The sequence below is a fragment of the Maricaulis sp. W15 genome (assembly GCF_001924955.1).
Taxonomy (GTDB): domain Bacteria; phylum Pseudomonadota; class Alphaproteobacteria; order Caulobacterales; family Maricaulaceae; genus Maricaulis; species Maricaulis maris.
In genome coordinates, this window is sequence record NZ_LQXG01000017.1 from 1 (window position 1) to 228663 (window position 228663).

Genomic DNA, 228663 nt, shown 5'->3' on the forward strand with positions numbered 1-228663 from the left:
CCGCCGCCGCCAACTCCGCCGCCAACGCCGCCTCCGCTGCCACCAACGCCGCCTCCGCCGCCACCAACGCCGCCTACGCCGCCACCGCCGCCGCCGCCGCCAACGCCACCGTTGTCGCCGCCGCCGCCGCCAACGCCGCCGCCGCCGCCAACGCCACCGCCGCCGCCGCCGTAGCTGCGATCCAATCTGACAAGCAGAATATCGAGTCGGGGGTGAGCGCGCGGGTTCTGGGTCTGCAGCCGCTATGGGGCAGCCTAGCTAACCCCTTTGCCACTGAATGGTCCAGGATGGCGAAGCAGCTCTCCGATCATGAAGCGGACGAACACTGGTCTGTCTGGATCGACTGGTATGAGGCTCGCCTGAAGGGCGGGCCGATCAAGGAAGATCTGGAAATCGCGCGCCTGGTCGAGGTGACGGACAAGGAGTGGGAGGCGGGGCCGTCTGTCGCGAATGCGCGGATCAAGGCGATCATTGGGCGGTTAGAGGCTTATGGCGGTACGACGGGCGCCCGCTCGAAGACATCGCGGAAAACCAGCAAGGCGGAGCTGACAGAGTCGGTCGCAATCAACCCTATCGGTAGCGAAGCGTCCACAGATGGCGATTACGACGACCTCCGCCATGCACTCGCCGCAGGCGCTTCCAATGCCGAGCTGTTCGATGCAGCCACCATCCTGCGCCGTGACCGTCCCGCTGAACTCGTCCCGGACATCGTGCAATCGCTTGACCGCATAGCCCGCCACGAAAAACTCGGGGGCTACCGTATGGGTACGGTGGTAACGCTGACCTCCGCACTGCACCGTATTCTGATCGCGATTGTTCGTGACAGGGTCACCCCGGCACCATCCCGGACCCGGGCCGAACTAGCCCTTGCCATGCTTGGCAGGTTGGAGGCCCATCCGCGCATCAGGGGTGACCGACCGGAGGAAAAGGATGGCGGTGTCCGCGGTCCCTTGCGCCATGCCCGCAAATGGCTGGAGCAGGGCCTTGAGGCCGGTGTCTTTCCGGAGGGCGGGGACGATAGGGAGTTGGCAACGCCGCCCGACGAGCCTGAAATCATTGAGTCCGTTTCACCCCATTCCGATGAACCCACCGCCGAGGACGAGCTGGGGCGGCGACCTTTCGCCCGTGCCTTGGTCGAGCGCATGGAAGCGGTCCACAAACAGGGCGGCGCGGACGGGTTCGCCGTCAATCTCCACGCGCCCTGGGGGGCGGGCAAGACCTCGGTCCTGCGCATGATGGAAGCGATCATGACCGAGCCGGCGCGCGAGCTGAACGGGCGCTGGGCGATCGTTCATTTCAACGCCTGGCAGCACGAAAGGCGCAATCCGCCCTGGTGGCCGTTCCTGGAAACGATCAAGGACGGGATCATGTCCGGCGCCCGTGCCAATCATCGCGAGGAGGCGGCGATCTGGATCTGGTTGCGCTGGACCTTGTGGAAGGTGCGTGCGGACTGGTTGCCCTATGTCGTCGGGGTCATCATCGCGACGGGACTCATCTATCTGCTCTGGTTCACGGATTTCTCCGACGCCATCATCCAGGCCGCCAAGGAAGGTGCGGCCTCGGGTGAGCCGTTGGATGCCGGCCATCCCATGGTCGATGTCGTGAACACTTGGGAACCCATTTTCAGCAATGTACTCAAACTTGTAACCGCAGTCGTCACAGTGGTTGCCGGCTTCATTGCGGCGGGGCGGCTCTGGGTTTTCGGCTCGCCGGACAATGCCAAATTCTACGCCGATCTGTCGCGTGACCCATTGCGCCGCATTCGTGGCCTGTTCGACACCATCGTGAAGCAATCGAACCGCCCGGTCTGCGTCTTCATCGATGATCTTGATCGGTGCAATGCCGACTATGTCGTCGGTCTGCTGGAGGGCATCCAGACCTGTTTCCGGCATCGCAAGGTGAGCTATGTCGTGGCCGCCGACCGGACCTGGGTCCGGGCCAGCTTTGAAAAACACTACGCCAGTTTCGTGGAGCCGGTCAGCGATCCTGGCCAGCCGCTGGGCTATCTCTTTCTTGAGAAGATATTCCAGGTATCAACCACCGTGCCCGGCATGGGCCTGCGTCGCCGACGCCGCTATTGGTCACGTCTGCTCGGTGAAAGCGCGCCGGTCACCGACTGTGACGCTGCGACACGGCCGCCCGAATTGGCCGAAACAGACGAAGCTCCGACCGGAGAGGAACGCGCGTCTGTCCGCAATTACGACGCCGATGTCGCGATTGAACGGGCGCGGTTGAAGGCGCGCTTTGCCGGCGGAATGACCCGGGATGCAGCCGATTCTGTCCTCGATGAAGAGGACAGCGATACCCGTCGTGCCGCCGTGGCACTCGAACTTTCGACCTCGGCGGCAGCCGACCGGGAAATCCGTCACGTGCTGGCGCGCTTCGCCGATTTTCTCCCGGACAATCCGCGCGTAATGAAGCGGATGATCAATGCCTACTCCATGCGCCAGGCCATCGGAATTCTCGAGGATGACGAGCTGGGTGTCGACACGCTCGCACGCTGGACCATTCTCGAACAACGCTACCCGGCCGTCGCCGACTTGCTGGCGGGTCGGGCCGGTTTGGTCGATGCCTTGATCGCGGCCGAGCCGGAAGACAGCGAACCGGGCGGGATGCCAGCCATGTTGCGGGACCCGACCTTGCGTGCCCGCGTGCTGGCGATTCTCGGCAAGGGCGAAGACGACGTGCTGACAGCAGACCATGTACGCAGCCTGACACGCGGCGCGTCGGGCTGATCCGTCATGCCGGCGACCGGTCTGCAATTTGACAGTAGGCGGGGCCAGGTGCAGGGCAGTAGCAAGGGTGAGCGATGACGATCCAGTATCTACGTGTCCAGACCACCGGCCCCGGCCTCTACGAGATCACCCGCCCGGCCGCAAATTTCGCACGCGAACATCCCGCCTCCGACGCACTCCTCACCGTCTTCGTGCGTCACACATCCTGCTCGCTTGTCATCCAGGAAAACGCCGATCCGGACGTGCAGCGTGACTTGCACGCATTCTTCCGGCGACTGGTGCCGTCGGGCGATGATCCGTCGATGGCCTGGCTCACCCATACGACCGAAGGCCCTGATGACATGCCGGCGCATATCAAGGCGGCGCTGACGCAGACTTCGATCGGCATTCCGGTTGCCGACGGCGAACTCCTGCTGGGGACATGGCAGGGGGTCTATCTGTTTGAACATCGCGACCGGCCCCATCGCCGCGAAGTCGTGTTGCACCTGACCGGCTGACCGTGGACTCAGTTGGGTGATGCGGTGGCCGGGCGGGCGGAACGCCGGATCTGATTGCCCCGTAGCAGCCGTCGCATGGTCCGCTCCAACGCTTCCGGGCTGAGTGGCTTCTCGGTGTGCGCATCAAAGCCAAGCATGGCGTAGCGATTGACCTGATCCGCCATCACATTGGCGGTCAGCGCCATGACGGGTGTGGGCAGGCGGCTGTCGGCACGCTCGAAATTCCGCATTTCGCTCAGCGCGTCCTCGCCATTCATGACCGGCATCTGGATATCCAGCAGCACAATGTCGAAATGCTCGCGGCGGAAAGCTGCGACGGCCTCCTCGCCATTCTCGACCATTTCAAGATCGACCTTCATCTTGTCGAGATAGGCCTTGAGTACCAGGCGATTGGTCAGGTTGTCCTCGGCCGCGAGCACGCGGACGGGGCGGTCCTCGATGGTCAACGCACCGCCGAGGGTGATCAGGTCGGGCCGTTGGCTGAGGCTGGTGTCGGGTTCCACTGCCGGCATCGGCACCCGGACGCAGAAGCGCGTGCCCTGACCCGCTGTGCTGGTGACTGAGATCGTGCCGCCCATCTGCTCGGTCAGCCCCTTGCAGATGGCGAGACCGAGGCCGGTGCCGCCAAAACGGCGGGTGGTCGAGCTGTCGGCCTGGACAAATTTGTCGAACACCAACCGGCATTGCTCGTCACTCATCCCGATACCGGTATCGGTGACAACCAGCTCCACAAGGTCACCCGTGTCTGTCTCGTCGTTGGTGTCGGCGATCACCGGGCCGAGCGTCACCCGGACGGACCCTTCGTTGGTGAATTTGATGGCGTTGGCGACCAGATTATTGGCGATCTGGGCAAAGCGAAGCGGGTCGCCAAAGCGGGCTGCGGGCTCACCCGCCGGCAGGTCGATCTCGAATTTGATCCCTTTTTTCTCGGCGGCATCGGCGTAGAGCGCCGCGACCCGTGCGGCGATGCTGTCGAGCTGGAAGGCGACGTCCTCCAGCTCGATCTGGCCGGCCTCGATTTTCGACAGGTCGAGAATATCGTCGAGCAAGTGCATCAGCGTGTCGCCGGAGCGCACGATGATATCGAGCTTTGCGTGGACGTCCTCGGGCAGCGCCTTGTCGGCCAGCACCCGGGCCATGCCGAGTATGCCATTCATGGGTGTGCGGATTTCATGGCTCATATTGGCGAGGAAGTCGGATTTTGCGCGGTTGGCGGCATCGGCCTTGTCGCGGGCGGCGACAAGGTCGGTGATGTCGGTGATCGAGCCGGCCATGCGCACCGCCTTTCCGTCGCGCCGATGGGCGAGGCCGCGCGCCCTGAACCACCGGTATTCGCCATTTGCGCAGACGAACCGGATCTGAAGGTCGTAGTCGTGACCCTTCTCCAGGTGAGCCCGAAGCGCGGCCGTGTTCCGGTCGCGGTCGTCCGGGTGCACATCGGCGGAGTAGTCATCCTGGGACATGGTCACCGCCTGCTCGTCATAACCGAGAAGCGCCCGCAGCCGCGGCGAGTGGTACAGCGCCCGTTCGGCCAGGTCCCAATCCCAGAAACCGTCCGATGAACCGCGGACGGCGAGCGCCATGCGCTCGCGATTGCGTTCCAGCTCGTCAAACGCGGCTTCGCGTTCCAATGCCAGCTCACTCTGGCGGATCTGCCCGGTCAGGACGAGGTGTGAGCCGGCGCCGATTCCAGCCGCGACCAGAACCCCGAGCACGAGAAGGAAGATCGGGATGGAGCTGAATTCTTCAGCATAGAGGGCGGCGGCGGGGTAGACCTCGACCGTCCAGACCGAACCTGGCAGTTCGACCGAATGGGTCGATACGATCCGGTTGCTGATCGGCGTCCCCAAAGATGCGATCGTGTCGCCGGCCTCATTCACCCGGATCGCGATATAGTCGGTATAGCTCTCGGGAAGGCCTGCGGACACCATGTTGGCGACGTCGAAGACGCCGACGATCAAGCCGTCAAACTGCCCGTCCACAAAAAGCGGAAAATAGGCGAGGAAACCGGTTCCACCCTGCACGAAATGGATGGCAGCGCTATTGTTGGGGCGGCGTGTATCGACTGCCTGCATGACTGCGCGCGCGCGGTATTCCTCGAACAATATGTCGAGGCCCAGAGCGGCTTCATTGCCGGTCAGGGGTTCGATCCATTCCAGCCTGAACTCCGGATTGGCCCACTGGACCGCGCGAAGTTCCGCCGTGTCGTTGACATAGGCGCGGGCATCGGCGCGCCAGTCTGCTTCCACGGTGCCGCCAGCCCTTACCCACCGGTCCGCCAGTCGTTGCAGGCCGGCGATATCCATGTCGACCCGTTCGGCGAGATTGTATTGCAGGTTGGTCGATATCTCCTCGAGATGCACCCGCACGGCATAGTGTTCCTGCGACCGCACGTGCAGCGACAGGACGGTGAATACCACCAGGCAAAACAGGGCGGCGCTGAGCGGTATCAGAAGGCGGTAGCGTGGCATGCGGGTGACCTCGGTTGGAGGCAGAAGACACCCGTCACGGTTAACTCGCACTTTATGGCGATGCGATCTGCGCCGCCGTGGGCGGCGCAGGCCTCGCCTCAGCTCTGCTTCTGGTCGCGTCGCCGCCGCATCATGCCGCCGATCCAGCGCGCTGAGAGCCAACCGACCGGCAGGATGACGACCAGCCACGGCAAGGCGCCGGCGATGAAGGTCAGGACATCGGCCAGGCCAGAGGCGAAATTGCCGGTCAGATTGCGCAAGGCCCGACCCAACGGGTCGAAGGCGCTGCGCGAGACCGGGTCGACGCGCGAGCTGTAATTGACCGTCAGCGATGACATTGACACCCGGCCCCGCATGGCGCGGACCCGGGCTTGCGAACCTTCGATATCCCCCTGGAGGCGGGCCAGTTCGCGTTCGACCTGGACCAGCTCCTCGACCGTGGCGCCGGGGCGTTCGAGCAGGGTTGTCAGACGGGTCCGCAGGGTCTGCTTGGCCTCGAGTCGGGCCTCAAGATCGACGATCGCCGTCGTCAGGTCCTCGGCGTCCTGGGCCTGGTGCCGGATCCGGCCAGCAGCCGTTTCGAGTTGGCCGCCAAGACCCGCGCGGAATGTGTCGATCCAGGCTGGAACGGCGCGCAGCGCCAGCGAACCGGCGACGCCGTGATCGCCCTGCTGGTAGATATTGGCATTGACGACCTGGCAGACTTCCGGACCGGCCGACAGGCAGGCCTCCCGATGGGTGTCGATCAGGCCGGACGTCGCCGCTGCCGGCGTTTCCAGCTGGTAGCTGTAGCTGTAGGCGATGAGACGCGTATCGGGTGCGGTATCGGGATTGCCGGAAAGCTCGCCGTCAGTCATGCCGGCCCGGGTCGGGGATGGTGGCGGCGGAGCCGCGGGCGCGTAGCTAGACGCCTCCATGACCGCGTCGCTGGCGTCAAACATGCTGAGGCTTTCGCCGTATTCAGCATCGTCTTGCGGGGCGGAGTTCTCGCATGCGGCAACAAGGGTCAGCGAGGCGAGGCAAGCCAGTACAATCGGTTTCATTGGTCATCCCTTTGGCCGCAGTCCGGTAACGGGCTGACGGCGAACCATCCCTGCTGTGACGCATGCTAGCGTAAAAAACGTCTGGACTAAGGCGCTGGCGCGGTCAGTCTTCGTCGCCTGTCAGAAGGGTTTCATAGCTTTCGACCAGGGCGAGATAGGGCGGCACCGGCGTGTTCTGGATGCCTGAGCCGGTATCGACCGCCATCTTGATCTCGAAATGCAGGTGGATCGTGGTCGCCGTGTCACCAAACTCATTGGACACATAGCCGATCCGCTCGCCGCGGCTGACCGTGTCGCCCGGCTCGACGAGAAGCGTGTCCTTGTCGAGATGGAGATAGGTGTAGCGCACGCCCGCATCGGTCATCAGACGCACCGAATAGGTGCCGATCGAGGTGATGGTTCCGTCTTCCGCCGCGACCGCCCAATGGACGTCATCCTGGCAGCTGGCCGGACGGATGTCCTGGCCCTGATGGCCGACCCCGGCCGGGCACATCGGCGTGCCATAGCCCCGTGTTTCGCAGAAATTGTCACGCCAGGCGTAGGCGTAATTGGCGGCATTGCACTGGCCGCCGGCCGGTCCGAGATAGCCGCCATACCCGTAGACCTGACTGTTGGCATAGGCCTGGCCGGCTTCCATCGGGAAGCGCATGTCCGGCGCGTAATTGAGCTGTGTGGTCTGCCCCGTCCCGGAGTCCTCGACCAGGTCGCCGGGCGGCATGTAGGTGAAGGTCTCGCCGGAGTCATCGACCGGGTCCGGATCGGGCACGGGTTCCGGCTCAGGCTCAGGCTCAGGTTCTGGCTCTGGCTCAGGTTCTGGCTCTTCGGCCGGAACCGGTTCTTCCTCGGCGGGTTCAATGACCGGCGCGGCCTCTTCGGCCGGTGCTCCGTCTTCCATCGGCCACCAGAACATCGCAGCGATCCCGGCGGCCGCGACCGCTGCCGCGAGGGTCAGTTCGGCTTCGCGCGACATTACTGACCTCCTGATGCCGGATTGCCGGCAGCGATGATCAGCGAGTTGGCGAGGTTTCGAACATAAGCGTCAGTCCGGCAGCGCGGATCGCTGTCCGGGCTGTCGCATTCCACCGTGATGGAATAGGCGGCGCCGTAGCGATTGAAGCTGAGCTCCCGGCCATATTCGGTTTGGCTGATGCGATAGCCATCGCTGTCACCGGCATTGAGGCGGCGCGTGCTCAGCGGGTCCGGTGCCCGGGCATGGGCGAGGCGGGTACCGAAAACCTCGATCACAAGGCCCGGTGCCGTGATCGAGAGATTGTAGAAATTCTCGCGCGGGAAGAGGAGAACCCGGGCATTGCCGTCGAGGCCGAGCGCGGCCGTGCCCGGGATCAGGACCGGCAGGCCGGTATTGGCGACACCGGCCGCTTCCGGATTGGTCGGGCGGGCAAAGGGCAGATTGCCCTGGGCGACCGCGGCGACCGTGTCAGTGCGTTGAAACTGGCGGGCCTGCAACTGGATGTCCTCGGCGGCCTGACCCCAGCTGATCGGCATGGCGACCGGCGCATCCGGGCGCGGTTCCCGGGTCGGCGGCTGCGTGGTCAGTCGTGTCAGCTGGGAGGTGTCGAGCTGGGAGGTGTCGAGCCGGGACGGGTCGATTTGCGTCGGCGCGGGCTGCCGTGCCGGTGTCGCAGGCTGTTGCTGCGCTGGCGAGGCCGGACTGGCCAGCAAGATGATGGCGAGTGGTGCCCAAAGCGTGGATCTGTATGTCATCAATCTCTCCCAGCGCAGAGTATAGCGTGTTTTTACATCCTCTGCATGAACCTTCGATGAGGCGGGCCGGCTGGACGGGGTCGACGGTCCGGGCGGGGAGGGCGGATCGCCGGGCTGGCGATACCGGCACGCCAACATCCTTGTGATCCGCGCATACGGCGGGCGAGCGTTGAACTTTTCCGCCATTGCCTCTATGTGCAGCGCAATATCTAGTGTTCAGGAGATGCGCGATGCGCCTCACCATGATGAAATGCAAATTGCACCGGGCCGTCGTGACCCAGGCCGACCTTCACTATGAAGGCTCGATCTCGATCGACCGGGATTTCCTCGAAGCGGCCGGCATCCTGCCCTATGAGCAGGTCGACGTGCTCAACATCAATAATGGCGAGCGTTTCACCACCTATGCCATCGAGGCACCGCGCGGCAGCCGCACATTCGGTATCAACGGCGCCGCAGCCCGTCTGGCCCAGGTCGGCGACCGCATCATCGTCGTCGCATACGCCGAGATGGAGGCCGTCGAGGCCGAGCAGCATGACCCGGCTGTGGTCCTGTTCGACGAACACAACCAGGTCATTGCCAAACCCAAGGCCGCCTGACCCCTTTACTGGGAAATGCAGAAATCAGCGGAGACGGTGGCGGTGAGCGTGAGTTCGCCGGCCGCGACCGGTGTCGATGCGCCATCCGACATCGCCATCATTCGCGATTCATAGACCGGCTGCGGGCGGTAACTGCTCTCACCCATGCGGCGGATCCCGCACAGCTCGAACCCGGCCGCATCGGCAAACAGTTCGGCCTTGGACAATAGCGCGGCAATCGCCTCGCGACGCGCCGAATTGAGGGCATCGCCGGTCTCTTCCGCGCCAAAGGTCACACCATTGATATTATTGGCGCCGGCCGAAACCATGGCATCGATCACCTGACCGACGCGGGCGGTATCACGCACCTTGGCCGAGACCTGGTTGCGGGCCTCATAGCCGATAATGGTCAGCTCAACCTGGTTGGGCTGGCGGCGGTCGGCATAGACCGGCGACACCGAGAGCTGGGCCGTCTGCATGTCGTCACTGTCGACCCCGGCGCGGCGCAGGGCCGCGAAGACCTGGCTCATCGCATCGGCATTGGCGCGGACGGCGGCCTGGGCCGTGTCGGCGCGGGTGACAACACCGGACGAGACAGTCGCGAATTCCGGCGCGATCTGCACCGTGGCGCTTTCCGACAGCGACAGGGTGGGCTCGCTCTCCTGCGCCTGGGCGAAGGCCGGCAGGCACAGTGTTGCGGCGAGGGCGGTCGAGGTGATCAGCGTGCGTATCATGGATGAACTCCGGGAAGCTGGGTGCCGTCGGCTCCGGCATTGGAGGCGGCGACCTGTTGGTGTTGCGGTGACCCTATCATTTCGGTGCCTGACTGCACGCTGAACGCGCGCGCTAGAATTCCGCCATCATGATGTCATGCCTGTAACCTTGCCTGCAAACCCGTCTTGGCGGCAGCGCGAAGAGCCAGTAACCATGGCGCATCGCTTTAACAGCGGGGCCTGTAGCTCAATTGGTTAGAGCCGGCGGCTCATAACCGCTTGGTTGGGGGTTCGAGTCCCTCCGGGCCCACCATTTCCCGATCTCACGGCAATCCGCTTTGCGGACGCCTCCGATGGGGCGGCCTGGCCGGCCGGCGCGCGGTCGCTCTTGCGAACCCTGCGGGTTCGATGTTGGTTTGTGGACGCTGCGCGGTGGACGAGCTGGCACTCAGGACCGGCACTCAGGACCGGTCGGGGCGTGTATTCCACATCTCGCGGATGGTGTCGCCGAGCGTGATGGGGTCGAAGGGTTTCATGATGACGCCAAGACTATCCATGCGGGCATAGTCGTCCGGCTCGTGGGTCTGGGTCTTGGCTGTCATGAAGATCGCTGGCATGTCGTCATGTCCGGCGAGGGCGCGGATGCGCCTGAGGGTCTCCGGCCCATCCATGTCTGGCAACATCACGTCGAACAGGCACAAATCGGGTTGGAAACTCTCGACTGCCGTGATCGCTTTGGCGCCGCGATCTGCGTGGTGGACTTCAAAGCCGGCCAGGTCTTCAAGGGCCATGACCACCACGTCGGCGATCGCCTGCACGTCTTCAAGATAGAGAATTCGATCCAGCGATTTTGGCATCGGGCTTTCTTCGCAGTCGTCGTGGACGGGCCGGTGGGAATGGACGCGTGATCCTGCTCCTCAACTGAATCGAATTTCATCTCGCCGTCAAATGTCTCAATGCGTGTCTTGGCGGTCTTGGAGAGCCAGTTGCCGAGCGTCTGGTGGAAGTGGCCCCTGGCCTCGGTCCTGAGCAGGCCCAGCGATCCCGCCCGGTCGGTCAGCGGGGCTGACTTCATGCTTCACGGTGCAATGAAGCCATCCTTCACCTGCTCGACTTGCGTGTGCTGGGAAATGTCGCGCACAATACCGCAGTAAAGGCGACCGCCAGGCAGCTCGATCTCGCTGACCGAAAGCTCCATGGGAAAGCGCGAACCATTCTTGCGGACGCCGTGCACTTCGCGGACAGTGCCGATGACATCTGTCAGCTCGCCGTCGGCCCGCCGTGCCAGGAAGCCATCGTGCCCGTTGGCACTGTCGGACGGTATCAGGAGACTGATATTGGTCCCGATCAACGCGTCAGCACGGTAGTTGAACATTCGCTCGCAGGCCGGGTTGAAGGTTTCGATATGCCCCGCCTCATCGATGACGATCACGCCTTCGGCGATACCTTCGATAATGGCGCGGGTGCGGGCTTCGCTGGATACCAGCCCGGCCGTCACGTCGCTGAATGCGCGCGCCAGCGTGCCCACCTCTTCCACCCGCTCGATCGGAAAATCCTCGATCTGGCGGAGTGAGCCCGCACTTTCGATCCGTGTCGACAACGCCCGGAAGGGGCGCATGACATGATTGATCGCCAGAACGGTGACGCTCAGGCTCGCGAGGATCAGGATGACCGAACTGATGACGATCACCGGCAGGTTTTCGAGCGCGGCTGCATTTACGGACGCGGTATCACGCAACACCGTGACGCGGAGGTCGAGCGGGGTTTCGATGTCGGAAAACTCGATCTGCCGGGTGGCGAATATCTCGCCATCGAATTCGCCGCGCGTTGGCCCGTGCGATGCTGTGACGTGACCGAGCAGTGGGTGGGCTTGGTAGGTGTGGTCTGCATGATAACCGAAGCGGATGTGTGTCTGGCCGGGATCGGTCGCCAGAAAATCGCCATTCTGGTTGGAAATGAGCAGACGGTTGGCCAAGGTTGTGGTCGCGATTGCCTGCCGCAGCAGTGCCTCATAGTCAGCATTGATGGCAATAAATCCGAATGGTGTGCCATCGCTTGTCGCGATGGGTAGCAGCAGGCGGATGGTGGGAATTTCGCGCGGGTCGACCTCGCCGAATTCCCGGTTCCACGTCACATCGGACAGATAGGCGCCATCCGGCGCGACGGCCAGGCCAGCCTGGAAATAATGCTCATCGCCCTTTTGCTGCAAGAGATTGGGTTCAACGACGAAATTCTCGCCATTGACATGATTGACGCGGACCAGCTCGCGACCTCCATCGGATAGACCGATATAGCGCATTTGCATGTAGGACGGGCGGGTTTGGGTTTGCATGGTCGAACTGAAGATCGACGCAAGTCGCGTTCGCCAGGTTCCATCGGTCGCGCCGCCAAGGGGGTCAATTCCACCATTGGCTGCGGTGCGGGCGAGGCCTTGAACCGGCGGAGTCTGGCCGATGATTTGCGCGTCGTTACGCAAGTTCCGAATGGCTTCTGACAAGGCAGCGGCGACCAGGTCGGCTTCGCTGGCGAGTTGTTCGATGGTAGCGCCGCGGGCCACACGGTAGGTCTGGACCTGGTTGACCCACGTCATGATCAGGGCAGAGAGCAGCGTGATCGTGCAGACAAGCAGCAAGAGCTTTGCCTGCATCGAACGGAATGCCGTCCACGGATGTGTCCGCTTGCTCACCTGGTTAAACCTCCCGCCGAAAAGTGCATGCGCATGTCGATAGCCCCTGGATCAGGCTTTTATCGATGCGAGATTATTGCAATTTCAGCGGGAGCGATACCCGGTCACAGCTCGAGGCTAGTGTGAGGCGGATGACCGGCGGCGCGAATTCTGTGCCGACGCCAGGGGCGCGCCAGCCTGCCAAGTGTCGGCAATGTTGAAATCTGTCGTCAACCGGACGAAATCGGCCCGCCGTCCCGGCGCGATCCGGCCGATGGCGGAGCCCAGTCCCATGAAGTCAGCCGGATTGGCGGAGGCCATTGCAAGCGCTGTCGCGATGGGAATGTCCATCAGGTGCGTCGCATTGCGGACCGCGTCGATCAGGGTGAGATGTGCACCTGCCAGCACGCCATTGGCATCACGGCATTGGCCGTCGGCGACGTGGATTGCCCGGCCTTGCAGCGTGAATTCCTTCATCGTGGTGCCGGCATTCGGCATCGCATCGGTGATCAGGATTAGCTTGTCGGCGGGTCGCAGCCGGGATGCCAGTTTCAGCATCACCGGATCAACATGGTGGCCATCGACGATCAGGCTGGTCCAGGCCGAGCCGGATTCCAGCGCGGCGCCGACAATGCCTGGCTCACGGCTGTGCATTTGTGGCATGGCGTTGAACAGGTGGGTGAAGCCGGTCGCCCCGGCGGCCAGGGCTGACTGTGCGTCGGCATAGCGGCCATTGGTATGTCCGAGGGAGACCGTGACGCCCGCCTCGACGAGTTTGCGCACCTGGTCAGGCCGGCACATTTCCGGCGCCAGCGTGACCAGGGTGCGCCCACTGCGGAGGGAGGTCAGCAGTGCAATCGCGTCGTCATCGAGCGGAATGAAACGATCCGGATCGTGGATGCCGCACTTTTTGGGATTGAGGAACGGGCCCTCGATATGGATGCCGGCGATCATTGTTTCGCCCGCATCCCTGGCGGCTTCGACCGCGCGCATCCCGGCATCGACCACGTCCAGCGTGTCGCTGATCAGGGTCGGCAGCAGGCTGGTTGTCCCGTTGGCCAGGTGCGCCCGGGCGATGGCTTGCAACCCCTCGACGTCAGGCGTGTCATTGAACAGCACCCCGCCGCCACCATTGACCTGGATGTCGAAGAATCCGGGAACCAGATGATCACCCTGAAAATCGACGAACACATCGGCGTCCGACATGTCGGCATCCAGGGCGACGACATGGCCGTCCTCCAGAAGGATCGACGCGTCGTCCTGGAAACCGGTGTTCGTCAGGATGCGAGCATGGGCTATGACTGTTCGCATCAAACTGTTTCCGTGACCTTTTTCAGCGCTGGCGGCTCGTCCGGATTGCGCCCGCGACTGATCGCGATGTCGGCTACGGCGCGATAGAAACTCTGGATCATCAGGACCGGCTGCACCATCGGGTGGGCGTCCAGTGTCGGCAGGGCGACCGTGCCCTCTTGTTCGCCGCCGGCCAGATAGACGGGCACGTCCATGCCGCTCAGGCGTTCGACCAGCGCTGACACGCTGGCACGCGTATCGTCACTCTGGGAGAAGATCAGGACCGGGAATTCCGGACCCAGCAGGGCCAGCGGGCCATGGCTGCATTCGGCGGCGCTGAAGGCTTCGGCGTGTATCTGGCAGGTCTCCTTGAATTTCAACGCGGCCTCATTGGTCACACCCAGGCCGACACCACGCCCGACAACAAACAGGTTCTCGGCGAAGGCGAGCGGGGCGAGCGGGGTTGTCCAGTCGAGCGTCCAGGCGTCTTCCAACTGGTCAGGCAGGCGCTCCAGGGCGGCGATCAGAATGTCATCCTGGCGCCATTCCGCGGTGATCCAGAGCAGATTGATCAGCGAGGCGATATAGCTCTTCGTTGCGGCGACGCTGGTCTCGGCGCCGGCCAGCAGCGGAACCGTGATGTCGGCGGTGTCGCCGAGCGGCGATCCGGCCTCATTGACCAGGGCGAGGCAGAAGGCGCCGGCTTCGCGCATGGCGGCCCCGGCGCGCACGATGTCGGGGCTGCGGCCTGATTGCGAAATGGACAAGCCAATCGCTTGTTCGAGGCGCATCGGTGCGCCGTAAACCGAGCTGACTGACGGCGCGCCCGATGCGACGGGAAGGCCAAGCCGTGTTGAAATCAGATACTTGCCGAAAACGCCGGCATGGTCGGAACTGCCGCGGGCATTGGTCATGACCAATTTTGGATCGCGCTCGCGCAGACGGGCGCCGACCTCGCGGAACAGGGTCCGGTTTTCGCTGTTGATCCGGCGCGCCGTTGCCGCCGATTCCGCTGCCTCCCGGTGCATGCGGGTGGGCAATGCGTCACTTTGCTTGCTCAATTCCATCCCCAGATCGGACAGGCTATTGCCCGATTCCCAGTTCCGCGACGAAGTCATATGCATCCCCGCGATAATAAGATTGTGTGATTTCAACGGTCTGCCCGCTTTCCAGATAGCCGCGCCGCTCGATATACAGGCCCGCAGACCCGTCCGGCACGCCCAGTTGCCGGGCAATTTCGCCCGTGAATGGTATGGCCCGCAGGCGCTGCAGGGCGCGAACCGGGCGATGGCCCGAGGCTTCCAGCGCCGCATAGAGTGATGAGCCGACCTTGTTGAAGTCACCGATCGAGGCGGCCGGAATGGTGGAATACTCCAGCGCCATCGGATCGCCGTCGGCCATGCGCAGACGGTGGAAGCGGAAAACGGCGGTGCCGGGGCTGAGACCCAGGCCGAGCGATTCGTCCGGCGTCACCGAGCCCCGGTCGCGCAGGATCCACTCACTGGTGGGCTTGCGGCCGCGTGCTTCCATGTCTTCGGTGAAGGAACTCAGCTTGGCGAAATTCTTCTCGATTCTCCCGGCCACGAAGGTGCCGGCGCCCTGACGCCGGGTCAAAAGTCCTTCGGCGACGAGGTTCTCGACCGCCTTGCGCACCGTGACCCGCGATACGCTGAGCGTTTCGGCGATCACGCGCTCGGTCGGCAGCATGGATTCCGGGGCGAGTGCCTGGGATTCCACCGCCTCACGCAGATTGCGCTGCAGCTGGACATAGAGCGGTTCGCCGCTTTCTGGTTCCAACGCTTTGAAGATGAGGTCATGTCCCATCAATGGCATCCCGTCTGTTATCGCCTTTTCCATAATTGGCATCGTACCATTAAAGTCAAATCCTCATGTGTGCACCCCGTAAAAATTCGAAATAGGGCTTGAAATGGCACATTTTTCGTGCCCTTTTGAAATTGGAAGCATACAAATAGACCAGCCACAGAGCATTGGTATTATCGTTTCCGGGGAGCAGAGGGGAAGGAGATCTCATGTTGAGCTTCAAGAGTGCCCTGTTGGGCATGACGAGTTTGAGTGTCGTTCTGGCCGGGGCCGCACAGGCCCAGACCAGCGATCAGGCCGAGGACGTCATCACCGTCCAGGGCATCCGCCAGTCCCTGGCGGCCGCCATCGATCAAAAGCGCGATTCCGATGCGATCATGGAAGTGATCAGCGCCACGGATATCGGGCGTTTTCCGGACAAGAATGTCGCAGAATCCCTGCAGCGTCTGACCGGTGTCACCATCCAGCGTGAATATGGCGAAGGCGAGCGTGTCGCCATTCGCGGTATCGCGTCGAATCGCAACCTGACCCAGTTGAATGGTCACGCGGTGGCCACGGCCGACTGGTTCATCCTGGACCAGCTGTCGGCAACGCGCAGTTTCAACTATCTGATGTTGCCGTCGGAAATCGTGTCCTCGGTCAATGTGTACAAGTCCGGCCAGGCCAATATCGATGAAGGCGGCGTCGGCGGCACGGTCAATGTCATCACCCGTCGCCCGCTTGATCTCGATGCCGGCGAAGGCCGTGTCAGCCTGCAGGGCGCCTATTCCGAGCTGGCCGACTCGATCACGCCTTACGCATCGGGCCTGTTCAGCTGGAAAAACGAGGCCGAAACCTTCGGCATCCTGTTCTCCGGCGTCTATCAGGAACGTGACCTGCGTCGTGACGGTCTCGAAGTGCTGGGCTATTCCGAGCGCGCGATTGCCGATCAGGGCGGGGCGACGTTTGAAGTGCCCGATCTCATCGGTTCGGCCCTGTTCCAGCAGACCCGCCAGCGCATCGGCGGCAATGTCACGGCGCAATTCCGTCCCAACAACCAGCTCGACGTGGTGGTGAATGCCTTCCACACCGAGATGGAAGCCAATAATGTCAACCACAACTACATGGCCTGGGTGTCCCAGGCGATGGGGTCCGGCGTGCAGCCGACCAATACTCAGGTTGGCGCCAGCGGCACATTGCTGGCCGGTGACTTCGCGGCCGGGACGGCCAACGGTGTTGTCTATGACGCCATCGTCCGCGATGCCCGCACGGAGACGTCGGCGTTTGATATCGATTTCGACTATCAGTTGTCCGACAATCTCTCGGTCCATGGTCTGGTCGGTTATACGACCGCGGAAGGGGCCACCTCGGCGCAACCCTTCTGGGAAACCAATGCACCGACCTCGTTCAGCTATGACCTGACCAGCGGTGTGCCGCAGGTGTCCTTCGGCGATATCGATCCCACTTCGATGACCGACGCCGAGTCCATGGTCCTGGGTTGGGCCTCGCACAACATCATCGAGAATTTCGACGAAGAATTCTTCGCCTATGGTGATATCACGCGCGAGTTCGACGACGGGCCGTTCACCAATGTCCAGGCGGGCCTGCGTTATTCCAGCCATGAGCGCGATGTTGTCGTGACCTATGGCCAGACCCGCTCGCTTCTCGATGCGGCTGGCTCACCGGCTTGCGGCGGGGCGCGTTGCACCCTGGCGACCGTGGCCAATGGTGCCACCACGCCGGGTAATTTCCTGTCCGGTCTCGGCGGCAATCCGCTCGACAGCTATCTCATCGCTGACGAAGCGGCCATTCGTGCGGTCTATGACCAGATCAGCTATGGCACGGACTTCCCGGACTTCTACCATTCCGGCCCGCTCGACAGCTTCACCGTTACCGAAGATGTCTTTGCCGGCTTCGTGATGGGCGAGTTCGACGTCGACCGTATCCGCGGCAATGTCGGTGTGCGCATCGTCAATACCGACCAGACGGTCGACGGTTATTCCGTCGGTGTTGACCCGGCGACGCCGGGCAGCTTCGACAATCCGTTCGGTCGCACCGTCCGCACCACGGAGAACCGCAGCTATACCGACATCCTGCCCAGCGCCAACCTGGTGTTCGAGCTGAATGACGACATGCTGCTGCGTGGTTCGGCGTCGCGGGTCATGGCCCGGGCCGACTACAACCAGCTGGCCGGTGCCGTCAGCCTGAACCCGACCCTGTTGTCGGGCGCCGGTGGCAACTCGTCGCTCGATCCTTTCCGGGCGACCGCCTTCGACTTCGGGCTCGAATGGTATCCGGGCGAGGATTCCCTGCTGGCTGTGGCGATCTTCTACAAGGATATCGGTTCCTACATCACCAATGCGACCTTTACCGAGCAACAGCCGGTCTCGATCGCGGATCCGGCAACCGATACCCGCGTTCTTGATCCGAGCAATAATTGCTCGTCGACACCGTCTGCCGGTGATCCCAATCTCTATACCTGTGACTTCGCGATCACCCGGCCGGTCAACGGTCTGGGCGGCACGAACCGCGGTATCGAGATCAGCTATCAGCAGCCGGTCGGTGACAATTTCGGCTTCATCGCCAACTACACCTACTCGGATGCCGAGTCGGATGCGGGCGATCCGATCCCGGAAAACTCGCCGCACGCCTATAACCTGATCGGTTATTACGAGAACGAGGTGGTCAATGCCCGCCTGTCGCTCAACCATCGCGACCAGTTCTTCATCGGTGTGGATCGCAATCGCGAACTCTACCACCAGCCGATCACCACGATCGACGGGTCGGTGACCTGGTATTTCAACGATACCTATGCCTTCACCGTTGAAGCGGTGAACCTGACCGAGGAAACCCTCGAGCAGTACTATGTCGATGAAGGCCGGCCGGCCCGTCTCTATGACAATGGCCGGGTTGTCTTCTTCGGCGTGAAAGCATCCTTCTGATGTGAGCCGGGCCGGCTGGACTTTGTCCGGTCGGCCCCGTTCCCTGGGTGGGGACGCGTCCAGGCGCCGGGTGGCTCGCTCGCGAGCCGTCTGGCGTCTGTGCCATTATCCCCGTCGGTCAGAATGTGCGAATCCATGAACCAGACCTGCAATTCCATTCTCATCCTCGGCGGCGGAAGTGCCGGCTGGCTGACGGCTGCCTATCTGGCGCGCCGTCTTGGCAGTGGCCGGCCGGATGGGCCGACCATCACCCTGGTCGAGTCGCCGAATGTGCCGAGTGTCGGTGTCGGTGAGGGCACCTTGCCGTCGCTGCGTCTGACCCTGGCCACGCTGGGCGTGGATGAGGCCGCCTTCATGCGGGCGAGCGAGGCGACGTTCAAACAGGGCATCCATTTTTCCGGCTGGAGCCAGTCCCCCGACGGTTCGCCGGCCAGCTATTTCCACCCGTTCAACTCGCCGCGCCAGATGGGCGGGATTGATCTCGTCCCCTATTGGTCACTGGGCGCAGCGGGCAAGGGCGACAGCTATACCCGCGCGATCACGCCGCAGCATGATGTTTACACCGCCATGAAGGCGCCCAAGCGCCTTGAGGATGCACCCTTCTCCGGTCCCCTGAACTATGCCTATCATCTTGATGTTCACCGCTTCGGCGAGTTTCTGAAAGCCTATGCGCTCGGGCTCGGTGTTAAACACGTCTCCGACCACATCACTGCCGTCGAACGCGCTGAGACCGGTGATATCGCCGGGCTCGACGGCGAGGCGTCCGGGCGTCTGACGGCGGATCTCTATGTCGATTGCAGCGGCTTCAAGGCGCGCCTGATCGGCGACGCCCTCGGGGAACCGCTGGTACCGGTCGGCGACAGTCTTTTCTGCGACAGGGCGGTTGCGATCCAGGTCCCGTGGGACCGGCCCGACGCGCCGCTGCCCTCCGCCACCATCTCGACCGCGCACGAGGCCGGCTGGACTTGGGATATCGGTCTGCGTCAGCGTCGCGGTGTCGGCTATGTCTGGTCCTCGGCACACAGCGATGCCGACGCGGCCGAGACCATCCTGCGACGCTATGTCGGTCAAGACGCCGACGATCACCCGGTCCGGCACCTGACGATGACCACCGGGTTTCGCCGCCGCCAATGGGTCGGAAACTGCGTTGCTGTCGGTCTTTCTGCCGGCTTTCTTGAGCCGCTGGAATCAACCGGGATTTTGCTGATCGAGGCTGCCGCCCACCTGATCGCCGACAATCTCCCCCGCCGCGGCGACTTCGCCCCCGCGGCCCGCCATTTTAACAGTGCCATGGGTCAGCGTTTCACGTGCGCGGTCGACTTCCTCAAGCTGCATTATGCCTTGAGCAATCGCCGCGATACCGCGTTCTGGCGCGACAATGCCGACCCGGCGAGTTGGCCCTTGAGCCTGCGTGACAAGCTTGATCGCTGGCAGGTCCGGCTGCCCAACGCCCATGATCTCGACAGCGCTCACGACAGTTTCCGCCATATCAACTACGCCTATGTCCTGATCGGCATGGGCGCCGCGCCGGACCTTGCCGGCGACCGCGCGCGCTACCCGTTCCTGTCCGAGGCGACTGCCGAATTCGGCCGCATCAAGGACGCAACCGGTCGCGCCATGGCGGCCTTGCCGGATCACCGGGCCCTGGTTGAAGGCCTGCAGACACACAGATTTGGCGCCGCCGCGCCGCGTACCGCATCAATGGGAGGGGCGCGATGAGCGCGATCACGAACCAGATATTCAAGCCCGGCCGGACCATTGTCATGGCGCTTGTCGCCAGCCTGGCCGCGTGTTCGCAACCGCCAGCGGCGCCCGATGATGCCGGCAATTTGGCAGCGACGCCGACTGTCCTGCCGACAAGCGAAGTCGCCATCATACCGCGCCCGATCGCGATAGAGGCGGGTGAGGGCGGGTTTGTGCTCGGCCCTGACACACACATCCTGACGGTCGGGGATCAGGCGGCCGCGCGGCGGGTCGCGGATGAGCTGGTGTCACGGCTTGAGTTGGCGGGCGGTCCCGCGCTGACCGTGGCGCATGATGCCCAAGCTGGCTCGCTTGTCCGTCTGGAACTCGATCCCGAGCGTGATTTCGCGTCTGAGTCCTACGCCCTGCGGGTGACAACGGACGGGGTCGACATCGTCGCGGCGGATGAAGCGGGCCTGTTTTACGGCATGATCAGCTTCTGGCAGATGGCCACGCCCTGGTTGGATGCGGCCGATGCCAATGCCGTTCGCATCCCGGCCATGGCGATATCGGACGGGCCGGCCTTTGCCTGGCGCGGCGTGCTGCTGGACAGTGCCCGCCACATGCAATCGGTCGATTATATCAAGGACTTCATCGACTGGATGGCGGTCCACAAGCTCAACACGCTGCATTGGCATCTGACCGATGACCAGGGCTGGCGGATCGAGATCAATGCCTATCCGCGTCTGACCGAAATCGGTGCCTGGCGGGTTCCCGCTGGCGCGGCTCCGGCGGCTGATATCGATCCCGCCACTGGCGAACCGCGCCTTTATGGCGGGTATTACACCCAGGACGAGGTTCGCGAGATCGTCGCCCATGCCAGCGCGCGCCATGTCACCATTGTCCCTGAAATCGACATGCCGGGCCACGCGCTGGCCGCGGTGATTGCCTATCCCGAGGTCGGGGTGAGCGATGACCTGCCCGACCAGGTGCTCGCCGATTGGGGAGTCTATCCCTATCTCTTCAATGTCGACGAGCCGACCTTCACCTTCATCGAGACGGTGCTCGACGAAGTGCTCGATCTGTTCCCGTCGACCTATATCCATGTCGGTGGCGATGAAGCGCCGAAAGTCCAATGGCTTGAGTCTGAAGCCGTGCAGGCCCGCATGGCTGAACTCGGGATCGCCGATGTCGATGCGCTGCAGGGCTATTTCACTCACCGGCTGGATGAATACCTGACCGCACGCGGCCGCCGCCTGGTTGGCTGGGACGAGATCGTGGAAGGCGGGCTGAGCGCCAATGCCACCGTGATGTCCTGGCGCGGTCTTGAGGGTGCAGAGGCTGCCGCTGCCGCCGGTCTGGATGCCGTGGTCGCGCCCGGCTCCAACCTCTATCTCGATTACCGCCAGTCGACCCTGGACAGTGAGCCGCCGGGCCGTGGCCGGGTCACGGCCTTGGCCGACGTGTTCAATTTCCGCCCCTTCGACGGTGAACTCGATGCCGACGTTCGCGCCCATGCGCTCGGCTTCCAGGCCAATCTGTGGAGCGAGCATATCCGCACCGAAGCCCGGATGTCGCACATGGCCTTTCCGCGCCTGGCAGCGCTGGCCGAGCTTTCCTGGTCAGACACCGCGTCGACGGATTTTGACGATTTCCTCGCTCGCCTGTCACCGATGATGGCGCGTTATGAAGGTCTTGGCATTGCGGCGGCGGATAGTGCCTTCCGGCCGGCGATACATGTCGCCCAGGCCAGCGACGCTTATGCCGTGAGCCTGTCCAGCCAGACCGGCTATGGCGATATCCGCTACACGACGGACGGGAGCGACCCGACCGCCACGGCCGCATTGTATGCAGACGCATTCAGCGTGGTCGCCGGGACCGAGGTGCGAGCGGCCACATTCGATGGCGCGCGTGTACTTTCCGGGATCGCTCATGGCGTGGTTGGGCCAGAGGCTTTGCGCTACCGCAATGACAACCAGCTGCGTACCTGTGGCGATGCGCTGGTCCTCTATCTGGAAGACGATGCGCCGCTCGGTGGGCCGCGCGATTATTTCCAGGTCGATATCATGGATCCGTGCTGGATCTGGCCGGATGCGCCGCTTGCCGGCATGTCCGCGATCCGGGTCGGTGTTGGTCAGGTGCCGTATAATTTCCAGCTCATGGCGGATATCGACAATGTCGTGGTCCGCCCGCGTCTGGCCGGGCATGACGAGTTGCTGATCCACACGCAGGACTGTGACGGGCCGGTGGCGGTCCGCCTCGATCTGGGTCCGGCATCGGAGGATCACGGGGTGACCCGTCTGACTGCCGATCTCGACACCGATGAGGCCGTCTCCGATCTCTGCTTCGTCTTCCACACCGGCGAGATGGATCCGATGTGGACGCTTGCCGATGTCCAACTTCTTGAAACCCGTCCGTGAGGCCAGCCATGAATTATCCGGTCAAGGATGTCCCTGCCATCACTGACGCCACGCTGGTGATTGTTGCGCCCTGTCGCGGCGTGATCGTGCCGCTGACCGATATCCCGGACGCGGCGTTCGCGTCCGGTACGCTTGGCCCGGGTCTGGGGATTGAGCCGTTGGAAGGTGTGCTCCACGCGCCCTGCGACGGCGAGGTCATTGCCATCAGCCGGACACGGCATGCGATCACGCTGCGGGCCGGCAATGGTGCCGAAATCCTGCTGCATGCCGGGATCGATACGGTCCGCCTGGATGGCGAGGGATTTGAACCCCGGGTCATTGTTGGCGATCATGTCGCGACTGGCGATCCGCTTCTCACCCTTGATCTCGACCTGATCGCCGGCCGGGCACCGAGCCTTTGCACCCCGCTCATAATTCTGGACGGGAGCCTGGCCGACGACGCCATACTGGTCCCGTCGGGACTGGTGGAGACGGGCACGCCGATCCTGCAACTCGCTGCCGGTTCACAGCCAGGGCCGGCGGATACCGCTGAGGGCGATGACCAGACCGTCACCGCGTCCATCCTGATTGAAATGGCCGATGGCATCCATGCGCGTCCGGCGGCGCGGATCGCCCGCTGCGCCAAGGCGCATCAAGGCCCTGTGCGGATCAGCACCGGTACGGACAGTGTCAATGGCAAGAGCGTTGCCGGCTTGATGGGGCTGGGCGTCAAGCATGGCGACCGCGTCGACATTTCCGTGACGGGCGCTGATGCTGACACGGCGCTGACGGCGCTGCTGGAATTGATCCGTGACGGCGCTGGCGACGAAATTGTCCCGCTTGCCGCAAATGGCGATGGCGCGGCCACAGCCAACACGGCCGCGCCGGCCCGGGTGTTGAGTGGTGTTGCCGCAAGCGCCGGCGTGGTGGTCGGTCCCTTGGCCTATCATGTCGGCGACGCGATTGATGTCCCCGACCAGGGTGATGGCCCCGCCGTCGAGCGCACCCGCCTCAGCGAAGGACTGGCGGCGCTGATTGCCGAAATCGATGAAGAGGCGTGCCACACCCGCGGTGAACAGGCGGCCCTGCTCGCCGCCCACGCAGAAATGGCTGATGATCCGGACATGATCGACGCTGCCCGCCTTGAGATCGCCACCGGTCGGTCGGCCGGTCGGGCTTGGCAGGTCGCCACGGCGGCCCAGATCGCGCAGCTTGAAGCGACCGGGGACAAGCGGACGGCCGAGCGCGTCGCCGATCTTCGCGATGTCGAGGCCCGCCTGTTGCGCACGCTTTACGGCGCGTGCGGCGCGACCGATCTGTCGCATCTGAACGGGGCGATCCTGGTCGCAGAGGACCTGCTGCCCTCCGATTTCATGCGCTATGCCGCCGCCGGTATTGCTGGCCTTGCGCTGTCGGCGGGCGGGGCGACCTCACATGTCGCAATCCTGGCCGCAGCCGAGAATATTCCGGCCCTCGTCAGCTTGGGCAGGGATGTGCTGCGTCACGCCGCCGGGGCAACGGCCCTGATCGATACCGCCGCCTGCCGTCTCGAGGTCGAGCCGGGTGACGAAGAAGTCGCCCGCATTCAGGCCAAGGCCGGGCGTCGCCGCGAAGCCGAAGCGCTGGCCGCGTTGGCGGCGGGCGATGCAGCGCGCACGCGGGACGGGCAGCGCATCCACGTCATGGCCAATCTGGCCTCGGTCGATGAGGCGGCCAGCGCCCTGCGCAATGGCGCCGAAGGCTGCGGCCTGTTGCGGACCGAATTCCTCTTCACCCATCGCCGCCAGGCGCCGGACGAGGCCGAGCAGGCGGAAGTCTACACGGCCATCGCCCAGTGCCTGAAAGGGCATCCCTTGACCATCCGCACGCTCGATATCGGCGGTGACAAGCCAGTGCCCTTCCTGGATCTTGGCGATGAACCCAATCCGGCGCTGGGTCTGCGTGGCATCCGGACACTGACGGCCCATCCGCAGATCATGCGCGACCAGGTTCGTGCCCTCCTGAAAGCTGCCAAGGGACGCGATGTCCTCGTCATGCTGCCAATGGTGTCCGGCCCGTCGGAGGTCGCCGATTTCCGCGCCGTCGTGCGCGATCTCGCACGAGAGATGGAGATCGAGACGCTGCCGAAGATCGGTACCATGATCGAGACGCCGGCCAGCGCCGTGATCGCGGACCAGATCTGCCGGGTCGCTGATTTCGTGTCGATCGGGACCAATGACCTGACCCAGTACACATTGGCGATGGATCGCGGTCATGCGGCCCTGGCCGGACGGATGGATGCCCTGCACCCGGCCGTGGTGGCGCTGATCGGGCAGGTCGGGGCGGCTGCGGGTCGCGCCGATATTCCGGCCAGCGTCTGCGGCGGCCTGGCGTCGGATCCGCTGGCGGTGCCGGTCCTGATCGGTCTGGGTATCGGAAAATTGTCAGTGGTTCAGTCGATGATCGGGCCGATCAAGGCGATCGTGCGGGATCTGGATGCCGCCCATTGCCGCGAATTTGCCCGCGAGCTGCACACGCTCGACAGTGCCGCGGAGATCCGTGCGCGCATCGTGGCCGAATGGCCGCAACTTGATTGCTGGCTCTAGGGGGACAGGCGATGAAACAGATGATGTCAGGCGTACAGCAACTTGGTCGGGCGCTGATGCTGCCGATTGCCGTCCTGCCCGCAGCCGCGCTCCTGCTGCGCCTCGGCCAGCCTGACTGGCTGGATTTGATTGCGCCGGACTTGGTCGGACAGGGCGATAACGCGATCAGCATGCTGCACGCGACCCTGCCCTTCATCGGTGCGGCTGGCGGCGCGCTCTTCTCGCAGCTCGGCATCCTGTTTGCCATCGGAGTCGCAGTCGGCTTTGCGCGGGAGGGGCATGGCGCCGCCGCACTTGCCGGCGTCGTGGCCTATTTCGTCACCCTGTCGGGGGCCGAAGCGCTGTTGACGGTGCCGCCGGGAGTCCTGGCAGGCGTGCCGGACGGGCTGGCTGGCCTGGTTGCCAATGATTATCGCGACGGCCTGATGGCGCGCGTGCATGTGCCGGTCGGTATTATCTGCGGTGCGACGGCGGGCATGCTCTACAACCGTTACGCCAATATCGCCCTGCCCGAATATCTTGCCTTTTTCGGCGGTCGCCGCTTTGTGCCGATCGCCGCCGCGGTCGCCGGGCTGGGCTATGCCCTTCTGCTCGGCCTGACAGTCGAGGCAATCGTCGCCGGAATGGAGCAGGCGAGCCGCGCCATTCTCGATGCCGGCGGGATCGGACTATTCGTGTACGGCCTGCTCAATCGGCTGCTGATCGTGACTGGATTACATCATATCATCAATAACTTGGCCTGGTTCCAGGTCGGTGATTTCCAGGGCGCGGCCGGTGACCTGAACCGTTTCTTTGCCGGCGACCCCGAGGCCGGCGGCTTCATGAGCGGTTTTTTCCCGGTCATGATGTTCGGCCTGCCGGCGGCTTGCTATGCCATGTACCGACAGGCCCGGCCGGAACGCCGAAAAGAGGTCGGCGGCATGCTCGGTTCGATGGCGCTGACGTCATTTTTGACCGGTGTGACCGAGCCGATCGAGTTCACCTTCATGTTCCTGGCACCGGCGCTCTTTGCGTTGCACGCCGTCCTGACCGGTATTGCCATGGCCTTGATGGATGTCCTGCAGGTCAAGCTGGGCTTCGGCTTTTCGGCCGGCCTGTTCGACTATGTGATCAATTTCGGTGATGCCACCAATCCGTTGCTCCTGATCCCGGTCGGCCTGGCCTATGCGGCGATTTATTATTTCGTCTTCTCCTTTGCGATCCGTTGGCTCGACCTGAAGACGCCAGGGCGCGAGCCGGCTGCGGCCGGCATCGCGGCGGCATCCGGCAGCACCGCCGCGGCATCCGGTGGCGGCTTGACGGCGGCGGCCGGCTTCGTCGTGGCGCTGGGCGGGGCCGGAAATCTGGTCTCGATCGGGGCGTGCACGACGCGTCTGCGGTTGGAAATCAAAAAACAGGACCTGGTCGACGAGGCTGCGCTGCGCGCGCTCGGCGCGAAGGGTTTTGTCCGGCCGTCGGCGAACACGCTGCAGGTCATCATCGGGCCGACGGCTGAGCGTGTTGCCGACGAGATCCGGGCCGCGATGTCGGGTCCCGTGGCGGCCACCGCGCCTGCCGAGATTGCCGGGTCGGCCAAGACCACTGCGGGCAAGGTTCGCGCCGATCTGCCGAAGGCAATCGCACATCTCCTGGCCGGTCCCGCGGGACTGGGCGCGGCTTGGCTGGCTGGTGCCAACCGGTTGATCGTTGAGTCCGGGATCAGGGACAATCTCGACACTGATGCTCTGGCCAAACTCGGCGTATATGCCGTCAAGCCAGCCGGCGATGCGGCGGTTTCCCAATTCCTGATTGTTGACGACGCCCTTCGACAGCAGGTGTTCGCTTCGGCAAGTGTGGGCGCGTGACCAAAGAAAGTGATTGCGCGCCGCAATCGAAGGTGTGATTGCTTCTCAGGCACACGGATTTATTAACCTCGTAGCGCTAGTCTCCACCGGCATTAAGGAGGGACACAGCGACATGCTTTGGAGGCAGATCGACCGTTGGACGGGGGCCGACCCGCAAATCGATTTCGATTTTGCGGTCAAATCCCGCATTGCCGTTGCCTACACAGCGATCTTCACGCTCATGGGCCTGGTCAACGCCTCGGTGCTCACCTTTATCCTGGACGGACGACCGGGCATGGCCGAACTCGGCTTGGCATCGGCGGCCCTGGCAGCGACCGTCGGCTTTACGGGCCTGCGACTGCGCCGACCCAATCTGACCATTCTGGTCATGATTACCCTGGCCTCAATCGTCCTGTTTGCGGCCGCCTGGGCCAATCGCGGATCCTTCCCGCCGGCGACGCTCTACCTGCCCGGTATTGTACTCGGCGCCTATATTGCCTGGGGCGCGCGTGCGGCCCTGTTCGCGATTTTGCCGCTCGCCGCCTATTTCGGCCTGATCCTGGCGACGGCTGAGTATTCGAGTACCGGACCGCTCGGCTTCCGGCCGACAGAATTGCTCAACATGCTGATCGCTGCCGGGGCGCTGTCCTGCGTCTGGATCGTGTTGTTCGGGTCGAGCTTTCGTTCCGCGACCACTGACGCGCAAAAGGCACTGACCGAAGCCAACAAGCAGCTGGAAACGGCGCTGATTTCGGCACAACAGGCCAATCGCGCCAAGTCCGATTTCATCGCCAATATGAGCCATGAAGTCCGCACCCCGCTGAACGGCGTTTTGGGTATGACCAATGTTCTCCAGGCCGATGAAAGCCTGTCGGACGAGCATCGCCGCAGCCTTGATCTCATTGATGACAGCGGCAAGGCACTGCTCGAATTGCTCAATGACATTCTCGACCTGTCAAAGATCGAGGCCGACGCGCTCGAGCTCGAAACGCGCGAGTTTGACCTGTCGGCGCTGGTCCGCAACACCACTGATCATTGGCGTCCGCAAGCTGAAGCCAAGGGCGTCGCGCTGACAGTCAACAACCAACTCGGCGAGCCGGCCTTCGTGTCAGGCGACCCGATCCGGCTTCGCCAGGTGATCAACAACCTGCTCGGCAATGCGGTCAAATTCACCCATACCGGTCGCATCAGTGTCTCGCTGGCCACGGTCGGTGAAGTGCGTGATGGCAAGACCCGTATTCGTTTCGCGGTCCGTGACACCGGGATCGGTATTCCGGGCAATAAGCAGGACGCGATTTTTGACCCGTTCAAACAGGTGGATGCTTCGGTCACGCGAAGCTATGGCGGCACCGGGCTGGGTCTGGCGATCTGCCGCCGCCTGGTTGCGAAAATGGATGGCAAGATCACCCTGTCGAGCAAGATGGGGCGTGGCTCCACCTTCACCGTCGATGTGCCGATGGAACGTGTCGTGGCGTCCGAGCCGGATGTCGCCAAGCGTGACCCGGCCAGCATAGCGCCGCTGGCTGTCGCCGGACGCGTCCTGGTGGTCGATGATGTCATGACCAATCAGCTCGTGCTCAAGGCGATGGTGCAGCAGATCATCAAGGCCGACGAGCTGATCGTCGACTGCGCCTCGGGCGGTCGAGAAGCCGTCAACAAGGCCACCTCTCTGGCCTATGATGTCGTACTGATGGACATCCAGATGCCGGAGATGGACGGGGTCAGCGCGATGCAGTGTATCCGCGAGACCCGCAAATCGGCCGACGCCCGCATCATCGCGGTCACCGCCCTTGCCTCCGACGATCATCGCCGCGAATTCCTCGCCGCCGGCTTTACTGACTATCTGCCCAAACCGGTCGAGATCGCCGAACTGCGTCGGGTCCTGAAAACGGTGATGCCGCCGCAGTCCGCCGACGCAGACGCGCAACCGGACGAAGCGCGCCGCGCCGGCAGCTGACGATCAGATCTCCGCGACGATCAATTGTGGTCCGCCGGCCGCGAGCGCGCGCTTGAGGGCATCGTCGAATTCACCGGCGGTTGCCGCGCGCTGACCCGGCACACCAAATCCTTCGGCGAGCTTCACCCAATCCATTTTCGGATTGTCGAGTGACAGCATTTGCTGCGCGGCCGGTCCGGGATCTCCGGCCCCGACGCGGGCCAGTTCGACATTGAGCACCAGGTAGGAGTGATTGGCGAACACCACGTTGATCACGTTCTGCTTCTCGCGCGCCTGGGTCCACAGGGCTTGCAGCGTATAGGCCGCCGCCCCGTCGCCGCACAGGGCGAAGACTTGCCTGTCGGGACAGGCGAGGGCGGCGCCGACCGCTTGCGGCATGCCGGACCCGATCGCACCGCCGGTCAGGCACAGCCAGTCATGTCGCGGACCATGTTCGATCCAAGGGAACACGCCCATGCCGCTTGTGGTGGCATCGTCACAGATCACCGAGTCCTCCGGCATGTGGCGGAGCAGGGAAATTCCGACATAGCCGGGATTGAGCGCTTCGTCCGGGAAGAGTTTCGGCGCTTGCGACATGTCGGGCAGGTCCAGCGGCGTGGCGGTGATGTCCAGCGCGTCGGCGACCGCTTCCAGCGCTGCTATCACGTCATCAGCGGGTCCGGCCAGGGTCTCGCTGCGCGCGCTGTCCGGCGTCAATTCCCCCGGCTGGCCCGGATAGGCGAAGAAAGCGACCGGTGGTTTGGAACCGGCGATGACCAGCAAGTCGGCGTCGCCCAGCTCCTCGATCGCCTGCTCGCCGAAATAGGCAAGGCGTTTGGGTGAGACCCGGCCATGGCCGCGGGCGATGCGCGGCACGAATGTGTCCATGAACAATCGGGCGCCGGTCGCTTCGGCAATCCGTCCGGCAGCGGTGAGACCGGCTTCGCGGCAGGCATCATTGCCCAGCAGGATGACCGGCTTGTCCGCCGCTTTCAGTGCGGCGGCGATATCGGCGATCCGGTCGTCGGCGACCGGTGTCGGGCCGGGCATGGCGACGGCATCGAGCACATCCGGCTCCTCGTCCGACCAGGCACAATCCGCCGGCAGGATCAGCGAGGCCACGCCGCGCTCGGGGCCATAGGACTGGCGGACCGCCTCGACGGCCATGGTCGACAACTCGGCGGCGTCGCTGACACATCCGACCCAGCGCGACATTGGCCGGCAGACCCCGGCGGCGTCCGACGTCAGCGGGGCGTCCAGCTTGATGTGGTCACGGGCATGATCGCCGACAATGTTGACGACTGGCGCATGAGCACGGCGGGCATTGTGCAGATTGGCCAAGCCATTGCCGGCGCCCGGGCCAAGATGGAGGAGGGTGCAGGCCGGCTTGTCCGCCATGCGGGCATAGCCGTCGGCCGCCCCGGTCGCGACGCCTTCAAACAGGCACAACACCGATTGCATGCCCTCGGTGCGGTCGAGGGCGGCGACCATGTGCATCTCCGACGTGCCCGGATTGGTGAAGCAGACCTCGACGCCCTGATTGATGAGCGTTCGGACAAGGCTCTCGGCTGCAAACATGGATCGACCCCGTTGTGATGATGGCTTGTTTATTGGTTTGGCGTGAGCCTAGCGTGGCAGGCGGACAAAGTCCGGCGTCAATTCAGACAGGCGTGCGGCGCCGACCAGCGCCATGTCGCGTTCCAAGGCCGTCAGCAGGATGTCGAGCGCGCGCTCGACCCCGGCCTGGCCTCCAGCGCCCAACCCGTAGAGGTAGGGGCGCCCGACCGCGACCGCATTGGCGCCCAATGCCAGCGCCTTGATGATGTCGGTCCCGCGCCGGATGCCGCCATCCAGGATGATCTCGGCCTGGCCGCGCACCGCCGCGACAATGTCGGGCAGGGTGTCGATGGTGGCTGGGGCGGTGTCGAGCTGGCGGCCGCCATGATTGGAAATCCACACCGCATCGGCACCGGCATCGAGGCAGCGCCTGGCATCATCCGGACGGGCGATGCCCTTGATCGCGAACGGGCCACCCCAGATATCCTTGATCCATTTCGCATCCTCCCAGCTCACCGTGCGGTCGAATTGCGAGTTCAGGAATTCGATGATGCCCATGCCGCCGGTATCCATGTCCGCCCAGTTGGCGGCGAGGATGTCCGGCGTTGTCGCCATGTCCCAGAGATAGCCGGGCCGGGCGAGGACCTGGCTCACCGTCTTGGCGTTGATCTTCGGCGGGATGGTGAAAGCGTTGAGATGGTCGCGCTCGCGATTGCCGGCCACCGGCACGTCGACGGTCAGGATCAGACCGGTGAAACCGGCGGCCTTGGCCCGCTCAAGCGCCTTTTCGACAATCGCCCGGTCCTTCCAGACATAGACCTGGAACCATTTCGGCCCGTCAGTGTGCTCTGCGATGTCCTCGATCGTGGTCGAGGCGAGGGTGGAAAGGCAATAGACCAGCCCCTTCGCCCTGGCAGCCCGGGCCACGGCGGCTTCGCCAGCGCGCGGGTTGAACAGTCGCTGGGCGGCGGTGGGGGTGACGATGATCGGCGCCTTGCTGGGCGCGCTCATGATCGTTGTTTCCAACTCGATCTTCGAGATGTCGACCAGGGATTTGAAGTTCAGTTCGTAATCGCCATAGCGGCGGTCATTGCGTCCCAGCGTGATCTCGTCATCGGCGCCGCCATCGATATAGTCGAACACCATGCGCGGCAGGCGTTTGCGGGCCAAGGCCCGCAAAGCCTCGATATTGTGGGCCTGGTCAATCGCTGTCATGGGCGCGAGCGTTGTCCGCTTCCCGCCACAGCGTCAAGCCTCGACAGGTGCTGGCAGCGCGTCATCCTTGCGGGGCTTTTCCGGTTTGATGCCGAAGAAGAGCGCGTACAGCACCGGCACGGCGATCATGGTCAGCACGGTGGCGAAGGTCAGCCCGCCGATAATGGTCACCGCCATGCCCTGGAAGAAGGCATCACTGATCAGCGGTGTCATGCCCAGGATCGTGGTGCTGGCGGCCAGAAGGACCGGCCGCAGACGACTGATCGAACCATCACGGACCGCCACCAGCCGGTCAGACCCGCCGCGGATCCGCATATCGATCTCGTCGACCAGCACGATCGCATTCTTGATCAGCATGCCGGACAGCGACAACAGGCCCAGAAGGGCGGTGAAGGAGAAGGCGACATTGGTGGCCAGAAGACCGATCACCACGCCGTTCACCGACATCGGCACAACCGCCCAGATGATCAGCGGCTGGCGGATGGTCGCGAACAGCAGGAAGGAAATGGTGAGCATCGCAATGAAGGTGAGCGGCAGCTGTCCGCCCAGCGAGGCATTGGCTTCCGCCGAGGCTTCATACTCGCCGCCCCATTCCAGCGAATAGCCGCGTGGCAGGTCTATGGCTGCAATCACCGGCTGGAAGCGGGCAAAGCCCTCCGCCGCGGTCTCCCAGCCATGGGGATTGGCGCGCACGGAAATCGTCCGGGTCCGGTCCCGCCGCTGGATCAGCACGTCTTCGAACTCAAGCGCGAATTCCGACACGATCTGGCTGATCGGCACATAGGCGGCCTGTTGCGGGCTCCACACCAGACGGTCATCAAGATAGGCCGGATCGGCGCGTTCTTCTGCCGGTGCCCGGGCGAGAATCGGGATCAGGGTTTCGCCTTCGCGATAGACGCCGACCTGATTGCCATCGGTGGCGAAGCGCAGCGCATTGGCGATATTCTCACGGGTGACACCAATGGTCTGCGCGGTCTCCTCGATGATGACCGGGCGCAGGACCGGGGTGCGATTGCGCCAGTCGGTGCGGATGTCGATGACATCGGCATCGGCGTGCAGCGCGGCCATCGCCTGTTCGGCCAGTTCGCGGAGCACATCGGCATCCGGACCCGAGAAACGCGCTTCCAGCTTGGCGCCTGATGGCGGGCCGAAGACGATCCGGTCGGTGCGGATTTCGGCATCGGGGACCGTTTCGCGGACATGCGCCAGGATACGGTCGGCCAGGCCCGGGATGGACTCAAGGTCGCGAGCCCAGACGATGATCTGGCCATAGGCGGTATTGGGCTGTTCGGCCGTATAGGTCAGCATGAAGCGGGTCGCGCCGGCGCCGACAAATGTATCGATGGCCGTGGTTTCCGGCTGTTCCGAGATGAAGCTGCCAATCTCCCGCATGGTGGCGTCGGTGGTCAGGATGTCGGTGCCTTCGGGCAATTCGACATTGACGTAGAAGACCGGCGTGTTGGTGGCCGGGAAGAAGGAATTGCGAACCGATCCGAAGCCGGCATAGCAGACAAAGGTGATGACGATCAGCAGGGCCAGCACGATCCAGCGCCGTGACAGGGCGAGGTTCAATAGCCCGCGATAGCCGTTGAACAGGCGACCGGTATAGAGGTCTTGCTCATCATCGGTGTGGTCGCCTTTCGCTTGCGCGGCGGCGCGTTGGGCCGAGAAGAGATGGAAGCCCACCATCGGCACGACGGTGACAGCGATGACCCAACTCAACAGCAGCGAGATCGCGATCACGGCGAACAGGGAGAACAGGAATTCCCCGGTTGCGTCCGGCGACAGTCCGATGCCGGCAAAGGCGAGGATGCCGATCACGGTGGCGCCGAGCAGCGGCCATTGCGTGGTGGCGACGGCTTCCTCGGCGGCCTGCATGCGCGGCTTGCCCCGCATGACGCCGGTCAGCATGCCCTCGGTCACCACGATGGCATTGTCGACCAGCATGCCCATGGCGATGATCAACGCGCCCAGGGAGATGCGCTCCATCTCCAGTGCAAACAGGCTCATGAAGAAGATCGTGCCGGAGATGGTCAGGAACAGCACGGCGCCGACGGTCAGGCCGGCCCGCCAGCCCATGAAGATGCACAACACGCCGATCACGATGGCGATCGACAGGGCGAGGCTGACAAGGAAGCTGTTGATCGCATCATCGACGACCAGGTGCTGCTGATAGATCGGATGCAGCTCGACACCCAGCGGCAGGCTGGATTCAAGCTCTGCCAGACGCGCTTCGACCGCGTGGCCGACATCAACGATATTGGCGGTCGGCAGACCGGCCACGCCGATCGTGAAGGCCCGCACATTATTGTGATAGATCAGCTGGGTGGGGCGCTCGACCGTGTCGCGGCGGACTTCGGCAATGTCGGACAGTCGGATCGCCTGGTCGCTGTCGCGCGGCGTGATCAGGAGGTTGGAAATCGCTTCCGTGCCGCCAAGCGTTTGCGGAATGTCGACCCGGACAAGCCGGTCATTCAGCGGCGCCGACCCGGCCGCGACGACGGCATTTTCCTGCTCCAGATCCTCGAGAAGATCGGCGTAGGACAGGCCGAGGCGGGCGAGGTTTTCCTGCGGAATCTCGATATAGATCCGCTCGTCCGGCTCTCCCTCGACGGCGACCTTGGCGACGTCCTCGACGGTCAGCAATTCGCGCCGCAACATGCGCGCCACATCGCGGATACGACTGTCGGAATAGCCCTCCGCGGTGACAGCGTAGAAAATTCCGTAAGTGTCGCCGAAATCATCATAGACGACGGGTTCGCCGGCACCGGGCGGCAGGCTGCCGACCGTGTCGTTGATCTTGGCCCGCAGCCGGGTCCACACGGCCGGCATGTCGCCGCTGTCGATCGTGTCATCGATCGTGACATGGATTTCCGAGATGCCCGGCGAGGATTCCGACCGGATTTCATGCACTTCGCCAAGCTGCTGGATGGCGATTTCCAGCGCTTCGGTGACTTCCTGTTCGACTTCTTCCGCGGTCGCGCCGGGATAGGCCGTGAAGATGATGGCTTCCTTGACGGTGAAGGCCGGGTCTTCCAGGCGGCCGACATTCATGAAGCCGGCCAGTCCGCCGAGCAGGCAGAACAGGATGACCATCCAGGTCAGGACGGGTTTTTCGATCGACAGGCGCGCAAGGGCGCTGGACGGGGTCGAGGCGGTACTCATTGCGGTTGTCCGAAACGGGTGCTGTCGGAGAGGGGACGTACGGGCATGCCTTCATGCAAGGCGTTGACGCCCGCCGTCACCACCCGGTCGCCGGCTGCGATGCCGCTTGTGACAATGATCATGTCGCCATCATATCCGTCGGACGTGATGGCCCGCGCGTTGACCACGCCGCTTTCAGCGTTGAACACCCAGACCCGCTGCCCGCCATCCGGGGCCGCGGTGACAGCCGGCAAGGGCACCCGCAGCCCGGAAACCGACGCGCCATTGCTCGCGAACTCGGCATACACAGTCGCCGTCATGCCCGGCAGAATGTTGGCCGGCATGTCGGCTGGCAGGGCGGCAATGGCGCGATAGGTGCGTGATGCGGCGTCCGGTTCGGACACCAGCTCGCGGGGTTCGAGGGCGAAGGTCTGACCGGGCAGGAAGGCGAAGGCGGCTTCGAGCGAGACGAGGGAGTCGCGGTCGAAGGTTGCGACCATGCTTTCGGAGATCGGTATCGAGACGCGCAGCTCCGAGACATCCATCAATCGTACCACCGGCTGGCCGGGCGAGACGATGGTGTAATTGTCGACGAGCCGGCGGCTGACCAGCGCATCAAACGGTGCCGTGAGGGTCGCATAGCCAAGATTGCGGCGCGCCGTCTGCAATGCCACTTCGCGCAGGTCGTAATTGGTCTGGGCGCTGTCCAGCGCCGCCTGCGAGGCAATGCCGCGCTCATGCAGTGTGCGTTGGCGTTCCAGCTCGGTATTGGCCTGCTGCAATTGGACGCGAGCTTCCCGTTCGGCGCGCTGGAAATCTTCACGGTCCAGTGCCGCGACCAGCGTGCCCTGTTCGATCAGGACGCCTTCATTGAGCGGCAGTTCGGCCAATTGCCCGCCGACCTGAAACGCCATGTCGACATTGAGGCGAGCCTCGACGCGGCCGACGAATTCATGCCGTGTCTCGCCGCTGTCGGCGACCACTTCGGCAAGCTGGACCAGGCGCGGCGGCGATGGCGGCGCGGCAATCTCCTCGGCGCAGGCCGCGAGGAGGAGGCTGGTGCCGAGGGCGGCGAGGAGCGGGAAGCGGGTCATTGATAAAGCTCGTGGGTCAGGCGCACCAGGCGATCGCGGATCTGGGTGAGCTGATTTTCAGGAATGGTGTCGAAGCCAAGCAGGGCAGAAAGTTTCAGCCCGTCCATGGCGAGAAGGAGAAGCCGGGCGCCGATCGGGTCCGGCGTGTCGTCGCTGAGGCGCTGGAAGGTGGACGACAGGAAGTCGCGCGCCGGGTCCAGCAGATCAGGGTGTTCCGCCGAGGCGGCCAGAAGCGCCATCGACAGGGCCTTGCGCGCGTCGTGCCGGTCGAACATGGCGTTGAAAACATGGACGAGCGGCGGCTCGCCGGCGGCATGGGCCGCCGCCTCGCAGTTGGCGAAGTCCTGGCTGACATCCGCCATCATCCGTTCGACCATGCCCTTGAGCAAGGCGATCTTGTTGGGGAAATGATAGAGGACACCACCCTTTGAGACACAGGCTTCGGCGGCGACCGCGTCGATCGTCAGACGGCGTGCGCCATCGCGACCGACCACGGTTTCGGCCGCGTCGAGAATGGTGTCCCGGGTGGAGGGCTTGTGCGCAGTCATGTCGGGAATGGTCCTGAATTGTTGCAGTGCACATAAACCGTCCAGACGGTACAGTCAACACCGTCCAGACGGTATAGTCATGGTGGCCTGCACAGACCGGTCGACGCGCCGGGGCGAGGCCGTTCCAGGGCCTGCAGAATTAAATTTTCCCAAACCGCGACTATGGGTTGCGCCAGAGTCGCTCTGCCCGCCCTGACTAGTGGAGGTGGGCGGTCAGCTCTTCTAGAGACCGGGCAGGCACCGGGCGGGTGTCGCCATACCGGAGAGCTCGATGTCTGTCTTCCTGCGCACCCTGGCGGCTGCCAGCCTGTTGATCACCCTTGTCCCGACGGAGTCCGTGCAGGCCTATGGCCGCGATGGCCACCGTATCGTCTGCGACCTGGCCTATCGCTATCTCTCCGATGAAACCCGCGCTGAAGTCGATCGGTTGGTGGCGCTGGATACGCAATTCGACCATTTCCGCGATGTCTGTTCCTGGGCCGATGAAGTGCGCGGCTCGACGCATCGTCACACGGCGCCCTGGCACTATATCAACCAGACCCGCAACGACCCGCATGTTGACCCCGAGGATTGCGCCGAAGGCGGCTGCATCACCTCCGCCATCGACTTGCATGCCGGTATCTTTGCCGATCGAGCCCGTGCCGACGCGGAGCGTCTGGAAGCCCTGAAATTCCTCGCCCACTGGATGGGGGACATCCACCAGCCGCTGCATGTTTCGATCGAGGGGGATCGTGGCGGCAACGACATCAATGTGCTGTGGCGCGGCGAACGTCACACCAATCTCCACCGGGTCTGGGACAGTGAGATCCTGCTCGACTATATGGCCGAGACCTGGCCCTACCTGGCCGAGGAAGACCGCTGGCAGCCGCTGGTCGAGGAGCTTGCCGCTGACATCCCGCTGACCGGGGTTGATGTCTATGCGCCGCTGGCCCCGATCGCCTGGGCCCAGGAAAGCCATGACATCGTCCGTTCGCGCGGCTTTGCCTATTATTGGGCCAATGCCGAACAGACAATCGAGCCGGGCGATGCCTATTACGAACGCAACCTGCCGGTCAGCCTGCAGCAGCTCAAGCAGGGCGGCGTGCGTCTGGCCGGCCTGCTCAACCAGCTGGTCGAGGAGCGCCAGCTGTCGGGTCGGACCGCACCGGCTGCGGTGTCCGGCGCGTTGAACTAGCAGCTGGTCCAGCCTGTGGCCTAGCCGACACGGCTGGCATCCATCGCCCGGTCAGCCCCGGTTCCGCTTGTCGCCTTCGTTAGCGTTTGGTTAATATCCGCAACGGGCGTCGTCGGCGTTGGGGGTGAGTGTGATCGAAGGCGTGGACAATACGGTGCTCTACGGTGTGGCCGGGGCCGGGCTGTTTGTCCTGATCCTGGCGATCAGTGCCATCTCGATGCATCTCAACCGGCAGCGCGCGGTCTCCGACGAGCGGCAGGTCTACAAGCTGCGGGCCAAGCGGGTGGCGCGCTATGAGGATGCCAAGAAGGAATACGAAAAGCACCGCAAGAAGATCGAGAGCGGTAATACCGTCCTGATCGATCTCATCCATGACCTTGGCGATGATTTCGTCGGCCGCGACAGCGCCCAGCAGCAGATCGCCTTTGACGAGGCGTTCGAGGCCGTTGCCTCGATCCGCCAGGCCAATCCGCGGGCCAAGATTGTGGTCGTGCTGCACACGCTGGGCGGTTATGCCCGGCCCGCCCACATGATCGCACTGGCCCTCAAGCAGCATTTGGCCAAGGCCAAGGCCAAGGGGCATTACAACCCCAAGCGCGAGCCGCAGGTGATCGCCTATGTGCCCTATGTCGCCATGTCCGGCGGCACGATGATCGCGCTGGCCGCCGACAAGATCGTGATGGACCCGACCGCCTCGCTGGGGCCGATCGACACGATCTATGGCGGCTTCCCGACCGAAGCCTACAAGGAGCTTCTGGCCCAGAAAGGACCGCTGGCGACCCAGGATGTGCTCGTCATGCTGGCCCATGAGGCGGAAAAATATGACCGCTATGCCGGCAAGGTGGCGCGCGACATCGTCAATCCGGTGCACCGGGTGGATGAAAAGGCCGAGCACCACATTGCCGACACGCTGTCAGCCGGCACGCTGTCGCACAGCCAGGCCATCACGCCCAAGGACGCCAAGGATCTGGGCATGAATGTCTCGGCCAAGATCCCGGACCTGATCTACGGCCTGGTCGATGCCCGTATCCGCATGATCCACACCCGGCTGGAATTCGAGGCCCGCCGGATGGAGAGCGAGGACGGGCCGAATGAGGGCAAGGGTGATGAGGCCGAGCAGGCGATCGAGCGCGCCATACGCCAGTCGCTGCGCGGCAATGTCCGGCTCTGACATCGGCAATGATGACAGTTGAGAATATCCGGTGACTGTGGCGCGGGCTTGAACCGGTCCGCCGCCGACCCGATCTTCCCCGCGACCAGCGAGGAATGAAGTCATGAGCGCCAAGGCCGAACACTATATCGATGTCCGCAAGCAGATCGCCGCCGTGATCGCCGGCGAGACCAGCCGCACGGCGCGTCTCGCCACCGCCAGTTGCCTGTTGCGCGAAATGTTTGGCGAGCGCTTCTTCTGGACCGGCTTTTACGAGGTCGATCCGGCCAAGCCGACCGAGCTGGTCGTGGGGCCCTATCAGGGCACGATGGGGTGCCTGCGCATCCCGTTCGGCAAGGGCGTCTGTGGTGCGGCGGCGGCGACCGGTGAGACCCAGCTGGTTGAAGACGTGCACGCCTTTCCCGGCCACATTGCCTGTGATAGCCGCTCCAATTCCGAGATCGTGGTGCCGGTGCGTGATGCCGACGGCCGGCTGGTCGCCGTTCTGGACATCGACTCGACCGAGTTCGGCGCCTTCGACGCCGAGGACCAGGCCGGGCTGGAAGCCATTTGCGGTGAACTCCTGACGATCGCCTGACCGGTCGTCCGGAATGGGTCGGGGGCAGCGCCGGTTCGGGTTTGGGCATGGCGCTGCCCCCTGTCCCGCCCGTTTGGGGTCCGCCATGATGGCGGCGTGCGGGATGTCGGTTGGGCGTGTCTAGCGCGCCACGATCTCGACCCGTCGATTGCGGGCGCGCCCGTCCTCGGTGCCATTGCTGGCCTCCGGCGCCAACGGACCAACGCCGGCGGAAACCAGCCGCTCCGTATCGATCCCGAATTGCTCGACCAGGGCTGTGACGACTGATGCCGCACGCCGGTCTGACAGGGACATGTTGTAGGTGAGCCGGCCGATCATGTCGGTATGGCCGACGACGTAGAGCGACAGGTTTGGTCGCGCCGCCAGCAAGTCCCGCAAGGCTTCCAGCGCGACTTGCGATTCCGGTAGCAAGGTGTCGCTGTCATGGGCGAACAACAGGCCATCGACACGGACATGGCCGTCAGCATCCAGCCCGGCCGCCAGGGCTTCCGCTGAGACGGTGACCATGCCGCGATCCATCTCGTCGGTCTCGACGATGACGATTGAGGTGGTGTGGCGGCCGACGCCAACGGCGATATAGGCCAGTCGCCCGTCATAACTCAGGGTTCCGGCGGTGTAGTGGGAGTTCGGTCCGTTGATCGCGCGCATGCCATTGGCCTGGTAAAAGGCGTTGCGGGTCGAGCCGGTGGTGCAGGAGCCGTCGCGGGCGCAGGACCAGATCGCTTCATAGCCGGCGGCGTCGAGAGCCTCGCGGTAGTTGGTGAAAATCTCCAACTCCGAGCGATCATCCGGATTGTCATAGTCGAGGCGGGTGACGCGGCCCTGCACGGGCCGGGTGATTGCGGCATGGGCCTCGAAATCAAAACCGGTGACCAGTGCGTATTCGTCAAACTGCCAGAATTCGCCATCACCTTGCGAACCTTCATAGGGGGTGATCAGCGGGTGACCGCTCACGCTTTGCTGGGCAAGTACGGCCGTCGCGGTCGCGGCAAGGATGAGGGCGAGGGTGAGGCAGGCGGCGATGGCGCGGATCATGGCAGATCTCCTTCGCATTGGCTCATGGCGGCGAATGTGTTGGTCGGGGCGTGATAACAATGGGCGATGCGGTTATCGCCCTCGGCGCTTTCCGCGATCCGGTTGGTCGCATCGAGCACGACTTCGACCCGGACGAATTCATAGTCCTGGCCCCACTCGCCCGCAAAATCATCGCCCGCGCCCAGCAGGTTGGTGTCGACAGCGATCTCGGCAATGGCATTGGCGGCAAGATCGGGAATGCGTGCTGTCCACGGTGGTGACCAACCGTCTCCGCCGCGGGCGTCTGGTCCTTCATTGACGCGGACATGGACCTCGACCGGGCAATGATGGATGGCATTGAAGTCCCGGCTGCCGGCATTTTCGACCCGGATGTGATGGGTGAGGCGGTTGAGTGTCATGTCGCCGCCGCCATTGGTCCGCGTCTCGATGCGCATGGCCATGTCTGACGAAAGCGGACCGGGTGTTGCCGGCATCTGGCCGAAACGGAACTCGATATCTAGATCGATCGGCAGGCGGTAGACATGGCAGGGATCGGCCTCCAGCGTCGCGCCTGTGATGTCCGGTGCGGTGCCGTCATCATCGGCGTCGCCATGGGTCAAACCAGGGTCGGCGGGCTGGGCGACCGGGCCCCCATTTTCGTCGGCATCATCATTGCTCCAGAACAGCGGCGGGTCGCCGATATTCTCGATGAAGATGACGCCATCACCGCGAAACGCCCCGCTGAGAACGAGATTGCCGAGGGTGACCGCGTGAACCGGTGCCGGATTGAACAGGCCGACATGATCGGAATGACCGGACCGGGATTGTTGGTGGACCGTGCGCCAGCTCATTCCGGTATAGTAATTGCGGACCTGAACGCGAAACTCGCGCGCGGTCTGGCAGTCCGGATCGGCAAAGGCGATGGCGGAGGTGATGCGGACGAAACCGTCGCTGTCAGCGGTGGTCGCGGGCCAGTTGGCGGTGTTCCAGAGCCCACCGGGCGTGCGGGCCTGGACGCGGGTCTGAATCCCGTCGAGCGGCCAGGTCTGACCGGCAATGTTTCCGACGCCCGGCTGGCTGCCGACGAGACGGGTCGAGACCTGCCAGCGGCAATTGGCCTCGGCCGACGCGGCAACAGCCAGCGTGGCGACCAAGCTTGCCAGAAGTACCAGAATCCGCATCGCGTCCTCCTGTCCCGTGGAGGGGAATGAGAATACATTTGTTGAATAGATGTTCAATGAATATATTTTCAATGAAATTGTGACAAACTCCGGAGCCGTGTGTGGCCAAGCGCAGAAGCGACCAGAAAGACGAAACCCGGGCCAAGCTGATCACGGCCGGCAGTGTCGTGTTCGCGGCCAAGGGGATTGAAGGTGCCCGGATCGGCGATATCGCCCGCGAGGCCGGCGTCGCCATGGGCACGCTCTACACCCATTTTCCGGACAAGGAGGCGTTGTTCGCCGAGGTGATGCGGGCCGGCAAGGAAACGATCCTCGCCGGTCTGGCGATTGCGCAGCAGACGCCGGGGTCGCGCGAGGTCAAGGATCGGGCGGCGATGGAGGGCGTGGTTGCCTTCGCCAGTCTTTACGGTGCGCTGTTCCGGCTTCTCCTCAGTCGCGGCGCCGGCACGGATCCCATGCAGCGCGAAGTCGTGGATGCGATCGCACAATTGCGGGTCACCGAGCTTGAGGCGGGCCAGCGCGATGGCTGGGCCCGCAAGGATCTTGACCCCCAAGCGGCAGCGCGCTGCGAGGTCGGCGCCGTCTTCCACCTTCTGGACTGGTGGCTGGATGACCCGGCCCGGATGCGCGATGAACAGGTCGTCGAGCAACTCTGCCTGATCCGGCGGTTCGGCGTTGAAGGCCTGATCCCGGGCGGCGGCGCATGAGCGATCAGATCATCGCGCTGGCCGGCCGCGAGGTCCGCTTTTCCTTGCGGCGCTCGGCACGGCGAACCATCGGTTTCACGATTTCCCGCGACGGTCTGGCTGTCGCCGCACCGCGCCGGGCCAGTGAACGCGAAATCCGCCGGGCGCTGGAGACCAAATCGGGCTGGATCCTCGCAAAGCTCGACGCCTGGGCCACCCGTCCGGCGGCGCCCGAACTGGTACTGGAAAGCGGTGCCATCCTGCCCTGGCTGGGCGGCGAACTGACCCTCAATCTGCGTGGCGAGGGCGTGCGCACCATCGTGCGCCGCGAGGATGACAGCCTCGTTCTCAAGCATGATCCCGACCTCGCCGGGGAACTCCGCACCCGCACGATGACCCGGGCCCTGCAGCGATTTTACAAGCGCGAGGGCGCGGCGCTGATGACGCCGAAGGTCGAAGCCTATGCCCGCCAGCTCGGCAAGCCGGTGCGCAAGGTCATCGTGCGCGATCAGAAACGCCGCTGGGGCTCGTGTGCCTCCGACGCCACCATTCGCCTCAACTGGCGCCTGATGGGCTTTCCCGAAGACCTGATCGACTATGTCTGCGCCCACGAGGCCGCCCACCTGGTCGAGGCCAACCATTCGCGGGCCTATTGGCGTGTGGTGGAAAGCCTGATGCCTGACTGGAAACCGCGCCGCCAGCAAATGCGCGACGAGGCGGATCGCTGGGTGGTGTTCTAGGGATCTAGTTGTGATGTCTCACGGCGTTATTCAGGTCTGAGAGGGCCTGAAGCGGTGTCCGTCTGTTGAGATCAGCTGGGCATCAAAGAGAGGCCGGCCGGCACCCATCAAGCGGGTGGTCGCGACACCTGTGTAGAGCCGATTGCTCCGCCGATAAGGATGGCCAGAATTCGGGGGGCCAGCCAGTAGGGCGTCCGCGTCGGAACTTTGGCATGCGATCTCGCAGTGTTTATGGCTCCACCTGCTGTGATAGGAATATACACTCCGAGTGCTGGACCGTACTCCTCAGTCATGAAGCTAAAGCCAGCGAAGAAGAGCACGAAGACCGTGACCCCGAGGCCAATCAATCCAAACAGGAGCCGCAATCCTGGCGGCGCTACGTGTTCCTTGGCCGTTAAAATCCCCTTTGAAGCTGTAAAACGGTCCAAGGGTACAATTCAGTACAATCCTTGAGTTGTCGAAAGTGCGCGGTCTGTCCGAAGGTGCGACGATGATCAATCCTTGCCAAAACTCAGGGCTCGCACATAGCATGGCGTGATTGTACTGGAGGCAACGCATTGCGTGATGAAAATTCATACTGGCGCGGCTTTTATGATGCGCGCTTCGGCTTCGCCAGCTCCAGCATTGGTGAAGATGTCCTTGCCCCGGTGCTGTTCTGGGGCGTGGGGTTCTGCGCGTTCTTCGTTACCTCTGTCATCGTCTACACATTCGGTGAGATTGCACTGATCTCTTGGGACCTTGAAGTCGTTGGAGGCCTACTAATCGGCCTTATTGTCGGCAGTCTGGTCCTTGGTGTCGTGGGTGCGTTCCTTATCTTGCTCGCCCTCCACCATATGCTCCGCATTATCGTTGGGAACGGGTGGGTCTTCTGGAGCTTCACAACGCTCTGGGTAATCGGCGCGTTGCTTTTCGCTCGGCTTGTTCACAATCCCCTTGTCTCGGACCCGGTAAATACGTCCGATGCTGAGATGGCCGCGCTGACGTTTGCAGCGGCTTTGATCTTAACAATCCCCTGGCTGGTTGCTCAGGCGATCCTGCGACTATTTCTCGTGAAATCAGGCGAGTACTGGGACTGATCGACCACACCGTCGACCGCGTCCGCAAGGGAAACCGCAATCGCGGTGTCGCTTGGGACTGTGTCCACGTCGCCGTCGGTGACGCCACTCGCTTGGCCTATGTCGAGGTCCTGCCCGACCAGAAACGTGCTACCGCCCACCCCCTTCCTGGTGCGCGCCCTGCGCTGGTTCAAAGCCCCCGGCATCACCGTCGAGCGCGTCATGACCGACAATGGCAGCCCCGATATCTCGCCGGATATTTCGACTGCTACAACACCGCCCGACCGCAAAATGCTGTCTCACGACAGCCGCCAGCCAACAGGCTCAGCAAGCTGAACAACGTTGTGAGGGATCACACTTATTCCCCGTCCTTCAGCTTGCGATCAAAATAATCCATCACCATCGTCCACAAATGCACCGAGCGGTCTTCGCCGCGCACGCCGTGGCGTTGGCCGGGATAGGTCATCATTTCAAATTGCGAACGCTGCGCCTGAAGCTCCGAATAGAGCCGCACCGAATTGGCGAAGATGACATTGTCGTCGGCCATGCCGTGGATCAGGAGGAGCGGGGTCTCGTAATTGTCCAGATGGGCAAAGACGGAGGCGGCCTGGTACCCCTCAAAATTGGCGTCCGGATGATCCATGTAGCGCTCGGTATAGGCGGTGTCATAGAGCGTCCAGTCGGTGACCGGCGCGCCCGCCACGCCGGCGGCCCAGGCGCCCGGTGCCTGCAGGGTCGACATCAGCGTCATATAGCCGCCATAGGACCAGCCCCAGATTCCGACCCGGTCGGCATCGACGAAATCCAGGCTCTTGAGATAGTCCAGCCCGACCAGCTGGTCCTCGACCTCGACCGAGCCCATGCGGCGCTGGAGATGGGCTTCAAACTCACGCCCCCGATTCCAGGAGCCGCGATTATCGAGGGTGAAATAGACATAGCCGCGCTGGGCGAACATCTGGGCGCGCAGCGATTGCCAGCCGCGATGGACCTGCTGGCTGTGCGGCCCGCCATAAAGATACTGGATCGCCGGGTATTGCCGGTCCGGATCGAAATCGGCGGGCAGGAAGAGTTCGTAATGCAGCTCTGTGCCGTCGGCGGCGGTCAGCGTGCCGTATTGCGGCGTGATGTGGTCGTCCAGATAGGGGAAATAGGGATGCCCCTCGACCAGGGCGTTTTCCTCGATCCAGCGAATGCGGCTTCCATCGACCGAATAGAGGGCGGTCTGGGTCGGGGTCTCCGGGTCGGAATACGTGCCGATGAAGCTGGTCGCATCGCGGCCAAAGGTGGCTGACCAGCGGCCCTGGCCGGAGGTGATCCGCGTCGGGGCGGCCGAGCCGTCCAGCGGCACGGAATAGACATGGCGCTCGAGCGGCGTCTCGATCCAGCCGGTGAAATAGACCCGGCCGGCCTCACGGTCGACGGCATCGATATGGTCGACCACCCATTCGCCGGACGTGACTTGCGTGATCAGGCTGCCATCGCTGGCGCGGTGCTGGATATGGCGGAAACCGCCGGGCGTGTCCTCACTGGTCCACAACACGCTGCCATCGCCAAGGGCGCGGAAATCATTGGTCAGATTGATCCAGACATCCGTGCTTTCGATCAACCATGGCGAGGCCTCGCCGCTGGCCGGGTCGGCGGCCAGGATGGTGAGTTCATTCTGCATCCGGTTGAGCACCTGGACATAGGCCGTCGCGCTGCCCAAGGCCCAATTGACCCGGGCGAGGTAGATGTCGTCGGTCTGCGCCAGCTCGACCTGGCGGCGTGCCCCGGTGGCGCGCTCGGCAATGAAGAGTTCGACGAGGGCATTATCGGTCCCGGCGCGCGGATAGCGCTGGTCGACCACCTGGGCCGAGCCGTCAGCCGCGATCTCCATGCGCTGGATATTGTCGACCGGGCTTTCATCGACGCGGGCGAGGGCGATGTATTGCTCGTCCGGTGACCACCAATAGCCGGTCCGGCGTCCAAGCTCTTCCTGGGCGACAAATTCGGCCATGCCGAAGGAGACCAGGCCGCCGCCTTCCGTGGTGATGGCGGTTTCTTCGCCACTTTCCAGATCGATGACGTAGAGATTTTGCTCGCGGACGAAAGAGACGAAATTGCCGCGCGGGGAGATGCGGGCATCGGTCTCGTATTCCGGCGTCTCCATCAGGCGGCGCGCGTCACCGGTCGCGACATCGACATGGAAAATATCGCCGTCCAGCGGCACCAGGATCGCTTCGCCCTCGCTGTCCCAGTCATAGCGCACGATGCCGGTCGAGGAGATGCGGGCCCGCTCGCGCAACTGGCGTTCTGCCTCGGTGAGTTCACGTTCGTCCGGGGCGAGGACCTGACTATCGACCAGCAGGTAGGGCTCGCCGCCATCGATATCCATGGCCCACAGATCGAGCACTCTGGCATTATCTTCCTTGGCCCGCAGGAAGGTCACCCGGGAGCCGTCCGGCGAGAAGGTCAGCGAGCGCGGCGTGGCGCCGGACAGCGAGGGGCTGGCATAAATCCGCTCGATCGTGAGCGCCGGCTCACCAGCGACGGTCTCCATCGGCGCTTCGGGCGCAGGCTGGCAGGCGGTGAGGGCGGCTGTGACCGCCAGAAAGCTGGCAAGGCGAACAGACATGAAAACTCCCTGGATGGTGTGGGCTTCATTTTAAAAGCGGCTGCTTTCGCGGGCCAGAGCAGAGTCAGCAACCGCCCCGCCCGGATTGAAAGGCGCGTCAGCGCCAGATCGGAAAACCCCAAATACGGGCAGGGCGGCGAGCTGACATGGCTTCACCTCATATCTGTTGACGGGACGGGTGACGCGCCCATTCGCGCCACGGCGCTTACGCCTGGCGGTATGAGCAGTAGAGGGGTGCGAGGTGCCTTGCCGGTGCCTAGCTATGTAAGTTTTGTGGGTGGCGCCGGGGGCACCTCGCACACGGAGATTTGGTCAGGTCCCTTGCGGGTCCCGTCTCGAAACCGACAGGAACAAACGGTCGAGCTTTGTGCCGCCGTCCTGCCGATGGCCACGCCGGGTTGGTCTGGTGGTGTTTCCAGGCAACCGGACGAGCTCCGTACTCCCAACGCCCCCGGATCACCAATCCGGGCCTCGAGTAGCGCGGGACAACGGGGATTATGGGATGGGTGAATAGGGGGGCGGATAAGTTTTTTTGATTTTTTCGCAGGGGAACGCTTTCCCTCTCCCTGGGGAGAGGGTCAGGGTGAGGGGTAAATCCCCGTGACCGCAGAAGGAATCCCCCTCATCCGCCCCTCCGGGGCACCTTCTCCCAAGGGAGAAGGAAGGCGCACACAACGGGGATAAAGGCCCAAAACCGTGTCATCCCGGATCTCCGCCCGGGATGACAAGCACATCGGTGTCGGTGAGTGGATCCGCGTCGTCAGCGCCGGATTCTGCCAAGCCCCGCCCCCCCCCCGCAAATCAAAACACATTTTTCCCGGCCGCAGCCCCGCAAAAGCGGGGCGGAGAGCCGGGACCAACGAAACGCTCCGGCAAGCAATGAGTCTCCCGTTGGTCCCGGATGGCGCTGCGCGCCTCCGGGAAAAATGAAAGGACGAGCGAAGCGGGAAGGCCCATGGCGCCTGCGGCGCCACCCCTCCGTCCCGCCCTTCGGGCGCGACACCTCCCCACGATGTGGGGCGGAAAAGGCGGCCATCGCTTGGCGACAATCCCCACACCCTTACTGCATTGCCCTTGCAGCCTCACTCCGCTACACGGTGCGGCTCAAGATTCCCTGCCTGACAAGAGAGCCTCTCCCCCATGGCCGCATACAAATTCGTCTATCACATGGACAAGCTGTCGAAGACCTATCCGGGCGCTGCCAAGCCCGTCTTTGACGGGATTTCCCTGCACTTCCTGCCCGATGCCAAAATCGGTGTTGTCGGCGTCAATGGTGCCGGTAAATCGACCCTGCTGAAGATCATGGCCGGCATGGACACCGAATTCACCGGTGAGGCCTGGGCGGAAAAGGGTGTGAAGGTCGGCTATCTCGCCCAGGAACCGCAGCTCGATGAGAGCAAGACGGTCTGGGAAAACGTGATCGAGGGTTCGGCTCCGAAACAGTTGCTGGAAGAATTCAACGCCATCTCGATGCAGCTCGCCGAGGATTACACCGACGAGCTGATGGAGAAGATGACCGAGCTCCAGGAAAAGATCGATAACGAGAATGCCTGGGACATCGACTCGAAGATCGAGATGGCGATGACGGCGCTGCGCTGCCCGCCGGCCGACTGGCCGGTCACCGACCTGTCCGGTGGTGAGCGCCGCCGCGTGGCCCTGTGCCGCCTGCTGCTGTCCGATCCGCACATGCTGCTGCTCGATGAGCCGACCAACCATCTCGACGCCGAGAGTGTGCAGTGGCTGCAGAATTATCTGGAAGACTTCAAGGGCGCCGTCCTGGTCGTCACCCACGACCGTTACTTCCTTGACTCGATCACCACCTGGACGCTCGAGCTCGACCGCGGCCGCGGTGTGCCTTATGAGGGCGGTTATTCGGCCTGGCTGGAACAGAAATCCAAGCGCCTGGCCCAGGAAGATCGCGAAAAGAGCGCCAAGGACCGCGCCCTGATGCGCGAACTGGAATGGATCCGCTCCTCGCCGAAAGCCCGTCAGGCCAAGTCGAAAGCCCGTATCAAATCCTATGAGGATCTGCGCGACGCGGCCGAACGCGCCGAGATCACCACGGCCCAGATCACCATTCCGCCGGGGCCGCGCCTGGGCGGTGTCGTGGTCGAGGTCGAGAACCTCAAGAAGGGCTTCGAGGACAAGCTGCTGATCGACGGCCTCTCCTTCAAACTGCCGCCGGGCGGTGTGGTCGGTGTGATCGGTCCGAACGGCGCCGGTAAATCCACCCTGTTCAAGATGATCACCGGTCAGGAAACGCCCGACGAAGGCACGATCCGTCTCGGCGAGACGGTCAAGCTGGGCTATGTCGACCAGTCGCGTGACACGCTCGACCCCAACAAGACGGTCTGGCAGGAAATCTCCGGCGGCAATGACATGATCGAGCTGGGCGGCAAGGAAGTCCCCTCGCGCGCCTATGTCGGCACGTTCAACTTCAAGGGCGGCGACCAGCAAAAGAAGGTCGGCCTCCTCTCGGGTGGTGAGCGCAACCGCGTCCACCTCGCCAAGATGCTGCAGACCGGCGGCAACCTCTTGCTGCTCGATGAGCCGACCAATGATCTCGACGTGGAAACCCTGGCGGCGCTGGAACAGGCGCTGGAAGCCTATCCGGGCTGTGCCGTGGTCATCTCGCACGACCGTTTCTTCCTCGACCGTCTGGCCACCCACATCCTGGCCTTTGAAGGCGACAGCCATGTCGAATGGTTCGAGGGCAATTTCGAGGACTATATCGAGGACAAGAAGCGCCGGCTCGGTCCGGACGCCGACATGCCCAAGAAGATCAAGTTCCAGAAATTCGGGCGGTAGATTTTGCGCGTCTCATCTGCGGAAAAGGCCCGGCGATATCGCCGGGCCTTTTTCGTATCAGAAACGCTTCGCCGAAAACGCTTCGGCCGGTACCGGCGGCGTCTCGCCAGCCATCAGTGAGGCCAGCAAGTCCGCCGAGCCCATCGCCTGGGTCCAGCCGAGATGGCCGTGGCCGGTGGTGATCCACAGGCCTTTGGCGCGGGTTTCGCCGATGACGGGTCGGCCATCGGCCGACATCGGGCGGAAGCCGCACCAGGCTTTTTCCTGGCCGGTCAACAGGCGATCGGCGAGGTCGGGATAGACCCGGCGCAGCAGCATGCGCAGATTGTCGACCCGCTCGCTGCGCATTGTACGGTCTTCGCCGGCGAATTCGGCGGTGCCGGCGATCCGCAAAGTGTCGCCCAGCGGGGTGACGATGGCGTGCAGCACATCGTCGACCACCGGCAGGGAGGGCCGCTGGTTGAGGTCTGACATGTCCAGGCTCAAGGAATAGCCCTTCACCGGGCGCACCGGAATGTGCAGGCCGAGCGGGGCGAGCAGGCGGCGCGAGGTGTGACCGGTGGCCAGCACGACCTGATCGGCCTCGATTTCCTCGGTCGGTGTGCGCACGCCGGTGATCTGCCCGGCCCGGTCAATCAGGCTCTCGACGGTCGAGCCATATTCAAACCGCACGCCCATGCCGGCGGCGATGCCGGCCAGGGCCTTGGTGAAAAGATGGGCGTCGCCGCTCTCGTCATCGGGAAAGAAGACAGCTCCGGCGAAGGCGTCGGCGACGTCGGCCAGCAAGGGTTCGCGTTCCACCATCGCGGCGCGGTCGAGTACTTCCCAGCGCAGGCCGGCATCGCTCAGCGCCCGGCTGGTCAGGCGGGCCGGTTCCAGCGCGCGCGCATCGCGGCAGATTTTCATTGTGCCGCGGGCGAGATTGGCAAACTCCAACGCATGGGCGTCGCGGGCCGCCTGGGTCAGGGCGAGCGAGTGTCGCGACAGGGCAAAATTCGCCAGCGACGCTGCTTCAAACCGTTTGCGGCTGGAATTGGCGAGGAATTTCAGGCCCCAGGGGATGAGGCCGGGCAGCGGTGCCAGGCGCAGCTTCATGGCGGAATGCGGATCGGGCAGGGAGGCCAGCAATTGCCAGTGCACACCCGGCGCATTCCATGGTTCCGGTTCGGACGGGGTCAGGGCGCCGGCATTGGCGAAACTGGTTTCCAGCCCGGGTCCGGCGTGGGCGTCCAGCACCAGCACGTCATGGCCGCGCTGACGCAGCGTGTAGGCGGCGGAAATACCGGCCAGTCCGGCCCCGACGATGATCACATCCTGTTTGGCCAAGTAACGCTCCTGAATCGGCCCGCCTGAGCGGCTCGGTTTGAACTTCGTGGGGATGCAGATAAAAGCAAGGCTGTTTTTGCAGGTTTTCCGGGATTACATGGACGCTGTCGTCACCCAGCTCAAAGCGCTCGCCGAACCGACACGCTTGCGCATCATTGCCCTCCTCTCGCGCGGGGAGCTGACGGTGTCGGAGCTTGTCTCCATCCTGGGTCAGAGCCAGCCGCGCGTGTCGCGGCATCTCAAACTCATGACCGATGCCGGCCTCGCCGAACGCCTGCCCGAAGGCGCCTATGTCTTCTATCGGCTCACCGATGCCGGCGGCGGTCGCAAACTGGCGCAGATGGCCAATGAGCTCGTGCCGGAAGATGACGCCGTGCTGACCCGCGACGTCTCCCGCCTCGAAGCGATCAAATATGCCCGCGCCCAGGCGGCGCAGGCCTATTTCGAAAGCGTCGCCGGGGATTGGGACACGATCCGCTCGCTTCACCTGGCCGATCACAAGGTGGAAGCGGCGATGCGCGAGCTGGCCGGTCCCGGCCCGTTCAGCCTGATGATCGATGTCGGGGTCGGCACCGGCCGTGTATTGGAGCTGTTCTCCGATCGTGTTGCCCGCGGCATCGGCGTCGACATCAACCATTCCATGCTCAATGTGGCGCGCCTGAATCTCGAGCGGGCCGGGCTGAAGCATTGTTCCGTCCGCCATGCCGATGTCGGAGCGCTGCCATTTGACAGTGCCGTCGCCGATCTCGTCACCGTGCACCAGGTGCTGCACTATCTCGAGGACCCGGCCCTGGCGGTTGATGAATGCGCCCGCGTGCTCAAGCCCGGCGGCAATCTCTTGATCGTCGACTTCGCGCCGCATCAGCTGGAAACCCTGCGCGAGGATCATTTCCACCGCCGGCTCGGTTTTGCCGATGAGGAAATGGCGGACCTGATCGGTCATGCCGGCCTGGAACTGGCGCATCAAAGCGCCCTGCATCCGGACGAGCCCAGCGGTCAGTTGACCATGAAGATCTGGATCGCCCGCCGCAAGCCAAGCGCTGCCGCCTGACGCGAATGCGCTTCACGCCCTCGCGATGACGGTGTAGCGTCTGCCTTGTCTTGCAGGGGGGCAGACATGAAAACTGCGTTGAATCTTTTCAGTATCGTCGTTCTCGGCGCGATCGCCGGCGGCATTTATTTCGGGGCGGACAATCCGGAGACCGATCCGGTCGTGGTCGCTGACCCCGGGGCGGATCAATTGGCTGGCGATGATAGGGCGCCGGACCCGGCACCGGTCGTCGACAGCGTGCCCGACGATCCGCTGGTCGACGAGGTCATCGACCCGACCGCCAATGGCATCGTCTATACGGTCGAAGGCACCGCGTCGGGCTATTTCATCGCCACGGAGGAGATCCGCTTCGGCGATCTTGTCCTGGAGAATATCGAGCTGTGGCCGGCCATGCCGGAATGCGACGAGCCGGCCTATGTCCGCCTCGCCGTGGAGGACACGTCCGACCAGCTCGGCGAAAATGAGTACGGACCCTATTTCCGCCTCTACGCGATGACCATCGACAGCGCGTCCATCACTGATGACGGTGTGATGATCACCGCCACCGATGCCGAGATCGGCACGCTGGTCATCGAAGCGACCTATGTTGCTGGCGCCTTGGCCGAATGGCAGACCGGGGCGGATTCGGTCGCTGAGCTTCTGGTCGGGACGGCAACGCTGAATGGTGATGTGCAGCCGGCGAGTTTTGCGTTCTGGATTGGTGATTGATCGCGACGGGGCGCTCACCCTTCTTTCCTCCCCATTCCATGGGGAGGTGTCGCGCACGCAGTGCGTGACGGAGGGGTGACGCCGCAGGCGGCTTGGGCCCTTCCTCGCTTGTGCTCGGACCCCATCGACCTCAGCTTCGCGATGCGAAGCTGAGCCCACTTCCCCACATCGTGGGGAAGAAAAGAAAAACCGGCCCGACCCTTCCCGCTTGCCTTTTTCCGCGCGCCGGTGCTTGCATGCCTTTGAACGCCCGACGGGATTGCCAGCGCCATGGTTCGCAAGACAAAATCGAAGTCATCGGCCCAGCCGGGCGCGCCGTCGATCGTGGTGGGTTGGCGTGAATGGGTGTGTCTGCCCGATCTCGGCGCGGTCCGCGTCAAGGCCAAGATCGACACCGGCGCCCGGACGTCGGCCATCCATGCCTGGAAAATCCAGCCGTTTCAGAAGGACGGTGACAACTGGGTCCGCTTCGAGCTGCATCCCAACCAGGACGACAACAAGACCCGTATCCCCTGCGAGGCGCGGGTGGTCGACAGCCGCCTGATCAAGAGCTCGAACGGGCAGGAACAACGTCGTTATGTGGTCCGCACTGCGATGCAGCTCGGCCCGCATGTCTGGCCAATCGAGTTGACGCTGACGCGCCGGGATGAAATGGGATTTCGCATGCTGGTCGGCCGCACCGCGCTGAAACCCGGTGCCCTGGTCAATCCGTCGAAATCCTTTCTGTGTCCGACCGTGGCTTAGGCCGCGGTCTGTTTCGTGTTACCCCGTCCCCAGGCAGCCGCCACACCGGAGATAATCTCGATGCATTTGCTCATGCTGGCCCGCAATCCCAACCTCTACTCGCACAAGAGGCTGGTCGAGGCGGCCGAGGCGCGCGGCCACGAGATCGACATCTATGATACGCTGAAGATGTATATGAACATCACCTCGCATCGGCCCGAGGTGCGCTATCAGGGCCGCATCCTGAAAGGCTATGACGCGGTCATTCCGCGCATCGGTGCCTCGATCACCAATTACGGCATGGCCGTGGTGCGCCAGTTCGAGATGATGGGTGTGTGGTCGGCGAATGAGTCCGTCGCCATCGGTCGTTCGCGTGACAAGCTGCGCTCGCTGCAGCTGCTGTCGCGCGCCGGTCTCGGCTTGCCGGTCACCGCCTTTGCCCACGACACCTCGATGACCGATGACGTGCTGGACATTGCCGGCGGCGAGCCGGTTGTGATCAAGCTGCTTGAGGGCACGCAGGGCGTCGGCGTCGTGCTGGCGGAAACCCGCCGTTCGGCCAAGTCGGTGATCGAAGCCTTCCGCGGCGCCAAGGTGAATATCCTGGTCCAGGAATTCATCAAGGAGGCCGGTGGCGCCGATATCCGTACCATCGTGGTCGGCGGCAAGGTTGTCGCGGCGATGAAGCGCCAGGGCGCCGAGGGCGATTTCCGTTCCAACCTGCATCGCGGCGGTTCGGCCACCAAGATCAAGCTGACCCCGGAAGAGCGCTCGACCGCCGTGCGCGCGGCCAAGGTGATGGGGCTCAATGTCGCCGGTGTCGACATGCTGCGCGGCAATCACGGCCCGCTGATCATGGAAGTGAATTCCTCGCCGGGCCTGGAAGGCATCGAAGCCGCCACCGGCGTCGATGTCGCCGACAAGATCATCGATTTCGTTGAAAAGACGGCTGTGCCCGGCAAGACCAAGACCCGCGGCACCGGATGATGCGCGAACCGTTCGAGATTGCCGGCGAGCAGGTCGCGCCGGGGACGACGAAGATCGTCCAGATTCCGGTCTCGGTCCTGTCCGACCACACGCCGATGTCGCTGTCGGTGCAGGTGTTGCACGGCAAGCGACCGGGCCCGGTCATCTTTGTGTCCGCCGCCATCCATGGTGACGAGATCATCGGCGTCGAGATGATCCGCCGCCTGATCCGCACGCCGCAAATGCGCTCGATCGCCGGCACGCTGATCTGTGTGCCGGTGGTCAACACTTATGGCTTCATCACCCATTCGCGTTACCTGCCCGACCGACGCGACCTCAACCGCTCCTTCCCGGGCGCGCCGACCGGCTCGCTGGCGGCGCGGCTGGCCGATATTTTCATGACCGAGGTCGTCGAGCGCTGCGAGGCCGGGATTGATCTCCACTCCGCCGCCGTCAACCGCACCAATCTGCCGCAGATCCGGGTCGACACGAAAGTGCCCAAGGCGCTGGAACTGGCCCAGGAATTCGCCGCCCCGGTCATCGTCCATTCCTCCTTGCGTGACGGTTCGCTGCGCGAAGCCGCCCAGAAGCGCGACATCCCGGTCATCGTCTATGAAAGCGGCGAGGCCCTGCGCTTTGACGAGACGGCGCTGCGCATGGGGGTGAAGGGCATACTGCGCGTGCTCGGCAAGCTGGGCATGATCCGCTCGGACAAGCGCATCAAGGCGACGCTGCGCTCGGAGATCGGCAACAAGTCGAGCTGGGCGAGAGCTTCGATGGGCGGCGTCCTGCGCATGCACCGCGATTGCGGCGAGCATGTCGAGGAAGGCACGCTGATCGCCACCCTGTCCGACCCGCTCGGCACCACCGAGGTCGAGATCACCGCACCCTGCGACGGCCTCATCATCGGCCGCACCGTCCTGCCCATCGTCAATGAGGGCGACGCCGTCGTCCACATCGCCGAAATCCTCAAACGCCGCAATGAGGAGCCGATGGTCCAGCTCGGCGAAGCGCTCAGCAATGATCCGCTGTTTGACGAGGACGAGATTATTTAGGGGGGGGGGTGAGGCGGGCCCGGCTTTGGGAACGACAGCTAGCCCCGGGACAGAAATAGTTCCCCTCGAGGCGGGAAGTGAACCCGCTGAATCTCCGGCGGTCGAGTCAGAAGGGATGCAAATATGAGGGATGGAAAATCAACGGCGGGAGGTATCGGTATGCTGCGTCGTGCGAGGCTCGGTCCGGCATGTTTACTTGTTTCTATCAGCTTGGCTTCCTGCAATTCGTCACAAGAATCCGTTTCTGCGGCCCAGGCGTTTTGTGAGGCCGAAGTAGAATTCTTCGACATGGCCTCCTTTTTTGGAGCGCGCGCGGAGTTCGATATGACCCGACGGCAAGTAGAGTCTGAAGATGTGTCTGATAACCTTAGAGAGTTCCGCTCGAATTACCCCTTGAGACCGTTGCGGTTACGGACGCTGATCGCCGTGCAAGCCCTCGGAGGCCAAGCGTTCGGCGATGGCGTGGAGCTGTTGGATGGTGCTCCACCGAGCATGGCGTCGCCTTTGACGACAACAATTGATTCAGGCGAAGCTTTTCAAGGGGCGGTCGTCGCCTCACGTCGTGACGGCTCTGAAAACTGCGAAGCGTCCGAAGCCTTGCTTGGGTTCATTGATGACTATCTCAGCTATGCGGGGGGAGACGGTCATTTGGCTGGGTGGACGAGCCGGGGCAACATATCATCTGCGTATTACGGGTTGCATGTATGGCATGGGTCTTTGGATGGCCTCGCCGAAGTGCGAGCGCAAATCGCGCCCCTGATCGCGGAAGGCAGTTGTCTCGACCTGCGGCCGGTCTCGCCGGATGAGGTCGTACCGACCGCGTCCAGCGCCGGAACAGAGGTTGTCGATGATGGATTGATAGTGATGCGAAGCGAGCATGAAATATTGATGGGGGACAGCCCCCTGTACCGTTACCGCGATGCAGCGGTTTATCGGCGAGGGCAGAATAGCCGGATTGTTCATTATTGTTGCAACGCCAGTATAGATGGGCCTTGTGCAGTGCCTTCCTACTGGTCGGCGAATGCTGTTGCAATGCGTGCCGAATTTGAGGTTGCAAATGACTGACGAAAATTGGGACACATCGACTGTTCACGCATAAACTGTGACAGGCATGCATTTTCGCGCCCGGCGCGGATCCGCCCTTAAATCACTTGTCAGCCAGCGGGCCGTATCCGGTTCTTGAGGTCAAGGGCGGCGCAGCCGCCGCTTCGCGGGCATGCCCCTTGAGCTCAAGAACCGGATACGGCTTTCCCTCGGCAAGCGGTTTAAGGTGGGGTGAGCGCGGGGCGCCATCCCTTATAAGGGACTAACTTTGGCTCGGATGCTGCGCGCCTGCCCCTTTGCATGGTTTAGCGCTTCCAGAAATCGAGCCTATTCAACATATTAAAATGGCGATCTGCTCACTCCTTATAAGGGGCGAAATTTCCTTATAAGGAGAGGTGGTCTGTACGGCCTCTACGGTCTGCACCGGCATGTCCGCGCCCTGTACTGATTTTCGGGCATCACTGTGGTGATCAGCGCTCTACGGGGTCTCAACCCATCCCGCCACCACCCGGCGTTTCAATTTCCACACTGTCGCCAGCCTCGACATCAATGCGGAACAGGCCGGGAAGGTCCTCGCTCTCACCGCTCACCCGGATCACGCGCTGCCTGCCGCTCTTGGCTTCGCCGCCGCCATCCAGCCCGAACGGGTGCTCCACCCGGCGGGAGGAGAGGAGGGCGACTTCCATGGGTTCGAGGAAGGTGAGGCGGCGGACCGACCCCTTGCCGCCCGGCGCGGCGCCCTTGCCGCCGGAGTTCTCGCGGATGCGGTGATGTTCGAGGCGGACCGGGAAGCGGCGTTCCAGGACTTCCGGGTCGGTCATGCGCGAATTGGTCATGTGGGTGTGGATGGCGCTCTCGCCGGCGAAGGGTTTGCCGTCTGCGTCCTTGCCAGCGCCGGCGCCGCCGCAGATGGTCTCGTAATACTGGTGCCGGTCATTGCCGAAAGTGAGATTGTTCATGCTGCCCTGGCTGGCGGCGAGGCGGCCGGTGGCGCCGAACAAGGCGTCGACGACCAGCTGGCTGGTCTCGACATTGCCGGCGACCACGGCGGCCGGCGGTTTCGGATTGAGCAGGCAGGCCTCGGGCAGGATGATCTCGATCGGCTTGAGACAGCCCTCATTGAGCGGGATGGCATCGCCCACCAAGCAGCGGAACACGTACAGCACGGCGGCGCGGGCGACCGAGGCGGGGGCGTTGAAATTGCTCGGGCGCTGGGGCGCGGTGCCGGTGAAGTCGACCACGGCCGAGCGGGCCTCCCGGTCGACGCGGATGGCGACACGGATCTCGGCGCCATCGTCCAGTTTCACCGTGTGAGACCCGTCCGACAAGGCGTCGATGACCCGCCGCACGGCGCGTTCGGCATTATCCTGGACATGGCCCATATAGGCTTTGACGACCGCGAGGCCGTTGTCGGCGACCAGCCGGTGCAACTCGCCCGCCCCCTTGGCGCAGGCGGCCAGCTGGGCCTTCATGTCGGCGATATTCTGGGACGGTTTGCGGGCCGGATGCGGGCCGGAGGCGAGCACACCCGTGACGACCTCTTCGAGGAAGCGGCCCTTTTCCATCACTTTGACATTGCGAAATTGTACGCCCTCTTCCTCGATTGAGGTCGAGAAGGGCGGCATGGAGCCGGGCGCGATACCGCCGACATCGGCGTGGTGTCCGCGGGCCGCGACATAGAAGATACGTGTCCCGGTCTCGGGATCATGCACCGGGGTGACCAGAGTGATGTCAGGCAGATGCGTGCCGCCATCATAGGGCGCATTGACCGCGACCGCGTCGCCGGGGCCGAGGTCGGGATGCGCCTCGGCGGCGGCGCGGACCGAGGCCGACATCGAGCCGAGATGGACCGGCATGTGCGGCGCATTGGCGACCAGCCCGCCCTCGGCGTCGAAGACAGCACAGGAGAAGTCGAGCCGCTCCTTGATATTGACCGAGTGGGCGGTGCGTTCGAGGGCGACACCCATCTGTTCGGCGACTGACATGAAACGCTTGTTGAACAGCTCCAGCCGGATCGGGTCGAGCGCCGTGTCGCCGCCCGCTTCGGCAGCGGCGATGGTGCGCTGGAGAGAAAGGGTCCCGTCGTCCAGCCGGACCGCTTTCCAGCCGGCATCGACGACGATGGTCGCATTGGGGTCCATGATCAGGGCCGGGCCGATCTCCTCACTGCCGGGGCCGAACTGGTCGAGCCTGTAGACCGGCACATTCTGCCAGCTTCCCTCGTCGAACAGGCGGGCGAGGCCGGTGGGGCGCGGCGTGCCACTGCTTGCCGGCGGCATGTCCACTGACCAGTCACCGGAGCCGGGCGGGGCGCATTCGGCCTCGGCGGTGACCGACTCGATGACCAGGTCACCTTCGGGCACGAAGCCGAACAGGCGTTCATGGGCGGTGCGGAAATTTGCGACCATCAGGTCGGCATTATCGGCGGCGACCGGGATGGAGGTGTCGGAACCGGAGACTTTCAGGCGCCATTCGCGGCTCACCCGGACCTCGGCGAGCGGCAGGCCCTGCGCCGCGAGTGCGTCACGGGCTTCGTCGGACAGGCGGTCGGCGATGGCGCTGGCACTGTCGAACGCGTCGGCGAAGTCACCCTCGACGGCGGCCATGCGGGTCTCGCGAATGTCAGCCAGGCCGATGCCCAGAGCCGAGAGCAGCCCGCCATAGGGGTGGATGAGGACGGTTTTCATGCCCAGCGCATCGGCAACCCGACAGGCATGCTGGGCACCAGCGCCGCCAAAGGCGGCCAGCCCATAGCCGGACGGATTGACGCCCTGGCCGATCGAGATCTGCTTGATCGCCTGGGCCATGCTCTCAACCGCGACGGCGAGGAAGCCCTCGGCGGCGGCTTCGGGGCTGTCCAGGCCCATCGCGTCGGCGAGGTCACCCAGCGCCGCACGCGAGGCGTCGACATTGAGCGGTTGGTCGGAGGTGTCACCGAAGACATGCGGGAACCAGTCGGGCTGGATGCGGCCGAGCACGATATTGGCATCGGTGACGGCGGCCGGTCCGCCGCGGCCATAACCGGCGGGACCCGGCATGGCGCCGGCACTGTCCGGCCCGACCCGGGCGCGTTCGCCGTCGAAGGTCAGGATCGAACCACCGCCCGCCGCCACGGTGTGCACCGCCATCATCGGCGCGCGCAGACGGTGGCCGGCGACCAGCGTCTCCTGCACCCGGTCATAGCTGTCGCCATCATAGCGCGAGACATCGGTCGAGGTGCCGCCCATGTCGAAACCGATCACCTTGCGATGCCCGGCCTGTTTCGCTGTCTTGGCCATGCCGACCACACCGCCGGCGGGACCCGAGAGCACGGCGTCGCGGGCATGGAAGGCCCCCGCCGGGGCCAGGCCGCCGGAGGACTGCATGAAGAAGAGCGGGGTCCCCTCCAGCCCGCGATCCACGCGGTCGACATAATCACGCAGCACCGGGGTCAGATAAGCGTCCAGCACGGTGGTCGAGGCGCGCGGCACGATCTTGACCAAAGGCGAGGCGATGGAGGAGCGGATCACCGTGGCAAAACCGGCCTCGCGGGCGAGCGTCTCCAGCCGCGCTTCGTGGGCGTCATTGCCATAGGCGTGCATGAGCGCGATGGCGACTGTGGCCAGCCCGTCCTTCCTGGCGGCATCCAGCGCCCGGCGGGCGGCCTCCTCGTCCAGCGGGGTCAGGACCTCGCCATTCGCGTCCAGGCGTTCGTCGATTTCCACCACGCGGTCATAGAGTGGGCGGGGACGTTTGAGGTCGAGGGCGAAAATGTCGGGCCGGGTCTGGTCGCCGATGATCAGCAGGTCCGCAAAGCCGCGTGTGACCAGGAAGAGCGTGCGGGCGCCCTTGCGTTCCAGCAGGGCATTGGTGGCGACGGTGGTGCCCATTTTCACAGCGCTCACAGCGGCACCCGCCGACAGGCGCCGCACGCCTTCGGTCGCAGCATCGCGATAGTCGGGGCTTTCTGACAGGAGTTTGAGCGCGTGCAGGCGGCCATCGGGTGCGCGGCCGATCACATCTGTGAAAGTGCCGCCCCGGTCGATCCAGAATTCCCACGCCTCGCGCCCGCGCTCGCTCATGCCGTCGCACTCCGTTTCAATCTGTCGCGGAGGTTAAGCATGGCATGGCGCGGTGCAACCGGCTTAAGCTGGTCACCAACTGCACAAGACCGGCTCCGCCCACTCGCGCAATGAGTGCGCGCTTCCTACATGGGCGACCGGAGGGTGACGCGTATGGGATTTTGGCGAAATCTGGCCGACCGTATCAGTGGTCGCGATTGTTTCCTGGAGTGTGATGGTTGCGATGACCGCGCCGCCGCACACAAGGTCAATGACGCCGATTTCGCCATGGCATTGATCGGGCTGGGCGCCAAGATGGCCAAGGCCGACGGCACGGTCTCACGCAGCGAGATCCGCGCTTTCTATGAAGTTTTCAAACCGCCGCCTGAAGGCCGCGACGCGCTCGACCGGGCCTTTGAACTGGCGATGCAGACCACGCTCGGCTTTGACGGCTATGCCCGCCGGTTGGCGCGCCGCTTCCGCTGCTATCCGGCGATCCTGGAAGACGTGCTCGACGGGCTCTTCCACGTCGCCAAGGCCGATGGCACGATAACTCCGGACGAGATGGATTATCTGCAGCGCGTGGCCGATATTTTCGGCTTCTCCGAAACCGAATTCCGCCGCATCCTGGCCGGCCATGTCGAACCGGACGACAAGGATCCCTATGTGATCCTGGGCATCGAAGCCGGCATCTCCGACCGTGATCTGCGCACGGCCTATCGCCGCATTGCGTCACAGAATCACCCGGACCGGTTGATCGCGCGCGGGGCGCCGCTCGAAATCCAGCGCCTGGCCGATGAAAAAATGGCAGCCATCAACGCGGCTTACGGCGAGATTCTGGCGCAGCGCGGTTTGGTCACACCGCTCACCAATTGACCTTTGGCCCATTGATGCCAACATGGTGGGAAGCGGGGGCGAACACGGAAAGAGGTTCATGACGGACGCTCGACATACATTCGCATCAGGTTTCTCCGGACGCGCCGGCCGGGTGGTACGCGATATTCTCGCGGCCCTCATCGCGCTAGCCGTCGTCGGACTTGTGATCTTCCTTGCTGCCATGCTGACCGCCGCCTTCCTCGTGGTGGCCGGTATTGCCGTGCTTGCCGCGGCGGGTTTCTGGGTCTGGCGCAAGCTGCGCGGTGGCCGGGCCTCGGCCCGCACGTCGCAGACACGCTCCAGCGGCCCTGAAATCCTGGTCGCCACGCGCGGACCGGAAGGCTGGACCGTCGATGGCGTCGGCCCGAGCTCGCGCTGACGACTGGACAAAGCCCGGTTTCCACACACGATTGTGATTGGGTCGGGCGTCGGCTGCGGCTAGGCTTTGATGATGTTCCTTCTGACCATCCGGCCTGCCTCATGATCCGTGCGTTCCTGTTCCTTGTCGGCATCACCCTGCCGTTGATGCTGGTCGGCTGTGTGTCGATGGTCTTGCCACGGGTGTCCCCGGAAACGGCGGGCCCGCCGGCTGTCCCAGCCCTGCAATCCGATGACCTGACGCGCGAAGGCTGGGAGGCCGGTCGAGCGGATCTGCTGGCCCGTTTCGAGGCTGAAGTCTATGGCGCTTGGCCCGGTCATGAACCGGCCCGTGTCACGGAGCGCCGCGAGATCGAGGTCGACGCCTTTGGCGGCCGGGGCCGGATCGAGGAATGGGATGTCGCGATGGGCTCGCTGCAGACCCGCCTCGTCGTGGTGCTGCCGTTAGCGGCCAGCGAACCCGTCCCGGTCGTGGTGATGCAGACCTTCTGTGGGACCCGCACGGCTTTCGGCGGTCGGACCGACCTGTCGGCGCCCACCAACCCGTCAGCCCGTGAATGTGGTTCGGGTGGCGGCTGGCAGAACCAGCTCATGTCCATGATCTTCGGGCGCTACATCGCCTCGCCACCGTTCGAGCAGATCCTCGATCGCGGCTATGCACTTGCCTTCCAGCATCCCGGTGAGATCGTGCCGGACAATCCGGCCGGCGCGGCGCCGGCGCTGGACGCGTTGATGCCGGGGCGCGAAAGCGGTGCCATCATCGCCTGGGCCTGGGGTTATGCCCGCGCCATCGATGCGCTGGAAAGCGATCCGCGCTTTGACCCGGAACGGATGGCGGTGTGGGGGCATTCGCGCAACGCCAAATCGGCACTCGTCGCGGCCGCTTTTGATCCGCGGATCGACCTGGTCTTGGCGCATCAGGGCGGAACCGGTGGTACGACGCTGACCCGCAGTCATGCCGGCGAGAGTGTCGCCCAGATCACCGAAACCTATCCGTATTGGTTCAATGAGACCTATGCCGGTTATGCCGGCAATGAAGCGGCCATTCCCGTCGACCAGCACCAGCTGATTGCCCTGATGGCGCCGCGTCCCTTGCTGATCAGTGGCGGTTGGCGCGATGCTTGGTCCGACCCGCAGGGCAGTTTCCGGGCGGCGCAGGCGGCCAGCCCTGTCTATCAACTCTATGGCTCGGACGGGCTGCGACAATCACGCCTGGGCGGTTTTGAGCCGGGCGCTGATATCGCCGCTTTCATGCGCCGCGGGCTGCACGGGGTGCAATCCTCAGACTGGGACGCTTTCCTGGAATTTCTCGACGCGCATTTCCACCATTCGCAATAAGCACTTGCTGCCGATGGTGTCGGAGTCCATGACTGGGGGCATGCGTCTCAAGGATTTTCTTCTCCTCGTCGCGGTTTGTGTCGTCTGGGGTTTCAACTTCGTGGTGGCAAAATTCGCGGTGACCGGTGCGCCGGGCTGGGTGCCCGGCTTTGACGGCGTGCCGCCGATCTTCTTTGCCTTTTTGCGCTTTGCGATGCTCTACGCCTTCCTGGCCCCATGGCTGCGTCCGCGGCCGACCGATATCAAGACCATGATCGGTGTGGCGCTGTGCATGGGCGCGCTGCAATATGGCCTGCTGTTCTTGGGCATGCGCTGGGCGACGCCGTCGGGCATGGCCATCGCGGTGCAGATGGGCGTGCCCTTCGCGACCATCCTGTCGGTCATTTTCCTGAAAGAGACGGTCGGCCTGCCGCGCATTGCCGGCATGATGCTGGCCTTTGCCGGGGTGATGCTGGTGATCGCCAATCCGGCCGCAATGGACATGTCGATCGGCATGTTGCTGGGCGTCGGCTCGGCCTTCGTTGCGGCGATGGGCATGATCCTGGTCAAACGCCTGCCGATGGATTCGATCCGCATGCAGGCCTGGATCGGCTTGTTGTCCTGGCCGCCACTCCTGCTCTTGTCGCTGACCTTCGAGCAGAACCAGATTGCCAGCGTGCTCGACGGTGGCTGGGCCTTTGGTCTGGCGCTTCTGGTCACGGTCGTGCTGGTCAATATCTTTGGCCATGGCGTGTTCTACAATCTACTGCAGCGTTATGATGCGACCCTGATCGCGCCGATCACCCTGCTGGCGCCGCTGGTCGGGATGGTGTCGGGCATCTTGCTGACTGGCGATCCGACGGGTTGGCGCTTGTTCGTAGGCGGCGCCCTGACCTTGGCCGGTGTCGGGATCATTGCCCTGCGTCAGAACAAGAAACTGCCAGCCGCGGCGCTGGCGCGGGAGAAGACCCTTTGATTTCCAATATAAGCCCGGATGTCGGCCTTGATGTGAGGGCGGCGCCGTCGCCGAACTTCAATGATCGCAAGACGGCGATCCGCCTGATCGTGCTGCACTATACCGGCATGGAGAACGGGGCGGTCGCGATCGAGCGCCTGTGTGACCGCGCGGCGCAGGTCAGCGCTCATTATGTCATCCGCGAGGATGGCGTCATTCTGCAACTGGTCGGCGAGGACAAGCGCGCTTGGCATGCCGGTGTCGCCAGCTGGCAGGGCAAAAGCGATGTGAATTCGGCCTCGATCGGGATCGAGATCGTCAATGGCGGGCATGATTTTGCTTTGCCGGCCTATCCGGCGATCCAGATCGACCGCTTGATCCGGCTTCTGAAGGATGTGATGGCCCGGCATGGCCTCGGCCCGGAGTGCGTGATCGGCCATTCCGATGTAGCGCCGGGCCGCAAGCAGGATCCGGGCGAGCATTTCCCCTGGGGTTTGCTGGTCGCGGCGGGTTGTGCCCGCGCCACACCGCCGGCGGGTGAGCTGGTGGACGATATTGCCGCCGGTCTCGAGCGGATCGGATACGGGCTCGAGCCGGGTCTGGATGCGGTCATCGAGGCCTTCCAGCGACGCTGGCGCCCGGCGCTGGTGAGCGGTGTGGCGGACCGGGAAACCCGCGGGCTCATCGCGGCGCTGGCCGGGCGCTCTTGACGCTTGGCCCGGTCTGACCGATCTAGACCGCGATCAGGTGGCTGGGCGGTCGCGGCAACAAGGCCGGAAACGGTGTTGTCGAGGAAAGTCCGGGCTCCACGGAGGCAAGGTGCCGGGTAACTCCCGGCGGGGGTGACCCCAGGGAAAGCGCAGCAGAGAACAGACCGCCGGGCCTTCGGGCCGGGCAAGGGTGAAACGGTGCGGTAAGAGCGCACCGCCCCGACCGCAAGGAAGGGGGCTAGGCAAGCCCCACCTGGAGCAAGACCGAATAGGGACAGGCCGCAGCTTCGGCTGCACGTGCGCCTCCGCATGCTGTCCGGGTAGGTCGCACCAGGTCGTGCGCAAGCACGATCGCAGATGAATGACCGTCGCCCCGGCTCGTCCGGGGGACAGGACCCGGCTTACAGGCCGCCTGATCACTTTTTCCCAATCGGAACAGACCCGCCAAACCGGGACGCCTGGCGGCGCCCGGAACGGTTGCTTCATGCGTCTTTTTCCGGATCGGAACAAATCCACAAAAATCGGGAAACCATGGGAATTCGTGGGTTGATGCGGATCGAGCCTGTGGAAATTAACTTAATGTTCCGCGTCTGTTCTTGAATTTCGCATATTTGAATACTTCGATTGGCCTGCATATCCATGAAAAACGGGCTTCTCGTCATTGTTTCCCATCTGATCCCATGTTATCCCATCATTAACCATGCGGGGTAGCGTGCAGGGTCCGGGGAGCCACAAAGCGTGTTTTTGTCCACCACCATCAACGGCGTCGACGCCAAGGGACGGGTTTCCGTTCCGGCCGATTTCCGTGCGGTGGTTCGGGGTGGGCCCTTTGACGGCATCATCGTCTGGCCCTCCTTCGATGGCCCCTATCTGGAAGGGGGCGGCCAGGCCCTGCTCGAGCGCTATCAGGCGCTGATCGAGGAGATGGACCCCTATGACGATGCGCGTGTCGCTTTCGAGCGCGCCATTTTCGGTGCCGCCCGCCCGTTGGCTTTTGACTCCAATGGCCGCGTCACCCTGCCCAAGGAATTCGCCGATCATGCCGGTCTCGATACCAAGGCGACCTTTGTCGGCCTCGGTTCGCGTTTCGAGATCTGGTCGCCGGAGCGGTTCGAGGAGCACAAATCCAGCGCCCAGAGCTTTGCCCGTGACAACAAGCGCGCGCTGAAACTGCCGCCGCGCCCGGGAGGCGTGTGATGAGCGCGGCGCCGCATATTCCGGTCATGCTGGATGAGGTCCTGCACGCGCTCGAGCCGCGCGGCGGGGCCTTGTATATTGACGGCACGTTCGGCGCCGGCGGCTATTCGCGCGGCATTCTCTCGGCAGCCGACTGCAAGCTGATCGGTATTGATCGCGATCCGGCTGTCCAGCCTGCAGCGACCCAGCTGGTGCAGGCCTCCGGCGGCCGTTTCTCCTTCGCCGAGGCGCCATTCTCGGAGATGGGCGAGGTTCTGGCCTTTCGCGGTATCGAGCAGGTCGACGGCATCGTGCTGGATATCGGCGTATCCTCGATGCAGATCGACCAGGCCGAGCGTGGCTTCTCCTTCATGCGCAAGGGTCCGCTGGACATGCGCATGGCGGCCAGTGGCCCGACGGCGGCCGATGCGGTCAACCGTTTGAAGGAAGAAGAGCTCGCGAACATATTTTATGTTTACGGCGAAGAGCGTCGCTCGCGCCGGATCGCCAAATTCATCTGCACCGCGCGTTCGGATGCGAAAATTGAGACCACGGACCGGCTCGCTGATATTGTTTCGCGCGCAACCGGCGGAAAACATTCCAAAATTCACCCGGCGACAAAAGTTTTCCAGGCGCTGCGCATTTTCGTCAATGACGAGTTGGGCGAGCTGGCCCGCGCCCTGGAGGCCTCCGAGCGCTTGTTGGCACCGCTGGGGCGGCTGGTCGTGGTTACTTTCCATTCACTGGAAGACCGCATGGTCAAGACCTTCCTGCGAAGCCGTGCCGGCCTCGCCGGAGGTGGTGGTTCGCGCCATGAGCCGGCTGTCGAAGCCGGTCCGGCGCCGAGCTTCTCCCTGCTGACCCGTCGCGCCGTGGCGGCCAGCGATGAAGAAGCCGCGGAAAATCCGCGGGCCCGTTCAGCCAAGCTGCGAGCCGCCATTCGAACCGAAGCGCCTGCCTGGACCGACAGTCCGGCGCTTCACACGAGTATTGTTCCGCTTGCCCGTCTGGAGGCCGCGCTATGATCCGCACGCTTAATGCGATTGCGTTCGTCGTTGCCGCAGCCCTCGCGGTCGCGCTCTATATCGCCAAGGCCGAGGCCAAGAGTTCGCAGGAGCGGCTCGAGGACATCCAGGCCCAGCTTGCCGAAGAACGTCGTCAGATCAATGTGCTCAATGTCGAGATCGCCCATCTGGAAGACCCGGAGCGCCTGCGCGCCCTGGCCCGGCGCTATCTCGGTTTTGAGCCGCTGGACCCGTCGCGGGAGGTGGAATTGAGCGATCTGCCCCTGCTCGCCGATGCCCGCCCGGAAGAGACCGGCATGCGCCGTGACCAGACGCGGGTGCGTCAGGGGGAGGGCGCCATGGCAATGGCCGAGCCGACCCAGGTTGGAGGTCCGGACTGATGCGTCTGTGGCCGTTCCGCAAACAGGTATCGGCCGAGGCGCGCACCCTGGCCCCGCCGCCACTGGCGGAGGCGGCGCCGGCCGACATGCAGCGCCTGCTGCGGATTGAAAGCGACGAAACCCGGGCCATGGATGCCTCGCGCGGACGTTTGCGTGTCATGGGCCTGTCCCTGGCGCTCGGCTTTGCCGTGCTGGCCGGTCGGGCCATTGAAGTGGCGGTGACCGGGCCGGCCGATGCCGCTTCGCCGATCCGCCAGGCCGTGGCTGACACGGCGCGTGGTGACCTGTTTGACCGCACTGGTCAGGTGTTGGCCACAACGCTGGAAACCCATTCTCTCTATGCTGATCCGGCCCTGGTCTGGGATGCCGCGGAAACCGCCGAAATGCTGGCGACCGTATTGCCCGGCATCGATATCGCGGCGCTGACGGAAGATCTCGGCTCGCGCCGCCGCTTCGTCTGGGTGCGCCGCAATCTCACCCCGCGCCAGCGCCAGGCCGTGTTCGCGCTCGGCCTGCCGGGTCTGGAATTCCGTACCGAGCCGCACCGTGTCTATCCGCGCGGCCGGCTGGCCTCGCACGTGGTTGGTTATACCAATCGCGACATGGATGGCCTTGCCGGAGCCGAGCGGGCTTTTGACAGTGCGTTGATGTCGGGCGATGGCCGTCCGGTGGCCCTGTCGATCGACATGGCGGTGCAATTCCATGTCGACGAAGTCCTGCGCGCTGCCATGACCGAATACCGGGCGTTGGCCGCCACCGGCATCGTCATGAATGTCCGCACCGGCGAAATCCTCGGCATGGTCTCGCTGCCCGATTTCGATCCCAACCGGCCGGCCGATGCCAGTCCCGGCGAACGCCTGAACCGGGCAGCCCAGTCGGTCTATGAGATGGGGTCCACTTTCAAGGCTTTTACGGTTGCCGTGGCGCTGGAGGCCGGGACGGCAACGCTTGAGAGCCGCTATGACGCCCGCGCGCCGCTTGCCGTCGGTGGTTTCCGCATCAATGATTATCACGGTGAGGAGCGCTGGCTGACCGTGCCGGAAATCTTCACCCATTCCTCCAATATCGGCTCCGGCCACATGGCGCTGGAAGTCGGCGCCGAGGCCCAGCGCGGCTTCCTGGGGGATTTGCGGCTTCTGGAGCGCGCGCCCATTGAACTGGCCGAAAGCGCCGACCCGCTTTTGCCGCGCAATTGGGGTCCGACCGAGACCGTCACGATTTCCTACGGCCATGGCATCGCGGTCAGCCCGATCGCGACGATTGCCGCCTTTGCCGCCATCGCCAATGACGGTGTCTATGTGCCGCCGACCCTGCTGCCGGTGGCGGCGGACGAGACCATTCTCGGCGAGCGGGTGATGCGCTCCGAGGTCGCGCGTGATGTGCTGGCCCTGATGCGTGAGAATGTGGTGGGTGGAACCGGTGGCAGTGCCGAGGCTGTCGGCTATCTGGTCGCCGGCAAGACCGGCACCGCCGACAAGCCCTCGCGCGGCGGCTATGATGGTAACCGTCTCATCTCCTCATTTTCGGCGATTTTCCCGGCCAATGATCCGCAATATGCGATCCTTGTGTTGCTCGACGAACCGCAAATGCCCGAACCGACCTATCTTCGCCCGACCGGTGGCCGTGTGGCAGCACCGGCGGTGGGTGAGATCGTGGCACGGATCGCGCCCATCCTCGGTGTTGAACGGTCGAATGAAGACCCGGTCGGTCGCGCCGCCCTGGTTCGCGCTGCCCTGATGCCGGAGATGATCCCGTGACCCTGGACGAGTTGCTGCGCGGCGAAGATCTGGCCATCGGGAATGCCGACCTGGTCGTGCGCGGGCTGACGCTGGACAGCCGCAAGGTTGAGCCAGGCTTTGTGTTTGCGGCTCTGCCGGGCGTGAAAGTGCATGGGCGTGATTTCATCCCCAAGGCGCTGGCCGCAGGCGCTTCGGCCATCCTGACCGATGCGCCGGTCGAGGCGCCTGTGCCGGTGATCACCGTGCCGGAGCCGGCGGCGCTGCTGGCCCGCATGGCGGCGCGTTTTTATCCGCGCCAGCCGGAGCACATCGTTGCCATCACCGGCACCAATGGCAAAAGCTCGACCGTGGAATTCCTGCGCCAGATCTGGGCCGGGGCGGGGCTGGAGGCGGCCTGTCTCGGCACGCTCGGCGTCACCCGCGGCAATACGGTGGAAGTGACCGGCTACACGACGCCCGACGCGGTGGCCTTGCAGGCGGCGCTGGACCGGTTGGCTGGCGAGGGCGTCACCCATCTCGGCATGGAAGCCTCCAGTCACGGGCTCAAGCAGCATCGTATGGACGGGGTCCGGCTCAGCGTTGGCGCTTTCACCAATCTGACCCAGGACCATCTCGATTATCATCCTGATTTTGCCGATTACTACGCATCCAAACTAAAGCTCTTCACGGAACGTCTGCCGGCCAATGGCCGGGCCGTAATCAATGTCGACAGCGAGTGGGGTGGCAAGATGGCCGAGACGGCCCGCGCGCGCGGTCTTGACGTTTTGACGATGGGTTGGCGCGGTGCGGACCTCACCATCCGCGAGATCACGCCGCGCCCGGCCAGCCAGAGTGTCGTTTTCGCCTGGCGCGGCCGTGAGCATGCGCTCGACATCCCGCTGGTCGGCGAGTTCCAGATCCTCAACGCGCTTGGCGCGGCCGCCATTGCCCTGGCCGATGGCGTGGATGAAGCCAGCGTGCTGGCGACGCTGAAAACCCTGACCGGCGTGCGGGGCCGGTTGGAGAAGGTCGGCGAAACGGCCGAGGCGGCGCCGGTCCTGGTGGATTATGCCCACACGCCGGACGGTCTCGACAAGCTGTTGCGCGCGGCGCGTCCGCACACGCGCGGCCGGGTGATCGTGGTGTTCGGCTGTGGCGGCGATCGCGATGCCTCCAAGCGTGCAAAAATGGGCGTGATCGCGGCCAACCAGGCCGATCATGTCATCATCACCGACGACAATCCGCGCTCGGAACACCCGGCCCTGATCCGCAAGGCCATCCTGAAGGGCTGTCCCGGCGCCGAGGAGATCGCCGACCGGGCGCAAGCCATTCGCCGCGGTGTCACCATGCTGCGCGCCGGCGATTGCCTGCTGATTGCCGGCAAGGGGCATGAGACCGGTCAGACCGTCGGCGATGTGGTGCACCCGTTTGATGATCGCGAACAGGGCCGTGTCGCCCTGGCCGAAAGGGAGGCAGCCAATGTCTGAGGAGGCGAAGCGCCCGCTCTGGACATCCGGTCAGGCGATGGCGGCCACGGGTGGCATGTTGATCGGCGAGCCGGGCTGGACCGCGACCGGGGTCTCCATTGATACCCGAACGCTGGAACCGGGCGATCTGTTCGTGGCCCTGCAGGACGCGCGCGACGGGCATGACTTTGTCGCTGCCGCCATGGAAAAAGGCGCCGCCGCCTGCCTGGTCGAGCGCGGTGATACCGGCGTCGAGCCAGCGCTGCTGGCCAAGGATGCGCTGCAAGCGCTGCGGGCGCTGGGCACGGCAGCGCGTGACCGCAGCTCCGCCATTCGCGTTGCCGTGACGGGCAGTGTCGGCAAGACCAGTGTCAAGGAAGCCATTGCTGCCGTCTTCCGCGCCGCCGGTCCGGCCCATTGGAGCGTCAAATCCTACAATAATCACTGGGGCGTGCCGCTGACCCTGGCGCGCATGCCGCGCGACAGCGAACGGGCCGTTTTCGAGCTGGGCATGAACCATGCCGGCGAGATCCGCGACCTGGCCTCCCTGGTCCGGCCGCATGTCGCCCTGATCACCCGCATCGCCCCGGCCCATCTGGAACATCTCGGCAGTGTCGAGGCGATCGCCGACGCCAAGTCGGAAATCTTTGAGGGGCTGGAACAGGACGGGGTTGCCATTTACCCGTCCGATGATGCGCTGGCCGAACGTCTGGCCCGCCATGCCAAGCATTCCTGCGCCGCCTTCATGCTCGATTTCGGGACCGACGCGAGCGCGGCGATCCGGATTGAAAGTTTCGAGACCGGTCTGGACGGGTCTCGCGGTGTCGCCAATGTGCTCGGCATCCGGGCGCCGTTCCGCCTTGCCGCGACCGGTGCCCACTGGGCCTGGAATGCCGGTGCCATCTTCGCAGCTTGCGCCGGGGCCGGCCTGGATGCGCGGGATGTTGCGGAAGCCCTGTCCGGCGTTGGTGCCGAGCCGGGCCGCGGTCGGGCCGTGCGGATCGCCTTGCCCGGCGGCGGTGATTTCACCCTGCTGGATGACGCCTACAACGCCAATCCGGTGTCGATGGCAGCGGCCATCGAAGCGTTGGGCTCGGCATCGCCGACCGGCGCCGGACGTCGGATCGCGGTCCTCGGGGACATGCTGGAACTGGGTCCCGACGAAAACCGGCTGCACGCTGCCTTGGCCGACAATCTCGCCGCTGCAGGTGTGGACGCCGTCCTGCCGTGCGGTCGTCGCATGAAGCATCTGCATGATGCCTTGCCGAACAATGTTCGTGCAGGCTATGCGCAGGATGCGGGCGAGGGGCTGGAACAGGTGAAATCCTTGGTGCGGCCGGGCGATGTGGTGCTCATCAAGGGCTCCAATGGCTCCGGGCTTCACAAGATTGCCTCGGTTCTTGTCGATGGTACCGCATTCGGATTGACGGAGGCCTGATCCGCCCATGCTCTACTTGCTGTTTGCGCCGCTGGCGGAAGACCTGCAATTCGCCAACCTGTTCCGCTACATCACCTTCCGCACCGGCGGCGCGCTGATGACGGCGATGCTGATCGCCTTCATTTTCGGCAAGCCGATGATCGGCTGGTTGCGCCGCAAACAGGGCAAGGGCCAACCGATCCGCGCCGAAGGCATTGAGCGCCATGTGGTCGAAAAGGCCGGCACCCCGACCATGGGCGGCTTCCTCATCCTGTTGGGGGTGATGGTCGGCACGCTGCTCTGGGCCGACCTGACAAATGCCTATGTCTGGATCGTCATCTTCGTCACGGCCGGTTTCGGGGTGATCGGTTTCATTGACGATTATCTCAAGGTCACCAAGCAGACCACGGCCGGTTTCGGTGGCCGCTTCAAGCTGGTCGGCGAATTCGCCATCGCCTTGATCGCGGTCGTCTGGGCGACGCATACGGCCCGCACGCTGGGCGTCGAGCCCGGCGTCGAAACCTCGATCGCCTTTCCCTTCTTCAAGGATTTGATGCTCAATATCGGGCCGCTCTTTTTCGTCTTTGGCTGTATCGTCATTGTCGGCTCGGGCAATGCCGTCAACATGACGGACGGGCTGGACGGGCTGGCCATCGTGCCGGTGATGATCGCGGCGGCGACTTTCGGCGTGATCGCCTATGTCGTCGGCCGGGTTGATTTCGCCGAATATCTCCAGGTCCACTACACGGCCGGGGCGGGCGAAATCCTGATCTTCTGCGGCGCCCTGATCGGCGCCGGGATCGGCTTTCTGTGGTGGAACGCACCGCCGGCCATGGTCTTCATGGGCGATACCGGCTCGCTGTCGCTGGGTGGCGCACTCGGCACGATCGCCGTCGCCATCAAGCACGAGCTGGTGCTGGCGATTGTCGGCGGCCTTTTCGTGCTCGAACTGGTCTCGGTGATGGTCCAGGTCGCCAGTTTCAAACTCTTCGGCAAGCGTGTCTTCCGAATGGCGCCCATCCATCACCATTTCGAGAAGAAGGGCTGGGCCGAGCCGACCATCGTCATCCGCTTCTGGATTATTGCGGTCATCCTCGCATTAATTGGACTCGCCACCCTGAAATTGCGTTAGGATAGGCCCTTATGATCCCGATCCACGCATATGAAGGCCGCCGTGTGGCTGTGTTCGGATTGGGGCGCACTGGCATAGCCACGGCAAAGGCCCTCGAGGCAGGCGGCGCAGCGGTTTCGTGCTGGGACGACGCCGAGCCTTCGCGCGTGCGCGCCCAGGCGGAAGGTCTGACGCTGGACGACCTCAACCGACGCGACTGGGGCGATATCGCCGCGCTGGTCCTGTCGCCCGGCATCCCGCTCACCCATCCCAAACCGCACCGCGTGGTCGAGCTGGCCCGGGCCGTTGATGCGCCGGTGATCGGCGATATCGAATTGTTCGCCATGGCGATCGCCGACCTGCCGGACAAGCGCCGCCCGAAAGTGATCGGGATCACCGGCACCAATGGCAAGTCGACGACGACCGCCCTGATCGGCCATATCCTGCGCGAAACCGGCCGCAATGTGGTGGTCGGCGGCAATATCGGGGACGCCATTTTGGCGCAGGCGCCACCGCGTCCGGGCAGCTATTATGTGCTGGAGTTATCCTCCTACCAGATCGACCTGACGCAGACCTTGGCCTGCGATGTCGCCGTTCTGCTGAATGTATCGCCCGACCATATCGACCGGCACGGCGATTTTCAGGGCTATTTGCGCGCCAAGCAGCGTCTGTTCTCGATGCAACAGCCGGGCGGCGTTGCGGTGATCGGCATTGATGACAATGAGACATCAGCCTTTTACTCATCGCTGCGACAAGAGCGCCGGGAGGAGGAGGTCATCCCGATCTCGGCCGGCCGGGTGTTCGCGCGCGGTGTCTACGCGCTGGGTGACCGGGTTTATGACGCGCTCGATTGCGCCTCGCATCCGGTTGTCGATCTCGTCAAATCGCCCAGCCTGCCCGGTCGGCACAATGCCCAGAATGCGGCGGCGGCGCTGGCTGTGGTGCGGGCGCTGGGCGTGGCAGGGCGGGCGGCCGCCGATGCGATCGCCAGTTTTCCCGGTCTTGCCCATCGCCAGGAGCGGATCGCGACGATCAACGGCATCACTTATATCAACGACTCCAAGGCCACCAATGCCGAAGCCGCCGTGCAGGCGCTGGGCTGTTATGAACGTGTCCGCTGGATCGTTGGCGGGCGGGCCAAGGAGGGCGGACTGGCCGCAGCCCGCAGCCAGTTCCACCGTGTCGAAAAAGCCTATCTGATCGGCGAGGCGGCTGAGCGCTTTGCCCGTGAACTTGACGGGAATATCGCCTGTGAGCTGTGCGGTGACCTGGCCGGCGCCCTTACCGCCGCGACGCGCGATGCCGGAGCGGATCCGGCGCCTGGACAGATCATATTGTTGTCGCCGGCTGCCGCGTCCTTCGATCAGTTCACCAGCTATGAGGCGCGCGGTGACACATTCCGTGAGCTTGTCGGGACGCTGGTCCCGGCCGTTGCCGTGGCGGAGGGTGTTGCGTGATCCAGAGCTTCCCGAGGGCGCTGGGCATGTGGTGGCGTGGTATCGACCGAACCCTGCTCTTCGTCATTCTTGCCCTCATCGTAACCGGCCTTGTGCTGTCGATGGCCGCCAGCCCGGCGGCGGCCGAGCGCTTGGGCATTGATGACCCGTTTTATTTTCTCTACCGCCAGAGCGTCTTTGCCGGGGTCAGCCTGACCGCACTGCTCGGCATTTCCTCGCTGTCGCCCAAGGGCGCCCGACGTCTCGCCCTGGTGGCCCTGATGGGCGCGTTTGTCCTGATGGCGGCGACGCTGTTTGTGGGGCATGAGGTCAAGGGGGCAACGCGCTGGCTGCGATTTGGTCCGCTCTCGCTGCAGCCGTCCGAATTCATGAAGCCGGCGCTTCTGGTTACGGCGGCCTGGTTGTTTTCCGAAGAAAAACGCGGAGCGCCCGTGCCCGGGCGGATCATTGCCTTTGGCCTGTTCGCGCTCGCTATCGGCTTGTTGATGCTGCAGCCCGATTTCGGCCAGTCAGTCCTTTTGGCCCTGTGTTTCGGCGGGATTTTCTTTGCCTCAGGCCTGTCCTGGATCTGGGTGGCGGTGCTGGGCGGGCTGGCAGCATCGGGCTCGACACTGGCCTATTTCACCTTTCCCCACATTGCTTCGCGGGTGGATCGTTTCCTCAATCCGGAGAGCGGCGACACCTATCAGATCGATCGCGCCACCGAAGCCATTTCACGCGGCGGCATTGCCGGCGTCGGGCCGGGTGAGGGCGAGGTCAAACACCTCCTGCCGGACGCGCACACGGATTTCATCTTCTCGGTTGCCGCCGAGGAATTCGGCCTGATCGCGTCGCTGGCGATCATCGGCCTGTTTGCCATCCTGGTGACCCGGGCCTGGATGCAGGTGATGCGATTGCAGGACGGCTTTGCGCAGTTGGCCGTTGCTGGACTTGCGCTGCAATTCGGACTGCAAAGCCTGGTCAATATCGCCGTAAACTTGAACCTCATTCCGCCCAAGGGCATGACCCTGCCCTTTGTGTCCTATGGAGGTTCTTCCATGCTCGCTCTTGCATTCGGCGCCGGCCTCCTTCTGGCCTTCACGCGCCGCCGTCCCGGCGCCTACACGCCGCGCTACGCCGCATGACACCCAGACGCTGCCTCATTGCCGCCGGCGGAACCGGCGGGCACATGTTTCCCGCGCGCGCGGCCGCCGAGGCGCTGATCGCCCGCGGCTGGCAGGTGCGTCTGGTCACCGACGCCCGCGGCCTGCGCCATGCCGCCGACTTTCCGGCCGTTGCGGTTGATGAGATCCACGCGGCCAGCCCCTCGACGAAAAACCCGATCAAGCTGGCCAAGGCGGCGCTCGAGCTGACCCAGGGCTTTGCCCAGGCGCGGGCGATTGTCGGCAAATGGAAGCCCGATGTGATCGCCGGTTTCGGCGGCTATCCGGCCTTCCCAGCCCTGGCGGTGGCCCGTTCGATGGGCATCCCGTTTGCCATCCATGAGCAAAACGCCGTGCTCGGCCGGGTCAATCGTGTCTTTGCCGCCAAGGCCGGCTTCGTCGCCTCGGGCTTTGAACGCCTCGACCGCCTGCCGGCCAAGGCGAAAAAGCGTCATATCCTGACCGGCAATCCGTTGCGCGCGCCGATCATTGCCGCCCGCGCTGCCGGTTATCCTGAAATTTCCGGTGATGGTCGCCTGAATATTCTTGTCCTCGGCGGATCCCTGGGCGCGCGCATCCTGTCGGAGACCGTGCCGCAGGCGTTGGCCCTTGTCCCGGAAAAGCTGCGATCCCGCCTTGATGTGGTCCAACAGACCCGCGAGGAATCCCTCCCCATGGCCCGCGAAACCTACCAATCAGCCGGCATTGCTGCGCGCTGCGAACCCTTCTTCGAGGATGTCGGCTCGCTCTATGCCGCCAGCCATCTCGTGATCGGGCGGGCCGGGGCCTCGACCGTGTCGGAAGTCGCGGGCGTTGGCCGTCCAGCCATATTCTGCCCGCTGGCGATTGCTGCTGATGATCACCAATCGGCCAATGTCGATGGTCTGGTCCAGGCGGTCGCCTGCGATGTCGTCCATGAGGGTGAGTTCACGGCGGAAAAGATCGCGACCCTCATTGAAACCCGTTTGTCCAACCCTGACGACCTTGCGAGCCGCGCCCAGTCGGCGCGCGCGCTGGGCCGCCCCGATGCCGCCGATGCGCTGGCGCGGGCGGTCGACGGCCTGGTCACCGGAGCCCTCGTATGAAATTCACTGCCCTGCCGTTTGAAGTCGGTCCCGTCCATTTCGTCGGCATTGGTGGCATCGGCATGTCCGGCATTGCCGAAGTCATGCTCAATCTGGGCTACAAGGTTCAGGGTTCCGATATCAAGGCGAACCCGAATGTGGAACGCCTGACCGGGCTGGGCGCGACGGTGGCGATTGGTCACAAGGCTGAGAATGTCGACGGCGCCGGTGCCATCGTCGTCTCCTCGGCCATCAAGCCGGACAATCCCGAACTGGTCGCCGCCCGTGCCGCCAAGATCCCGGTCGTGCGCCGGGCCGAGATGCTGGCCGAGCTGATGCGCCTGAAATTCGCGGTCGCGGTCGGTGGCACGCACGGCAAGACCACGACGACCTCGCTGGTCTCCGTGCTGATGGATGCGGCCGGCGTCGATCCGACCGTGATCAATGGCGGCATCATTTCCGCCTATGGCTCGAACGCAAAGATGGGTTTGGGTGACTGGATGGCGGTTGAGGCGGATGAGAGCGATGGCTCCTTCCTCAAGCTGCGCTCCACGGTCGCCATCGTCACCAATATCGACCCCGAGCACATGGAGCATTACGGCGATTTCGACACGCTGCGTCAGGCCTTCTTCCAATTCGTCGAGAACCTGCCCTTTTACGGTTTTGCCGTGCTGTGCACCGATCATCCGGAAGTCCAGTCGCTGGCCAGCCGGGTCGAGGACCGCCGCGTCATCACCTATGGCCAGAACCCCCAGGCCGATGCGCGGCTGGAAAATCTCACGATGGACCCGTCGGGTGCCACCTTTGACGTCCGCTTCCGCCTGCGCGGCCAGGAAGAGACGGTCTGGACCGGCATTTTCCTGCCGATGATGGGTGAGCACAATGTGCTCAACACCGTCGCGGCGTTGGCGACGGCACGCGAGCTGGGTCTCACGGAAGACGGCGCCAAGACGGCGCTGGGTGAATTTGGCGGGGTCAAGCGTCGCTTCACCCGGACCGGCGCGTGGAAGGGGGCGGCGATCATCGATGATTACGGCCATCACCCGGTCGAAATCGTGGCCGTGCTGAAAGCCGCGCGCCAGGCCGCCACCGGCAAGGTGATCGCAGTCATGCAACCACACCGCTACAGCCGCCTGCACGATTTGTTCGAGGATTTCTCGACCTGTTTCAACGATGCCGACAGCGTGCTCGTCGCCCCGGTCTATACCGCCGGTGAAAGCCCGATTGAGGGCGCTGACCAGGTCCATCTGGTCGAAAGTCTGCGCGCCCACGGGCACCGCGATGCCAGCGCCACCACGCGCGAAAGCGTTGCTGCTGATGTCGCCAGACGGGCCGGCGAGGGCGATGTCGTCGTCTGCCTCGGCGCCGGCGATATCACGCAATGGGCCTATGCCCTGCCGGGTGAGCTGGAGGCGTTGGGCCAGTGAGGCGAACCGGCGACACTGTAGTTCTGCCCGATCAAGGGACATCGCTTGCCTTGTCATCCCGGTCGCATGCCCCGCGAAAGCGGGGCGCAGAGCCGGGACCCATAGCCACTGAACATGGCCGACAAGCGCTGCGATTCCGACGCCTGGCCTATCTCGGTGCGCGCCGGGATTATGGGTCCCGGCTCTCCGCCCGGCCCAGGGCCGGGCATCCGGCCGGGATGACAATTGGTTGTTGTTCGCGGGATCAAGCGGAAGGATGGAAGACGGCATGACCCTGCTCGCCCAACTCCCGCCCGTCCGCGGCAAATATATCGAGGCCGCGCCGCTGAAGGACCTGACCTGGTTGCGGGTCGGTGGGCCGGCCGATGTGCTCTATCTGCCCGCCGATGAATCTGACCTGTGCCGCTTCCTCGCCGAGACGCCGGATGAGATACCGGTGACCGTGCTGGGTGCCGGGTCGAATACGCTGGTGCGGGATGGCGGGGTGCCGGGTGTGGTGATCCGCCTCGCGGGCGCCTTCGCAAAGACCGAGGCGCTGGACGGGCATCGTCTGCACGCCGGGGCCGGTGCGCTCGACAAGATGGTCGCCAAGGCCGCGGCCAAGGCCGGGATTGGCGGGCTGGAATATCTGGTCGGTGTACCGGGCACGATCGGCGGCGCGCTGCGCATGAATGCCGGCTGCTATGACCAGGAAACATCTGACGTGGTTGTCGAGGCGATCGCGCTTGACCGGATGGGGCGTCGCATCATCGCAACGCCGGAGGAGCTGGCCTATTCCTACCGCCATTGCGAGGCGCCGGAAGACTGGATTTTCACCGCGGCTGTCTTCCAGGGTCATGCCGATACGCCCGAGGCGATCACCGAGCGCATGAATGCGATCACGGCGCGGCGCGAGACGACGCAGCCGATCCGCGAGAAGACCTCCGGCTCGACCTTCGCCAATCCCGATCCGCCCGGCACGCCGGACCAGCGCAAGTCCTGGGCGTTGATCGACAGTGTCGGCGGCCGCGGCTACCGCGTCGGCGGGGCGCATTTTTCCGAGCAGCATTGTAACTTCCTGATCAATGACGGAAGCGCCAGCGCCGCTGACCTGGAACAGGTCGGCGAGGATGTGCGGGCGCGGGTCCGCGAACAACATGATATCGATTTGCGCTGGGAAGTCCGGCGCATCGGCCGGCCCGCCGGCGAGACCAAGAAAAGGGGCAATCCCGATGACTGATCCCATCGCGACAGCGGTCGAGCCGATCCGCGAGAAATTCGTGCAGGCCTATGTGCAATGGCTGCCGGAAATGCAGAAACTTTTCCCGCAGGGAGTCAGCGAGCACCCGTTCGCGATCCAGCACGACAAGGCGCTGCTGCGCAATCTCTACCGCATCGACTTCGCGACCCAGCTCGAACCGAAGCCGGAATTCCGTGAATTCCGCCTCAATGACATGCTGGCCTTCCGGTCCTGGGACGGGCCGGTCGATGGCGTGCATATCCATCTCCACCCCTTCCGCTGGGATGCCATCGTGGTGCAGCTGCAGGGCGCGACATGGGACATGGCGGCGTTGACGCGTTGGTTTGATCGCTGGTTCGGCCTGATGAAGGACACGCCGGTTGTCACACCCGGTGTCCAGACCGGCGGCTTCATCCATGCCGCCTCGGTCCAGGACGAGATCCTGCATGCCGATCTGGGAACGGCGCCGGTCGAAGCGCTGACCGAGCTGATCGCGGTTGCCCGCGCCTCCGGCGCCAGCGCCATCGCGATCAGCGACCCGGTCGCCAAGCCGACCACTCCGAAAGACCAGATGCAGTAGCGCGCCCCACCGGCCGCCAAAGGCCGGCTGATCGCGCCAGCCAGGGTAGACAAATGAGCAAACGCGTTGCGGTTCTTCTCGGTGGCCTGTCACCGGAACGGGATGTGTCCCTCGTCTCGGGTGCGGCCTGTGCCAAGGGGTTGCGTGAAGCGGGCTATGACGTGGTCGAGATTGATGCCGGCCGCCATCTGTCGCAGCAGCTCGCCGAGGCCGCTCCGGACATCGTTTTCAATGCCCTGCACGGCGAATGGGGCGAGGACGGCCTGGTCCAGGGTGTGCTCGAACATTTCGGCATGCCCTACACTCATTCCGGTGTGCTCGCCTCGGCGCTGGCGATGGACAAGCAAAGGGCCAAGGACGTGCTGCGTGCGGCGGGAATTCCCTGCCCGGAGGGCGTCATTGCCAACCGCTTCGAGGCGGCCAGATCGCATGTCATGAAGCCGCCCTATGTCGCCAAGCCCAATGCGCAAGGCTCGTCGGTCGGGGTGCATATCGTGCTGGAAGGCGCCAACCGGCCGCCCGCCGAACTGGGCTCGACCGCTTGGGCGCTGGGCGATGAAATCCTGATCGAACGCTATATTCCCGGCCGCGAACTGACCGTCGCGGTGATGGAAGACAAGGCGCTATGCGTCACCGAGATCAAGCCAAACACGACCTTTTACGATTATGAGGCGAAATATTCCGCCGGTGGTTCGGATCATATTTTACCGGCACCGGTTTCCGATGAAATCGCTGAACTGGCAAAGGAACTGGCTCTGAAAGCCCATCGGGCCTTGGGATGTCGCGGTTTGACGCGGTCGGATTTCCGGTATGATTCGGCAGCCGATACACCACTATGGTTACTCGAAATTAACACCCAACCGGGCATGACTCCGACATCACTAGCGCCAGAACAGGCGCAGTATTGCGGGATCGCGTTTTCTGATCTCGTTGCATGGATGGCGGAGAATGCGTCGTGTCGAAGGTGAGGCGTGCCGGATCGCGTAAAGCGGTCCGTCGCAAGACCAAACCCCAGTCCGCCGCGGTGTCCGCACCGCGGCGTTTGCGTAACTGGGCGGAGGCCCAGGTCCGGGGTGTCAGATACCGTATGGCGAATGCAGCCCGTTTCGGCGGGCTGGCCGTGATTGCCCTTTCGGCGGCCACGCTGGGCGGGCTTGCGCTTTTCGGACAGTTGGATGATGTCGCCGGCTGGGCCGGTGACCGGGTCGAGCGTCAGCTCACCGAGTCCGGTTTTGCCGTGCGCGCGGTCGACGTCACCGGTGCGGCCGGCGAGATGGCCCATGCCATCGTGTTGGCCTCGGAAATTCACGACGGCCAGTCGATCTTCTCTGTCGATCCGCAAGAAATCCGCACCCGTGTCGAGGCCATGCCGATGATCCGGCGGGCCCGCGTCGCGCGGCTGCTGCCGAACCGGATCGCCATTGTGGTGGAAACCCGCGAAGCCTTCGCCCTGTGGCAGGTCGAGGGCGGTCTGCATGTCATTGACCGCGACGGCGTCGTGATTGCCGATGCCGATGTCATGGATCCGCCGGCGCTGCCGCTGGTCGTCGCCGAGGGGGCCAATCGTGCCGCGACGGAGATCGTCGACGCGCTGGGCCATTATCCCGAGGTCGCCGGCCGGGTGGTCGGGGCGGTGCGGGTTGGTGAGCGGCGCTGGAATTTGCGTCTCGACAGCGGCGCCGATGTGAAATTGCCGGAGAGCGATGTGATGGCCTCGATCGCCATTCTCGCCCGCCTGCAGGCCGAGCGCGGCGTGTTGCGCCTGGCCGCCGAGAGTTTTGACCTACGCGGTGAGGGCGATCTGATCGTCCGGGCCCTGCCTGACCGGGCAGCAGCAGCCGGGATGCGGGAGCGTGAAGCGTGAGTGTGTTCGATCTTTTCCGGTCGCGTCAGCCGAGCGCTGTCAGCGGTGCCAAAGCCCAGGGCGTGTGCGCCGCGCTCGATGTCGGCTCATCGAAGATTGCCTGTTTCATTGCCCGTACCGACCAGACCATTGCCGGTCCGCGTCCGCGCGTGATCGGCGTCGGCCACCAGTCCTCGCGCGGTGTGCGCGCCGGTGCGGTGGTTGACATGGACGCCGCCGCCGAAGCGATCCGCTCAGCTGTTGAACAAGCCGAGCGCATGGCCGGCATTGCCGTCAATGCGGTCACCGTGACCCTGTCGGCCGGTCAGCCGGCCTCGACCCGCCTGGCGGCCGAGATTGACTTGCCGCAACGTGAAATCACCGAGCGCGAACCGCGCCGCCTGCTCGATGGTGCGTTGGCGGAATTCGAGATTGAAGATCGGGTCGTCCTGCATGCCATTCCGTTGTCCTGGTCGGTCGATGACCATCGCGGCATCAAGGATCCGCGCGGCATGTTCGGCAAGACGCTGGGCGTCGAAGTCCACGTGATCACCGCCGCCATCGGTCCGCTGCGCAATCTGTCGACCTGTATTGAACGTTGCCATCTCGATCTCAAAGGCGTGGTGGCAACGCCCTATGCCTCTGGCCTGTCGGCGCTCGCCGATGACGAGGTCAAGCTGGGGGCGACATTGATCGACATGGGCGCCGGCGCCACGACGGCGGCCGTCTTCGCCGAGGGCGCGCTCCTGCATATTGATGCCGTGCCGGTGGGCGGCTCGCATGTGACCTCTGATGTCGCGCGTGGCCTGTCGACGCCGCTGGCTGCCGCTGAACGTCTCAAGACATTATATGGCTCGGCGCTCGACAGCCCGGAAGATGATCAGCAGATGATCGAAGTTCCCTCCGTCTCCGGCGAGAATGGCGCGCTTTATGACAGTGCTCCGCGGTCCTTGCTGAACTCGATCATCCGGCCCCGCCTGGAAGAAACCTTTGAACTGATCCGCGACCGTCTCGATGCCGCCGGTGTCGGCAAGACGTCGGGGCGGCGCCTGGTCCTGACCGGCGGCGGCGCACAATTGCCCGGTGCGGCGGAGCTGGCGGCTCGCGTGTTCGGCAAGCAGGTCCGCATCGCCGGACCGTGCGGCGTCAGCGGGCTGGGTGATGCGGTCTCCGGGCCGGCCTTCAGTGCGGTTGCCGGTGTCGTGCGCCGCGAGACCCGCGGAGCGGCCGAAGCGATTGCCGGTCCGCCGCGCCTGAGCGGCTTGCCGCTGGTGCCGCGCCGGAGCCGGACCGAGGCCGGCAGCGGTCGTGCGGGATCGATGTGGCGCTGGTTCGCCGAGAGTTTCTGAGGCGCCGCCACCCGTCTGGCATTTCATAATCAATTACCGGCTGCATTAAGGACATGCAGTGGTGTGACCCCTATGTCTTGCACCCTAGGTCGCATCAAGAGTGAAATGTCCTTCAACCGAATTACAGCCCTGCCGCAACACGCCTGTGTCGAAGCCATCATTGATGGCTATGAAGACTGGGACAGCGCCACTGACACCATCGTCGAGATGACGGAGATGGCCGAGGCGCACAATTGGCATCGCATCCTGATCGACTTCACGCGGGTCAACCTGCGGGTAGCGCTTGTGGAAGCGCCGGAGGTTGCGAAGTTTTTTGACTCTTTCGTCACCTCGACCAAGACGGTGGGCGTGTTGCTGCCATCAGACGAGCATGATGCCGCGGTGATCGGTGCCTTCGCCAACGCCCTCCACGAGCTCGGCCATCTGGTCACATTCCTGCGCAGCCCGGTCGACCGCCAGATTTGGCTGGAGGACCATGGCAAGCGCGTGGTGAATGGCTGAGAAAAAACCTGTGCTTGTGTGCGGGCGGTAACCATTTCCTGTCCGAATGACCGCCAGTTTAACCCCTGCTTAAGCGTATTGGCGCCAAACTTCATGGTGAATCGATGTTAACTCCAGTACCGAGCACGGGGTCTCCCATGACGCTGAACCTCTCAATCCCTGAAACGACCGAATTGCGGCCGCGTATTGTCGTCTTTGGTGTCGGGGGCGCCGGGGGCAATGCCGTCAACAACATGATCGAGGCCAAGCTCGAGGGTGTCGACTTTGTCGTCGCCAATACCGATGCGCAGGCACTGCAGCGCTCGCAGGCTGAAAAGCGGGTCCAGATGGGCGCGGCGATCACCGAAGGCCTGGGCGCTGGGGCGCGACCGGAAGTCGGTGAGCAATCGGCCGAGGACTCGCTCGAGGAAATCCGCGAGCATCTCGGCGGCGCCCACATGGTCTTTATTACCGCCGGCATGGGCGGCGGCACTGGAACCGGCGCTGCGCCGGTCGTGGCCCGCGCGGCCCGCGAGATGGGAATTCTCACCGTTGGTGTCGTCACCAAGCCCTTCCACTTTGAAGGCTCGCGCCGCATGAAGCTGGCCGAGAGCGGCATTGAACAGCTCCAGGATCATGTCGACACGCTGATCGTGATCCCGAACCAGAACCTGTTCCGCATCGCGACGGAAAAGACGACCTTCGCCGAAGCCTTCTCCATGGCCGACCAGGTCCTGCATTCCGGCGTTCGCGGCATTACCGACCTGATGGTCATGCCCGGCCTGATCAATCTCGACTTTGCCGACGTCCGCGCCGTGATGAACGAGATGGGCAAGGCGATGATGGGTACCGGTGAAGCCGGCGGCGAAAAGCGCGCCGTTGAAGCTGCCCAGGCCGCCATCTCCAACCCGCTGCTCGATGATGTTTCGATGAAGGGCGCCACCGGCGTGCTGATCAACATCACCGGCGGTTATGACATGACCCTCTATGAGGTTGACGAAGCGGCGAATGAAATCCGCGCCGAAGTCGATCCGGATGCCAATATCATCGTCGGCTCGACCTTCGATGAAAACATGGAAGGCTCGATGCGCGTTTCGGTGGTTGCCACCGGGATCGACGCTGAAGCCATGGTCCAGGCCGATCCGCGCGCCCGCCAACGCTCGGCGGCGCCGGCCCAGTCGAGCCCGAATGATGCCATCCTGCCGTGGAAGCGCTCCAACTCCGATCGCCCGGGCCGGGTCGCTGCCGAACGTCCCGCCGAGCCGCGACAGTCCGAGCCTCGCGTCACTGAAAGCCGGCGTGAACCGGCGGTCCGCCAGGACGAACAGCCGGACGCCGATCTCGACAATGAATTCCAGGTCGAACCGATGAAAAGGGCCGTCGGCGCTGAGGACTTGTCCGACGCCATCGCCACCAGCCCGATCAACACGGATCGCGACCCCTATGTTTCCGAGGTCCGTACCTCCCAGACCGATATGCGCGCGGAAGCGCCGCAGGTCGTGCAGGACCAGGCACGTCTCGCTGCCGAAGCCGCCCGCTTGAACCAGCGCTATGAAGAGCGTCGCTCGTCGAGTGCCGCGCCGCAGCCGGAAGCCACTGAAGAAAAGCGCGGTTTCTCGCTGTTCGGACGTCGCAAGAAACCGGCCGAGCCGGCGCCGAAAGCGGCTCCGGTCACCAAGACAGCCCCGGTCCAGTCGGCGCCGCGCCAGGCCTCCGGTGACCTGTTCGGTGACAGTCTGGAAGAGGGGGATCTGGAAATCCCCGCCTTCCTGCGCCGCCAGGCCAACTGACGCGCGATAACTATCTGAATTTAAATTGTAAACGGGCGATCGGAAACGGTCGCCCGTTTTGCTGCAAGCGCGTAACAAACCGCAACAATGCTTTAATTGAAAGCAGACGGCGCCTGTCGTTCACTGCACAGGAGGGCGGCTGGTCAGTCGTCATTCGGACATTGGCGTAAACCACAAGCTAGATGGCGCGTAATTGTGATTAACCGGCACACCTTGGCGGCTCCTGTTGTTTTCGCAGGTATCGGTCTTCACTCCGGAGAGCGGGTCCGCATGGTGCTGCAACCGGCCAGCGCCGGTGCCGGCATCATCTTCGTGCGTTCGGACATCAGCGATCGCGACAATCGCATCGCGGCGCGTGCCCACAATGTCAATGAAGTCCGCCTCGGTACCACGATCACGAATGATGCCGGCGTTTCCGTGGCGACCATCGAACATCTCATGGCGGCCTTGGCCGGCCTCGGCGTTGATGACGCGATCATCGAGGTCGAAGGCTCGGAAGTCCCCGTCATGGACGGCTCCTCCGCGCCTTTCGTGAAACTGATCCGTCAGGTCGGGTTGAAGTCCCACGCCATGCCGCGTCGTGCCATTCAGGTCCTGCGTCCGGTGATGGTCGAGGATGACGAGCGCAGCGCCGGTTTCCTGCCGGCCCTGAAACCGTCGATCGAGATCGAAATCAGTTTTGAACATGCCGCTGTCGGACGCCAGTCCTGTGCCTTCGACATCGCGCCGGACATTTTCAGCGATGACATCGCTTCGGCCCGCACCTTCGGTTTCCGCAAGGATTACGAGGCCCTGCTCGCCGCCGGCCTGGCCCGTGGCGGCTCGATGGATAATGCGGTCGTGCTTGATGATGATGGGATCGCCAATCCGGAAGGCCTGCGCTTCAAGGACGAATTCGTCCGCCACAAGGCGCTCGACGCGCTGGGCGATATCGCCCTGGCCGGCGCGCCGATCCTTGGCTGCTATCGTGCCGCGCGTCCGGGTCATGCGATCAATAATACCGCCGTCCGCGCCCTGCTTGATGATCCGACCAGCTGGAAATGGGTCAATTTGCGCGACGTCGAAGCCAGCGCCATGGCGATGGCGCACTGAGTCGCGCAACCGCCTGACGTCTTTCACGCCCATCACGGTTTTCGGGACTGTCCCGACAGTTGTCGCAGGCAAGGCGCCTCGCTGTCTGTCGGTGCGGCAGGCCGCTCCTGCTGGTGCTTGCGGCCGGAAGACACGCTCATTTCGACCTTCACCTGACAGCGGCCTTTTGCCGGAGGCAATCATCCGCTACAAACCTATTCGAACGGGTGGCCCTTCCGGCCGCCAGAGCTGTTGAGCCGTGCTTTCATGACCCTTAAGTCGCGTTTTGTCCTTCCGCTTCTCCTGTCCGCCGCCCTGGCCGCCTGCGCCAACGGGCCGGACAATTCGGTTGCCTATGTCGAGCGGCCGGCCGAGACGATCTACGCGACAGCGTTTGAATCACTGGACCGGCGCCAGTATCCGCTGGCTGCGGCGCTGTTCGACGAGGTCGAGCGTCAGCACCCCTATTCGGAGTGGGCCCGTCGTTCGATGTTGATGGCGGCTTACGCCAACTATGAATCGACCAACTACGAAGAAGCGATCTCGGACGCCCAGCGCTTCATCTCGCTGCACCCGGGCAATCGCAATGCGGCCTACGCCTATTACCTGATCGCGATCAGCCATTTCGAGCAGATCATGGATGTCGGCCGTGACCAGGCCGCGACGCAACAGGCGCTTGCCGCGCTCGAGCAGGTGGTGCGCCGTTTCCCGGAAAGCCGCTACGCCACCGATGCGCGTCTGAAAATCGACATGACGCGTGACCACCTGGCCGGCAAGGAAATGACGGTGGGTCGCTGGTATCTGCGCCGTGGCTATCATCTCGCCGGGATCAACCGGTTCCAGAACGTGTTGCGCGATTATGGCAATACCAGCCATGTGCCCGAGGCCCTGCATCGCCTGGTCGAGGCCTATGTCTCGCTGGGTGTCGATGAGGAAGCCCGCCAGATCGCAGCGGTTCTGGGTTACAACTTCCCGGGCAGCGAGTGGTATGAGGACAGTTATGATCTCCTCACCCGCGAAGGGATTTCGATCGGTGAAACGATCGAGCAGGCCGATCCGACCTTCCTGGAACGGGCCATGCAACGTCTGTTCGGCTGATCCGGTCCGGGGGTGCCCAAGCGCTGAATGCTGCTCTCCCTCTCCATTCGAAATGTGGTCCTGATCGACGCGCTTGATGCGGTGTTCGAGGGTGGATTATGCGCGCTCACCGGTGAGACCGGTGCCGGCAAGTCCATTCTGCTCGGAGCGCTCGGCCTGGCGGCCGGTGAACGCGCCGAGCGGGCCCAGGTCCGCAGCGGTGCCGACGAAGCCCAGGCGACGGCCGAATTTGACCTGCCGGTCGGGCACCCGGCCTGGGCTGTGCTCGACGAGGCCGGCCTGGTGGTCGAGCCCGGTGAACCGCTCATCCTGCGCCGCCGCCTCGGCGAAGACGGGCGCAGCCGGGCGCATGTCAATGACCAGGCAGCCAGTATCGGATTGTTGCGAAGCCTCGGCGATGTCCTGGTCGAAGTGCATGGCCAGCATGATGGCCGGGGATTGATGAACCCCAAGAGCCATCGCGGCTATCTCGATACTTTTGCTGGCCATGACGACAAGCTAGCGGCTTGCCGCGATAGTTGGCGGGCCTTGTCGGCGGCGCGCAAACAGCATGATGCGCTGATCGCCGCAAACCAGGCCTCGGACAGTGAACAGGACTTCCTGCGCCACGCGCTGGAAGAACTCGACCGGCTCGATCCGCGATCGGGTGAAGAGGCCGAACTCGCCGACGAACGGCAATTCCTGCAAGGCGCCGAGCGCGCCCTGGGTGATCTGCAGGATGCCCAGCAGGCGCTGGCTGGCGAGGGCGGCGGGCTGGAAGCGCGTCTCAATGCGGCCCTGCGTGGGCTGGAGCGGGTGCGCGACCATATCGGCAATGGTGGCGGCGATGCCGGCAGTGCGCTTGAGCGCGCCTCGACCGCGATCGACCGGGCCTTGATCGAATTTGCCGAAGCCGAAGATGCCCTTGGTGATGCGGCGCGCGCCTTTGATGTCGAACCGGGCCGGCTCAACGAGGTCGAGGAGCGGCTGTTTGCGCTGCGGGCGCTTGCCCGCAAGCATCATGTTGTGGCCGATGAACTGGCGGAGCTGCATGGCCGCCTGACCGACCAGCTCGACGGGATCGAGAATGCCGCCGACCGGATCGCCGAGGCGGAGAAGGCGGTCAAGGCCGCCAAGGCTCGTTATGACGATGCCGCCCATGCCCTGACCCGCAGCCGCGAAGCGGCCGCCAAGGCGCTGGCCGAAGCCGTCGCGGCCGAGCTGCCGCCGCTGAAAATGGACAAGGCGCGTTTTCGTGTGGCGATCACCACGGATGACGACCGCGCCGGCCCGGAGGGCCGCGACCAGGTCGTGTTTGAAGTGGCCACCAATCCCGGCTCCCCCTTCGGCGCCCTCGACAAGATTGCCTCGGGCGGTGAGCTGTCACGCTTCGGCCTGGCCCTCAAAGTGGCGCTGGCGGGTGATGATGACGGTCTGGTCCTGGTGTTTGACGAGGTTGACCAGGGTGTCGGCGGCGCCGTGGCTGATGCCGTCGGCCGCCGTCTCAAGCGTTTGGCCGCCCAGGGGCAGACGCTGGTCGTCACCCATTCGCCGCAGGTCGCCGCGCTGGCCGACCATCATTGGCAGATCGTCAAGACGGATGACGGCAAGGGCGGCGTGCGCACCACGCTGGTCAAGCTGGACGGTGCCACGCGCCGCGAAGAGATCGCCCGCATGCTATCGGGCGCTGACATTACCGACGCAGCACGGGCCCAGGCCGATGCGCTGATGGCTGTCGAGGCCTAGACTGTCGGCCTGAATTGATTCCGCAGGGCAGGACCGATGAGCGCACTCAAGGATGTCGACCAGCTGACCGAGACCGAGGCCCGGGCTGAACATGCCCGGCTGGCCCGCGAGATCGCGGCCCATGACAAGGCTTACTACCAGGACGACGCGCCGAAAATTTCCGACGCGGCCTATGACGCCCTGCGCCAGAAGCTCGAAGCCATCGAGGCGCGCTTCCCGCAACTCGTCGACCTGCTCAGCCCGACCCAGCGGGTCGGCGCAGCGCCGTCGGGCAAGTTCGGCGAGATCCGTCATGCCGTGCCGATGCTGTCACTCGGCAATGCCTTCAAGGATGAGGATGTCGCTGATTTTGTCGGCCGCATCCGGCGCTTTCTCGGTCTTGGCGAGGATGAGCCTGTCGCCATCACCGCCGAGCCGAAGATTGACGGGCTGTCGGCCAGCCTGCGCTATGTCGGCGGAAAATTGGTCAGCGGCGCCACCCGCGGTGATGGTCAGACCGGCGAGGATGTGACGCAGAACCTGCTGACCCTGGACGATATCCCCGACACGCTGCCGCCCGGCGACTGGCCCGACGTGGTCGAGGTGCGCGGCGAGGTCTACATGTCGCACGCTGACTTCGCGGCGTTGAACACCCGCCAGCTCGAGGCGGGCAAGGACGCCTACAAGAATCCGCGCAATGCCGCCGCCGGATCGCTCCGCCAGATTGACCCGAAGATGACCGCGCTTCGACCGCTGCGCTTTTTTGCCTATGCCTGGGGCGAGGTGTCAGCGCCACTGTCAGACACGCAGATGGGCGCGGTCGAGCGCCTCGGCGCGATGGGCTTTCCGGTCAATCCGCTGATGGCGCGTTGCGAAAGCGTCGACGGGCTGCTTGGTATCTATCGCGATATCGAGGCGAAACGGGCCGGGCTCGGCTATGATATCGACGGCGTGGTCTACAAGGTCGACCGGCTGGATTGGCAGGAACGGCTGGGCTTTGTCGCCCGCGCCCCGCGCTGGGCCATCGCCCACAAATTCCCGGCCGAACAGGCGACCACCGTGCTGGAAGCCATCGACATCCAGGTTGGCCGCACCGGCGCCCTGACCCCGGTCGCCCGGCTTGTACCGGTGACAGTGGGTGGCGTGGTTGTCACCAATGCCACCCTGCACAATCAGGACGAGATCGAGCGCAAGGATATCCGTGTCGGTGACACGGTGGTCATCCAGCGCGCCGGCGATGTCATCCCGCAAGTCGTGCGGGTCGTTGATCCGGATCGCGCGGGCCGCTCCGAGCCGTTTGATTTCCCCACCGAATGCCCCGTCTGCGGCAGCCAGGCACTGCGCGAGCATGACGCCAAGACGGGCAAGCTGGACGTCGTCCGGCGCTGTACCGGCGGTCTGATCTGCGGCGCCCAGTTGAAAGAGCGCCTGAAGCATTTCGTTTCACGCAAATGCTTCGACATTGAAGGCCTGGGGATCAAGCAGATCGAGGCCTTCCACGAGGAAGGCCTGATCACCGAGCCGGCCCATATCTTCACGCTGAAGGCGCGTAACGAGGCCGGCGAGATCACCCCGCCGCTGCAGGAACGGGAGGGGTTTGGCGAGACCTCGATCGGCAATCTCTTCACCTCCATTGAAGAACGGCGGACGATCGCCCTGGCCCGCTTTCTCAATGCGCTCGGCATTCGCCATGTCGGCGAGAACACAGCGGCCCTGCTGGCCCGCACCTATGGCAGTTGGGCCGATTTCAATACAGCTGCGGCCAATCTGGTCGATGAAAGCGTGCGCGCGGAGATGTTGGGCATTGATGGCATCGGTAACGCCGCCGTCGAAGCGCTCGACCAGTATTTTACCGAAGCCCACAACCGCGAACTGTTGGACCGCCTCGTCGCCCAGCTGACCATCGAAGACGCCGAAGCGGTTGCCAATGACAGCCCGGTCGCGGGCAAGACATTGGTCTTCACCGGTGCCCTGGAACGGATGACGCGCGACGAAGCCAAGGCCAAGGCGCAATCGCTCGGCGCCAAGGTGGCGGGCTCGGTGTCGGGCAAGACGGATTATCTGGTGGCCGGGCCGGGCGCCGGTTCGAAGGCCAGGAAGGCGGCGGATCTGGGCGTGACGACGCTCACCGAGGATGAGTGGTTTGTGCTGATCGGGGAGTGAGGAGTGATTGGCGGGCGACAGAAGGCTCAATCGCTCGAATGAACGGGCGAGCCGATGGGCTCAGGTCAATTTCGTGATTTGCGCCCTCACATCATCAGCGCTTTGCGTCTCCCCTCGGCCATCATGGTATTCTGCAAGCTCTGTCCACACGGATATGGCCTCAGCTCTTGCACGCTGATCGCCGCTCGCCCGCGACAAAGCTGCAAGCGCAAGGCCCAGATTGTACTGGGTCATGGTCCAAGCCGAAGGCATCGCGGCGCGGGTTCTAACCTCCAGCGCGGACCGGTAGGCGGCCACGGCCTCCTCGAGTCGACCCGCGTCCCCGACCATCCTTCCCAAGGTTTCGAGCGCAACGCCCAGATTACTTTGGGTTCCTGCCCAATCCAACGGCATTGCCTCGCGGGTTCTAACCTCGAGCGCGGCTCGGTAGGCTGTCACCGCCTCCTCGAGCCGACCCGCGTCTCCGACCATTCTCCCCAGGGTTTCAAGCGCAACGCCCAGATTGTTCTGGGTCCCTGCCCATTCCAACGGCATGGCCTCGCGGGTTCTAACCTCGAGCGCTGATCGCAAAACGACTACTGCCGCCTCCAATTGCGGAGCATCGTTGGCCATGTCCCCAAGGGCTGCAAGTGCGTTGCCCAAATTGTTCTGGGTCTGCGCCCAAGCCGGCGGCATCGCCGCGCGAGTATAAACCTCGAGTGCGGCTCGGTAAGCTGTCACCGCGTCCTCCAGCCGCCCCGCATCTCCAGTCATTCTCCCGAGGACTTGAAGATCGTTGCCCAGATTACTCTGGATCCTAGCCCAATCCGACTGCATTACTTCGCGGGTGCTCACTTCCAACGCGGCCCGGTAAGCTGTCACCGCGTCCTGCAACCGCCCCGCATCCATGGTCAGCTGCCCGAGGCCTGCGAGCGCTATGCCCAGATTGTTCTGGGCCTGCGCCCAAGCCACTGGCATCGCCGCCCGGGTATATACCTCCAGCGTGGCCCGGTGGGCAGTTACCGCGCCTTCCAGTCGCCCCACATCCCCGGTCATTTTCCCAAGGATTCCGAGCGTTGTGCCCAGATTATTTTGGGTCTGTGCCCAATCCGACGGCATCGCAGCACGGGTTCTAACTTCCATCGCGGCTCGGAAGGCGGTGACCGCGTCCTCCAGACGACTCGCATCCCCGTTGATTTGCCCTAATATTAGAAGTGCAGCACCTAGATCATTTTGGGTCTGTGCCCAATCCGATGGCATCGTCTCGCGGGTTCTAACCTCCAGTGCGGACCGGTAGGCGGTCACAGCCTCGTCTATCCGGCCCGCATCCCCGGCCATTCGCCCAAGGTCTAAAAGCGCAATGCCCAGATTGTTCTGGATCGCTGCCCATCTCTCAGGATTGTTGCCCTTCATATACTGGGCGGCGGTTTTCATGGCTTCGATGGCGAGCAGTGTGTTGTCGAGATCGGTCAGGTCTTGTGCGTTTTGAGACAGGCTTTCCCCGGCCTCCGCGAGGCCATGGGCCGCTTTTTCCCGCCAGACCGGCTCCTGTAGCAGCCCGTCAGGGCGGCTGGCCCGGGTGATCTCGAACAGGTGGGCGATTGCGTGTCGGCGCTCTTTCATGGCCGCCTCGATGATGACATCGAGAGCCGCGTCAATTTTGTCTGGGTCACCGGATTTGAGGTCCTGGGCAGGTTTGCGCAGGTCGATACCGGCGGCCTCACTGCGCAGGATGGCGAAGGTTCTCAAAATACCCGCCAGGACGAGCAGGTCGAAAAGTATGCGCAGGACAAAATTGAGGACCAGCCCGGCCTGGCCGCTGGACTGCACGCCGGACAGATTGTTGACGCGGAACACCTCGCTCCAGTCGACAAGGGGAATGGCTTTGGCCAGCTCACCCCACACAAAGAGCGCCGCATCGACTGACGGCAGTGCAGAATGCCCGTCCGTGACCGTCACCAGCTCTTCGATGCGGACATAGCCAAGCGGCACAAAGAAGAGCAGCAGGGCGACGCCCAGGAACATCTCATCACGCAAGTCCTGGTCCGCTTGCTCCGCCCGCCCACGCGCCCGGTTTTCAAGCTTCTTGTCCTCGTCCCGCTCCCAGAGCCGATAGACGGCCAGGACTGCCACCAGCGCCATCGCGATGGCGGCCAGCGCAATCGGTGTCGGAGCGAAGGCGCCCGCCGCTGCCAGAACGAGGAAGAAGGCCAGGAAAGTCGCCCAACGCTTCCACCGGGTCTGGAACGACGCGCCGATGGCCGGGGCGATGCCGTGTCTCAAAAGGCGATCAAGACCGGTGAACAATCGGCTAAAGACCCAGTCCAGTCGCACCAGGACCAGAAACTTATAGAGCAGCCAAAACAGCCCACCCAAAAGCAACGCCGCCGCGAAAGACACGCCACCATTCATCAGCGCATTCATGCCGCGCTCGACCACACCATCCGACAACATGAACGCCCCACGCAAGTTACTCACATAGATCGTTATTGTGTGGGTCAACTGGAGTCAAAATCTCCCGCGGATCAAACCGCATTGGTCTGGATGAGCCGAGGGGTGGCGCCGCGCAGCGGCAAGACGGAGTGGGTGACAGGCCGTCAGCGACAGAATACTGCGCGTCTCACCCCTTCCGCCCCTTCGGGGCACCTTCCCCATCAAGGGGAAGGACCGGCAGGTCCGCTACTCCACCCGCCTATAAACGCCGTCTATCGGCATGTCCTCGCCCAAGGCGTCAACATAGCTCAACATGACACCGACCAGCCGGTTCCAATCATCGACCTGGCAATAGCCGCGCTCTTCTTCGTGCGGTGTGACGTCATAGCGATCGAGAATGGCGGCTTCGACATTGCGGCACTCGGGGGCGTGATAGGTGGCGATGCCGCCGGGGAAAACGCGAACCAGCCCGTAACTCCAATTATCGTCATCGCGGCGCATGGCGATGAAGAGACCGTCGGCGATCTCTTTCAGGCGGATGCCGTCATGCGGAAAACCCTCATCATCGGAGACATAGCGGCCCCAGCTGCGCTCGATCTCGCCGGTCCAGGCCGGACGGTCGAACGGGGTGACGCCGTCGGCGAGATAGGGCGTATGGCTGTAGACGCCTTCTTCGAGCGGGTAGTCCGCTTGGCCGCGACTGATCAGGGCATCCTCGGAATAAAAGCAGCCGCCCAGAAAGGCGGCTGCAATCAGGATCACACTGGGCAGGCGCACTAGGGCGTCGCTCCCGCGATCGGCTCGGTGGCCTTGATCAACCAGTCGGCGACCTCGCCCTCGACCAGGGGCAGGACTTTTTCCCGCACCAGGGCGTGATAGCTGTCGAGCCAGGCGACCTCCTCGGTGCTGAGCAGATGGGTGTCGATCAGACCCTTGTGGATCGGGGCGACGGTCACGGTCTCAAAACCCAGCATCGGGCGTTCGCCGCCGGGAATGTCTTCCGCTTCGGTGACGACCTGCAGGTTCTCGATGCGGATGCCGAACCCGTCTTCCTTGTAATAGCCCGGCTCATTGGAGAGGATCATGCCCGGCTCCAGCGCCACCGCATTCGGTGCCTTGGAAATCCGCTGCGGGCCCTCGTGCACACCCAGGAAACTGCCGACGCCATGGCCGGTGCCGTGGTCATAATCAAAGCCGGCCTGCCACAGCGGGAAGCGGGCGAGAATGTCCAGCTGGGTGCCGGTCGTGCCCTTGGGGAAACGCACCATCGACAGCGCGATATGCCCTTTGAGCACGCGGGTATATTGCGTCTTCATCTCGGCGGTCGGCGTGCCGATGGGCACGGTGCGGGTGATGTCGGTCGTGCCGTCGGGATATTGTCCGCCACTGTCGACCAGGAAGAGCGAGCCCGGGGTGAGTTTCAGGTTGGAGGCTTCCGAGACGCGGTAATGGGCGAAAGCGGCATTGCCTTGGGCGCCGGAGATCGTGTCGAAGGAGAGGTCGCGCAATTCCGGCAATTGCTTGCGCAGGCTTTCCAGCTTCTGGGCCGCCTGGATTTCGTCGACCTCGCCGGACTGGGCCTCGGTGTCGAGCCAGTGCAGGAAGCGGGCAATGGCGCCGCCATCGCGGATATGTGCCTGGCGCGAGCCTTCCACTTCGGCCGGATTCTTGGCCGCCTTGGGACGCATGACCGGGTCTTCCAGCGTCTGCACCTCGGCGCCGCCGGATTTCAGTGTTTCAAGCACCCAGGCCGAGGCCGTGGTCGGATCAACGCGGACTGTCTTGCCTTCAAGCTCGCTGAGACCGGCGCCGAATTCACGCTCCGGGCGGATCGCGATTTCATTGCCGAGATGACTGCGTGTCTCGGCGGTGAGCTTGTCCGGGTCGACGAAGAAAGTCGCGGTGCCGTCCTTGTGGATCAGGGCGGCAGACAGCGGCAGGGGAGAGCGGGACACATCGCCGCCGCGCACATTGAACAGCCAGGCGATGGAGGGCGGCGCGGTGATCACGGCTGCGTCGGCGCCGCCGCGTTCAATGGCAATGCCGATCCGTGTCCGCTTGGAGGCGTGCTCCTCGCCGGCAAACTCGATCGGATGCGGGATGATGTCCGCTTTCGGCGCGGCCGGACGGTCGGTCCAGGCGACATCAATCGGGTTCTGCTCGACCGAGACCAGTTCGACGCCGGCCCGCATGGCGGCCGTCTTCAGGAGTTCCAGCGCGGCCGGGCTGTGCAGACGGGCGTCATAGCCGATCTTCTCGCCCTTGCGGGCGTTTTCCTCGATCCAGCCATACAGGCCAAGACCCACGAGGTCGCACTGTTCAAACAGCGTGGTGTCGGTCTGCTGGCGGCCTTGCGCGGTATAACGGCCATCGACCAGCAGAGCGGCCCGATCGGTCATGACAATCGCGGCGCCGGCAGAGCCGGAAAAACCGGTCGCCCACAGGAGCCGCTCATTGCAGTCCGGCAGGTATTCATTGTCATACTCGTCCTCATGCGGGACGAGGAAGCCATCCAGGCCAAGCGTTTTGAGCGCGGCGCGCAGCTTGGGCAGGTTCTCGCGGCCGTAGTGCGGGCCGCCCTTAACGTCGAAAGTCTGGGAGATCATCTGGGTCATGGGCGGCAAGGTATGCTCCTCGCGAAGCCGGTTCAATGCCTGTGATCGGGCCAGTGACAGGGTCAGAGAGAGGGCCGGGGCAGATGCCGATACAGACTCGGTTACCGGCGTGTGACAGGGGCCATGCAATTGCGCAGTCCGGGCTTGCGGAAGCGCTGCTTCGCAAGTGCAGCAATCCATGGCTAAAGCGCGGGGAATTCACAGGAGTTTCCCATGCTGTACGGGATTGATGACTGGCGCTCGATGAACGCCAACGACATGCTCAACCGCTCGCTCGACCGCAATCGCGAACGCGCCGGCCTGCGCCGCATGCCGCGCAATACCGACGTCAACGCCCTGCTGGCCAGTTTCGGCCTGAAGGGCAAGCGGGCCTGATCAGGCCTTTCGGCCGGCCAGGCGTTCACGCAATCCGGCCACTTCGCGGCGGCTGACCGGGATCGACGCGCCTGTTGCCAGAACGATCTGGTAGCGGCTGCCGACCTCGCTGGTCAGGGCCTCGACATGCGCCAGATTGACTGCATGTGAGCGGTGAACCCGGACGAATGCGTCGGGTAGAAGATCGACCAGGGCGCTCAGATTGCGATTGTCCAGATGGGTCACGCCAGCGCGCGTGTGCACCTCGGTATAATTCCCGGCCGCGGTGAGATGGACAATATCCGGGCAGGCCAGCCGTGTCAGGCGCCCGGTGGCCTGCAGTGCCAGTATCTCCGGTGGTGCGACCGGCACCGGCTGGAGCAGGTCCGGCCAGCGGATGGCCGGCAACGCCAGCAGTCCCAGAACAAGCGCGTACACGCCTCGGTCGATCAGGTCCGATGGCAGGGCCAGCGCATAGAGCGGTATGATCGCCAGCCCGACCGCCATGGTGCGGGCCGGACCATCGCCGCGCCAGGCGATCCAGACCGCGGCCGAGCTGATGAGACTGGCGGTCACCGCTGCGGATTTGGCGTCATAGCCGGTCAACGCCAACAGGCCGGTCAGGGCGATGAGCCCCGTCGCCCCCATCCAGATCCAGGCCAGACGTCCGGTCGCTGCCCAGCGCAATTGCGCAAAGCGCAGAAGGGCGAACCCGAACAGGGCGAGGCCGAGCAGGCTGAGCGCTTGGCGCGGCTGGTGCCAGTCATAGGGGTAGTTGATCATCGCCCGTGAAATCTCGGCCAGCCCGGCCAGTGTCAGACCGGCCAGCGAAACCGACAGCCAGATGCCCCGCCCGTCGCCGAGTCGGCGAGACCGCAGGGCGAAGGCCAGTGCGAGGGCAACCAGTCCGGCACCGAGTATGACCAGCGGCAGATAGTAGCGCACGGATCGTCTCGTCTCCGAGCTGTAGGGCATGACGAACAGCGACTGGACCAGGCTGTAGGGCGTGTAGCCGGCGCGGTGGCTGGACAGGCGCATGACCAGCTGATTGCCGTCCGGCTCGATCAGGCGGGCCGGAACGGCAAACAGGCTGTCGATCGGCCCGGCCACTTCGTCTGCGGGGGTCGCGCCGGGCTGACCTTTCTCGCCGATCCGCACACCATTGAACCAGAGTGTCGCCGAGAACGGGCCGGATGTGCTGATTGCCGGTGGTGGACCGTCTTGCGCAATCGGGACGTCATCCCAGACGAGCCAACCCGTCGTCCCGGGGCGTTCAATGGAACGATAGGCCAGCGGCTGTCCGGCGCCCGGGTCTGACAGGACGGTTTCCAGCCCGGCATCGACGTCGATATAGCGTACCGTTTCCGGCATTCGGGCGTCGATCCGGGGCAGCGGTGCGGTCAAGAGGAAGGCGAGCGCCAACAGGGCCAGCCCGGCACTTTCCAGGCCGGGCCGCAGGTCTGCCATCGCTTTGAGCCATCCAGCCATGATGTGAGCCATTCATCCTTTTGCGATGGGCGTGTCCTCGATTGCACGGCATGAGCGCTCTTTGCCGGGGGGCAAGTCAACAACAGGAATGCACATGCTGATGATTGGAAGTCTTTGGATTGCGAGTGCCGCAGCGGCAAGTCTCTGGCTGGGCGCTGCCGGCCAGGTCGCGACGCCGGTTCCCGCCGAACAGGCGCAGGCCGTCTTTGACCCCGTTGCCGAAACCTATCCCGCGCTCAACGCCACCGTAATGGTTGGCGGCGAGATTGTCTGGGAGGCCGAGGGCGGCTGGTCACGCGATGCGGCAGACGGTGTCGCCGCGTCCTACAATGTCTACTCGGTCGCCAAAATGCTGACCGCGCTGGCTTTTGTCCGGCTGGCCGAGACCACCGGGCTCGACCTCGACACGCCGGTCGGGCAGATCGACCCGGACCTGCCGGCGCACTATGGCGCCGTCACCTTGCGCGAACTGCTCGATCACCGTGCCGGGGTCCGCCATTACACCTCGCGTGAGGACTGGATCGCCTTTTCCGACCGGCGCTGCGAGACACCGGCCGATGCGCTGGGCCATTTCATCGACGCGCCGCTCGCCGCGCCTCCCGAAGGCGAGATCGCTTACAGCACCTATGGTTACGTCCTCTTGAGCCACCTGCTGGTGCAACTGACCGGCACCGGCAGTTTCGATGCGGCGATGCAGGTGGCGCTTGGCGATACCTACCTTGCGCGGCGCGATCGCATCGATGCCGACAAGGCGGCCAACTGGGTTGATCTGGGCGCGGGGCCACAGCTGATCGACGGCCTGTCAGCCGAGTGCAAATTCGGGGCGGGAGGCCTACTGGCCAGTTCGCGGGAGCTGGCCGCGATGGGACACGCCCTGGCGGCCGGCGAGATGGTCGAGCTGGAGGGCTGGTCGGACCTGCCGGGGCCCTGGGCCGGTTATGCCGAGAGCGTCGATCTGCACTACGCTGCCCATTCCGGCGGTTCGCCGGGCGGTCGGTCCTTTCTTATCGTCTATGTCGAGCCGCAGATCGCGGTCGCGTTGGCCGGCAATGCCGACAGTGAAAACCTGCAGGCCCTGTCGATTGAACTGGCCGACCTGTTTGCAGGGATCGACGAGGCGCCGGCTGAGTAAGTCGCTAGGTCTTGCTCGCCACCAGGGTTTCCCAACCTTCCAGCGGTGGCTGGCGGTGGACGCTGAGGCCGGCGGCCTCATAGGCCGTGCGCACCATGGCTTCCTGTTCGGTCAACAGGCCGGACAGGATGACCTTGCCGCCGGGTGTCAGGATATCCGCGATGCCCGGGGCCAGTTCGACCAGCGGACCGGCCAGGATATTGGCCAGCACCAGCTCGAACTGGCGACCCGCCAGCTTGGCATGATCGAGGCCTTCGGCGACAAAACAATCAATGCCCGGCGTTTCGTTCTTGCGGCAGTTCTCGAGGCTTTCCTCGACCGCTTCCGGATCAACGTCGGAGGCCAGGATCTCGGCATCGGGCAGCGCTTTTGCGGCCGCGATGGCCAGCACCGCAGTCCCGCAACCCAGATCGAGGATACTGGTCGGGACGGCGCCGGCATCCAGCATTTGCGAGAAGGCGATCAGGCAGCCGCGTGTGGTGCCGTGATGGCCGGTGCCGAAAGCGGGTCCGGCCTCGATCTCGATGCCGATCTGGCCGTCAGCCACGGCGTCCCGGTCATGGGCGCCAAACAGGGTGAAGCGGCCACCCTCGACCGGCTTGAGGCCCTTCAGCGACAGGCGGACCCAGTCCTCTTCCGGCATCGGCGCGCAGGACAATTCCATTTCGGCCGGGAAACCGGCTGTTGCGCGCACGACCTCGATATCGGGGTCTTCGGTGAAGATCAGGTCGAGCCGGGCAATGTCGCCTTCGTCAAACAGTGACCAGGACGACATCGCCTCCAGGCCCACCGCATCGAGATGTTCGACCACATTCCCCAGAAGGGCAAAATCGGCTTGCGTCGTCAGTCGCCAGAATTGTGTCATGGGCACTCCTTTGGCGCGAGGGTTTGGACGGTGATGGCGGGGAAATCAAGCGGGCAGGGTTTTGGTGCTGTCGCTGGAGGCTTACTCGCCGCCCAATGCCTCAATCAGCTCCGCCCGGATATCCTGCCAGGCCGGTGAGGTCGGATCGATCAGTTCGAAATGTCCGGCCTCCGTCAGCACGACATGGCGGACCGTGTCACCGCGCGCCTGCGCCAATGCGGTGTAGTGAGCGCCCAGGGACAGCGGCACGATCGGATCGAAATCCCCGGACATGATGATCTGTTCGACGCCAATCGGCCCCATGGCCGCGGGTGAGACCTGCGCCATCAGCGCCGGCGTCTGGGTCTCCACCGGTCCGATCAGCTCATCCACGGTCGCGGGCTCGCCGCAGCGGCCCGGACCATTGGCGCGATAATCGGCCAGGTCATTGATGCCCGCAAGGGTGACCACGGCGTCCGGCAGCAAGGGGGTTTCGCGCCAGGCGGCACTGTTTTCGGGCAGATTGCCGCGCGCGGCCGCCCACAGCGCCAGATGGCCGCCCGCCGAATGTCCCGTGAAGACCAGCCGGTCGAGATCGAGCGGGTGGGCCTGTGCGACCAGGCGCAGATGATCGATCCCGTCGGCGATGTCTGCAAATGTGCCCGGCCAGCCGCCGGTCTCATGCCCGATGCGGGCATACTCCAGATTCCACACGGCGATGCCATGCTCTTGCAGGTCCGCGGCGACATAGTCCTGCAGGATGGTACCGGGTATTTGCGACAGCCAGCAGCCGCCATGAATCATGGCCACGACCGGGAAGGGACCGTCGCCCTCGGGCAGCCAGAGTTCGCCAAACTCCAGCGCCCCCTCGCCAAAGGCGATGCGTGCCGTTGCGGCCGCGCGTGGCCGGTCGAGGAGCTGGTCCCAGCTGATCGGGCGGGCATCGGCATGCGGGTCGGCATACGGCACCGCCGTGTCAGGCTGGCAGGCGACGAGGAGGGTGCTGGCGAGCAGGAGGGAACGGATCATGGGGGCGCTTCGGCTGACTTCGAACTCTCAACCTTCCCCGAAACGCAAATTTTGTCATCCCGGACGGACGCCCTGACTTGATCAGGGCACAGATCCGGGACCAGTACGCTCAATCCTGCAAGAGCGAGTGCTTACAGGTCCCGGCTCTCCAGCCCGCGTTCGCAGGCTGAAGCCTGCGCCCGCGAAGGCGGGGCGCCGGGGTGACAATGTGTGTTGAGGCGGTGCGGAATGAGGTCCTTCCCATTGATGGCGAAGGTGGACCGGGTCGGTGGCCTGACGCGCCAGCTTCGGTCTGCGTCGTTCAAAGGCGTCTCGCCGCTGAGGCGGCAATAATGTCTTCGGCGAGCTTTGTCGGAACGAGCGTGACCCCGAATGGCGCGAGCGCGACCGGAGCCAGTTTGAAGTGCGCCAGGGCATTGGGAAGGCAGACCGGGATGGAAATGAGGATGATGCAGGCGGCCAGGTTCGCCAAACCGGCAAGGATATGGGTGATGGCGAGAAGCAACCCGAACGTGAAAACCCAGACGAAATTGGCCAGGAATTTGATGACGGCTGACGCCCGTGAAAAGCCGTCATCCACAATCGGCATGTTGTTGGCTTCCTTATAGGCGTTCACCGCATCCCGGGAGACGGGTCGGCGGCCGAACGGCCAGTAGGAATAACCGACCATCGGCAACAGGAATGGAAGCAGCGGGAAAAAAATTATGGCGCCGAGAAGGTAGAGGCTCCCCACGACGAAACCGCCCAAAACGAACCATACGATGTTTCCGAGAAAGGCCATCGAGGCGCCGCTCCTGTTTGCGCGTCCTTTGATTGCGTATTAACTATAATCCCGTAAAAGTTGCATTGTCAATCGACCGTGCGGCGAGCTGTTCCGGCCCGGCATGGTCGGGTTTGGTTGGCTGTGACGGTGCGGGCCTAAGGCAATTCCCGCAAGAAATTCTCCACCACCTTTTTCTCGCCGGCCTTGTCGAATTTCACGGTGTATTTCGAGCCGTCGGCCTTTTTCACCGTGCCGTAGCCGAACTTGTCGTGGAAGACACGGTCGCCGGCGCGCCAGGTGCCTTGGGTGTCGGAGCCACCGCTCTCAATGAGCGTGGCCTTGGCATTGATGGTGGGCGGGGCCGAGCGGCGGCCGGACTGCTGGTTGGCCTGATAGCGTTTCCAGCCGGGGCTGGAATAGCTCGACGCCATGGCGTCGGGTTGCTGGCTGACGCTTTCAAAGCCCGGGCCGCTGTCATAATAGCCGGTCTCCGAGCGCGCCTCGACATGGTCGATCGGCATCTCATCGATGAAGCGCGACGGGATGACCGTCTGCCAGCGGCCATAGATCATGCGATTGGCGGTGAAGGTGATGATGGCGCGCTCGCGGGCGCGGGTGATGCCGACATAGGCGAGGCGGCGTTCCTCCTCGAGCGAGCGCGTGCCACCTTCGTCCAGCGAGCGCTGCGAGGGAAAGACGGTCTCTTCCCAGCCGGGCAGGAAGACGAGCGGGAATTCCAGGCCCTTGGCGCCGTGCAGCGTCATCAGCGAGATCTCGTCCTCGTCCGGCTTGCGGTCGGCATCGGTCAAAAGGGCGACGTGTTCGAGATAGGCTTCCAGCGTGTCGTACTCGCCCATGGAGCGGACGAGTTCCTTGAGGTTTTCCAGCTTGCCGGCGGCCTGCGGTGTCTTGTCCTCGCGCCACATGGCGGTATAGCCGCTTTCGTCGAGAATGATCTCGGCCAGCTCGTCGAGACGGCTCTGTTCGGATTGTTCACGCCAGCGCTCGACATCGCGCAGGAAGACGGAAAGGGCGGTACGGGCCTTGCCGCGGATCTCATCGGTGCCGAGCATGAGGCGGGTGGCCTCGGTCATCGGCACGCCCTGGGCACGGGCGGTCATGGCGATCTTCTGGACGGTGGTGTCGCCAATGCCGCGCTTGGGCGTGTTGACGATGCGCTCGAAGGCGAGATCGTCTTCCGGCGAGCGCACCAGGCGCAGATAGGCATGGGCGTCGCGAACCTCGGCGCGCTCGAAAAAGCGCGGTCCGCCGATCACCTTGTAGGGCAGGCCCAGCATGATGAAGCGGTCTTCAAAGGCGCGCATCTGCCAGGCGGCACGGACCAGCACGGCACTGTCGGAATAAGCGCGCTGACCTGAGACCCAGTTCTCGATTTCCTCGGCGACAAAGCGGGCCTCGGCCTCGCCATCCCAGATGCCGCGCACCTGGACTTTCTCGCCCTCGGCATCATCGGTCCACAGCGTCTTGCCAAGGCGCGACCGGTTGGCGGCGATCAGGCCGGAAGCCGCACCGAGGATATGCGCGGTTGAGCGGTAATTGCGCTCCAGCCGGATCACGGTGGCGCCGGAAAAGTCCTTTTCAAAGCGCAAAATGTTGTCGACCTCGGCGCCGCGCCAGCCATAGATCGACTGGTCGTCATCGCCGACGCAGCAGATATTCCCCGTGCCCTGGGCCAGAAGGCGCAGCCACAGATATTGGGCGATATTGGTGTCCTGATACTCGTCGACGAGGAGATAGCGGAACTTGTCGTGATAAAGCTTCAGGACGTCGGGATTGTCCTTGAAGATGTGCAGGGTGTGCAGCAGCAGATCGCCGAAATCGCAGGCATTGAGGGTTTTCAGGCGCTCCTGGTAGATCTGGTAAAGGCCCTGGCCGCGCCCCTCGGCAAAGGCCCATTTGTCGTCCTCGCCCAGCTGGTCGGGCATCAGGCCGCGGTTTTTCCAGCCATCGATCAGGCTGGCGAGATGGCGCGGCGTCCAGCGCTTCTCGTCGATATTCTCGGCCTGGATGATCTGTTTCATCAGGCGCAGCTGGTCGTCGGTATCGAGAATGGTGAAGGAGGATTTCAGATCCACCAGCTCGGCATGGCGGCGCAGGATCTGGGCTGAGACCGAGTGGAAGGTTCCCAGCCAGGGCACGCCCTCGACCGCTTCGCCAATGATCTTGCCGACCCGCTCCTTCATCTCGCGCGCCGCCTTGTTGGTGAAGGTGACGGCCAGGATTTCCCACGGCCGGGCGCGGCCGGTGGCGAGGATATGGGCGAGGCGGGTGGTCAAAACGCGGGTCTTGCCGGTGCCGGCGCCGGCCAGAACCAGGACCGGGCCGTCCATGGCTTCCACGGCGGCGCGCTGCTCGGCATTCAGCCCGTCAAGATAGGGCGTCGGCGGCGCGGGACGCGCCATGTCGGAGATGGAAAGACCGGACATGCAATTCCCTGCAGCTTGGACGGCGGGTTCAACGCGGGTCCGTCGAACCGATTCAATCCGTCATACTGGACTGATTGGCGCCGGTCCCCAAGGGAGGGATGTGTGATTGTTCGTTTTTTGTTCGCTTTGAATTGAGAGTTGAGCAGGCGAGTGGTTGAACCGCTCGTCGGCCCCGGATCTGCGCCCGGCTTTCGCCGGGCTTCGTCCGGGGGAAATGAGCCGGGATGTTTGACGCGCCGCACACATATTTTTCCCGGACGCGCAAAGCGCGATCCGGGACCGACGTTGGGTTTATCGATCCAGAACGCGCTCAATCTTCGAGGCGGGTGACCATCGGCACTTCTTTGTCGAAATCACCGCGGATATCGAACCAGAGGTCTTTCCAGCCCGGGTTCACGGATTCGATCAGCGCGATCTTCCAGGCGCGTCGCCAGCGCTTGATCAAATACTCGCGGTGGGCAGCGGACTCGAAGCCGTCATGCCATTCGAACCAGCCGAGTTGCTTGATGCCATGGCGCTTGGTGTGGCCGGGAATAGCGCCGGTTCGATGCTGCCAGGTGCGCCAGATCAGGTCTTTCGTACGTCCGACATAGAGGGCACCGTGCGGACGGCTGAAGAGGATGTAGACAGCTTCGGGCGCGAGCATTGTCATGCAATTTATAATTGCATGTATTGTGTGTTCAATCAACTGAAACGGGAGGGATTTTGGTCGGCCCCGGATCTGCGCCCGGCTTTCGCCGGGCTTCGTCCGGGGGAAATGAGTTTGGTGTTTGCAGCTATCAGCTTTGGCATCCGGAGTTGGCAAGCTTTTCGTCGCGGATGACACACGCCTTCTTCTCAATCCACGCCCATTTTTCCCGGACGCGCAAAGCGTGATCCGGGACCGACGTTGAGCTTATCGATCCAGAAACTGCTCAGTCTTCGAGACACGTGACGATCGGCACCGCGTCGATCGAACTCACCCGAACAGCGCGTCCACATTGGCTTGGGCGGCTTCGTCGTCGAGTTCATCTTCGGTGGTGGAGCCGCCATGGATGGTGCCGGACGCGGCGGAGATCAGCGGGCGGATTTCTTCGCTGGCCAGTTCCGCGATCCGGGCGCAGGCCTCGGGGCTGGTGGTCTCGCGCAGCACGGACTGGGCGCGCAGGACCTCGCCATTGATCTGCAGGATCAGGGTTTCCAGATGGGCCCGCACGGCATTTGGCGCCGCCCGGTAGGCGAGAATGGCCAGTTCCTTGTCCTTGAAGGAGGAATTGGCGAAGTGGCTGGGATAGTCGGCCGGCGCCCAGTCCAGCACATCCTCGGCGCAATCGGGCATGTCGGGCAACATTTCCATCAACATCACCACTTCATTGAAATGGTTGAGATAGTCGGTCGCGAGCCCGGTTGTCGGGTTGATATTGGCCGTCCGCAACGCCTCTGCAGTCAGTGGCGCTTCGCCGAGCACGGCGCGCTCGCTGGCAGGAATGTCAAACCCGTTCGGTTCCATTGCGCGACCTTATCCGCGACATTCTTTCCAGAGCAATAACCTTGCTGAAGCCCGGCGAACGGTCTCAGCGATGCTCTTCTTCGCTGATCTCAGCGAGGCGGCGGGCATAGGCCGCCTGGGCATCGGCCTTGGTGATGATGCCGGTCACCGCCTGGGCGTCCGAACGTTCGCGGACGACAGCGCTATCAATCTGCTCGGCGTCCATGACGGCGATGGCCCGGCCCAGCATGTCATCTTCATAGACGCAGCTGCCATCGGGCACTTCGGCTTCTCCCCAGCTGCCCAGCGGCTCCATCACATCGCGCACGCGGACCAATTGCAGGACCAAGCGGCTTGCGCCGCCGGCGATGTCATAGCCACGCCGGCGCAATTGCAGCTGGAACAGCGAGCCGCCCAACGCCGACTGGCTGAGAACGGTGGCCAGCGAGACCGCGACCAGCACCGCGACAGACGCCTCATAGCTGGCGGTCAGTTCGAACACGATCAGCGTGGTCGACAGCGGCGCGCCCAGCACCGCGCCGGCCACAGCCCCCATGCCGATCACCGCGAAAAAGCCCGGGCCGGCGGTCTGGTCGCCAGCCAGTACGGCCAATGCGATGCCAAAGGCCGAGCCGAGCATGGCGCCGAGATAGAGCGAGGGCGAGAACACGCCGCCGGCAAAGCGGCAGGCCAGCGAGATGATCGTGGCCAGTGTCTTGAGAATGAGCAGGAGGGCGAGAAGGCCGAATGTGTACTCCGTCGCCAGCGCATTCGACGTTGCCTCATAGCCGACGCCGAGAATTTCCGGCGCCATCAGCGCGATCAGGCCGATCACCAGGCCGCCGGGAATGGGCAGCAGCCAGCTGGGCATGTGGATGCGTTCGGCCCAGCCGGCAAACAGGGCGGGCAGGTGCAGCGTGCCGCGATTGAAGATGATGGCCAGTCCTGCCGCCGCCACACCGAGCAGCGCCGCGGCCGGGAAGTCCCACAGGCTGGCAGCAGCCATTTCCGGCACGCCGAAAACCGGGGCCTGGCCGAAATGGAAGCGCACGATCAGGGCGCCGACCACGCTCGCGGTCGCCACCGGCGCGATCGAACGCAGGGCGTAATGGCCGAGGATGACTTCGAAAGCGAACAGGGCGCCGGCAACCGGCGCGTTGAAACTGGCCGAGACCGCCGCCGCCGCGCCGCAGGCCAGCATGATGCGCGAACCGCGCGCCGCCATGCCAATACGGCTGCCAATGAATGCGGCAAGGGTGGCGCCGAGATGGACGGCGGGGCCCTCGCGTCCGGCACTGGCTCCACCGCCCAGCGAGACGGCCGACATCAGGGCCGAGTAGAGGCCGGAGCGCAGGTCGATGCGTCCGGCTTTCACGGCCCGCGCTTCCAGCACGTCGGCGACGCCGAGCCCGCGCCCGTCCGGGGACAGTCCGAAGCGACGTCCCAGACCCAGCATGATGGCGATGATGATGCCGGTAATGAAGGGGATCAGAACCAGGCGCCAGGCTGGCAGGTCGGCCGCGGTGCTGGCCAGGCGTTCCTCGGTGGCGCCGAAGGCAAATTGCTCGACCCAGCCAATGCCCAGACGCAAGCCAAGCGTGGCGTAGCCGGCACAGATGCCGACCAGTATGGCCAGCCCCCAAAGGGCCGGGCCGCGACCATCGCGAAAGGCCTGTCCGATCCGGCTGATCACATCGTCCCGCCTGGAAGAATCAATCCTGTCCCCGGTGTGGCGCGGGTCGCGTGTCAGGGTCAAGCAAAGGTCGGTTTCGCACTGCCCTTGACACGAAACCAATCGGTATCATATTAACGAAACCAGTTGGTTTCATGAGGTGGTGATGATGATACAGGATCACGTGTTCAAGGCGCTCGCCGATCCGACCCGCCGGTCCATTCTCCTTCTGCTGGCAGAGGGTGACCGGACGGTGGGAGAGGTGGCGAGCCGGTTCGACATGACGCGGCCGGCCGTGGCCAAGCATCTCAAAGTGCTTGGCGATGGTGGTCTCGTCTCGGTCGAGGCACGCGGCCGGGAGCGCATCAATCGTCTCAATCCGGAGCCGCTGGCGGATGTGGCCCGCTGGGTCGCCCGGTTCGAGGTGTTCTGGGATCAGCGCCTCGCAGCTCTCAAGAAAGAAGTGGAGACGACGCATGACTGAAGCCCGTATCGAAAAATCGGTCTTCCTGAAAGCCAGCCCGCAACGGGTCTGGGATCATCTGACCCGGCCGGAATTGCTGGCCCGCTGGTTCCACCCGTCCGACACGGAATTGACGACGGATGCGGCCTTCGCCCTGCTCAGCAATAGCGGTGACGGATCGAAGGTTTGCTGGGGCGACGTGCTGGAAGCGGAACCGCCGACCCGGCTGGTCTACAGCTTCACGCACAAATGGCTGGAAGGTCATGAGACGCGGGTTGAATGGACCTTGTCGGCCGTCGCCAACGGCACCTTGCTGAAGCTTGTCCATGACGGGTTCGCCGGCGCAAAAGTCGATATCTTCGACAGCCTGTGTGACCATGATGCCGGCTGGGACGAACATTTCGTCAAGCTGCGTGACCGGGTCATGGAAGCAGAAACGGCCGCCGCCTGAGTTGGCGCTTGTACCCCCGCATTGAGCCGGTAAGCTGACCGCTCAATGCGGGGGGATCATGCATAAGTCACTCATTTTTCCAGTCAGCCTGTTGGCGCTTGTCGCGGCGGGCAGCGGTGCTTCGGCTATGCAGGGCGAAAGGCTGACCAGCCAATACACGCGGATCGACGAGGCCTGCGTCGAAAGCCAGCTCCCGGACGAACCTGTCTATGAAGCCGTCTGCCCGGGACACGGCGGATGGCGGGTCCACATCGTGTCGGGCGAGCACGGTTCGGCGTCGGCCTATGCCCGCCCGGGCATTGACCGTTCCGACTATATCAACGCGCCGACGCGGGGCCTGTTTGGCGGCTTTCATGATGTTGTCGAATGGCGCTTGGACGATGGTGAGGCCTTCGCCACGATCCACCGCTATGTCCATTACAACACGCCCGATGTGATGGAGTTCTACGACGGTATCGAAGCACCCAACACCTTGATTGTGACGGCGCTGGCGGCGGAAGGGGGCTATACGGTCTGTCCGGTCGCCTTTGTTGATGCCTCGGTCCTGCCCGAGGCCAACATGATTGCCCGGGCGGCTGCGGACGAATTGGCGCGCGGTTGGGATTGTGGCAATGAGCCGATCCGCTTCAATGAAGCCATGCCCGATGTCGAGACCTATTTCCTCTCGCTGGGCAGAAAGCGGGCGGGTTAGGTCCCGTCGATCTCACGGCGCAGCGCCGTCAGGATCCAGACCCGGACCGAGGAGGCCAAAGGCTCGTCATCGCGTGCCGCATCAATCTCCCCGATCAGGCTGGCGAGCGAACGCGCCTGGAGACCGGCCAGCCGGTCTATCTCGGCCCAGAATTCCGGTTCGAGCGAGATCGAGGTGCGATGACCGGCAAGTGACAGGGAACGTTTGATCAGGGGCATGACGGCAAGCTTGTGTCCTGGAGGCTGAAAGGCAAGACCCGGTGTGCGGTGGCAACAGTCAGGCGTTGGCGGGTTCGTTGCGCGCAAGCCGGGCCCAGCTGGCGGCGCCGACAATCCCGTCGGCAACGAGACCGGCCTGGTTCTGGAACGTGATCACCGCCGCCTTGGTTCCCGGTCCGAAATCCCCATCCAACCCGACCGTGATGCCAGCCTCGCGCAGGCCATGTTGCAGCCGTGCGACGACCGGGCCGCGGGTGCCCTGGCGCAGCACCGGAAGGGCTGTGGCGGGGGCAAACAGGTGTCTTGCCAGCTCGGCCTTTGCCTTGGCCAGGCAGGCACGGCGATCATCCAGCCCGTTCAGACCGCCATTGACGGCCCAAGTGGCCGCGATGATGTCATCGCGATCGGCATGGGCGTTGATGTCGCGGCGGCGCCAGTATTCGCAGGCGATGACAAGCGACAGGGCCGGTTCGGCAGCTCGTTCGGGTTCGTCCTCCAGGGCGATGCCGACGGCCTCGCCGAAAGCGCGGTAATTGGCCCGGCCGGTCAGCTGGATCAGGCCGCGGCCCTTGTAACGCTTGCCGTCGCCCGGCTCGGTATTGCCGAGATCCGTCCGGCCTTCATAGGCTTCCCCCGACGCGAATTCCTCGGTGGTCCGAAAGCCGGCGCTTTCATGCGCCGTCTGGGCCAAAAAATGCGCGATGCGCAAAGCCGTGTTGATGGCATAGCGCTCAAGCGTGGTGGCCAGCTCGTCATTGATCCGGGTCAGGATTTCGTCCTGGCGGGCAGCCTTGTCGCCGGAAAAGCGTGGAGCAATCGCGCGAAGCGTGTCGGACGTGACGGTCAGCATGGCGGAACTCCATTGGGTGGCTGCAACTTTAACAATGATTTATGGTCGATTCAATCTTTGAGGGAGATCTTGCCCGCTTGCGTCCGGCACCAGGTTCACCATCTATAGTGCGGGGAGAGCACCATGAATTCCTTTGATACGATCCGCGCCCTTGCGCGCCAACATCATCCCGATCTCGACACGCGATTGGCGGCCCATAATGGCCCGAAATCCCCGGACGCCCTGCGCGCCGTGCCGGATGATCGCTGGCTGGCGCAGATGACGCGCTGTGTCTTCCAGGCCGGTTTCGTCTGGAAAGTGATCGAGGCCAAGTGGGACGGGTTTGAAGCGGCGTTTGAAGGCTTTGATCCCAACCGTATCAGCTTCTTTTCCGATGACGATATCGCCCGGCTCGCCTCGGATGAACGCATTGTGCGCAATGGCCAGAAGATCACCGCCACGGTCGAGAATGCCCGCATGGTCGCCGATCTGTCGGCCGAGCATGGCGGTTTCGGCAATTTCATGGCGCAGTGGCCAAGCGATGATCAGGCCGGGTTGCTGGCCTTGTTCAAGGCGCGCGGCTCCCGCCTTTCCGGCATGACCGGTCAGTATTTTCTGCGCTTTTCCGGCTGGGATGCGTGGATCCTCTCCGCCGATGTCGGGGCCGCCCTGGTGCGCGAGGGCGTGGTCGACAAGCCGCCGACGTCGAAATCCGCCATCGCGAAGTCTGCCGCCGCAATCGCCGCCTGGGCGAAAGAGGGCAGGTGTTCGCAGAGCGAAGTCAGTCGGGTCCTGGCGCTGAGCGTCGGATAAGTTATTGGGGCGAACTGAGCTTTCCCTCTGGTATTGGAAAGCAACCTGGACCAATTCGGTTTGGTTGGGTCCGTTGAGCGAGGCGCCGCATGTTGCGTTGGTACAAGCCTGTCCACCTGTCAAAGCTGCGCGTGAAGGACGTGCCGGACCTGCCGGGCGTCTATGTGCTGCTGCGTGATCCGGACGATATATCCAGCGTGCTGAAAATCGGACCGGCCCGTTCGCTGCGGGCCATGTTCGAACGGGAATTGGCCATTCCGGACAAGGGGCGTGGCCTGCACCCCAAGGCGATGATGTTTGCTGAAACCTGGGCCGATGCCGAAGAGGCGCAACGCCTGATCGTCGCCTACAAGCGCAAGCATGGCCGTCCACCGGTGATGAATTCGCCCTATTAGGGGCAGTGGCTCAGCTGTCGTCGCACTTCTTGCCATCGAGCTCGGCCTTGCGGCGGGCAGCCTCGGCCTCGGCCTGCTCGCGCAGGGCCCGCGGCGTGCCGTGGATCACGCGATTGATGTCCGCGACCGCCGCCTTGTCCTTGCGGGCCTTCTGCTTGCGGTATTGGCGAAGATTGACCGGCTTGGTCATGGCAGGCGTGTTCCTCTACCCGTGCCCGGTGATCAGGCCTTCGGCCCGATCATCTTTTCCGGACGCACGATCTCGTCGAACTGTTCGCCGGTGACAAAGCCCAGCTTGACCGCTTCCTCGCGCAGCGTGGTGCCGTTCTTGTGGGCGGTCTTGGCGACGATGGTGGCATTGTCATAGCCGATGGTGGAGTTGAGCGCGGTGACCAGCATCAGCGAGCGCTCCATCAGCGCGGTGATATTGTCCTCACGCGCCTGGATGCCGACCACGCACTTGTCGGTGAAGGTGTTGGCAGCGTCGGCCAGCAGGCGGATCGACTGCAGCACGTTGAAGATGATCACCGGCTTGAAGACATTGAGCTCGAAATGACCCTGCGAGCCGGCAAAGCTCACCGTGGTGTTGTTGCCCATCACCTGGGCGCAGACCATGGTCATCGCCTCGCACTGGGTCGGGTTGACCTTGCCCGGCATGATCGACGAGCCCGGCTCGTTTTCCGGCAGCGCAATCTCGCCCAGGCCCGAGCGGGGGCCGGAGCCCAGCAGGCGGATATCATTGGCGATCTTGAACAGGGAGACGGCAGCCGAATTGAGCGTGCCATGCGCCTCGACCAGGGCGTCCTTGGTGGCCAGCGCTTCGAACTTGTTCGGCGCGGTGACGAATTTCAGCTTGGTCAGCGCCGCCACTTCGTCGGCGAAGGTCTCGGCGAAATCGGGCAGCGTGTTGAGACCGGTACCGACGGCCGTGCCGCCCTGGGCCAGTTCCAGCAGGGCCGGCAGGGCCGCCTCGATGCGGCGGATGGCGTTGCCGACCATGGCGACATAGCCGGAGAATTCCTGGCCTAGTGTCAGCGGGGTGGCATCCTGCAAATGGGTCCGGCCGATCTTGATGATGTCCTTGAAGGCATTCGCCTTGTCGTTGAGTGCATTATGCAGCTTGTGCAAGGCCGGCAGCAGGGCATGGGTGATCTCTTCGGCGGCGGCGATATGCATCGCCGTCGGGAAGGTGTCGTTCGAGGACTGGGACCGGTTCACATGGTCATTCGGGTGGATCGGATCCTTCGAGCCGACCACGCCGCCGAGCATCTGAATAGCGCGGTTGGAGACCACTTCATTGGTGTTCATGTTGGACTGTGTGCCGGAGCCGGTCTGCCAGACAGACAAGGGGAAATGATCATTCCACTTGCCCTCGGCGACCTCGAGTGCGGCGGCGGCGATGGCGTCCGCCTCGCGGGCCTCCATATTGCCCAGCTTCTTGTTGGCCAGGGCAGCGGAACGCTTGACGATGCCGAGGGCCCGGATCAGCGGAACCGGCATGGTCTCGACGCCGATCGGGAAGTTGATCAGCGAGCGGGCGGTCTGCGCGCCAAAGAGTTTTTCGGACGGGACTTCAAGCGGTCCAAAGCTGTCGGTTTCGGTGCGCATCTCGCTCATCAGGGGAGGCTCCTTGCAGCGCCATGGGCGCGGGTCGATGATGGTGACGGTTGATTCGAACGTGTATCACTCGCACATGAACGATCAAGACGATGATGCGCATCGCCGGGGGGCGTGACGCAAATCCGGGTAACAGGTAGAGGGCCAATCCGTGATGGGGAGGTTGCAGGCGACCATGTCTGGCGATGAACTCAGTCTGCGCGTTGATGCCGTCACCACGCAGACCCGGCGATTCAGGTCGCTGATCGGCGAGTTCTTCCGCCTTGAATTCAAGCGCGCGCGTCCGACATGGGGGCCGTATGAGGTCTGTATCGAGATCCAGCGCCCGCCCGGCAGTTCGGCTCATGATGTCGACAATGTCGCCAAGGCGGTGCTGGACGCACTGACTGGTGTCGTCTTCCACGATGACAGCCAGGTCGAACGCCTGTTGGTGACCAAGATCGACGGCGACAGCCCGCGAATTTCCGTGACGGCGCGGCCAATGCAGGAAGTCCGGGTGCTCGAAGACGCCTGACGGGCCTGTCGCGCACGGCGTGTCGTCGCCGCACGCTTTTGCGAGCGAGGGCGACCGCGCCAGCCCTTGCCTCCGGGACACAGCTTTGCTTTGCTGGTGGCATCAGGGGGAATAATCATGAAACGCATGAGTTTGGCTGCCGTGCTCGCGGCAGGCGTCGGTATGGGCGCGATCGCGATGGCGCAGGATGCTGTCTACACCTACACCGATGAGCGAGGCAGCTGTGCCGGTCAGGAGCTGGTTTCCGACGATGAGCGTGTCACCTATGTCCAGGCGTGTGACGGGGTTGCCGGCTGGCGCTGGATTGCCGAAGCGTCCGAGCACGGCCAGACGTCGCGCTTCAGTGATCGCAATGATCCGGAAACGGGTGGCCAGTATGGCGGCTATATCGGCAATTTCGGCCAGTATCACACGGTGATCGAATGGCGCGTCGGGGTGACCGGCACGCCCTATGCCACCATCCATCGCTACATCTCCGCCACCTTCGAGACCGGTGAGCCGGAACGTCAGGAAACCCTGATCGTCACCGCGCTGCGACCGGGCGGGACGCCAACCTCCTGTCATGTCGGCTATGTCGATGCCTCAGCGGTCGCGGATGCCAACCGGATTGCCCGTGACATGGCCGATCAATTGGCGTCGGATTTCGACTGTGACAGCGGTGAGATCTGGGTCGTCGATGCCGCCTCGCCGAGCCTCGACGCGGCGCTGGCGAACGGCTCGACCCGGTCGTCGCACTAGGACCGACAGGCCCGCGCCCTGTCAGCCACGTCCGCCGGCCAGCTTGCCTGCCTCCGGCCGGGCGCGCAGGCGGGCCATTGCCCAGACACCGACCGCCGGGCCGATTGCCAGCGGCGCGAAGCCCCAATTCCAGCCCACCCAACCGATCCAGGCGCCAAGCGCCTGTACCGTGATGACGGTGAGGGCAAAGCCCATCGCGGTCTGCAGGGTGAGCAGGGTGCCGGTGCGCTCGGGCGGCGCAAGCTCGGTTATGGCGGCCGAAAATTGTGCGCTGTCGGCGATCACGGCCATGCCCCAGACGATCAGCAGTGGCAGCATGATCCACGGCGGCAAGCCGAACGCCGGGCCGACCAGAAGGGCGCAACTGCCGGAGATGGCCAGCGCCAGCATCGCGATCCGGGTTCGACCGAGCCGGTCGGCAAGACGACCGGCTGCGAGGCAGGCGAGGGCGCCACTGGCGACCACGACGAAGGCGGTCAGATCGCCCAGCCGGGCCGGCGCGTCATATTGCTGCCAGTAGGCGTGCGCAAACGGGCCGATCCAGGCCCACATCGCATACAGCTCCCACATATGCCCCAGATAGCCCAGATTGGTCAGGCGCAAGGCCGGATCGCGGATCGCGAGCAGGGCGGCGCCGGGGTCGAAAGGTGCGGCCGGTCGCAGGCCCGGTCCGCCGCGGGCGAACAGGATCGCCGCGGCCGCCAGCAGGGCCGCCAGCGTTGATGCCGCGAAGGGCAGGCGCCAGTCCGGCACTGCATTGGCGAGGTTGAAGGCAAAGGGCAGGGCCGAACCCAGGGTCAGGGCGCCGACCAGAAGGCCGACCAGGAAGCCGGCATCGCCACGCGCCCAGCTGGCGGCCAGCTTCATCCCGACCGGATAGACAAGCGCGAGCGCGGCTCCGGCAATCATCCGGCTGGCAATCATGGCGACGCCGCCGGGTTCCAGCATCAGGGCGAGGAGATTGGCCAGGGCAGCGATAATGGCGCCTGCCGCAAACAGGCGCTGCGGGACAATGCGGTCGGCAAGGCCGAGCCCGGCGCTGGCCAGGGCACCGGCCACGAAACCCAATTGCACACTGCTGGTGAGCATGGCCTGCCGCAGCGGGCTGATCGCGGCGGCGTCGATCAGGGCCGGCAGGGCGGCAGCGCCTGCGAACCAGATGGACAGGGCGAGGATTTGCGACAGGGCGATCAGGCAAAGCGCAGCGCGCTTGCCGGGCAGGGAGGTGGGCGCCGGCGGGGCCGCTGTCACGGTTTGGCGGCGGGTTTTACCCGGCGGACCTGACAGGTCGCGCTGGCCTTGGCGGCGATCTCGCCGGCGGGTGTCCACACCGTGCCCTCCATGAAGGCGACGCGGCCGCCAATGCGCATGGCTTCGCCGCGCGCCCGACACGGCTCAACCGGGAGCGGATTGTAATAGCTGGTCTTGATTTCCAAGGTCGGCACGCCGCAGGTGAAGCGTTCGGCGACCAGGACCGACAGCGACATCACCTCGTCCAGCATGGCGGTGATGATGCCGCCCTGGACACTGCCGCGCAGATTGGCGAGTTGCGGGGTCGGGTTGAAGCGGGCCTCGATCCAGCGTCCCTCAATCGAAAGATCGACCAGTTCGAAACCCAGAAGGGTGGAGACATTGGTGCGAACGTCGCGTGATGTCAGGCGCTGGCGGATCTCGTCCGCGTCCAAGGGTTGCGGGGGCGGACCCTCCACCAGATCGGGGGCCAGCAAAAAGGGCCGTTCACTCACTTCTTGCGGAAGCTGTCGAGGCTGACGACCTGGGCGCCATCGCCAGTGTCACCGGACCCGCTGCCGGTGGCGTCGCCCTTGCCCTTTTTCGGCTTGGGATCATCGCCCGGGAAGCCGGTCTCGTCCTCGGTGCCTTCATGCTCGAACTGGAGATGGAAGCCGACGCTGGGGTCGTGGAAGCGCGAGATCGCGGAATAGGGCATTTTCAGATATTTCGGCACGCCGGAGAATTTCAGCGTCACCTCAAAACCGGTGTCGGTGACATTGAGGTCCCAGAACTGGTGTTCGAGCACGATCGTCATCTCTTCCGGGTATTTTTCCAGCAGGGTCGGGTCGATATCGACACCCGGCGCGGTCGTCCGGAAGGTGATGTAGAAATGGTGCGGACCGGGCAGGCCTTCAGGGGCCGCTGCCTTGAGCAGGGCCTGGCGCACAACGCCGCGTAGCGCGTCCTGCGCCATCAGGTCGTAGCGCATCAGGTCTTTGGCCATGTTGTACTCCCCCGGGTATCCCTGTCGAAGGGTACTCCAAGCCTCAAAGAGGTCAACGAGGAAGGGCGGCGCCTCTGCACATGGTGAACAGGGTGTTTACGGATGGGCGGTGTCCGGTCGACAGGCGTCGGGCCGCACAGGTCGGGGCGTCGATGATGAGGGTAAGTGGAGGCTTCTGTTGCCAGGCGCCTCCGGGCCCCGCCTATACCGGCTAAAGGGTATAGGAGTTTAGTGCGAGATTACCCGCGCTGACTACGCAGCGAGAGCGACCTCTTCAGCAAAGTTGTCGTTGGCAACTCTGAAAATGAGCCTGTAAGGGGCCTCACCCCGGCGAAAGCCATCTTCTTTACCCGTCCGTCGATCCTGTTTCGGCCCCAGGCATGTCCGCCAACGCAGAACAGTTATGGTGGAGCCGCCGGGTACTGCCCCCGGGTCCGGTCCGGTTATTACAAGCGCGTTTATCGCCATAGTCGGCAAGCCGACCTGTTTAATATAGGCCATCCGGCGGGTGGATTGAAGGGGGTAGCCCAGCGCCGTGCCCGATCCGCGGGTGACCCGGCGATGTGTCCCGAACGCGACAGGCGACTCCCGGTGTGAAACCGGACCGGCCGTGGGGCGCAAGCGGGCGCGCGGGACAACACCTTTGATTGCAAAGTTAAATCAACCCGGTTGTTCGGGTTATTCCGGCACGCTTGGGCGCGTGTCGCGGGGCGGACGTGATAGTCATATATTATAACTCATGACGATGGTGTGTGGACCCGTTTACGCCTCGTTCGCAAATACCCGCTTAGGTTATTATTAACAGGCTCGACTTTGGGGAGTGATTGGTCTGTGGCAACCATGAGGATGTTGAATATGGGACTTTTTGCTTCTTCTGACCGAGCCGTACTGAACGCGCTTCACAACGCCTACGCCGTGATCAGCTTCAGGCCTGACAGCACCATAATCGAAGCCAATGCCAATTTTTGCCAGGTGATGGGCTATCAGCCTGACGAGATCATCGGCCGCAAACATCGCATGTTCGTGCAGGATGGCGACGCTGACAGCGAGTCCTATATCCGTTTCTGGGACGATCTGCGCGCCGGCAAATTCCATTCCGAAGAATTCTGCCGTATCCGCAAGGACGGCCAGTCGGTCTGGATCCAGGCGACCTACAACCCGGTGACCGATAGTGCCGGCAAGGTGGTGCGGATTGTCAAACTGGCCTCGGACATCACCGAGAGCCGGGTCCGGCGTTTCAAGTTCCAGAGCACGATGGAAGCCATCGAGCGTTCCCAGGCGATGATCCGGTTCGACATGCAGGGCAATGTCCTGGCCGCCAATGCGGCGTTCGGTGAGGCGATGGGGTATTCCCCCGCCGAGGTGGAGGGGCAGCACCACGCCATTTTTTGTGATCCGGAGCATGTCAGGACCGCGGCCTATCGCGAATTCTGGGAAAGCTTGCGAGCCGGAAACTTCCAGTCTGGCGAGTATTGCCGCTACCGCAAGGATGGTTCCGAAATCTGGCTCCAGGCGACCTACAATCCGGTCGTTGATCTTGATGGCAAGCCGATCAGTGTCATCAAGCTGGCGATCGATGTGACGGCGTCGGTGCATGCGCGCCAACACCGTGACCACGTGCGCCAACAGGTCGGCAAGGGGCTGGAGACGGTCTCCCGAAACATCGCCGAGGCTGGCACCAAGACGACGTCGGCATCGACCGCATCGGGAAAGGCGGCGCAGATGGTCCAGAGTGTCGCTGCGGCAGCCGAGGAATTGTCGGCCTCGTTCCAGGAGGTCGGGCAGCAAGTGACCGGAGCCCTCAATGTCGCCAAGGAGGCGGTCGGCGAGACCCGGCAGACCGCGGACGTCATGGATACGCTGTCGACGGCGGCGCAATCGATCGGCCAGGTGGTCGAATTGATCAATTCCATTGCCGAGCAGACCAATCTTCTTGCCCTCAACGCCACCATCGAGGCGGCCCGGGCGGGTGAAGCCGGCAAGGGTTTTGCGGTGGTCGCGTCCGAGGTGAAAAATCTCGCCGGCCAGACCGCCAATGCAATCGAGAACATCACCAAGCAGATCACCGCGGTACAGGACAATACTGCTGGCGCGGTGCAGGCCATCACGCGGATCGGCAGCGTCATCGGCCAGATCGAGGAGATCGCCTCGGGCATCTCCGCGGCGGTGGAGGAACAGGTCGCCGTGACCCAGGACATCAGCCGCAATATGGGCGAGGCGGCGTCTGATGTGTCGCTGGTATCCGATGCCGTCACTGAAATCGCGCGTGGCAATGAGGCCCTGCAGGTCTCGGCCAATGAGATCGCCGCCGCCGCGCAGTCGCTGTCGGAAAGCCGGGCCGCCTGACACCCGGATACCCGGGAGACCGGACATCCAGGAAGCGGGCGGGCGCCGGGCAATGACGAGCCATGGTGTTCGCCGACCGCGATCCCGCCTATCCTGCCAGCAATTGTCGGGACGAGGTCTCCATGTTGCAATCAATCGGCGGGGCGGCATTTGCCCGCCTGCTGGGTGCTATCATCCTGATCCGGGCGCTCTATGCGTTCGGTGTGTGGGGGTTTGGTGTTGCGGTGTTCGCCGGATGGGTGGTGACCGATCCGGTGATGACAGTCTTTTTCGTCAGCGGTCCGCCGCTGATGCTGCTGCCCTGGCTAGGTTATGTGCTGGGCTATGGCGCGGCGGCGGCCTTGCTCTGGCTGGGCCGGCCCGGCGCCGCACTGGGCTGTTACGCCAGCGCCTTTATCGTCGATACCGCGATCTGGACCGCCTACACCTCGATCCGGCTGCCGGATGTCAGCAATACCGTCTGGACCGGGTTTGCCGATCTCGTCACCAATATGGTCGATCTCACTGTGCTGGCGGTCCTGGCCCTCCTTCTGGTCCGGCGGCTGCAGGCGCGGAGCTGAGACCTGTCCGTCCGCTCGTCCCTGGAGGCCGACCGTTCCGGTGCAGCTGCTGCCTGCCCCGGTGCTGGAATCGCGTTAGCGATTGGCGATGTCCAAGCTCTACTTCACCTATTCCGCGATGAATGCGGGCAAGTCGGCGATCTTGCTGCAGGCGGCCCATAACTACCGCGAACGCGGTATGCAGGTCATGCTGTGGACCTCGGTTCACCACGCCGCTGAGCCGTCCGACACCTTGGGCGAGATCGAATCCCGCATCGGCCTGCGTGCGCCAGCCCACATCTACCGGCCCGACACCGCCGTTTTCGCCGCCATTGCCGCGCGCCAGGCCGACGGTCCCCTCGACGCTGTATTTCTCGACGAGGCGCAATTTCTCACGGCCGACCAGGTGCTTGATCTGGCCCGTGTGGTCGATGATCTCGGCCTGCCGGTGCTGTGTTACGGGTTGCGCACTGATTTTCGCGGCGCACTTTTCCCCGGCTCGGCCCAGTTACTGGCCTTGGCCGATCATTTGCGTGAAGTCCGCACCGTCTGCCATTGCGGCCGCAAGGCGACCATGAATTTGCGCCGCGATGCGTCCGGCACGGCCATTGCGGAAGGCGAACAGGTCGCCGTCGAAAAGTCCGACTATGTGTCCCTGTGCCGCAAACATTTCCGCGAGGCCCTGGCGGGATAGGGCGTTGAGATGTTGTGGCAGGCGCGCGGCGGGGCGAAACCGGTCGCGGGTTCGTGTGACGGCCAGGCGAGGCGAGGTTTGGCGTGCCGATCAATTCGCGGAAACTGTGCTGCCCCCCGTGCCGATGCGCGGGGGGCAGGCTGATTGTCTAGAGATTGACCTGAAGCGAAACACCAAAGGTCTGAGGGGGTTCAAGGGCCCGGCGCATGGAGGCCGGTGCCGTGACTTCAGGACCGACCCTCAGCCAATAGACCTCATCGAAGACATTGCGCGCCCAGGCCGACAGGCTCCACCGGTCATCCGGGGACAGATAGGTCACGCGTAGATCTGTCCGGTCCCAAGCGGGGGCGTGGATGTCCTGATCATTGGAAACCCTTTCGTCCTGCCAGACATAGTCACCCCGGAAGATCAGCGTGCCCTGCGGGATGGCGTGCACGTATTGTCCGCTCAGGGAGGTGGTCCATTCAGGAATCCCCCGCATCCGCTCGCCGTCGCGAACCCGCAACGCGCCTTGTTCGAACACGGTGAAGTCCTTGAACGTGGCGTCTATATAGGCGGTCGATCCCGACAGGGTGAGGTTGGGCGTCGGAGACCAGGAATACTCGAGTTCAAACCCGGTCACTTCCGCGTTGGCGGCATTGGCGGTGAAGGGGCTGCCGATATCCGGGACCGCCGAAATCTGCAGGTCCTGGTAGTCCGTTTGGTAGATGGCGCCGTTGATCCGGAGCCGGTTGTCGAACAGGTCCGACCGCCAGCCGAGCTCGATCTGTTCGGCATATTCCGGCTCGAAACCCATGAGCGCATCGGCATTGGTCACGGGCTGGCCGTTGAAGCCGCCACTTTTGAAGCCCTGGGCCAGATTGAAGTACAGCAAGATGTTGCTGGATACGTCATAGTCCAGACCGAACCGGAAGGAGGTGTCCTCCCAGGTGCGGGAGGTGCGGGCATCAATGACCTCTTCAATCAGCGGGTTGCCCGGCCCCTCAGAGCCTTGGGGTATACCTTCGCCGGTCGCCGAGAAATCCTTGGTCTCGCGGGTCCAGCGCGCTCCGACCGTGACGCCGAGCCGGTCTGTCAGGTCATAGCTGGCCTGCCCGTAGGCCGCGAAGGCGTCGGTTTCCACGGCATGTGTGACGGATGTGCCGGCAATGCCGAACGGGGCAAAGAGCGGCAGTTCGAACAGCACGTGCTTGTCGGCTTCTTCGTGGAAATGGAACAGTCCGGATGTCCAGTGCAGACGGCCCCCCCATCGATGCGGATCCACCGTCCGTCGATGATAACCGCAGCTCGGCCGTGCGAGAATCCGACTGTTCGGCCTGCTGCTCCGCGACCTGCGACAGCGGCGAGCCGTCGATATCCTCACGGAAAAACGTCTCACTCGACCGCACGCCGGCGATGGCCACGAATGTCGTCGCCTCGCCCTCGAGGGTGAAGCGTCCCATATAGCCGTGGGCATCCAGCCATTCATTGCCGGGGTCATCGACATTGGCCGAGAAGACCGGGTCGCTCGGAGGAACCTCGACCGTGATGTCACGCATCTGGAACGGGCCGTCCGGGCCGACGCTCTTGAGGTTCGGGCCGGGCCGGGTCTCTTCCATATCCGCGCTCAACAGGAGTTCCGAATGGGTCGTGGGCGTCCAGCGCAGTGTCAGGCGCGCGGCCGTGGTGTCGATACGGCGACCATCCTGTCCGTCGAAAAGATTGGTCATGTAGCCGTCGCGTTGCCGGCTCATTGCCGAGACGCCGATAAAGAGGCGGTCTTCGACCAGGGGGCCGCTGGCATATCCGCCGAGATTGATGGCGCCCAGATTGCCGACCTCCGCGTTGAGCGTGCTTTCAAACGTGTTGGAGGGTTTCCGGGTGATGATGTTGATCGAACCGCCAATCGTGTTGCGGCCGAACAGGGTGCCCTGGGGCCCTTTGAGGACTTCGACGCGTTCGACATCGAGCATGGACAGGTTGGCGCTGGACGCGCGTGGAAGATAGACGTCGTCCAGAAACACGCCAACGCCGGAATCCGACGAGACGTCGTCATTGGCAAAGCCGATGCCGCGAATGGAGTAGGCCGGATTATTGACTTGTGATGACGTGATCGACAGGCCGGCAACGAAGTCCTGCAAGCCCTGGGTCGACTGGACGCCGCGATCTTCCAGTTCGCCGCCGCCCACAACCGTGAGCGAGATTGGAACGTCCTGAACGTCCTGTTCCCGGCGTTGGGCGGTCACGACGATCCGGTCGACCTGCGCTTCGTCAGTGTGCGTGTCATCATCCTGCGACCAGGCGAGCGGCGCCGGACCCATTGCGAGCGCGAGCGCGGTCAGGCCGACGCCCAGGATCAACCGGGATTTGCTGGAAACGGGCCGGCGGCGGTGAACCGGTCGGCAATCAATGTTCGTGTTCAAGGTCTAAGTCTCCCCTCAACGCCGTCACCCTGTGCCGGGGCGGCTGTTTTGTGTTCCGGCCACCTCCCGATTCGTGCGGTTGAATGACCAGGGGATGAGGCAACTAGCCACGGAGTACCGCTTCCATCTTGATTGCACGGGCAGACCCGCAATTTTCACCAACCTTGCCCAAGTCCCGTTGATGTCGCCCGAACGGACAAGAAATGGCCCGGTTGGCGACCTGTGCGGTGACCACGTCAGGTAATGCCGGCGTTCAGGACAATGGGAGGTCGAGCTTTTTCACGCTTTCGACATGCGGGCGGCTGACCGGTATTCGCCGATTGTCGAGGGTCTCGACATACCAGCGACGTCCGTCCCGTCGGACCGCGGCAATGGCATGGCGGGCAATCCAGAAGGAGCGGTGCACCTGGAGCCCGTCCTGGCTCGCCAGCTCCGCGAGCGCGTCGCCGAAACGGTAGTGCACCATCTCGGAGCCGGTATCGGTGTGCACAAGCACGTAGTGTTGTTGCGCCTCGACCATGTTGATGACCTGCGCGCGCCCCTTGCCCAGCCTGGACAGAAGTCCGTCCGCGCTGCCGGTCTGCGACAGGGGTTGATCAAGGCGCGCTTGCGTCGATGGGCCCGCTGCCCGGCGCAGCCCGCTTTGGCGCACTGCGATCAGTATTGGCGCCAGCGCCAGGGAGGGAAGAGCCAGAACTTGGACTTCATGGACGGTCTCGGCAGCAAAGGTCGCTATGCGGTCCCACGCCAGGTGATCGGGAATGGCCAGAACGTCCGACATTCCGAGAACGACATCCAGTCCTGACGAGAAGGGGGCGGCGATGATCGCCCCCAGCAGACCCGACAAGACCGCCTGAACAGGAACAGGCGCGGACGCGATACGCGCATTCCGCAGCAGGCCGGTCAGCGCCGCAGTCACCCCGCCCCACAGGCACACAAGTTCCATCGCCAGAAAAAGCGCGGCCGGCCGGCCAGTCAGGGCTTGCAGCGGCGGCGCCTGGACGGCCACGAAAACAAGCAAAAGGATCGCTGGAGGAACCAGCCACCCCCCGCCACGCAGTTGATCCTGCAATCGGGTTCCGCTTGTCGGGTACATCACATGCCGATGCTCCCTGCTTACCCAGGCCACGTCAAGCCGCGTTGTCCTTGTTTAATAGGGACAGCGCAATCTCCCGGTTCGAACGGCTGACGGGAATGCGCGACCTGTCTTTCAGGACGATTTCGAGCTGGCGTCCGCGCCGGATCACCGTCTGGACGCCGCATCGGGACACCCAGTGCGAGCGGTGTACCGCAGCGCCGTCGATCGCCGCCACATCCTGCAAGGCGTCGGAAAACCGGTAGCGCAGGCGGGCGCGCCCGGCGTCAGTGGTTACGAGGATATGATGGTGCTCGGCCTGAATGGCCCACAACTCCCCGCGACAGGACTCATCGAGCCGGTTGAAAAAACCGGCGCTGAAACGGCCGGGGTCCGAAGCGGCGACATCGCTCGAGGGCGCAGATGCATCGGCATCCTCACGGGCTTCGAGTGGCATGGGCTCGGACTCTTCCGGCAGACTGCCTGTCCGGCTGGTGATCGCTTGCCCGCGGCTCAACCGGCGCAGGTCCAGGATCGCGGCGGTCAGCACGGCTAGCCGGAGACCGGCGGCCTGGGCCTCATTGAGCGTGGCGGCGGCAAACCCGGTCAGTCGCTCCCAGCTGTCACCGGTGGAGACCAAGGGGCGGTACTGGATCCCGAAGACAATATCGAGAATTTCGGCGAATGGCGCGAATATGACGATGGTCAACAGCGCGACGCCGGCACCGTGCACCAAGGGATGAATCACCGCGCGCCGGGCCAGGCCGTCGAACACGGCAATGCTCGTGAATGTGGCGCCCACGGCCAGGCCGAGTATTCCGATCCAGAACATGTAGGTCAGCAGGGGCGCGGCACCGGCCAGCGGACCGGCATTCAGGGTCGACTCCGCGACAACAATGGTCAGCCCTGCAAACCACAATACGGGCCGCAAAACACGGTTTGAATTGTCACGCCAAGACGTCATGAACCAGTCCCCTCGACCCGAACGGTATCCCGAAACGGCAAGCGCGTTCAATTCGTGCGCAGATGATGCCAATCCGTGGAAAACCGGTATCCCCGCGCATCCGCCCCGCATTGGATATCTGTTCGGCCGGGTATCCGGCTGCGGCGGGGGACCTTTGCATGTCCGTACCGCTGGTCTCAAAAACTGCGATCAAGGACTCGATCATGGAGTTACTAAAGAAGCGGCAGAGCCTGGCGCATCGTCTCGGATGCGTTTGGGGAGGAATCGCCCTGGCGCTCGGACTGTCAGGTTTGGCCATGGCGGCCGACCCGGTCTCGACGCCCAGCTATACCGGGATGATCATCGAGCGGAATGTCGAAATCGTCACGCGCGACGGTACGACATTGCGCGGCGATGTCTTTCGTCCCGACACGGATGAAGCCTTGCCGGTCATCATGTCGATGACGGCCTATCAAAAGGACATGCCATGGCGGCCGTGGGAGGGCATTGATGCCCTGCCCACCGAAAACCAGAACTGGGAAACCCCGAATCCGGACCGGTGGGTGCCCTATGGCTATGTGATTGTGCGGGTTGATACCCGCGGCACCGGACAGTCACCCGGCATATTCGAACCGCTGTCGGCGCGCGAGGCGGAGGATTTTTATGACGCCATCGAGTGGGCCGGCGACCAATCCTGGAGTAATGGCAATGTCGGCCTGTCCGGCATTTCCTACATGGCGATCAACCAATGGCGGGTGGCCAGTCTTCAGCCCCCCTCGCTGCGGGCCATCATTCCCTGGGAGGGATTTTCCGACCAGTACCGCGACGGCGTGTTTCAAGGGGGAATCCTGAGCTACGCCTTCCTGGTCAACTGGTACAATGGTGTCATGTACGACAACATTCTGCGTGGCTGGGACAATAATGATCCTGATGCCTTCGGGAACAGCTTCCTGTTTGAACTGATGCGGCACCGTTTGGACGGTCCCTTCTGGGAGGCTCGCCGTCCGATCTGGGAGGATCTGACAGTACCGGTGCTCAGTGCCGGCAACTGGACCGGATTTTATGGCGCGCAGCACTTCCGCGGCAATACCGAAGGCTACAAGCTTGCGGCGTCGGAACACCGCTATTTGCGCATCCATACCGGCGGACACCAGGACGCGTTTTATTCGGAAGAGGGCTTCCAGACCCAGCTTGCCTTCTTTGATCATTGGCTGAAGGGCCACGATACCGGCCTGCTCGACGAGCCGCCGGTCCGTCTGGCCATCCGGAGAAGTGTGGCCGATCCGGCGGATTTCGAATGGCGCTCTGAAAATGAGTGGCCGATTGCGCGCACCGATTATCAGCGTCTTCACCTGACCTCGGACGGCGGGCTGTCACCGTCAGCGCCGGGGCGGACCGGACGTGTCGATTACATGTCGCCCGCGATCGATCAGCATGACGAGATCATTCCGGCCGGGATGGCGGCCTTCGTGTCCGAACCCTTTGAGGCGGAGACCGAAATCACCGGCGAGATCATGGCCGGACTGTGGGTTTCCACCAGCCGGGACGACATGAATATTCACGCTGATCTCTACATTGTTCACCCGGACGGCACCGAGGAAAGGCTGACGCGAGGTCGTCTCCGCGCATCGCAGCGGCGTCTCGATCCGGAAATGTCGACACCGTCGCGGCCCTGGCTCGCGCACGACCGGATCGAACCCCTGGTCGCTGGCGAGGTCTATCCCGTCGAGTTCGAGATCTGGCCGACAAGCATGATCTTTTCACCGGGCTCGCGTGTGAAGCTCGTGATCGCGTCCGGCGCCTACCATACCCGCACATGGGACCGGCAAGAGCCGGAGGCGACCAACACCATCCATGTCGGAGGCGACTACCCCTCCTTCATCCAACTCCCGATTATTCCCTCACAATAGTCCGGACCAAGCGCCCAGGGCGGGGTTTCAACCGCCCTGGGTGTGCGGGCGGGCGTCGGTGGCGCCGGCAAGCCCGCTGGCTGCACCGTCGGTGCAGGCTGGCTGGCATCCGCCAGCGTTGGGAGGCATACTGCGCCTGTTGCCTCCGGACCGTGACGCCAATCTTGTGAGTCCCATGCAGTACGGAAAAGCGGTTTTTGCCTGCGCCTGCGTATCGCTTCTGTTCGCTGTGATTTTCGTCGAACAGGGGGTCGACAATTCCGGCACGGATGGCGGCTATCTTATTTTCGTCTTCTGGTTCGCGGCGCTGTTCTATTCAGCGATCCTGTTCCTGGCCGCCCGCAACCTGATCGCCCGGTTGACCGCACGCCTGAACTGGCCTCGCGCGGTGACAGTCGCGCTTGCCTGTGCCGCTGCCATAGTGTCGGTGCTGCCGGCCGCGTCCCTGATGACGGTCTCCTTGGACAGTTTTCACCATGACGCTGACCTCATCAGCAACCGGGTGCCGGGCCAAACAGCGGTTGATTTTCTTGAGATCTGGCTGGGGGAATTGCTGGACATTACACCCACCGCCACGATCTTCCTGCTGAGCGTTTTCGGGGCGACCGTCCTGCTTGGTGGCGTGACATTGCTGCCTTCACGTCCAGTGGTCGGATCGGCCGGCCCCGACGTGGAGTCCAGTCGCTGCGATGATGCCGGGCGGATGGCGAACCTGATTGACCGCACCATTTGGGCGCTTCAGGCCGACGAGCATTACGTTCTGGTGCACGGTCCCAACGGCACCCGCCAATCGCTTGGCCGTCTGCGCGACGCGATCGCTGCGGTGGAGGGCGTGCCCGGTCTGCAGGTACATCGGTCCTGGTGGGTGGCCCGCGACGGGATTGAGGCCGTCGACGACGATCCACGACAGGTGCGCATCCGGCTTCGCAGCGGCCAGCACGTACCCGTGAGCCAACGACGACTGAAGGCTTTCCGCGACTGGCGGGGCGTGCAGTCCGACCCATCCTAGCTCAACCATCCCGACGCTTTCATTCACTCATTCGTTGACCTGACGCTTGCAGCGCGCTCACGAAATTGGCGTTGCGGATGGCGTGCGCGCCGCAACAACTCCTGTGCGTTGTTTTGCTCCCAGGAGACCCTTCAATGGACAGATTTTGCAAACTCCCCGCTTTCGCCTCCGCGGCCGGTTTCGGCTTCACCACACTGCTGGCTCCGGCCACGGTGCACGCCGAGGCGCTCTCCCCGGTCGAGGCGCGCAAGGAAGCGGCGCTCGCCGGCGACCTTACAGGGCTCAGCGCCCTTTTGGGGATCGTGGCGGAGTCGTCCCCGGTCTACGCCGGCAGCGACAATCGCGAGACCGGCGCCGCGCCTATCCTTTATGGCATGTATGATGACCGCTATTACGTATCCGGCGACGAGATGGGCATTTACTGGCCCATACTAGGGTCAGAGTGGCGGTTGAAAGCCGGTATCGGCTACGAGCCAGGCCGCGACCCGTCCGACGATCCGGCGTTGGCAAATCTGGCCACGATGGACAGCACCGCCGTATTGGCCGGGGGGCTGTTCCGCCAGTTTGGCACGTCGGCGGTCGGCTTTGGATTCGAGGCCGATATCGGCGATGCCGGCAAGGGCGTCGTGACTTTCCTCGGAGGTTCCTACGATTGGCACCTGATGGATAACGCCCTGACCCTCACGGCCTATGGCGATATCAGCTATGCCAATGCCGAGCATCTGCAGACCGAGTTCGGTATCACATCCCTTGAAGCGGCAGCCAGCCAGGCTGACCCAAACCCGGCCTTCCGCTACACCGAATACCAACCCTCCAGTGGCCTGAAATCCGCCGGTGTGGGCTTTGGCGCGCGCTACCGGCTCAATGAGCAATGGATGATCATTGGCAATGTAAGCGGTGAATTCTTCGGAGACGAAGCGACCGGCAGCCCTCTGGTGCGGGAAGATTACGAGCTGGAAGCCGTGCTCGGGGTTGCATTTTCGTTTTAGCGAACATGAGATGTGGTGATGGTGCTCATGGGGAAGGGACTGTCGCCACACCAATCGCGGCTTGCGAGTCGAGCGAGCGGGGCCAACGAAAGAAGCGGGTACCTCAGTAGCGCCATTTCGAACCCGACGACTTCGCAAGCGGGACCGCGCGCCGGGCGGTCAGCCCGCCTCCATCGGAGACGTCCGCACCGCGGACTGTCGCGAGATCGAAGAGAATGGCGCACTCAAGAGGATTCCGGATGAATGGTCACCGGCACCTTTATCTGGGCAGGCGTGTGAAGCTCGTCATCGCGTCCGGCGCCTATCATACCCGCACATGGGACCGGCAAGAGCCGGAGGCGACCAACACCATCCATGTCGGAGGCGACTACCCCTCCTTCATCCAACTCCCGATTATTCCCGCGCAATAGTCCGGACCAAGCGCCCAGGGCGGGGTTTCAACCGCCCTGGGTGTGCACGGGACGATCGGGCTAGGCCGTTCGCCGGACTGTTTTACGCATCGGTCCTGTTCCTGGCGATCCGCCACCTGGTCGCCCGCTAACGATTACGCCGGTGTGGGTCACCCACGTTCAACGTCATCACCCCATATAAAACACATTCAGCTTGTTCCCGTCCGGGTCTCTGAAATAGCCGGCGTAGAAGCTGTCGCCGCGGGGGCCGGCGGGGCCTTCGCAGGGGGCGCCGAGTTCTTCGACGGCGAGCTTGTAGACCTTGTCGACCTGTTCCTTGCTGTCGGCCTGGAAGGCGGCCATGACGCCATTGCCGATGGTGGCCGGTTCGCCATTGAAAGGCTTGGTCAGGCCGATACCGGCGCCGCCATCAGGCTTGCCCCAGGCGATGAAATTCTCGTCGCCCATCATGCGGCCAACACCGAATTCGGCGCACAGCTTGTCGTAGAAGGCGGCGGCCTTTTCCAGATCATTGCTTCCCAGTGTCACGTATCCGAGCATGTGTGTGTTCCCTCTATGTTCCGATGCCGCAACCATACACCAAGACCGGCGGCGAGCGAGTCACAATTTGATCTCTCCTGACAGGACGGGGGGCGTAGCCCGATACCGCAAAAACCGGGGACACGTACCGATTCAGTCTTCCAGTGGCGCCTCGCTTCGCCGTTTCGGGCGGCCGGATTGGCCCGGTCTGAGCCGCCGGCCTCCCATGAGAAATCGGGACACGTACCAATTTTCGCGCGCCATGCGCAGACCTGCTTATAATTCCCTTGTCAGCCAGTGGGCCGTATCCGGTTCTTGAGGTCAAGGGCGCCGCAGGCGCCGCTCCGCGGACATGCCCCTTGAGCTCAAGAACCGGATACGGCTTTCTCTCGGCAAGGGGTTTATGGTTGAGTGTGCGCTCGGCCCCCTTCGGCCCGCCGCTCCGCGCCGGTCCACTTCCCCCGCAAGCGGGGGCAGAAGGCTGCGCTCGGGTTCCTATTTTCCCGCAGGCCCGCCAATCACTTGCCGCGACTATCCCCGGCTGATCTGGGCTCGCTGGTTCAACCCGGACGGCTTCGCTGGCATGCTGTCTCGCTGAGAATCACCGGGAGCAGGACATGGCCGTCATCGACAGCGAAACCTTTGCGCAGGCGCAGGCCGGGGCTGGCGGGTCTGACGTCGAGAATGCCTATCTCGACCTGCTGCGCGATATCCTGGAAAACGGCGCCGAGCAGGCGGACCGGACCGGCGTCGGGACGCGGTCTGTGTTTGGCCGCCAGCTGCGCTGTGACCTGTCGAAGGGCTTCCCGTTGCTGACCACCAAGAAGGTGCATTTCAAGTCGATCGCGATCGAGCTTTTGTGGTTCCTGCGCGGCGAGACCAATGTGCGCTGGCTGCAGGAGCGCGGGGTCAAGATCTGGGATGAGTGGGCCGACGAGAATGGTGATCTCGGCCCGGTCTATGGCAAGCAGTGGCGGCGCTGGGAGGGGCCGGACGGCACCGAGATCGACCAGCTCTCCAACATCCTCGAGCAGATCCGCAATAATCCGGCCTCGCGGCGGCTGATCGTGTCGGGCTGGAATCCGGCCGATGTGCCCAACATGGCGCTGCCGCCCTGCCACACGCTGTATCAATTCAATGTCGCGAACGGGAAGCTGAGCTGCCAACTCTATCAACGCTCGGCCGACATGTTCCTCGGCGTGCCGTTCAATATCGCCTCTTACGCCTTGCTGACCGCGATGGTGGCGCAGGTCTGCGGGCTGGAGCCGGGCGAATACATCCACACGTTCGGTGACGCCCACATCTATTCCAACCATATGGACCAGGTCCGCGAACAGCTGTCACGCACGCCGCGGGGCCTGCCGCGCCTGAAGCTCAATCCGGAGGCAACCGACCTGTTCGGCTTCGAGTATGAGGACATTGCGCTGGAGGGTTATGACCCGCATCCGCGCATCACCGCGCCGGTCGCCGTTTAGGGGCGGGCGCCATGTCCGGACCGCTTGATGAGCTCGCCGACAAGATCGTCCGGGTGTCCGACATCTATGCGACGCATTTCGATATTGATCGCTCGGGCGACTGGCCGCTGTTGAAACTGCAGGAAGAGGTCGGCGAGCTGACCCAGGCTTATCTGACCACCACCGGCCGCACCCGCCGTCCCGCCGATGACGAGGCCCGCAAACAGTTGGCGCTGGAAATGGCCGATGCGCTGGGCATGTTGTTGATCATGGCCAAGGCTGAGGGCATCGACATGGACCAGGCCATGCAGGATAAATGGCTGCACTGGCTGGATCGCGACAGTGCGGTGATGGAGCCGGGCGATGCCAGTGCGGGCGGGGAGGGCTGAGCCATGGCCAACTCCACCACCAGCATCATTCCGAAGATCGCCTTCGTCGTGGCGCGCGGTGCCAATGGTGTCATCGGGGCTGACGGGGATCTGCCCTGGCGCCTGTCATCCGACCTGCAGCGTTTCAGGGCGATCACGACCGGCAAGCCGATCATCATGGGCCGCAAGACCTGGGAGAGCCTGCCGCGGCGGCCCCTGCCGGGCCGGCTCAATATCGTGATCACACGCCAGGCTGGCTATCTGACCGAGGGCGCGATTGTGGTCAGCGAGCCGGGCGAGGCCATGAAGGCGGCCTTCGAGCAGGCGCGCAGCGACGGTGTGGACGAGGTCTGTGTGATTGGCGGCGCGCAGATCTATGCCGTGATGATGAACCTGGCCGAACGGCTCTATCTCACCGAGGTCGAGGCCAGCCCGGATGGCGATGCCCGCCTGCCCGAGATCATTGAGAGCGAATGGCACGAGGTGGCGCGCGAAGCGCATCCGGCTGGCGAGCGCGATGATCACGCCTTCGTCCTGCGCACGCTCGATCGCGCCTGACACAGTCCGCGTTCGCGGCAAAGGGGGGACATGCCGCTGCGCCGTCCCGTCCGATTACCCTTGAACCGTAACGCGCATACGTTCATTTAGGGCGCAATGGAAATTGAGAGGATCGATCCAGCACATGTCATGGAACGACAATCAGGGCGGAGGCGGCGGAGGCCCATGGGGCTCCGGCGGCAATAATAATAACGGCCAGAACCCGTGGGGCCAGCGTCCCCAGGGTGGCGGCGGACCGGATGGTCCCGATCTCGACGAGGTCGTCCGCGACATGCAGCGCAAGATACGCGGCATGTTCGGCGGTGGCGGCTCCGGCGGCAAGGGCGGTTCGGGCGGCAGCGGCGGGGCCGGTGCGTTCGGCTTCGGCCTGATCGTGCTGATCCTGATCGGTGTCTGGTTCATCATGCCGGGGTCCGGCTGGTACCAGGTCAATCCGAGCCAGGCCGGCGTCGTGCTGCGTTTCGGCGAGTATGACCGGACCACCGGGTCGGGTTTCCACTTCAAACTGCCGACGCCGATCGAATCCGTGATCATCGAGGATGTCACCGCAACCCGGACCATCACCATTGGCCAGGGTTCGGAAGGTCAGATGCTGACCCGTGACCAGAATATCGTCGACATTGATTTTTCGGTGCAGTGGCGTGTTGATCCGTCTGAAAACGGCGTCCGCAACTTCCTGTTCAATGTCCGTGATCCGGAAACGACGGTTGCTGCGGTGGCGCAGAGCGCCATGCGCGAAGTCATCGGTACGTCGGATCGTGAGTTCATCTTCACGGTCGGTCGCGGCGAAGTTTCACAACGCACCCGCGAATTGCTCCAGTCCGTCCTCAACGATTATCAGGCCGGTATCCAGATCCTGCAGGTCAACCTGCAGACCGCCCAGGCGCCCGCCAGCGTGATCGATGCCTTCCGTGATGTGGATGCGGCCGAGCAGGATGCCGAACAGGCGATCCTGCAGGCGACAGCCTTTGCCAACTCGACCATCCCGCAGGCCCGCGGTGAAGCCGCCCAGCTGACCCAGGCCGCCGAGGCCTATCGCGACTCGGTGATTGCCGAAGCGCAAGGCCAGGCCGACCGCTTCGTTGCGATCTACGAGCAATACATCCTGGCGCCGGAAGTGACCCGTCGCCGCATGTATCTGGAAACCATGGAACGGGTGTTGGGTCGCTCCAACCTGACCATCCTGGACGCGGATGCCGGGGCTGTGCCCTATCTGCCGCTCAACCAGCTTGATGCGCCGCGCACCCAGCCCCGCAGCCAGACCGGAGGGAACAACTGATGATCCGCACACTGGGAATCATTATTCTGGTCGTCGGTGTCTTCATCGGCCTGCAGAGTGTCTACACGGTCAATGAGCGCGAACAGGCCCTGCTGGTCCGCCTTGGCGATCCGGTCGGTGCCGTCAACCAGCCCGGTTTCGAAGACCCGGGCCTGCACTTCAAGATCCCGTTCATCATGGACGTGGTGATGTTCGACAAGCGCAATCTGGAATTCGACATGCAGCCGGAGGAAATCCAGGCCGCCGACCAGGTTCGCCTGGTTGTCGATGCCTTCCTGCGGTATCGCATCACCAATCCGTTGCGTTTCTATCAGACCGTGACCAATGAAGCCGGTGCCCAGGCCCGCCTTCGCTCCATCATGGATGACAGCCTGCGCGGCGTGATTGCCTCGATCCCGGCCAATGACGTCATCTCCGGCCAGCGTGCCGAGCTGATGGTGCGGGTGCGCAGTCGGGTGGAAGCCCAGGTGGCGACCCAGGATCTCGGCATTGAAGTCATTGATGTCCGCATCCTGCGGGCCGACCTGCCACAGCAGATCGCCACCCGCGTGTTCGACCGGATGCGCTCGGAGCGTCAGCAGGAAGCTGCCCGTATTCGCGCTGAAGGCGACCAGCAGGCGACGGAAATTCGCGCCGACGCGTCACGTCAGGCCACGATTATCGTGGCTGAAGCGCGCGCCGACTCGGATCGCCTTCGTGGTGCCGGTGATGCACGCCGGAACGAGATCTACGCCCAGGCGTATAATCGTGATGCCGAGTTCTTCACCTTTTACCGCTCAATGCTGGCCTATGAAGAGACCATCATTGACGGCACGCCGATCGTGATCCCGCCGGATTCGGAATTCTTCCGCTATTTCCGGACCCAGGCCGGCGAATAGGCCGACCGGCCTTGTCGCAAGATCGAGCCCGGTACCGCAGCAGCGGGCCGGGCTCTTTCATGTCGGCTTGCCGACGTCCGGCGCATGACGATTGTGTCACCATGGTTGCGGCACACCCTCGCGAGGCGGTATTCACCGTGTTGGAACCTACCCAGCGACACGTCACATCCCTGACACGGCGGATACCCATGCAGCGTTTTCTAGTCCTCACCCTTTCCCTTGCAGCCGCGCTTTTCATGACGGCGATACCGGCGGTCGGGGCCCATCCGGCGCCCGATGGTTTCGCCGATCTGGCCGAGCGCCTGTCACCGGCGGTGGTCAATATCTCCGCGGCGCAGCGGCTCGACAGTGAGGACGGCCTGCCGGAATTCCCCGAAGGCTCGCCGCTGGAACGCTTCAACGATATTTTCGGCAATGCGCCGCGCATCGCCAATTCGCTTGGCTCGGGCTTCATCATCGATGCCTCCGGCATCGTGGTGACCAATAATCACGTCATCGACGGCGCTGATGAGGTCGAGGTGTCCCTGCCGGATGGCCGCGTCTTCCGCGCCGAAGTGGTCGGCATCGACAGCGTGACCGATCTTGCGGTGCTGCGCATGGAGACCGATGAGCCGATGCCATTCGTGGCCTTCGGCGACAGTGATGCAGCCCGGGTCGGCGACTGGGTGATCGCGATCGGCAATCCGTTCGGACTGGGCGGCACGCTGACCGCCGGCGTGGTGTCGGCGCGAGGCCGCGAAGCCGGTGGCCGTTATGACGATTACATCCAGACCGATGTCGCCATCAATACCGGCAATTCCGGCGGCCCGCTGTTCAACATGGATGGCGATGTGGTCGGCGTGAACACGCTGATCCTGTCGCCGACCGGCGCCAGCGTCGGCATTTCCCTGTCCATCCCGTCCAATTTGGCCCGCATTGTCGTCGACCAGCTGGTCGAGTTCGGCGAAACCCGGCGTGGCTGGCTCGGCGTGTCGGTGCAACGGGTGACGGCTGAATTGGCGGAGAGCTTCGAGCTGGCGACACCCCATGGCGCCATTGTGTCGCGGATCGAGGATGACGGTCCGGCTGCGGACAGTGGCCTGCGCACCGGTGATCTGGTGCTGGAATTTGACGGGCGCCGTGTCCGCGACAGCCGCTCCTTCCCGCGCATGGTGGCGGAAAGCGAGATCGGCCGCGAGGTCGAACTCGACATTATCCGCCGTGACCGGCCTATGACGATCAGCATCACCATTGGGGAGCTCTCCGAAGGCGGCGCGGACGGGGAGACGGCAAATGCCGCGGTCGTCGAGCCGGTTCCCGGCAATGGCAACGGCAATGAGGTCATGGGCATGACATTCGGCACGCTGGACACGGCGTCGCGGCGTCGCTTCCGCGTCCACCCGGATGCCGAGGGCGTGCTGGTGACCGAGGTCGATGCCGGCAGTGATGCGGCCGGCAAGGTGCGTCCCGGGGATGTCATCGAGGAGGTCGAGTTCACCCGCGTCGACAGCGTGGCGGCGATCCGTGAGATCATTGCCCGTCATGGCGGCGGACCGGTCCGTTTCCAGATCAATCGCGGCGGCCAATACGTGCTGCAATCGATCCGGCCGTGACCACCTGCCTGCTGATTGCGGGCCCGACTGCAGCCGGCAAGACTGCCCTGTCGCTTGCCGCCGCCGACAAGCTTGGCGGTGAGATCATCAATGCCGATTCCATGCAGGTCTATGCCGGCCTGCCACTGATCACCGCCCAGCCGGACGCTGAAGAGCGCGCCGCGGCGCCGCATCATCTGTTCGGCACCCTTGATCCCGCCGTGCGCTATTCGGTCGGCCAGTGGACAAGCGATGTGCTGGCCCTGATCGCTGATTGCCGTGAGCGCGGCAGGGCGCCGATCCTGGTTGGCGGAACGGGTCTTTATTTCAACGCCCTGACACGCGGATTGGCGCCGGTCCCGGAGATCGGCGAGGCGGCCCGTGCCCGCACCGCTGCCCTGCTGGAGACGGCCGGCCTGTCTGGCCTGCGGGCCGAGGCGCTGCGGCTGGATCCGGTCGCGGCAAACCGCGTTGAAGCGGCCGACCGGCAGCGTCTGATGCGGATCGTGGAGGTCGCTTTCGAGACCGGGCGGCCCCTGAGCGCTTTCCAGGCGGATACGAAGCCGCCACTGGCGACCGATGAGTGGCGCGGCGTGGTGATCGAACCGGATCGCGAAGCGCTCTATGCCCGTATCGATCAGCGCTTTGACCGCATGCTTGCAGCGGGCGCGCTGGACGAGGTGGCCCGTTTCGCCAATCGCAAGCTGGACCCGGAACTGCCCGCCAGCAAGGCGCTCGGCGTTGCGCAACTCCTGGCCCATCTGCGGGGCGAGATGTCACTCGAAGACGCTGTCATTCTCGCCAAGCGGGACAGTCGTCGCTACGCCAAGCGGCAGGGGACATGGTTTCGTAATCAAGCCGCCAGCTGGGCGCGGATAGCTTCCCTTGATCCGGCCACGGCGCGAGACGCTCTGGCCGCCATTCTCGATGGGGAAGCGGAATGACAACATTGTTTGCGAGCGCCGGCGTCGGGCTTGCCTTGGTCCTTGCCGGGCCGGCCCACTCACAGGACCCGGACGATACCGTCGCGGCGATCCTGCAGGCTGATCGTGATTTCGCGGCCATGGCCGCGGAGCAGGGCGCGTCTGCGGCCTTCGTCCACTGGATGGATGCCAGCGAGGGCCGTCTCATTCGCGGCACACCGGACCCGATCATCGGCGCCGAGAATATCGCTCCGCTTTATGCACCGTTCACGGGCGATACCCTGCTGCACTGGCAGCCATCGGAGGGCTTTGCCGGCAGTGGTGATGATTTCGGTGTCACCTGGGGTGTGTGGAGCATCCATAGCGATGGCGACAGCACCTCCGCGCCGGTCGCGCGCGGAACCTATGTCACGGTCTGGCGCCGCAATGCTGACGGCGACTGGCGCGGCCTTCTGGACATGGGCACCGATGACCCGTCCTATCAGCCTGGCCAAACCGGGAGTGAGTCGCCTGATGACGGTGGAGACAACTGAACCGCTTTACACGCGGGATATCGATCTGGACCCCATAAAAACGTGCCGCCTGGCGATTGTCGGATACGGCAATCATGGCCGCTCGCATGCGCTGTGCCTGCGCGATAGCGGGGTGGCAGATATCCGTATCGCGCTGCGTGACGGCTCGCCCTCGCGGGCGAAGGCCGAGGCTGACGGTTTTACCGTGGTCAGCGTGCCCGAGGCGGCGGCTTGGGCAGACGCCATCTCCCTGCTGGCGGCCGACGAGGCGCATCGCCAGATATGGACCGAGGCCATCGCGCCTTTCCGCAAGCCCGGCCAGGCGCTGATCCTGTGTCACGGGTTTTCGATCCATTACGAGCTGATCACCCCGCCCGCCGATGCTGATGTCATTCTCGCCGCCGCCAAGGGGCCGGGCGGGGCCGTGCGTCAGGAGTTCGAGAAGGGCAAGGGGCTGATCGGTTTCTGGGCAGTGCACCAGGACGCGTCGGGCCGGGCCCGCGAGTTGGCGCTGGCCTATCTGGCGGCCATCGGGTCGGGCGAGGTCGGCATTTTCCCGACGACTTTCCGTGAAGAGACCGTGTCGGACCTGTTCGGGGAACAGGTCGTGCTGGTCGGTGGACTGGTCGCCCTGGCCAAGGCGAGTTTCGAGCGTTTGGTTGCAGCGGGTGTCAGCGAGCGCATGGCGTACATCGATTGTGTGCATGAAATCAAATACCTGGCCGATCTGATCCAGTCGCGTGGCATCGCCGGAATGTATGAGGCGATCTCGGACACGGCCGAGTTCGGTGCCCGCCAGATCGAGGGGCGGATCGCTGGGCCGGAGCTCAAATCCGTCTTTGATGCTGCCATGGCAGATATTGAGTCCGACCGGTTTGCGCGCAAATGGGTCGAGACCTATGAGGCCGGTGACGCCATGAAGGCCGAACGGGCCGCCGATCGGGACCTGTCGATCGAGGCCGCCGGCGCTGATTTGCGCAGACGGATTTACGGTGCCACGAAATAGCCAACAAGCCGTGCCACCTGTAATAGGTATATTCAGAACAAGAATCGCGTGCGGGGGCGTGAAATGGCATTCAATCCGGTCAAAGTTCGGCGATATGGCGAACCCAAGGAAGTTGTGGCGCGGGTCTTCGAGGAAGTCGGCGGCATTCCCTCTGTCATGGAGCTGCTCGATCTCAGCCGAACCCGTGTCTATGCGCTGGCCGATCCGGACTCGACCAATGAAATTTCCTACGCCCGCATCGCCAAACTCACCGAGTCCGGGGCCTCGGCCGCGGCGCAGCATCTCGCGGCCCTGGCCGGCGGTATTTTCCTGCCGATCACCAAGGCGGATGACGCCAACTGGCTCGCGCTCGCCGGTGAAGCCAGCCGTCGCAATGCGCGCAACATCTCCGCCATCATGGAAAGCCTGAGCGAAACCGAGCGTTCGCCGGGGCGGATCGACCAGGAAGAAGCACGCGACATCCTCAAAGTGCTCGACGAACAGCTCGGTGTTCTCGCGATCCAGCGCGCCAAACTGGCGGCCATTGCATCCGGCGAAACCGTCGACATGGCCGGCCACCAGGTTGACGGTGAAAACGGCGCTGCGTGATTGCCCGTGGCACAAAGCGTGCTTAGTTAGGGGCCTTGCCGTTTTGACCGGGTCCACGCTTTGTTGAACAGACTGACCGACTTCCTCCTGCGCATGGATGCGCGCGCGGCGCGCGCCGTCGGCGTTTCGGTCGGGCTCTTCGTCATTGTGGCCCTTGTCTTCCTGCTCGGGCGTTTTGTGCTCGATATCGAACCCGGTGCTGCCGGCAGCTGGTTCGAAGCATCGGCAAGCCAATGGTATGCCCTGCCGCTGACCATCCTGGTCTTCACGGTCCTGTCCTTTCTCGGGGCGCCACAGTTTGGATTGATGGCCGCTGCGTTGGTCGCCTTCGGGCCGACGAATGGCGCGATTTATGCCTTCATCGCGACCCAGTGCTCGGCAGCGGTCAATTATGTCGTCGGGCGTTATTTCGGCGCCGATATCCTCAAGCGTTACGGCGGCGACTGGGCCAACAAGATCTCCGACTTCATCGGCCGCAATGGCTTGCTGGCCTCGATGGTGGTGCGCTGGGTCCCGTCCGGTCCTTTCATCGTCGTCAATATGGGTTTCGGCGTGGCGCGGACGCCGTACTGGGCTTTTGCCGTCGGCACGGCGCTGGGGTCGGCACCCAAGATTCTCATCGTTGCGCTGATGGGCGAGAGCATCCGCTCGATGATCACCGGGGGCAGCATCCTGCTGGGCATTGCCTTCGCGGGGGCGGCGCTTGCCTGGATCGGGATCATGCTGGTGGCGCGCATCTGGTTGCGGCGCAATCGGGTGCCGGCTGCGCTGGACGCCGATGACGCCGTCAAAGGGCCGTAATCGGGGCCGACAAGCGTCAAGATCCGCGCAGGTGTCCCAAAGACTGGTAAATCCTGGCCGGTATCAGCTTGAATGCCGGTGCGCCCCTTGCAATCTCGCGCGGAGCATCGCACAAGAAAAACAGTTGCATCGCGGCTTTGCCGCCACACCTTTCGAGATTCAGCGCCCCCATGCTCAACAGCCTTTTCGGTTTGCTCTCCGCGGATATCGCCATCGACCTGGGAACGGCGAATACGCTCGTTTACGTCAAGGGACGCGGTGTCGTGCTCAATGAGCCGTCCGTCGTCGCCTACAAGATCGAGAAGGGCCGCAAGCATGTGCAGGCGGTCGGCGCCGAAGCCAAGCTCATGCTGGGCAAGACACCGGGCAATGTCGAAGCGATCCGGCCGATGCGCGATGGCGTCATCGCCGACTTCGATGTCGCCGAGGAAATGATCAAGCATTTCATCCAGAAAGTGCATAATCGCCGGGCCATGGTCAGTCCGCAGGTCGTGATCTGCGTGCCGTCCGGTGCCACCGCTGTCGAGCGCCGTGCGATCCATGAAAGCGCGCTGGGTGCCGGTGCCCGCAAGGTCTATCTGATCGACGAGCCGATGGCTGCCGCTGTCGGTGCCGGCCTGCCGATCGACGAGCCGACCGGTTCGATGATCGTCGATATTGGTGGTGGCACCACCGAAGTTGCCGTGATGTCGCTGTCGGGTATCGTCTATTCGCGCTCGGTCCGGGTTGGTGGCGACAAGATGGACGAAGCCATCATCAACTATATCCGCCGTTCGGCGAACCTCCTGATCGGTGAGACCTCGGCCGAGCGGATCAAGAAGGAAATCGGTTCCGCCATGCCGCCGGTGAAGGGTGAGGGCCTGTCGCTCGATATCAAGGGCCGTGACCTGATGAACGGCGTGCCGCGCGAAATCGCGGTGACCGAGGCGATGATTGCCGACAGTCTGTCCGAGCCGGTCGAACAGATCGTCGAGGCGGTCAAGCAGGCGCTCGAAGCGACCCCGCCGGAACTGGCGGCGGATATTGTCGACAAGGGTATCGTGCTGACCGGTGGCGGGGCGCTTCTGCGCAATCTCGACACCGAGCTGCGCGAGCGGACCGGCCTGCCGGTCAGTCTTGCCGATGACGCCCTGTCCTGCGTGGTGCTGGGCTGTGGCAAGGCCGTTGAAGACCTTCGGATCTGGCGTCCCATTCTCTCCGAAGCGGTGTAATCTCCTCCCGATCAACGGGGGAGAAGGAGTGAGGCGTTGGCGTCGCGACGCTCGACACGACAGGATGCTGAGCACGGCGTACGCTTTTCGCGAACGCTGTTCATTGCCCTTCTCGTCATTTCCGGCGCGCTGATCGCCTTTGATCGTCCGGCCTCCCGGTCCGCACCTTTTGCCAGTTTCCGAGCCGGTTTCACCGATGTTGCCGCGCCGCTGCTCGATCTGGCCGCCCAGCCCCTGCGCGGGATCAAGAATATCGGCCCCTATTGGCGCCGTCAGGGTGAGCTGGCCGAGGAGAACGCCCAACTCCGCCAGCAATTGATTGAAGCGCGCTACTGGGAAGACCTCGCCTATCGCCAGCGCGACCGGATCGAGGTCTATGAGGACGCGCTGGACGTGGAAAGCGCTGCCATCGAGGACCGGATCGGGGCCTGGACGGTTGCCGATCCGCGCGGGCCTTTCGTGCGCGCCCGCCTCATCGGGCGCGGCAGCGACGCTGGCATCCAGGACGGTTATCCGGTGATCAATCTCTACGGGCTGGTCGGGCGGGTCTACGAGACCGGCCGCCGCTCGGCCCGTGTCCTCCTGCTGACCGACCTCAACAGCCGCGTGCCGGTGATGGCCGATCGCTCCAATGCGCGCGCGATCCTGGTCGGCGATAATTCCGAATTTCCCCGTCTCGACTATGTCGGCCGGGCACCGGATATCGAGGCCGGTGACCGCATCGTCTCATCGGGCGATGACGGCATCCTGCCGCGCGGCCTGCCGGTCGGCGAGGCCGTGGCGACGCGCGAGGGCGGCTGGCGAGTGCGGCTTTATTCCGACCAGGCGCCGGTCGATTTCGTCTGGGTCTGGCCGTACGAACGGGTGACGCCACCGGATCAGGAAATCGAGCCGGTCACGCCAACGCAATTCCCGCCGACAGCGGTTGATGCCGGCGCCAACCAAGACCCGGACGAAGATGCCGACGAAGAAGCCGGCGAGGAACTCGACCGGGCACCGGCGTCTGGCGGCGATGGAAATGCGACGGAGGAGGCCCTGTGAGAAAGCCGACTGAACGCACTTCCCCCTGGCTGGCGGCGACGGGCTGCATCCTCTCTGTCCTGGTGGCGTTGATCGTGCAGGCCTCGCCGACGCGCTTGGTCGATGGGCTGACCATCATGCCGACCTGGACCCTGATGGCGATTTTCCTCTGGTCCGGTGTCCGTCCGCAATTCATGCCGCCGATTGCAGTTTTCGCCATCGGTCTGACCCAGGACCTTTTGACCGGTGCGCCGATGGGCGTGTGGGCGCTGTCCTATCTGGTTGCGATCTCGGTCTTCCGCTTTCGCGGTGAGGACGGCATGCCGCGCGATCTGCCGCCGGTGCTGCTGCGTTTCGGCGCGACCTTGCTGCTGGCGCACGGTATCGCCTTTGCCGCTGGCAGCTTTGCGCTCGAACAGATGGCCGACCTGCAGCCATTGATCATCGAGATCATCGCTTCCATCCTGATGTTCCCGCTTCCGGCCTATCTGGTGCTTCGTCGCCGACGGTCACGCGGTTCCGGCTTCATCGGAGGGTGACGACAAGACCTCATGCGTGCCGACCGACAGGAACAGGATCTGAAATTCACGCGGCGCGCCTTGCTGATGGCAGGCGCGGGCGGCTTGGCCTTTCTCGGTCTTGGCGCGCGCCTGTATTCATTGCAGGTCCTGGAGACCGAGCGCTACCGGCTGATGTCGGAAGACAACCAGTTCAATTTCAATCTCCTGCCACCCTCGCGCGGACGCATCCTGGATCGGTTCGGTGTTGCGGTCGCGGATAACCGCGACAGCTACCGGGTGCTCCTGGTGCCCGAACAGTCGGGCGATGTCGCCTCGGCCCTTGATCGTCTCCAGCCCTTCCTGCCGCTCAGAGATTATGAGCGCGAACGGATCCTGCGGACGGCCCGCAGCCAGCGCAGCTTTCACGCCATCACGGTCGCCGACGATCTCGACTGGCACACTTTTGCCTCGATCAATCTCAATGCGCCGGACCTTGCCGGCGTCACGCCGGATGTCGGCGAAGTCCGCTCCTACACCTATGGCCCCTCATTCGCGCATGTGATCGGCTATGTGCAGCCGCCCAATGACGAGGACATCGCCAATAATCCGCGCGACGCTGAACGTCTGCTGCGGCATCCGGGCTTCCGGGTCGGCAAGACCGGCGTCGAGATCGCGCGGGAGGCGGATCTGCGTGGACAGGCGGGGGCATTGAAGACCGAGGTCAATGCGCGGGGGCGGGTGATCCGCGAACTGCCCGAGCAATCAACCCAGCCGGTTGCGGGGCGCGATGTGGTGCTGACACTGGATGCCGACATCCAGCGCTACGCCCATGAGCGTCTCAATCCGGAAAGCGGGTCGGCGGTGGTGATGGACGTCAATACCGGCGAGTTGATCGCCCTGGTGTCGACACCGAGCTTCGACCCGAACCTCTTCGTTGGCGGGATTTCCTCGGCGGATTATGCGGCGCTCCGTGAGAATGACCACAACCCGCTGTTCCAGAAGTCGATCCAGGGCACGTATCCGCCGGGTTCGACCTTCAAGGCCGTGGTGGCGGCCGCCGCGCTGGAACACGGTGTCGTGCCGCCGACCGAGCGGATCAATTGCACCGGTTCGGTACGGCTGGGAAATCGTGAATTCCACTGCTGGCGACCGCGTGGCCACGGCCCGGTCAATCTGCGTGATGCGGTCAAGACGTCCTGCGATATCTTCTTCTACCAGATCGCCGAACGCCTCGGCATTGATCGCCTGCACGCAATGGCGACCCGCTTCGGGATCGGCGAACAATTCGACATCGGCATTGCCGGGGTACGTCGTGGCACCATGCCCAATCCGGCCTGGAAACGGGCCCGCTATGACCAGGGCTGGTCGACCGGCGACACCTATAACACCGGCATCGGGCAGGGCTTCGTCACCGCATCGCCCTTGCAATTGGCCGTGATGACGGCTCGGGTTGCGTCCGGGCGGGCGGTTTCACCGACACTCTACCGCAATGCGATGATGCCGCCGGCGGCGCATATCGGCGTTGACGACGCGGCGCTCACCAGTGTCCGCGACGGTCTGCGGGCCGTGGTCGAAGAACCCGGCGGCACATCCTACTCGCTTGGCGGCCTCGGTCTTGGCGATATCGAGATGGCCGGAAAAACCGGCACCGCTCAGGTCTATTCGATCACCGCGGCGGAGCGGGAGGCCGGCGTTCGCAGCCAGCAGGACCTGCCCTGGCGCCTGCGCGATCACGGGCTTTTCATGTGTTATGCCCCGGCGGACCGCCCCAAATATGCCTGCGTCGTGGTGATCGAACATGGCGGGGGCTCCTCGGCGGCGACCCGGCCGGCTCGCGACATTCTTCGCCGCGTGGTCGCCCGTGATCCATCAAGCCGGGCCGGCGTGTTTGCCGATGTCGGCAATGCCCGTCCGGGAGGCGCCTGATGGCGGTATTCCGCGAGAGCGTTCCGCGCGACCTTCCCGGCAAGATGATGGAGCTGAACTGGACGCTGGTCCTGCTGCTTGTCCTGCTCGGGGCGGCCGGCGTCGGCATGCTGTACTCGGTCGGCGGCGGCAGCTGGGAGCCGTGGGCGATCAATCATGCTGTCCGGTTTGCGCTCGGCTTTGCCGGCATGATGGTCATTGCGATGTTTCCACCGCGGTTCTGGATGGGGGTGGCCTATCCGGTCTATGTGGTGGCATTGATCCTTCTGGTATTGGTCGAAGTAAATGGTGTGACCATCAACGGGGCGCAGCGTTGGGTCGACCTTGGGCCGATACGCATGCAGCCGGCCGAGATCATGAAGCTGGCGCTGGTTTTGGCCCTGGCCCGCTTCTACCATGACTTGCCGGATGACAAGGTGACGACGATTTCCGGCCTGCTGCCACCCTTGTTGATCATTGGTGCACCTGCCGCCCTGATTGTCGGGCAGCCGGACCTTGGCACGACGCTGTTGCTGGCGGCGACCGGCGTCATGGTCATCTTCATGGCCGGCCTGAGCTGGTGGTTCATACTGGTGGTTGGCGGCGTCGGACTGGCCGGTATCGTCGGTATCGGGCTGTACGGGCTGGAAAACATCCTGGCCGAGTATCAGATGGATCGGGTGCACGCCTTCCTCAACCCGGACTTCGACCCGTTGGGCATCAATTACCACCCCAACCAGGCGGTGATCACGCTCGGTTCCGGCGGGATGACGGGCAAGGGTTTTCTCGAGGGGACCCAGTCGAAACTGGGCTATCTGCCGGAGATGCAGACTGACTACATCTTCACGGCGCTGGGCGAAGAGTTCGGTTTTGTCGGTGGTATTGCCGTGCTGGCAGTGAATGCCCTGATCATGGCCCAGGGCGTGATCATCGCGATCAGCTGCAAATCGCCCTTCCTGCGCCTCATGACGATCGGCGTGATAACGACGTTCGCCTCCTACGTCTTTATCAATATCGGCATGGTGTCGCGCTTGCTGCCCGTGGTCGGTGTGCCGCTGCCGCTGATCTCCTATGGCGGAACCGTTGTGCTGGCGGTGATGGCGGGCTTCGGCCTCATCCTGGGCGCGCACATTCATCGCAATGCCGAACCGCCGCGCGGAGCCGGCCTGTTCGGCTGATCCTGCGCCGCACTGCAACAACGTCGCGCGCTTGACCGGCTGGGCCGGTTGGGGAAGTGTGCGCGGCAATTCAGTAAGGGGTGGACGCGCTTTCGCGTTCAGTTTCAGGGGAGAGTCTCATGGCGGCAACACCAGCCGGTCAGCACGCGCATTGGTCGTCGCGTTTCGCATTCATTCTTGCCGCGGTTGGCTCCGCGGTCGGTCTCGGCAATCTCTGGCGCTTCCCGTTCCAGACGGGTGACAATGGCGGCTCGGCCTTTGTGCTGATCTATATCGGTTGTGTGGCCCTGTTCGCGCTGCCGGTCCTGATGGCTGAAATCGCCATCGGTCGCCACGCCCAGCAATCGGCCATCTCCTCGACCCGCAAAATGGCCCAGGAAGCCGGCAAGTCCGCCAATTGGGCGATTGTCGGTTGGGTCTGTACGGCGGGTGGTTTCCTGATCCTGACCACTTATTCGGTGATCGCCGGCCAGGTCATGGCCTATTCGGCATCCGGCTTTGTCGGCGGTTTCTCGCAGCCTGACGGCGCGAATCTCTTCTACCAGGGTGAGTTCACCCAGCTGGCCTGGCATGCCGGCTTCATGATCATCACTGTGCTGATCGTGGCGCGCGGCCTGAAAGGCGGAATCGAACAGGTTGCGACCATATTGATGCCGCTCTTTTTCGTGATGCTGATCGGCCTGACCATCTATTCGCTGGCCACCGGTGCCGCCTCTGAAGCGATCGCCTACCTGTTCACGCCCGACTTCTCGGCGGTGACCGGGCAGACTTTCGTTGCCGCGCTCGGCCAGGCCTTCTTCTCGGTCTCCGTCGCCTCGGCCATCATGATCACCTACGGCTCCTATCTGTCCAAGGACACCAATATCGGCTCGTCCGCGATCATGATTGCCTCGGCCGATACGCTGGTTGCGCTGATCGCCGGTCTGATGATTTTCCCGATCGTCTTCATGGTGGGTATCGATCCGGCTGCGGGTCTGGGCCTGATCTTCACCGCCCTGCCGGCCGTCTTCGCCGACATGCCCGCAGGCAACATTATCGGTGGCGCCTTCTTTGCCCTGGCCTTCATCGCCGCCATCACCTCCTCGATCTCGCTGCTGGAAGGGACTGTGGCCTTCCTTGAGGAGAACACCTCGTTCTCGCGTCCGACCGCGGCGTGGTTGCTCGGTTTCTTCGCCTTCATGATCGGTGCCGGTGCGGTTTGGTCGTCAGACTTTGGCGGTCTCTTTGTCGACTGGCTGTCGGGCAGCTTCCTGCTTCCGCTTGGCGGTCTGCTGGTGGCGGTGTTTGCCGGCTGGGTGATCCCGCGCTCGCTGATGCGTGACGAGTTGAGCCATGCCTCGAACGGGCTGTTCGCCTTCTTCCACTTCTGTGTGAAGTATATTGTTCCGCCGGCGATCGGCTTCATCCTGCTGTTGGGCCTGGATGCCAAGTTCAATGGCGGCGCCTTCGGCTCGATGCTGGGGCTGGGCTAACCGAACTTGTCGGCAAAGGCGTCGGTCGCGCGCACCAGCGCGTCGACCACGCCCGGCTCGCCGGCCGCATGGCCGGCATCGCCAATCATCTGGAGCCTCGCTCGCGGCCATGCCCGGGCGAGGCTCCAGGCTGTTTGCGGCGGGGTCACAACGTCATATCGACCCTGCACGATGACGCCCGGCAGGTGGTTATAGCGTTCGGCATCCTCGATCAATTCGCCGTCACGCTCGAAGAAGCCCTTGTGAAAGAAGTAGTGGCTTTCCAATCGGGCCAGGGCGTCGGCGCGGACCGGATCGGCCAGTGGGGCTGACGGATCGCCAGTCATCGAGATCAGGGCGCTTTCCCAGCGGGCCCAGGCCAGGGCGTCGGGCCGGCGCCGGATAATGTCCGGTTCGGCCAAGCGTTCGTAATAGGCGCGGATGATGTCACCGCGTTCTTCCGGGCTGAGCGGATCAACCAGGCGCTCCCAGGCGTCCGGGAACAGCATGTTGGCGCCGTCCTTGTAGAACCAGTCGAGCTCGCGCCGGGTGCAGGTGAAGATGCCGCGCAGGATCAGGCCGATACAGCGGTCGGGATGGGCGCGGGCATAGGCCAGCGCCAGCGTTGCACCCCAGGAGCCGCCGAACACGACCCATTTTTCGATCCCCATCGCCACCCGGATGCGTTCGATATCGTCGATCAGGTCAGCGGTGGTGTTGGCCTCCAGCCCGCCATGCGGCGTCGAGCGGCCACAACCACGCTGGTCGAACAGGATGACGCGGTAGCGGCGCGGGTCGAAAAACCGGCGCAGGGCCGGTGAGGCGCCACCGCCAGGACCACCATGCAGGGTGACAACCGGCAGCCCGTCCGGGCGTCCGCATTCCTCGACATAAAGGTCGTGGCCGTCGCCAACCGCCAGTCGCGAAGCCTGCAAGGGCCGGATGGGCGGATAGAGAAGCCGTCGGGAGTAAGAGGCATCCATGGTGGACACTGTGCCGTTAGCCAGTCTTAAACACAATAAACCATAGCCTAGAAGGCCTTCGCTCTGTATCGTCCGTTCCGGTTTGGGGCTGACAATCGATCTTGGGATATTCTGTGTGATGAGCGCATTCCGGCGAGCCGTGCTAGCCATCTGTTTTTGCAGTCTTGCCTCTGCTTGCGCCAGTGCGCCGATATCCATAGCCGCATCGAGTCTGCCGGGCAGTGGAGCCCTGGTCACCCCGGCGCATCGCCAGCTTGACGATGCCGTTGACGATTTTGCCGATCAGCTGGAAGACCGCGGCCTTGTCCGCGAAGCCAGCACCATGGATACGGCCATGCGCTGGATGAACCAGCTGGCCGGCCAGTCGGGTGAGGCCGCGCCGGACGGATTGACCCTTTATCTCCAGGTAGCCGGGATCGATCCTGCTGATATCCAGGCAGTGGACATCATTCGCGCCGACCTCGTGGAAACCTGGCAAGGTGCGGCGGCCATTGACGCCGCTTCGCGCCGCCTGTTGACCACCGAGACGGGTTTGCGCCGGTCCGATGTCACCGATGCACTCGGTGCCGTCGAAACCGCGATGACCCACGCCCAGACCGCGCAATCCGTGTTTGAAGCGGCCTTGCTGGAACTGACCACGCATCATGATGCGGCGGTGCTTGCCGGTCTGCGTGTCGAGCGTGATCTGCTGGCCCTGCGGGTCAATGATCTTCGCGACCGTGCCGACGAGCTGGCGGATCTGCGTCGCCAGATGCGAAACCCGTCGATTTCCTGATGATCCATCCTGATGAGGTGAAAGGCTTTCTCGATCCCGAGGAAGGGCGTGAGCTGGCCGACCTTGCAAAGGCCGCCGGGCGTCTCGGCCCGGTGCTCGAAATCGGGTCCTATTGCGGCAAGTCGGCGCTCTATCTTGGGCCGGCTGCACGCGAGGCCGGAACGATCCTCTACACGCTCGACCATCACCGCGGCTCCGAAGAGCACCAACCGGGCGAGGAATATCACGACCCCGACCTGTTCAACGCCAAGCTCGGTGCAGTCGAAACCCTGCCGGCCCTGCGCGAGACCCTGTTCCGGGGTGAGCTGGAAGACTGTGTGATCCCGCTGGTCGGGCGCTCGGCGGTGATCTCGGCCAACTGGGCCACACCGCTCGGCATGGTCTTCATCGATGGTGGACATTCGATGGACGCCGCCCTGGCCGATTATCGGGGCTGGGCAGGCCGCGTGGTTGCCGGCGGTATCCTGGCGATCCACGATGTCTTTCCCGATCCGGCAGATGGTGGACGACCGCCTTACGAGATCTGGAAACTGGCTTGTGCCTCGGGCCTGTTCGAGAGCGTCAGGCGTACAGGAACGCTGGAAGTTTTGCGGCGGCTCTAGGCGCCGGATACTCCGGCAGGTGATTGGCGACCAGGAGGTCGCTGCCGCGGCTCAATCCCTCGATCGCATCGGCGGCCATGATCAGCGCCCCGGACGTCCAGGACGGGCGTTCGCGCGGCCAGATGATCGATTCCTCGAACTGCCAGCCCATCCAGTAACCGCCATCGCGGGCAATCAAGGGGGCCAGATTGGCAATCAGCTCGCGGGCCTGGTCAGTCTTGCCGACGGCCTGGCACGCCATGGCCAGTTCGGCGGTTTCGGCGGCCGTCACCCAGGGCTCGTGCGAGACGCAGCGACATCCCAGGCCCGGCTCCACAAACTCTGTCCAACGCGCGTAGAGCCGGGCGCGACCGATATCGGTCGGCAGGACACCGGCGAGGGCGGGATAATACCAGTCCATCGCGAAGCCTCGGCGGTCGGTGCCCCTGCGGTCAAACCGGGCGTCATTCTCGCGCAGCGCCGCGCCGATCCGGCGCCGGGCTTCAAGCCAGGCCTCGACCGGTTTGCCAAGGCGGCGCCCCATCAGGCAGGCGCATTCCAGTGCCTTGTAGAGGCTGGCATTGCCGGCTCGTAAACTGTCGATCTCGGTCAGGGTCTGTTCGTCGCCGCGGGCGCGCCAGACAATGTCGCCATGGGCGGTCTGGTGGGCGAGCACGAATTCCATCGCTGCTTCGATCATCGGCCAGTAGCGCGGCAGGGTGTCGAGTGCTTTCAGGGCCAAAAGGCTGCGCAACACGGTGACCGCGACATAGCCCGTGAAATTGGTGTCCCGCGCGGTTTTTGGTGTACCCGGAACCAGGCGCCGGTTGGCATCATCCAGCGGTACCGAGGCGCCCAGATCACCGGTCCAGCCGCCATCGGCCTCCTGGCGATCCATCAGGGCGGTGAGGGCGCGCAGGGTCTCGGTTTCGCGGCCGGCGATGGCCAGCCCCATTGTCGCTTCACCGTGATTCCAGGCATCCCACACACCCGCCTCGATCCACGGGATGGTGCCGTCGGTACGTTGCAGCGTGGCGATATGGTCGGCGCAGGCCCGGATATCGACCAGTTGGCTCATCAGCTTGTCTTCCTGAAATACATGACGACGGACTTGCCCAAGGCCGGATCCAGAACCCATTCCATCGCCCGCGTCAGCCAGGGGCGCTTGATCAGGTCCCATTCCAGGAAACGTCGATAAAGGGCAACCAGGCGGCTGTCTTCCTGCTTGTCCCAAAGCGCACAGCGCAGCCACCAATAGGGGCTGTGCAGGGCGTGCGCCCAATGCCGGTGGAAGCGGCGAAACCCGTGTTTTTCCACATCGCGCCGCAAACCGTCGGAGCGGAAGATGCGGACATGGCCGCCCGGTGAGTTCTGGTATCCCACCGACAACCACCAGCAGATCGCCTCGGTCCAGTAGCGCGGAACCGAGGCTGCGAAAATGCCGTCGGGCTTCAGAACCCGGCGGATCTCGGCGAGGAAAAGTTCGGGGTCGGGTACGTGTTCCAGCACCTCCGAACAGATCACGCGATCAAACGTATTGTCGGGGAAGGGCAGTTTCTCGCCGGTTCCTGCCGTCAGAACGGCATTGCGCAGCGGCGAGGCGGGGTCGGGCGGCGGCAGTTCAAAAAACTTGTCCAGCGCGATGACGACGTCCTCGTAACATAAATCCAACCCGACCGCGGTGACCGGGGTCTCGTCCCAATAAAGCCCGTGCAGGTGGCGACCCTGGCCGCAGCCCAGATCAAGTACGCGCATGCCTGGCTGGAGCGCCAGGTAGTCGGTCCGGATGGTTTGCATCGATCAGGTCCTGCCCTGTTCGGCCAGCGCCTCGACATAAAGATGTGAGGCGGCAAGGGCGTGTTTCGACCAGTCGAATTCCTGGCGCGCACGGATGGCGGCCTGCTCGCCCAGCTGGCGCGCGGCGTTCGGGTCATCGAGCAGGCGGGCCAGATTTGCGGCCATCGCGCCGGCATCACCGGCTGGTGAGACAAGGCCGGCTTCTCCGACCACTTCCGGCAGGGCGCCGCCATCGCTGGCGACCACGGCCGCGCCGCAAGCCATGGCTTCGGCGGCGGGAAAGCCGAAGCCTTCAAACCGGGCCGGGCAGGCGACGATATGGGCGCGGTGGTAGAGCGCGGCGACTTCGGCCCGTGTCAGGTCGGAGGAGGTGGTCACCCGGTCGGACAGGCCGTGTGTGGCCAGCATCCGCTTGGCCGGACCGTCGCGCAGCGTGCCGATAATGTGCAGCCGTGCCGCCGGCCGCGCTGCGGCGACCCGCGCCAGCGCTTCAATCAGCACGTCCAACCCCTTGATCGGCACGTCGGCACTGGCGGTGGTCACGATCAGCCCGGTTTCGCGCGGTACCGCGTTGTCCGGCCGGAATGTGCCATGGTCGAGCCCGTTGAAGGCCACCCGCACGCGTTCAGCATCGACACCATAGCGTTGAGCGTGGGTCTGGCGCGCGGCGTCAGAGACGGCCAGGTGCCGGGGCAGGGCCCGGGCCGTCTTGGCCTGCATGCCGATGAAGCGATACCAGCGCCGCGTCAAAAGCCGTTCCCACCATTTGCGTCCGGCCGCGATCGCATAATCGCGGTCGATTGCGATCGGGTGATGCAGTGTCGTGATCACCGGAATGCGGGCATTGATGCGCAACATCGGTGTGGCAAGGGTCTGGTTGTCATGGATGACATCGAACTCGCCTTCATGAGCTTTCACGAAGCGTTCGAGCCGGCGTCCGAAGGCGTAGAGCTCGCCGAAGGCGCCGGAATTGTGCGCCAGCCATTCTGACAGGTCGGCCCAGGATGTGAGGTGGCGGGGGCGCAAGGCGAGGAAGGCGTTGGCTTCGGCAAACAGGTCCAGGGAGGGCAGTTCGTGCAGCGTGATCCCTGGGTCGAGCTCGGGATAGGGCGGACCCGAGGCGACCGAGACCTGATGTCCGAGCGCGGTCAGTGACCGTGTCAGCTCGCGAAGATAGACACCCTGTCCGCCGACATGGGGATGCGAACGATAGCCGGTGACAAGAACGCGCAGCGGTCGGACCGGCGTGTCGTCACTCTCCTTTTCCATCGGTGTGGAAACAAGGCTATGTCCATCCATGACGCGTGATTCCGGCAGTGGCAATTGAACGGCGAACCTATAGAAGTGAACATTGTTCGCCAAGCGCGTCTTGCCGGAAATGCGGCGCTGCAGCGAAGCCGGACCCGAGGGGCGTTTCCCGGGGGCGGGCCGACAGGATGATGGAATGGTGAAACCAACAGCCCTGCGCTTTGCGACCTATTACGGCGCCTTCTATCTGATGTTCGGCGCCTTCCTGCCCTACTTCCCGCGCTGGCTGGACGGGCGCGGCCTGTCGCCGGAATGGATCGGCTGGATCCTGGCGGCCGGCATGATCGGGCGCACCCTGGTCTCGCCGATCGGTGCGCGCTGGGCTGACCGGGCGGTGCGCCATCGTGATCCCATTCTCGCTTTTGCGATTGGAAGCGTGATTGTCTTTGCGCTGCACCTGCCGGTCTCGACGCCCTGGGTCTTGCTGATCCTGTCCTTTGCCACCGGGGCGCTGGTGTTTGGCCAGATCCCGGTGACTGACGCCTTCGCCATCCGGGCGGCGCGTGACCATGCGTTCGAGTTCGGTCCGGTCCGCGCCTTCGGGTCGGCCCTGTTCATTGTGGCCAATTTCACCGCCGGGGCGCTGATCGACCGGACCGGGACGGAAAGTGTGTTGGCCTGGATGATCATCGCCGGCGGCTTGATGGCGCTGGCGGCAGCCTGGTTGCCGCCGGGGCACCGCCCGACGGCATACATACCGCGCCCGGACGAGTGGAAACGCCTGGCCCGCCTGCTCGCCGGGCCGCTGGGTCTGGCGCTGGCGGCCTCCGCCCTGACCCAGTCCGGTCATGCCTTCTACTACGTCGTGTCCGCCAATGCCTGGTCGGCGGCCGGGATCAGCGGTGCCATGATTGGTGCGCTGTGGGCCTTTGCGGTGGCCTTCGAAATCGCCTTCCTGTGGCTGTCCGGGCGTGGATTTCTGGGCCGGCTCAGCCCGGCCAAACTGATGATGATCGGCGGCGCGGCCTCGCTGGTGCGCTGGGGATTGACGGCGCTGTCACCACCACTCTGGGCCTTGTTTCCGCTGCAGGCCTTGCACGCACTCACCTTCGCCGCCACCTATGTCGGCTTCCTGCGCTTTACGGCGCAGGACATGCCGGACGACCAGACGGCCTTGTCACAAGGCCTCAATTCCGCCTTGTCCGGCGGGATCATACTGGCAGCGATGTCGACCGTGTCGGGCTATGCCTTCGCGCAATTCGGCATAGCCGGTTTCGCGTTCATGATGCTGCCGGGGCTGTTGGGACTGGGTGCGGCCTTTTTGTTGCATCATGTTTCTTCACTCCCGCCGCAGAAAGATATCGACTAGGATCGGGGCCATGAGGGGAATGCGGGACGAATCATCGGCGAGCGCCGAACTGGTTGTGCGCGAGCAAGGCGGCCGCACGATCCTTGAACCCCATGGCGATTGGGTCGTCGACACCATCGGGCGGCATGACAGCGCAATCCGCGCTGTTGAAACCTCCAATGATCCCTGTGACATCATTGTCGATCTCACCCATCTCGGCCGGGTCGATACGGCGGGCGCTTATCTACTGGGGCGCGCCACGCGGCGCTGCCCGACACCCGATGCGGATTTTCATTTTGTCGGCATCCACCGCACCGCCCGTCGCCTGATCGAGGAAGTGCGGTTGCGCACCCAGGTTTGCGGCCCTGAAGAGGTCCGGACCTTCGGTTTCATGAAGGCGATGGCGCGGATCGGGGCCGGGCTGGAAGCCGCCTATCAGGAAGCGGTCGACACGTTTGCCTTTTTCGGCAAGACATTGACCACCGGTCTGACGTGTTTCGTCCAGCCTTGGCGTTTTCGTCTCACACCGACCGTCTGGGCCATGGAGGAGGTCGGTGTCAACGCGCTGCCGATCGTCGCCGTCCTGTCGTTTTTTATCGGTGCCGTGGTTGCCTTCATGGGCGCCAACCTGTTGCAAAGCGTCGGTTTCTCCGTGTTTACGGTGGAATTGGTGGGGATTTCGGTGTTGCGCGAATTTGGCGTGCTGATCACCGCCATCATGTTGGCCGGCCGCTCTGACAGTGCCTTCACCGCCTCGATCGGGGCCATGAAGATGCAACAGGAAGTCGACGCCATGCGCGTGCTCGGCCTTGATCCGTTTGAAGCGCTGGTCCTGCCGCGCGTCGTCGCCTGTGTGCTGATGGCGCCCTTGTTGACCTTCGGGGCCATGGTGGCAGGGATTTTCGGTGGCATGCTGGTCGCCTGGACGGCGCAGGATATCTCACCGGCGCTCTTTTTCACGCGCCTACATTCCGAACTGGATATCAGTCATTTCTGGGTCGGCATGTCGAAAGCGCCGGTCTTCGGCCTGGTCGTCGCGATCATCGGCTGTCGTCAGGGCATGCAGGTGCAGGGCGATGTCGAGTCGCTCGGTCGCCGCGTGACCGCCTCCGTCGTGCAGTCGATCTTTGCAGTGATCGTGCTCGAAGCCCTGTTTGCCATGATGTATCTGGAGTTGGGGATTTGAGCGACGACATCCTCATATCGGTGCGCAATCTGCGCAGCGCCTTCGGGCCTCATGTGGTGCATGAGCATCTCGATCTCGATATCCGGCGTGGCGAAATTCTGGGCATTGTCGGCGGCTCCGGCACCGGCAAGACCGTATTGCTCAACACCATTCTCGGCCTCAAACAGCCCGAGGGTGGCGAAATCCTGCTCAATGGCCAACGCCTGGCGGAGATGTCGGAGCGTGAGCGCCGGCAGATCGATAGCCGCCTCGGCGTCCTGTTCCAGAACGGTGCCCTGTTCACCTCGCTTTCCGTGCTCGAAAACGTGATGGCGCCGCTGCGCGAACACATCGATATGCCGGTCTCGCTGATGGAAGAGATCGCCGGCATGAAGATTGGCCTGGCCGGTCTCGACCCGAGCGCGGCTGACCGTTTCCCGTCGGAATTGTCGGGCGGTATGCGCAAGCGTGCCGCCCTGGCGCGCGCGCTGGCGCTGGACCCGGAAATCCTGTTCCTCGACGAACCGACCGCTGGTCTCGATCCGATTGGCGCGGCGGCCTTCGACAATCTCATCCTGGAATTGTCGCAGGCGCTGGGCCTGACTGTGGTCATGATCACACACGACCTCGACAGTCTGTACTCGATTTGCGACCGGGTGGCCGTTTTGGCCGACAAGCGGGTTGAAGCGGTGGCGCCAATCAGGGACTTGTTGAACAACCCGCACCCTTGGATCAAGGAATACTTCCACGGACCGCGCGGTCGCGCCGCGCTGGCCGGCAAGGAGAATTAGGACATGGAAACCAAAGCCCATCACGCCCTGGTCGGCCTGTTCGCGGTACTCCTTCTGGCGGCTGGCGGCTTCTTCGCCCTGTGGCTCGGCAAGGTCTCCTTCGACGAGGACTATGCCGTCTATGACATCGTGTTCGACGGCCCGGTGCGCGGCTTGCGCGAAAGCGGGGAGGTCCGCTTCAACGGCATCCAGGTCGGCGAGGTGACCGAGCTGGAGCTGGATGATCAGAGCCGGGTTATTGCGCGCATCCAGGTGCTCGCCCAGACACCGGTCCGGGTCGACAGTTTCGCCCAGCTCGAGCCGCAGGGCCTGACCGGCCTGTCCTATATCCTGATCACCGGTGGCACGCCGGAGGCAGAGCGCCTGCGCAGCGAGGCCGGTCGGCCGCCGCCGCGCATCTTCGCGCGTCGGGCGCAGCTGGAAGGTCTGGTTGAAGGGTCCGAAGATGTGCTTGATGCGGCCCAGACAGCCCTGTTCCGGCTGACGGCCCTGCTCAGCGAGCAGAATGTCGGTGAGGTCTCGGCAACCCTGACCAATCTGCGCGAGATTACCGAGCGTCTGTCCGAGGAAGAGGCGTTGATCGCGGACATGCGTCGCACCTTGGGCAGTATTGATACGGCCGCTCAGGACATGTCGGAAGCTGCGGCCTCGCTGCAGCAATTCGGTGTCACGGCCGAAGCCTTCCTCAACAATGAGATGACGCTGGCCACCAATGAGACGACGCTTGCTGCCATGGCAGTGAACCAGGCGGCGGCGGATACCAACCAGATCGTCCTGACCCTGCAACCGGCGCTGGAAAGCCTCGCCGACAGTGGCATCGAGGACCTCAACCGGACACTCTCCGACTTGCGGCGCGTCGTCGCTTCGCTCGAGCGGATCACGTCGGAAGTTGAAAGCAATCCGGGCGGCTTCATTGCCGGAGCGCCCCGGGAAACCGTGGAGGTGCCGCAATGAGCGGATCCCGCTATATCCGAGCCGCCCTGGCCGGGCTGACCGCCTTGTCGGTGTCGGCCTGTGTCTCTCTGTTGCCCGAGTCCGAGCCGGTCAATGTCTATCGCTTGTCATCACCGGAACCGGCCGAACTGGCGGGCGAGAACTGGGTGATCATCGAGATCGATACGCCGAATGCGCCGCGAGGCCTGTCCGGCGACCAGATCGCGATCATGCAGGACGGGGTCAGCCTCGCCTATATCAGCGGCGCGCGCTGGATTTCGCCGGCGCCGCGTCTGCTGCAAACATTGGTGATTGATACTTTCAACGCCAACAATAACCAGCTCGCCCCGACCCGGGCCGATGACGGTGTTCGCGCCGATTATGAGCTGCGTCTGGACATGCAGGAGTTCGAGGCTGTCTATGATCGCGGCGTCGATGCGCCGCCGCTGGTGCGCGTGCGTATCGCTGCGCGCCTGGTTGCCGAACATGGCCGTCGTTTTGCCGGCGCTCGTGTCGTCACTGCGGACGTGCGAGCCAGCGCCAACCGGACCTCAAGCATCGTCGCCGCTTTCGACCAGGCAACACGACAAGCCAGTCAGGAAATCGCCGATTGGACGGCGAGCCGAACGGCACCGGCTGGCAACTGACCGGTCGCGACTTCAGTCAGGTCGAGTGATCCAGCGCAGCTCAGTTCTCGTCAGAGCCGTCGCCATCCTTGGGCGCGCGGCGGCCGCGTTTCGGGGCCGGGGCGTCGTCCTCGTCGGGCATGGATGAGAGCAAGTCCTTCCAGCGCCAACCCGGCTCGCTGCTGGCGCCGCTGCTGCGCCGTCCACCACGTTCGGGGAAACCGACCGCATTGTCGGCACGCGGCTGGGTCGAGGCTTCGGAATGGCCGAGCGGGCGCTTCATGTCATCGTCATCGGAGACGGCGTCGCTGTCCGTGTCGGTCGGCTGGGCCGGTTCGGATGCGGAACGGCGTGACTTGCGTCCGGCCAGAGGGTCGGGCAGTTCGTTGGTGCCGAGGTCCGGCGCCCGGCGTCCGCCGGCGACCGAACCCATGCGCAGCATGAAGTCCGACAGCAATTCATAGTTCTGGCGGATGCGCGCCTGGAAGGCGGCATCGATTTCCTGGGCTTCCTCGGCCGCGGCCATGGCCGCCGCATTGAGGCCTTCCAGTCCGCGGCGCAGCGTGTCGGCAGCCTCTTGGGCGCGATCACGCGCCATGCCGGGCATTTCCGCCAGGCGTTCGGTCATGGCATCAATATGACGTTCGACGGTCTGGGTTTCCGAGCGGGCCGTTGCCAATACGGACTCGAGCCGGCGGCGTACCGAGTCGGCGGCTTCGTCGGCAGCGACCGAGGCGCGCTTGGTCAGCTTGTCGGCTTCGGCGAGGCGCAATTCGAAGGCCTCATCGGACCGGCGGGCGGCCTCATAGGCGGCCTCATTGGTCTGTTCGACCTTGCTGGCGACGATATCGGCCTGGGCTTCGATCGCTTCGATGGCGGCATCAGAGACCGACTTTGCCTCCTGCGCCGACGCGATCAGGCGCGCCAATGCCGACTCGTGTTCCTGGGCCGCGCTTTCGGTTTCGGCCCGGACGCGGCCGGCCATGCCATCAGCCCGTTCAATCGCGGCCTCCACGGCTTCGCGGAAGGCGACCGCCCCGTTCGACGCGGCGGAGTTGAGCGCATCAGCGCCATCGCGTGCGGTCGAGGCCATGACTTCCAGCTCAGCCTTGTGGAAGTCGAGGGCGGCGGCAATCTTTTCCTGTTCCTTGCGCAGGGCTTCGCCGGCATCGGCGAGGCGTTGGCGGTGCTTCACATAGGCGGCATCGAGGTTTTCCGAACGCTCCTTGAGACCGTCGGACAGCTCGCGCAAATGCGTGGTGCGCTCGGAAATGACCAGGGCGGCGGCATCGCTGCGCTCGGTGACGGCGCTGCCGGCCGAGTTGAGGTCTTCGACGCTGGCGCGGATGCGACGTTCGCTGTCGGAGGCCTGGCTGGCCGCCAGTTCGGCGGCGGCGGCGACCATTTTGGACTGGTCGGAAATCGCCGCTGCGATCAGGGCCGCCTTGTCGTCGAGCGATTCCGACACTTCGCCGAGACGCAAGCGTTCGGTGCGCAGGCCCTTGAGCAGGTGTTCGGTCCGGTCGCGGGCATCAGTGGCGGATTGTTCCAGCGATTCCGCGTGATGGCTGATCACCTCTTCCATCGCCGCGAGGCGGGCGAGGGCGCTCTCCAGCGCCGAATTGATGCGTTCAACCTCGCCGGACACGGCGTCCGACAGGGTCTGGACCTCGTGGCGGGCATATTGCGCCGGTTCGGCGAGCTTGCGGATGGCCAGTTCGACACGGCGGGTATTGGCCGAGCTGCGAACGATCTCGCGCGCCATCATGCCGGCGATGATGAAGATCAGGGCGGGCAGGAGGGCGAAAACCGACAGGCCGGTCAGCTGGCCGAAGCTGTAGCGACCCAGCGCGTCAAGCGACTGAATGCCGAGATAGGCCCACAGATAGGCGCTGGCGCCGCCGACCCAGCACAGGGCAAAACAATTGCCCAGCCAGACCAGCCAATTGCCGCCGCGCGGCGGCGCCTCGGCCGAATTGGCTTCCGGTGCGGCGGGCGCGGTCAGCGCCTTGCTGCCGGTCTCGGCAATCGGCGTTGTGCTGTCCTCGTCGGCCATGGTCATCTCCGCGAGTTCGATCTTGTGGTCGTGTCTGGTCTCGGTCATTTCGGGCCTGGCTGGCTGCAATCGGCCTCCGGCCAGCGCGCGCGCACGCCTGCCGGAGCTGGATATTATGACAGAGAATAGGGGGAGATGCGCGCGAGGCACACAGATAATCTATGCAAATTCAATATTTGCAGCGGAAAGGTCGTGTGGATTGACGGCGGATCGGGCGTGTCAGCTGTTGTAGATCAACGGTGGCGACAGCAATTCCGGCGTCTCGCGCGGGTCGCGGATCGGCATCCACTGGGCGCAGCCATCGCCGCGGGCGGGAACCCAGCCGGACTTGCCATCGGAACCGTTTACCAACAACACCGCTTCGCGGTATTCGGCCGGACGCGCGGTCGGATCAGTGCCGCAGTGTGCGGACCCTGACGCCTCGATCCCGATCGAGGACAGGGCCATGACGGCGAACCATTCGATGAGCGCGATAAGAAACTCGACCATTTCAGGGGCGTCCCCGGATCCTGAATGTGTTGAACATGTGCCTAGTACCTGCATACGGTGAGGGCAATTCACGAAACATGGGAAGTTCGTGAAGACTTGGTAAGAAGATGGCAAAAATGGGGCGACGCCCCGCGGGGGCAGGCATGGACGAGGCCAGTGAGAGCGAGGAAGCGGGCGTCCTGATCATGCTCGGCCTCACCGTCTTCGGCCTGCTGTTCGCCAACCTGGCCGGCTTTGCCCATGTCTGGCCAGCTGCCGACATCCTGCCGCTGCAAACCGCGGACCCCGGTCCGGCCGACCGTGTGGTGTGGTGGCTTGGCCAGACATTTGCCGCCTGGGTGTTCAACATATTGCTGCTCGTCCTGTTCGGTTCAGCCCTGGCGCTGGGCCTGGATGTCGGCGGGCGCGGTTCGCTCGGCTGGATGTGCCTGCTCGGTCTGATGGCGGCCTATCTGTTCTGGCATGGCGAGCTTTTGACCGTAATGGCGCTGGCCGGCATGATTGCGCGTCCGATGCAGGCGCTGCAGCCGGCGACCCGCTGGATGACTCTCGGCGCATTGATTGGCGGGTCTTTCCTGATCCTGCTCGCCGGCGCGGGGATCACCGCCTTGCTGCCGGACACGATGGCTCTGGCGGACCTGCTGGGCCTCGACAGCAGCCGGATCGCCGCCATCGAGGCGAGCCATCAGGCCGGCTTCCTGGCGCGCTTGCCGGGCAATATGGCGACCGCCCTCCAGTTCCACATGGTCGAGATGTTCTTTCTGGGCGGCGGCGTTTTGGGATTTGTCTTGCTGGGCATGGAGTTGGTCGAGCGCGGTTTCTGGTCGGGACGCTGGCCGGTCATGCCGCTGGTTCTCAGCGCCGCGGTCGCGCTCGGCATCGGCCTGCCGCTCAATGGCTGGGCGGCCTTGCACGCACTGAGTACCGATTTCGCGCCGTCACAGACCGGTCAGGGCGTGGCGGCACACGCCACCGGGGCGATGCTGACGGCCTGGGGCTATGCGGCGCTGGTGGTTTTGGCGGTCCGGTTTCGGCTCGGAGAGGCGTTGCAGCTATTGCTCATCCGGGCCGGCCATCTCTGGCTCAGTGTCGTGGTCGGCCAGATCATCGTGCTGACCCTGATCTTTTCCGGCCTGCCGGGTGTGGCCCTGTTTGGCCGGATCGGCCCGCTTGGCCTGTTCGCCATGGGGATCGGACTCGCCCTTGTGCAAGCCGGACTGATTTGGCTGTGTGACCGCCATTTGCGGGTCGGCCCGGTTGAATGGGCGTTGGAGGGCTTGGCCCATCGCCGCTTCGCGCGGCTGCGGCGCTAGTTTTCCGCGTCGGGCTGCCGCTCCGGCGCCGCAGCGTCGAAAGCCGGCAGGGCGCGGCAGGCGGCGTCCGCCGCTGCAAGAGCAGGCCAGTCGGCCATGTCGAGACCCCATCGGCGGGCATTATAGGCCTGCGGAACCAGATAGATGTCAGCCAGACCCGGCCGCTGGCCGCCGAGATACTCACCGGTTCGCGGCGCCGCCCTGACCAAGGTCTCGAGGGCGTCCAAGCCGGACGTCATCCAGCGTTGCGCCCAGGCCTTCATGCCATCGGGGCCCTGGCCGAGATCGCCGGCGACGGCTTTCAGGACGCGCAAATTCTGCAGCGGGTGGATGTCGCAGCCGATGATCGACGCCCAGCCGCGGAGCCGGCAGCGTTCGGCGGCGTCGCGCGGCAGGAAGGCAGGGTCGGGCCAGGTTTCGTCGATCCATTCGAGGATGGCGGGCGATTGCAGCAGGCGGTCGCCCTCATGTTCGAGCACCGGCACCAGGCCCTGTGGCTGGATGGCGAGCCAGTCGGCGCCCGCCTGTTCGCCCTCTTTCAGATTGACCGCCACTTGTTCGTAGGAAACGTCCTTCAGATTGAGCGCGATGCGAAGCCGGTAAGCGGCGCTTGAGCGCCAATAGCCGTAGAGTGTCGTGGTCATGGCGCTGCTAGCTCCGTTCGGTGAGGGCAAAATCGAGCGGTGGCAGGCCGTCGATCCGCGCCGCAACCGTGTCGCCGGGATGCAGTGCGCTGACGCCGGCCGGTGTGCCAGTGAAGATGAGGTCGCCCGCGCCCAGGGTGAAATAGCGGCTGAGTTCGGCGAGCAGTGCCGCCGGAGGCAGGATCATCTGTTCGAGATAACCGGACTGGCGCATGCCGCCATTGACCGACAGGCTGATCGTGCCGGTTGCGGGCGGCGGGCCGAGTTTGAGTTTGCCCATCGGGGCCGAGGCATCAAAACCCTTGGCGATTTCCCACGGGGCCGACTTGGCCTTGAGCCGGGACTGGAGATCGCGCTTGGTCAGGTCGACACCGGTACCGCAGGCGATGATGGCACCGCCTTCGCCGAGGGCGAGGACCAGCTCGACTTCATGGTGCAGGTCCGCGGTTTCGGTCGGGTAGGGCAGGCTGGCCGCTGTCGATATGGCGCTGGCCGGTTTGGTAAAGAAGATCGCCTCGGCGGCTTCGCCCATTTCCTTGGCATGATCGGCGTAATTGCGGCCGATGCAGAATATCCGGGCGACCGGAAAGGTCCGGCTGTCGCCATCAATGGCAAGTCGGGGCGGGGCGGGGGCAGCTATGAGATCCGTCATGCGCTATCGATAGCCGAACCGGTGGCGCGCCGTCGAGCCAACAAACGCCTTGCAGCTGCCGCCGGCATCCGGCACCTCATGGGCATGACCGATCCGAACGCCACCCCGCCTGCACTGAGCCTGCGCGATTTCATGCCCTATTGTCTTGCCGTGACCTCCAATCAGGTCAGCCGCCTGGTGGCGCGTGCCTATCAGGACCGGTTCGGGCTGACGATCTGGGAATGGCGCGTCATTGCCTTGCTGGGAGAGGCAGAACCGATGACGGCGCAATCCCTGTCCGACATTGCCGCGATGGACAAGGTGTCGGTGAGCCGGGCCGTGAAGGCACTGGTGGGCCGCGGTCTCGTCGACCGGGCCGAGCGCAAGGCGGACCGGCGTTCGCGCGATCTTCGCCTGACCGCGGCCGGTCACCAGATTTATCGCGAGATCACGCCGGTGGCGCTGGGCGCTGAAGCCGATCTCCTGACCGGGCTCGATGAAGCCGAGATCGCGGTGCTGGCTGTTGTGCTCGACAAGCTGCGCCATCGCGCCGCTGAACTGTTGTCCGCCCCGACCCCTGACTAGGCGACGCGGCTCGGCGGGCGGGCCGCAGCGGCAATGCGTCCGGCTGCCAGCATGGCCAGGATTGTCGACAGGGCGAAACAGAAGGCGCCGATCAGTGGTCTCGCTTCGAGCAGGAGATTGCCACGCAGGCTGAACACGACCAGCGCGATCACCAGCACATCGGCCATCGACCATTTTCCCAACCGCTCCAGCCATCGCAGCGCGCGAGGTTCAGTGACGGCGTCTGACGCCGGGTGGGATAGTTGCAATCGCCACATCCAGCCGAGCTTGGCGAAGGGAAAGCCGACCGAGAAGGTCAGCACCGTCAGCGCGAGCAACCATTCCTGTGCGCTGAGCAGCGACAGGCCGAGCGACAGGATGGAGTGAGCGTCACCCCAGAGGCCGAGATGTCGTGTTTCCAGTGCCGGAAGTGTCAATCCGGGCACGAGCAGGACGCTGGCGAGAAGCAGCAATCCGGTCGCCAGGGAATCGGGTCGGGAGTTATTTCGCGCCACCATTCATCATACCAGCGCGAGGAAGGAGGCCAAAAAACGGCAGATCGCGCAGATTTGCGGCACCCGCTACCGCAGCCTCCGACGGCGCTATACTTGAAATTTTTGCGGCAACCGGCATTCAGTATTTACTTTTCAGGAACAGTTTTTGGCTCACCGCCATGGTAATTGGATATTACAAGTATTGGTAATATCCAATTACCCGGACGAAAGTCGTGGTTAATACCCATCCCCTAGGTGGACCCCATACGCCGCACTGCGGTGACATAGGAACAGGACGGGGTGTCCCCAATGCACAAAATCATTTTGCCGGCTCTGGCCGGCCTTCTCATGACAACGCCAGCCATGGCCGAGACGACGCAGCGCGATCTGGAAGTGATCGGTCGCGCACTGGGCTTTGTTGAAGGCGCCAGCGGTTCCGACCGCACCGTCGCGATCGTGTTCGATCCGGCCAGCGAAGGCGAAGCGCAGGCGCTCGCGTCTGCGATGTCCGGCGGCCTTTCGGCGGGCCGGGTCACGCTCAATGCTCGCCTTGTCCCGATGGCTGACACGGGTTCGATCAGCGGCGCTGACGCGGCTGTCCTGCTCGGTTCGGCTGCCGGCGATGCCGGCGTCTTCGGTGCCGCAAGCTCCGCAGGCGTGATGACCGTGTCCACCGATATGAGCTGTGTCGAAAGCGCTCGTTGCGTGATGGGCGTCCAGAGCGCGCCGTCCGTGCGCATCGTGGTCAATCGCGGCGCGTCCGACAGCTCGTCGGTCTCCTTCGCCGCCGCCTTCGCCATGATGATTGAAGAAATCTAAGCGTAATCCGAGATTTGAGAGAGTAGCTACCATGAAGACCCAATTCCTCACGACGTCGATCTCGGTGCTTGCGCTGAGCGTCGGTTTCTCCGCCGCGACTGCTGCCCAGTCGCTCGACTATACCGCCATGAGCGACCTGTTCGGCGAGCCGGTGACCGCTGGCGCCACGGGTGCGCCGCAGCGCGCTTCCGACGTTCCTGCGACGATGATCATCATCACCCAGGACGATATCGAGCGTTTCCCGGAGTACGATATTCCGGGCATCCTGCGCCACTATGCCGGTATTGATTACAACCGCTATGGTTATGGCGATGGCCAGATCTCGATCCGCGGCGCCGCCACCCCGTATTCGCCGCGCCTGCTGGTGCTGGTGAATGGCCGTGAAGTCTATCTCGACAGCTATGGCTATACCGCTTGGTCGACGCTTCCGGTCCAGCTTGAGGAAATCCAGCAGATCGAAGTCGTCAAGGGTGCCCAGTCGGCTCTCTACGGCTTCAATGCGGTGTCCGGTGTGGTCAATATCATCACCCGCAACCCGCAGCATGGCGACTACGCCACGGCGCGCGTGAATGTCGAAACCGATGGCGGTTTCAACGCCGCCTTCGTGGCGGCACGCCAGTTCGGTGACCGCGCTGCCGTGCGGGTCAGCTATGGCAATGCCGAGACCTCCGAACTGCCGGCGGGTGTCAACGCCATCGAGGCCCAGCCGCTCGCCCTGCAGGACTTTCACCGTGAAACCGGTGCCATCGAAGGTCGTTTTTCCCTGACCGACAAGGTCAGCCTGACGGCGGAAGCGACTTTCACCAATGTCGACCAGTCGGAAATGACGTCGGTCTATTCTTCTGCTCGCGCCCTGTACGAGTTGCGCTCCTACAAGGCCGAGCTGGAAGCTGATACCGATTATGGTGTCATCACGGCTCTCGCTTACCGCAATGAAAGCGAGATCGCCTATTCCTTCGGTCCGCTCAGCGCCGAGCTGACGACCTTCCGCATCCAGGACCTGTTCAAGGTCGGCACCAACAACACCGTCCGCATTGGCGCCGAGTTCCGCGACGGCCAGACCGCGTCCTTCCCGGATCCGGGCAATGGCGATTTCGGTTATGAGTCGATGGCCTTCTCGGTGATGTGGAACCACAAGTTCTCCAACGCTTGGGATCTCACACTTGCCGGGCGCTATGACAGCGTCGACTGGAGTCGTGATGGCGCGCCGGGAGGCTTCTACAGCTTCACGCAGGACGACTATTCGGTGTCGTTTGAAGAGTTCTCCTACAATGCGGCGCTGGTCTGGCGTCCGTCCTTCGGCGGCACGATGCGCTTCATGGCGGGGCGTGGCATCCAGGCACCGACCTCCTTTGACATCGGCTTCACCCTGCAGACAACCGTGGGGGGCAACCCGCTCATCCTGTCGGGCAATCCGGACATGGTACCGTCCATCGTCGACAGCTATGAGGTCGCTTATGACCGTAGCCTGACGCCAACCATCGACATGCGTGCCGCTGTGTTCATGCAGGACACGTCGGACGTCCGGGGCCAGTTCGGACTCTTCCCGGACCTGCTGCCGCCGACCGTCACGATCCCGACCCTCCTGTTCGATAACCGCGGCGACACCACGACGACCGGTTTCGAATTTGGCCTCGCCGGCGATCCGGAAGGCAATTGGAACTGGGATGCGAACTATACGTACCAGCAGACTGAAGACGATCTGGATGGCACGTTCGGTCTTGGCCATGTCCAGGACTTCGAGAATGCGACCCCGGCTCACCTGTTCAACGGCCATGTCGGTTGGACCGGCGACAAGCTGAGCGTCGATGGGTTCGTGAACTATGTGTCAGAAACCACGTCGCCGCTGCAGCCGGTCTTCGGCCTGCCGACCCAGGTTGCGATCGACGATTATGTCGCCGTTTCCTTCCGCGCCGGCTATCGCTTCAACGACCATATCGCTGTGTCGCTGAACGCCCAGAATGCCAATTTCGGCGACGGCGAGGCGACCACCGCCAACGCCCAGTCGGAAAGCCGCGTCTGGTTCGGTCTGTCGAGCAGCTTCTAATATGAAATGAGCGCCCCGGCACTGAATGGTGCCGGGGCGTTAACCCTGACTTCAGCGATTCGGGCGGATTCTCGGCCTGACGACAAAACCGCCACCGGTGATGTCAATTGGGAGACTACAATGGGCAAGGCCTCTTCACTCTTCAAGCTGACCATCGCGCAATCCTTTGCGGTTGCGCCGATCGCAGCCATCATTGCGCTGATTGCGGTTGCCGGATTGGGCGCCTGGTCGCTGCAGGACGGGTCGGCCAGTCAGCAACGTGCGATGCGGGAGATGAATGCCGCGCTCGAACTCACTGACCTGAAATCCGAACTCCAGACCATCAACAGCGAAGTCCTCGCTGTCGTGACGGCCCAGGCCGCAGGAAACCCGATTGATGTGATGGCGGAGTTTGACGCCGTCAGCACCCGTGTTGACGGACTGTCTGCCCGGATCAGCCAGCTCCAAAGCTCCGGCGCCGACATCGCGGCGGGGACGGACACGTTTGACAGCCTTGTCGAACAGCTCGCCCTTTATCGCGATGCGCTGGATTTCGTCGGCCAGATGCTGGAACTCGATTTTGCCAGCTCGGTTGCCTTCCTCCAGCCCTTTGACGCGGTTTTTGCGGAGATCAGTGCTGATCTGGATGGCCTCGCCATGGAAGGAGCCTCCCTGGCCCGCATGGATGCCGAAGCAACGCAAGCCGCAGTGCGCAACTCCATCATCATGTTCATCGGGCTGACCATTGGTGTCGGCATCGCCCTGATTGCCCTGGCCGTCCTGTTCGGTCGCCAGATCTCGGTTTCGGTGCGCAAGATCGCAGCCGCGACCGAGGCCCTGGCTGACGGTGATTATTCGCTCGATATCGGCGCGCTGGAACGCTCGGACGAATTGGGTGCCGTGGTCGAAAGCCTGCGCCGCTTCCGCGAGAAGGGCCTGCAGGCCGAGGAACTCGAAAAAGAACAGCGTGCCCAGGCCGAAGCCAATGAGCGCCGCGCCGCCAAGCTCAATGATCTGGCCCAGGCATTTGATGCCGAGGTCATGTCGATGCTGGGCGAAGTCAATGAGGCCTGTTCCTCGATGTCGGCGATCGCCGAGCAGCTGTCGCAGGCCGCGACCGAAGGCTCGGAACAGTCCGGCCAGATGGCGTCATCCGCCGCCCAAGCCTCGGCCAATGTCGAGTCTGTTGCGGCTGCGTCTGAAGAGCTGACGGCCTCGATTGCCGAGGTGACCCAACAGATCCAGGGCTCCTCCGACATGGCCAGCCAGGCCGATGAGCGGGCCAAGTCGGTCCGCGCCGTCGTCGACAATCTCGGTGCGGCTGCGCAGGAGATCGGCAATGTGGTGCAGCTGATCAATGATATTTCCGAGCAGACCAACCTGCTGGCCCTGAACGCCACCATTGAGGCCGCCCGCGCTGGCGAAGCCGGCAAGGGCTTTGCGGTTGTCGCTTCCGAGGTCAAGTCGCTCGCCGCCCAGACCGCCAAGGCCACGGATGATATCCGCGACCAGATCCAGGCGATCCAGGAGGCAGCCGCCTCGTCTTCCGCCTCGATCGAGGACGTGACCCGCGCTGTCGGCGAAATCTCCCGTTCGGCTTCGGCGATTGCCGCTGCTGCGGAAGAGCAGAGTGCCTCGACCCGCGAGATTTCGAGTTCTGTCTCGCATGCCGCGACCAGCGCCCGTGCGGTCTCCGACAATGTCGATGTGGTGTCCCGCTCGGCCCGTCAGACCGGCGACGCCTCGCAGGATGTGCTGCGCGCCGTGCGGACGGTGTCCGAACGAGCCGAGAAACTGAATTCTACCGTTGAAACCTTCCTCACCGAGGTTCGCGAGGCCGGCTGATCTCTCCCCCCTTGATGTCGCCTTGCAACATGAGCGCCCGGACCCTCTCCCCCCTCGGTCCGGGCGCTTTAGTTTTTGGGGTCCGGTTTCCGTCCCTAATTCTCGCCCAGGGCGCGTAACGGCAGGCGGATGATGCGGCCGGCGATGTCCGCGAGGCTGCTCGGTGCGGCGATGCGGTCCTGCGAGGTTTCGCCATTGAAGGCATGACTGAGGGCTCCGCTGGCGGCGAGTTGCATCAGGGTCTGGGAGGCTGCGAAGTCGGTATGCCCGATCAGCGTGCCATCGGTGAGCTCGCTCAGATCGAGGATGGCGATGCCGCGTTCGATCAGGGCGTCCTGGCGGGCGCCTATGCCCAGCCGCGCGCGGCCGCCGCCGCTCAGCGTGTCTGACACCAGCAGCGCCTGATCCCGGTTCGAGACCACGACCGTCATGTGCCGGGGCGGTGGATTGATCGCGGCGAGCTGGTTCAAAAACACGTCATAATCGATATCCGGCGACGCCAGGATGACCGGGTCAATCTTGGCCAGGATGTCGGTGCGCCCCTGCAGGGACAGTTGCCGCATCGCTTCCATGGTCACCAGCGCCCCCATCGAATGGGCCAGGATCGTGACTGAGACGGAAGGGCTGTTGGCGACGGTTTCAAGCAGGTCTGCCAGCCCGTCGCGGGCAAATTGCGCGCTGTCGCGATCGTGCAGATAGGCCGTGATCTGGCCGGCCGACGGCCAAGCATAATGCACGGCCACGGTGTTCACCCCGAAATCATTGAGGATCTGGGCGTTCAGATAAAGCCCGTCCGAATAGGGCGTGTTGAAGCCGTGCACGAAGACGAAGACCTGTCGCTCGACCAGGGGCAGAGCGCTCAATTGCTGGTCAAGCAGGGCTGAAAACTCCCGGCGTCCGATATCCGCCTGATATCGGGTCAGGGCGAATTCGCGCTGCGGATCAACCCGCGCCGAGGGATAATTGATCTCGCCGGCCAGCCGGTTGGCCGGAACCCAGACATCAGCGCGGGCAAAGGACAACGCGCCGCGCAGCGTGGTCAGGCGGATATCTGGATCCGGGCTGGGCACCCGCGTCGTCGCAATCAGGATCGTCTCGCTACGCCCGTTGGCACTGCCCGGATCCACAATCGGCAAATGCGCCGGCGCGCTGGCACATCCCGCGAGCAGGCCGAGACAGGTGAGGAAGAGGGCGGACAGGCGGCGGGTTGCAGGCAAGTTTGGCTCCTGAACGTGCGGTATCAACAAGGGTCCACACGCAACACACAGTCGTCCCGGGCGGTCCGCTCGGTCAATGGCATTGACGCGTCGCGCCCGGCATTGATGTAACTGGAAAATTGGTGCGCCCACTAGGATTCGAACCTAGGACCCGCTGATTAAGGGGCTCCGTGTTCGACGTTCCTGCAATTTCCGCTAGATGCCTAGAGTGGTACTATAGCAGGAATAATCCCGCCTCCAAGTTCCCCAAGTTGCCTTGAGTTGCCGCTAAGATGGTAGCACAGACTGTAGTCACGTGCCTGTTTCGGTTGATGGTGAAAAGCGGCCTGCGACTAAAGCCGAAACGGCTAAAGCATCAAATGCGTTCGAGGTGGTGAAGCATTATTGGAGTGAGCTTGACCGGCGATTGACGCCACCAAAAATGAGCGCGGCTGGTTTGCTCATGCGGGCCCTTATCGAGAGCGAAAGCCAATCCGTGAGCCGTGGCGACCCAAAGCCGGCAAACGGCCTCCAGGCCCTCGTTGACGCGCTTGAGCCGCAGGATGCAGCGGAGTCATGCTGTGCTACACTCCGCGCAAATCATGGAATGCCAGCGCCGCACCAAACCGCACGTTCAGTGATGTTCGATGTCGTCGGGCCGCAGGATTGTCACTGAATAGGGGCTGGCACATTGGATTAGGACGTCGATCAAGAACCTAGGGTGGTCCTGCCTCGCGTTAGTGAACATGCGGTCGTCAATGGTCACGTTCTCGCCTTGTGCGAACCTGAACGTCGTTTGTGCATGATACCCGCCCTCCGGAGAGTTCACGCTGACCCGGCAATCGGTATGGGTCTCAGACGAGGCGCTTTGAATTGTCGCTTCCCACCCGGTTGGAGTGGCAGAAGCGACGATTTCGAAACGCTCATTGTCTGCTTGGCGGCCACACGCGGCAACTAGGATTGCGATTGCCGCAGCGCAAAGAATGGTCTTCTGGATTATCATCTTTAGACCGGGCCTAAATTGAATGGGGCGCAACCTAAACGCTGCACCCCATTCGTTTGCGAATGCTCTATTGGCCCATGCACCCATGGCGGGCTTGAGCAGCTCTGATCGATTGGAGCCGCTCTGAGAGTGCCGTTTCAGCCTCAGATTTGGCCATGGCATTGCCAATACCATAATCACCCAGGAACCCCGCGACAGAGCGCCAGTCCGTCTCTGCTGTCTCGGTGATCTGATGCTGGACTTGTTCCGTCCGGACGATTTCAAGCTGCAAATCATTGCAATCCATAAGCTCAATTTCTGCAGCCGACAAAGGCGTCGCAATCGGATATCGCTTGGTTGCGCAGGCAGATATGGAAACAGCCATGGCTACAGCCACGCCCGCGATAAGATACTTCTTCATGGAAGTCCCCTCAGATAAAAGTACTAATCAATGTGCCGTAGCTGGCGCCTTCAATTCGGTCAACTTTTTAGCGAGAGCTTCAGACGTGCAACTGACTTGTTCAGGCGTTGCTAGCTTTTAGCGATTGTCGACGCGAAGGTACAAAAGGTGACCGTGGAGCATGTGACGGTAAATGAGGGCGGGCAGGCGGTTGTGGGGAATGTTGGGCGCTAGTTTGAGCGGCCCAACGCTCCTCAACGACAATTTTGGTGCCAAGTGATACGGTTTCGCCAATAAAATACAATGGAGGTTTGGTATGCATTGGGCGTGGACCGTCGGAAGCCCGCTGATGCTCGCTGCGGGTTTCGCGGGCACGTCATCGGCTCAACTTTCTGAGGACCAGAATGAGTACTGCGTCAGGGTTTCAGAATGGCAAATTTGCAAACGCGATGTGTCAGCCAGCCTCGCCCTTGTCGGCATAATCGATAGCGGCGTAACGGTGTATGGCTATAGCGCAAGTCTTGAATTGGAAGCCGCTGGGGGTACGCCGATAGAACTCTACGCCGATTGCCTAGCGGATCAAATGCCCGCCGATCTGCCGTCTTACATACTGCGGGCGTCGGGGTGGCCGAGCGATGAAACGGCCTATCAAATCTCAATACAGTATCCCAATGCAGACGCCCCCTCCCGCTCGACAGCGACAGGCCGATGGTCACAAGTTCGTATGGACCCCATGACGGTTTCGATTTGGCCGTTCATGGGTGACGGCGAAATCGAAATCACTGTGGCGTTTGAGTTCCCGGGTGAATGGGACCGCTCGACCGGCATCATTTCCGCTGATTACGACCTGCGAATAGTTAGCCGATTGCTAAATGATCTGTGCAGGTAGCCGAGTGGAAGCATTTAAGCGCGCAAGCGCTGCCGAGTTTCCCATAACCATTTTAAAAAATTGGTGCGCCCACTAGGATTCGAACCTAGGACCCGCTGATTAAGAGTCAGCTGCTCTACCAACTGAGCTATAGGCGCGCCGGTTGGGAAGCGGCGGAAAATACGCGTCCGCGGGACAAAAGCAAGCCATTCATTTGCCCGATTGCACATGCCGGCCATGCCGGATTGCCGGTGCCGGCAGGTGCAATTGGCCGGGCTATTCCACCGAGGCGCGGCCGATGGTTCCCATATCGCTGCCGAACCAGATATCGCCGGTTGATGGCAGGTAATGCATGTGCCGCACGACGCCGCCGCCGGACGGGATGCCGGTGATCGAGAAGAAGGTCTCGCTCGCCGGGTCGAAACCGACAAACCAGTTGGGATCGACGCCGGTTTCGACGAACCAGACCCGGTCCTGGCCATCAACGGCCAGCGCGTAGGGGCGGGCGTTGACACCGGACGGCATGGCCCATTCACGGATCGAGCCGTCGGACGGGTCGAGCACGCCGAGGAAACCATCGGCATAATCGCCATACCAGATGCGGCCGTCCGAGGTGATGTCGAGACGGCGCGGTCGGGCGCTGTCGCGCGGCAGGTCATGCTCGGTCAGGACCAGCGTGTCCGGATCGATTGATGCCAGCTTGCTGGTCCCGAACAGGGCGACCCAGATCGTGCCGTCGGGCGCGATCTTGATGCCATAGGGGCGCGCCGACTCGGTTGGCACCATCACCACATCGAGTTCGCGGCTCTCCATGTTGAGGCGGCTGACCGAATTGCTGCGCTGGCTGGAAAACCAGACATGGCCGGCATCGTCGAAAATCTGGGTGTGCGGATCAGCGACGGTGTCCGGTGGTGTCTCGACATAGTCGAACGCGCCGCTGGCAGGATCATAGATGCCGATATGGGCATCGCGATTGCCAGCATACCAGATCCGTCCGTCAGGATGGACGATGAGATTGTGCGGACCGGCACCTTCGCGCAGATCGACGCGGCTCATCTCGCCGGTCGCGACGTCAAGACGGCCGATATAGGAGTTGGCCTGGCCGACGAACCAGACGGTCTCGCCATCCAGCGTGTACGGGTCGCGCGGACGTCCCTCCCAGGGCACGTCCCATTCCTGCATGTCGATGGCCGCCAGTTCGCGGCTGTCGGCCGGCGGCGTGACGCCATCGGCCGGGCGTGTGTCGGTCATTGCCGACGCTGTCGTGTCGCTGTTGCCTGGCATCGCCGCGGATCCGGCGCTGTCCGAGGCGCCGGCTTCCGGCTCGCCGGATGGCGAACAGGCGGCGGTCAGCAATGCCAGGGCAGAACCGGCGGCAAACAGGTGGCAGGTGCGGCGGTTGGACATGATCATTCTCCCTCAAGGAGAGAAATATCGCGCCGCCGACCCGTCTTCAAGCGGAAGCTTGGCAAGGCTTACCAGTGCCGGCGATGGCCGCGGAGATAGCGGACCAGTCGTGTCGATCCGCGCACCGCATGGGTCCGGCCATGGCGATCCCGGCACACCCGGACCGATACCACGGCCGGGCGGCCACGATAGTGTGAGCGCTGGTTCTCGCTCCAGCACCGTGAGGCGTGGCGGCGGGCATTGCGGTAGTCATTGCGGTGTCCGCGACGATAGTCGTGATGGTCCCGCGAAGTTCGGCGATCGCGATAGCCATGGCGTCGTGGGTGATGGCGTCGCTGCAGGCGCTTTTCGCCGTTCTCAGCGACGAGCTTGATGTCGCTCGCCGGAGCGATAGCGGGCGCCGTCATGGCGCTGGCAAGGCCGCCAGCCCCCATGGTCAGCGCCAGGCTGCAGGCGATCATTTTGACAGATTTCAGCATTTGATCCTCCCGTTTTGCAGCTGAAAATCTGACATTTCGCGCCTGACGGGAATGTGAACGCTGTATTCACCAAGATGAGCGATCGCCCTTGCCGGGCACGAAAATTAAGGAGGGTGTTAAGGCGCTGACGCTAGGAATGGGCTATGATTGCTGCCATGAAATCCACCAATGCGCCGCTCTTCGATGCGGCTCACCTCGCCCGCTATACCGGCGGGGATGCCGCGCTTCGTGATGAATTGCTCGGCTTGATGTGTGACCAGGCGCGGCGTTGCCTCGCGATCATGGAGGCGCCGGCCGATCCGGCCAGCTGGCGCGCCGCCTGTCACACCCTCAAGGGTGCCGCGCGCGGTGTGGGCGCCTTTGCCCTGGCCGATGTCTGCGACGCCGTGGAAGGTGAGGCCGAAACGGCCTGGCCCGGCGCCCGGCTCGCGGTCGAGCGCTGCTTTCGTGAGACCGAACTGGTCTTTGCCGCCGCCGACTGATCAGACCTCGCGCGTCGCGTCCCAGACACTGAACTCATAGGCAATCGAGCGTTCGACCAGTTCGCGCCAGACCGGCTCGGCGATCTCCACCGCGAGGCCGTGGCTTTTGGCCTCCGCGCTTACCTTCGAGATCACATCATTGATCCGCCATTCATCGCGGACCACGTCCCGGCTTGGCTTGATGCGGGCGGCGGCTTCCATATAGCGGGCGCGCTGCGCGATCAGTGCGACCAGTTCACGGTCCAGCGCGTCAACGCCTTCGCGGACCTCCTGCATGGTCTGGCAGGATTCGGGCGGGGTGATGCCGGGTCGGGTCTGGGTGTTCATGCGGGCGAATACCTGTGTTCGTTTCGCTTCTTATAGGCGGCCTCGGTGCGCGGCCCAAGCGGCGGACTGTCACAGCTTGACCAACATGCGCGGGCGAATGCCGGGCACTGGCTGCGCGCGACACGCATTCATCACTCGCGCTTGCCGCCGGTGGCGTTATGCTGCGGAAAGATGCAAGGGAGTCGTCGCATGACCCAGCCAGTCCGTATTTATGGTGATCGCCACAGTGGCAACTGCCTCAAGGTGAAGTGGACCGCCGACCGGCTCGCCATCCCCTATGACTGGCACGAGGTCAATGTGGTGAAGGGCGAGACCCGGACCGACGACTTCCTGGCCATCAACCCGGCCGGCCAGGTGCCGTGCCTGGAACGCGAGGATGGCCGCATCCTGGCCCAGTCGAACGCCATCATCATCCATCTGGCGGCCGGCTCGGCGCTCATTCCGGCCGACCCGTTCGACCATGCCAAAATGCTCGAATGGATGTTCTGGGAACAATACAGCCATGAACCCTTCATTGCCGTGCGACGTTTCCAGAAAGCCTTCCAGCACATGTCCGAGGACGCCATCGATCCGCAGCTCATGGCCAAGGGGCGGCGGGCGCTCGGTGTGATGGAGATGCGGCTCCTGTCGCGCGACTTCATCGTCCGTGACCAGCTTACCCTCGCCGATATCGCCCTGGTCGCTTATACCCGCGTCGCCGATGAGGGCGGTTTCGACCTCGACGAGTTCCTCGGCGTGCGCGGCTGGATCGCGCGGGTCGAGAGCGAGCTGGAGCTGGACTATGATGAAGGGCGGGTGACGGTGCCGGGCTAGCCCACCTGCACCGGCCCGGTCGTCGTTCCGCCGCCCGCCGGACTCCATGTCCACGGACCCGTGCTTGCCAGCAGGATCAGTGCTGTGACCGCCAGTCCTGCGCTGACACCCCAGGCCGCTTCGCCCTGGTAGTTTCCGGCATTGACGGCATGGTGCACCGCCAACCCGGCAAGGGTCAGCGCGCCGGCCGCCAGCCGCAGCGCACGTGACCAGTGGCGGGCGCTGCCGAACAGCATGGCCAGCACGATCAGGCCAGCCAGGGCGAGCCAGTGGAAGGGGATCAGCACCGCCTCGGCCATGACACCGCTCACGGCGCCAAGCAGGGTCGCGGCCAGCACGGCCGGTGCGCCCCACACCACAGCGATCCAGGCCCGCTCAAGGCGCGGAGAGGGGCGACCCTTCTCCCGTCGCTTGATCAGCCACAGCGTGAATCCGGAGGCGCACACAGCTGTCAGGGCGAGGCCCAGGGCCAGATAGGCGAACTTCACCGGCAGGCCGCCGAACCAACCGAAATGCAGGGAATAGACCGCAACGGCTATTTTCTGTCCGGCTTCACCGTCGCTCATCCCGGTCGCGCCGATCATGGTACCGGCGGCGTCGAACTGGACGCCGTCGAAATAGGCGAGCTGGCCCGGCACCTGGGTCAGGATTTCGATATTCTGCGCCTCGGTCCCGGGGCCGTTGACATAGATCAGCCATGCGGTGAGGTCCGGACGTTCGGCCTGGAAGTTGCGGTAGGCGGTCGCCACATCGGCGACCCCGTCCGGCGCCGGCCCGGTTTCCGTTTCGCCTCCGAAAATGGGCGGGAAGACGGCTTCGAAGTCACCGTCGTGAAAGACCAGCGCGAGCGCATAGGCCCCGATCGTTGCCAGGCCCAGAAGGGCGCCGGTCAGCGCGATTGTGATGTGGAAGGGCGCGGCCCAGACCGACAGCCGGTTGTGTAAATCGGTTTCGCCGAGCCTGGCGCTCTTGCCGCGACGGAACTGGAAGGCATCGCGGAAGATCCGCGGATGGGCCAGGAAGCCGGTCAGGACCAGCCCCAGCATCATGACGCCGAGCAGGCCGACCAGCGTGATCCCCGCGATCGCCGGCAGGTGAAGATACATGTGCAGCGTGACGAGGAATTCCGAGAAGGGGTGGGCGACCGGTTCGCCCAGCGTGCCGTCGGCTCCGGCGACCCAATAGTCCTCGCCGGCACCGGCAACAAGCCGCGGAACATCCGGCGTCGGCAGGACCAGGGTGACCTGGTCCGGCGTTTCTTCCAGGCGCCCGAGCACGTTTTCCAGCAGGGTCTGGATGGTTTGCGGCGTGACGGCCTCGATCTCCGTGATGCCGGGCTGTTCCCAGCGCGAGAACTCATTGTGAAAGACGACGAGCGTGCCGCTCAGGCAAACAATGTAGAGCAGCGCCGACAGGGCAAGGCCCAGCGCAGTGTGGCCGGACAGCATGCGGGCGACGAGACGGGCGGGCATTTTCGGCCAGGGCAGGGCGGTCATGGTCGTCTCCTAGACAGTCACGGCGATAAGGACGCCGCCGAGCACCACCGGCAGGACCAGTCCGAGCGCGCGAAGACGCAGTTTCAGGTCGAGAACGGCCAGGGTGGCGAGCGCGCTCCACAGGATGGGGACGGCGAACAGGAAGAGGGCAAGACGGTTCGCCTCGCTCCAGCCGGCCTGTCCGGCCAGCGCGAACAGGATGAGAGAAAGCGCCACGCCGCCCAGCAGGGCGAGGGGGCCGGCCAGCAGGGTGACGGCAGCGCCTCGCAGTCCGCGACGCCAGGCGCGGGCGGGCTGCGGGGCGGCCGGTCGTCGAGGCTCCGCCGGTGGCGGTCCCGTCCAGCCTGTACGCCAGAAAACCACCATGAGGGCGAGGCACTGGATGACAAGCATGCCCAGGACGACGCCATAGACCGGCAGGCCGACGGGCAGCCAGGCCAGGACGGCGGCCAGCAGTGCAAGCCAGCCGAGCGCGATCAGAAGCCGATGCGGCTCCTGGCGGCGCTTCCAGGCCTGCCGGAGCACAAGAGCACCGAACAGCCCGGCGCCGATCGACAGCAGGATCCAGATTGCGGCGGCATACGCCATGGTTTGATCTCCATCCTCGTCAATAATCGGGTGCCGGACCGCCACTCGGCAGCGGCCCGGCACCCGCACGCAACGCCGTCTGGGGGGCGGCGTCGGTCAGAAGCGGCGCGCCGCCCGGGCCACCACGGTGCGGTCCTCACCCACGAAGCAGTCGCCGCGGGACAGGCAGGTCGCGAAATACGCTTCGTCGAAAAGGTTGGAGGCGTGCAGGCCGAAATTCCACGCATCCATCTCATAGCCGATCATCGCATCGACCAGGGTGTAGGAAGGGGTTTCCAGGCTGTCGGTCCCGTTCTGGCTTTCGCCGACATGGCGCACACCGGCGCCAGCCCGGAAACCGGACCAGGCGCCGGTCGGCTGCCAGCCCAGCCAGGCCGAGGCCTGCACTTCCGGGATGGAGGCGAGCTGATAGCCGTCGAGGGTCTCGGTCTCGAGCTGGCTGGCACTGACATCCAGCGACACGGTGTCCCAGTACCAGGCGGCTTCCACTTCAAACCCGGTAATGGTCACCACGCCCGCCTGGACCTGGAAGCCCGGATGGGCGGGATCGGCGGTCAGCAGGTTTGACTGTTCGATGTCGAACCAGGAGAGGGTGACCAGCGAACGGCTGCCCGGCGGCTGGTACTTCACGCCGATCTCGTATTGGCGGCCCTCCTGGGGCTCGTAGGCCGAGCCGTCGAATGCGGTACCGATGACCGGCTCAAAGCTTTCCGCATAGCTGACATAGGGGTTCAGCCCGATGTCGAAGCGGTACATCAGTGCGAAGCTGGTTGAGAGCTTGTCGTCGTCCTGGGTTGCCGAGCCGGTATCCGTCTCGACCCAGTCACTCCGCAGGCCGACCGTGGCGAGCCAGCTGCCGTGCTCGATCTGGTCGTGGAGGTAGAGACCGGTGCTCTGCGTCCGGCTCTCGGGCGAATCCGACATGTAGGCGTCGATGATCGCGTCCGACGGATAGGCGCCATAGGACGGGGCGTAGGGGTTGAACCAGAAGCTGTCGCCATAGGTGGCGTCCGGCAGGCCGGTGGCGAAGTCCAGACCGATGGCGAACAGGTAGGCGCTGTCATTATCCGTTGTCACGTCCTGGTATTGCAGGCCGCCGAGAACTTTGTGGCTGAAGGCGCCGGTCTCGAAATCCAGTCTTGCGCGCATGTCCGCCGCGGTCTGTTCCGAACTGGCCTGCGAGGCGTAGAAGGTGCGCGGCATGTAGCCGTCGCGATAGAGGCTGCCATCGGGATTGCGGATGTGGCGGTCGCCGCCGATGAAGGAAATCCAGGCCTGGCGATAGTCCGCTTCGCTCTCGGTCCGGCGCACCGTCGCTTCCAGCTGGAGATTCGCGTTCACCCGGTGCTCGGCGAGCAGGGTGAGCGAAACCGACTCGGTGTCGTAGCGGTCGAAGTCCGGTTCGCCGGTGAAGACATTGGCGTCGAAGTGTCGACCGTCAGGACCGGGCAGAAGCGTGCCATGAATGGGCAGGAATTGTGACGCAGCTGCGGCGTTGATGTCCTGATATGTGACGATAGCGGACAGGCGCGTGTCGGGCCCCGGCGCGAAGGTGAGCGACGGTGCCAGCGTGATCGCCTCTTCATCAATATGGTCGATCTGGGTCCCGGTCTCGCGCCACACACCGATGCCGCGATAGAGCCAGGTGCCGTCGGCGTCCAGCGGGCCGGTGAAGTCGGCGGCCAGCTGATAGCGGTCGTGATTGCCGACCTCGCCGACGATCTCGCCGGAGAATTCATCCTCGGGTGTTTTCGACACCACATTCACGATCCCGCCCGGCGAGCCCTGGCCATAGAGAATGGCCGACGGGCCGCGCAGGATTTCGACCTGTTCGATGGTGTAGATGTCGGAACGGGTATTGTTGTAGCTGCCGAACAGCGCCTGCAGGCTGTCGCGGTATTCCGGCGCGCGCAGGCCGCGCACCTGGACCGAGTCGACGCGGGTCGAGATGCCGTAAGTGTCGCCGATCACGCCGGCGGAATAGAGATAGGCGTCCGACAGGTCGACGCCGCCGCGATCGAGAATCTGGTCGAGGGTTTCGATGGAGACCGAGCGCGGCGTCTCGATGACCGGCGTGTCTGATTTGGTGGCCGAATAGCGGCCCAGTACACCGTGTACGACGACGACGTCCTCGGTCTCGTCGGCATCCTGTGCGAGCACCGAGGACGGCGCGGCGAGGCCGGTCAGGGCGGTGCTCGCCAGGCAAGCGAACGCGATCGGCGCCGGGCGCCGTAATGTATTGAAACGCAACATGAAGTGTCCCCACTCAAAGCACTGAACTGGGGTGTGTGATAATGAGAGTGATTTGCAGAGTCAATTTGTTTTGAGACTCATTCGCAGAAATGATCCGAGCGATGTCTGTCGGTCGTCATGCTGAAAGGACCCGGACGATGCGCCCTAACGCGCCAATTCCTTCATCGCCGCATCGACGCCCTCAAGCGTCAGCGGGAACATGCGGTCGGCGCCGATAATGTCCTGGACGAGGCGGGTGGAGTAGGAGTGCTCCCACCATTTTTCCGGTGTCGGATTGATCCAGATCAGGTGCGGCCAGGTGTCGACGATGCGCTGCAGCCAGACCGCACCGGCCTCCTCATTCCAATGCTCGACCGAACCGCCATCATGGGTGATCTCATAAGGCGCCATGGCGGCGTCGCCGACCAGGATGACCTTCCAGTCGGCCGGGTATTTGTGCATCACATCGAGGGTCGGCACGGTCTCGGTTCGGCGCCGCAGGTTTGACCGCCACACGCCCTCATAGGGGCAGTTGTGGAAGTAGAAATATTCGAGATTCTTGAAGGTCGTGCGGGCTGCCGAGAACAGCTCCTCGCAAAGTCGGACATGCGGGTCCATTGACCCGCCGACATCGAACAGGGCGAGCACCTTGATCGCATTGCGGCGCTCCGGCCGCATGATGACATCGAGCCAGCCCTGCTTGGCAGTGGCGTCGATCGTCTCGCCCAGATCAAGTTCCTCGCGGGCCCCGTCACGGGCAAATTTGCGCAGGCGGCGCAGGGCGACTTTCAGATTGCGCGTGCCCAGTTCGCGCTCACCATCGAGATCCTTGTAGCGGCGCTGTTCCCAGACCTTGGCGGCGCGCTTGTTCTGGCTCTCGCCACCGATGCGGACGCCGGACGGGTTGTAGCCGGAATGACCGAAGGGCGAGGTGCCGCCCGTGCCGATCCACTTGTTGCCGCCCTCATGGCGTTTTTCCTGTTCTTCCAGGCGCTTCTTGAGGGTTTCCATCAGCTCGTCAAAGGGCAGGGCCTTGAGCTCGGCCATCTCTTCCTCGGTGAGCATGCGCTTCATCATCGCCTGCAGCCATTCGTCCGGGATGTCCTTGTCCTCGAACATCTGGGAGAGCATTTCCACGCCTTTGAAGACATGCCCGAACACCATGTCGAACTTGTCGAAATCCTTCTCGTCCTTGACCAGCGCCGCCCGGCTGACCGAGTAGAAATGCGCGATCTCCGGCTCGATCACGCCCTTGTCGAGCGCTTCGAGCAAGGTGAGGTATTCCCGTGTGGTGACAGGGATTTGGGCGGCGCGGAGTTCGGTGAAGAAATGGTGCAGCATGAGCCCAATCTAGCGGGGTTCGTGTGGCAGGGAAGGGTGGGTGTGCGGATTGGCGGATCGCAGCTGGCGCTTGTGGGGATAAAGGCGCTTGTATCCTGCGTTTCGGACCTGCTCGCGGTCATGACGCCGCGCCCGGCGCCGGAATCCGCTACAAGCGAAGACACACGCCATATTTCCGGTGCTGAAGTACCGGATGCGGCCTGCTGTCCGACGCGCCCGCATGAATGGCGCCGCGCCAGGCGTTGGGCAGCAGGCGGGTCGGTGGTTATGCGGGTCAATTGCCGAGACAGGTCGCCAGCTCTTCGGCCCGGCGCTGCGCCGCCCTTGTGATCGCCTCAAACATCGCATCGGGCACTGACGGGTCGAGAGATTTCTGAACCGTCTCAATCGCCTTGGGAAGCTGGGCCATGATCGCGGCCATCTCTTCATGGAGGGCTGGCAGCGGGAAGCCGGCTTGCTTGGCGGTTTGCTCGAAATGGCGCGGAGCGATCCTTGCCATCTTGTACTGCCGCCTGTCGCCGACCGCCATTGCGAGCCGGAAGGCATTGCGCGGTATCTGCTGGCGGTCATGCTGCCATTGGGTGGAGAGGATGTCGTAAAGCGGCGCCAGCCGGAAACGTCCCTGTGGCCCCGGATGCAGTGAAAAATTCTTTGCATGTCCGTCCGTCGCGCCGATCAGCCAGAAAACGATCTGGGCTTTGATGAATGCGCGCCGGTCGTCATCCGGTGCATCGCTCGACTTCAGGACATCAAGGCAATCGCCGATACCGGGGCCGCCATCGCCTTCGTATTTGCCGGTCGGTGGGATGCCGAGCGCTTGGCACATGTCTTCCTGGGGGAGCCGCAAGAGGCGACCCTTGCTGTCAAGTCGGCGGTCAAACCGTTCAATGCTCAGGACCAGAAGGTCGTCATCCAGTTTCAGGATCTCAGTCGGTGCGACGGCCAGGCCAAGGGCCCGGCACAATGCCATGCAGACATGCTCGTTCTGCACACTGTCCGTCATGTCCACATCGCCATCGGCGGTTTGGACCTTGCCGATTTGCGGCTTGAGGATACGCGTGGTGGGTGTGGTGCCGACAGGCAGCAGCCACTGGCCATCATGATAGAGAAGCGCTGTTTTCTCCTGCGCGCCCGCCAGCGAAATCCGGAATCCGTCATCGCCGCCACGCATGCCAAGCGGCGCAAGGCTCAAGGACCGAATTCGCGCGGCGATCTCCTGATCGCTGATCGGTTCACCCTCTGGCGGCCCGGGTGGTGCAGGGGGCATGTCTTCGGTGAGGAATTGAAGCGCTCCGACGCAATCGCGGCCAAGCGCGGCCAGCATGGAGACGGCGTCGGTGCCCTCGGCCCCGACCTTGGCGGCGATCCGGGCGCGGATGCGGTCATCATCGGGGAGCAGGTTGTCGAACACCGCCCGCACTGGCAGGCCGGTGAAGGGGCGGTCCACAAGCGGCATGGATCGCGAGACCGCGATCGCATATTCCCAATCCAGCCATTCCCTGGCGTAGTCAAACCGTGTCGCGCCGTCAGCGGCGCGCGCAAGCTTGCCGACAATGCGGCCATTCAAGGCCACCGTCAGGACGCTGGATCGGCGCTTTCGGCCCATCAGAACAGCTCTTCAAGGCTCGGTGTGTTGTTGCCGGCTCGAGGCTTCAGCGACACTTCAAGGCCAAGCGCCGCCATGATGTCGAAGATGACCTGAAGCTCTGAGCGCGGCTTGCCGCCCTCAACGGCCGAAATGGTCTGCTGACGCAGACCGGCTTTGCCGGCGAGTTGTGTCTGGGTCAGGCCTTGGCGCTTTCGCTCCCGCTGGAGCGCGGCGCCGAGCTGTTTGGTGTCGCGTATGGTCATGGTGTGTCTCCAATGACCGATATACGCGAACGCGGATAAATATGCAATATCCGCGTTCGAGGATAAGTTTGCTTTATCTCCGTACGCGGATAAGTCGAGCGCGCCTGCCAACCACCCAAACGCAAACGGCCCCGCCCAAGAGGGCGAGGCCGTCCAGCCGCAATGGAGATCGTGACTAGAAGTCGTAACCGAACTCCACCCCCCATACCCGCGGCCGCGAGATCGAAGCGAAGGGCGTGCCCAGCGTGCTTGCCGTGATATTGTTGACGCCCTGGACATACTGGTTGTCGAACACATTGTTGACGAAGGCGCTGATCGTCAGGTTCTCGTTCGGGGCCGTCCAGCGGGCACGAAGGTCGGTGCGGTTGCGGGCCTCGCCGGTGGCGAAGGCGTCATAACCGCCACACGTGCCCTGAAGCACTGACTGGCTGTTGCAGCGGCTTTCTCCCCGATAGGCGTGGTTGGCTTGGAGCGTCAGCTCGCCATTGCCGGCCAAGTCAAACACATAGTCGGCACCGACCGAGATGTTCCAGAAGGGTTGGCCTGTCGGCTCCCCGGCCAGGTCCGCCCCATTGCTGTCAATGCGACGCTTGTGGGTGGAGTCGAGCCATTGCGCATTGCCGCGCAGGCGCAGCGCGTCGGTTGCCGCCCAATCGAGTTCGATATCGACGCCGATGGCCTCGTCATCGGAGGTCTGGACGAGGTATTGCGGCACGCCGCCACCGGTCGGCACGACCAGGCGGATCGACTGCTTGTCCTCATAGACATAGGAGAAGGCCGACATGTTGAAGATGAGGTCCGGATTGATGAAGTCCGACTTGAAGCCGAATTCCCAGCTGGTCACGGTCTCGTTCTCGAAGCGCGAGCCGACTTCAACCGAATTGTAGCCGCCGGCCTTGTAGCCCTCACTGAACGAGCCATAGATCATGACATTGTCGGTCAACTGGTAGTCGACGACGACGCGCGGGCTGAGATTGTTCCAGCTGTCTTCCATGACGCAGGCCACGCCTTCGGCGACATTGACGCCATTGTCGCACGCCACGCCGCCGAGCGGGGTCAGGTCGAAGACAAAGTCGAACAGGAAGTCCGACGGCGAGGCACCGGCGAGGCCCAGAATTCCGGCATTGTCGAGCGCGGCAAGGGTCTGGTCCAGACTGTCAGCCTGGCGGCCACCATTGGTCCACTGGAAGGACTTCTCATCCTCTGTATAGCGGATGCCGACCGACAGATTCATGCGATCGGTCACCGACCAGATCATGTCGGCATAGACGGCACGGGCCGTGAACTCGCCCTGATTGCTCATGATCTCGGACCAGGAATGGCCGAGCATGGTAAACGGCAGGTCGAACGGAACCAGAAGGCCGTACTCCAGGTCGGTGAACGGCGTGCCCGCACCGATATTGCCCAGCACTGTGTTCACCGTATCGGTGAAAGTGAAGGTCTCGGAGGCCTGGATCGCGGTCTCGTCGTAGTAGCTGGCACCGATCAGCCAATCGACCGGACCGTTGGTGCCGGCGAGGCGGAATTCCTGGTAGAAGGCTTCATTGTCCTCGACATTATTGGTGTCGAAATAGGTGTCGATCCGGTTGGTGCCGTCCTCGTCCTCGCGGTTCATCGTGTCAAATTCGCGATAGGAGGTCAGCGAGGTCAGCGTCATCGCGCCGATATCCTGGCGGATGGTCAGTGTGGTCTCGGCCAGGTCGCGGGCTTCGCGGTTGAACACGACGTCGTTTCGGATCGGGGCGCTGAACGGATCAAGATAGGCGTCCGTATCGACCGGAAGCGGCGGCGTGCCGGGATAGGCCGGCAGGTCGACAATGCCGATCGCCGGGCGGGCGTCTTGGTCGATACTGTCACGGCTGTGGCGCAGCAGGATCTCGGTCGACGGCGTGGCGTTCCAGCGCACGGTGATGCGGTCGGCCGAGGCGTCGTCGCGGCCATAATCCTCGCCGGTGACGTCGTCGGTCAGCCAGCCATCGGCCTTGTTGCCGAGGAAGTTGGCGCGAACGGCGAGCGTGTCGGTGATCGGGATGTTGATCATCGCCTCGGTGCGCGTGCGGTTATTGCTGCCCATGCGGACGGCGACGCGGCCCTCAAGCTCGTCGCTCGGCTCGCGGGTGATGATCGAGACCGCACCGGCCGCCGAGTTGCGACCGAACAGCGTGCCCTGCGGCCCCTTCAGGACCTCGATGCGCTCGATATCGTTGAAGGCCAGCAAGGATGCGCCTGACCGCGCTGCATAGATGCCGTCAACATAAATGCCGACCGCCGGATCGGTACCGACGCCGAAATCACTGGTCGTGATGCCGCGGATTGAATAGCGCGGCTGGGTCGGGCTGCCATTGGAGACGTCGAGGCCCGGCACGAAGGCTTCCAGATCGCCCATATCGTCGGCGGCGAGCGCGTCGATGAACTCACTGTCCAGCACTTGCAGGGAAATCGGGACGTCCTGGGAGGACTGGGCGCGCTGTTGTGCGGTGACGACGATGACGTCTTCATCCGTGTCGGCGCCCTGCGCGAGTGTGGGGGCAACCGCGATGCAGGCCGCCGTCGAGGCGAGCAGGTACCGGAAGCCGCGACGTTTGGCCGATATGGTCATTTTCATGTTTCCTCCGCTGGGCCTTTGACCCATTTCCGGCCTGACGCGCGCTGACAATTGCGTGTTCTGCCGATTTTCCCCTTGGAATCCCCGTCCGGAGACCTAATTAAACGAAACAGAATTTTTTTCAGTTATTCAAGCGATGGTCTTGCTTGAAGCGGTGGAAGATCGCGGCGCGACGCAAATGGGTCACACTTGCCTTGCCGCCTTGATGTGCGAAATTGCAATGTGATTTCAACGAGGCAGAATGTGAACGAGCGAGCCCCGACGGAAAATATCGACCTGGAACGACGCGCTGCCCCGAGGCAGAAGCGGTCCCAGGAGCGAATCACGAAGATCGTTGCGGCGACCAAATACCTGCTGGAGCATGACGGGGCCGACGCGATTACGACCTCCAGCGTGGCCGCCCAAGCCGGCGTTCCGGTGAGTTCCGTCTACCGCTATTTTCCCAACATCTACGCCATCCACTGCACCATTCTTGACGAATTCATGCTCGAGGCCGAGGCCATTGTCTCGACTATCCTGGAAGATCCCGAGGAGCAGGACTGGCGGGTTAGCGTGTTTGGCATGTTGAACGGCTTGCGGCAGCTGGTCTCAGGCAATCCGTCCTACGGCGCGGTCTTCCAGCTGACCCTGACAACGCCGGAATTGCGCGTTGTCCGCGAACGTTGGAATGTCCGACTGGCTGCTGTCCTCTCCCATCGCTGGCACAAGGGGATGGACGGATTCCATGACGGCGATCCGGACGTGGTTGCCCGTTTGACGGTCGAATTCTATTGCGCCGCCGAAGTCCTGATTTTCGCCACGCGCGACCGGCCGGAACAGGCCGATACCTATTTCAATGAAACCCTGATGGCGCTGCAGCGCTATCTGGCGCCCTATCTCGACTGATCAGTTGCAATCGCCGGGCAGGCTTTCAATCCAGGCCCGGATTAGCTCAACACCTTCCGTGTGGATGGTCGAACGGCCGACTTCCGGCATCATTTCGTCCGGCTGCACATTGTCGAGGCGGAAGAGCAGGATCGAGTCGTCGGGCGCGCCCGGCACGATGTCATGGCGGCGATCGCCGGTGCCCGAACCGGCCGCGATCGGCAATTTGCATATCCCCAGGGCGGGGCCGTGGGCGATATCGGGCTCAAGGTTCAGGCCGGACGTGTCAGCCGGGCCGACCGGGCTGTGGCAATGCGAGCAATTGGCGTCCAGATAGGCGCGGGCGCGGGCTTCCAGGCTGGCGTTGATATCGGCCCAATCAGCATTGCGGGGCGCGCTATCCGCCTGCGGCGCGCCGGTCAGATAGCCGATGGCGGTCAGGTGTTCGAGCTGGTTTCGCGTGCCGTCGGGATAGTCGAAATCCCGGTTGAGATGGCGCGGTTTCGGACCGATCGGCGAGAGGATCCGCGTGTTGGAATCCGGGGCATGGCAGCTGGCGCACTGATTGACGTCCGGCATGACATAATTGAACCCGGTCTCGCTGCCGTCGGCGTCAATCATCTGCAGGGGTATGACGTCGCCATAGCGCAGCAGGACGGCCTCGGTCTGATCCTCATTCCAGCGATAGGGCAGGGCCGCCCAGCCGCTTTCACGGCGCACCAGGATGCGGGTCTCGATCAATTGCACCGCGTCGACGTCGAGATGGCCGTCCGAAGTGACCAAGGCATGGCCGTCACCGCGCGAGACCCGGTCCGGCCCGCCGGCGCTGGCATAGTAGAAGGTCTTGGTGATGACCGTGCCGACCGGGAAGTCGAGCACATCATTCTCACGATAATCGGCCGACACGCCCTCGGGCATCCAGATGGTGCGCAGTTTGAGGGCGTAATCGGTGAAGAGCGGGGTGTTGAGATCATAGGTGACGACACCGGCACCGGTTTGAAGCTCCGCGCCGACGATGCCCAGCTGCCCCCATTCGGAGAGCAGCCGGGGATTGTCGTCAGCATGGAATTGCGGCGTTGGTGCATTCTGCGAGCACGCGGCCAGCAGGCCGGCCAGGATCAGCACAAGGCCGCGCATCGGATTCATCGTGACAGTCAAACTCACACCCATACCCACACGTGTTCCGGCTTAATCGGCGAATGCCAGTTCGACGCCGGACAGGTTGTCGAGCGTGCAACGGAAGGCCTCGGTGTCGACCCGTGGCGAGTCATACCCGTTGGGACCGTCGGCATTGAGCACGTCGACCTCGTCGGCAACACAGATGCGCAAGGCGTCCGGCATGGCGCCGTCCACCATCTTCGCGGTATCGACATAGCCATCGAACAGGACGTCCGGCAGGGCGCCATTGAGACCGAACAGGGCGATTTTCAGTGCCGTCAGGTCGAGCCCGTCCGGCGAGGTGCCACCACCGGAATAGATGTTGTCATGGATCCAGATCGTTTCCGGATAGGGATCGAAATCGGTCTGCACCGAGTAATCCGAATAGCCGGTCGAATGCAGGCTGGAGATGATGATGTTGGCGGTGTTGTTGTCGGAGATACGATTGTTGAAAATCTCGACCTGGTCGTTCGAGTTGATGACAATGCCCGAACCGGCCGGAACGCTGGCCACCGGCGTGCCGGCATGGCCGAAATTTTCGGTATTGTTGGCGAACACGTCATTGTCGTAGACGCGGGTGTGATAGCCCGGCTGCGGCAGGTTCGGCATGTTGAAGACGAGGATGCCGCCGGTATTGTTGGTGGCGGTGTTGCCGTAGACATCGGCACCGATGCAATTCTCGATCTCGATCCCGGCGACATTGTATTCGGCACGGCTGTTGCGGACGATCACATTGCGCGACTGGCCGACATAAATGCCGGCATCCGACGCGCCGATCGCGACGGTGTTCTCGACCAGCACATTCGTCGTCTGCACCGGATAGATGCCGTAGGCGCCGTTTTCGGTGGCATAGCCATTGGTCCATTCGACGCGCACGCCACGAATGATGATGTTCTCGCCGCCATTCACTTTCAGGCCGTCACCGATCGTGTCCTCGATGGCGAGGTCTTCCAGCGTGAAACCATTGGCATTGACGATCAGGCCTTCGGCGCCTGCGACCTGGCCCTGGAAGGACAGAATGGTCTCGTCCATGCCGGCGCCGCGAATGGTGACGTTGTCGACATTGAGGCTCAAGGAGCGGTCAAAGCTGTAAACGCCGGCCGGAATCTCGATCACATCGCCCGGCTGGGCGTCGATGAGCTGTTCCAGCAGCGTCGCTTGGTACTCGGCATTGGCCCCGGACACATCGCGTGATGTGTCGCCATTGCCGCAGGCGCCCAGCGCCAGGGCGGACAAGGCCGCGATCAGATATCCCGTCGTTTTCATAATGCTCTCCCGACTGTCGTCCGCGGGCATGTCCTGCGACCGCCGCTGTTCGTTTCTCCGTTGTGCCACAAATTTTCATATCCCGACCAGTTGCACAATCAGAAACAGAAACAGTTTCTGATTTTAATGCAGCAGGCCACCGCATGCGGACCCTGGCCAGGCATGGCGAGCGATACACGGACAGGAGGGGGAGGGATGAAACCGTGTCTGAGGTTGTATTCAGGAGTCCGACGTGATGTTCTATGCCGTGGGGACGATGACACAGACAGGCGCACCATTTGGCTGTGCCAAAAAAGGCTGGCGACGTCGGACATTAATTGGGGGGATGCATGTCCTATAGACGTCGTGAACCGACGGATACGCTTGCGTTCGACTTGCCGCACCGTCGGCCAAGTTTCTTGTTGAACACGCCGGCACTGATTTCGCACTTCATGTTTCGCTACGACGACGCAGATATTGCGGCGGCCGGTGACAAGTCAGGTGATGGGAGTTCCAACGCCGCGCCCGATGTGACCGAGCGGATCAATGCGTTCCTCGACTCGGTCCCGCATGTTGATGACAAGCCGCACCCGAGATTTACGCGCGACTATGCGGAATGCGCGCGCGCCGCACGGAAGAGTGCGTCCCACTATGGCAGCAAGGTTTTCCATAACCGGACGCTCTCATGCATCGGTGTGCAGGGTGACGGGTGCGCCTACGACTTCCTGGTCGATCTGCACTCCGAATATTTTTCGATCTCGATCCGTGCCTATCCGGCCATCAATGCGGCCGACGACATCGGGGCTGACCGGTACGACGCAAAAGCGCCGGCCGACGACGCAAATGACGCGGACGCGGTGCAGCGACCGGCCTATCTGCACGACGTCCTGACGATCATCGAAGACATCTACAAGAAAGAGCATGGAGGCGAACTCGAACAACGCTGGCTGGCACTGCGAAACGCAGCGGACCTTGCCGAACGCAATGATCAGGGTTTTGACGAGCAGCACACCGATGCCGACATCGAGACCATCTTTGTGAGTTTCTGGGCGTCATTTTTTGACGACAAGGGTTTTCTCAACCCGATCAAGTTTTTCGCGTCTGTACCGGGGATCACCCATGCGGCGACGTTCAAAGGGTTTGTGCTTCGTGATCAGCCTTTGGAGATGCAGAAGCAGAGCTATCACCAGAAGCGTCGCCGCAATGTTCTGGACCGGAATGTCATTGCATCAGACGTACAGGTCAGTGTGTCCGATGATCCTGACTCGCGCCACAAGATCCAGTTCTTCGACGAGATCAATGCCGATGGGTATCTGGACGAAGTCCCTCACAAGCGCGCGGCGTCATGGCTTGCCAAATTCATCAATCGCCGGGCGATCCTGTTCAGCCGCATCTTGGGCTTTCGTCTCGGCAATGACTGGATTCAGGATTACCGCGGCGGCGGCGCCGTTCTCTGCCAGATGCTGGACGGGTTGGCGCTCTACGGATCTGCAATGGGCAATCGCGATGCGGCGGGTGCGCCGTACGGCTCGAAGGAAGTGCGCTATTTCGTGGTCTATGCCGGGCCGTCCCGAAACCAGTTGGGGCGGTTGGTGCGACGAATTCACCTGTGCGGGGAAAGTCGAATCCAGGGCGGGCTGGACTATGAAACCATTCGCGAAATGGATCGTCGAATACAGCAATTGCAGACCGAAATTCAGGGGGCGGGATCTGACGTTCCACAGGCCGACCGGGCCCGGTTCCTGTCCGAATTCGGGGAGATTTCGAACAGCGTCGAAATTGGCCTGAGCAAGCGGATCGAAAAGTCACTCTACTACAAGGAAAACCTGGAAGAGCGGATGCGTGAGCTCCGGGTGCGGGCGTATGAAGGTTGGCAGCCCTATACCGAATTCATCTCGCGTTATGTCGCGCCGCAATTCCACTCGATAGCGTCGGTCAAGAACGCCTATGACGAGTTGGAGAAGTCGATCCGCCGTTTGATCGCACAGTCGACAGTCGTGGAAATGCGCGATCAGGCTGGTGCGATCGAGGGCGTGATGAAAAGTATCGCTGCCCTCCAAGAGCATCAGACGAAAATTACCGATGACATGTTCAACCTCGCCACGACGCAGCGGACCTTGGCAGAGCAGGACGAAAAAATCCGTCGGGGTGGCGAACGGGTCCAAATCGTTGGCGGCGTTCTGGCGCCGCTGGTCGCGGGTGCAACCGTGCAACAGATTTACGGGCCGGTCGCCGGAATTGCCGGCCTGGGCGAAGAGGGCGCTGGTTATGCTATATCAGCTGCGATTGTGTTGGCGCTCGCCGCGATAATTTGGAGCGTCAGGCGCCAGCCGAAATAGCTGACCTATCCCGGCTCCGGCGCAAGCCGCTCCAGCCCGTCCACATCCGCGTGCATCAACGCGTCCGAAGCGGCGCGGATGGCCTCGACCGGCCAGTCCCACCAGGCCAGCGCCAGAAGCCGCGCGATATCGACGTCCGGCAGACGTTTGCGGATCACTTGTCCGGGATTGCCGCCGACAATCGTGTAGGGCGCGACATCGCGGGTGATCACGGACTTGGCCGCGATGATGGCGCCATGGCCAATGCTCACCCCGGGCATGATCACCGCATCCCAGCCGATCCACACATCATGGCCGATCGTGATGCCGCCCTTGTTCGGCCAGGGACCCGGGTCGGGTTCGCCCCAGCATCCGAAGATCGGAAAGGGATAGCTCGACAGGCGGTCAGCAAAATGATTGCCGCCATTGAGCACAAAGCTGGCATCCGCCGCGATCGAACAGAATTTCCCGATCTCGAGACGGTCCTCGATGAAGTCGAAGGCGTATTTCAGCTGGGTCTCGGCAAAGCGGGCCGGATCGTCAAAGGAATGGATATAGCTGTAATCGCCGGCGCTGATCTTGGGATGATCGGCGACCAGCGGTTTGAGATAGGCCATCGACGCCGCCGCCGGCATGGGGGCCGGGTTCATCGGGTCGAGGGCAGGGTGATCGAAGACAGGCGTGTTGGAAGAGGCAGTCATGAACAGACTCCGGGCGTGAGGGGTTTCAGATACTCGAAACGCGCCCCCGGTCTCCCGGTCAGGCGCGGACTAGCCGCGCGTGTTCATTTGAGCTCTCTCCTGCGTTGGGCCCGTTTTATAGCTGCCATTGGGTCCGCGATCCACCGTCATCCCACGGTGGCTGCGAAGCAGGCATCCGGGGGACCTTTACTTTCCCGTCAGACGGGTAGGTGAGGTCCCCCGGATCACGACGCTGTCGCGACCGTGAGATGACGGTGAAGATGGGTCATGAAAAACGGTATCAAGAAAGCAGGACACACACCCATTTCCCGCGCCGGGCGCAGCCTGGTCCATAATTCCCTTGTCAGCCAGCGGGCCGTATCCGGTTCTTGAGGTCAAGGGCGGCGCAGCCGCCGCTTCGCGGTTTCACCCTTGAGCTCAAGAACCGGATACGGCTTCCTCTCGGCAAGAGGTTTATGGCGGGGCATGCGCGCGGCGCCTCGACCCGAAAACGGATCACCAGTCTCACCTCACCCAACATTTTTCCCGGACGCGCGTTTGCGCGATCCGGGACCAACGGGAGACTCATCGCTTGCCGGTCAGGCCCGTCGGTCCCGGCTCTGCGCCCCGCTTTCGCGGAGCTTCGGCCGGGAAAAATGGGGTGGCAGTTGGCGGACCAGCTAAGCCGCGCCCGGACCCCGCGGTCCGTCACCCGGTCCACCGGGCCGGCGCACCATGAAGGAGAGCTTTTCGAACAGCATCACGTCCTGTTCGTTCTTCAGCAGCGCGCCGTGCAGGGGCGGGATCAGCTTGCGCGGGTCGCGTTCGGCCAGGACGGAGGCGTCGATATCCTCGACGAGGAGGAGTTTCAGCCAGTCCAGCAGTTCCGAGGTCGAGGGCTTCTTCTTGACGCCGGGGACATCGCGGATCTGGTAGAAGAGGGTCAGCGCTTCTGACAGGAGACGCCCCTTCAGGCCGGGGTAATGGACCTCGACAATCCTGCGCATGGTCGCCTCGTCGGGGAAGGCGATGAAGTGGAAGAAGCAGCGGCGCAGGAAGGCGTCCGGCAGTTCTTTTTCGTTGTTCGAGGTGATGATGATGACCGGCCGGTTCTTGGCGGTGATGGTTTCGCCGGTCTCGTAGACATGGAATTCCATCCGGTCGAGCTCCTGCAGGAGGTCGTTGGGGAACTCGATATCGGCCTTGTCGATCTCGTCAATCAGCAGGACCGAGCGCTCGGGCGCCGCAAAGGCCTCCCACAGCTTGCCCTTGCGGATATAATTGTTGATGTCGTGGACGCGGTCATCGCCCAGCTGGCTGTCGCGCAGGCGGGCGACGGCGTCATACTCGTAAAGCCCCTGCCGGGCCTTGGTCGTCGACTTGATGTGCCACTCGATCAGCGGCATGCCCATCGCCTGGGCGACCTGTTTGGCCAGTTCGGTCTTCCCCGTGCCCGGCTCACCCTTGACGAGGAGCGGACGCTCGAGAGCCACCGCGGCGTTGACCGCGGCGCTCAGTTCTCCATCAGCAACATACTGATCTGTACCTTCAAAGCGCATGGGAGCGATCTAGCGCGATTGGTCGCATGTCTCCAGAGGGCAGTGCCCGTTAATTTTGTATTCGCCACCAACACGCGTCGATTAAGGGACTGTAAAGACGAATCCCGTCGAGTGTGCTTGCATGATGGAAGAGGTGCTCGAGCCATGGCTGACGGGATGATTCGGACGCAGAATTTTTACGCCTTTGAATGGCTGACCGGGAAAGTGGCGGATTGCGATCCCAACTTCCCGACGACCCTGCATGCCTGGGACGGTGAAACGCTGGAACTGGGCAATGTCGATACGGCCTATTTCGGCTTTGTCCAGGAAGGCGAGGCGACACTGGTCACCGCGTCCGGCCAGTTCAAGCTGCAGGCGGGCATGTATTTCTCGGCCAACAACGCGCTTACCGTCTCCGGTGGCCGCGGCATCGTGATGGCCCGCGAATACCACCAGGCCTTCTTCATGATCGGCGGACCGGTCGAGCCGCAGGGCCGCCTGAAATACATTGACGGTTGTACCGACAGCCTGCTGGTGGCGCCGGTCAAGATGGGTGATCCCTGTCTCAACCTGCTCTACTTCCCGCCGGGCATCGACCAGACCCCGCACACCCACCCGTCCGACCGGATCGGCGTGGTGTTTTCCGGACGCGGTGAATGTGTGACCCCGGAAGGCATCATCCCGCTCGAGCCGGGCGTGATGTTCCGCATCCCCTATGAGGGCAATCACAAATTCCGCACCACTGACAGCGAGATGCGGGTCATCGCCTATCACCCGGACAGCGATTTCGGTCCCCAGGACGAAAACCATCCGATGATCAATCGCACGATTGTTGACGGTGTCTCGGCTTCGAAGATCGACGCGATCCGGACGAAGTAAGGGTGGGTTACAAGCGAGACAAAAGGGGCGCCTTCGGGCGCCCTTTTTTGTTTCTGCGCCGCTTCTGGCTCTTCCAATGGTGCTTCCAAACTAGCGTCACCCTGACGAAGGTCAGGGCCCAGATCCCAAGGCGGGATCTATCCAGCCTGGGCACCATCTCGCTTTATGATCTGGGTCCTGACCTTCGTCAGGATGACGGTTGGAAGAGGCTGGAAATCATGCGCGCGCATGACGGGCATCACGGACGCGCCGATATGCCAAAAGCTACAATCCGCGCATGGCTCGCCATCCATGCGTCTACATCCTCGCCAGCCAGCGCAACGGCACACTCTATATCGGCGTGACGGGCAATATCGCGATGCGGATCATGCTGCACAAGGAAGGCAAGGGCTCGGCCTTTACCCGGAAGTACAAGGTCAATCGCCTGGTCTGGTACGAGTTTCACCAGGATTTCGGTTTTGCCATCGAGCGCGAGAAACGCCTGAAAAACTGGCATCGCCAATGGAAAATCAATCTGATCGAGCGCACCAATCCCGATTGGTACGATCTGTACGAGACGATCCAGATGTGGGCGCCGATGGACTGATCAGAATTCCGCCCGGTCATCCGGGGCGTGTTGCGGGCGCAGCCAGTCGGTCCCGCTGTCATACGGCTTGCCGGTGGCCGCGTCATAGCGGCCGCGGCGCAGATTGCGGCGGCGGTTGATTTCGCTGGCGGCCGGCTTTTTCTCGCCATCGCCGAGCGCGGTTTCCAGATTGCGCAGATCGGTGATCATGGCGGCCAGCTCGTCCATTTCCATGGCGAAGGGATGGTCCGGGCCCGGCGTATTGCGGTCAAAGGTGACGTGTTTTTCGATCACCACGGCGCCCAGGGCCGCTGCGGCAATCGGTGCCATGGCACCGGGTGAGTGGTCGGACAGGCCGACCGGCAGGCCGAGCGCGTTGTGCAGGGTGGTGATGGCTGCGAGGTTGAGGTCGTCCCAGGCCGGTGGATAGCTGGCAGCGCAATGCAAGACCGTCAGTCGTGTGCAGCCGGCCCGGCTCAGCGTGTTCACAGCTTGCACGACCTCGTCGAGATAGCTGGCGCCGGTCGACAGGATGAGCGGTTTGCGCGTCGCGCCGAGCGCTTCCAGAAGCGGCGTGAAGGTCAGGTCGCCCGAGGCGATCTTGTAGCGTTTGACGCCGAGGCTCTCCATCAGCTCGACGGCGGCGAGCGAGAAGGGTGTCGACATGAATTCGACGCCATTGTCCTCGGCGCAGGCTTTCAGCGGGGCGTGCCAGTCATCAGGCAGGCCGGCATTTCCGAAGGCGGCGAATTTCGGGTTTTCGACCACGGCGCCGTCGCCATTCTTCACGAAGCGGGCGATTAGGCCCTCACGGGTCAGGGTCTGAAATTTGACGACATCGGCACCGGCCTTGGCGCAGGCTTCGACATAGCGTTTGGCTTCATCGAGATCGCCGCCATGATTGGAGCCGATTTCGGCAATCACATCGATATGGGTCATGGGTCAGGAAGCCAGGTCGGTGAGGATGGATTTGAGCACATGCGTCTCGTCGTGCAGGCGGCACAGATGGGCGGCGTCCACCGGCCAGTCCCGCTCGGCCAGGGCGGCGTAGAGCGCGCGTACCAGGGCGAGATCGTCGATCGTGTCGACCGAGACGTCGAAATCGGGACGCCGCAGCGGCTCGGGGAAATCGACAGTGTGGCAGCGGAAACGCTCGAGATGGTCGCGGATGAAGACGGTCACGTGTTCGCGGTCGCGCGCCGTCGTCCCGGCGGCGGCATCGAGCTGACGCAGTACGGCGGTTTCGACCACTTCCGCGCGCAGCCCCTTGGGCAGATGACCGGCGCTGGGGCGGGTGTATTCGGCGCCCTGGGCGTTGTGCTCGGCGACGCAGCGGGCGATCACGGCCGGATCGCGGAACGGGCTGTCCGAGGTGATGCGGACCAGCGTCTTGGCGAGGGTCTGGTCGGCGACCAGCAGGAAGCGCGACAACACGTCCTCCTCGGAACCGCGAAAGACGCGGATGCCTTCGCGTTCGGCCAGGGTGACCACGGCTTCGTCATCGGGATTGGTCGTGGTGGCGATCACCAGCTCGTCGACCCCGTCAATCTGGCGCAGATGGCGGCATTGATAGGCCAGCAGCGACACATCGTCGTGCAGCGTCTCGAGTATCTTGCCCGGCAGCCGGTTGGATCCGGTGCGGGCCTGGATGACGGCGACTGTTCGGGTCACGCTCGCGTCTCCTCGGTCGGCGGGATTTCGATATCCTGCCAGGTTCGAACCATACGCGTCGGAGCGTAAGGCGGAAAGGTTGACGGGATATGGCCGGACACGTGCTCCCGTCCGGCCAGCATGCGCACCAGCAGGGCCGGGATGTTGAGGCCGGCGAGGGTCATCAGATAGCCAAAGCCCCACATCCGCGGATTGATTTCGAGCAGAAAGGCCGGCGCGTCGCGGGTCGGGCGTTTCAGCTCGACGGCAGCAAGGCCGTGCCAGGGGCCGGAGGCTTGCAGCACGGCAAGACCGGCCGCCATCAAGTCAGGATCATCGACCGTCTCGCCAGCAATCGCCACCCCGCCGGTCGGTGGATTGGTCTGGAGCTTTCGGTGCAGGGTCGAGACGACGAGATCGCCCTGATTCCACAGCGAGCCGATTGTGTAGACGGTGTCGGCACCGCCGGGGATGAGTTGCTGGACCAGGCAGGGGCCATGCGCATCCGTCGTCTCGCGCCAGGCCGCGGCCAGCGCGTTCGCGTCGGCGGGATAGCCGACCCCACGCGCGCCGCGTGAGCTGCGTGGTTTGATCACACAGGGAAAGCCGCCGGACCAGTCGGCCAGATCGGCTTCGCTGGTGGGCTGAAGGGTCTGCGGGTGCGGCAGGCCGACCTGTTTGACACGGTCGAGCAGCAGGCCCTTGTCGATCCCGAAGGCGATCACCTCCGGTTCGGCCACCGGCACGCGCAGTCCTTGCGCGCTCCAGCTGCGCGCGACCGGCGCCAGCGCCGCGACCTCGGCTTCCGAGCCGGGAATGATGATGTCCAGCCCGCGCGCTTCGCACACCGCCCGCACGGTCTTGCGGTAGGCCTCCGGATCGGCGGCGGCGGAGGGCAGGGTCTGGCTCTGCGTGCCCGGCTCAAACAAGCCACCGGCCAGTGGATTGGTGTCGGCGGCGACCAGGACGAGGTCGGGATCGGCGCTGCGCAGCGAGCGCAGCGTGCCCAGGCCTGGCGGAGCGCCAACGCCTGTCACCAATATGCCGGAGGTCAGTGCGGCCAGGCTCATGAGGGCCGCCACATGTCGAGCGAGCGACCGAGCAGGTCTTCCAGTGCGACGATTTCCGGCTCGAACCTCTCTTGCAGCCGGGCCCGGGTCGCGGCGGCCATGGGCGGGATCGACACCTTGGCCTCATCGATCGGCGGATAGACGCCGTCGGCGCTGGTGGCACCGGCGATGCCGGTCACCGGCGCGACGAGTTCGGCGTGCAGGGTTTCAAAACTCACCCCGTCGCGATCATCATGAGCGCCGCCCAATATGCTCATCTTGGAGCGCGGAATACCGCCGGTATTGTAGCGCGCCTCGACGGTGACAGGGATGTCGGCATCGATCTCGAGAAACTCGAATATCCGCCGCACAGTGCCCGGACCGTCCTGGTCGAGCTCGTCTTGAAGCACGATCAGCAAGTCGTCGAACCGGTCGCGATACTGGCGCAGGCGTTCGGCATAGCGGCCGGTATCGGCATAGAGCCATTGAAAACCCCAATTGGCGGCGATCCGGCGCGGTTCGTCGGCGAGGGCTTTTTCGAAGGAGTAAAATTCGGCATCGCGGCGGACATTCTGCAGATAGTGCGACCAGGTCCGGTCGACCGGATTGCGCAGGATGGCGATGATTCTCGTCCCGCTGCCGCAATAGGTCAGGATGCGACGGGCCGCGATCGGGGCATAGGCATAATAGTCCGGCGACACGTCGCCGACACGCGCCTGGCCGTCATGACCGGCAAACAGGGCCTGGTAGTCGCTGACATCGGGTGCGGTGTCGAAATGATAGAAGTCCGGCCAGTAGACCGAGCCGTCCCCGACCCCAGAAAAGAAGCGGCCTTCCTTGCGGACCTTCGACAGGAAGACGTCGGGATGCTGGCTGAGATAATGGTAGAGCGAGGTGGTGCCGGATTTCGGCGCGCCGATGACCAGAAAGTTCGGCCAGACCTGAGCGGCGCCTGGCGCAGCTGCGATGGGAGTGTCGGATTTGCGGGTCATGCCGGTCGCCTGTTCCTGTGTCGCGGCGACGGTGCGAATCAGTACCGTGCCAGCGTCCAGTTGAGCTGTTGAGACTTAAGGATTTACTGCGATTCTCAGGCTGCCGCCGCCGCCAGTCCGATGAGATGGCGGGCGACGCGTCCGGCGCCATCGCCATCGACCAGTGCCTGACCATTGCGCGCCATTGCGGCGCGGCGACCGGCATCGCGCATCAGCGTGTCCAAGGCTGCTTCGAACTGGCGGTCAAAGCCGGGATCGTCGGGGTTGAGGCTGATGCCGAGGCCGACGCTCTCGAACTGTTCGGCGCGGTCGAGCTGGTTGGATGCGATCGGCACGCACAGGGTGGGCAGGCCGGTCGCTGCCGCTTCGTGCAGCGTGGTGCCACCGGCCAGTATCCCGATATCGGCCTGGCACAGGGCCTGCGCGAGGGGCGGCACGGGGCCGTTCGACGCCGGTCCCCGCCAGTCGATATCCAGGCCGGAAAACGTCTCGGCCAAGCGCTGGCGGATACGGTCGAGCACGGGGGTGACCGTGCCGCCCAGCGAGACCAGGATGCGGTTCGCCCGATCGGCGGTCTGACGGGTGGGCAACCTCCGATAAGCGTCTGACAGAAGGAGGTATTTCGGACCGCTCAGTGCCGCCGCGCCCGACGGGGAAAGGGCGGGCAGAAAGCCCTGACGGACGTGCAGGTCGGGTACCGCCCCGTGCAGGAAATTGCCGATCAGGCTCACATGCCGGCCGGCGGCGCGCAGGGCCGCGACCCGGTCCGCTTCGGTAAATTTCCAGTCGGCGACGAGATGGCGGATGCCGTGTCGGTCCAGTGTCGGGCCGAGTTCGTCATCGTCGGCCAATACGACGAGTTTGATACCGGGGTCGAGATCGGCGGGGCGGTGCTGCGGTGTGGTTGTCAGCCAGAGCGGTTCCGCGCCCTCGGCGACCAGGGCATTGGCCAGGGCGCCGCAGCGCATGACATGACCCAGACCAATGGTGGTGGACCCGTCAGTGCGGATGGCAAACCGCGCCGTCATGAATCAATCCGCAGTGCTGGCAAGGGCGGCGAGATCATCGGCGACGCGCTTCATCGTATTGTCCCAATCGCGGAAACCCTTGCCGAAATAGGAGCGTGTCTGCGGATACCAGTGCTGCCGGTCGGTCCCGAGCAGGGTCCAGGTCGAGGAGCGGGCGTGGATGAACCAGACCTTGCCGCCGCAGGCCGCGGCGAGGTTGGAGGTCGCATTCATCGGGCCGAGCACGAGGTCGCAGGCCGAGGCGTAGGCGGCCACCTTGTCGAGCTCCATCTTGAGGTCGATATCGGTCGGCTGATGGATGGTGACGCCAAAGCGCTCCCGCGCCAGTTCCAATTCGTCCGCCACCTTGCCATATTGCAGATTGATGAAGTCGACACCGGGCGTCCGCAGCACACCTTCCCAGGCATCAAAGGCCGAGAAGAAACGCGAGCGGCGGGCATTCATGTTGAGTGATTTCCACAGAATGCCGACTTTCAACCCGCTTCCAAATCCGTCGATCTGGGTCCGGAACGCGGACTGCACCGCCGGGTCCGGCGTGAGGAAGCCTTCCTCGGCCGGATAGTCGTCAATCGTGTTCCGGAAAGCGCGAAGCGGCGTGGCCATCGGCGTCCAGAAATCGGCACCGTCTTCCAGCTTGGGCACCACGCGAACGTCACGGCCTTCGACATTGGCCGACATGTGGTGTCCGACCACGGCCTGCGGGAAGGAGCGTTTGACCAGCGGCATCAGGCGGTATTCGCAGGCGATCCGCAGCTCGCCATCGGGCCCGACGGCTTCGAGCATGTCCTTGACGATGTTCATGAAGAGGACTTCGTCGCCAAGCCCTTGCTCACCGACCAGCAACACGGTCTTGCCACGCAGTTGCTGTGGGTTGGTGCCGTCCCAGAAAGGCGCTTTCAGGGTGAAGAGGGTCGCCTGGGCGCGGTTGGGATTGAGGCGGCTCTCATTGGCGGCCCAACCCTCCTCGATGCGGCCGGCGGCCAGCAGCACCATCGACCGGCCGTGCCGCATGGTGGCCTCTTCCATCGCGTCGGCAGGATCCTTCAGCGCCGCGTCGAAATGCGGAATCGCGAGTTCCGGTTCACCGAGCAGTTCGTGGATATTGGCCATGTTATTGTGGGCGCGGCCATAATCCGGCTTCAGGCGCAGCGCTTCCTCATAGAAGGTGCGGGCCTGGATCGGGTCACCACTGTCATTGATGACGGTGCCCATCGAGTTCCAGAGTTCATAATTTTCCTGGTGCGCATAGATGGCGGTGCGCAGAATCTCGATTGCTTCCTCGAACTTGCCGGCATCGCGCAGCACGCCGCCCAGATTGATCGCGGCATCGACGGCGGTCGGCGCGAGCTTGTATTGCAGGCGATAGAATTTTTCGGCCGCCTCCAGCATGTCGAGCTTCCAGGCGACAAGGCCGAGTTTCTGGTAGATTTCCGCGTCCTTGGGATCAATCTTCCAGGCGGTCTCGAAAAAATCGAGCGCCCGCGACAATCGTCCCAGATTATACAGCATCAGCCCGAGGACATGATTGGTCAGGGCCATGTCGGGCGCGAGAAGCCACGCCTTGTGAGCCAGGCGGGCTGCGGCGACATTTTCGCCTTCTGCCGAGGTTTTCATCGCGCGTTTGGCAAGCGCGGCGACCTTTTGATAGATGCGGCGGCGGTCGGCCGGCATGCGGTCGACCGGGACCTCCACACGAACCGCCTGCGCGCCGAGGGGCACAGCATCGCGGGTTTCGTTCTTCTCGATTTCGGCCTCGGCGGAAATTTCCGCATCAAGGTCGAGCGCTGTGGCTTCCTGCATGGTCATCAATCCTGCCTCGATTCTGTGAGCCAAGGCAGGGGATTCGCTTTAAGAACTCGCTAATATTCGATGATGCCGACAAGTCGGGACGGAAACCTTTTCTTCACCCCGTATTGCCAACCTGCAGATCGCGAACGTCATCGCTCGCTTCACTTGTGGACCGGAGGGACCCCATGCCGCTCAAAATCTCGCTCAAACCCGGCGAGAAGTTTGTCCTGAACGGAGCCGTTGTCGAAAACGGTGACCGGCGGGCCAATCTTGTGCTGCAGAACAAGGCTTCGGTGCTCCGCGAAAAGGACATCCTGCAAGCCGCTGATGTCGATACGCCCGTGAAGCGGATCTATTTCCCGATCATGATGATGTATCTGTCCGACAAGAATGACGACAAGCTCTATGACGAATTCGTGCTGCGCATGAATGAGTTCATGGGCGTTGTCTCGGCGCCGGAATTGCTGGCCCTGTGTGTCAATGTCAGTCGTGATGTGATGGCGGGCGAGCATTACAAGGCGCTTCTGGGCTGCCGCAAACTCATGACCTACGAAGCCGAGAGGCTGGGCTGATGTCCTTTCAAGCTTATCAGAAGACCGCCGCACGCGCGGAGGATCCCCGTGCCACCGAATACCGGCTCTTTGCCCAGGTGACGCGGTCGCTCATGAACGCCAAGACGCTCCCCATGGAAGCGGTCCGTGACCGGGCCGAGGCCATTGACTGGAATCGGCGCGTCTGGAGCAATCTGGCGCTCGACTGCGCCAGTCAGGACAACCAGCTGCCGGAAGCGCTCCGTGCGGCGATCATTTCCCTGTCGATCTTCGTCTCCAAACACGGCAGTCACGCCATGCGCAATCCCGAGGCGATCGATGATCTCGTCGATATCAACCGGACCGTCATGCAGGGGTTGATGCCACAGGCCGGTGCCGGCGCGGATCAGGCCGTAGGGTAAGAACTGCCGGGGCGGCAATAACAGGCAGGCAGGAACAGGCACCTTCTCCGGAAGGTGCCTTTTTTAATATCCTAAAACATTCAAATCATTGACTAAATTGCGCGTCCAATGCGGCATGCCGTTTGCGATACCTGATGCGAGCAAAACGCTCGCGGCTGAAAAACTCGGCCTGAAACGCATCCAGAATGGAGAGCAAAACAATGTCACTTTCAGTAAACACCAACGCTGGGGCGATGATCGCCCTGCAGAACCTGAACAAGACGAACATGGAAATGAACGAGGTTCAGACCCGCATCAACACCGGACTGGAAGTGGCCAGTGCGAAGGACAATGGTGGCGTTTACGCCATTGCCCAGCGCATGCGCTCACAGGTCGTCGGCTATGGCGCGGTCTCTCAAAGTCTGGACCTTGCGACTTCCGTCACCGACGTAGCCCTGGCTGCCGGTGAGGCGATTTCCGATATTCTCGTCGAAATGAAGGAAAAGGCGCTCGCGGCATCTGATGCATCGCTTGATGCAGCCTCCCGTACGGCTCTGAACGAAGACTTCAAGGCCTTGCGTGACCAGATCACCACGATCACTTCAAACGCCGAATTCAATGGCACCAACCTGATCAACGGGACGGTGACCTCGGTTTCGGCTTTGGCCAACTCGGACGGTACCAACACGATCCTCATCTCCGACCAGAACTTTACCCTGGCCGGTGGTGTCGTGACGGTGGCGGCCGCGGCTTCCTTTGCGACGGCTGGTGAAGCATCTACGCTTGTCGCCACGATCGAAACGTCTCTCGACAACCTCAACTCGTCCCTGGCCAAGTTGGGTACGGCTTCGAAGTCACTCGAGGTGCACAACACCTTCGTGTCGAAGTTGACCGATACGCTGGAGCAGGGGATCGGCAATTTGGTCGACGCCGACCTGGCCAAGGAAAGCGCACGGCTCCAGTCGCTGCAAGTCAAGCAGCAGCTGGGTGTCCAGGCGCTCTCCATTGCCAACCAGGCGCCGCAGACCATCCTGTCGTTCTTCGGCTAAGTTCGTCCGGCCGGGATCGCCTTCATGGCGGTCCCGGTCATTTTTTTCAGGTTCGCCAGCGCTGGCGAACAGTCATGTCCAAAATCGCCCATTAACCTGATATTAATCATAAATTCTTGCCGACCGGCAATAATTTCCTAGCGAAATCCGCCCTGTGCCCGGCAATATTTGCCGACCAAATGGTTACCTGGGAAAGTTTGACTCGGCAAAAACATCCCGGCGAATCACGCGACTCGGAATTAACCCTTGCGGTCAACAACCAATTGGCACCGTGCTTGCTCTTCCTTGGTGAGGGTCAGAAGACCCGGCGGGCAGAACGTCCGTAGATCACCAGAATGGAAAGGGCCAAGAAATGGCTACTATCAACACCAATGCCGGCGCCATGGTTGCGCTGCAGAACCTCAATCAGACCAACCGCGACATGGAGCAAGTCCAGAGCCGCATCAACACCGGTCTGGCTGTGGCTTCCGCCAAGGATAATGGCGGCGTTTACGCGATTGCCCAGAAGATGCGTTCTGACGTCAACGGCTATGCCGCTGTCGGTAATTCGCTCGACCTGGCTGCTTCGACCACCGATGTGGCCCTGGCCGCCGGTGAGGCAATCGGCGACATCCTGGTCGAGATGAAGGAAAAGGCCCTGGCCGCTTCTGACTCTTCGCTCGACACGGCGTCACGCACTGCCCTGAACGAAGACTTCAAGGCCCTGCGCGATCAGATCACGACCATTGTCAGCAATGCTGAATTCAACGGCACAAACCTGATCAATGGCTCGGTGACCTCGATCTCCGCCCTGGCCAATGCTGACGGCACCAACACCATCACCATCTCCGACCAGAACTTCTCGCTGGCTGGTGGTACCGTGACGGTTGCTGCTGCGGCTTCCTTCGCTTCGGCAGGTGACGCTTCTACGCTCGTCACCACCATCGAAACCTCGCTCGACAACCTGAACGCATCGCTGGCCAAGCTCGGCACCGCGTCCAAGTCGCTCGAGATCCACAAGGGTTTCGTCGGCAAGCTGTCTGACACCCTGGAAAAGGGTATCGGCAACCTGGTCGATGCGGATCTGGCCAAAGAGAGCGCGCGTCTTCAGTCCCTGCAGGTCAAGCAGCAGCTTGGCGTTCAGGCCCTGTCGATCGCCAACTCGGCTCCGAGCACGATCCTGGGTTACTTCCGTTAATCACGGATTGGGTAGCGGAGCCTGGCTCCGCTACCCGCCTCCGCGGTTGACGCGAAGATCAAGTGAGGCGCCGACGCCTCCGCGTCAGCGATTAGGACAATGGCAGAAACGGGGTTCAATCCGAGATCTGTTCCAGTGGCACCCATCACCGAGAACAGGGACATCTCCTCCGACCGCCCACGCGAAGCCGTGCGGCGGGTCGAGCCTGTTGACCAGGCTGACCGCAGCGCATCCATCGTCGATCACCCGCAGGACCGGACGGCCGATATCGAACGCATGGCGGCCGAGACGCTGAGCAATTCGCGCCTGAAAATCCTTCAGGACAATGCCTCCGGCGATTATATCTATCTCCTGGTCGACCAGGATACGGGCGAGACGGTCCGTCGCTGGCCGCCCGAAAAACACGCAGACCTGATGGAATACCTGCGCACACGCACCGCAGGCCTGCTCGACCAGCGCGCCTGAAGCGCCTGGAATGCCCGGCCCCCGACCCGGCAAATTTTGACCCCCCGGGCACATGTGTCCCGGCAATCGGTGGTCATGCAATCCAGCCCCATCGCCACAATTCACTATCAAGCATTTGATTTAATGTTGATATTCAGGTCGTGCCAAAACGGCACGCCACTTGCGCATATCCCCTCGAACAGCCGCTGAAGGGCGGTGATTGAGAACGCGGGAGAATGTCGCATGACTATGAGCGTCCACACCAACACCGGAGCGATGATCGCTCTGCAGAACCTGAACAAGACCAATGACGACATGTTGGGTGTTCAGAACCGCATCAATACCGGCCTGAAGATTGCCGGTGCCAAGGACAATGCCGCGATCTACGCCGTTGCCCAGGGCATGCGCGCTGACATCCGGGCCCTCGAAGCCGTGCAAAGCGGGCTCGACCGGGCGTCGACCATTGGTGATGTCGCCCTGGCCGCCGGCGAGTCGATCTCCGACCTGCTGGTCCAGATGCGCGAAAAGGCGACCGCTGCGATGGACCCGTCGCTCGATACATTCTCGCGCCAGGCTTATGACGCCGATTTCAAGGCCCTGCTCGACCAGATCAGCGGCATTCTCCAGAACGCTGAATTCGACGGTGCCAATATCCTCGACGGCTCGATCACAAACGGAATCGAGTTCCTCGCCGATGCTGACGCCGCCCGCTCGGTCACGCTGAAATCCCAGGACATGAGCATTGGCGGCACGATCCTGACGATCGCTGCGACTGCCAGCCTCGGCTCGGTGACGCTCGCCACCAACGCCGTCACCGCGATCAAGACCTCGCTGGAAAACGTCAACCAGGCGCTCGCCAATCTCGGCTCCGATACCAAGAAGCTGGAGGCCCACTCCAACTTCGTCGGCAAGCTGATGGACTCACTGACCCGCGGTGTCGGCGATCTCGTCGATGCCGATCTCGCGGTCGAAAGCGCGAAATTGCAGGCCTTGCAGGTCAAGCAGCAACTGGGTGTCCAGGCGCTGTCGATCGCCAACGGCCAGCCGCAGATCATCCTCAACCTGTTCGGCGGTTAAACCGCTCACCCACCTCCACCACCACGGCGCGGCCCCGGATTTCCGGGGCCGTTTCCGTTTGCGCGACTCAATCCATCATTTCCGGCATGATTGCGGTGAGCGTCCGGCCGGCCGGCGCCGCCCCGTGGAGTGTCCCGCATGGTCCAACATTTCCTGCCCTATGGGCGCCAGTCGATCGACGAGAGCGATATCGAGGCCGTCGTCGAGGTGCTGCGTGGTGACTGGCTCACCACCGGCCCGACCATTGATGCGCTCGAAGCGGCCTTCTGCGACGCGGTGGGCGCCGCTCACGCGGTCGCCTGCTCCAACGGCACGACCGCGCTTCATCTCGCGCTGGCGGCCGAACGTGTCGGGCCGGGCGATGTCTGCATCGTGCCGGCCGTGACCTTCATGGCGACCGCCAATGCCGCCATCTATTGCGGCGCTGAGGTGGTGTTTGCCGATGTTGATCCTGATACCGGGCTGATGACGCCGGACACACTCGCCGATGCGCTCCGCCGCGCTGGCGGCAAGGCGCGCGCTGTGTTGCCGGTCCACCTGGCCGGCCAGTGCGAGGCGCTTGATGTGATGGCCGAACACGCCGAAGCGGCCGACGCTGTCCTCATCGAGGATGCCTGCCACGCCGTTGGCTCGCGCTGGCAGGGCCAGCCGGTCGGTAATTGCACGCATTCGCGCGCCGCGACTTTCTCCTTCCACCCGGTCAAGACGATTGCCGCGGGCGAGGGCGGCATGGTGACGACACATGATGCCGCACTGGCGCGGCGGATGCGGGTATTGCGCAGTCACGGCATCGAGCGCGACCCGTCGCGTCATGAACGCCGGGCCGGTGAGCCTTGGTGGCATGAGATGCAGATGCTGGGCTGGAATTACCGGCTCAGCGATATCCAGGCAGCCCTGGCCCTGTCACAGCTGAAACGGCTCGGCGACTTCACCGCACGGCGCGGCGCGCTGGCCCAGGCCTATGATGCGGCCCTGGCCGGGACCAAGCTGCCAGTGTCGCCACTGGCCCGTACGGCTGACTGCGAGCCTTGCCTGCACCTTTATCCGGTGCGGATCGCGTTCGAGGCGGCGGGTGTTTCGCGAGCTGATGTGATGGCGGCGCTGGCCGCGCGCGGTGTCGGGAGCCAGGTCCATTATATCCCGGTGCCGGACCAACCCTGGTACAAGGCCCGCCATGGTGAGCAGGAACTGCCGGGCGCGCGTCATTATTACGAACACACCCTGTCACTGCCGCTCTATGTCGGGATGACGGATGAGGATCCGGGTTTTGTGGTCGAGATGCTGGCAGAGGTGCTGGGAGGTTAGGCCGCTGCCGCCATGCCGATCAGCGCGCGCAGGGCGGCACCGGTCAGCTGCTCCGGATTGGTGTTTGAGGCATAGGCGAAGCCATCCGGCACGAGATGTCCGCCGGACGCCATGTAGCGCGCCGTCACCTTGGCGCCGTGTGCCGGCAGGATGGCAAACCGGTCATCCAGCTCGATCGTCGTGCGGGCATCATCTTCCGGGATCATGATCTCGTGCAGCTTTTCGCCGGGCCGGATGCCGATCACCTTGTGCGGCAGATGCGGCGCCATGGTGCGGGCCAGGTCGGCGGTGCTCATGGAGGGGATTTTCGGCACGAAGATCTCGCCGCCGCGCGCCATGGACAGGCTGGACAGCACGAAATTGACGCCCTGTTCGAGCGTGATCCAGAACCGCGTCATGCGCGGGTCGGTGATCGGCAGCTCCTTGGCGCCACTGTCAATCAGGCGACGGAAATAGGGAATGACCGAACCGCGCGATCCGACGACATTGCCATAGCGCACGACCGAGAAAACCGGTCCGCCTTCACCGCCCATGTGCTGGGCCGCCGTGAATATTTTATCCGCTGCCAGTTTCGAGGCGCCGTAGAGATTGATCGGGTTGGCGGCCTTGTCGGTCGACAGGGCGCAGACATGTTTGACGCCGCGCTTGATGGCGGCGCGCACCACATTCTCGGCACCCATGACATTGGTCTTGATGCATTCGAACGGATTGTATTCGGCGATCGGGACGTGCTTCAGCGCGGCGGCGTGAATGACGATATCGACATCGCGCATGGCCTGGTCGAGACGCGATTCATCGCGCACATCACCGATGAAATAGCGCAGGAAGGGATAATCGCTGGGCGAAAAATCCTGAGCCATTTCATACTGTTTCAGCTCGTCTCGCGAAAAGATGATCAGCTTCTTCGGCTTGTACTCGGCGCAGATCGTCTCGGTCAGCTTGCGGCCGAACGAACCCGTCCCGCCGGTGACGAGAATGGTTTTGCCGTCGAGCGGCATGCGCGGATCGAGGAAGGAGCGTTGGTTCATCATTTCCTCGAAAGACGCTTCGGGCGCTGTCTTGTTCGACATGCTGGGCCTCGCGATTCGTATCCAGTGACCGACGCTGCGCCGCCAAGGTTAACGGTCAGTTAGGCCCGTTACGACGCGGCCCAGACTAGCAGGTTTTTCGCGGGCTGAGCAGTGGGCCTGGAAAGGCTGATTGGATCGACTTGTCGGCAATCGGTTTACCTTGTCTCGCAACACTTTCTTTGTGTTTTGCGTCCAATCTCGGCAATCAGGAAAAAAGGATTCTCGCCGTGAGCGTGATCGGGTTGGACATGAGCGTTCTGACGGGGTGGTACAACTCCCGTATCAACGCCTCGCTTGCCTCGTCGACGGCCTTGTCGTCGGCGGGTGCATCCAGCCGTAACCAGGCCCCGACGGCCCCGGCACCGTGGGAGGTCGGGTCGCCGAACCTGATGACGCTGGAGGAGATGAGCCGCAAGGTTCTCGCCAATGGCGTCTTCTTCAACGACCCCGACCGCGAATTCTCCGGTCTCGATGCGCCCGACGACCACAAGCAACTGTTCTCCCTGCATCAGGGCCTCAAGCGCTTGGCGTCGCTGGCCGAAGAGGCCAAGGAAAAGACCACCACCGACAGCCGCCGCGACTTCCTCAACAAGAGCTTCCAGTCCGGCCTCGCCCAGTTCGACAGCTTCTTTGACGAAATGGACCTGGAAGGGCTGACCCTTCTGAAGGGTGAGGAGTTGACCAAGGTCGAAAGCCAGGTCGCGATCGCGCGTGGCACGTCGCAATACAAGACCGACACCATCCACAGCGGCGATTTCGATGCCGAGGTCGCCAGCCTGACCGGTGACGTGCAGTTCTCCATCTCGGTGAAGAAGAGCGGCGTCACCCAGACGATCAATATCGATCTGGCCGACATGGGCGCGACGACGCGCAATCTCGACAACATCTCCGACCACATCAACACCCAGCTCGAAGCCGCCGGTGTCATCACGCGCTTCGAACGCACCAAGATCGGTCAGGAGAATGATGTCGGTGTCGTGCCGGGCAATAATTACGGGTTTCTGATTGCAGGCGTCTCGACCGAGACAGTCTCCTTCTCGGCCTCGGCCGCCGAGCCGGCGCTCTACATGGCCGGTGTCTCCGGCATCAATGACACCGCTGGCGGGCAGGTGGTCAAGCTGACAGACCTCGCCAGCGGCGATCCGCAGACCGGCTATACGACCCGCTTCAGCGCCGATCCCAATGAGACCGAAGTTGCCGTCGTCGGCGGTGAGGAAGGCGAGACCCGGATCAAGCAGGAAGACAATCCGCTCGAGATCCACGCCACAGTCGCCTCGAACGATGGCGGCATATTTGTTGTCGGTCACACCACGGCCTCGACGGATGGTCAGACGCTCAAGGGCGAGCAGGACCTGGTGCTGGCCAAATATGATTCCACCGGCAATCGCGTCTGGAGCCGTGTGCTCGGCGCGGCCGAAAGTGCCCAGGGCCTGTCGATCGCGACAGACAGCAGCGGCAATGTCGTTGTCGCCGGCAAGGTCGAGGGCGGCCTCGGTGACAGTACCCAGATCGGCGGCAGTGACAGTATTGTCGTGAAATATTCGGCCAGCGGCGTCGAGCAATGGAACCAGCGCTTCGGCGGCACCAAGGACGACCAGGCCGGCACTGTCGCGATCGGCGATGACGGCACCGTCTATGTCGCCGGCAAGTCGGCCAGCGCTTTTGGCGATGATGCCCACGAAGGCGGCGGCACGGACGGTTATATCCGCGCCATTGATGCCAGTGGCACGACCCTTTGGACCCGACGCGTCGGGTCGACCGGCGAGGAAAACGTCTCGGCGATTGCCATCGCGGAAGACGGCAATCTGGTGGTCGCGAGTGAGGAGGATGGCCGCGCCGTCCTGCGCAAGTTTGACGTCTCCGACGACACCTCGGCAGCGATCTGGGAACAGGATTTCGGCGATCTCGCTGACGGCCGTATCGGTGGTCTCGCGATTGACGCCAGCGGGATTTACGTGACCGGCGCGGCCGGCAGCAGTTTCGCGCCGACGGCACCAGTCTCGGCCCATGCCGGCGGCGTGCGCGACGCTTTCGTGATGAAGCTGACCGATGGCGGCACGCCGACCACTGACTTCCTGACCTTTGTCGGATCCGACAAGGATGACGCGGCGGCCGGTATCCAGGTCCACAACGGCAAAATCTATATCGCCGGCAAGACGCTCGGCGGCATCAATGGCGACACGCTCAATGGCGAGCGCGACGCCTTTGCCGCCCAGCTCGACGGCACCACGGGTGCGCTGGACTGGTCGACCCAGATTTCCGGACGCGGCGGCCTGGCCGATGCCAAGGGTATTGCGCTCTCGACCACCGATGACAGCGTGCTCGACGCGCTTGGCCTGCCGACCGGGACGCTGACCTATTCAGACAGCCGCGTGGTCACCGACCGCAGCTCGGCCCGCGAGGACGACTTCTTCTATATTTCGGTGGATGGGGGTCGCCGCAAGAAAATCACCATCGACGCCGATGACACGATGCGGTCGCTGACCTTCAAGATCAACGCCACGCTGGTCCTCAAGGGCACCGCCGATGTGCGCCGCTCGACCGAGGGCGACATGCTGCGCATCAAGGCGGCTGAAGGCTCTACGATCGAGTTGTTTGCCGGTAGCGAAGGGCGTGATTTGCTCGAGTCACTCGGGATCGAGCCGGGGGCCATCGTCAACACGGGCTCACTGCTCGACAAGGACAGCAAGACGACGGACGCACCGCCGCTTTTCGCGCTCGACCTGCCGAGCAGCATGTCGCTGAAAGAAATGGACTCGGCTGAAAAGGCGATGGAAGCGATCCAGGACGCCCTGTCCAAGATCCAGCGCGCCTATCGCGACCTGACCATGGACCCGGCGCTCAAGGATTTGCTGAATGGCCCGCAGGCGGGCAAGACGGGCGGCACGGTTCCGGCCTATTACAATTCCCAGCTGGCAAATTATCAGGCCGGGCTCGACCGACTGAACTCCGGCTCCAGCTCCGGTGGCCTCTACTTCTAGGTGGTCTTCACAAATTGCAGGACGAGAAGGCGCGGCGGTGTTCCGGCGCTGATTGCGGTGCCGTCTTCGACCGGTTCTTCGAGCTTGCGAAGTGACAGGCCGGCTGCCAGCGCGGCGGCAAGGTAATCCGACACTCCGTGATAATAGGCCTCGACCATTGCCTCGCTGCCATCGGCCCGGTCGAAGCGCGCCTGGCTGCCGCGCAGCTGCCGGAAAGGGTGAAGCTCAGACAGGTACAGCCGTCCGCCCGGACGCAGGGTCCGCGCAGCCTGCGCCATTACAGGCCCAAGCTCGCGGACATGCTCCAGAACCAGATTGCCAACCACGACATCCGCCGTGCCGGGTTCGACCGGCCATTCCCGGGTGATGTCATGCTCGATAAAGCGGACATGCGCACCCAGTCCACGCTCGCGGGCCTTTGCCAACATGTCCGGTGACAGGTCCATCGCGATCACACCGGCGGCGTGCCGAGCCAGATGCGCCGTGTTCTTTCCGGTGCCGGCCCCGAACTCGATCACGATCGCGCCGGCCAGCGGCAGGTCGGCGGCGATCAGGCAGGCGGCGTCGAGATCGCGGGTCGTGTTGTCATTGCTGTCATAGACAGCCGCCCAGTCGCGATAGGCGGTTCGGGCGGGGATGTCGTCGGCGGTGCGGGGTGTCGAGATGGACATGAGGCGGCTCCCTTGTGGCTGGAATGCCAGCCGGAAGCCGCCTCGTAAATACGCGTTTGTCGTTGTGCGTCAGGCTGTGCGGTTGACCGCGATCGCAAAATTGCCGCCGCGACCGGCTTGCTGGGCCGCGCCGGGTCCATAGCCGCCCGCTGTCGAGCGCTGGCGCGCGGCTTCGTCGGCGATGGCCTTGACCACGCCTTCGGTCACCGTCTTCAGGGCGCCGACAATGCGGCCATTCTCGGCTAGCGATTCATGGAAGCTCTGGGTCGCCTGGCGCAGCGCCGCCTTGAGCGGGGCCGGGGCGCCGGCAAAGCGGGTCGGTTCCTTGCGGGCCCGCGCGACCTCGGCGCGGTAGATATTGGCCAGTTGCGATTTCTCGTCCTGCAGGCCGAGTGCATCCTGGGGACGGCGGTCCTTGAACAGGCGCGTCTCCTCATTGATCAGATCAGTCAGGCGCGTGGTCAGCTTGAGCAGGCCCTCGGCCCGTTCGGCAGGACTGGCGGCAGCAAGTTCGGTCATCGCTAAATCTCCCCGGTTTCCTGGTAGCGCAGGATTTCTGATGTCAGGCGGTCGGCGAGGCCAAGCCCGCCGGACTGCGCCATCACCTTGGCGTATTCTTCATGCAACAGGCCGGTGAAGGCGCGCTCGCCCGAACCGCCGCCGAACGGATTTTCCTCGCCGACCTGCGAGAACATCTGTTCGATCATCTGCGACAGGAAGAAGCTCTCGAAATCCTCGGCAATGGCGCGGGCTTCGGTCTCGTTGCGGGCACCGCCGATATTCGGCGCGCCCTGGGCGCGGCCGGTGCCGGTGGCGTTGGCGAGCTGGAGTTCGAGGAAATTGTCCATCCTAGAGGACCTCGATCTCGGCCTGCAGGGCGCCGGCGGCCTTGATCGCCTGCAGGATGGTGATCATGTCGCGCGGGCTGACGCCCATCGCGTTGAGACCATCAACCAGCTGGCTCAGCGAGACACTCTCGTCCAGCACGCCCAGGCGGGTATTGTCCTCGGTGACCGAGACATCGGTGCGCGGCAGCACCACCGTCTCGCCCTGCGAGAAGGGGGCGGGCTGGCTGGCGACCGGGTTTTCGGTGACGGTGATGGTCAGATTGCCTTGGGCGATAGCGACGGTGGAGACGCGGACATTTTCGCCCATCACGATGGTGCCGGTGTTCTCGTCGATGATGACGCGGGCCGGGATGTCGGCCTCGACACGCAGCTGCTCGACTTCGGCCAACAGGTCGATCATGTCGCCGTCGAAATGGCCGGGACGCGACAGGGTGACCGTGCTCGGATTGGTGGCGCGGGCGGCGCCCGGTCCGACATAGGCATTGATCGCGTCGGCCATGCGGCGGGCGGTGGTGAAGTCGGGATTGCGCAGGGACAGGCGCAGGCTGGCGCGATTGGCCAGCTCGGCCCAGGGGTCGACGCCCGAGCCTTCGAACGGGTTCTCGACCAGGGCCCCGTTTGCGATCCGACCCGAGGTCGGCACGCCGCGAGTGATGCTGGCGCCGTCGCCTGCCGCTTCAAAACCGCCGACCGCGAGCGAGCCTTGGGCGACGGCCCAGGCGCGGCTCTGGCTGTCGAACAGCGGCGTGGCAACAAGGACGCCGCCCTGCAGGCTGGAGGCGTCACCGATGGCCGAGACCGTAACGTCGATGCGGCTGCCCTGCGAAGAAAAGGCCGGCAATGAGGCGGTCACCATGACGGCCGCGACATTGCGCGTGTTCAGGTTGGCATCGCGGGTATTGACGTTGAAATGTTCCAGCATCGCGTTGAGCGACTGGTTGGTGAAGGCGGAGTTGCGCAGGCTGTCGCCCGACCCGTCCAGACCGACCACCAGACCGTAGCCGACCAGATGGTTGTCGCGGACATCCTCGACATCGACCATGTCCTTGATACGCGAAGAGGCCAGCGCGGGGGCGGCCAGGGACAGGGTGGCGAGAAGGGCGATGATCAGGCGCATTTTGCGGTCTCCGGAACGTGTTCGCGGATGACCTTGCCAGTGGCGTGCCAGTTTCCCGGATTTGGTTAATAAAATAAAACGCTGAAAAACAATGGCTTGGCGAGTAGGGTGGCTCTCGCAGGGGCGGAAAATCCCGCCACCTGCAATCCCGGACCGGCAGTTTTTGCCGATCCGGGGTGCCGGGTTAAGCTTCTGTTAAGCGCCCCGGTCGCATCCATGACACGTCATCACGAGGAAATGATTCCCGCCATGAAAGTCTCCGGACCCAGCTCAACCAGCTCCGTCTCAGCCGGCAAGCGCAAGACCACGTCGCGCGCCTCCGGGGAAGGATTCTCGCTGGACACGCCGGCCAAGACTGCGGGTTCGATGACGGCCAGTTCGGTCTCGTCCGTACAGTCGGTCGATGCCATTCTGGCGCTGCAGGGCGTGGAGGATTTCACGCAGGCCCGCAAGCAGGCCACCAACCGCGCCTTTGACATGCTGGACATGCTCGACGAGCTCAAAATCGCCCTGCTGGAAGGCGGTCTTCCGCGGGCCAAGCTGATCGCCCTGATGGACCTTTTGCAGACGCGCCGCGACGCCACCAATGATGCGCGGCTTGAAGCGGCGCTCGATGAGGTCGAGACCCGTGCTGCGGTTGAGCTGGCCAAGTTCAGCTAAACTCGCCACTTCGACACAAATCATTCAAGCTTTTTCGCTATTTGCTGCGTCTAAATGGTGTGGCAACAGCGTCTCCACATTGACTTGGGCGGCTCGGTGCATATTCTCCGGCCCGCTTTCTGGGGGAGAGCGCTGTACCGCGTGGAGTTGAGTGGAAAGCGATGAGCCAAGCTGAACCGATCGAATTACCCAAGGATTATTTCCCGTCGGAAGACGAGCCGTTCATGAATGACCGGCAGAAAGAATACTTCCGCCGGAAACTCATGGCTTGGAAGGACGACATCCTCCGGGAGAGCCGCTCGACGATCACCAATCTCCAGGAAGACATGGGCGCCCTGCCGGACCTGGCGGATCGGGCCTCGACGGAGACCGACCGGTCGCTGGAGCTGCGGGCCCGTGATCGTCAACGCAAGCTGATCTCCAAGATCGACAAGGCCCTGCGCCGCATCGAAGAAGACGAGTACGGCTATTGCGACGAGACCGGCGAGCCGATCTCGCTGGCCCGTCTCGATGCCCGCCCGGTCGCCACGCTCAGCCTGGAAGCCCAGGAGCGCCACGAGCGCAAGGAACGCGTCCACCGCGACGAATAGTGCGGGCCGTCAGAGCACCAGCAGTGCTGCGCCGGATCCGGTGATCCAGAGCGCGGTCATCAGCTTCAGGCGCAGCCCGCCGAGGGCATGGGCCAAGCGACGGGCAAAGAAACCGCCAGCCGCCACGGCGGGCGCGGCAAACACCAGCACACCCCAGTCCAGATGCCCCGCCTCGAAGTGGTAATGACTGCCGACCCACACTGAAACCGCCGAGACGATCACCGCCGTCGAGACACAAATGTCGACCGGGAAGCGGCGCAGGAAGAGGGTCAGCGCCAGCAATTCCCCGATCCCGACCGAAAACAGGGCGGTTGCTGCCCCGCCGGCCAGTCCGATCAGCAAAATGAGGACATGGTCCAGCGGCTCCAGCCGTTCGCGCTCGGCATGCGGGCTGCGCAGGACGATGAGCTGGATGATCAGCGCACAGCCCAAGCCAATCGAGAAAAGCTTGAACAGCAGGAAGGCAAGCTCGCCATTCATGCCGGCCAGATACTGGGTCGCCACCAGAGCCGGCAGGCCGGTGGCGAGCGCCATCACCACGACTCGCCCGACCACGGGCCGGTGCGCGATCTCGTCGGGGCGCACGCCCGGACGATAATAGCGGTTGAGCCAGGTCAGCGCGCCGACGCCCATCCCGAAACACTGGATCGAGAAACTCGTCCCGACGGTTTGCAGCGGTCCCAGGTCGAGCAGGCCGCTCTCGCGCAGGACCGAGAAGACCGGCACGAAGACGACGCCGCCCCCGACTCCGGTCGCGCTGGCGACCAGCGCTCCGGCGAGTCCGACGATGCTGATCGGCCACAGGCCTGCAATCTGCGGCCAGCCGGGGGCGGACAGGATCAGCACAGCCCCATAGGCCAGCGCCAGCAGGGCCAGGCAGGCGAGGGTGAAGCGGCGGACCGGGCTGGTCCGAAGCGAAGGCGCGAAACTGGTCATGGCGTTGAGATTAGCCGTCGCCGTCGGCCCGGCAAGCGCCCGCATACACAAAAAAGAGGGCCGTCACGCGCGTGGCGTAACGGCCCAGTTGATCCCGATGGTGGCGGGGTTTCGTGTCCTAGAACGGCATCAGGATGTCGTAGAGTTCCTGGCCGTAGCGCGGGCGCTGGGCATCGGAGAGATGTCCGCGGCCGCCGTAGGAAATGCGGGCTTCGGCGATTTGCGTGTGGGCGATCGTATTGTCCGATCCGATGTCCATCGGACGCGCAATGCCGGTGATGAGAAGTTCGCGCACCTCGTTGTTGACGCGGACTTCCTGACGCCCGGCGATCACCAGATTGCCGTTCGGCAGGACCTGGGTGACGAGGGCGGCAACCGTCAGCGAGATGCTTTCAGTGCGGTTGACCGAGCCGGAGCCGGCCAGTGACGAGGTCGAGCCGAGGCTGGTCAGCGAGGTCGGGTCGATATTGTCGTTGAAGAAGCCGGTCAGGTCGGCCCCGAGGAAATTCGTCAGATCGCTGTCTTCGGCTGAACTGCGCGAGCGGTTCGTCGTGTTGTTCAGCTGGGCGCTGTCGGAAATATCGATATTGACGGTGACGATATCGCCGACCTGGTCGGCCCGCGGATCACCGAAGAAGGTCGGCGAATTGGCGTTCCACAGCGAGTTGTTGGCGGTCGCGTTCTGGGCATAGCGCTGCTGCGGCATGCGCGGCATCGGCATGGGAAGTTGCGACGGTCCGGTCCCGGCCAGCTCGGCCGGGTTCTGGATCGGGGTCATGGGCGGGGCCTGGCCGATATAGGACAGGCGGTCGGAGGTCGCGCAGGCCTGCAGGGCAGCGGCGGCGATGACGAGGGCGGCGAGTTTGCGGATCATGACGGGATCTCCTCGATCAGAAGCTGGTGGCCGGTGAGGCGCCGACGCGGGCGCGGCCCGGACCATCGACAAGGGCCTCGATCGTACGGTTCGATTGCAGGTTGACGAAGCGGGCGACTTCGCCGTCGGCGGCATTTTCCATCGCCCGTGCGCGCACGGTCAGCTGGATGCCGGGGACTTCAAACATCAAGGTGACCAGGTCACCGCGTTCGACCATCAGCGGACGCTGCAGGTCGTAGCCGCGCACCGGCTCGTTCGGACGCAGGGCGCGACGGGTCTCCAGCCCGACCAGTTCGGACGGGTCGAGAATGGCGTCGGGCCGGATGCGGTCGGCACGATGGCTGATCCAGGTGATGTCACCGGCGGTGATTTCCTGGCCGGCGGCGATCGGACGGGCCAGAACCGGCAGTTCGATCGTGGCATAGGCGCGCCCGGTGACGCGGACGGTCTGGGCGCCGTGATAGGGCGCGATCTCGGCCGCCAGCATGCCGGAGCGACTGTCGAAGGAGAGATCGTGGATTTCCGGCCCGCCGGCGCTGTCGAGGGGGGCGTGCAGGGACATCGCCGTGTTCGACAGCTGGACGTCGTGGACGCGACCTTCCGAGGCGAAGAGTTCGCCTTCCAGCATGTCGGCCAGGGTTTGGGCCGTGACGACGCGGCTGGCGCGTTCGATCGACAGGCGGCGCAGGCCGGCGGCATTGGCCCAGTCGAGATCATTCTCGAGTGCGATGCGGCGGACATAATTGACGTCCAGCGCGGTGCGGCTGCCCGGGGCCGGGGCGCGGGCGACGACGATGTCGGCCTGCGGTCCGGTGATCTCGAACAGATCGCCCAGGGTGATGTGGGCGCTGTCGACGCGGATGGTTTCGCGCAACACGACCGGCTCGGATGCCAGGGCCGCCGAGGTCGCCAACGGTGCCGTGGTGAGGCAGGCGAGGGCGATGAGGCTTGTGCGGATCATCTATCTCTCCCGTTAGCGAAGGTTGGAGGAAGCGGCCATCATCTCGTCAGACGCGGTGATGACGCGGGCATTCATTTCATAGGCGCGCTGGGCCTGGATCAGGGCGGTGATCTCGGACACCGAATTGACGTTCGAGGTCTCGACAAAACCCTGGCGGATCGTGCCGAAGCCCGGCGAACCCGGCGTGCCGGTATTGGCGGCGCCGGAGGCGGCGGTTTCCAGGAAGATGTTGTCACCGCGGGCTTCAAGGCCGGCCTGGTTGAAGAAGGTTGCCAGTTCGAGCTGGCCGAGCGTCTGCGGGTCGGTCTGGCCGTCGATCAGGGCCTGGACCTGGCCCTGGGCATTGATCGCGATTTCGCGCGAACCCTGCGGGATGGCGATGCCCGGCGCGACGGTGTAGCCGTCCGTGGTCACCAGCTCACCTTCGGGGCTGATCGAGAAGTTGCCGGCGCGGGTATAACCGTCCGAACCGTCCGGCATCTGGACCCGGAAATAGCCATGGCCGGAAATCGCCAGGTCGAACGGGTTGCCGGTGTTGGACAGGGCGCCCTGTTCGGTGATGCGGTAGATCGAGGCGGTCTGGACACCCAGGCCGACCTGGACACCGGTCGGCACGATGGTGCCGGCGTCGGATGAGTCCATGCCCATCTGCTGGACATTCTGGTAGAGCAAATCCTGGAACTCGGCCCGCTGGCGCTTGAACCCGGTGGTGTTCATGTTGGCCAGGTTGTTCGAGATCACTTCGACATTGAGCTGTTGAGCCTGCATGCCGGTGGCGGCGGTGGTGAGAGCACGCATATTCGTTCTCCTCCGATCAGATCCGGCCAAGGCGCTCGATGGCGCGCTTGTTCAGGTCTTCTGCTTGTTCAAGGAATTTCGAGACCGACTGATAGCTGCGCATGACAGCCATCATGTCGGTAAGTTCGAGGATCGACTGGACGTTCGACTGTTCGACAAAGCCCTGGTTGATGCTCGGCTCGAGCATCGCCAGCGGGGCGTCGGCGGGGTCGTCGCTTTCCGGAATCGTGTAGCGGCCATTGCCCTGCTTGGACATTTCCGCACGATTGGCGATCTCGAACACGCCGATCCGGCCGATCTGCTGGCCGTTCTGCATGATCATGCCGCCATCAATGACCTGGATGTCACCGGCAGAAGCGTCGATCAGGATCGGGCCGCGCGTGTCGGCGTCGAGCACCGGCGCGCCATCGGAGGCGACCAGCTGGCCGGCGCCATCGAGGCGGAAGCGACCGTCACGGGTATATTGTTCATTGCCGTTGGCTTCGACGGCAAAAAAGCCTTCGCCCTCGATCGCGAGATCGAATTCACGACCGGTGAAGGCGAGCTCACCCTGGCGGAAATCACGGGCCATGCCCCACGTATTCACGAACTGGATGTCCGACGGTCCGTCGGCATGTTCGGCGGTGGGCGCAGCGCGGTTTTCCAGCAGCAGGGATTCAACCTTGAAGCCGGCGGTGTTGGCGTTGGCGATATTGTTGGCCACGACGTCCATTGACCGGCGAAGGGTCATCTGGCGCGACAGGCCTATCATCATTGCGTTGTCCATCGGGTGGTTCCTTTCTGGAGCCGGGGGTCCGCCGTCGTCATTGCGCGGCAGTTGCCCGACAAGCTGCACGCGGCGTGCCAAGGTTAATTTTGATGGAAAACAAGAGGTTGACGGGGAGGGGTCAAATCGACCGGCAAGCCTTTCCGGCAAAGACCGTCACAGCGGTGGGAAGAAGTTGCCGGGTCGCGCCCGATCACTACGAAACGTTAACCGCGCTCACCGTTAATGGGGTCAGACGATTCCCCCGAATGGGAGCCACGCAATGGCTGACGAGAACGACGACATCGAAGAAGAGACCGAAGGCGAGGAGAAGCCGAAGAAGAACCCATTGAAATTGGTTCTTTTTATCGGTTTGCCGGTCCTCATCCTGCTGCTCGCGGGCGTGGGCGGTTTCATGATGTTCGCCGGTGGTGGCGATGATGAAGAACAGCATGCGGACGCTGGTCACGGCGAGGCCGGAGACGGTCATGGGGCCGCTGACGCCCACGCCACCGAAGAAGTATATTATTATGACCTGCGCGAGGGTGACGGCACCGAAGAGACCATCACCACCAATATCCGGTCTTCGACCGGTCGCCCGGTCATCGTTCAGTTGAAGATCACCTTCGAGTCCAGCCGCGACGATCTCGGCCCGGTTCTCGAAGAGCATGTCGATCCGATCATGGATCAATTCATCATGTTCCTGCGCGAGCTGCGTGAAGACGATCTCTACGGATCGGCCGGCATGCATCGTGTGAAGCTGGAATTGCTGCGCCGGGTCAACCTGGCGATCGAGCCGGCCCAGATCGATGCGGTCTGGATCCAGGAATTCATGATTGTCGACTAGGCCCGAGACGACCAACGGAAAGCACACGCATGTCTGACGATATGGACCAAGATGCACTGGCGGCCGAATGGGAGGCCATGGCCGAGGACGGAGACGACCTCGACCTGGCGTCCGAATGGGAGGCCATGGTCGGTGCCGAGGATGACGAGCAGGACCTGCCGACGGTCGGCGGTGGCGCCGAGCGCATCCTCAACCAGGATGAGATCGACAGCCTGCTGGGCTTCTCGCTTTCTGATGACGACGCTGCGGACAAGTCCGGTATCCGCGCCATCATCAATTCCGCCCTGGTCTCCTATGAACGCCTGCCCATGCTGGAGATCGTCTTCGACCGCCTGGTGCGACTGATGACGACCTCGCTGCGCAATTTCACCTCGGACAATGTCGAGGTCTCGCTCGACAATATCTCGTCGATCCGCTTCGGCGATTACCTGAATTCGATCCCGCTGCCGGCCATCCTCGCTGTCTTTCGTGCCCAGCAGCTCGACAATTACGGCCTGCTGACGGTCGATTCCAACCTGATCTACTCCATCGTCGACGTTCTGCTCGGCGGTCGCCGCGGCACGTCCGCGATGCGGATCGAGGGGCGCCCCTACACGACGATCGAGCGCATGCTGGTGCAGCGCATGATCGAGGTCGTCCTTGGCGATGCGAAGCAGGCCTTCCAGCCGCTCACCGATGTCGATTTCGACCTCGAGCGCGTCGAGACAAACCCGCGCTTTGCGGCCATCGCCCGTCCGGCCAATGCGGCCATCTTGGTCAAGCTGCGGATCGACATGGAAGACCGCGGCGGTCGAATCGAGCTCTTGCTGCCCTATGCGACTCTGGAGCCAATCCGGAAAATGCTGCTCCAGCAGTTCATGGGGGAAAAGTTCGGACGTGATAATATCTGGGAAGGCCACCTGGCGACCGAACTCTGGTCGACCAAGATGGAGGTCCAGGCCGTGCTCGACGAACAGCGCGTCTCCCTGGGCACGGTGGCCAATTTGAAAGTCGGTGACACGCTCTATCTCGACGCATCGCCGACCAGTGATGTTGAGCTGCGTTGCGGCCAGGTTCCCCTGACACGCGGCCGCATGGGCCGTATCGGACATAATGTTGCCCTGCGACTGAGCGGACCGCTCTCGCCGGGTGCGAAAAAAGCAATGATGAGGTTTGCATGACGCTCGCTGCCCTGATTTTCGAAGGTCTCGTCGCTGCCCTGCTGGTGGTGGCTGTGGTCATGTGCTGGCGTGTGGATCGCCGCCTGAACGCCTTGAAGAAGGGCCAGGACGGGGTGCGCGAATCCGTGATCGCCCTCAATGAGGCAACCGATCGGGCCCGGGCCAGCCTCGGTGCGCTCGAGCGCGCCACGGCCCAGTCCGCCGAAGTGCTCGAAAAGCGCGTCGGCGAGGCGCGGACCCTGGCCGACGAGCTGCGTCTGGTGACCGGCAATGCCGATCGTAAGGCCGACAGCCTGGCCCAGCGCCGCACGCCGCGTCGCCGCGCTGCCGATATTTTCCCCGATGGTGCCGGTTCGCGCGTCATCAATGATCTCAAGGATGTGAGGTAGCGCCATGCGCGAGCCCCTTCGCTTTCTCACCGTGCTCGCCGTCCTGATGGGCGGTCTGCTGGGCCTGAAAACCCTGTCGATCGCCAATGGCGCCGCCGATTGGTGGGAAGCCCAGGGCAGTGCCATGGCGGCCGTCGCCGTGACCCGCGGGGCCGAGGACGAAGACGAGACCCAGGCCGACGCGCCGATCATGCCGGCCGAACATGCCGTGCAGGCGCCGATCGAGCCGACACCGAGCGCGTCCGACGTCTCTGCCGCCTTCGCCGAGCGCATCGCCAGCGGTGTCCGCACTGCCGAGGAAGAGCGCGTCATCTACCGTCTGCGCGAGCGCTCGACCGAGCTTGATGCGCGCGAACGTGAGCTGGAAACCCGTGAAGCGCTGATGCTGGCCATGGAACAGCGCGTCGACACCAAGATCACCGAGCTCAACGAGCTGCGCACCCAGGTCGAAAGCCTGGCCGGCGAACTCTCCGAGCGCGAGGACGAGGACATGGCGGTCATCGTGGCCTGGTATTCGGCGATGGAACCGCGTGACGCCTCCGAGCGGATCGCGACCCTCGACATGGAAACCCAGCTGCAGATCGCCTCGCGCATGTCGCAACGGGTCTTCGGGGCCATCCTGGCCGAGATGAATACGGGCGCGGCTGCCGCGCTGACCGAGCGCATGGCGAGCCGGTCCAACCTGCCGGAAACCGTTGCCGAGCTGGAGGCGCGGATTGCCGAAGGCGGCTAGACATATTGGCTGTCTGGCCGGGAGCCTTGTTCCGCTTCTCCTGGCCTCGACCGCGCTGGCGCAGACGCCGGCCACGCTGAGTGTCGAGCGCGGCGATAATGCCCTGCGCCTTGTGATCGACTATGAGGACAGCGTTGGCGACAATCTCCCGACCGCCGATATCAGCGTTGAACATACCGTCCTGATTGCCCGTCTCAGTGAACCGCTTGATGCCGATGTGTCGCGCTTGGTCGGGGATTTGTCCGGCCTGGCGGCCCGGGCCCGGCTTGATCCGGACGGGGCAACCCTGCGGATTGCCCTCAACCAGACGGTCGATGCCTATACCTCCGCCAGCTATGACCAGATCGCGATTGATTTCGTGCCGGTCGGTGGCAGACGTCCGGACGCTATCGTCTCGCCGCGCGAAGCCCGCGAGGTCGAAGAGGCCCGGCTGGCCGCCGAGCGCGCCGCCCTGCCGCCACCGCCGCCACCGCCCGCCGAGGCCCTGCCGGTCCGTCACAGGGTCGGGCAGGCGACCGAATATACCCGCATTGAACTCATGTGGCCGCGCGAGGTCGGGTTCCAGCTGAGCCAGACCGGCAACAGCGCCGAGGTTCGTTTCGACGCGCCGGCGGAGATCGATCTCAGCCGCGTCTCCGGTTCGCCGCCGCGTTTTCTCAACCGGCTCACGACGCGCCGTGAAGGCGATGAATTCGTGCTCGGCCTGGTGGTCGATCCGGGTGTCCAGGTCCGCGCCTGGGGTGAGGATGGCCGGGTCGTGATCGATCTGCCCGATCCCGCCTATGTCGATGCGGCGACCCTGCTGGCCGAACTCGGCGACGCGTCGGATGCCGCGGCCATCAATCGCGCCACCGCCGACGAAGATGCCGACCAAGATGCCCCCCAAGATACCGACGAAAGCACCGTCGCGGCACCGACGCGCACGCCGTCCACGCCCGCGCCTGTGCAAGTCGCTGACAATCAAGCGGAAAACCCCAATATCACGGACGCAGCCCCGACCGGTCCGACACGGTTGCAAAACCCGGAGCCCGGCGCCAACCCGGTGCCCGAGGGCGGCGTTGTTCGAGCGGAAGTGTCTGATTTCAATGGTGACCTGCGCATCGAGTTCGACTGGGCAGCGCCCCTCGGCATGGCCGTGTTCCGCCGCGGAGACGCCATTTGGGTCGTCTTCGACACCGCCGCCCAACTCGACCTCCGCGAACTCGACGGCACCAATGGTCGCCATGTCAGCGGTCATACCGATATCAATGGCCAAGACTTTGTTGCCGCTCGCATAATCGCTCCATCGACCTCCCAGGCCGAGGCCCGTCTGGACGGCAATCGCTGGACAGTCGTCCTCTCCGAACGCATCGCCTCGCCACCCCGTCCGATCATCGTCCGCCGCGATGCCCGTCGCGACCGGCCGGGCCGGATACTGATGGACATGGCCAGTGCGAATGCGATCCGCTGGGTCGATGATCCTGTTGTCGGTGACCGCATTGGTGTGATCACGGCGATGGGGCCCGTCCAGGGCCTGACCGCGCGCCGGGATTTTGTTGGCGGGGCCTTGCTGCCAAGCGCCCAGGGCGGCGCCGTGCAGGCCATTGCCGAGGATATCGAGATCGAGTTGATCGGCGCCGGTGTCGCTATCAGCCGGCCCAGCGGGCTCGACCTGACGCCGACGGCGACCGCAGGCCGCAATGCCGCCGACGGTTCCGTCCTGTCCAATATTTCCTCGCCGGCGCTGATGTATTTCGACGCCTGGCGCGGCGCCGGTACCTTCCCCGATGAATGGTCGGCACGCCTGCGCCGCGCGGCCCTGGAAGACGGCACGGACGGGCAGCTTGCCCTGGCCCGTTTCCTGTTGGCACGCGATCTGGCGCCGGAAGCGCTGGGCATGGTCGAGCTGGCACTGGATGCCGAACCCGAGCTCGTCAATGATCCGCATGTCCGCGCCCTGCAAGGCGTTGCCAGCTACCGGATGCACCGGCTCGACGATGCCGAGACCTTCCTCGCCCATGCCGGCCTGGCCCAGGACGTGGCTGCCGATCTGTGGCGCGCCATGATCGCGGTCGAGGAGGAGCGCTGGGCGGATGCCCGCCGGCGTTTCAACACGGGCGCCTCGACAATCTATTACTACCAGCCGGAATGGCAGGCACGGTTCAATGTGGCCCAGGCGTTGACGGCGCTCGAGCTGGGCGACACGGCGGCGGCCCAGAGCCATCTCTATGATGTCGAGTCCGGCGAGCCGGACCGACATACCCAGCTCGACGCCAATTATGTCGCCGCCCGCCTGTCCGAGGCCCGCGGTGATCTTGATGACGCCATCGAGCGGCTGACCGATCTGGCGGCCTCGGGTGACCCCGAGGCTGAGGCCCGCGCCCTGTTTGACCTTTACCGCCTGCAGCTGGCCGACGGTCGGCTCAGCCGCGACGAAGCCATTGAGAGCCTGGAAAACCTGCGCTTTCGCTGGCGCGGCGACACGATCGAGCTGGAAACCGTCCGCACGTTGGGTGAACTCTACGTCCAGGCCGGTGATTTCGCCGGCGGACTGGAAACCATGGCGACGGCTCAGGCCCGCTTCCCGGGCACCGAGGCCGGTCGCCGGATCGGTGAGGACATGGTGTCGATCTTCCGCCGTCTTTTCCTGGACGGCGAGGCGGATCGCATGGACCCGGTCGAAGCGGTCGCGATCTTCTATCAATACCAGCACCTGGCACCGATCGGTGCGGATGGCGACCGCATGATCCGTCGCCTCGCCGACCGTCTGATCGCCTTTGACCTGCTCGACCCGGCATCGGAACTCCTGCAGCACCAGGTCGACAATCGCCTGCGTGAACCGCTGGCCCGCGCCCGTGTCGCGACGGATCTCGCCATCGTCTACCTGATGGACCGTCGCTATGAGGACGCCCTCAACACGATCCGGCGTTCGCGCATTGCCGGCCTTCCCGAAGAGCTGGTCGATGAGCGCTATCTTCTTGAGGCTCGTGCCCTGTCTGAGCTGGGGCGATCGGATCAAGCGCTTGAGCTGATCGCGTCCGACCGGTCCGACGCCGCCAACCGGCTGCGCGCTGATGTGGCATGGAACGAGCGCGACTGGGGCAATGCTGGCCGGCGTCTGGAAGGCATTCTGGATACGCGTTTCAACGACCCCAGCCCGCTGGTGCCGACCGAGGAAGACGATCTCCTGCGGGCCGCCATCGCCTACAGCCTGGCGCGCGACGCCACCAGCGCCGTCCGTCTCGGCGAGCGTTATGGCGAAGCCATGGCCGAGACCGACCACGCCGCCGCCTTCCGCCTTTTGACCAATGACGATGCCACGCCGGGCAATGTTCGCTTCACCGACATGGCGTCCCGCATCGCCTCGATCGACACGCTGGACGCCTTCATGGAACCCTTCCGGGCGCGTTTCGTGAATGGTGGCGGGCCGAGCTAGGTCAATCCCGCGATACGGCAGGTCGATCGTGCCAAAACAGGTAGATCAGCTGGAGCAGGCAAATAGCTTCAAAGATCAAGGATATCAATCCATTCACATCTATGAAGCTGAAGCCATCCAGTCCGGCAACGATCCAGTCTATTTTGTAAAGCACTACCGCCACAGCATAGGTTGGCAGGTATTGCCGGTTGCGCCGGATCAGCAAAACCAAAGTTCCGAGCGTCAACAAAACGGCCGTGTAGAACGAAACTTGCTGAACAATCCCGACGGATTGAACGAACTGGATCATTTCGGGTGAGAACCAGGCATGACTGGCGCTGGTCGTCCGTATCAGGAGTTCCGCACCCCACCAGTAACCCGTATAAAGCAATTGTCCGATCAGGATGACCAGCGCGATCAATCTCGGTGCGTTGTGAACTAGCATGGTGCGCTTGATCTTCGTTGCTCAACAACAAGTTGAGACGATTGATGGCAAGCGGTCAATTCAACGTCCCGAAACTCTGCACCAGCGATCCGGTCACCAGTCGCCAGCCGTCCACAAGCACGAAAAAAATCAGCTTGAAGGGCAGGGAGATCACGATAGGGGGCAGCATCATCATGCCCATCGACATCAGGATCGAGGCCACGACGAGGTCGATGATCAGGAAGGGGATGAAGAGCAGGAAGCCGATCTCGAAGGCGCGGCGCAGTTCGGAGATCATGAAGGCCGGTGCGACGATCCAGAAGGAGGTCTCTTCCGGCGTCTCCGGGACGGCCTGCTGGGACATGTCGATGAAGAGGGCGAGATCATCCTCGCGGACATGGCTGAGCATGAAGGTCTTCAACGGCCCGGTCGACAGGTCGAAGGCCTCGGTCAGCTCGATCTCTTCCTCCAGCAGCGGCTGGATGCCTTGTTCGTAGGACTCGGTGAACACCGGCGCCATGATGAAGCCGGTCAGGAAGATGGCCAGTGACACCAGAACGGCATTGGGCGGACTTTGTTGCAGGCCGAGCCCGGTCCGCAGCAGCGACAGCACCACGATGATGCGGACAAAACTGGTCGTCATGATGACGATCGAGGGCGCGATCGACAGGACGGTCAGCAAGGCAATGAGCTGCAGCACGCGTTCGGTCAGAGCGCCTTCCTGCCCCGCGTCGATGGTGACGGTCTGGGCGTCGGCCTGGAAACCGGCCAGCGTGATCAGGCCGAGCAGGAACAGGCTGAGGCAGGTCCAGAAGCCTTTGCGGGCACTCATGCGGGCCGCTCCATCTTGAGAGGTTCCGGCTTGGCGGGGCCGGTCGACAACACCGTTTCCCGTTCCGCCCCCATCAACACGATATGCTCCTGATCGTCGGCCTGGAGAATGACCAGTCGCCGGCGTGGATCAATGACCAGGGTTTCACGGACTTTCAGGCGTCGGACCTGACCGCCCAATTGGCGCAAGCCGGTCATCTGCTGCAACAGCCAACCCTTCTGGACGGCATAGCCGAACAGGCCGAGGCCACCCAGCAGGACCACCAGAATGGCGATCGCGAACAGGTAGCTGGTCCAGTTGACGATATCGGACATCGCGGCGCGGCCTCATAAACAATAACCATGGTCTGGGGTGCTGCGGTTAAGTCGGCGTTAACCGTGCGCGACCACCTTCATTCATAACCGAGAAAGGGGATTCGCGCATGCGACCCGATGACGTGCCGGTCCTGGCGCTGCTTCGACAATCGATGAGTTTTCACGCGGATCGCCAACAGGTGATCGCGGAAAACATCGCGAACGCGAATACGCCGGGCTACACGCCGCGGGACCTGGACGAGTCCGACTTTCATGCGGCGCTGCGCTCGCAGATGAGCGGCGGGTCGTCAGCGCCGCGTGGAGCCGTCGGGCTGACCACGACGAATGCCGGCCACATCCCGGCCTCGAGCACGGGCGCGGGTGCCTCGGAAAACTGGGAGCCGGTCGACAGTCCGGACTCCGAAACGACAGTGAACGGGAATTCGGTCGTACTCGAAGAACAGATGGTCCGGGCCCAGGAAAACCGGATGCGCTATGAGAGCGCGCTGACCCTTTACCAGAAAAGCCTTGGCTTGCTGCGCACGGCAATCCGTGCGCCGGGCCGATAGGAGTGACCGATGGGTAATGCCTCAGACGCGATGCAGATTTCCGCTTTCGGCATGCGGGCGCAAGCCGCCCGGATGCGGATCATCTCGGAGAATATCGCCAACGCCGATTCCACCGCCCGCGAGCCGGGTGGCGACCCCTATCGTCGCCAGGTGCCCGTGTTCGAGGCCGAACTTGACCGTGCCACCGGCCTCAATGCCGTGCGCATGACCGATGTGGCGCATGACCAGAGTGAATTCACGCTGGAATATGATCCCGGTCACCCGGCCGCCAATGCCGAAGGCTATGTCCAATACTCCAACGTGCAGACGCTGGTGGAGATGATGGATATGCGCGAAGCGATGCGGACGTACGAAGCCAATCTCAACATGATCGAGAACGCCCGCCGCATGCAGGAGCGGGCGCTTGATCTCCTGCGCCGCTAGAACAGCACACGCGCACGCCAGAACCAGGATGAAGGACAAAGTCCATGGCCGCTGATCTTTCCGCCGTACAGGCCTATCAGGCCGCAATCCGCACCGCCCAGCAATCGGCGATGGGGTCGGGCCAGGACGCTGCTGCGTCCGGCGCCGGCATTGATTTTGGCTCACTGGTCTCAACCGCCATCGCGGACACCAGCCAGTCGCTGGGCGCGGCCGAGCAGATGACGGCCGCCGGTGCCGCCGGCGAAGCCGAGCTGATCGATGTCGTCACCGCCGTTTCGGCGGCCGAAATATCGCTGGAAACCGTCGTCGCCGTGCGCGATGAGGTCGTGAAGGCCTACCAGGAAATCCTGCGCATGCCGATCTGACGGCAAGGCCTTGTCGCAATGCTGAAAAGCCCCGGTCCAGGCCGGGGCTTTTTCGTGTCTGGGTGGGGCGTTGGGGGGCAAGGTCGCACCACCCTATATTTTTCCCGGAGGCGCACAGCGCCATCCGGGATTGACGGGAACCGCATCGCTTGCCGGAGGGTTTCGTCGGTCCCGGCTCTCCGCCCCGCTTTTGCGGGGCTCCGGCCGGGAAAAATGTGTTTGGATTTGCGGGGGCTGTGGAGGCAAGGCGGAGAAACGCGCCGCTTATCCCCGCCCTGCGCCTCAAAAACCGTCATCCTGACGAAAGTCAGGACCCAGCCTCGCAGGCCCGATTTCACCAAGTTTGGCAACAGCTTGCGTCGCAGACTGGGTCCCGGCGTGCGCCGGGATGACGGTGTGTGGGGTGGAAATAATCACAAAACTTATCCGCACCCCCTCGGCCATGCCCGATAATACCCTCGGTTTTCGGGACGGGAGGCGCGGGCCCTGTCACTTGCGCCCGGAAACTTGCGGAGCCTGTCCGCGTCTCGGGGG

206 protein-coding genes, 2 tRNA genes and 2 other RNA genes are annotated in these 228663 nt (G+C 63.6%); 121 read left to right on the forward strand and 89 right to left on the reverse strand.

The genetic code is table 11. The features are described from left to right. Positions 1-2735 (forward strand): P-loop NTPase fold protein (locus AWH62_RS16625; RefSeq protein ID WP_198928884.1); only part of this gene is annotated, 2735 nt, incomplete at its 5' end. Between the two features lie 74 nt (positions 2736-2809). After that, positions 2810-3232 (forward strand): secondary thiamine-phosphate synthase enzyme YjbQ, encoded by a 423-nt coding sequence (locus AWH62_RS09760; RefSeq protein WP_075190313.1) that lies wholly within the window; start codon positions 2810-2812, stop codon positions 3230-3232. 8 nt (positions 3233-3240) lie between these two features. Here the strand turns inward: AWH62_RS09760 and AWH62_RS09765 are convergent, their stop codons facing one another. The 4 genes from AWH62_RS09765 to AWH62_RS09780 all read right to left on the reverse strand — a co-directional run bounded on the left by AWH62_RS09765 (position 3241) and on the right by AWH62_RS09780 (position 8471). Next, positions 3241-5703, reverse strand: coding sequence for an ATP-binding protein (locus AWH62_RS09765; RefSeq protein WP_075190314.1), 2463 nt, complete (start codon positions 5701-5703; stop codon positions 3241-3243). A gap of 98 nt (positions 5704-5801) precedes the next feature. Then, the gene (locus AWH62_RS09770) at positions 5802-6746 is read right to left on the reverse strand and encodes a DUF4349 domain-containing protein (RefSeq protein WP_075190315.1); all 945 of its coding nucleotides are present in this window, start codon (positions 6744-6746) and stop codon (positions 5802-5804) included. Between the two features lie 103 nt (positions 6747-6849). After that, a complete protein-coding gene (locus tag AWH62_RS09775) occupies positions 6850-7716 on the reverse strand; it encodes a M23 family metallopeptidase (RefSeq protein WP_075190316.1) in 867 nt (288 codons plus the stop codon). After that, positions 7716-8471, reverse strand: coding sequence for a hypothetical protein (locus AWH62_RS09780; protein ID WP_075190317.1), 756 nt, complete (start codon positions 8469-8471; stop codon positions 7716-7718). Before AWH62_RS09780 ends, AWH62_RS09775 begins: the two co-directional genes overlap by 1 nt. Before the next feature lie 230 nt (positions 8472-8701). Here AWH62_RS09780 and panD point away from each other — a divergent pair, with 230 nt between their 5' ends. Beyond that, complete coding sequence (gene panD / locus AWH62_RS09785; RefSeq protein ID WP_075190318.1) at positions 8702-9067, forward strand: aspartate 1-decarboxylase; 366 nt, start codon at positions 8702-8704, stop codon at positions 9065-9067. 5 nt (positions 9068-9072) lie between these two features. On the opposite strand, the gene AWH62_RS09790 is transcribed toward panD, so the two are convergent. Next, on the reverse strand, positions 9073-9780 hold the full coding sequence (locus AWH62_RS09790; RefSeq protein ID WP_075190319.1) for an SIMPL domain-containing protein: 708 nt from the start codon (positions 9778-9780) through the stop codon (positions 9073-9075). A 215-nt stretch (positions 9781-9995) separates the two neighbouring features. Between AWH62_RS09790 and AWH62_RS09795 the strand changes: the two genes are divergently transcribed. Beyond that, positions 9996-10072 (forward strand) — tRNA-Ile (locus AWH62_RS09795). 148 nt (positions 10073-10220) lie between these two features. Here AWH62_RS09795 and AWH62_RS09800 read toward each other — a convergent pair. The 5 genes from AWH62_RS09800 to AWH62_RS09820 form a co-directional block, all read right to left on the reverse strand. Then, positions 10221-10616 carry a response regulator gene (locus AWH62_RS09800; protein WP_075190320.1) on the reverse strand — a complete coding sequence of 132 codons (396 nt, stop codon included), beginning with the start codon at positions 10614-10616 and terminating at the stop codon, positions 10221-10223. Positions 10617-10837: 221 nt separating this feature from the next. Further along, positions 10838-12445 carry a PAS domain S-box protein gene (locus AWH62_RS09805; RefSeq protein ID WP_143743007.1) on the reverse strand — a complete coding sequence of 536 codons (1608 nt, stop codon included), beginning with the start codon at positions 12443-12445 and terminating at the stop codon, positions 10838-10840. A 117-nt stretch (positions 12446-12562) separates the two neighbouring features. After that, complete coding sequence (nagA, locus tag AWH62_RS09810) at positions 12563-13735, reverse strand: N-acetylglucosamine-6-phosphate deacetylase (RefSeq protein ID WP_075190322.1); 1173 nt, start codon at positions 13733-13735, stop codon at positions 12563-12565. Beyond that, the gene (locus AWH62_RS09815; RefSeq protein WP_075190323.1) at positions 13735-14781 is read right to left on the reverse strand and encodes an SIS domain-containing protein; all 1047 of its coding nucleotides are present in this window, start codon (positions 14779-14781) and stop codon (positions 13735-13737) included. The genes nagA and AWH62_RS09815 overlap by 1 nt, the downstream gene beginning before the upstream one ends. 16 nt (positions 14782-14797) lie before the next feature. Then, positions 14798-15538, reverse strand: coding sequence for a GntR family transcriptional regulator (locus AWH62_RS09820; RefSeq protein ID WP_075190324.1), 741 nt, complete (start codon positions 15536-15538; stop codon positions 14798-14800). 206 nt (positions 15539-15744) lie between these two features. Between AWH62_RS09820 and AWH62_RS09825 the strand changes: the two genes are divergently transcribed. From AWH62_RS09825 to AWH62_RS09850, 6 genes are all read left to right on the forward strand, one after another. After that, positions 15745-18456: a TonB-dependent receptor gene (locus AWH62_RS09825; protein ID WP_075190325.1), complete on the forward strand. Its 2712-nt coding sequence runs from the start codon at positions 15745-15747 to the stop codon at positions 18454-18456. A gap of 135 nt (positions 18457-18591) precedes the next feature. Further along, positions 18592-20175 carry a tryptophan halogenase family protein gene (locus AWH62_RS09830; protein WP_075190574.1) on the forward strand — a complete coding sequence of 528 codons (1584 nt, stop codon included), beginning with the start codon at positions 18592-18594 and terminating at the stop codon, positions 20173-20175. Further along, entirely contained in the window at positions 20172-22559 is a 2388-nt protein-coding gene (locus tag AWH62_RS09835) for a beta-N-acetylhexosaminidase (RefSeq protein WP_083635119.1), read from the forward strand. Before AWH62_RS09830 ends, AWH62_RS09835 begins: the two co-directional genes overlap by 4 nt. Before the next feature lie 8 nt (positions 22560-22567). Continuing rightward, positions 22568-25123 (forward strand): phosphoenolpyruvate--protein phosphotransferase, encoded by a 2556-nt coding sequence (gene ptsP, locus AWH62_RS09840; RefSeq protein WP_075190326.1) that lies wholly within the window; start codon positions 22568-22570, stop codon positions 25121-25123. 11 nt (positions 25124-25134) lie between these two features. After that, entirely contained in the window at positions 25135-26967 is a 1833-nt protein-coding gene (nagE, locus tag AWH62_RS09845; RefSeq protein WP_075190327.1) for an N-acetylglucosamine-specific PTS transporter subunit IIBC, read from the forward strand. A gap of 112 nt (positions 26968-27079) precedes the next feature. Next, positions 27080-28903 carry an ATP-binding protein gene (locus AWH62_RS09850; RefSeq protein WP_075190328.1) on the forward strand — a complete coding sequence of 608 codons (1824 nt, stop codon included), beginning with the start codon at positions 27080-27082 and terminating at the stop codon, positions 28901-28903. Positions 28904-28906: 3 nt separating this feature from the next. Here AWH62_RS09850 and AWH62_RS09855 read toward each other — a convergent pair whose 3' ends face one another. From AWH62_RS09855 to AWH62_RS09875, 5 genes are read right to left on the reverse strand one after another with little or no spacing between them, the layout of a single operon-like run. Next, positions 28907-30460 carry an acetolactate synthase large subunit gene (locus AWH62_RS09855; RefSeq protein ID WP_075190329.1) on the reverse strand — a complete coding sequence of 518 codons (1554 nt, stop codon included), beginning with the start codon at positions 30458-30460 and terminating at the stop codon, positions 28907-28909. A 48-nt stretch (positions 30461-30508) separates the two neighbouring features. Further along, entirely contained in the window at positions 30509-31654 is a 1146-nt protein-coding gene (locus AWH62_RS09860; protein ID WP_075190330.1) for an alpha-hydroxy acid oxidase, read from the reverse strand. 33 nt (positions 31655-31687) lie between these two features. Continuing rightward, positions 31688-34819, reverse strand: coding sequence for an efflux RND transporter permease subunit (locus AWH62_RS09865; protein ID WP_075190331.1), 3132 nt, complete (start codon positions 34817-34819; stop codon positions 31688-31690). Next, positions 34816-35892: an efflux RND transporter periplasmic adaptor subunit gene (locus AWH62_RS09870; protein ID WP_075190332.1), complete on the reverse strand. Its 1077-nt coding sequence runs from the start codon at positions 35890-35892 to the stop codon at positions 34816-34818. Before AWH62_RS09870 ends, AWH62_RS09865 begins: the two co-directional genes overlap by 4 nt. Further along, complete coding sequence (locus AWH62_RS09875; RefSeq protein ID WP_083635120.1) at positions 35889-36440, reverse strand: TetR/AcrR family transcriptional regulator; 552 nt, start codon at positions 36438-36440, stop codon at positions 35889-35891. The genes AWH62_RS09870 and AWH62_RS09875 overlap by 4 nt, the downstream gene beginning before the upstream one ends. A gap of 271 nt (positions 36441-36711) precedes the next feature. Between AWH62_RS09875 and AWH62_RS09880 the strand changes: the two genes are divergently transcribed. The 3 genes from AWH62_RS09880 (at position 36712) to AWH62_RS09890 (ending at position 39362) form a co-directional block, all read left to right on the forward strand. Further along, positions 36712-37614 carry a S1/P1 nuclease gene (locus AWH62_RS09880; RefSeq protein WP_075190333.1) on the forward strand — a complete coding sequence of 301 codons (903 nt, stop codon included), beginning with the start codon at positions 36712-36714 and terminating at the stop codon, positions 37612-37614. Between the two features lie 124 nt (positions 37615-37738). Further along, on the forward strand, positions 37739-38785 hold the full coding sequence (locus AWH62_RS09885) for a hypothetical protein (protein WP_075190334.1): 1047 nt from the start codon (positions 37739-37741) through the stop codon (positions 38783-38785). A 103-nt stretch (positions 38786-38888) separates the two neighbouring features. Then, positions 38889-39362: a GAF domain-containing protein gene (locus tag AWH62_RS09890; RefSeq protein WP_075190335.1), complete on the forward strand. Its 474-nt coding sequence runs from the start codon at positions 38889-38891 to the stop codon at positions 39360-39362. 120 nt (positions 39363-39482) lie between these two features. Here AWH62_RS09890 and AWH62_RS09895 read toward each other — a convergent pair whose 3' ends face one another. Then, positions 39483-40397 (reverse strand): OmpA family protein, encoded by a 915-nt coding sequence (locus AWH62_RS09895; RefSeq protein ID WP_075190336.1) that lies wholly within the window; start codon positions 40395-40397, stop codon positions 39483-39485. Further along, positions 40394-41557 carry a hypothetical protein gene (locus AWH62_RS09900; protein WP_075190337.1) on the reverse strand — a complete coding sequence of 388 codons (1164 nt, stop codon included), beginning with the start codon at positions 41555-41557 and terminating at the stop codon, positions 40394-40396. The genes AWH62_RS09895 and AWH62_RS09900 overlap by 4 nt, the downstream gene beginning before the upstream one ends. Before the next feature lie 101 nt (positions 41558-41658). Between AWH62_RS09900 and AWH62_RS09905 the strand changes: the two genes are divergently transcribed. From AWH62_RS09905 to AWH62_RS16835, 4 genes are all read left to right on the forward strand, one after another. Continuing rightward, positions 41659-42264 carry a TetR/AcrR family transcriptional regulator gene (locus AWH62_RS09905; RefSeq protein ID WP_075190338.1) on the forward strand — a complete coding sequence of 202 codons (606 nt, stop codon included), beginning with the start codon at positions 41659-41661 and terminating at the stop codon, positions 42262-42264. Next, complete coding sequence (locus tag AWH62_RS09910) at positions 42261-42983, forward strand: M48 family metallopeptidase (protein ID WP_075190339.1); 723 nt, start codon at positions 42261-42263, stop codon at positions 42981-42983. Before AWH62_RS09905 ends, AWH62_RS09910 begins: the two co-directional genes overlap by 4 nt. Before the next feature lie 557 nt (positions 42984-43540). Continuing rightward, positions 43541-44059, forward strand: a complete 519-nt coding sequence (locus AWH62_RS09915; RefSeq protein WP_075190340.1) for a hypothetical protein — start codon at positions 43541-43543, stop codon at positions 44057-44059. Positions 44060-44185: 126 nt separating this feature from the next. Further along, a complete protein-coding gene (locus tag AWH62_RS16835; protein WP_143743008.1) occupies positions 44186-44374 on the forward strand; it encodes a hypothetical protein in 189 nt (62 codons plus the stop codon). A 22-nt stretch (positions 44375-44396) separates the two neighbouring features. Here the strand turns inward: AWH62_RS16835 and AWH62_RS09920 are convergent, their stop codons facing one another. Continuing rightward, a complete protein-coding gene (locus AWH62_RS09920; protein ID WP_075190341.1) occupies positions 44397-46652 on the reverse strand; it encodes a DPP IV N-terminal domain-containing protein in 2256 nt (751 codons plus the stop codon). Positions 46653-47792: 1140 nt separating this feature from the next. On the opposite strand from AWH62_RS09920, the gene ettA reads away from it, so the two are divergent. Further along, positions 47793-49460 carry an energy-dependent translational throttle protein EttA gene (gene ettA / locus AWH62_RS09925; protein ID WP_075190342.1) on the forward strand — a complete coding sequence of 556 codons (1668 nt, stop codon included), beginning with the start codon at positions 47793-47795 and terminating at the stop codon, positions 49458-49460. A 57-nt stretch (positions 49461-49517) separates the two neighbouring features. Here the strand turns inward: ettA and AWH62_RS09930 are convergent, their stop codons facing one another. After that, a complete protein-coding gene (locus AWH62_RS09930) occupies positions 49518-50786 on the reverse strand; it encodes a D-amino acid dehydrogenase (protein WP_158025606.1) in 1269 nt (422 codons plus the stop codon). A 97-nt stretch (positions 50787-50883) separates the two neighbouring features. Between AWH62_RS09930 and AWH62_RS09935 the strand changes: the two genes are divergently transcribed. From AWH62_RS09935 to AWH62_RS09960, 6 genes are all read left to right on the forward strand, one after another. Then, the gene (locus tag AWH62_RS09935; protein WP_075190343.1) at positions 50884-51837 is read left to right on the forward strand and encodes a metalloregulator ArsR/SmtB family transcription factor; all 954 of its coding nucleotides are present in this window, start codon (positions 50884-50886) and stop codon (positions 51835-51837) included. 66 nt (positions 51838-51903) lie between these two features. Next, entirely contained in the window at positions 51904-52545 is a 642-nt protein-coding gene (locus AWH62_RS09940; protein ID WP_075190344.1) for a hypothetical protein, read from the forward strand. A 270-nt stretch (positions 52546-52815) separates the two neighbouring features. Further along, complete coding sequence (locus AWH62_RS09945) at positions 52816-53289, forward strand: ATP-dependent zinc protease (protein ID WP_075190345.1); 474 nt, start codon at positions 52816-52818, stop codon at positions 53287-53289. A 60-nt stretch (positions 53290-53349) separates the two neighbouring features. Next, a complete protein-coding gene (rimK, locus tag AWH62_RS09950; RefSeq protein WP_075190346.1) occupies positions 53350-54255 on the forward strand; it encodes a 30S ribosomal protein S6--L-glutamate ligase in 906 nt (301 codons plus the stop codon). Continuing rightward, positions 54252-55289 (forward strand): succinylglutamate desuccinylase/aspartoacylase family protein, encoded by a 1038-nt coding sequence (locus tag AWH62_RS09955; RefSeq protein ID WP_075190347.1) that lies wholly within the window; start codon positions 54252-54254, stop codon positions 55287-55289. Before rimK ends, AWH62_RS09955 begins: the two co-directional genes overlap by 4 nt. 159 nt (positions 55290-55448) lie before the next feature. Further along, positions 55449-56354: a hypothetical protein gene (locus AWH62_RS09960; protein WP_143743009.1), complete on the forward strand. Its 906-nt coding sequence runs from the start codon at positions 55449-55451 to the stop codon at positions 56352-56354. A 467-nt stretch (positions 56355-56821) separates the two neighbouring features. Here the strand turns inward: AWH62_RS09960 and AWH62_RS09965 are convergent, their stop codons facing one another. After that, complete coding sequence (locus AWH62_RS09965; protein ID WP_075190349.1) at positions 56822-60394, reverse strand: hydantoinase B/oxoprolinase family protein; 3573 nt, start codon at positions 60392-60394, stop codon at positions 56822-56824. Positions 60395-60547: 153 nt separating this feature from the next. Here AWH62_RS09965 and AWH62_RS09970 point away from each other — a divergent pair, with 153 nt between their 5' ends. The 28 genes from AWH62_RS09970 to ligA all read left to right on the forward strand — a co-directional run bounded on the left by AWH62_RS09970 (position 60548) and on the right by ligA (position 91289). Then, positions 60548-61249 (forward strand): molecular chaperone DjiA, encoded by a 702-nt coding sequence (locus tag AWH62_RS09970; RefSeq protein ID WP_075190350.1) that lies wholly within the window; start codon positions 60548-60550, stop codon positions 61247-61249. 58 nt (positions 61250-61307) lie between these two features. Continuing rightward, positions 61308-61628, forward strand: coding sequence for a hypothetical protein (locus tag AWH62_RS09975; protein ID WP_075190351.1), 321 nt, complete (start codon positions 61308-61310; stop codon positions 61626-61628). Positions 61629-61729: 101 nt separating this feature from the next. Continuing rightward, positions 61730-62965 carry a hypothetical protein gene (locus AWH62_RS09980; protein WP_075190352.1) on the forward strand — a complete coding sequence of 412 codons (1236 nt, stop codon included), beginning with the start codon at positions 61730-61732 and terminating at the stop codon, positions 62963-62965. Positions 62966-63005: 40 nt separating this feature from the next. Continuing rightward, on the forward strand, positions 63006-63920 hold the full coding sequence (locus AWH62_RS09985) for a DMT family transporter (protein ID WP_075190577.1): 915 nt from the start codon (positions 63006-63008) through the stop codon (positions 63918-63920). Beyond that, positions 63917-64609 carry an N-acetylmuramoyl-L-alanine amidase gene (locus AWH62_RS09990; RefSeq protein ID WP_233128295.1) on the forward strand — a complete coding sequence of 231 codons (693 nt, stop codon included), beginning with the start codon at positions 63917-63919 and terminating at the stop codon, positions 64607-64609. Before AWH62_RS09985 ends, AWH62_RS09990 begins: the two co-directional genes overlap by 4 nt. A gap of 33 nt (positions 64610-64642) precedes the next feature. After that, positions 64643-65029: RNase P RNA component class A (rnpB, locus tag AWH62_RS09995), an RNA gene on the forward strand. A 318-nt stretch (positions 65030-65347) separates the two neighbouring features. Beyond that, on the forward strand, positions 65348-65806 hold the full coding sequence (locus AWH62_RS10000) for a division/cell wall cluster transcriptional repressor MraZ (RefSeq protein WP_075190353.1): 459 nt from the start codon (positions 65348-65350) through the stop codon (positions 65804-65806). Continuing rightward, positions 65806-66810: a 16S rRNA (cytosine(1402)-N(4))-methyltransferase RsmH gene (rsmH, locus tag AWH62_RS10005; RefSeq protein WP_075190354.1), complete on the forward strand. Its 1005-nt coding sequence runs from the start codon at positions 65806-65808 to the stop codon at positions 66808-66810. Before AWH62_RS10000 ends, rsmH begins: the two co-directional genes overlap by 1 nt. Beyond that, a complete protein-coding gene (locus AWH62_RS10010) occupies positions 66807-67190 on the forward strand; it encodes a hypothetical protein (RefSeq protein ID WP_075190355.1) in 384 nt (127 codons plus the stop codon). The genes rsmH and AWH62_RS10010 overlap by 4 nt, the downstream gene beginning before the upstream one ends. Beyond that, positions 67190-68947: a penicillin-binding protein 2 gene (locus AWH62_RS10015; protein WP_083635123.1), complete on the forward strand. Its 1758-nt coding sequence runs from the start codon at positions 67190-67192 to the stop codon at positions 68945-68947. Before AWH62_RS10010 ends, AWH62_RS10015 begins: the two co-directional genes overlap by 1 nt. Beyond that, positions 68944-70395 carry a UDP-N-acetylmuramoyl-L-alanyl-D-glutamate--2,6-diaminopimelate ligase gene (locus AWH62_RS10020; RefSeq protein ID WP_083635124.1) on the forward strand — a complete coding sequence of 484 codons (1452 nt, stop codon included), beginning with the start codon at positions 68944-68946 and terminating at the stop codon, positions 70393-70395. Before AWH62_RS10015 ends, AWH62_RS10020 begins: the two co-directional genes overlap by 4 nt. Then, complete coding sequence (gene murF / locus AWH62_RS10025) at positions 70388-71812, forward strand: UDP-N-acetylmuramoyl-tripeptide--D-alanyl-D-alanine ligase (RefSeq protein ID WP_075190356.1); 1425 nt, start codon at positions 70388-70390, stop codon at positions 71810-71812. Before AWH62_RS10020 ends, murF begins: the two co-directional genes overlap by 8 nt. A 7-nt stretch (positions 71813-71819) precedes the next feature. Further along, entirely contained in the window at positions 71820-72923 is a 1104-nt protein-coding gene (gene mraY, locus AWH62_RS10030; protein ID WP_075190357.1) for a phospho-N-acetylmuramoyl-pentapeptide-transferase, read from the forward strand. Between the two features lie 11 nt (positions 72924-72934). Further along, complete coding sequence (gene murD / locus AWH62_RS10035) at positions 72935-74359, forward strand: UDP-N-acetylmuramoyl-L-alanine--D-glutamate ligase (RefSeq protein WP_075190358.1); 1425 nt, start codon at positions 72935-72937, stop codon at positions 74357-74359. Continuing rightward, positions 74356-75483, forward strand: coding sequence for a putative lipid II flippase FtsW (ftsW, locus tag AWH62_RS10040; protein WP_083635125.1), 1128 nt, complete (start codon positions 74356-74358; stop codon positions 75481-75483). Before murD ends, ftsW begins: the two co-directional genes overlap by 4 nt. Next, positions 75480-76586 (forward strand): undecaprenyldiphospho-muramoylpentapeptide beta-N-acetylglucosaminyltransferase, encoded by a 1107-nt coding sequence (gene murG, locus AWH62_RS10045; RefSeq protein ID WP_075190360.1) that lies wholly within the window; start codon positions 75480-75482, stop codon positions 76584-76586. The genes ftsW and murG overlap by 4 nt, the downstream gene beginning before the upstream one ends. Then, complete coding sequence (murC, locus tag AWH62_RS10050; protein ID WP_075190361.1) at positions 76583-77992, forward strand: UDP-N-acetylmuramate--L-alanine ligase; 1410 nt, start codon at positions 76583-76585, stop codon at positions 77990-77992. Before murG ends, murC begins: the two co-directional genes overlap by 4 nt. Positions 77993-78260: 268 nt before the next feature. Then, the gene (murB, locus tag AWH62_RS10055; protein ID WP_075190581.1) at positions 78261-79211 is read left to right on the forward strand and encodes a UDP-N-acetylmuramate dehydrogenase; all 951 of its coding nucleotides are present in this window, start codon (positions 78261-78263) and stop codon (positions 79209-79211) included. Continuing rightward, positions 79204-79791: a hypothetical protein gene (locus AWH62_RS10060; RefSeq protein ID WP_075190362.1), complete on the forward strand. Its 588-nt coding sequence runs from the start codon at positions 79204-79206 to the stop codon at positions 79789-79791. Before murB ends, AWH62_RS10060 begins: the two co-directional genes overlap by 8 nt. 53 nt (positions 79792-79844) lie before the next feature. Next, positions 79845-80759: a D-alanine--D-alanine ligase gene (locus AWH62_RS10065; RefSeq protein WP_075190363.1), complete on the forward strand. Its 915-nt coding sequence runs from the start codon at positions 79845-79847 to the stop codon at positions 80757-80759. A gap of 119 nt (positions 80760-80878) precedes the next feature. Beyond that, positions 80879-81655 carry a cell division protein FtsQ/DivIB gene (locus AWH62_RS10070; RefSeq protein ID WP_075190364.1) on the forward strand — a complete coding sequence of 259 codons (777 nt, stop codon included), beginning with the start codon at positions 80879-80881 and terminating at the stop codon, positions 81653-81655. Further along, a complete protein-coding gene (ftsA, locus tag AWH62_RS10075; protein ID WP_083635128.1) occupies positions 81652-82983 on the forward strand; it encodes a cell division protein FtsA in 1332 nt (443 codons plus the stop codon). Before AWH62_RS10070 ends, ftsA begins: the two co-directional genes overlap by 4 nt. A gap of 105 nt (positions 82984-83088) precedes the next feature. After that, the gene (locus AWH62_RS10080; RefSeq protein WP_075190366.1) at positions 83089-83484 is read left to right on the forward strand and encodes a hypothetical protein; all 396 of its coding nucleotides are present in this window, start codon (positions 83089-83091) and stop codon (positions 83482-83484) included. A gap of 137 nt (positions 83485-83621) precedes the next feature. Next, a complete protein-coding gene (gene ftsZ, locus AWH62_RS10085; RefSeq protein ID WP_075190367.1) occupies positions 83622-85253 on the forward strand; it encodes a cell division protein FtsZ in 1632 nt (543 codons plus the stop codon). A 195-nt stretch (positions 85254-85448) separates the two neighbouring features. Continuing rightward, on the forward strand, positions 85449-86345 hold the full coding sequence (lpxC, locus tag AWH62_RS10090; protein WP_075190368.1) for a UDP-3-O-acyl-N-acetylglucosamine deacetylase: 897 nt from the start codon (positions 85449-85451) through the stop codon (positions 86343-86345). Between the two features lie 246 nt (positions 86346-86591). Then, complete coding sequence (locus AWH62_RS10095) at positions 86592-87422, forward strand: outer membrane protein assembly factor BamD (RefSeq protein WP_075190369.1); 831 nt, start codon at positions 86592-86594, stop codon at positions 87420-87422. Positions 87423-87449: 27 nt separating this feature from the next. After that, a complete protein-coding gene (recN, locus tag AWH62_RS10100) occupies positions 87450-89147 on the forward strand; it encodes a DNA repair protein RecN (protein ID WP_075190370.1) in 1698 nt (565 codons plus the stop codon). A 36-nt stretch (positions 89148-89183) separates the two neighbouring features. Next, positions 89184-91289: an NAD-dependent DNA ligase LigA gene (ligA, locus tag AWH62_RS10105; protein ID WP_075190371.1), complete on the forward strand. Its 2106-nt coding sequence runs from the start codon at positions 89184-89186 to the stop codon at positions 91287-91289. Positions 91290-91349: 60 nt separating this feature from the next. Here ligA and AWH62_RS10110 read toward each other — a convergent pair whose 3' ends face one another. The 3 genes from AWH62_RS10110 to AWH62_RS10120 form a co-directional block, all read right to left on the reverse strand. Beyond that, positions 91350-93722, reverse strand: a complete 2373-nt coding sequence (locus AWH62_RS10110) for a tetratricopeptide repeat protein (RefSeq protein WP_158025607.1) — start codon at positions 93720-93722, stop codon at positions 91350-91352. Between the two features lie 225 nt (positions 93723-93947). Then, entirely contained in the window at positions 93948-94478 is a 531-nt protein-coding gene (locus AWH62_RS10115) for a hypothetical protein (RefSeq protein WP_075190373.1), read from the reverse strand. Further along, positions 94478-96316, reverse strand: coding sequence for an aminopeptidase P family protein (locus AWH62_RS10120; RefSeq protein ID WP_143743011.1), 1839 nt, complete (start codon positions 96314-96316; stop codon positions 94478-94480). Before AWH62_RS10120 ends, AWH62_RS10115 begins: the two co-directional genes overlap by 1 nt. Before the next feature lie 213 nt (positions 96317-96529). On the opposite strand from AWH62_RS10120, the gene AWH62_RS17010 reads away from it, so the two are divergent. Beyond that, a complete protein-coding gene (locus AWH62_RS17010) occupies positions 96530-96691 on the forward strand; it encodes a hypothetical protein (RefSeq protein WP_158025608.1) in 162 nt (53 codons plus the stop codon). On the opposite strand, the gene AWH62_RS10125 is transcribed toward AWH62_RS17010, so the two are convergent. Next, positions 96692-98158 (reverse strand): LytTR family DNA-binding domain-containing protein, encoded by a 1467-nt coding sequence (locus AWH62_RS10125; RefSeq protein WP_158025609.1) that lies wholly within the window; start codon positions 98156-98158, stop codon positions 96692-96694. A gap of 94 nt (positions 98159-98252) precedes the next feature. On the opposite strand from AWH62_RS10125, the gene AWH62_RS10130 reads away from it, so the two are divergent. Continuing rightward, complete coding sequence (locus tag AWH62_RS10130) at positions 98253-99290, forward strand: serine hydrolase (RefSeq protein ID WP_075190375.1); 1038 nt, start codon at positions 98253-98255, stop codon at positions 99288-99290. A gap of 4 nt (positions 99291-99294) precedes the next feature. Here the strand turns inward: AWH62_RS10130 and AWH62_RS10135 are convergent, their stop codons facing one another. From AWH62_RS10135 to AWH62_RS10165, 7 genes are all read right to left on the reverse strand, one after another. After that, a complete protein-coding gene (locus tag AWH62_RS10135) occupies positions 99295-100155 on the reverse strand; it encodes a 50S ribosomal protein L11 methyltransferase (RefSeq protein ID WP_075190376.1) in 861 nt (286 codons plus the stop codon). A gap of 81 nt (positions 100156-100236) precedes the next feature. Then, entirely contained in the window at positions 100237-101163 is a 927-nt protein-coding gene (locus tag AWH62_RS10140) for a S9 family peptidase (protein ID WP_083635129.1), read from the reverse strand. 301 nt (positions 101164-101464) lie between these two features. Then, on the reverse strand, positions 101465-101944 hold the full coding sequence (locus AWH62_RS10145; protein ID WP_075190377.1) for a YccF domain-containing protein: 480 nt from the start codon (positions 101942-101944) through the stop codon (positions 101465-101467). A 137-nt stretch (positions 101945-102081) separates the two neighbouring features. Next, a complete protein-coding gene (locus AWH62_RS10150) occupies positions 102082-104373 on the reverse strand; it encodes an ATP-dependent helicase (RefSeq protein ID WP_075190378.1) in 2292 nt (763 codons plus the stop codon). Positions 104374-104683: 310 nt separating this feature from the next. Continuing rightward, on the reverse strand, positions 104684-105019 hold the full coding sequence (locus AWH62_RS10155) for a GIY-YIG nuclease family protein (protein ID WP_233128297.1): 336 nt from the start codon (positions 105017-105019) through the stop codon (positions 104684-104686). 312 nt (positions 105020-105331) lie between these two features. After that, entirely contained in the window at positions 105332-105862 is a 531-nt protein-coding gene (locus tag AWH62_RS10160; RefSeq protein ID WP_075190380.1) for a hypothetical protein, read from the reverse strand. Between the two features lie 64 nt (positions 105863-105926). Beyond that, positions 105927-107534, reverse strand: a complete 1608-nt coding sequence (locus tag AWH62_RS10165) for a chloride channel protein (RefSeq protein WP_233128298.1) — start codon at positions 107532-107534, stop codon at positions 105927-105929. Between the two features lie 145 nt (positions 107535-107679). On the opposite strand from AWH62_RS10165, the gene AWH62_RS10170 reads away from it, so the two are divergent. Genes AWH62_RS10170 through AWH62_RS10180 form a run of 3 tightly spaced genes read left to right on the forward strand, consistent with a single transcriptional unit; the run spans position 107680 to position 109118 of the window. Further along, complete coding sequence (locus AWH62_RS10170) at positions 107680-107997, forward strand: helix-turn-helix transcriptional regulator (RefSeq protein ID WP_075190381.1); 318 nt, start codon at positions 107680-107682, stop codon at positions 107995-107997. Further along, positions 107990-108427: an SRPBCC domain-containing protein gene (locus AWH62_RS10175; RefSeq protein ID WP_075190382.1), complete on the forward strand. Its 438-nt coding sequence runs from the start codon at positions 107990-107992 to the stop codon at positions 108425-108427. The genes AWH62_RS10170 and AWH62_RS10175 overlap by 8 nt, the downstream gene beginning before the upstream one ends. A gap of 58 nt (positions 108428-108485) precedes the next feature. Next, positions 108486-109118 carry a hypothetical protein gene (locus AWH62_RS10180; RefSeq protein WP_075190383.1) on the forward strand — a complete coding sequence of 211 codons (633 nt, stop codon included), beginning with the start codon at positions 108486-108488 and terminating at the stop codon, positions 109116-109118. Here the strand turns inward: AWH62_RS10180 and AWH62_RS10185 are convergent. Both AWH62_RS10185 and AWH62_RS10190 read right to left on the reverse strand, forming a co-directional pair. Further along, positions 109115-109336, reverse strand: coding sequence for a ribbon-helix-helix domain-containing protein (locus tag AWH62_RS10185; protein ID WP_075190384.1), 222 nt, complete (start codon positions 109334-109336; stop codon positions 109115-109117). The two genes, AWH62_RS10180 and AWH62_RS10185, sit on opposite strands and share 4 nt — an antisense overlap. Positions 109337-109394: 58 nt before the next feature. Beyond that, positions 109395-110186, reverse strand: a complete 792-nt coding sequence (locus tag AWH62_RS10190) for a peptidoglycan-binding protein (protein ID WP_075190385.1) — start codon at positions 110184-110186, stop codon at positions 109395-109397. Between the two features lie 123 nt (positions 110187-110309). On the opposite strand from AWH62_RS10190, the gene AWH62_RS10195 reads away from it, so the two are divergent. Further along, positions 110310-110978: a DNA-3-methyladenine glycosylase I gene (locus AWH62_RS10195; protein WP_075190386.1), complete on the forward strand. Its 669-nt coding sequence runs from the start codon at positions 110310-110312 to the stop codon at positions 110976-110978. A gap of 89 nt (positions 110979-111067) precedes the next feature. Beyond that, on the forward strand, positions 111068-111373 hold the full coding sequence (locus AWH62_RS10200) for a hypothetical protein (protein WP_075190387.1): 306 nt from the start codon (positions 111068-111070) through the stop codon (positions 111371-111373). A gap of 10 nt (positions 111374-111383) precedes the next feature. On the opposite strand, the gene AWH62_RS10205 is transcribed toward AWH62_RS10200, so the two are convergent. Then, on the reverse strand, positions 111384-111563 hold the full coding sequence (locus AWH62_RS10205) for a DUF4169 family protein (protein WP_075190388.1): 180 nt from the start codon (positions 111561-111563) through the stop codon (positions 111384-111386). 32 nt (positions 111564-111595) lie between these two features. Beyond that, positions 111596-112990, reverse strand: coding sequence for a class II fumarate hydratase (gene fumC, locus AWH62_RS10210; protein ID WP_075190389.1), 1395 nt, complete (start codon positions 112988-112990; stop codon positions 111596-111598). Positions 112991-113165: 175 nt separating this feature from the next. On the opposite strand from fumC, the gene AWH62_RS10215 reads away from it, so the two are divergent. Both AWH62_RS10215 and AWH62_RS10220 read left to right on the forward strand, forming a co-directional pair. Next, positions 113166-113504 (forward strand): RusA family crossover junction endodeoxyribonuclease, encoded by a 339-nt coding sequence (locus AWH62_RS10215; protein ID WP_075190390.1) that lies wholly within the window; start codon positions 113166-113168, stop codon positions 113502-113504. Positions 113505-113621: 117 nt separating this feature from the next. Beyond that, positions 113622-114242 carry a hypothetical protein gene (locus tag AWH62_RS10220; protein ID WP_075190391.1) on the forward strand — a complete coding sequence of 207 codons (621 nt, stop codon included), beginning with the start codon at positions 113622-113624 and terminating at the stop codon, positions 114240-114242. Between the two features lie 21 nt (positions 114243-114263). Here AWH62_RS10220 and AWH62_RS10225 read toward each other — a convergent pair whose 3' ends face one another. The 4 genes from AWH62_RS10225 to ssrA all read right to left on the reverse strand — a co-directional run bounded on the left by AWH62_RS10225 (position 114264) and on the right by ssrA (position 117000). Then, positions 114264-115493 carry an MFS transporter gene (locus AWH62_RS10225; RefSeq protein WP_083635132.1) on the reverse strand — a complete coding sequence of 410 codons (1230 nt, stop codon included), beginning with the start codon at positions 115491-115493 and terminating at the stop codon, positions 114264-114266. Then, positions 115490-115987: a PaaI family thioesterase gene (locus AWH62_RS10230; RefSeq protein ID WP_075190392.1), complete on the reverse strand. Its 498-nt coding sequence runs from the start codon at positions 115985-115987 to the stop codon at positions 115490-115492. The genes AWH62_RS10225 and AWH62_RS10230 overlap by 4 nt, the downstream gene beginning before the upstream one ends. Continuing rightward, positions 115984-116478, reverse strand: a complete 495-nt coding sequence (locus tag AWH62_RS10235; protein ID WP_075190393.1) for an SspB family protein — start codon at positions 116476-116478, stop codon at positions 115984-115986. Before AWH62_RS10235 ends, AWH62_RS10230 begins: the two co-directional genes overlap by 4 nt. A 164-nt stretch (positions 116479-116642) precedes the next feature. Further along, positions 116643-117000: a transfer-messenger RNA gene (gene ssrA / locus AWH62_RS10240) on the reverse strand. Between the two features lie 333 nt (positions 117001-117333). Here ssrA and AWH62_RS10245 point away from each other — a divergent pair. The 3 genes from AWH62_RS10245 to AWH62_RS10255 all read left to right on the forward strand — a co-directional run bounded on the left by AWH62_RS10245 (position 117334) and on the right by AWH62_RS10255 (position 120057). Next, positions 117334-118824 carry a PAS domain-containing methyl-accepting chemotaxis protein gene (locus tag AWH62_RS10245; RefSeq protein ID WP_075190586.1) on the forward strand — a complete coding sequence of 497 codons (1491 nt, stop codon included), beginning with the start codon at positions 117334-117336 and terminating at the stop codon, positions 118822-118824. Positions 118825-118886: 62 nt separating this feature from the next. After that, entirely contained in the window at positions 118887-119384 is a 498-nt protein-coding gene (locus AWH62_RS10250; protein ID WP_075190394.1) for a hypothetical protein, read from the forward strand. 88 nt (positions 119385-119472) lie between these two features. Then, complete coding sequence (locus AWH62_RS10255; RefSeq protein ID WP_075190395.1) at positions 119473-120057, forward strand: thymidine kinase; 585 nt, start codon at positions 119473-119475, stop codon at positions 120055-120057. A 148-nt stretch (positions 120058-120205) separates the two neighbouring features. Here AWH62_RS10255 and AWH62_RS10260 read toward each other — a convergent pair whose 3' ends face one another. The 4 genes from AWH62_RS10260 to AWH62_RS10275 form a co-directional block, all read right to left on the reverse strand. Continuing rightward, entirely contained in the window at positions 120206-121243 is a 1038-nt protein-coding gene (locus tag AWH62_RS10260) for a TonB-dependent receptor (protein ID WP_075190396.1), read from the reverse strand. Further along, positions 121137-122459 (reverse strand): TonB-dependent receptor, encoded by a 1323-nt coding sequence (locus tag AWH62_RS10265; protein WP_143743012.1) that lies wholly within the window; start codon positions 122457-122459, stop codon positions 121137-121139. The genes AWH62_RS10260 and AWH62_RS10265 overlap by 107 nt, the downstream gene beginning before the upstream one ends. Positions 122460-122712: 253 nt before the next feature. Continuing rightward, positions 122713-123480 carry a LytTR family DNA-binding domain-containing protein gene (locus AWH62_RS10270; protein ID WP_075190398.1) on the reverse strand — a complete coding sequence of 256 codons (768 nt, stop codon included), beginning with the start codon at positions 123478-123480 and terminating at the stop codon, positions 122713-122715. A gap of 109 nt (positions 123481-123589) precedes the next feature. Beyond that, on the reverse strand, positions 123590-124498 hold the full coding sequence (locus tag AWH62_RS10275) for a LytTR family DNA-binding domain-containing protein (protein ID WP_158025610.1): 909 nt from the start codon (positions 124496-124498) through the stop codon (positions 123590-123592). A 158-nt stretch (positions 124499-124656) separates the two neighbouring features. On the opposite strand from AWH62_RS10275, the gene AWH62_RS10280 reads away from it, so the two are divergent. The 3 genes from AWH62_RS10280 to AWH62_RS10290 all read left to right on the forward strand — a co-directional run bounded on the left by AWH62_RS10280 (position 124657) and on the right by AWH62_RS10290 (position 128385). Next, on the forward strand, positions 124657-126387 hold the full coding sequence (locus tag AWH62_RS10280; RefSeq protein WP_158025611.1) for a CocE/NonD family hydrolase: 1731 nt from the start codon (positions 124657-124659) through the stop codon (positions 126385-126387). Between the two features lie 58 nt (positions 126388-126445). Then, positions 126446-127396 (forward strand): LytTR family DNA-binding domain-containing protein, encoded by a 951-nt coding sequence (locus AWH62_RS16840; protein WP_158025612.1) that lies wholly within the window; start codon positions 126446-126448, stop codon positions 127394-127396. A 134-nt stretch (positions 127397-127530) separates the two neighbouring features. Further along, positions 127531-128385, forward strand: coding sequence for a MipA/OmpV family protein (locus AWH62_RS10290; RefSeq protein ID WP_075190402.1), 855 nt, complete (start codon positions 127531-127533; stop codon positions 128383-128385). A 578-nt stretch (positions 128386-128963) separates the two neighbouring features. Here AWH62_RS10290 and AWH62_RS10295 read toward each other — a convergent pair. Continuing rightward, positions 128964-129335 carry a VOC family protein gene (locus tag AWH62_RS10295; RefSeq protein ID WP_075190403.1) on the reverse strand — a complete coding sequence of 124 codons (372 nt, stop codon included), beginning with the start codon at positions 129333-129335 and terminating at the stop codon, positions 128964-128966. Positions 129336-129931: 596 nt separating this feature from the next. On the opposite strand from AWH62_RS10295, the gene AWH62_RS10300 reads away from it, so the two are divergent. The 17 genes from AWH62_RS10300 to AWH62_RS10380 all read left to right on the forward strand — a co-directional run bounded on the left by AWH62_RS10300 (position 129932) and on the right by AWH62_RS10380 (position 146538). Beyond that, positions 129932-130789 (forward strand): thymidylate synthase, encoded by an 858-nt coding sequence (locus AWH62_RS10300; RefSeq protein WP_233128299.1) that lies wholly within the window; start codon positions 129932-129934, stop codon positions 130787-130789. An 11-nt stretch (positions 130790-130800) separates the two neighbouring features. Further along, positions 130801-131157 carry a phosphoribosyl-ATP pyrophosphohydrolase gene (locus AWH62_RS10305; protein WP_075190404.1) on the forward strand — a complete coding sequence of 119 codons (357 nt, stop codon included), beginning with the start codon at positions 130801-130803 and terminating at the stop codon, positions 131155-131157. Positions 131158-131160: 3 nt separating this feature from the next. Next, entirely contained in the window at positions 131161-131694 is a 534-nt protein-coding gene (locus AWH62_RS10310) for a dihydrofolate reductase (protein WP_075190405.1), read from the forward strand. Positions 131695-131818: 124 nt separating this feature from the next. After that, positions 131819-132973 carry an FtsH protease activity modulator HflK gene (gene hflK, locus AWH62_RS10315; RefSeq protein ID WP_075190406.1) on the forward strand — a complete coding sequence of 385 codons (1155 nt, stop codon included), beginning with the start codon at positions 131819-131821 and terminating at the stop codon, positions 132971-132973. Next, a complete protein-coding gene (gene hflC / locus AWH62_RS10320) occupies positions 132973-133851 on the forward strand; it encodes a protease modulator HflC (protein WP_075190407.1) in 879 nt (292 codons plus the stop codon). Before hflK ends, hflC begins: the two co-directional genes overlap by 1 nt. Before the next feature lie 188 nt (positions 133852-134039). Beyond that, complete coding sequence (locus tag AWH62_RS10325) at positions 134040-135443, forward strand: Do family serine endopeptidase (protein WP_075190408.1); 1404 nt, start codon at positions 134040-134042, stop codon at positions 135441-135443. Continuing rightward, positions 135440-136366 carry a tRNA (adenosine(37)-N6)-dimethylallyltransferase MiaA gene (gene miaA / locus AWH62_RS10330; RefSeq protein ID WP_075190409.1) on the forward strand — a complete coding sequence of 309 codons (927 nt, stop codon included), beginning with the start codon at positions 135440-135442 and terminating at the stop codon, positions 136364-136366. The genes AWH62_RS10325 and miaA overlap by 4 nt, the downstream gene beginning before the upstream one ends. Further along, complete coding sequence (locus AWH62_RS10335; protein ID WP_075190410.1) at positions 136363-136878, forward strand: hypothetical protein; 516 nt, start codon at positions 136363-136365, stop codon at positions 136876-136878. The genes miaA and AWH62_RS10335 overlap by 4 nt, the downstream gene beginning before the upstream one ends. Continuing rightward, entirely contained in the window at positions 136859-137863 is a 1005-nt protein-coding gene (gene ilvC, locus AWH62_RS10340; protein WP_075190411.1) for a ketol-acid reductoisomerase, read from the forward strand. The genes AWH62_RS10335 and ilvC overlap by 20 nt, the downstream gene beginning before the upstream one ends. A 63-nt stretch (positions 137864-137926) precedes the next feature. Beyond that, positions 137927-138451, forward strand: a complete 525-nt coding sequence (locus AWH62_RS10345) for a hypothetical protein (RefSeq protein WP_075190412.1) — start codon at positions 137927-137929, stop codon at positions 138449-138451. A 63-nt stretch (positions 138452-138514) separates the two neighbouring features. Continuing rightward, a complete protein-coding gene (locus AWH62_RS10350) occupies positions 138515-139252 on the forward strand; it encodes a TVP38/TMEM64 family protein (RefSeq protein WP_083635158.1) in 738 nt (245 codons plus the stop codon). Positions 139253-139422: 170 nt separating this feature from the next. Then, positions 139423-140463 (forward strand): rod shape-determining protein, encoded by a 1041-nt coding sequence (locus AWH62_RS10355; protein ID WP_075190414.1) that lies wholly within the window; start codon positions 139423-139425, stop codon positions 140461-140463. A gap of 36 nt (positions 140464-140499) precedes the next feature. After that, positions 140500-141504: a rod shape-determining protein MreC gene (gene mreC / locus AWH62_RS10360; protein ID WP_233128300.1), complete on the forward strand. Its 1005-nt coding sequence runs from the start codon at positions 140500-140502 to the stop codon at positions 141502-141504. Then, the gene (mreD, locus tag AWH62_RS10365; RefSeq protein ID WP_075190415.1) at positions 141501-142022 is read left to right on the forward strand and encodes a rod shape-determining protein MreD; all 522 of its coding nucleotides are present in this window, start codon (positions 141501-141503) and stop codon (positions 142020-142022) included. Before mreC ends, mreD begins: the two co-directional genes overlap by 4 nt. 12 nt (positions 142023-142034) lie before the next feature. Further along, the gene (mrdA, locus tag AWH62_RS10370) at positions 142035-143909 is read left to right on the forward strand and encodes a penicillin-binding protein 2 (RefSeq protein WP_075190416.1); all 1875 of its coding nucleotides are present in this window, start codon (positions 142035-142037) and stop codon (positions 143907-143909) included. Then, positions 143909-145066 carry a rod shape-determining protein RodA gene (gene rodA / locus AWH62_RS10375; protein WP_075190417.1) on the forward strand — a complete coding sequence of 386 codons (1158 nt, stop codon included), beginning with the start codon at positions 143909-143911 and terminating at the stop codon, positions 145064-145066. Before mrdA ends, rodA begins: the two co-directional genes overlap by 1 nt. Before the next feature lie 119 nt (positions 145067-145185). Beyond that, positions 145186-146538 carry a sodium-dependent transporter gene (locus tag AWH62_RS10380; protein ID WP_075190418.1) on the forward strand — a complete coding sequence of 451 codons (1353 nt, stop codon included), beginning with the start codon at positions 145186-145188 and terminating at the stop codon, positions 146536-146538. Here AWH62_RS10380 and pip read toward each other — a convergent pair. Then, on the reverse strand, positions 146535-147500 hold the full coding sequence (pip, locus tag AWH62_RS10385) for a prolyl aminopeptidase (protein ID WP_075190419.1): 966 nt from the start codon (positions 147498-147500) through the stop codon (positions 146535-146537). The genes AWH62_RS10380 and pip overlap by 4 nt on opposite strands. Before the next feature lie 118 nt (positions 147501-147618). Between pip and AWH62_RS10390 the strand changes: the two genes are divergently transcribed. Together AWH62_RS10390 and AWH62_RS10395 are read left to right on the forward strand one after the other, a co-directional pair. Next, on the forward strand, positions 147619-148275 hold the full coding sequence (locus tag AWH62_RS10390; protein WP_075190420.1) for a hypothetical protein: 657 nt from the start codon (positions 147619-147621) through the stop codon (positions 148273-148275). Then, positions 148275-148877 carry a class I SAM-dependent methyltransferase gene (locus tag AWH62_RS10395; RefSeq protein ID WP_075190421.1) on the forward strand — a complete coding sequence of 201 codons (603 nt, stop codon included), beginning with the start codon at positions 148275-148277 and terminating at the stop codon, positions 148875-148877. The genes AWH62_RS10390 and AWH62_RS10395 overlap by 1 nt, the downstream gene beginning before the upstream one ends. Here the strand turns inward: AWH62_RS10395 and AWH62_RS10400 are convergent. Genes AWH62_RS10400 through AWH62_RS10410 form a run of 3 tightly spaced genes read right to left on the reverse strand, consistent with a single transcriptional unit; the run spans position 148837 to position 151952 of the window. Continuing rightward, positions 148837-149934, reverse strand: coding sequence for a hypothetical protein (locus AWH62_RS10400; RefSeq protein WP_075190422.1), 1098 nt, complete (start codon positions 149932-149934; stop codon positions 148837-148839). The two genes, AWH62_RS10395 and AWH62_RS10400, sit on opposite strands and share 41 nt — an antisense overlap. Further along, complete coding sequence (locus AWH62_RS10405; protein ID WP_075190423.1) at positions 149934-150653, reverse strand: class I SAM-dependent methyltransferase; 720 nt, start codon at positions 150651-150653, stop codon at positions 149934-149936. Before AWH62_RS10405 ends, AWH62_RS10400 begins: the two co-directional genes overlap by 1 nt. A 3-nt stretch (positions 150654-150656) precedes the next feature. Next, entirely contained in the window at positions 150657-151952 is a 1296-nt protein-coding gene (locus tag AWH62_RS10410) for a glycosyltransferase family 4 protein (protein ID WP_075190424.1), read from the reverse strand. 145 nt (positions 151953-152097) lie between these two features. Here AWH62_RS10410 and AWH62_RS10415 point away from each other — a divergent pair, with 145 nt between their 5' ends. From AWH62_RS10415 to AWH62_RS10435, 5 genes are read left to right on the forward strand one after another with little or no spacing between them, the layout of a single operon-like run. Then, positions 152098-153270, forward strand: coding sequence for an MFS transporter (locus AWH62_RS10415; protein ID WP_075190588.1), 1173 nt, complete (start codon positions 152098-152100; stop codon positions 153268-153270). A 19-nt stretch (positions 153271-153289) separates the two neighbouring features. After that, positions 153290-154435: an ABC transporter permease gene (locus tag AWH62_RS10420; RefSeq protein WP_233128301.1), complete on the forward strand. Its 1146-nt coding sequence runs from the start codon at positions 153290-153292 to the stop codon at positions 154433-154435. Then, positions 154432-155205 carry an ABC transporter ATP-binding protein gene (locus AWH62_RS10425; protein WP_075190426.1) on the forward strand — a complete coding sequence of 258 codons (774 nt, stop codon included), beginning with the start codon at positions 154432-154434 and terminating at the stop codon, positions 155203-155205. Before AWH62_RS10420 ends, AWH62_RS10425 begins: the two co-directional genes overlap by 4 nt. Before the next feature lie 3 nt (positions 155206-155208). Beyond that, complete coding sequence (locus tag AWH62_RS10430) at positions 155209-156159, forward strand: MlaD family protein (protein ID WP_075190427.1); 951 nt, start codon at positions 155209-155211, stop codon at positions 156157-156159. After that, positions 156156-156785 (forward strand): ABC-type transport auxiliary lipoprotein family protein, encoded by a 630-nt coding sequence (locus AWH62_RS10435; RefSeq protein ID WP_075190428.1) that lies wholly within the window; start codon positions 156156-156158, stop codon positions 156783-156785. The genes AWH62_RS10430 and AWH62_RS10435 overlap by 4 nt, the downstream gene beginning before the upstream one ends. A gap of 40 nt (positions 156786-156825) precedes the next feature. On the opposite strand, the gene AWH62_RS10440 is transcribed toward AWH62_RS10435, so the two are convergent. After that, positions 156826-158868, reverse strand: coding sequence for a hypothetical protein (locus AWH62_RS10440; protein WP_075190429.1), 2043 nt, complete (start codon positions 158866-158868; stop codon positions 156826-156828). Between the two features lie 171 nt (positions 158869-159039). Continuing rightward, on the reverse strand, positions 159040-159309 hold the full coding sequence (locus AWH62_RS10445; RefSeq protein WP_075190430.1) for a hypothetical protein: 270 nt from the start codon (positions 159307-159309) through the stop codon (positions 159040-159042). A gap of 143 nt (positions 159310-159452) precedes the next feature. Between AWH62_RS10445 and AWH62_RS10450 the strand changes: the two genes are divergently transcribed. Continuing rightward, the gene (locus AWH62_RS10450; protein ID WP_075190431.1) at positions 159453-160622 is read left to right on the forward strand and encodes a DUF418 domain-containing protein; all 1170 of its coding nucleotides are present in this window, start codon (positions 159453-159455) and stop codon (positions 160620-160622) included. Here the strand turns inward: AWH62_RS10450 and maiA are convergent. Together maiA and AWH62_RS10460 are read right to left on the reverse strand one after the other, a co-directional pair. Then, the gene (maiA, locus tag AWH62_RS10455; RefSeq protein ID WP_075190432.1) at positions 160619-161266 is read right to left on the reverse strand and encodes a maleylacetoacetate isomerase; all 648 of its coding nucleotides are present in this window, start codon (positions 161264-161266) and stop codon (positions 160619-160621) included. The genes AWH62_RS10450 and maiA overlap by 4 nt on opposite strands. A gap of 7 nt (positions 161267-161273) precedes the next feature. Beyond that, positions 161274-161918, reverse strand: a complete 645-nt coding sequence (locus AWH62_RS10460) for a fumarylacetoacetate hydrolase family protein (RefSeq protein ID WP_075190433.1) — start codon at positions 161916-161918, stop codon at positions 161274-161276. A 21-nt stretch (positions 161919-161939) separates the two neighbouring features. On the opposite strand from AWH62_RS10460, the gene AWH62_RS10465 reads away from it, so the two are divergent. Beyond that, positions 161940-162482, forward strand: coding sequence for a MarR family winged helix-turn-helix transcriptional regulator (locus tag AWH62_RS10465; RefSeq protein ID WP_233128302.1), 543 nt, complete (start codon positions 161940-161942; stop codon positions 162480-162482). On the opposite strand, the gene AWH62_RS10470 is transcribed toward AWH62_RS10465, so the two are convergent. Next, a complete protein-coding gene (locus AWH62_RS10470) occupies positions 162479-162934 on the reverse strand; it encodes a paraquat-inducible protein A (protein ID WP_158025613.1) in 456 nt (151 codons plus the stop codon). The two genes, AWH62_RS10465 and AWH62_RS10470, sit on opposite strands and share 4 nt — an antisense overlap. Positions 162935-163264: 330 nt before the next feature. On the opposite strand from AWH62_RS10470, the gene AWH62_RS10475 reads away from it, so the two are divergent. The 3 genes from AWH62_RS10475 to AWH62_RS10485 all read left to right on the forward strand — a co-directional run bounded on the left by AWH62_RS10475 (position 163265) and on the right by AWH62_RS10485 (position 167645). Next, positions 163265-163774, forward strand: a complete 510-nt coding sequence (locus AWH62_RS10475; protein WP_075190435.1) for a hypothetical protein — start codon at positions 163265-163267, stop codon at positions 163772-163774. Positions 163775-163805: 31 nt separating this feature from the next. After that, the gene (locus tag AWH62_RS10480; RefSeq protein WP_075190436.1) at positions 163806-165821 is read left to right on the forward strand and encodes a TonB-dependent siderophore receptor; all 2016 of its coding nucleotides are present in this window, start codon (positions 163806-163808) and stop codon (positions 165819-165821) included. Positions 165822-165941: 120 nt separating this feature from the next. Next, a complete protein-coding gene (locus AWH62_RS10485) occupies positions 165942-167645 on the forward strand; it encodes a methyl-accepting chemotaxis protein (protein ID WP_075190437.1) in 1704 nt (567 codons plus the stop codon). A gap of 95 nt (positions 167646-167740) precedes the next feature. Here the strand turns inward: AWH62_RS10485 and AWH62_RS10490 are convergent, their stop codons facing one another. Together AWH62_RS10490 and AWH62_RS10500 are read right to left on the reverse strand one after the other, a co-directional pair. Next, positions 167741-168862, reverse strand: a complete 1122-nt coding sequence (locus tag AWH62_RS10490; protein WP_075190438.1) for an alpha/beta hydrolase — start codon at positions 168860-168862, stop codon at positions 167741-167743. Between the two features lie 1049 nt (positions 168863-169911). Next, a complete protein-coding gene (locus AWH62_RS10500) occupies positions 169912-170244 on the reverse strand; it encodes a hypothetical protein (RefSeq protein WP_075190440.1) in 333 nt (110 codons plus the stop codon). Between the two features lie 295 nt (positions 170245-170539). Between AWH62_RS10500 and AWH62_RS10505 the strand changes: the two genes are divergently transcribed. Further along, positions 170540-171112, forward strand: a complete 573-nt coding sequence (locus AWH62_RS10505; RefSeq protein ID WP_075190441.1) for a hypothetical protein — start codon at positions 170540-170542, stop codon at positions 171110-171112. 61 nt (positions 171113-171173) lie between these two features. Here AWH62_RS10505 and AWH62_RS10510 read toward each other — a convergent pair. The 3 genes from AWH62_RS10510 to AWH62_RS10520 all read right to left on the reverse strand — a co-directional run bounded on the left by AWH62_RS10510 (position 171174) and on the right by AWH62_RS10520 (position 172977). Beyond that, positions 171174-171249 (reverse strand) — tRNA-Lys (locus AWH62_RS10510). A 118-nt stretch (positions 171250-171367) separates the two neighbouring features. After that, complete coding sequence (locus AWH62_RS10515) at positions 171368-172498, reverse strand: lyase (RefSeq protein WP_083635159.1); 1131 nt, start codon at positions 172496-172498, stop codon at positions 171368-171370. Between the two features lie 68 nt (positions 172499-172566). Further along, positions 172567-172977 (reverse strand): hypothetical protein, encoded by a 411-nt coding sequence (locus AWH62_RS10520; RefSeq protein WP_075190442.1) that lies wholly within the window; start codon positions 172975-172977, stop codon positions 172567-172569. A gap of 155 nt (positions 172978-173132) precedes the next feature. On the opposite strand from AWH62_RS10520, the gene AWH62_RS10525 reads away from it, so the two are divergent. Then, positions 173133-173459: an Hpt domain-containing protein gene (locus tag AWH62_RS10525; protein ID WP_158025614.1), complete on the forward strand. Its 327-nt coding sequence runs from the start codon at positions 173133-173135 to the stop codon at positions 173457-173459. Here AWH62_RS10525 and AWH62_RS10530 read toward each other — a convergent pair whose 3' ends face one another. Further along, positions 173460-173786 (reverse strand): chorismate mutase, encoded by a 327-nt coding sequence (locus AWH62_RS10530; RefSeq protein ID WP_075190444.1) that lies wholly within the window; start codon positions 173784-173786, stop codon positions 173460-173462. A 189-nt stretch (positions 173787-173975) separates the two neighbouring features. On the opposite strand from AWH62_RS10530, the gene AWH62_RS10535 reads away from it, so the two are divergent. Next, positions 173976-174599 (forward strand): glutathione S-transferase family protein, encoded by a 624-nt coding sequence (locus AWH62_RS10535; protein ID WP_075190445.1) that lies wholly within the window; start codon positions 173976-173978, stop codon positions 174597-174599. On the opposite strand, the gene AWH62_RS10540 is transcribed toward AWH62_RS10535, so the two are convergent. The 7 genes from AWH62_RS10540 to AWH62_RS10570 form a co-directional block, all read right to left on the reverse strand. Further along, positions 174596-176095, reverse strand: a complete 1500-nt coding sequence (locus AWH62_RS10540) for a PepSY domain-containing protein (RefSeq protein ID WP_075190446.1) — start codon at positions 176093-176095, stop codon at positions 174596-174598. The genes AWH62_RS10535 and AWH62_RS10540 overlap by 4 nt on opposite strands. 9 nt (positions 176096-176104) lie before the next feature. After that, a complete protein-coding gene (locus tag AWH62_RS10545) occupies positions 176105-176683 on the reverse strand; it encodes a hypothetical protein (RefSeq protein WP_075190447.1) in 579 nt (192 codons plus the stop codon). A gap of 96 nt (positions 176684-176779) precedes the next feature. Beyond that, positions 176780-178936, reverse strand: a complete 2157-nt coding sequence (locus tag AWH62_RS10550; protein ID WP_075190448.1) for a TonB-dependent siderophore receptor — start codon at positions 178934-178936, stop codon at positions 176780-176782. Positions 178937-179080: 144 nt separating this feature from the next. Next, positions 179081-180256: a VWA domain-containing protein gene (locus AWH62_RS10555; protein ID WP_075190449.1), complete on the reverse strand. Its 1176-nt coding sequence runs from the start codon at positions 180254-180256 to the stop codon at positions 179081-179083. Positions 180257-180530: 274 nt separating this feature from the next. Next, entirely contained in the window at positions 180531-181862 is a 1332-nt protein-coding gene (locus AWH62_RS10560) for a type II toxin-antitoxin system HipA family toxin (RefSeq protein WP_075190450.1), read from the reverse strand. Beyond that, positions 181862-182107, reverse strand: a complete 246-nt coding sequence (locus tag AWH62_RS17015) for a helix-turn-helix domain-containing protein (RefSeq protein ID WP_075190451.1) — start codon at positions 182105-182107, stop codon at positions 181862-181864. The genes AWH62_RS10560 and AWH62_RS17015 overlap by 1 nt, the downstream gene beginning before the upstream one ends. Positions 182108-182282: 175 nt before the next feature. Next, a complete protein-coding gene (locus AWH62_RS10570) occupies positions 182283-184712 on the reverse strand; it encodes a TonB-dependent receptor (RefSeq protein WP_075190452.1) in 2430 nt (809 codons plus the stop codon). A 243-nt stretch (positions 184713-184955) separates the two neighbouring features. Between AWH62_RS10570 and AWH62_RS10575 the strand changes: the two genes are divergently transcribed. Then, positions 184956-185597 carry a TetR/AcrR family transcriptional regulator gene (locus tag AWH62_RS10575; protein ID WP_075190453.1) on the forward strand — a complete coding sequence of 214 codons (642 nt, stop codon included), beginning with the start codon at positions 184956-184958 and terminating at the stop codon, positions 185595-185597. Here AWH62_RS10575 and AWH62_RS10580 read toward each other — a convergent pair whose 3' ends face one another. Both AWH62_RS10580 and AWH62_RS10585 read right to left on the reverse strand, forming a co-directional pair. Further along, positions 185598-186740: an SO2930 family diheme c-type cytochrome gene (locus AWH62_RS10580; RefSeq protein WP_233128303.1), complete on the reverse strand. Its 1143-nt coding sequence runs from the start codon at positions 186738-186740 to the stop codon at positions 185598-185600. It abuts the gene before it with no gap. A gap of 24 nt (positions 186741-186764) precedes the next feature. Next, positions 186765-188000 carry a parallel beta-helix domain-containing protein gene (locus tag AWH62_RS10585; protein WP_075190454.1) on the reverse strand — a complete coding sequence of 412 codons (1236 nt, stop codon included), beginning with the start codon at positions 187998-188000 and terminating at the stop codon, positions 186765-186767. A 329-nt stretch (positions 188001-188329) separates the two neighbouring features. Here AWH62_RS10585 and AWH62_RS10590 point away from each other — a divergent pair, with 329 nt between their 5' ends. Next, the gene (locus tag AWH62_RS10590) at positions 188330-190318 is read left to right on the forward strand and encodes a DUF3422 family protein (protein ID WP_075190455.1); all 1989 of its coding nucleotides are present in this window, start codon (positions 188330-188332) and stop codon (positions 190316-190318) included. Between the two features lie 5 nt (positions 190319-190323). On the opposite strand, the gene AWH62_RS10595 is transcribed toward AWH62_RS10590, so the two are convergent. Both AWH62_RS10595 and AWH62_RS10600 read right to left on the reverse strand, forming a co-directional pair. Continuing rightward, positions 190324-190932 carry a CatB-related O-acetyltransferase gene (locus tag AWH62_RS10595; protein ID WP_369823710.1) on the reverse strand — a complete coding sequence of 203 codons (609 nt, stop codon included), beginning with the start codon at positions 190930-190932 and terminating at the stop codon, positions 190324-190326. Between the two features lie 725 nt (positions 190933-191657). Continuing rightward, complete coding sequence (locus tag AWH62_RS10600) at positions 191658-192536, reverse strand: MoxR family ATPase (protein WP_075190457.1); 879 nt, start codon at positions 192534-192536, stop codon at positions 191658-191660. 144 nt (positions 192537-192680) lie between these two features. Between AWH62_RS10600 and AWH62_RS10605 the strand changes: the two genes are divergently transcribed. Both AWH62_RS10605 and AWH62_RS10610 read left to right on the forward strand, forming a co-directional pair. Next, positions 192681-193394, forward strand: a complete 714-nt coding sequence (locus AWH62_RS10605; RefSeq protein ID WP_075190458.1) for a cupin domain-containing protein — start codon at positions 192681-192683, stop codon at positions 193392-193394. A 277-nt stretch (positions 193395-193671) separates the two neighbouring features. After that, the gene (locus AWH62_RS10610) at positions 193672-193980 is read left to right on the forward strand and encodes a GIY-YIG nuclease family protein (RefSeq protein ID WP_075190459.1); all 309 of its coding nucleotides are present in this window, start codon (positions 193672-193674) and stop codon (positions 193978-193980) included. Here AWH62_RS10610 and AWH62_RS10615 read toward each other — a convergent pair whose 3' ends face one another. The 6 genes from AWH62_RS10615 to AWH62_RS10640 form a co-directional block, all read right to left on the reverse strand. Continuing rightward, positions 193981-194898 carry an N-acetylneuraminate synthase family protein gene (locus tag AWH62_RS10615; protein WP_075190460.1) on the reverse strand — a complete coding sequence of 306 codons (918 nt, stop codon included), beginning with the start codon at positions 194896-194898 and terminating at the stop codon, positions 193981-193983. A gap of 3 nt (positions 194899-194901) precedes the next feature. Next, positions 194902-195630 carry a cytidylyltransferase domain-containing protein gene (locus AWH62_RS10620; protein ID WP_075190461.1) on the reverse strand — a complete coding sequence of 243 codons (729 nt, stop codon included), beginning with the start codon at positions 195628-195630 and terminating at the stop codon, positions 194902-194904. Beyond that, entirely contained in the window at positions 195627-196679 is a 1053-nt protein-coding gene (locus AWH62_RS17020; protein WP_075190462.1) for a hypothetical protein, read from the reverse strand. The genes AWH62_RS10620 and AWH62_RS17020 overlap by 4 nt, the downstream gene beginning before the upstream one ends. Further along, the gene (locus tag AWH62_RS10630; RefSeq protein WP_075190463.1) at positions 196676-197650 is read right to left on the reverse strand and encodes a sulfotransferase; all 975 of its coding nucleotides are present in this window, start codon (positions 197648-197650) and stop codon (positions 196676-196678) included. The genes AWH62_RS17020 and AWH62_RS10630 overlap by 4 nt, the downstream gene beginning before the upstream one ends. A gap of 95 nt (positions 197651-197745) precedes the next feature. Further along, positions 197746-198678 carry a hypothetical protein gene (locus tag AWH62_RS10635; protein ID WP_075190464.1) on the reverse strand — a complete coding sequence of 311 codons (933 nt, stop codon included), beginning with the start codon at positions 198676-198678 and terminating at the stop codon, positions 197746-197748. Positions 198679-198681: 3 nt separating this feature from the next. Next, positions 198682-200478, reverse strand: a complete 1797-nt coding sequence (locus AWH62_RS10640) for a tetratricopeptide repeat protein (RefSeq protein ID WP_075190592.1) — start codon at positions 200476-200478, stop codon at positions 198682-198684. Positions 200479-200651: 173 nt separating this feature from the next. On the opposite strand from AWH62_RS10640, the gene flbT reads away from it, so the two are divergent. The 7 genes from flbT (at position 200652) to pseC (ending at position 206449) form a co-directional block, all read left to right on the forward strand. Further along, on the forward strand, positions 200652-201038 hold the full coding sequence (flbT, locus tag AWH62_RS10645) for a flagellar biosynthesis repressor FlbT (RefSeq protein ID WP_075190465.1): 387 nt from the start codon (positions 200652-200654) through the stop codon (positions 201036-201038). Next, positions 201038-201418, forward strand: coding sequence for a flagellar biosynthesis regulator FlaF (gene flaF, locus AWH62_RS10650; RefSeq protein ID WP_075190466.1), 381 nt, complete (start codon positions 201038-201040; stop codon positions 201416-201418). Before flbT ends, flaF begins: the two co-directional genes overlap by 1 nt. A 185-nt stretch (positions 201419-201603) precedes the next feature. Continuing rightward, positions 201604-202446 (forward strand): flagellin, encoded by an 843-nt coding sequence (locus AWH62_RS10655; protein ID WP_304441959.1) that lies wholly within the window; start codon positions 201604-201606, stop codon positions 202444-202446. Positions 202447-202798: 352 nt separating this feature from the next. Continuing rightward, positions 202799-203623 carry a flagellin gene (locus AWH62_RS10660; RefSeq protein WP_075190467.1) on the forward strand — a complete coding sequence of 275 codons (825 nt, stop codon included), beginning with the start codon at positions 202799-202801 and terminating at the stop codon, positions 203621-203623. A 135-nt stretch (positions 203624-203758) separates the two neighbouring features. Continuing rightward, positions 203759-204088 (forward strand): flagellar protein FlaG, encoded by a 330-nt coding sequence (locus AWH62_RS10665; protein ID WP_158025615.1) that lies wholly within the window; start codon positions 203759-203761, stop codon positions 204086-204088. Between the two features lie 222 nt (positions 204089-204310). After that, on the forward strand, positions 204311-205144 hold the full coding sequence (locus tag AWH62_RS10670; protein ID WP_075190469.1) for a flagellin: 834 nt from the start codon (positions 204311-204313) through the stop codon (positions 205142-205144). 138 nt (positions 205145-205282) lie between these two features. Then, positions 205283-206449 (forward strand): UDP-4-amino-4,6-dideoxy-N-acetyl-beta-L-altrosamine transaminase, encoded by a 1167-nt coding sequence (pseC, locus tag AWH62_RS10675; protein WP_075190470.1) that lies wholly within the window; start codon positions 205283-205285, stop codon positions 206447-206449. Here the strand turns inward: pseC and pseB are convergent. Next, positions 206446-207519 (reverse strand): UDP-N-acetylglucosamine 4,6-dehydratase (inverting), encoded by a 1074-nt coding sequence (gene pseB, locus AWH62_RS10680; protein WP_075190471.1) that lies wholly within the window; start codon positions 207517-207519, stop codon positions 206446-206448. The genes pseC and pseB overlap by 4 nt on opposite strands. A 248-nt stretch (positions 207520-207767) precedes the next feature. Between pseB and AWH62_RS10685 the strand changes: the two genes are divergently transcribed. Beyond that, the gene (locus AWH62_RS10685; RefSeq protein ID WP_233128304.1) at positions 207768-210500 is read left to right on the forward strand and encodes a hypothetical protein; all 2733 of its coding nucleotides are present in this window, start codon (positions 207768-207770) and stop codon (positions 210498-210500) included. Here the strand turns inward: AWH62_RS10685 and AWH62_RS10690 are convergent. From AWH62_RS10690 to AWH62_RS10705, 4 genes are all read right to left on the reverse strand, one after another. Beyond that, positions 210497-211171 carry a bifunctional 2-polyprenyl-6-hydroxyphenol methylase/3-demethylubiquinol 3-O-methyltransferase UbiG gene (locus AWH62_RS10690; RefSeq protein ID WP_075190472.1) on the reverse strand — a complete coding sequence of 225 codons (675 nt, stop codon included), beginning with the start codon at positions 211169-211171 and terminating at the stop codon, positions 210497-210499. The two genes, AWH62_RS10685 and AWH62_RS10690, sit on opposite strands and share 4 nt — an antisense overlap. Before the next feature lie 69 nt (positions 211172-211240). Further along, positions 211241-211690 (reverse strand): flagellar basal-body protein FlbY, encoded by a 450-nt coding sequence (locus AWH62_RS10695; protein ID WP_075190473.1) that lies wholly within the window; start codon positions 211688-211690, stop codon positions 211241-211243. 2 nt (positions 211691-211692) lie between these two features. After that, the gene (locus AWH62_RS10700) at positions 211693-212019 is read right to left on the reverse strand and encodes a rod-binding protein (protein WP_075190474.1); all 327 of its coding nucleotides are present in this window, start codon (positions 212017-212019) and stop codon (positions 211693-211695) included. Position 212020: 1 nt separating this feature from the next. After that, positions 212021-213136: a flagellar basal body P-ring protein FlgI gene (locus tag AWH62_RS10705; RefSeq protein WP_143743015.1), complete on the reverse strand. Its 1116-nt coding sequence runs from the start codon at positions 213134-213136 to the stop codon at positions 212021-212023. Between the two features lie 216 nt (positions 213137-213352). Between AWH62_RS10705 and AWH62_RS10710 the strand changes: the two genes are divergently transcribed. Together AWH62_RS10710 and dksA are read left to right on the forward strand one after the other, a co-directional pair. After that, positions 213353-213796 (forward strand): flagellar assembly protein FliX, encoded by a 444-nt coding sequence (locus AWH62_RS10710; protein WP_233128305.1) that lies wholly within the window; start codon positions 213353-213355, stop codon positions 213794-213796. Positions 213797-213957: 161 nt separating this feature from the next. Beyond that, on the forward strand, positions 213958-214386 hold the full coding sequence (dksA, locus tag AWH62_RS10715; RefSeq protein ID WP_075190475.1) for an RNA polymerase-binding protein DksA: 429 nt from the start codon (positions 213958-213960) through the stop codon (positions 214384-214386). A gap of 9 nt (positions 214387-214395) precedes the next feature. On the opposite strand, the gene AWH62_RS10720 is transcribed toward dksA, so the two are convergent. The 5 genes from AWH62_RS10720 to AWH62_RS10740 all read right to left on the reverse strand — a co-directional run bounded on the left by AWH62_RS10720 (position 214396) and on the right by AWH62_RS10740 (position 218721). Next, a complete protein-coding gene (locus AWH62_RS10720; protein ID WP_158025616.1) occupies positions 214396-215322 on the reverse strand; it encodes a sulfite exporter TauE/SafE family protein in 927 nt (308 codons plus the stop codon). Between the two features lie 118 nt (positions 215323-215440). Further along, the gene (gene flgH, locus AWH62_RS10725; protein ID WP_075190477.1) at positions 215441-216196 is read right to left on the reverse strand and encodes a flagellar basal body L-ring protein FlgH; all 756 of its coding nucleotides are present in this window, start codon (positions 216194-216196) and stop codon (positions 215441-215443) included. Positions 216197-216212: 16 nt separating this feature from the next. Next, on the reverse strand, positions 216213-217157 hold the full coding sequence (flgA, locus tag AWH62_RS10730; protein WP_075190478.1) for a flagellar basal body P-ring formation chaperone FlgA: 945 nt from the start codon (positions 217155-217157) through the stop codon (positions 216213-216215). Between the two features lie 12 nt (positions 217158-217169). Further along, positions 217170-217955, reverse strand: a complete 786-nt coding sequence (flgG, locus tag AWH62_RS10735; RefSeq protein WP_075190479.1) for a flagellar basal-body rod protein FlgG — start codon at positions 217953-217955, stop codon at positions 217170-217172. A 16-nt stretch (positions 217956-217971) separates the two neighbouring features. Continuing rightward, entirely contained in the window at positions 217972-218721 is a 750-nt protein-coding gene (locus tag AWH62_RS10740; RefSeq protein WP_075190480.1) for a flagellar hook-basal body complex protein, read from the reverse strand. Between the two features lie 262 nt (positions 218722-218983). Between AWH62_RS10740 and AWH62_RS10745 the strand changes: the two genes are divergently transcribed. Genes AWH62_RS10745 through AWH62_RS10765 form a run of 5 tightly spaced genes read left to right on the forward strand, consistent with a single transcriptional unit; the run spans position 218984 to position 225244 of the window. Beyond that, on the forward strand, positions 218984-219547 hold the full coding sequence (locus AWH62_RS10745) for a flagellar basal body-associated FliL family protein (protein ID WP_075190481.1): 564 nt from the start codon (positions 218984-218986) through the stop codon (positions 219545-219547). Between the two features lie 29 nt (positions 219548-219576). Next, a complete protein-coding gene (gene fliM / locus AWH62_RS10750; RefSeq protein ID WP_075190482.1) occupies positions 219577-220707 on the forward strand; it encodes a flagellar motor switch protein FliM in 1131 nt (376 codons plus the stop codon). Continuing rightward, positions 220704-221096, forward strand: a complete 393-nt coding sequence (locus AWH62_RS10755) for a DUF6468 domain-containing protein (RefSeq protein ID WP_075190483.1) — start codon at positions 220704-220706, stop codon at positions 221094-221096. Before fliM ends, AWH62_RS10755 begins: the two co-directional genes overlap by 4 nt. Before the next feature lie 4 nt (positions 221097-221100). Continuing rightward, entirely contained in the window at positions 221101-221829 is a 729-nt protein-coding gene (locus AWH62_RS10760; RefSeq protein ID WP_075190484.1) for a MotE family protein, read from the forward strand. Continuing rightward, positions 221813-225244, forward strand: coding sequence for a lipopolysaccharide assembly protein LapB (locus AWH62_RS10765; RefSeq protein ID WP_075190485.1), 3432 nt, complete (start codon positions 221813-221815; stop codon positions 225242-225244). Before AWH62_RS10760 ends, AWH62_RS10765 begins: the two co-directional genes overlap by 17 nt. Before the next feature lies 1 nt (position 225245). Here AWH62_RS10765 and AWH62_RS10770 read toward each other — a convergent pair whose 3' ends face one another. The 3 genes from AWH62_RS10770 to AWH62_RS10780 are packed head-to-tail and all read right to left on the reverse strand — an operon-like array spanning position 225246 to position 226793. Continuing rightward, positions 225246-225668, reverse strand: coding sequence for a hypothetical protein (locus AWH62_RS10770; RefSeq protein WP_075190486.1), 423 nt, complete (start codon positions 225666-225668; stop codon positions 225246-225248). A 55-nt stretch (positions 225669-225723) separates the two neighbouring features. Then, on the reverse strand, positions 225724-226479 hold the full coding sequence (fliP, locus tag AWH62_RS10775; protein WP_075190487.1) for a flagellar type III secretion system pore protein FliP: 756 nt from the start codon (positions 226477-226479) through the stop codon (positions 225724-225726). Further along, complete coding sequence (locus tag AWH62_RS10780; RefSeq protein WP_075190488.1) at positions 226476-226793, reverse strand: flagellar biosynthetic protein FliO; 318 nt, start codon at positions 226791-226793, stop codon at positions 226476-226478. Before AWH62_RS10780 ends, fliP begins: the two co-directional genes overlap by 4 nt. A gap of 107 nt (positions 226794-226900) precedes the next feature. Here AWH62_RS10780 and flgB point away from each other — a divergent pair, with 107 nt between their 5' ends. The 3 genes from flgB to fliE are packed head-to-tail and all read left to right on the forward strand — an operon-like array spanning position 226901 to position 228129. Further along, positions 226901-227341, forward strand: a complete 441-nt coding sequence (gene flgB / locus AWH62_RS10785) for a flagellar basal body rod protein FlgB (protein WP_075190489.1) — start codon at positions 226901-226903, stop codon at positions 227339-227341. 9 nt (positions 227342-227350) lie between these two features. Further along, a complete protein-coding gene (gene flgC, locus AWH62_RS10790; RefSeq protein ID WP_075190490.1) occupies positions 227351-227764 on the forward strand; it encodes a flagellar basal body rod protein FlgC in 414 nt (137 codons plus the stop codon). A 44-nt stretch (positions 227765-227808) separates the two neighbouring features. Then, entirely contained in the window at positions 227809-228129 is a 321-nt protein-coding gene (fliE, locus tag AWH62_RS10795) for a flagellar hook-basal body complex protein FliE (RefSeq protein WP_075190491.1), read from the forward strand. Positions 228130-228663: the final 534 nt, after the last annotated feature.

What these genes read in the sequence shown, in the direction of transcription:
- AWH62_RS10065 (WP_075190363.1), top strand. Translation starts at nt 79,845, where the DNA reads ATGAGCAAACGCGTTGCGGTTCTTCTCGGTGGCCTGTCACCGGAACGG.
- pip (WP_075190419.1), bottom strand. Translation starts at nt 147,500, where the DNA reads ATGGATGCCTCTTACTCCCGACGGCTTCTCTATCCGCCCATCCGGCCC.
- AWH62_RS10525 (WP_158025614.1), top strand. Translation starts at nt 173,133, where the DNA reads ATGAAATCCACCAATGCGCCGCTCTTCGATGCGGCTCACCTCGCCCGC.
- murF (WP_075190356.1), top strand. Translation starts at nt 70,388, where the DNA reads ATGTCTGAGGAGGCGAAGCGCCCGCTCTGGACATCCGGTCAGGCGATG.
- AWH62_RS10615 (WP_075190460.1), bottom strand. Translation starts at nt 194,898, where the DNA reads ATGACCCATATCGATGTGATTGCCGAAATCGGCTCCAATCATGGCGGC.
- AWH62_RS10485 (WP_075190437.1), top strand. Translation starts at nt 165,942, where the DNA reads ATGGGCAAGGCCTCTTCACTCTTCAAGCTGACCATCGCGCAATCCTTT.
- AWH62_RS10435 (WP_075190428.1), top strand. Translation starts at nt 156,156, where the DNA reads ATGAGCGGATCCCGCTATATCCGAGCCGCCCTGGCCGGGCTGACCGCC.
- AWH62_RS10515 (WP_083635159.1), bottom strand. Translation starts at nt 172,498, where the DNA reads ATGTCCAACCGCCGCACCTGCCACCTGTTTGCCGCCGGTTCTGCCCTG.
- AWH62_RS10685 (WP_233128304.1), top strand. Translation starts at nt 207,768, where the DNA reads ATGAGCGTTCTGACGGGGTGGTACAACTCCCGTATCAACGCCTCGCTT.
- AWH62_RS10355 (WP_075190414.1), top strand. Translation starts at nt 139,423, where the DNA reads ATGCTCAACAGCCTTTTCGGTTTGCTCTCCGCGGATATCGCCATCGAC.
- AWH62_RS10295 (WP_075190403.1), bottom strand. Translation starts at nt 129,335, where the DNA reads ATGCTCGGATACGTGACACTGGGAAGCAATGATCTGGAAAAGGCCGCC.
- AWH62_RS10505 (WP_075190441.1), top strand. Translation starts at nt 170,540, where the DNA reads ATGCATTGGGCGTGGACCGTCGGAAGCCCGCTGATGCTCGCTGCGGGT.
- AWH62_RS09775 (WP_075190316.1), bottom strand. Translation starts at nt 7,716, where the DNA reads ATGTCGCGCGAAGCCGAACTGACCCTCGCGGCAGCGGTCGCGGCCGCC.
- AWH62_RS10610 (WP_075190459.1), top strand. Translation starts at nt 193,672, where the DNA reads ATGGCTCGCCATCCATGCGTCTACATCCTCGCCAGCCAGCGCAACGGC.
- AWH62_RS10175 (WP_075190382.1), top strand. Translation starts at nt 107,990, where the DNA reads ATGACTGAAGCCCGTATCGAAAAATCGGTCTTCCTGAAAGCCAGCCCG.
- AWH62_RS10570 (WP_075190452.1), bottom strand. Translation starts at nt 184,712, where the DNA reads ATGAAAATGACCATATCGGCCAAACGTCGCGGCTTCCGGTACCTGCTC.
- recN (WP_075190370.1), top strand. Translation starts at nt 87,450, where the DNA reads ATGCTGCTCTCCCTCTCCATTCGAAATGTGGTCCTGATCGACGCGCTT.
- AWH62_RS09940 (WP_075190344.1), top strand. Translation starts at nt 51,904, where the DNA reads ATGAAAACTGCGTTGAATCTTTTCAGTATCGTCGTTCTCGGCGCGATC.
- flgG (WP_075190479.1), bottom strand. Translation starts at nt 217,955, where the DNA reads ATGCGTGCTCTCACCACCGCCGCCACCGGCATGCAGGCTCAACAGCTC.
- murG (WP_075190360.1), top strand. Translation starts at nt 75,480, where the DNA reads ATGACACCCAGACGCTGCCTCATTGCCGCCGGCGGAACCGGCGGGCAC.
- AWH62_RS10475 (WP_075190435.1), top strand. Translation starts at nt 163,265, where the DNA reads ATGCACAAAATCATTTTGCCGGCTCTGGCCGGCCTTCTCATGACAACG.
- AWH62_RS10160 (WP_075190380.1), bottom strand. Translation starts at nt 105,862, where the DNA reads ATGGAACCGAACGGGTTTGACATTCCTGCCAGCGAGCGCGCCGTGCTC.
- AWH62_RS10245 (WP_075190586.1), top strand. Translation starts at nt 117,334, where the DNA reads ATGGGACTTTTTGCTTCTTCTGACCGAGCCGTACTGAACGCGCTTCAC.
- AWH62_RS10720 (WP_158025616.1), bottom strand. Translation starts at nt 215,322, where the DNA reads ATGACCAGTTTCGCGCCTTCGCTTCGGACCAGCCCGGTCCGCCGCTTC.
- AWH62_RS10415 (WP_075190588.1), top strand. Translation starts at nt 152,098, where the DNA reads ATGGTGAAACCAACAGCCCTGCGCTTTGCGACCTATTACGGCGCCTTC.
- AWH62_RS10640 (WP_075190592.1), bottom strand. Translation starts at nt 200,478, where the DNA reads ATGCAGGAAGCCACAGCGCTCGACCTTGATGCGGAAATTTCCGCCGAG.
- maiA (WP_075190432.1), bottom strand. Translation starts at nt 161,266, where the DNA reads ATGACCACGACACTCTACGGCTATTGGCGCTCAAGCGCCGCTTACCGG.
- AWH62_RS10140 (WP_083635129.1), bottom strand. Translation starts at nt 101,163, where the DNA reads ATGATCCGTTCCCTCCTGCTCGCCAGCACCCTCCTCGTCGCCTGCCAG.
- AWH62_RS09865 (WP_075190331.1), bottom strand. Translation starts at nt 34,819, where the DNA reads ATGAGTACCGCCTCGACCCCGTCCAGCGCCCTTGCGCGCCTGTCGATC.
- AWH62_RS09970 (WP_075190350.1), top strand. Translation starts at nt 60,548, where the DNA reads ATGGGATTTTGGCGAAATCTGGCCGACCGTATCAGTGGTCGCGATTGT.
- AWH62_RS09835 (WP_083635119.1), top strand. Translation starts at nt 20,172, where the DNA reads ATGAGCGCGATCACGAACCAGATATTCAAGCCCGGCCGGACCATTGTC.
- ftsZ (WP_075190367.1), top strand. Translation starts at nt 83,622, where the DNA reads ATGACGCTGAACCTCTCAATCCCTGAAACGACCGAATTGCGGCCGCGT.
- AWH62_RS10095 (WP_075190369.1), top strand. Translation starts at nt 86,592, where the DNA reads ATGACCCTTAAGTCGCGTTTTGTCCTTCCGCTTCTCCTGTCCGCCGCC.
- AWH62_RS09830 (WP_075190574.1), top strand. Translation starts at nt 18,592, where the DNA reads ATGAACCAGACCTGCAATTCCATTCTCATCCTCGGCGGCGGAAGTGCC.
- AWH62_RS10080 (WP_075190366.1), top strand. Translation starts at nt 83,089, where the DNA reads ATGTCCTTCAACCGAATTACAGCCCTGCCGCAACACGCCTGTGTCGAA.
- AWH62_RS10410 (WP_075190424.1), bottom strand. Translation starts at nt 151,952, where the DNA reads ATGGATGGACATAGCCTTGTTTCCACACCGATGGAAAAGGAGAGTGAC.
- ligA (WP_075190371.1), top strand. Translation starts at nt 89,184, where the DNA reads ATGAGCGCACTCAAGGATGTCGACCAGCTGACCGAGACCGAGGCCCGG.
- AWH62_RS10215 (WP_075190390.1), top strand. Translation starts at nt 113,166, where the DNA reads ATGTCTGGCGATGAACTCAGTCTGCGCGTTGATGCCGTCACCACGCAG.
- AWH62_RS10740 (WP_075190480.1), bottom strand. Translation starts at nt 218,721, where the DNA reads ATGGACAACGCAATGATGATAGGCCTGTCGCGCCAGATGACCCTTCGC.
- AWH62_RS10185 (WP_075190384.1), bottom strand. Translation starts at nt 109,336, where the DNA reads ATGCCCCTGATCAAACGTTCCCTGTCACTTGCCGGTCATCGCACCTCG.
- AWH62_RS10125 (WP_158025609.1), bottom strand. Translation starts at nt 98,158, where the DNA reads ATGGCTGGATGGCTCAAAGCGATGGCAGACCTGCGGCCCGGCCTGGAA.
- ptsP (WP_075190326.1), top strand. Translation starts at nt 22,568, where the DNA reads ATGAATTATCCGGTCAAGGATGTCCCTGCCATCACTGACGCCACGCTG.
- murD (WP_075190358.1), top strand. Translation starts at nt 72,935, where the DNA reads ATGATCCCGATCCACGCATATGAAGGCCGCCGTGTGGCTGTGTTCGGA.
- hflC (WP_075190407.1), top strand. Translation starts at nt 132,973, where the DNA reads ATGATCCGCACACTGGGAATCATTATTCTGGTCGTCGGTGTCTTCATC.
- AWH62_RS09955 (WP_075190347.1), top strand. Translation starts at nt 54,252, where the DNA reads ATGATGCGCGAACCGTTCGAGATTGCCGGCGAGCAGGTCGCGCCGGGG.
- AWH62_RS09770 (WP_075190315.1), bottom strand. Translation starts at nt 6,746, where the DNA reads ATGAAACCGATTGTACTGGCTTGCCTCGCCTCGCTGACCCTTGTTGCC.
- flbT (WP_075190465.1), top strand. Translation starts at nt 200,652, where the DNA reads ATGCCGCTCAAAATCTCGCTCAAACCCGGCGAGAAGTTTGTCCTGAAC.
- AWH62_RS10745 (WP_075190481.1), top strand. Translation starts at nt 218,984, where the DNA reads ATGGCTGACGAGAACGACGACATCGAAGAAGAGACCGAAGGCGAGGAG.
- AWH62_RS10705 (WP_143743015.1), bottom strand. Translation starts at nt 213,136, where the DNA reads ATGCGCCTGATCATCGCCCTTCTCGCCACCCTGTCCCTGGCCGCCCCC.
- AWH62_RS10110 (WP_158025607.1), bottom strand. Translation starts at nt 93,722, where the DNA reads ATGTTGTCGGATGGTGTGGTCGAGCGCGGCATGAATGCGCTGATGAAT.
- AWH62_RS10760 (WP_075190484.1), top strand. Translation starts at nt 221,101, where the DNA reads ATGCGCGAGCCCCTTCGCTTTCTCACCGTGCTCGCCGTCCTGATGGGC.
- fliP (WP_075190487.1), bottom strand. Translation starts at nt 226,479, where the DNA reads ATGAGTGCCCGCAAAGGCTTCTGGACCTGCCTCAGCCTGTTCCTGCTC.
- AWH62_RS09965 (WP_075190349.1), bottom strand. Translation starts at nt 60,394, where the DNA reads ATGAGCGAGCGCGGGCGCGAGGCGTGGGAATTCTGGATCGACCGGGGC.
- AWH62_RS09980 (WP_075190352.1), top strand. Translation starts at nt 61,730, where the DNA reads ATGATCCGTGCGTTCCTGTTCCTTGTCGGCATCACCCTGCCGTTGATG.
- AWH62_RS10710 (WP_233128305.1), top strand. Translation starts at nt 213,353, where the DNA reads ATGACACGTCATCACGAGGAAATGATTCCCGCCATGAAAGTCTCCGGA.
- nagA (WP_075190322.1), bottom strand. Translation starts at nt 13,735, where the DNA reads ATGCGAACAGTCATAGCCCATGCTCGCATCCTGACGAACACCGGTTTC.
- AWH62_RS10480 (WP_075190436.1), top strand. Translation starts at nt 163,806, where the DNA reads ATGAAGACCCAATTCCTCACGACGTCGATCTCGGTGCTTGCGCTGAGC.
- AWH62_RS09985 (WP_075190577.1), top strand. Translation starts at nt 63,006, where the DNA reads ATGCGTCTCAAGGATTTTCTTCTCCTCGTCGCGGTTTGTGTCGTCTGG.
- AWH62_RS10395 (WP_075190421.1), top strand. Translation starts at nt 148,275, where the DNA reads ATGATCCATCCTGATGAGGTGAAAGGCTTTCTCGATCCCGAGGAAGGG.
- AWH62_RS10190 (WP_075190385.1), bottom strand. Translation starts at nt 110,186, where the DNA reads ATGCTGACCGTCACGTCCGACACGCTTCGCGCGATTGCTCCACGCTTT.
- AWH62_RS10135 (WP_075190376.1), bottom strand. Translation starts at nt 100,155, where the DNA reads ATGACACAATTCTGGCGACTGACGACGCAAGCCGATTTTGCCCTTCTG.
- AWH62_RS09800 (WP_075190320.1), bottom strand. Translation starts at nt 10,616, where the DNA reads ATGCCAAAATCGCTGGATCGAATTCTCTATCTTGAAGACGTGCAGGCG.
- AWH62_RS10500 (WP_075190440.1), bottom strand. Translation starts at nt 170,244, where the DNA reads ATGAAGAAGTATCTTATCGCGGGCGTGGCTGTAGCCATGGCTGTTTCC.
- AWH62_RS10700 (WP_075190474.1), bottom strand. Translation starts at nt 212,019, where the DNA reads ATGGACAATTTCCTCGAACTCCAGCTCGCCAACGCCACCGGCACCGGC.
- AWH62_RS10220 (WP_075190391.1), top strand. Translation starts at nt 113,622, where the DNA reads ATGAAACGCATGAGTTTGGCTGCCGTGCTCGCGGCAGGCGTCGGTATG.
- AWH62_RS10120 (WP_143743011.1), bottom strand. Translation starts at nt 96,316, where the DNA reads ATGACCCAGATGATCTCCCAGACTTTCGACGTTAAGGGCGGCCCGCAC.
- dksA (WP_075190475.1), top strand. Translation starts at nt 213,958, where the DNA reads ATGAGCCAAGCTGAACCGATCGAATTACCCAAGGATTATTTCCCGTCG.
- flgA (WP_075190478.1), bottom strand. Translation starts at nt 217,157, where the DNA reads ATGATCCGCACAAGCCTCATCGCCCTCGCCTGCCTCACCACGGCACCG.
- AWH62_RS10195 (WP_075190386.1), top strand. Translation starts at nt 110,310, where the DNA reads ATGAATTCCTTTGATACGATCCGCGCCCTTGCGCGCCAACATCATCCC.
- AWH62_RS09975 (WP_075190351.1), top strand. Translation starts at nt 61,308, where the DNA reads ATGACGGACGCTCGACATACATTCGCATCAGGTTTCTCCGGACGCGCC.
- AWH62_RS09760 (WP_075190313.1), top strand. Translation starts at nt 2,810, where the DNA reads ATGACGATCCAGTATCTACGTGTCCAGACCACCGGCCCCGGCCTCTAC.
- flgH (WP_075190477.1), bottom strand. Translation starts at nt 216,196, where the DNA reads ATGATCCGCAAACTCGCCGCCCTCGTCATCGCCGCCGCTGCCCTGCAG.
- AWH62_RS10605 (WP_075190458.1), top strand. Translation starts at nt 192,681, where the DNA reads ATGGCTGACGGGATGATTCGGACGCAGAATTTTTACGCCTTTGAATGG.
- AWH62_RS10590 (WP_075190455.1), top strand. Translation starts at nt 188,330, where the DNA reads ATGTCCTATAGACGTCGTGAACCGACGGATACGCTTGCGTTCGACTTG.
- AWH62_RS10130 (WP_075190375.1), top strand. Translation starts at nt 98,253, where the DNA reads ATGCTGATGATTGGAAGTCTTTGGATTGCGAGTGCCGCAGCGGCAAGT.
- AWH62_RS10530 (WP_075190444.1), bottom strand. Translation starts at nt 173,786, where the DNA reads ATGAACACCCAGACCCGACCCGGCATCACCCCGCCCGAATCCTGCCAG.
- AWH62_RS10380 (WP_075190418.1), top strand. Translation starts at nt 145,186, where the DNA reads ATGGCGGCAACACCAGCCGGTCAGCACGCGCATTGGTCGTCGCGTTTC.
- AWH62_RS10755 (WP_075190483.1), top strand. Translation starts at nt 220,704, where the DNA reads ATGACGCTCGCTGCCCTGATTTTCGAAGGTCTCGTCGCTGCCCTGCTG.
- AWH62_RS09820 (WP_075190324.1), bottom strand. Translation starts at nt 15,538, where the DNA reads ATGGGACATGACCTCATCTTCAAAGCGTTGGAACCAGAAAGCGGCGAA.
- AWH62_RS10550 (WP_075190448.1), bottom strand. Translation starts at nt 178,936, where the DNA reads ATGTTGCGTTTCAATACATTACGGCGCCCGGCGCCGATCGCGTTCGCT.
- AWH62_RS10635 (WP_075190464.1), bottom strand. Translation starts at nt 198,678, where the DNA reads ATGACGGCGCGGTTTGCCATCCGCACTGACGGGTCCACCACCATTGGT.
- AWH62_RS10430 (WP_075190427.1), top strand. Translation starts at nt 155,209, where the DNA reads ATGGAAACCAAAGCCCATCACGCCCTGGTCGGCCTGTTCGCGGTACTC.
- AWH62_RS10305 (WP_075190404.1), top strand. Translation starts at nt 130,801, where the DNA reads ATGTCCGGACCGCTTGATGAGCTCGCCGACAAGATCGTCCGGGTGTCC.
- AWH62_RS10600 (WP_075190457.1), bottom strand. Translation starts at nt 192,536, where the DNA reads ATGCGCTTTGAAGGTACAGATCAGTATGTTGCTGATGGAGAACTGAGC.
- rimK (WP_075190346.1), top strand. Translation starts at nt 53,350, where the DNA reads ATGCATTTGCTCATGCTGGCCCGCAATCCCAACCTCTACTCGCACAAG.
- AWH62_RS10660 (WP_075190467.1), top strand. Translation starts at nt 202,799, where the DNA reads ATGGCTACTATCAACACCAATGCCGGCGCCATGGTTGCGCTGCAGAAC.
- AWH62_RS10170 (WP_075190381.1), top strand. Translation starts at nt 107,680, where the DNA reads ATGATGATACAGGATCACGTGTTCAAGGCGCTCGCCGATCCGACCCGC.
- AWH62_RS10560 (WP_075190450.1), bottom strand. Translation starts at nt 181,862, where the DNA reads ATGGGCCGAAAGCGCCGATCCAGCGTCCTGACGGTGGCCTTGAATGGC.
- AWH62_RS09780 (WP_075190317.1), bottom strand. Translation starts at nt 8,471, where the DNA reads ATGACATACAGATCCACGCTTTGGGCACCACTCGCCATCATCTTGCTG.
- AWH62_RS09900 (WP_075190337.1), bottom strand. Translation starts at nt 41,557, where the DNA reads ATGCGGATTCTGGTACTTCTGGCAAGCTTGGTCGCCACGCTGGCTGTT.
- flgC (WP_075190490.1), top strand. Translation starts at nt 227,351, where the DNA reads ATGGGTAATGCCTCAGACGCGATGCAGATTTCCGCTTTCGGCATGCGG.
- AWH62_RS10300 (WP_233128299.1), top strand. Translation starts at nt 129,932, where the DNA reads ATGGCCGTCATCGACAGCGAAACCTTTGCGCAGGCGCAGGCCGGGGCT.
- AWH62_RS17015 (WP_075190451.1), bottom strand. Translation starts at nt 182,107, where the DNA reads ATGACCATACGCGACACCAAACAGCTCGGCGCCGCGCTCCAGCGGGAG.
- AWH62_RS10440 (WP_075190429.1), bottom strand. Translation starts at nt 158,868, where the DNA reads ATGACCGAGACCAGACACGACCACAAGATCGAACTCGCGGAGATGACC.
- AWH62_RS10145 (WP_075190377.1), bottom strand. Translation starts at nt 101,944, where the DNA reads ATGGCCTTTCTCGGAAACATCGTATGGTTCGTTTTGGGCGGTTTCGTC.
- AWH62_RS10390 (WP_075190420.1), top strand. Translation starts at nt 147,619, where the DNA reads ATGAGCGCATTCCGGCGAGCCGTGCTAGCCATCTGTTTTTGCAGTCTT.
- panD (WP_075190318.1), top strand. Translation starts at nt 8,702, where the DNA reads ATGCGCCTCACCATGATGAAATGCAAATTGCACCGGGCCGTCGTGACC.
- AWH62_RS17010 (WP_158025608.1), top strand. Translation starts at nt 96,530, where the DNA reads ATGCTGTACGGGATTGATGACTGGCGCTCGATGAACGCCAACGACATG.
- AWH62_RS10250 (WP_075190394.1), top strand. Translation starts at nt 118,887, where the DNA reads ATGGTGTTCGCCGACCGCGATCCCGCCTATCCTGCCAGCAATTGTCGG.
- AWH62_RS10200 (WP_075190387.1), top strand. Translation starts at nt 111,068, where the DNA reads ATGTTGCGTTGGTACAAGCCTGTCCACCTGTCAAAGCTGCGCGTGAAG.
- AWH62_RS09920 (WP_075190341.1), bottom strand. Translation starts at nt 46,652, where the DNA reads ATGTCTGTTCGCCTTGCCAGCTTTCTGGCGGTCACAGCCGCCCTCACC.
- AWH62_RS10555 (WP_075190449.1), bottom strand. Translation starts at nt 180,256, where the DNA reads ATGCTGCACCATTTCTTCACCGAACTCCGCGCCGCCCAAATCCCTGTC.
- rodA (WP_075190417.1), top strand. Translation starts at nt 143,909, where the DNA reads ATGGCGGTATTCCGCGAGAGCGTTCCGCGCGACCTTCCCGGCAAGATG.
- AWH62_RS10070 (WP_075190364.1), top strand. Translation starts at nt 80,879, where the DNA reads ATGGCGAATGCAGCCCGTTTCGGCGGGCTGGCCGTGATTGCCCTTTCG.
- AWH62_RS10310 (WP_075190405.1), top strand. Translation starts at nt 131,161, where the DNA reads ATGGCCAACTCCACCACCAGCATCATTCCGAAGATCGCCTTCGTCGTG.
- AWH62_RS10520 (WP_075190442.1), bottom strand. Translation starts at nt 172,977, where the DNA reads ATGCTGAAATCTGTCAAAATGATCGCCTGCAGCCTGGCGCTGACCATG.
- flaF (WP_075190466.1), top strand. Translation starts at nt 201,038, where the DNA reads ATGTCCTTTCAAGCTTATCAGAAGACCGCCGCACGCGCGGAGGATCCC.
- fumC (WP_075190389.1), bottom strand. Translation starts at nt 112,990, where the DNA reads ATGAGCGAGATGCGCACCGAAACCGACAGCTTTGGACCGCTTGAAGTC.
- AWH62_RS10255 (WP_075190395.1), top strand. Translation starts at nt 119,473, where the DNA reads ATGTCCAAGCTCTACTTCACCTATTCCGCGATGAATGCGGGCAAGTCG.
- AWH62_RS17020 (WP_075190462.1), bottom strand. Translation starts at nt 196,679, where the DNA reads ATGAGCCTGGCCGCACTGACCTCCGGCATATTGGTGACAGGCGTTGGC.
- AWH62_RS09880 (WP_075190333.1), top strand. Translation starts at nt 36,712, where the DNA reads ATGTCTGTCTTCCTGCGCACCCTGGCGGCTGCCAGCCTGTTGATCACC.
- murB (WP_075190581.1), top strand. Translation starts at nt 78,261, where the DNA reads ATGACCCTGCTCGCCCAACTCCCGCCCGTCCGCGGCAAATATATCGAG.
- AWH62_RS09765 (WP_075190314.1), bottom strand. Translation starts at nt 5,703, where the DNA reads ATGCCACGCTACCGCCTTCTGATACCGCTCAGCGCCGCCCTGTTTTGC.
- AWH62_RS09870 (WP_075190332.1), bottom strand. Translation starts at nt 35,892, where the DNA reads ATGACCCGCTTCCCGCTCCTCGCCGCCCTCGGCACCAGCCTCCTCCTC.
- nagE (WP_075190327.1), top strand. Translation starts at nt 25,135, where the DNA reads ATGAAACAGATGATGTCAGGCGTACAGCAACTTGGTCGGGCGCTGATG.
- AWH62_RS09960 (WP_143743009.1), top strand. Translation starts at nt 55,449, where the DNA reads ATGCTGCGTCGTGCGAGGCTCGGTCCGGCATGTTTACTTGTTTCTATC.
- AWH62_RS09935 (WP_075190343.1), top strand. Translation starts at nt 50,884, where the DNA reads ATGGACGCTGTCGTCACCCAGCTCAAAGCGCTCGCCGAACCGACACGC.
- AWH62_RS09895 (WP_075190336.1), bottom strand. Translation starts at nt 40,397, where the DNA reads ATGATCCGCGCCATCGCCGCCTGCCTCACCCTCGCCCTCATCCTTGCC.
- AWH62_RS10345 (WP_075190412.1), top strand. Translation starts at nt 137,927, where the DNA reads ATGGCATTCAATCCGGTCAAAGTTCGGCGATATGGCGAACCCAAGGAA.
- AWH62_RS10445 (WP_075190430.1), bottom strand. Translation starts at nt 159,309, where the DNA reads ATGGTCGAGTTTCTTATCGCGCTCATCGAATGGTTCGCCGTCATGGCC.
- AWH62_RS10400 (WP_075190422.1), bottom strand. Translation starts at nt 149,934, where the DNA reads ATGAGCCAACTGGTCGATATCCGGGCCTGCGCCGACCATATCGCCACG.
- rsmH (WP_075190354.1), top strand. Translation starts at nt 65,806, where the DNA reads ATGAGCGCGGCGCCGCATATTCCGGTCATGCTGGATGAGGTCCTGCAC.
- mraY (WP_075190357.1), top strand. Translation starts at nt 71,820, where the DNA reads ATGCTCTACTTGCTGTTTGCGCCGCTGGCGGAAGACCTGCAATTCGCC.
- AWH62_RS10420 (WP_233128301.1), top strand. Translation starts at nt 153,290, where the DNA reads ATGCGGGACGAATCATCGGCGAGCGCCGAACTGGTTGTGCGCGAGCAA.
- AWH62_RS10010 (WP_075190355.1), top strand. Translation starts at nt 66,807, where the DNA reads ATGATCCGCACGCTTAATGCGATTGCGTTCGTCGTTGCCGCAGCCCTC.
- AWH62_RS10205 (WP_075190388.1), bottom strand. Translation starts at nt 111,563, where the DNA reads ATGACCAAGCCGGTCAATCTTCGCCAATACCGCAAGCAGAAGGCCCGC.
- AWH62_RS09860 (WP_075190330.1), bottom strand. Translation starts at nt 31,654, where the DNA reads ATGACAGCGATTGACCAGGCCCACAATATCGAGGCTTTGCGGGCCTTG.
- AWH62_RS09825 (WP_075190325.1), top strand. Translation starts at nt 15,745, where the DNA reads ATGTTGAGCTTCAAGAGTGCCCTGTTGGGCATGACGAGTTTGAGTGTC.
- AWH62_RS09875 (WP_083635120.1), bottom strand. Translation starts at nt 36,440, where the DNA reads ATGACTGCGCACAAGCCCTCCACCCGGGACACCATTCTCGACGCGGCC.
- AWH62_RS09790 (WP_075190319.1), bottom strand. Translation starts at nt 9,780, where the DNA reads ATGATACGCACGCTGATCACCTCGACCGCCCTCGCCGCAACACTGTGC.
- AWH62_RS10450 (WP_075190431.1), top strand. Translation starts at nt 159,453, where the DNA reads ATGGACGAGGCCAGTGAGAGCGAGGAAGCGGGCGTCCTGATCATGCTC.
- AWH62_RS10535 (WP_075190445.1), top strand. Translation starts at nt 173,976, where the DNA reads ATGACCCAGCCAGTCCGTATTTATGGTGATCGCCACAGTGGCAACTGC.
- AWH62_RS10585 (WP_075190454.1), bottom strand. Translation starts at nt 188,000, where the DNA reads ATGAAAACGACGGGATATCTGATCGCGGCCTTGTCCGCCCTGGCGCTG.
- ilvC (WP_075190411.1), top strand. Translation starts at nt 136,859, where the DNA reads ATGACGGTGGAGACAACTGAACCGCTTTACACGCGGGATATCGATCTG.
- AWH62_RS10235 (WP_075190393.1), bottom strand. Translation starts at nt 116,478, where the DNA reads ATGGCCAAAGACCTGATGCGCTACGACCTGATGGCGCAGGACGCGCTA.
- AWH62_RS10015 (WP_083635123.1), top strand. Translation starts at nt 67,190, where the DNA reads ATGCGTCTGTGGCCGTTCCGCAAACAGGTATCGGCCGAGGCGCGCACC.
- pseB (WP_075190471.1), bottom strand. Translation starts at nt 207,519, where the DNA reads ATGTCGAACAAGACAGCGCCCGAAGCGTCTTTCGAGGAAATGATGAAC.
- AWH62_RS10780 (WP_075190488.1), bottom strand. Translation starts at nt 226,793, where the DNA reads ATGTCCGATATCGTCAACTGGACCAGCTACCTGTTCGCGATCGCCATT.
- AWH62_RS10150 (WP_075190378.1), bottom strand. Translation starts at nt 104,373, where the DNA reads ATGTCCGGTCTTTCCATCTCCGACATGGCGCGTCCCGCGCCGCCGACG.
- AWH62_RS10545 (WP_075190447.1), bottom strand. Translation starts at nt 176,683, where the DNA reads ATGGCGTATGCCGCCGCAATCTGGATCCTGCTGTCGATCGGCGCCGGG.
- AWH62_RS09910 (WP_075190339.1), top strand. Translation starts at nt 42,261, where the DNA reads ATGAGCGATCAGATCATCGCGCTGGCCGGCCGCGAGGTCCGCTTTTCC.
- AWH62_RS09850 (WP_075190328.1), top strand. Translation starts at nt 27,080, where the DNA reads ATGCTTTGGAGGCAGATCGACCGTTGGACGGGGGCCGACCCGCAAATC.
- ettA (WP_075190342.1), top strand. Translation starts at nt 47,793, where the DNA reads ATGGCCGCATACAAATTCGTCTATCACATGGACAAGCTGTCGAAGACC.
- fliE (WP_075190491.1), top strand. Translation starts at nt 227,809, where the DNA reads ATGGCCGCTGATCTTTCCGCCGTACAGGCCTATCAGGCCGCAATCCGC.
- murC (WP_075190361.1), top strand. Translation starts at nt 76,583, where the DNA reads ATGAAATTCACTGCCCTGCCGTTTGAAGTCGGTCCCGTCCATTTCGTC.
- AWH62_RS10180 (WP_075190383.1), top strand. Translation starts at nt 108,486, where the DNA reads ATGCATAAGTCACTCATTTTTCCAGTCAGCCTGTTGGCGCTTGTCGCG.
- flgB (WP_075190489.1), top strand. Translation starts at nt 226,901, where the DNA reads ATGCGACCCGATGACGTGCCGGTCCTGGCGCTGCTTCGACAATCGATG.
- AWH62_RS10670 (WP_075190469.1), top strand. Translation starts at nt 204,311, where the DNA reads ATGACTATGAGCGTCCACACCAACACCGGAGCGATGATCGCTCTGCAG.
- AWH62_RS10540 (WP_075190446.1), bottom strand. Translation starts at nt 176,095, where the DNA reads ATGACCGCCCTGCCCTGGCCGAAAATGCCCGCCCGTCTCGTCGCCCGC.
- AWH62_RS10060 (WP_075190362.1), top strand. Translation starts at nt 79,204, where the DNA reads ATGACTGATCCCATCGCGACAGCGGTCGAGCCGATCCGCGAGAAATTC.
- AWH62_RS10275 (WP_158025610.1), bottom strand. Translation starts at nt 124,498, where the DNA reads ATGACGTCTTGGCGTGACAATTCAAACCGTGTTTTGCGGCCCGTATTG.
- AWH62_RS09890 (WP_075190335.1), top strand. Translation starts at nt 38,889, where the DNA reads ATGAGCGCCAAGGCCGAACACTATATCGATGTCCGCAAGCAGATCGCC.
- AWH62_RS10595 (WP_369823710.1), bottom strand. Translation starts at nt 190,932, where the DNA reads ATGCCGGCGGCGGCGTCGATGGCCTATCTCAAACCGCTGGTCGCCGAT.
- AWH62_RS10655 (WP_304441959.1), top strand. Translation starts at nt 201,604, where the DNA reads ATGGAGAGCAAAACAATGTCACTTTCAGTAAACACCAACGCTGGGGCG.
- AWH62_RS10630 (WP_075190463.1), bottom strand. Translation starts at nt 197,650, where the DNA reads ATGACCCGCAAATCCGACACTCCCATCGCAGCTGCGCCAGGCGCCGCT.
- AWH62_RS10290 (WP_075190402.1), top strand. Translation starts at nt 127,531, where the DNA reads ATGGACAGATTTTGCAAACTCCCCGCTTTCGCCTCCGCGGCCGGTTTC.
- mrdA (WP_075190416.1), top strand. Translation starts at nt 142,035, where the DNA reads ATGCGTGCCGACCGACAGGAACAGGATCTGAAATTCACGCGGCGCGCC.
- pseC (WP_075190470.1), top strand. Translation starts at nt 205,283, where the DNA reads ATGGTCCAACATTTCCTGCCCTATGGGCGCCAGTCGATCGACGAGAGC.
- AWH62_RS10335 (WP_075190410.1), top strand. Translation starts at nt 136,363, where the DNA reads ATGACAACATTGTTTGCGAGCGCCGGCGTCGGGCTTGCCTTGGTCCTT.
- AWH62_RS10405 (WP_075190423.1), bottom strand. Translation starts at nt 150,653, where the DNA reads ATGCAAACCATCCGGACCGACTACCTGGCGCTCCAGCCAGGCATGCGC.
- AWH62_RS09945 (WP_075190345.1), top strand. Translation starts at nt 52,816, where the DNA reads ATGGTTCGCAAGACAAAATCGAAGTCATCGGCCCAGCCGGGCGCGCCG.
- AWH62_RS09855 (WP_075190329.1), bottom strand. Translation starts at nt 30,460, where the DNA reads ATGTTTGCAGCCGAGAGCCTTGTCCGAACGCTCATCAATCAGGGCGTC.
- AWH62_RS10690 (WP_075190472.1), bottom strand. Translation starts at nt 211,171, where the DNA reads ATGTCCATCTCGACACCCCGCACCGCCGACGACATCCCCGCCCGAACC.
- AWH62_RS10695 (WP_075190473.1), bottom strand. Translation starts at nt 211,690, where the DNA reads ATGACCGAACTTGCTGCCGCCAGTCCTGCCGAACGGGCCGAGGGCCTG.
- fliM (WP_075190482.1), top strand. Translation starts at nt 219,577, where the DNA reads ATGTCTGACGATATGGACCAAGATGCACTGGCGGCCGAATGGGAGGCC.
- AWH62_RS09815 (WP_075190323.1), bottom strand. Translation starts at nt 14,781, where the DNA reads ATGGAATTGAGCAAGCAAAGTGACGCATTGCCCACCCGCATGCACCGG.
- AWH62_RS10155 (WP_233128297.1), bottom strand. Translation starts at nt 105,019, where the DNA reads ATGCTCGCGCCCGAAGCTGTCTACATCCTCTTCAGCCGTCCGCACGGT.
- AWH62_RS10325 (WP_075190408.1), top strand. Translation starts at nt 134,040, where the DNA reads ATGCAGCGTTTTCTAGTCCTCACCCTTTCCCTTGCAGCCGCGCTTTTC.
- AWH62_RS10770 (WP_075190486.1), bottom strand. Translation starts at nt 225,668, where the DNA reads ATGCTAGTTCACAACGCACCGAGATTGATCGCGCTGGTCATCCTGATC.
- hflK (WP_075190406.1), top strand. Translation starts at nt 131,819, where the DNA reads ATGTCATGGAACGACAATCAGGGCGGAGGCGGCGGAGGCCCATGGGGC.
- AWH62_RS10280 (WP_158025611.1), top strand. Translation starts at nt 124,657, where the DNA reads ATGTCCGTACCGCTGGTCTCAAAAACTGCGATCAAGGACTCGATCATG.
- AWH62_RS10460 (WP_075190433.1), bottom strand. Translation starts at nt 161,918, where the DNA reads ATGACGGATCTCATAGCTGCCCCCGCCCCGCCCCGACTTGCCATTGAT.